122 protein-coding genes and 1 riboswitch (1 of these 123 only partly in view) are annotated in these 174,851 nt (G+C 29.3%); of the genes, 99 read left to right on the plus strand and 23 right to left on the minus strand.

Annotation, left to right across the window (positions count from 1 at the left end; genetic code table 11):
* The 12 genes from L3B98_RS11015 to L3B98_RS11070 form a co-directional block, all read left to right on the plus strand.
* On the plus strand, nt 1-324 hold the 3' portion of the coding sequence (locus L3B98_RS11015; RefSeq protein ID WP_238916635.1) for a putative ABC transporter permease. The gene continues 210 nt to the left of window position 1, outside the view; 324 of the gene's 534 nt are visible here — the last part of the coding sequence; its start codon lies beyond the left edge, outside the window; the stop codon is at nt 322-324.
* A gap of 590 nt (nt 325-914) precedes the next feature.
* Nucleotides 915-1,592, plus strand: a complete 678-nt coding sequence (locus L3B98_RS11020; protein WP_238916636.1) for a hydrolase — start codon at nt 915-917, stop codon at nt 1,590-1,592.
* A 154-nt stretch (nt 1,593-1,746) separates the two neighbouring features.
* A riboswitch (Lysine riboswitch) is annotated at nt 1,747-1,915 on the plus strand.
* A 276-nt stretch (nt 1,916-2,191) separates the two neighbouring features.
* Nucleotides 2,192-3,487: a diaminopimelate decarboxylase gene (lysA, locus tag L3B98_RS11025; protein WP_238916637.1), complete on the plus strand. Its 1,296-nt coding sequence runs from the start codon at nt 2,192-2,194 to the stop codon at nt 3,485-3,487.
* 374 nt (nt 3,488-3,861) lie between these two features.
* Nucleotides 3,862-4,416, plus strand: coding sequence for a signal peptidase I (lepB, locus tag L3B98_RS11030; protein ID WP_015395516.1), 555 nt, complete (start codon nt 3,862-3,864; stop codon nt 4,414-4,416).
* 57 nt (nt 4,417-4,473) lie between these two features.
* Complete coding sequence (gene lepB, locus L3B98_RS11035; RefSeq protein WP_173682166.1) at nt 4,474-5,004, plus strand: signal peptidase I; 531 nt, start codon at nt 4,474-4,476, stop codon at nt 5,002-5,004.
* A gap of 169 nt (nt 5,005-5,173) precedes the next feature.
* Complete coding sequence (locus tag L3B98_RS11040; protein WP_238916638.1) at nt 5,174-5,395, plus strand: DUF3006 domain-containing protein; 222 nt, start codon at nt 5,174-5,176, stop codon at nt 5,393-5,395.
* A gap of 54 nt (nt 5,396-5,449) precedes the next feature.
* Nucleotides 5,450-7,537 carry an ATP-dependent zinc metalloprotease FtsH gene (ftsH, locus tag L3B98_RS11045; RefSeq protein ID WP_238916639.1) on the plus strand — a complete coding sequence of 696 codons (2,088 nt, stop codon included), beginning with the start codon at nt 5,450-5,452 and terminating at the stop codon, nt 7,535-7,537.
* A gap of 415 nt (nt 7,538-7,952) precedes the next feature.
* Nucleotides 7,953-10,124, plus strand: a complete 2,172-nt coding sequence (gene helD, locus L3B98_RS11050) for an RNA polymerase recycling motor HelD (protein ID WP_238916640.1) — start codon at nt 7,953-7,955, stop codon at nt 10,122-10,124.
* A 670-nt stretch (nt 10,125-10,794) separates the two neighbouring features.
* A complete protein-coding gene (locus L3B98_RS11055; protein WP_238916641.1) occupies nt 10,795-11,643 on the plus strand; it encodes an ABC transporter substrate-binding protein in 849 nt (282 codons plus the stop codon).
* 129 nt (nt 11,644-11,772) lie between these two features.
* Nucleotides 11,773-12,969, plus strand: a complete 1,197-nt coding sequence (locus L3B98_RS11060) for a M20 family metallopeptidase (RefSeq protein ID WP_238916642.1) — start codon at nt 11,773-11,775, stop codon at nt 12,967-12,969.
* A 220-nt stretch (nt 12,970-13,189) separates the two neighbouring features.
* On the plus strand, nt 13,190-13,867 hold the full coding sequence (locus L3B98_RS11065; protein WP_015395509.1) for an amino acid ABC transporter permease: 678 nt from the start codon (nt 13,190-13,192) through the stop codon (nt 13,865-13,867).
* On the plus strand, nt 13,854-14,576 hold the full coding sequence (locus L3B98_RS11070) for an ATP-binding cassette domain-containing protein (RefSeq protein ID WP_015395508.1): 723 nt from the start codon (nt 13,854-13,856) through the stop codon (nt 14,574-14,576). The genes L3B98_RS11065 and L3B98_RS11070 overlap by 14 nt, the downstream gene beginning before the upstream one ends.
* Before the next feature lie 307 nt (nt 14,577-14,883).
* Here the strand turns inward: L3B98_RS11070 and L3B98_RS29095 are convergent, their stop codons facing one another.
* Together L3B98_RS29095 and L3B98_RS11080 are read right to left on the minus strand one after the other, a co-directional pair.
* A complete protein-coding gene (locus L3B98_RS29095; protein WP_238916643.1) occupies nt 14,884-15,654 on the minus strand; it encodes a DUF2628 domain-containing protein in 771 nt (256 codons plus the stop codon).
* Nucleotides 15,655-15,807: 153 nt separating this feature from the next.
* Complete coding sequence (locus L3B98_RS11080; RefSeq protein ID WP_238916644.1) at nt 15,808-16,983, minus strand: cation diffusion facilitator family transporter; 1,176 nt, start codon at nt 16,981-16,983, stop codon at nt 15,808-15,810.
* A 284-nt stretch (nt 16,984-17,267) separates the two neighbouring features.
* Here L3B98_RS11080 and dapA point away from each other — a divergent pair, with 284 nt between their 5' ends.
* The 6 genes from dapA (at nt 17,268) to L3B98_RS11110 (ending at nt 34,547) form a co-directional block, all read left to right on the plus strand.
* Entirely contained in the window at nt 17,268-18,152 is an 885-nt protein-coding gene (gene dapA, locus L3B98_RS11085) for a 4-hydroxy-tetrahydrodipicolinate synthase (protein WP_238916645.1), read from the plus strand.
* A gap of 474 nt (nt 18,153-18,626) precedes the next feature.
* Nucleotides 18,627-19,913 carry a M18 family aminopeptidase gene (locus L3B98_RS11090; protein ID WP_015395504.1) on the plus strand — a complete coding sequence of 429 codons (1,287 nt, stop codon included), beginning with the start codon at nt 18,627-18,629 and terminating at the stop codon, nt 19,911-19,913.
* A gap of 516 nt (nt 19,914-20,429) precedes the next feature.
* A complete protein-coding gene (locus L3B98_RS11095; RefSeq protein ID WP_238916646.1) occupies nt 20,430-29,681 on the plus strand; it encodes a glucoamylase family protein in 9,252 nt (3,083 codons plus the stop codon).
* A 694-nt stretch (nt 29,682-30,375) separates the two neighbouring features.
* Nucleotides 30,376-31,179: an N-acyl homoserine lactonase family protein gene (locus L3B98_RS11100; protein WP_238916647.1), complete on the plus strand. Its 804-nt coding sequence runs from the start codon at nt 30,376-30,378 to the stop codon at nt 31,177-31,179.
* 217 nt (nt 31,180-31,396) lie between these two features.
* On the plus strand, nt 31,397-33,520 hold the full coding sequence (locus L3B98_RS11105; RefSeq protein WP_238916648.1) for a methyl-accepting chemotaxis protein: 2,124 nt from the start codon (nt 31,397-31,399) through the stop codon (nt 33,518-33,520).
* Nucleotides 33,521-33,686: 166 nt separating this feature from the next.
* Nucleotides 33,687-34,547 carry a YitT family protein gene (locus tag L3B98_RS11110; RefSeq protein ID WP_238916649.1) on the plus strand — a complete coding sequence of 287 codons (861 nt, stop codon included), beginning with the start codon at nt 33,687-33,689 and terminating at the stop codon, nt 34,545-34,547.
* Nucleotides 34,548-34,732: 185 nt separating this feature from the next.
* Here L3B98_RS11110 and L3B98_RS11115 read toward each other — a convergent pair whose 3' ends face one another.
* Both L3B98_RS11115 and L3B98_RS11120 read right to left on the minus strand, forming a co-directional pair.
* Nucleotides 34,733-34,987 (minus strand): hypothetical protein, encoded by a 255-nt coding sequence (locus tag L3B98_RS11115; protein ID WP_238916650.1) that lies wholly within the window; start codon nt 34,985-34,987, stop codon nt 34,733-34,735.
* A 309-nt stretch (nt 34,988-35,296) separates the two neighbouring features.
* Nucleotides 35,297-35,503, minus strand: a complete 207-nt coding sequence (locus L3B98_RS11120) for a hypothetical protein (RefSeq protein ID WP_238916651.1) — start codon at nt 35,501-35,503, stop codon at nt 35,297-35,299.
* 369 nt (nt 35,504-35,872) lie between these two features.
* On the opposite strand from L3B98_RS11120, the gene L3B98_RS11125 reads away from it, so the two are divergent.
* From L3B98_RS11125 to L3B98_RS11155, 7 genes are all read left to right on the plus strand, one after another.
* Nucleotides 35,873-37,585: a cadherin-like beta sandwich domain-containing protein gene (locus L3B98_RS11125; RefSeq protein WP_238916652.1), complete on the plus strand. Its 1,713-nt coding sequence runs from the start codon at nt 35,873-35,875 to the stop codon at nt 37,583-37,585.
* Between the two features lie 826 nt (nt 37,586-38,411).
* Complete coding sequence (locus L3B98_RS11130) at nt 38,412-39,710, plus strand: cadherin-like beta sandwich domain-containing protein (protein WP_238916653.1); 1,299 nt, start codon at nt 38,412-38,414, stop codon at nt 39,708-39,710.
* A 101-nt stretch (nt 39,711-39,811) separates the two neighbouring features.
* The gene (locus L3B98_RS11135) at nt 39,812-41,098 is read left to right on the plus strand and encodes a cadherin-like beta sandwich domain-containing protein (RefSeq protein WP_238916654.1); all 1,287 of its coding nucleotides are present in this window, start codon (nt 39,812-39,814) and stop codon (nt 41,096-41,098) included.
* A 307-nt stretch (nt 41,099-41,405) separates the two neighbouring features.
* Complete coding sequence (locus tag L3B98_RS11140; protein WP_238916655.1) at nt 41,406-42,665, plus strand: cadherin-like beta sandwich domain-containing protein; 1,260 nt, start codon at nt 41,406-41,408, stop codon at nt 42,663-42,665.
* Between the two features lie 92 nt (nt 42,666-42,757).
* On the plus strand, nt 42,758-43,861 hold the full coding sequence (locus tag L3B98_RS11145; protein WP_238916656.1) for a cadherin-like beta sandwich domain-containing protein: 1,104 nt from the start codon (nt 42,758-42,760) through the stop codon (nt 43,859-43,861).
* Between the two features lie 75 nt (nt 43,862-43,936).
* Entirely contained in the window at nt 43,937-44,506 is a 570-nt protein-coding gene (locus tag L3B98_RS11150; protein ID WP_343073683.1) for a phage replisome organizer N-terminal domain-containing protein, read from the plus strand.
* A gap of 576 nt (nt 44,507-45,082) precedes the next feature.
* Entirely contained in the window at nt 45,083-46,876 is a 1,794-nt protein-coding gene (locus tag L3B98_RS11155; protein ID WP_238916657.1) for a hypothetical protein, read from the plus strand.
* Between the two features lie 315 nt (nt 46,877-47,191).
* Here L3B98_RS11155 and L3B98_RS29100 read toward each other — a convergent pair whose 3' ends face one another.
* The 5 genes from L3B98_RS29100 to L3B98_RS11180 form a co-directional block, all read right to left on the minus strand.
* Complete coding sequence (locus tag L3B98_RS29100) at nt 47,192-47,308, minus strand: four helix bundle protein (protein WP_343073684.1); 117 nt, start codon at nt 47,306-47,308, stop codon at nt 47,192-47,194.
* Nucleotides 47,309-47,542: 234 nt separating this feature from the next.
* Nucleotides 47,543-47,701 (minus strand): hypothetical protein, encoded by a 159-nt coding sequence (locus L3B98_RS11165; RefSeq protein WP_238916658.1) that lies wholly within the window; start codon nt 47,699-47,701, stop codon nt 47,543-47,545.
* A gap of 211 nt (nt 47,702-47,912) precedes the next feature.
* Nucleotides 47,913-49,775, minus strand: a complete 1,863-nt coding sequence (locus tag L3B98_RS11170) for an O-antigen ligase family protein (RefSeq protein ID WP_238916659.1) — start codon at nt 49,773-49,775, stop codon at nt 47,913-47,915.
* A 140-nt stretch (nt 49,776-49,915) separates the two neighbouring features.
* On the minus strand, nt 49,916-50,791 hold the full coding sequence (locus tag L3B98_RS11175; RefSeq protein ID WP_238916660.1) for a glycosyltransferase family 2 protein: 876 nt from the start codon (nt 50,789-50,791) through the stop codon (nt 49,916-49,918).
* A gap of 38 nt (nt 50,792-50,829) precedes the next feature.
* A complete protein-coding gene (locus L3B98_RS11180) occupies nt 50,830-52,233 on the minus strand; it encodes an undecaprenyl-phosphate glucose phosphotransferase (protein ID WP_238916661.1) in 1,404 nt (467 codons plus the stop codon).
* A gap of 314 nt (nt 52,234-52,547) precedes the next feature.
* On the opposite strand from L3B98_RS11180, the gene rfbA reads away from it, so the two are divergent.
* The 20 genes from rfbA to L3B98_RS11280 all read left to right on the plus strand — a co-directional run bounded on the left by rfbA (nt 52,548) and on the right by L3B98_RS11280 (nt 76,994).
* Nucleotides 52,548-53,429, plus strand: a complete 882-nt coding sequence (gene rfbA / locus L3B98_RS11185) for a glucose-1-phosphate thymidylyltransferase RfbA (protein WP_238916662.1) — start codon at nt 52,548-52,550, stop codon at nt 53,427-53,429.
* A gap of 32 nt (nt 53,430-53,461) precedes the next feature.
* Entirely contained in the window at nt 53,462-54,013 is a 552-nt protein-coding gene (gene rfbC / locus L3B98_RS11190) for a dTDP-4-dehydrorhamnose 3,5-epimerase (protein ID WP_238916663.1), read from the plus strand.
* A 28-nt stretch (nt 54,014-54,041) separates the two neighbouring features.
* A complete protein-coding gene (rfbB, locus tag L3B98_RS11195; protein ID WP_238916664.1) occupies nt 54,042-55,061 on the plus strand; it encodes a dTDP-glucose 4,6-dehydratase in 1,020 nt (339 codons plus the stop codon).
* Nucleotides 55,062-55,207: 146 nt separating this feature from the next.
* Nucleotides 55,208-56,218, plus strand: a complete 1,011-nt coding sequence (locus L3B98_RS11200; protein ID WP_238916665.1) for a glycosyltransferase — start codon at nt 55,208-55,210, stop codon at nt 56,216-56,218.
* A 12-nt stretch (nt 56,219-56,230) separates the two neighbouring features.
* Entirely contained in the window at nt 56,231-57,079 is an 849-nt protein-coding gene (gene rfbD / locus L3B98_RS11205; protein WP_238916666.1) for a dTDP-4-dehydrorhamnose reductase, read from the plus strand.
* A 69-nt stretch (nt 57,080-57,148) separates the two neighbouring features.
* Nucleotides 57,149-57,952: an ABC transporter permease gene (locus L3B98_RS11210; protein WP_238916720.1), complete on the plus strand. Its 804-nt coding sequence runs from the start codon at nt 57,149-57,151 to the stop codon at nt 57,950-57,952.
* 11 nt (nt 57,953-57,963) lie between these two features.
* Nucleotides 57,964-59,262 carry an ABC transporter ATP-binding protein gene (locus tag L3B98_RS11215; RefSeq protein WP_238916667.1) on the plus strand — a complete coding sequence of 433 codons (1,299 nt, stop codon included), beginning with the start codon at nt 57,964-57,966 and terminating at the stop codon, nt 59,260-59,262.
* A 30-nt stretch (nt 59,263-59,292) separates the two neighbouring features.
* Entirely contained in the window at nt 59,293-60,399 is a 1,107-nt protein-coding gene (locus tag L3B98_RS11220) for a methyltransferase domain-containing protein (RefSeq protein ID WP_238916668.1), read from the plus strand.
* A 2-nt stretch (nt 60,400-60,401) separates the two neighbouring features.
* Nucleotides 60,402-62,012 carry a glycosyltransferase gene (locus tag L3B98_RS11225; protein WP_238916669.1) on the plus strand — a complete coding sequence of 537 codons (1,611 nt, stop codon included), beginning with the start codon at nt 60,402-60,404 and terminating at the stop codon, nt 62,010-62,012.
* Nucleotides 62,009-64,216 carry a glycosyltransferase gene (locus L3B98_RS11230; protein WP_238916670.1) on the plus strand — a complete coding sequence of 736 codons (2,208 nt, stop codon included), beginning with the start codon at nt 62,009-62,011 and terminating at the stop codon, nt 64,214-64,216. The genes L3B98_RS11225 and L3B98_RS11230 overlap by 4 nt, the downstream gene beginning before the upstream one ends.
* Nucleotides 64,217-64,231: 15 nt before the next feature.
* The gene (locus L3B98_RS11235; protein ID WP_238916671.1) at nt 64,232-65,158 is read left to right on the plus strand and encodes an NAD-dependent epimerase/dehydratase family protein; all 927 of its coding nucleotides are present in this window, start codon (nt 64,232-64,234) and stop codon (nt 65,156-65,158) included.
* 2 nt (nt 65,159-65,160) lie between these two features.
* The gene (locus tag L3B98_RS11240; RefSeq protein WP_238916672.1) at nt 65,161-66,084 is read left to right on the plus strand and encodes an SDR family NAD(P)-dependent oxidoreductase; all 924 of its coding nucleotides are present in this window, start codon (nt 65,161-65,163) and stop codon (nt 66,082-66,084) included.
* Nucleotides 66,085-66,111: 27 nt separating this feature from the next.
* Entirely contained in the window at nt 66,112-67,428 is a 1,317-nt protein-coding gene (locus L3B98_RS11245; RefSeq protein WP_238916673.1) for a class I SAM-dependent methyltransferase, read from the plus strand.
* A 438-nt stretch (nt 67,429-67,866) separates the two neighbouring features.
* Nucleotides 67,867-68,862 carry a glycosyltransferase family 2 protein gene (locus tag L3B98_RS11250; protein ID WP_238916674.1) on the plus strand — a complete coding sequence of 332 codons (996 nt, stop codon included), beginning with the start codon at nt 67,867-67,869 and terminating at the stop codon, nt 68,860-68,862.
* On the plus strand, nt 68,825-69,910 hold the full coding sequence (locus L3B98_RS11255; protein WP_238916675.1) for a polysaccharide pyruvyl transferase family protein: 1,086 nt from the start codon (nt 68,825-68,827) through the stop codon (nt 69,908-69,910). Before L3B98_RS11250 ends, L3B98_RS11255 begins: the two co-directional genes overlap by 38 nt.
* Nucleotides 69,911-69,940: 30 nt before the next feature.
* Nucleotides 69,941-71,116: a Coenzyme F420 hydrogenase/dehydrogenase, beta subunit C-terminal domain gene (locus tag L3B98_RS11260; RefSeq protein ID WP_238916676.1), complete on the plus strand. Its 1,176-nt coding sequence runs from the start codon at nt 69,941-69,943 to the stop codon at nt 71,114-71,116.
* A 131-nt stretch (nt 71,117-71,247) separates the two neighbouring features.
* Nucleotides 71,248-72,069 (plus strand): lysylphosphatidylglycerol synthase domain-containing protein, encoded by an 822-nt coding sequence (locus L3B98_RS11265; protein ID WP_238916677.1) that lies wholly within the window; start codon nt 71,248-71,250, stop codon nt 72,067-72,069.
* A gap of 12 nt (nt 72,070-72,081) precedes the next feature.
* Nucleotides 72,082-73,509, plus strand: a complete 1,428-nt coding sequence (locus tag L3B98_RS11270; RefSeq protein ID WP_238916678.1) for a DUF6056 family protein — start codon at nt 72,082-72,084, stop codon at nt 73,507-73,509.
* A gap of 213 nt (nt 73,510-73,722) precedes the next feature.
* Nucleotides 73,723-75,117, plus strand: a complete 1,395-nt coding sequence (locus L3B98_RS11275) for a DUF6056 family protein (protein ID WP_238916679.1) — start codon at nt 73,723-73,725, stop codon at nt 75,115-75,117.
* A 194-nt stretch (nt 75,118-75,311) separates the two neighbouring features.
* Complete coding sequence (locus L3B98_RS11280; RefSeq protein ID WP_238916680.1) at nt 75,312-76,994, plus strand: AAA family ATPase; 1,683 nt, start codon at nt 75,312-75,314, stop codon at nt 76,992-76,994.
* 110 nt (nt 76,995-77,104) lie between these two features.
* On the opposite strand, the gene L3B98_RS11285 is transcribed toward L3B98_RS11280, so the two are convergent.
* The gene (locus tag L3B98_RS11285) at nt 77,105-78,232 is read right to left on the minus strand and encodes a cadherin-like beta sandwich domain-containing protein (protein ID WP_238916681.1); all 1,128 of its coding nucleotides are present in this window, start codon (nt 78,230-78,232) and stop codon (nt 77,105-77,107) included.
* Between the two features lie 305 nt (nt 78,233-78,537).
* Between L3B98_RS11285 and L3B98_RS11290 the strand changes: the two genes are divergently transcribed.
* The 16 genes from L3B98_RS11290 (at nt 78,538) to L3B98_RS11365 (ending at nt 110,547) form a co-directional block, all read left to right on the plus strand.
* Nucleotides 78,538-80,229 carry an N-acetylmuramoyl-L-alanine amidase family protein gene (locus L3B98_RS11290; RefSeq protein ID WP_238916682.1) on the plus strand — a complete coding sequence of 564 codons (1,692 nt, stop codon included), beginning with the start codon at nt 78,538-78,540 and terminating at the stop codon, nt 80,227-80,229.
* Between the two features lie 317 nt (nt 80,230-80,546).
* Nucleotides 80,547-82,307, plus strand: a complete 1,761-nt coding sequence (locus tag L3B98_RS11295; protein ID WP_238916683.1) for an N-acetylmuramoyl-L-alanine amidase family protein — start codon at nt 80,547-80,549, stop codon at nt 82,305-82,307.
* Between the two features lie 328 nt (nt 82,308-82,635).
* Nucleotides 82,636-84,081 (plus strand): cadherin-like beta sandwich domain-containing protein, encoded by a 1,446-nt coding sequence (locus tag L3B98_RS11300; protein WP_238916684.1) that lies wholly within the window; start codon nt 82,636-82,638, stop codon nt 84,079-84,081.
* A 517-nt stretch (nt 84,082-84,598) separates the two neighbouring features.
* Complete coding sequence (locus tag L3B98_RS11305) at nt 84,599-86,827, plus strand: cadherin-like beta sandwich domain-containing protein (RefSeq protein WP_238916685.1); 2,229 nt, start codon at nt 84,599-84,601, stop codon at nt 86,825-86,827.
* Nucleotides 86,828-87,097: 270 nt separating this feature from the next.
* A complete protein-coding gene (locus L3B98_RS11310) occupies nt 87,098-88,405 on the plus strand; it encodes a methyl-accepting chemotaxis protein (protein WP_238916686.1) in 1,308 nt (435 codons plus the stop codon).
* Between the two features lie 516 nt (nt 88,406-88,921).
* Complete coding sequence (locus L3B98_RS11315) at nt 88,922-90,976, plus strand: HD domain-containing phosphohydrolase (protein WP_238916687.1); 2,055 nt, start codon at nt 88,922-88,924, stop codon at nt 90,974-90,976.
* A gap of 174 nt (nt 90,977-91,150) precedes the next feature.
* Entirely contained in the window at nt 91,151-93,154 is a 2,004-nt protein-coding gene (locus L3B98_RS11320; RefSeq protein WP_238916688.1) for an N-acetylmuramoyl-L-alanine amidase family protein, read from the plus strand.
* 713 nt (nt 93,155-93,867) lie between these two features.
* Complete coding sequence (locus L3B98_RS11325; protein ID WP_238916689.1) at nt 93,868-97,326, plus strand: Ig-like domain-containing protein; 3,459 nt, start codon at nt 93,868-93,870, stop codon at nt 97,324-97,326.
* An 88-nt stretch (nt 97,327-97,414) separates the two neighbouring features.
* Nucleotides 97,415-98,479 carry an InlB B-repeat-containing protein gene (locus tag L3B98_RS11330; RefSeq protein ID WP_238916690.1) on the plus strand — a complete coding sequence of 355 codons (1,065 nt, stop codon included), beginning with the start codon at nt 97,415-97,417 and terminating at the stop codon, nt 98,477-98,479.
* Nucleotides 98,480-98,864: 385 nt separating this feature from the next.
* The gene (locus L3B98_RS11335) at nt 98,865-100,460 is read left to right on the plus strand and encodes a peptide chain release factor 3 (RefSeq protein ID WP_015395443.1); all 1,596 of its coding nucleotides are present in this window, start codon (nt 98,865-98,867) and stop codon (nt 100,458-100,460) included.
* Between the two features lie 151 nt (nt 100,461-100,611).
* Complete coding sequence (locus L3B98_RS11340; protein ID WP_015395442.1) at nt 100,612-100,926, plus strand: hypothetical protein; 315 nt, start codon at nt 100,612-100,614, stop codon at nt 100,924-100,926.
* A gap of 144 nt (nt 100,927-101,070) precedes the next feature.
* Entirely contained in the window at nt 101,071-103,398 is a 2,328-nt protein-coding gene (locus L3B98_RS11345) for an N-acetylmuramoyl-L-alanine amidase (protein WP_238916691.1), read from the plus strand.
* A gap of 385 nt (nt 103,399-103,783) precedes the next feature.
* The gene (locus tag L3B98_RS11350; RefSeq protein ID WP_238916692.1) at nt 103,784-104,182 is read left to right on the plus strand and encodes a hypothetical protein; all 399 of its coding nucleotides are present in this window, start codon (nt 103,784-103,786) and stop codon (nt 104,180-104,182) included.
* A 367-nt stretch (nt 104,183-104,549) separates the two neighbouring features.
* Entirely contained in the window at nt 104,550-107,669 is a 3,120-nt protein-coding gene (locus tag L3B98_RS11355) for a cadherin-like beta sandwich domain-containing protein (protein WP_238916693.1), read from the plus strand.
* Nucleotides 107,670-107,885: 216 nt separating this feature from the next.
* Complete coding sequence (locus tag L3B98_RS11360; protein ID WP_238916694.1) at nt 107,886-109,736, plus strand: winged helix-turn-helix transcriptional regulator; 1,851 nt, start codon at nt 107,886-107,888, stop codon at nt 109,734-109,736.
* Nucleotides 109,737-109,851: 115 nt separating this feature from the next.
* Nucleotides 109,852-110,547, plus strand: coding sequence for a CTP--phosphocholine cytidylyltransferase (locus L3B98_RS11365; RefSeq protein WP_015395437.1), 696 nt, complete (start codon nt 109,852-109,854; stop codon nt 110,545-110,547).
* 121 nt (nt 110,548-110,668) lie between these two features.
* Here L3B98_RS11365 and L3B98_RS11370 read toward each other — a convergent pair whose 3' ends face one another.
* Both L3B98_RS11370 and L3B98_RS11375 read right to left on the minus strand, forming a co-directional pair.
* Complete coding sequence (locus L3B98_RS11370; protein ID WP_017810334.1) at nt 110,669-111,364, minus strand: NAD(P)H-dependent oxidoreductase; 696 nt, start codon at nt 111,362-111,364, stop codon at nt 110,669-110,671.
* A 5-nt stretch (nt 111,365-111,369) separates the two neighbouring features.
* Nucleotides 111,370-111,978, minus strand: coding sequence for a TetR/AcrR family transcriptional regulator (locus L3B98_RS11375; RefSeq protein WP_238916695.1), 609 nt, complete (start codon nt 111,976-111,978; stop codon nt 111,370-111,372).
* Between the two features lie 375 nt (nt 111,979-112,353).
* Between L3B98_RS11375 and L3B98_RS11380 the strand changes: the two genes are divergently transcribed.
* The 13 genes from L3B98_RS11380 (at nt 112,354) to L3B98_RS11440 (ending at nt 133,161) form a co-directional block, all read left to right on the plus strand.
* Nucleotides 112,354-113,325, plus strand: a complete 972-nt coding sequence (locus L3B98_RS11380) for a DMT family transporter (RefSeq protein WP_015395434.1) — start codon at nt 112,354-112,356, stop codon at nt 113,323-113,325.
* A gap of 190 nt (nt 113,326-113,515) precedes the next feature.
* Nucleotides 113,516-114,481, plus strand: a complete 966-nt coding sequence (locus L3B98_RS11385) for a DMT family transporter (RefSeq protein ID WP_015395433.1) — start codon at nt 113,516-113,518, stop codon at nt 114,479-114,481.
* Nucleotides 114,482-115,114: 633 nt separating this feature from the next.
* Nucleotides 115,115-117,478 carry a diguanylate cyclase gene (locus tag L3B98_RS11390; protein ID WP_238916696.1) on the plus strand — a complete coding sequence of 788 codons (2,364 nt, stop codon included), beginning with the start codon at nt 115,115-115,117 and terminating at the stop codon, nt 117,476-117,478.
* 423 nt (nt 117,479-117,901) lie between these two features.
* Nucleotides 117,902-120,568 (plus strand): sigma-54-dependent transcriptional regulator, encoded by a 2,667-nt coding sequence (locus tag L3B98_RS11395; RefSeq protein WP_015395431.1) that lies wholly within the window; start codon nt 117,902-117,904, stop codon nt 120,566-120,568.
* Nucleotides 120,569-121,191: 623 nt separating this feature from the next.
* The gene (locus tag L3B98_RS11400) at nt 121,192-121,512 is read left to right on the plus strand and encodes a PTS lactose/cellobiose transporter subunit IIA (protein ID WP_015395430.1); all 321 of its coding nucleotides are present in this window, start codon (nt 121,192-121,194) and stop codon (nt 121,510-121,512) included.
* Nucleotides 121,513-121,554: 42 nt separating this feature from the next.
* The gene (locus tag L3B98_RS11405; protein WP_238916697.1) at nt 121,555-121,863 is read left to right on the plus strand and encodes a PTS sugar transporter subunit IIB; all 309 of its coding nucleotides are present in this window, start codon (nt 121,555-121,557) and stop codon (nt 121,861-121,863) included.
* A 247-nt stretch (nt 121,864-122,110) separates the two neighbouring features.
* Entirely contained in the window at nt 122,111-123,418 is a 1,308-nt protein-coding gene (locus tag L3B98_RS11410) for a PTS sugar transporter subunit IIC (RefSeq protein ID WP_015395428.1), read from the plus strand.
* A gap of 161 nt (nt 123,419-123,579) precedes the next feature.
* The gene (locus L3B98_RS11415; RefSeq protein WP_238916698.1) at nt 123,580-124,770 is read left to right on the plus strand and encodes a prolyl oligopeptidase family serine peptidase; all 1,191 of its coding nucleotides are present in this window, start codon (nt 123,580-123,582) and stop codon (nt 124,768-124,770) included.
* Between the two features lie 304 nt (nt 124,771-125,074).
* Nucleotides 125,075-126,439, plus strand: a complete 1,365-nt coding sequence (locus tag L3B98_RS11420) for a 6-phospho-beta-glucosidase (RefSeq protein WP_238916699.1) — start codon at nt 125,075-125,077, stop codon at nt 126,437-126,439.
* Between the two features lie 6 nt (nt 126,440-126,445).
* Nucleotides 126,446-127,309 (plus strand): Cof-type HAD-IIB family hydrolase, encoded by an 864-nt coding sequence (locus L3B98_RS11425; protein WP_238916700.1) that lies wholly within the window; start codon nt 126,446-126,448, stop codon nt 127,307-127,309.
* A 138-nt stretch (nt 127,310-127,447) separates the two neighbouring features.
* Nucleotides 127,448-128,908: a 6-phospho-beta-glucosidase gene (locus tag L3B98_RS11430; RefSeq protein WP_238916701.1), complete on the plus strand. Its 1,461-nt coding sequence runs from the start codon at nt 127,448-127,450 to the stop codon at nt 128,906-128,908.
* 490 nt (nt 128,909-129,398) lie between these two features.
* Nucleotides 129,399-131,816 (plus strand): glycoside hydrolase family 3 N-terminal domain-containing protein, encoded by a 2,418-nt coding sequence (locus L3B98_RS11435; RefSeq protein ID WP_238916702.1) that lies wholly within the window; start codon nt 129,399-129,401, stop codon nt 131,814-131,816.
* A gap of 607 nt (nt 131,817-132,423) precedes the next feature.
* Nucleotides 132,424-133,161, plus strand: coding sequence for a MurR/RpiR family transcriptional regulator (locus L3B98_RS11440; RefSeq protein WP_077366399.1), 738 nt, complete (start codon nt 132,424-132,426; stop codon nt 133,159-133,161).
* A 39-nt stretch (nt 133,162-133,200) separates the two neighbouring features.
* Here L3B98_RS11440 and L3B98_RS11445 read toward each other — a convergent pair whose 3' ends face one another.
* Nucleotides 133,201-135,897 carry a sigma-54-dependent transcriptional regulator gene (locus L3B98_RS11445; RefSeq protein WP_238916703.1) on the minus strand — a complete coding sequence of 899 codons (2,697 nt, stop codon included), beginning with the start codon at nt 135,895-135,897 and terminating at the stop codon, nt 133,201-133,203.
* Nucleotides 135,898-136,304: 407 nt separating this feature from the next.
* On the opposite strand from L3B98_RS11445, the gene L3B98_RS11450 reads away from it, so the two are divergent.
* The 7 genes from L3B98_RS11450 (at nt 136,305) to L3B98_RS11480 (ending at nt 144,312) form a co-directional block, all read left to right on the plus strand.
* On the plus strand, nt 136,305-136,625 hold the full coding sequence (locus L3B98_RS11450) for a PTS lactose/cellobiose transporter subunit IIA (protein WP_015395420.1): 321 nt from the start codon (nt 136,305-136,307) through the stop codon (nt 136,623-136,625).
* Between the two features lie 122 nt (nt 136,626-136,747).
* On the plus strand, nt 136,748-137,056 hold the full coding sequence (locus L3B98_RS11455; protein ID WP_015395419.1) for a PTS sugar transporter subunit IIB: 309 nt from the start codon (nt 136,748-136,750) through the stop codon (nt 137,054-137,056).
* Nucleotides 137,057-137,266: 210 nt separating this feature from the next.
* Entirely contained in the window at nt 137,267-138,607 is a 1,341-nt protein-coding gene (locus L3B98_RS11460; protein ID WP_275298401.1) for a PTS sugar transporter subunit IIC, read from the plus strand.
* A 723-nt stretch (nt 138,608-139,330) separates the two neighbouring features.
* Nucleotides 139,331-140,656, plus strand: a complete 1,326-nt coding sequence (locus L3B98_RS11465; RefSeq protein ID WP_238916704.1) for an ABC transporter substrate-binding protein — start codon at nt 139,331-139,333, stop codon at nt 140,654-140,656.
* Between the two features lie 268 nt (nt 140,657-140,924).
* Nucleotides 140,925-141,779 (plus strand): sugar ABC transporter permease, encoded by an 855-nt coding sequence (locus L3B98_RS11470; protein WP_238916722.1) that lies wholly within the window; start codon nt 140,925-140,927, stop codon nt 141,777-141,779.
* A gap of 40 nt (nt 141,780-141,819) precedes the next feature.
* A complete protein-coding gene (locus L3B98_RS11475; RefSeq protein ID WP_343073682.1) occupies nt 141,820-142,746 on the plus strand; it encodes a carbohydrate ABC transporter permease in 927 nt (308 codons plus the stop codon).
* Nucleotides 142,747-142,848: 102 nt separating this feature from the next.
* Nucleotides 142,849-144,312, plus strand: a complete 1,464-nt coding sequence (locus tag L3B98_RS11480; protein ID WP_077366392.1) for an oligosaccharide flippase family protein — start codon at nt 142,849-142,851, stop codon at nt 144,310-144,312.
* 175 nt (nt 144,313-144,487) lie between these two features.
* On the opposite strand, the gene L3B98_RS11485 is transcribed toward L3B98_RS11480, so the two are convergent.
* The 4 genes from L3B98_RS11485 to L3B98_RS11500 all read right to left on the minus strand — a co-directional run bounded on the left by L3B98_RS11485 (nt 144,488) and on the right by L3B98_RS11500 (nt 150,317).
* Nucleotides 144,488-145,837, minus strand: a complete 1,350-nt coding sequence (locus tag L3B98_RS11485; protein ID WP_238916705.1) for a DHHW family protein — start codon at nt 145,835-145,837, stop codon at nt 144,488-144,490.
* 13 nt (nt 145,838-145,850) lie between these two features.
* Complete coding sequence (locus L3B98_RS11490; RefSeq protein ID WP_238916706.1) at nt 145,851-147,260, minus strand: MBOAT family protein; 1,410 nt, start codon at nt 147,258-147,260, stop codon at nt 145,851-145,853.
* A 30-nt stretch (nt 147,261-147,290) separates the two neighbouring features.
* Entirely contained in the window at nt 147,291-149,174 is a 1,884-nt protein-coding gene (locus L3B98_RS11495; protein ID WP_238916707.1) for an MBL fold metallo-hydrolase, read from the minus strand.
* Nucleotides 149,175-149,336: 162 nt separating this feature from the next.
* Entirely contained in the window at nt 149,337-150,317 is a 981-nt protein-coding gene (locus tag L3B98_RS11500) for a glycosyltransferase (protein ID WP_238916708.1), read from the minus strand.
* Between the two features lie 346 nt (nt 150,318-150,663).
* Between L3B98_RS11500 and L3B98_RS11505 the strand changes: the two genes are divergently transcribed.
* The 5 genes from L3B98_RS11505 to L3B98_RS11525 all read left to right on the plus strand — a co-directional run bounded on the left by L3B98_RS11505 (nt 150,664) and on the right by L3B98_RS11525 (nt 156,806).
* Nucleotides 150,664-151,512 carry a LicD family protein gene (locus L3B98_RS11505; protein WP_015395409.1) on the plus strand — a complete coding sequence of 283 codons (849 nt, stop codon included), beginning with the start codon at nt 150,664-150,666 and terminating at the stop codon, nt 151,510-151,512.
* A 199-nt stretch (nt 151,513-151,711) separates the two neighbouring features.
* Complete coding sequence (locus L3B98_RS11510; protein WP_238916709.1) at nt 151,712-152,695, plus strand: glycosyltransferase; 984 nt, start codon at nt 151,712-151,714, stop codon at nt 152,693-152,695.
* Between the two features lie 33 nt (nt 152,696-152,728).
* Nucleotides 152,729-154,591, plus strand: coding sequence for a nucleoside-diphosphate sugar epimerase/dehydratase (locus L3B98_RS11515; protein WP_015395407.1), 1,863 nt, complete (start codon nt 152,729-152,731; stop codon nt 154,589-154,591).
* A 2-nt stretch (nt 154,592-154,593) separates the two neighbouring features.
* Nucleotides 154,594-156,081 carry an O-antigen ligase family protein gene (locus tag L3B98_RS11520; protein ID WP_238916710.1) on the plus strand — a complete coding sequence of 496 codons (1,488 nt, stop codon included), beginning with the start codon at nt 154,594-154,596 and terminating at the stop codon, nt 156,079-156,081.
* 95 nt (nt 156,082-156,176) lie between these two features.
* Nucleotides 156,177-156,806 (plus strand): DUF1919 domain-containing protein, encoded by a 630-nt coding sequence (locus tag L3B98_RS11525; RefSeq protein WP_275298402.1) that lies wholly within the window; start codon nt 156,177-156,179, stop codon nt 156,804-156,806.
* A 134-nt stretch (nt 156,807-156,940) separates the two neighbouring features.
* Here the strand turns inward: L3B98_RS11525 and wecB are convergent, their stop codons facing one another.
* Nucleotides 156,941-158,005 (minus strand): UDP-N-acetylglucosamine 2-epimerase (non-hydrolyzing), encoded by a 1,065-nt coding sequence (gene wecB, locus L3B98_RS11530; protein WP_015395404.1) that lies wholly within the window; start codon nt 158,003-158,005, stop codon nt 156,941-156,943.
* Between the two features lie 320 nt (nt 158,006-158,325).
* Here wecB and galE point away from each other — a divergent pair, with 320 nt between their 5' ends.
* The 10 genes from galE to tyrS all read left to right on the plus strand — a co-directional run bounded on the left by galE (nt 158,326) and on the right by tyrS (nt 170,690).
* Entirely contained in the window at nt 158,326-159,339 is a 1,014-nt protein-coding gene (gene galE / locus L3B98_RS11535) for a UDP-glucose 4-epimerase GalE (protein ID WP_077366384.1), read from the plus strand.
* A gap of 74 nt (nt 159,340-159,413) precedes the next feature.
* Nucleotides 159,414-160,670, plus strand: a complete 1,257-nt coding sequence (locus L3B98_RS11540) for a glycosyltransferase (protein WP_238916712.1) — start codon at nt 159,414-159,416, stop codon at nt 160,668-160,670.
* A gap of 133 nt (nt 160,671-160,803) precedes the next feature.
* On the plus strand, nt 160,804-162,021 hold the full coding sequence (locus L3B98_RS11545) for a glycosyltransferase family 4 protein (RefSeq protein ID WP_238916713.1): 1,218 nt from the start codon (nt 160,804-160,806) through the stop codon (nt 162,019-162,021).
* A 105-nt stretch (nt 162,022-162,126) separates the two neighbouring features.
* Nucleotides 162,127-162,732, plus strand: coding sequence for a sugar transferase (locus L3B98_RS11550; protein ID WP_015395400.1), 606 nt, complete (start codon nt 162,127-162,129; stop codon nt 162,730-162,732).
* Between the two features lie 189 nt (nt 162,733-162,921).
* Nucleotides 162,922-164,025, plus strand: coding sequence for a Gfo/Idh/MocA family oxidoreductase (locus L3B98_RS11555; RefSeq protein WP_077366381.1), 1,104 nt, complete (start codon nt 162,922-162,924; stop codon nt 164,023-164,025).
* 178 nt (nt 164,026-164,203) lie between these two features.
* Complete coding sequence (gene galU / locus L3B98_RS11560) at nt 164,204-165,076, plus strand: UTP--glucose-1-phosphate uridylyltransferase GalU (protein WP_238916714.1); 873 nt, start codon at nt 164,204-164,206, stop codon at nt 165,074-165,076.
* Nucleotides 165,077-165,676: 600 nt separating this feature from the next.
* Complete coding sequence (locus L3B98_RS11565; protein ID WP_026106305.1) at nt 165,677-166,759, plus strand: diguanylate cyclase; 1,083 nt, start codon at nt 165,677-165,679, stop codon at nt 166,757-166,759.
* A gap of 79 nt (nt 166,760-166,838) precedes the next feature.
* The gene (locus tag L3B98_RS11570) at nt 166,839-167,990 is read left to right on the plus strand and encodes an RNA-binding domain-containing protein (protein WP_015395395.1); all 1,152 of its coding nucleotides are present in this window, start codon (nt 166,839-166,841) and stop codon (nt 167,988-167,990) included.
* Nucleotides 167,991-168,046: 56 nt separating this feature from the next.
* A complete protein-coding gene (locus L3B98_RS11575) occupies nt 168,047-169,048 on the plus strand; it encodes a LacI family DNA-binding transcriptional regulator (protein WP_015395394.1) in 1,002 nt (333 codons plus the stop codon).
* Nucleotides 169,049-169,469: 421 nt separating this feature from the next.
* Entirely contained in the window at nt 169,470-170,690 is a 1,221-nt protein-coding gene (gene tyrS, locus L3B98_RS11580; RefSeq protein WP_015395393.1) for a tyrosine--tRNA ligase, read from the plus strand.
* Between the two features lie 194 nt (nt 170,691-170,884).
* Here tyrS and L3B98_RS11585 read toward each other — a convergent pair whose 3' ends face one another.
* Nucleotides 170,885-172,228, minus strand: coding sequence for a PLP-dependent aminotransferase family protein (locus tag L3B98_RS11585; RefSeq protein ID WP_238916715.1), 1,344 nt, complete (start codon nt 172,226-172,228; stop codon nt 170,885-170,887).
* A gap of 108 nt (nt 172,229-172,336) precedes the next feature.
* On the opposite strand from L3B98_RS11585, the gene L3B98_RS11590 reads away from it, so the two are divergent.
* Entirely contained in the window at nt 172,337-172,801 is a 465-nt protein-coding gene (locus L3B98_RS11590; RefSeq protein WP_077366375.1) for a GNAT family N-acetyltransferase, read from the plus strand.
* A gap of 13 nt (nt 172,802-172,814) precedes the next feature.
* Complete coding sequence (locus L3B98_RS11595; protein ID WP_238916716.1) at nt 172,815-173,099, plus strand: YciI family protein; 285 nt, start codon at nt 172,815-172,817, stop codon at nt 173,097-173,099.
* A gap of 121 nt (nt 173,100-173,220) precedes the next feature.
* On the opposite strand, the gene L3B98_RS11600 is transcribed toward L3B98_RS11595, so the two are convergent.
* Genes L3B98_RS11600 through L3B98_RS11615 form a run of 4 tightly spaced genes read right to left on the minus strand, consistent with a single transcriptional unit; the run spans nt 173,221 to nt 174,278 of the window.
* Nucleotides 173,221-173,520 carry a spore coat protein gene (locus L3B98_RS11600; RefSeq protein ID WP_077366374.1) on the minus strand — a complete coding sequence of 100 codons (300 nt, stop codon included), beginning with the start codon at nt 173,518-173,520 and terminating at the stop codon, nt 173,221-173,223.
* A 23-nt stretch (nt 173,521-173,543) separates the two neighbouring features.
* A complete protein-coding gene (locus L3B98_RS11605; protein WP_015395388.1) occupies nt 173,544-173,753 on the minus strand; it encodes a hypothetical protein in 210 nt (69 codons plus the stop codon).
* Nucleotides 173,754-173,784: 31 nt separating this feature from the next.
* On the minus strand, nt 173,785-174,057 hold the full coding sequence (locus L3B98_RS11610; protein WP_015395387.1) for a spore coat protein: 273 nt from the start codon (nt 174,055-174,057) through the stop codon (nt 173,785-173,787).
* Nucleotides 174,058-174,089: 32 nt separating this feature from the next.
* On the minus strand, nt 174,090-174,278 hold the full coding sequence (locus L3B98_RS11615; protein WP_015395386.1) for a hypothetical protein: 189 nt from the start codon (nt 174,276-174,278) through the stop codon (nt 174,090-174,092).
* Between the two features lie 206 nt (nt 174,279-174,484).
* On the opposite strand from L3B98_RS11615, the gene tlp reads away from it, so the two are divergent.
* Complete coding sequence (gene tlp, locus L3B98_RS11620; RefSeq protein ID WP_015395385.1) at nt 174,485-174,712, plus strand: small acid-soluble spore protein Tlp; 228 nt, start codon at nt 174,485-174,487, stop codon at nt 174,710-174,712.
* Nucleotides 174,713-174,851: the final 139 nt, after the last annotated feature.

Here is a 174,851-nt window from a genome sequence, read left to right on the forward strand (position 1 = left end):
TTATATTTCCTAATACCAACAACTGTTGAATATATAAGTGGATATATTTTGAAGCATATTTTTAATAAAGTTTATTGGGATTATTCAAAGTATAAATATAATATTTATGGATATATAACTCTTAGTTTTTCAGTATGTTGGATGATTCTTTGTTATATAGGGATTAATTTTTTTCATCCAGTAGTACATGAGCTATATTTATTAGCAGAGAAAAGTTTATATATTGTATTATATACATCTTTACTACTAATAATATTTGATTTGATTTTAACAATGCAAGATTATAAAAAAATATTGTTTAATAGAAAAAATATTAAAGATTAAAGAATATTTTATTTTTAATTGCGTTGATTATTATTAGATGATATATTTAAAATATATAAATAGAAAAAAATGTAATTATTATTAATAAATTCATATTTTTTTGTTTATTAGAAAATATGAATTTATTTTTGATGGAAATTATATAATTATATTAGCATTTATTTTTCACGTGAAAATTTCTTTACAATTTAGTGAAGATTGTGCGTAAAGTATAGTTAATTTGTAATCTGTGAATAAGTTTGTGGACAAAGTGTATATTATATTTATGAAAATATACGTTAAAGCTAGTAAATATGGGCATTGTTCATAGTGTTGATAAGTGTGTTTTGAATGTGGATAACTTTTGATAAACGGTATTATAAATTACTATTGAACTAAGTTTTTGTGATTGAATTTTTACAGTAATATTTTTATAAGATAATTATAAGGGCTTTATTAATAATAAACATACTTGTGGATAAAAACTGTGGATAATGTGGATAAACAAAATTTAACTTTCAGAATGAGGATAAAAGAGTATAATATAATAAGTTATTATATAGTGATTTTAATTTTAAGCTCTAAAAATTGATGTGGAGGGGATATAATCTATGACAACATATAAAGAAGCTAAATTTATTCCACAAATAAAAGGTACTCTTAGAAATCATGTCATTGAAGTTCCAGCTGTTATAAGAAATTGTGGTGGAATTAATATTTTTGGAAAAAGAATAAAGTCATTACTTTTTACTACAGATGTAGCGTTAATAAGAAATAGTAATGCAGATGCAATAATTGCAGTATATCCTTTTACACCACAGCCAATAATAACACAAGCATTAGTAATGTCAGCTGACGTTCCAGTTTTTTGTGGCGTTGGTGGAGGAATTACTCAAGGGAAAAGAGTTGTTAATTTAGCAATGGATGCAGAATTTAAAGGGGCCATGGGCGTTGTTGTAAATGCTCCAACTAGCAATGAAGTTGTTAAGAAGATAAGAGCAACTATAGATATACCTGTAATAGTAACTGTAATTTCAGAAGATGAAGATATTGCAAAAAGAATAGAAGCTGGAGCAACTATATTGAATGTTTCAGGCGGTAAAAATACAGCCAATATAGTAAAAAATATCAGAAAAAGGTTTCCTGAATTCCCTATAATAGCTACTGGTGGACCTACAGAGGAGTCCATAAGTAAAACAATACAAGCAGGGGCAAATGCCATTACTTATACCCCCCCATCTTCAGCAAGTATTATGGGAGATCTTATGGATGAATATAGAAAAGAATAGGAAACTATTTTGATTAGCAAAAAAATGTTGATTTAACTTCAATTTATGGTATCATATTTGTAATAGTTTAATAAGATAATAAGGAACAAGGATCAATGTTTAATTATCAATGATGGATTTATTATTGACAATTGAAAATTGCCAAATGTTATTGACCTGGGGTAGAGGAGCTGTAATAAAGAGTAAGTATAAGGAGCTTGCAGGCTAAGATTTATACTAAAAGGTATTATGGCCGAAGGAATAAATTATAATGCAGTAATTTATTTCTGGGTATTCATAGAATATGTGGATAACTGTCACGTAAGTGTTGAGCTACACGGTACTTTTTTCAGTTTATAATTTATAAAAGGTGAAGGATTATCTATTATAGATATTAAATATTTATAATGTATCTTTTTTTGTAAATTGATAATCGATGAAAATATGTGCGTATTATATAGCGTGAAAATTTACCACTCGTCACAGAAATATTCTGTGGCGTTTGTTGTTTTCATGGATATTTAGTAAAGTTTTCTTTAATTACAAGCTTTTAATCACAATTGTGATTTGCAAACTGTAAATTGTAATTTGTGTATTATATTAAATTGGGGGTTAAGCAAATGAAATTATTTGGAACAATGAAAACACAGGATAATCAACTAGTTGTTGGTGGTGTAAATGCTAAGGCTTTAGTAAAAGAATATGGAAGTCCACTTTATGTATTTGACGAAGCATTAATAAGAGATTATTGCAGAGATTATAGAAAATATTTTAAATGTGAAGAAAATAATAATAGAGTAGCTTTTGCTGGTAAGGCTTTTTTAACAGTTCAAATGTGTAAATTATTAAGAGAAGAGAACATGTCATTAGATGTTGTCTCTGGGGGCGAATTATATACGGCGTATAAGGCAGAGTTTCCACTTGAAAAAGTAATGTTTCATGGAAATAATAAAACTATAGATGAAATTGAGTTAGGGGTTAAGTTAGGTGTTGGCAATTTTGTCGTGGACAACTATTATGAGATGGAAACATTAAATAATATAGCTAAAGTGTATGATAAAGTTCAAAGTATTTATTTAAGAATAACACCAGGAATTGAGGCTCATACTCATGAATATATTAAAACTGGACAAATAGATTCTAAATTTGGCTTTGCGCCAATTGGAACTGTTATAGAAGATGCTATTAAAAAAGCAATAAGTTTGGAAAATATAAATCTAGCAGGAATACACTGTCACATAGGTTCACAAATTTTTGATTTAGAACCATATGAAGATGCTGTAGAGATAATGCTTGAACTTGTGAGAAATACTAAGGAAAACTTAGGATATCTTATTGAAGAGGTAGATTTTGGTGGCGGATTTGGAATATATTATACAGAGGAAGATGAACCAAAGACAACAGAAGAGTATTGTAGCGTTATAATTAACAAGGTTGATGAAGTTTGTGCAAGAACTGGTCAAGAAAGACCAATACTTACAATAGAACCGGGAAGAAGTATTGTAGCTAATGCGGGGCTTACATTATATACTGTGGGTTCAGTCAAAGAAATTCCTAGCGTAAGAAAATATGTTTCAGTTGATGGAGGAATGACTGATAACATAAGACCAGCTCTTTATAATGCTCAATATGAGTGTCTTCTAGCAAATAGGGTTACAGATGCTAATGAGGAAGTTGTAACTATTGCAGGAAAGTGTTGTGAATCTGGAGATATATTACTGGAGAATGTGAAGCTTCCTAAAGTTGAAAGTGGAGATATTTTAGCTATTATGACAACTGGAGCTTATGGATATTCTATGTCAAGTAATTATAATAGAATACCAAAACCTGCAGTAGTAATGGTTAAGGATAATGAAGCGAGATTAATTTGCAAAAGGGAATCTTACGAAGATTTATTAAAAAACGATGTTATATAAATAGCTGAGTAAATTAAAATACTAACTTACAATGCACAATCCTAAATTGCTTATTTGGGATTGTGCATTTGTCATTAGTTATGAGTTTTGTTAATGTAGTTGATATTGTGGATGTAACCTGTTTATGTTTGGAGTTAACAGTTAAGAGTTTTGCTGGGGATTATGTATTATAAACTAAAAATGTACTAGGTATCCTAAAAAATTAATAAGTTGTAAATATTTTAGACAATAAAGTATGATATACTAAAATGGTATGATAAAATATAAAATAAACCTATGTTTTAATTAAATTTTATAAGAAAGCAAAGGTTTTTAGCTTAATTGAAAATTGAGCATTGACAGTTGAAGTATAAATCTTTTATGGAGGTAGCATAGTGGCAGAAAATAATGAAAATCAAATAGAAGAAGCTAATAAAACTAAGAAAAAATCAAAATTAAAAGAGTGGATAATAGATTTATCTGTTGTTGCTTGCATAATACTTTTAATATGGAATTTTGTGGGTTATGGTGTTTGGATTACTAGCGGATCTATGTTGCCAACCTTACAGATCAAAGATAGATTAATCGTATCAAGGGTACATGATACTAAGAGTTTACAAGAAGGGGAGATAGTTTTATTTAAAAATGATGAATTCCCAGGAGAAATTTTAATAAAAAGATTAATAGGTCTTCCAGGTGATAAAATAGATATAAAAGAAGGTATTGTGTATAGGAATGGTGAAAAACTACAAGAAGATTATGTTAAAAATAATGAAATAATCAACAAATCATTTCAAGTACCAGAAAATAAATATTTTTTCTTAGGAGATAATAGAGCAAATTCAAATGACTCAAGACACTGGATAAATCCTTATGTAGATGCATCATATATAGAAGGAAAGGCAATATTGAGGTATTATCCAATAAATAAGTTTGAAGTGTTTAAATAAGAAGGAGAACATCTAATGAAAGAAACTATAGAAACAGATTTATCAAAAAAAGGATTAATGTCAAAACTAATAGGTAAAGGAAGCTTTTTTAGAGAATGGATAATTCCAATTGTTGCGGCTATAGGAATTGCGTGTTTAATAAATAAGTTTTTAGTGTATAATGTTTATATACCTAGTGAATCAATGGTTCCAACTTTAAATGTTGGTGATAAATTAATGGTAACAAGAGTTTATGATACAAGTAACATAAAAAGAGGAGATATAATTGTATTTTACTCAGATGAATTAAGCGAAGTACTTATAAAGAGAGCAATAGGACTTCCAGGAGATCATATTGAAATACATAATGGTATAGTTAATATTAATGGCCAAGATATTAAGGAAAATTATGTTAAAAATAATGAGATTTATAATGGTACATTTGATGTACCACAAAATAAATTCTTCTTTTTAGGGGATAACAGAAATCGATCTAATGATGCTAGAAAGTGGGCTAATCCATATATAGATGCTTCAAAGATTCAAGGAAAAGCTCAAATTAAATTTTATCCATTTAATGAGTTTGGAAGTTTATACTCTACTAAATAATTCCATAGAAAATTTTAAATTTCGCTGATATTTGACAATTAATTATGTTAACATATGTAAAAATATAATACTGCTTTACAAATTGATAATTGAAATTAACTACTCGTGGGATAAAAGGATTGGTTAACTAATCTTAGAATTAATTTATATTATGAAAAGAGGATGTTACATGAGTGAAAAGTATATAATAGATAGAGTAGAAGGCACTTTTGCAATTGTTGAGAATGAAGCTGGGGAAATGCAGGAAATATCTTTAAAGAATATAAAAGGTGAGTTCAAAGAAGGCGATATTTTAGTTAAAGTGAATGAATATTTTGAAATAGATGTAATATCTACATTGAAAAGAAAGTCACAAATCAAAAGTGATATGGAAGATATGTGGAGAGAATAATCTAATCTTTAAGTATTATTGTAAATAACAAATTGTATAAGAGAAGGTGATTAGATGATAGATAACAATAAAAATAATAAAAAAAATAACAAAGATAAAAATTCATTTATAGTAGCAATTACTTACTTTATAATAGCAATTGCATTTGTTATGGCATTTAACTATGCAAGAGATTCAGTTACAAATAAGGCAATTACATATAATGAGTTTATGCAGCTTTTACAAGACAAGGAAATTTCTAAGGTTGTTATAACAAGTGACAATTTATTAATCACACCAAGTGAAAATAATCAAGAATATAAGGGAAAAACATTATATACAGCCAATATAGCTGATGAAAATTTAATTTCAGCACTAAGAGCGGCCAATGTTGATTTTTATGGTCAAAGTCCTAGTAAAGAAGCTCCTATAATGAACTTTGTACTTACATGGATATTACCTTTAGTTCTAATATTCTTTATGTGGAAATTCTTGTTCTCCAAAATGGGCGGAGGTGGAGGCGGTGTCATGGGCATCGGCAAAAATAACGCCAAGGTTTATATGGAAAGTGAAATAAAAGTAACTTTTGATGATGTTGCAGGACAAGAAGAAGCTAAAGAATCATTAAAAGAAGTAATAGATTTCTTAAATGGGCCAACAAAATATACTGAAATTGGAGCTAAATTACCTAAAGGAGTTTTACTTGTAGGACCTCCAGGAACAGGAAAGACACTTATAGCTAAAGCTGTAGCAGGAGAAGCTAAAGTACCATTCTTCTCACTATCAGGTTCAAGTTTTGTTGAAATGTTTGTTGGAGTTGGAGCATCAAGAGTTAGAGAGTTATTTAAGGATGCAGTAGCAAAGGCACCATGTATCATATTTATAGATGAAATAGATGCAATTGGTAAAAGTAGAGATAATCAAATGCAAAGTAATGATGAAAGAGAACAAACTTTAAATCAATTACTATCTGAAATGGATGGGTTTGATTCATCAAAGGGTATAGTTATCCTTGGAGCTACAAATAGACCTGAGATACTTGACAAGGCGCTTTTAAGACCAGGTAGATTTGATAGAAGAGTTATTGTTGATAGACCAGAATTTAAGGGAAGAGAAGCAATACTAAATGTTCATTCTAAAAATGTGCATTTAGGTGAAGATGTTAATTTAGCTGAGATAGCTAGAAGTACTCCAGGCGCTGTTGGAGCTGATCTTGCAAATATCATAAATGAAGCGGCCTTAAGAGCAGTAAGAAGAGGCAGAAAAACAGTGCTTCAAGAAGACTTAAGAGAATCAGTTGAAGTTGTAATAGCAGGAAAAGAAAAGAAGGATGTAATTCTTTCACCAAAAGAAAGAGAAATAGTATCTTATCATGAAGTAGGGCATGCACTTGCAGCTGCAATACTTAAAACAGACCCAGTACATAAAATAACAATAGTTCCTAGAACAATGGGTTCATTAGGATATACTATGTATACTGAGGAAGAGGATAAAAAGTTCCTACCATCAAAAGAATATTTTATAAATAGAATAGTTTCTATTCTTGCAGGAAGAGCAGCTGAAGAAGTATTTTTTAATATAGTTACAGCAGGAGCATCTGATGATATTAAGAAAGCTACATCAATTGCAAGAAGTATGGTTTCTATGTATGGAATGTCAGAAAGATTTGATATGGTTGCATTAGAATCCATAGAAAATAGATATTTAGATGGAAGAGCAGTTAAGAATTGTAGTGAAGAAACAGCTACATTAATAGATGAGGAAACTTTAAAAATAATAAGAACTTCTCATGAAAAGGCAAAACAAATATTAACTGAAAACAAAGAATTGGTAGAGAAAATAGCTAATACGCTTTTAGAAAAAGAAACTATATTTAGTGAAGAATTCTTAGAAATAGTTTATGAGAAATATCCAGAAATGAAGGAAGAAAGAGAAAAAGAAAAGTCTGAAAATGAAAAAAGAAGAAAAGAAATAGAAGAGAAAAGAGCTAAGAAGCATTCTTTAGATGTTATTATAGATGATAAAGATAATACTTCTGAAAAAAAGAGTGAGGTTACAGGTGATTTATTGGAAAGTAATTCATTAAATAACCATGAAGAACAAGAACAACAAGAAATAAAATCAGAATACAACAATACAGAAAATGAAGATAAGAATATATAAAATTTATTAGAAAATACTAATAATGAATGCACAATGGGGGAAGATGAACAAAAAATTATAATCCGTCATTGTGCATTTTAATGTTGACAACAGTTGATTAAAAATGCAAAATAAAGAAACAAATATGTATCTAATTTCTAGTGTAGTGTTACGATTATATTTTATCAATAATGCATGTATATTCCATTTATAAGTTTGATCTTTAAATTGGATATCTATAATAACCAAAAACTAATAATGAATAACCAGTTGTTAACTCAAAGCTAACTTAACTGTTAACTAACTGTCAACTCTAAACTCATAATTCTTAACTTTAAACTAACTGTTGACTCATAACTAATTTTAAGTTCCGTATTGCAGCATAGCTGCTCTTTTTATAGGTGTAACTCATAACTGAACTAAAGGGGGATAAATTTTGAATAAACAAGTGGATTTTTTACAAGAAGAAAGTAAATTAAATGAAATTTTGGATACCTTAAATAAGGAAATATTAAAGTATTTAGAGAAAAGAAAGAATGTGACCAATTATATTTTAGATGCCAGAAAAAAATATATTGAAGAATATAAGGATGATGAAGATCAAGTTATAGATTACTTTGATCATGAGAATTATGTTAAGGAAGAAGCATATAAGACAATTGATAAAAGATTAATGGAATTTACTAAGCTTAAAGAATCGCCGTATTTTGGAAAGGTTACATTTAAAGAAGATGATGAAATTCCAGAAGATATTTATATCGGAAGATATGGTTTTACATTAGAAGATAATTTTGAGCCATTAATTGTTGACTGGAGAGCACCTATTGCTGCTCTATTTTATAAAGGAGCACTTGGAAAATCAAGCTTTACTCCACCATCAGGGGAAGTAGCTGTAGATATTTTATCAAGAAAGCAGTTGATAATAAAAAAGGGAGAGCTTAAAGGTATATTTGATTCAGCTGTTGATATTAAAGATGAAATACTTCAAATGGTCTTAACTGAAAATTCATCGGATAAATTGAAAGATATTGTTATGACTATTCAAAAGGAACAAGATGAAATTATTAGAGAAGATAGAAATAAAGTAATAGTTGTAAATGGAGTTGCAGGATCGGGGAAAACTACTATTGCTCTTCACAGAATTTCATATTTGCTTTATAATTTTAGAAAGCAATTTGGAGATAAAGTGCTAATTTTTGCTCCTAATGATATCTTTATGGATTATATAGCTCAAGTATTGCCTTCTCTTGGAGAAAGCAATATAAAGCAAACAACTTTTGAAAACTTTGCAAGAAAAGAGCTTGGTTTAGAATATGAAAATATCAAAGGTTTCTCAAGTTCTGTAGAAGAGGTTATGAATGGGAATACTGATGCATTCAAGGAGTATAAATATAAAAGTTCAGAAGAATTTTTGAAATTACTGAATTTCAATATTCATGGACTAGATAAGGAATACTTTAAAATAAAACCAGTAAAATTTAAAGGCGAAGATATAGTAGCAATTGACGAAATTAAGGAATTATTTAACGTTTATTATAAGGATATGCCTTTGTTTAGAAGAAGTGAAAAAATAAAAAGAATACTCATATCTAATATTAAAGATAAAAGAGATGAGGAATTTTATAAATTAAATACTGAATTCAAAGAAAAAATTAATAGCTTATCTGAAGAAGAATTAGCAACTGAAAAGAATAATTTAGAATATTTGAGAAAAATTAAAATAAGAGAAATTGTTAGAGCTGTTATGAATTCACGTGATGAATTGGATACTTGGATTAGACCAGAATCGATTATAGACATTTACAAAAGAATAGTTAATTCAAATTTAGGAAAAGAATATGTTGAAAAAACTGATGATTTAGATAATGAAATTTCGGATGACAGCTTAGGATATATGGATTTAGCAGGAATTTTGTATTTATCAGTTAAATTAAAAGGCATAAAAATGAGAGAAGAAATAAAGCATATTGTTATTGATGAAGCTCAGGATTATAGCATGATACAATTTGAAATAATTAAGGAAATGACAGGTTGTAAGAGCTATACAATAGTAGGAGATTCAAATCAAAGATTAATAAATACTGAAGATGAGCCAGCAATGCTTCATTTAGAAGATGTTTTTAATGATATAAATGCAGAAATTAAAACCTATGAGTTAAATAAGAGTTATAGGTCAACCCAAGAAATTATGGAATATGCAAATGCCTTTTTAGAAGTGGATAAAATTGTGCCTTTAGTTAGAAAAGGAGAGCCTGTAATAGAAGAAGATACGTCAAATAGCGATGAATTTGTAAATACAATTAGTTCTATCTTAGAAGATTACGAGGATGATGGCTATGAAAATATAGCGATAATTTTCAATGGAAAAGAAGAACTAAATAAATTTGCTCCTGTTATTAAGGAAAAAATGAGTATACAAAGTTTAGATAGTGAGGATATTACTTATAAAGGTGGAAGAGTTCTCATTCCAGCATATTTAGCAAAAGGTTTGGAATTTGATGGCGTAATAATAGTAGAAGAAAGTGAAATCCAACCGTTAGTTAAGTATATTATGTGTACTAGAGCATTACATAGGCTATCAGTTGTTAAACATATAAGTTCTAATTAATGCTGTACATCTTAATTTGAGATATTTTGAAAGTGAAGTGAGTATTCAAAAAGTGAATGTCCAAAAAGTAAGTGTCCAAATTTTATATTTGGTTACATGAACTTTCTCCCTGGAGCTTTTACATTTGGAAACATGAACTTTCTCTTTGAGCTTTTGTATTTGGTAATATAAGCTTTCTCCTTGGAACTTTAATCTTTGGAAACATAAGCTCTCTCATTGGAGTTTATATATTTGGCGGCACGAACTTTTTTCTTGGAGTTTTTACAATTGGAAATTTGATCTTTTTCTTTGAGCTTATATAATTAATTGATCATTGAAAATTGATAATTGAATATGAATAAAGTGGTGACAAGTTTGGGGTGAAATTCCAAGCTTGTCACTATTTTTATGAATAAATTTTTACCAATTATGCAAACTAAAAATAATATGATCTGTAATTATAAATTTTCAATACTTACTCTTAAACTAATGATCCAAGCTAGCTTGAATACTGCAGTTATAGAAATATTTACATAATTTATTGAGGAATATTATGTATACTTAAATAATTAAATTAAAATGATATTTTTAATATTTATTCAAAAAAGTTAAAAAAATAGTATTGCATAAATATAAAAATGTGTGTATAATTATGCTAATGATTAGTGATGGAAAAGCGGAGGGATAAATAATGAAAATTGGAATAATAAAGAAATTAATAGCTGTAGTAGCAGTAACAACATTAGCAATAGGTATGGTTGGCTGCGGAAATACTGAAAAAAAGGATACAGGTAATGCTGGAACTGGAACTACAAAAACAGCAGGATCAACACTAGAAGCAATAAAGTCAAAAGGAAAACTTGTTGTTGGAACAAGTGCAGATTATGCACCATATGAATTCCATAAAGAAATAGATGGAAAAGATCAAATAGTTGGATTTGATATTGAAATTGCAAAGCAATTTGCAAAAGATTTAGGGGTAGAACTTGAAATGAAGGATATGGCTTTTGATGGATTACTTGTAGCGCTTCAAGCAGATAAGGTTGATATGGTGTTTGCAGGAATGACACCAACAGAAGAAAGAAAACAAAATGCAGATTTCTCAGATATATATTTTGTTGCTTCACATAGATTTATATTAAGATCAGGAGAAGAAGCTTCAATAAGCAAAATTGAAGACTTAAAAGGAAAGAAAATTGGAGTTCAAAAGGGATCAATCCAAGAAGGTATTGCAAAGGACAACTTTGATGCAGATAAAATTAAATCTTTAGATAAAGTTCCTGATTTAATATTAGATTTGAAGAATAAAAAAGTAGATGCAGTTTTAGTTGAATCAACAGTTGCAGATATAACTGTTCAAAAGAATCCAGGAATTGCAATTGCAAGTAATTTAGAAGTTAAAGATCCAGATGGTGGATGTGCAGTAGCAATGAAAAAAGGTTCGGATTTAAAAGCAGAAGTAAACAAAACTTTAAAGAAATTACAAGATGAAAATAAGATTAAACAACTTTTCACAGATGCAAATAAATTAGCAGAATAATTACTTATAGTAGTTAATATGATTTAATAAAACAATTAAGACAGTAGAAATTAGAGTTTAAGGCAACACTTCTTAAAATATTAAGATTGTGATGCCTTAACTTATTATTGATAGGATGTGATTATAGCAATGAATATAATGAGCGAAGCTTTTGATTTAAATGAGGAAATAGTAAAATGGAGAAGAGATCTTCATAAAATACCAGAAATAGGCATTAATTTACCAAGTACGTGTGAGTATGTGAAAAATAGATTAGATGAAATAGGTGTTGCTTATACTACATATGAAAAGCATTCTGGCATATCGGCTGTTTTGGGTAAGAAAGCTGGGAAAACAATTGCTATAAGAGCGGACATGGATGCATTGGAAATTAAAGAAGAAACAAAGTTAGCTTTTAAATCTGAAAATGAGAATATGCATGCTTGTGGTCATGACGCACATATGGCAATATTGCTTGGAGTGGCTAAAATACTTAAAGATAATGAAGAAAAAATAAATGGAAAAGTGAAATTAATATTTCAACCATCCGAGGAATGTGCACCAGGTGGAGCATTAGCAATGATTGAAGATGGAGTTTTAGAAAATCCTAAAGTGGATGCAATGTTAGCATTACATGTTGAGAATACTTTAAAAGATTATAAAAACGGAGATGTAATGGTTAAGTATGGAAGTGTAAGTGCATATGAGGATCCAATTAACATGAAAATAATTGGCAAGGGGGGACATGCATCCACTCCAGATTTATGCATAGATCCAATCTCTATTGCTACATTAATTATCAACAATATTCAATATATCTTAACTAGAGAAATAAAACAAACTATACCAACAGTTATAAGCTTTAGCAGTATTCAAGGGGGAAAAAATTCTAATAATATTATTCCTGATATGGTAGAAGTAAAGGGAACTGTAAGAAATACAGATGTAGAAACAAGAAAATATGTATTAAGAAGAATAGAAGAAATTGTAGCAGGATTAACCAAATTAATGAGAGCAGACTATGAATTGAATTTTGATGGTGGATGTTCTGGAGTTGTTAATGATGATAATATGGTAAACCTGTTCCTAAAATCTTCGAAAAAAATATTAAAAGAAGATGAAATTCATATTGAAAAGGAATATAATATGGGGGCAGAAGATGCAGGATTTTTCTTTGAAAGGGTTAGAGGCTGCTATTTTAGGTTATGTAATCCAATGGCATTTGAAGATGGAATAGTATATCCAGCACATAATTCAAAATATCTTATGGATGATTCGGTATTATATAAGGGAGTTGCTTTATTTTTACAAACAGCTATTGATTATTTATCAGAAGTAAATAATTAAGCATTGACAAGTGGCCTTTCAGCAGTGATAATTGACAAGGAATCAATTTGCAATTGTCAGTTATCGATTGTCAATTATCAACGATAATGGATGAGTGATTGTTGATAATAGACTATTGAATATTAGCTTAATACTGAGTTTTCAGTGGAGGCAATGAGTTTATTGACAATTGAGCCTTGATAATTGATCATTACTAAATTAATAATTAGGAGGGAAAGAATTGAATTTTTCATTTTTAAATCAATATTATGATTATTATTTAAAAGGAGCAGTAATAACTATTTTATTAGCTTTTTTTGCAGTTATATTCGGAACTATTTTAGGATTAATATTATCACTTTTAAGACGTTCTAAAATTAAAGCTTTGTCCTTAATTTCAAAAGTTTATGTTGAATTTGTAAGAGGTACTCCGATTTTAGTTCAAATCTATATAATTTATATTGGGTTTCCTACGCTTGATGGACTGCCAAAAATAATGGATATTCCAATTGGAGATTTGTTGGTTGGTGTAATTGCTTTAGCATTAAATTCTGCTGCATATGTATCTGAAATAATAAGAGCTGGAATTGAAGCAGTAGATAAGGGGCAAATGGAAGCTGCACGAAGTTTAGGTATGAATCAAAGATTAGCAATGTTTGAAATAATAATACCTCAAGCATTTAAAAATATATTGCCAGCTTTAGGAAATGAGTTTATTTCTGTAGTTAAAGAGTCATCACAGGTTTCTGTCATAGGAGTAGCAGAGCTTATGTTTAAGGCAGGAATAGTAAGGGGGAATACAGCATTAGGATTAGAACCAATAATTGTTGCAGCTGTAGTTTACTTTATATTAACATTCACTTTGACAAGAGGTTTGGGTTATGTAGAAAGGAGGCTTAAAGCTAGTGATATACGTTAATGATTTACATAAAAGCTTTGGAAAAAATAAAGTATTAAAGGGTATAGATGAGCATATTCAAAAAGGTGAAGTTGTAGTTATAATTGGACCATCTGGATCAGGTAAAAGTACATTTTTAAGATGCCTTAATCTATTAGATGAACCAACTTCAGGTACAATAACTTTTGAAGGTAAAGATATAACTTCAAAAGCAACCAATATAGATGAAATGAGAGAAAAGATGGGGATGGTGTTCCAGCACTTTAATCTATTTCCTCATAAAACTGTTTGTGAAAATATATGTTTAGCACCTATAAAAGTAAAAGGAATGTCAAAGGATGAAGCTAAGAAAATAGCTGTTTCACTATTAGAAAAGGTAGGATTATTGGATAAGATAGATGCATATCCTGCTTCATTATCAGGAGGACAAAAGCAGAGAATTGCAATAGCTAGAGCCTTAGCTATGCAGCCAGATGTTATGCTTTTTGATGAGCCAACTTCAGCTTTAGATCCTGAAATGGTTGGAGAAGTTTTAAGTGTTATGAAAAACCTTGCGAAGGAAGGTATGACAATGGTAGTTGTTACTCACGAAATGGGATTTGCAAGAGAAGTTGGAGATAGAATATTATTTATAGATGGCGGAAAAATAATAGAATCAGGAACTCCAGATGAAGTATTTAAGAATCCACAAAATCCACGTACAATAGACTTCTTATCAAAGGTACTATAATACCTTTAAAAAATTATATATAATTTCTAATAAAGATTGAACATATCAATTGAAGAAATACTTAGGGGATTTCCCTAATAATTGATAACTGAATATTAATAATTATAGTTTATGTTAAGATGTTTAAAATAAATGTTGTTATATAATAAATGCTCAAGTATAAATTGTCCTAGTATCAATTACAGATCATTGACAATAGATACTTGAGCATTTTAATGTAGAATTAAAAATAAACTATAAACTATAAAACAATATCACCAACATTTATTTAAAACACATATATATGTATTGTTTTAGTATCATGCTCTTATAGATAATAAGAACCAGAATAAAAACCAGGTGCTTTAGACATAGTTGATAAGGATATAATGATATAAATTATAGTAACTAATATAGATACTATAAGGAGAAAAATAGGGGCAGCTAAGGAAACACCACCCTTTTTGCGTAATTTTCTTAAGTATTGAGAATATTGAATTTCGCTCAAAGATGACATAGATGCTTTAATTTTTGTGATTTTTTGTTTGCAATGATTAAGATAAATACTATTTGCAAAAATAGTTACTATAATACGTAACATAAGTATAAAAAATAAATAAGTTTTGTGGCCTAATATTTTTGATGAAGCAAAATTTATACCAATCAATATAACTGCTGGAAGATATAATTTACGATACAATAACCAATAAGAATTAAGAAAAAAACAAGGCCAATTCCAAGAAGAAAATTTATTATTAGTTCTTATTTTACCAATGTATTTAAAATAATAATTAGCATTGTTACCTATAAATGTAGTTAATTCTTCTTTAGATATACAATTGTTAGCTTTAAAATAATTATCTGTAGATTGCTTGTCTATATTATTATAAGTTTGAGAGTTTTTATCAAAATATCTATGAGTATACTCAAAAGAATTGCTTGCAGTAGTTTTAATATTTGAATAATTTTGAGTATCATTTTTTATATTATTTCTATCAGAATCAGTTGAAAATTTTATTTCAGTCCCAAAATATGAGCATACAGGATTTATGCAGATATTATTAAGGCCTAATTCTTCCTCGCAATGTGGACATTTCACATTTTTACCCCCTTAAAAACAATATTAATAACAAAATCATAGCATAGATTTATTTTATTTAACATATATTGTGATTTTAATTTCAAATTATGAATAAATAATTTTTATCAAATAGAATGTGATGAAAATAAATAATTATTGTTATAGGACTTATTAAGAAAAATGTCTATCGATAGTTATTACACAATTATAAGATGAATGACATTTTTTTAATTCAGTGGAGATATTATTAATTATTTCATTATCAGTAATTGAAAAGTTTTTTGGTGGATTAATTACTATATCAAAAATTAAATTTTTAACTTCACCTTCACCAACTACTCTAAAGTCATGTAAAGACTCTATATAGTCATATTTTTTTATTATAGATAAAATTTCTTCAAAAGCTGCTTGTGACTCTCCTTCAATGACACAAATAGGATCAATATGTATTACTAAATATATCTTTAGAACTTCAGAAATCTCCCTCTCTGCTTTATCAATTATTTCATGAATAGTAATAATATTTACATCACTTGGAATTTCAGCATGAATAGATGCCATACATTTACCAGGACCATAATTATGAATTATTAAATCATGGGTACCATGAATATTGTCATAGGAAGCAACCATTCTTTTTATAGATTCAACGAGTTCAGGATCTGGAGCTTCGCCCAAAAGTGGATTTATAGTATCTTTAACTAAATTAAAACCTGAATAAACAATAAATAATGCAACAAGCATCCCAATATATCCATCTATAGGTAAGGTTGTGAATTTAGAAGCTAAAAATGAAATCGCAACGCAGCTAGTGGTGAAAACATCTCCCAAGGCATCTGTAGAAGAAGCTTTCAAAGCAGCAGAATTAATCTTTTCTCCCATGAATTTATTGAACCTTGATAACCAAATCTTAAAAAATATAGATACAAATAATAATATGAATGGAATTAATTCAAAGGTTACAGGTGTTGGATTAATTATTCTATCAAATGAGGATTTAATAAATTGCAAACCAACTAACATTACCATAAAAGCAACAATTAGTGCAGAAAGATACTCGATTCTTCCGTGGCCAAAGGGATGTTCTTTATCAGCAGGTTTGTTTGAAAGTTTAAAACCTAAAATTGTTATTAATGAAGATGCAGCATCAGACAAGTTGTTAAATGCATCTGCCATGATGGCTATACTTGATACTAGTAGACCAACAATAAATTTTATTACAAATAAAGCTATATTAACTAGAATCCCAATGATTCCTCCAAGAATACCATAGGAATTTCTAACTTTATCATCTTTTAAATTTGTATTATCTTTTATAAATTTGTTAACAATTAAATTAAAAAACATTTAAATAGCACTCCAATCTTTTATAAAACAAAACTTATTTATAATTATAACAGTTTACAACATTAATAGCATATTCAATATTAAAAAATATATGAGTCAATGGGTAATTATCAATTATAAGGGCTCAATGTTCAGTGATTAGTTGTAAATTAACAATATGGAATTTTCTATTTTCAATAATAAATTGTGGATAATAAAATTTATAATTATACATATTATAAGTTTATAGTGTAACTTTACTGTGTTATAATAAAGAGTGAAAATATTCAAGGGGGCAAACTTATATGAAGGATATTATATTTACAGGTGCAGCAGTTGCAATTGTTACACCTTTTACAGAAGATGGTATTAATTTCTCTGAATTAAAAAAGTTAATTGATTTTAATATAGAGAATGGAAGTGATGCAATAGTGATTGCAGGAACTACAGGTGAATCTTCTACTATGACAGATGATGAGCATAGGGAAGTTATAAAATTTACAGTAGAGTATGTAAACAAGAGGGTTCCAGTAATTGCGGGGACAGGTTCTAATGATACAATTTATGCAGTAGAGCTTTCTAAATATGCTGAAAGTGTTGGAGTAGATGCACTATTAATAGTTACTCCATATTACAATAAAACTACTCAAAGTGGTTTAATAAAGCATTATAATTATATTGCAGACAGAGTTAATATTCCAATTATTTTATATAATGTTCCATCAAGAACAGGTGTTAACATAGCACCAGAAACATATGTTGAGTTAGCTAAGCATCCGCGTATCGTTGCAACAAAAGAAGCTAGTGGGGATCTTTCAGCTGTTGCAAAGATAAAAGCTTTATGTAAGGATGAACTTAATATTTATTCTGGAAATGATGATCAAATTCTCCCTATTTTATCTCTTGGAGGAAAAGGAGTAATATCTGTTTTCTCAAATGTTATGCCTAAGGAGGCACATGATATTTGTAGTCTTTATTTTGAGGGTAAATTAGAAGAAAGCAGTAAACTTCAAACAGAATATTTAGAACTTATAAATGCATTGTTTATAGAAGTAAATCCTATTCCAGTAAAGACAGCTTTGGGTCTTATGGGATATAATGTTGGGCCATTAAGAATGCCATTATTCCCTATGGAAGGCAAGAATTTAGAAATATTAAAAGAAGAACTGCATAAATATAAGCTCATTTAAATATATTTCAATTATTAATGTTCATGCTCAATTATCAATTAGTCAAAAAGCTCTAAAGAAAAAGTTCATGTAGCCAAATGTAGGGTTTTTATATTTATTTTTCTTTGAGAATTTTTTTAATTGAAATGTACGATATTAATTAGAACTTACATATCTTAAAATAGAATTTAAATATTATAAAAGTTGGTGGATATTGTATGTATATGCCAACTTTTTCGTATTTTATATGCACCTGATATGTGAAGGGTTTTACTTTGGGTTGACAATTTTATTTTATGGATTATCTTGACTCTTTATAGAAATGTATAAAATTTTTGAAGTATGTAAGTCCTATCAAATTAAGGCCATATGAGAATTGAATTGGCAATTGATGATTGAGAATTAATAATTATTAAGAAATATTTTAATATTAGTAATAAAGGTATATAATAGTAAAGTAGTTTTTTGTTATTAAAAAGGGAGAGGTGTAAACAAATGAGTAATAGACAAGAATTAATAGATTTTATAAATAAAAGTAAAACAGCATTTCAAGGTGCTCAAGAAATTAAAAATATTTTAAATAATCAAGGATATTCTGAAATAAAAGAAGAAGATCAATGGGAATTAAAAAAAGGTGGAAAATATTATATTACAAAAAATAATTCTGCAGTAATAGCCTTTGAAATTGGAACAGGCGAAATTGAAGAAGATGGATTTAGATTAATAGGAGCACATACTGATTCACCTGGTTTTAGAATAAAGCCAAATCCTGAAATGTTAGTTGAGGGACATTATCTAAAATTAAATACTGAAGTTTATGGTGGACCAATACTTAGCACTTGGTTTGACAGACCTTTGAGTATAGCAGGAAGAGTTACACTAAAAGGAGAGAATCCATTTGCACCAAAAGTAAGTTTAGTGGATATTAATAAACCAGTTTTAATCATTCCTAACTTGGCAATACATATGAATAGAAGTGTGAATGAAGGTTACGAATACAATAAACAAAAAGATGTATTACCATTATTTACAATAGTAGAGGATAAACTAGAAAAAGATAATTATTTACTTAAATTGATTTCAGAATCATTAAAAGTAGATTCAGAAGACATTTTAGATTTTGATTTATTCTTATATGAATATGCAGAAGGTATGACAGTTGGACTTAATAATGAATTTATTTCTTGCGGAAGATTGGATGATCTTTGGATGGTATTTGCAGGATTGAAAGCATTAATAAACAGTAATCCAATTAAAGCAACTAAGGTGTTAGTGGCATTAGATAATGAAGAAATAGGAAGTTTAACACAGCAAGGAGCAAATTCTTCTATCTTGGAAAATATTTTAGAGAGAATAAGTTTAGGTCTAAAAAAAGAAAGAGAAGAATTTAGAAGAGCAGTAAGCAATTCGATAATGATTTCAGCAGATTTAGCTCATGCTATTCATCCAAACTATACAGAAAAATGTGATCCAACAAGTAAGCCTTTATTAGGAAAAGGACCAGTACTTAAAATTGCAGCATCAGGAAGTTATTCAACAGATAGTTATGCAAGTGCAATATTTAAAGCGGTATGCGAAAAAGCTCAAGTTCCATGCCAAGTATTTGTAAATAGATCAGATTTAAGAGGTGGAACAACAATAGGGCCAATTACTGCAGCAAAGCTAAATATCCCTGTAATAGATATGGGAGCACCAGTATTAAGCATGCATTCAGTAAGAGAATTAGCATCTGTAGCTGATAATGAGTACACAATAAAGGCTTTTACAGAATTCTTTAACTAATAGAATTACTAAAAGTTTGAGAGTAGAAGTAAATATATATTGCAATAGGGTCAGCAATGATAGGAGTGATTTTTCTATCTCTATTTTGTTATTCTATTACTGGGAGAAGCAAAAGAATAATATTAAGGAATCTTTTAGCAGCATTAATATTTATAGGAATTTTTGCTGCATATGTATATGCTGCCATTACTTTTAAATTACCATTTTTTTAATTTATAAAGAACATAATATAAATTGATTAAGAGTATAGATTTTGTAGATCTATACTCTTTTTATGCAATAATAAAAATATTTGAATTAAATTTTATTGTTTGTGCATGCTTATGTAATGTATTCAAATTTGAAAATTAGTAAGAGCTTGTTCGCATACCTGAAAATCATGTAAGAGTTGAATTCTATAATTTGAAATACTATTTGCTTTTTGTTATAGAGTTAAGAATATTATTTATAATCTTGGTAAAAATATCTCTATTGAGTAATTGTGTTTAAAGTTACGTGAAGAAGGGAGTTTTTTACTTGAAAATGAATAATTCTTATGGAGTAAGAAAAAATGTTTTAAGAGAGCTTGCGGAAGGGTTTTCTTGCATCCATGAAAATTTCAGGTATTTTAGCAAGCTGTCCAAAAATGGTTATAAAGTTCTTGGAGCATCAGAATGGCTACTTGATAATATATATTTGATTGAGAAAGAGTATAAAGCAATAAAGGTTGAAATGCCTATAGATTATTTTAAGGGATTAGACTGTATTAATGAAGTTAATTACAATGGAAATAATAATAAAGGACATAAAAGTAATAATAGAAATTCAAATGCTAATATTGAGATTAATGAATTAGTTCCACGTATTTTTGTAGTGGCAAAGAATTATATAAATGAAGGAAATGAAATTGATTGTGATAAATTTATAAGTTATATAAATGAACTTCAAGAAGACGCTTTAAGTACAAATTCTAATAACAAGCAAACAGCTTTTACCACAGGAGAGTTGTGGGCTTTTCCACTTATGCTTAAAATAGCAATAATCATTAATTTATCTAAATATACTAATGAACTTGTTGAGATTCAAAAAGAAATAATTAGGGGGAAAACTGTAGCTGAAAAAGTTATAGATTCAATTAATAATGGTAAATTTAATGAAGAAGTTCAGAGCATTGTTGCGAAAAATAAAAATATTGGTCCGTTGTTTTTAAGAGAATTTCTTAGGGTTTTAAGAGATAATTCAATTGAAGATGGGAGAATAGAAGAGTTAGTTCAAGCAAAGTGGAAAATTAATATAGATATAAATGATAATAATATAAAAAGTGACTTAAGAGAAGAAACTTTAGAGAGAAATATTGGAGAATATATTACATCTATCAGAAAAATTGAAGGAATTAGCTGGAGAAGATTTTTTGAAAACACATCTTTAGTTGAAGGTATTTTGAAAAGAGATCCAGAGAATGCTTATAATAATATGGATTTTGAGACTAAAGATTATTATAGACATAAACTTGAAACTATTGCAAGGACTTCTGGAATAAATGAAATTGACTTAGCTAATAACATTTTAGAACTTGCAGAAATAAGTAAAATTAGTAATGAAGAAAATTACAAGTGCCATGTAGGATATTATTTAATTGATGATGGAGTAAAACAATTAAAAGCATATAAGAATAGCAAGAAATTAATAAATTCTGAACCTGTCTATGTAGCTTTTAATGCATTTGGAACATTAATAATTAGTTTTCTTATTTTGTTTATAATTAATTTACTAGGGGGGACATATACTAGAACTGAATATATAATTTCATTTTTAATTATTTTAATTCCTGTAAATGAAATTATAGTGGGGCTTATTAATTATACTGTAAGTAAAATTATTGATATTAAATTAGTTCCAAAATTAAATATTAGTAAAGGAGTTCCTGATGAGAGTAAAACTGTAGTTGTAATTCCTGCTATTGTAAATTCTAAAGAAAAAGTTCAAGAGCTTATGAGTAAATTAGAAGTTGCTTATCTAGGAAATAGAGATAGAAATTTATACTTTGCTTTACTTAGTGATTTTTATGATTCTGAATATGAAACAGAAAAAAATGATACTGAAATAATTAAATGTGGTATTGAATGTGCCAGAAGACTTAACGAAAAATATTCACATTTTGAGAATAGAAATGATTTAAATATCGAAGATAAAAATTTTAAGAATAGAAATGATTTAAATATCCAAGAAAAAAATTTTGAGGATAAAAATGAGTTGAACATTGAAGATAATAATGAAGACAAATTCTTTTTTTTAAGTAGAAGAAGAATCTATAATAAGAAACAAAATATTTATATGGGGAGAGAGAGAAAACGTGGAAAGTTAATGGAATTCATGGCTCTTATTAGAAACAATAAAGAGCATACATTTAATGTTTTTAGTTCTGATATTAAGCCATTAAGAGCTGTGAAATATTTAATTACATTAGATGAAGATACCTTTATGCCAAGGGAAAGTGCTTTTAAGTTGATAGGGGCTATGAGTCATGTGCTTAATATTCCTCAAATTAAAGATGGCAGAGTTATCAGAGGTTATGGGATAATGCAACCTAAAGTAAGTATAAGCTTAGAAGCAAAGAATCAAACTTACTTTTCAAGAATATTTGGAGGAGAAGGAGGAGTTGATGGCTATTCAGTAGCATATTCTGATACATATCAAGATTTATTTGGAGAAGGTTCATTTACAGGAAAAGGGATAATAAGCATAGATGAGTTTTATAAAGTACTACATACAGCCATAGATGATGATACTATATTGAGTCATGATCTTCTTGAAGGTGGAATTGCAAGATGTGCATTGGTGAGTGATGTAGAATTTATTGACGGTTATCCAAGTTCCTATGCTGCAAGTTCTAAAAGATTGCATCGATGGGTTAGAGGAGATTGGCAGTTAATAGGATGGCTATTTTCTAATAATATAAGTTTGTTGTACAAGTGGAAAATCTTTGATAACTTAAGACGAAGTTTATTGGCACCTAATCTATTGTGTACTCTTATTTTATCTTTAACTGTTTTATCAGGAAGAAGTCAAATCGCATTTTTAGTGTTTTTGGCTTCTATAATTTCTTTGGTATTTACAGTAACTGACTTTGTTGTTACTCCAAAGAATAAATTAATGGGGACATTTAAGAATTTCGAACAAATAATGCTTATAGTTAGCTTTATTCCATATCAAGCATTTCTAATGTTAGATGCTATTCTAATAACATTATTTAGAGTAATATTCTCTAGGAGAAATCTTTTAGAGTGGCAATCAGCAGAATTTGTGGAAAAGCGTTCTAGAAATGATTTTGGTGCATATTTAAAGGGAATGTGGATTGCCCCAGTAATGGGATTACTAGTTTTATACTTGTCTTTTTATAGTTCTTTTGGTGTTATTGCCTATAATATTTTTGTAGCAGGTCTTTGGATTTCTAGTCCATATTTGGCTTATTGTATAAGTGCGAAGTTTCCAGAACATGAACGAGATATGCTACAAAATGAAGAAAAAACTTATCTAAGGAAGATATCAAGAAGAATATATGCTTACTATGAGGATTTTGTTAATGTTGAAAATAATTATTTAGCTCCAGATAATTATCAAGAAAAGCCATTTAGAGGAGTGGCTAACAGAACTTCTCCAACTAATATAGGAATGGGAATTACTTCAAACATAGTTGCATATGATTTAGGATATATAACAATGCTAGAATTTATTGATAGAATAGAGCTTATATTAAATAGTATGAAAAGCTTGCAAAAGGTAAATGGACATTTTTTAAATTGGTATGATACAAAAACAAAGGAGCCGTTATGGCCAAGATATGTATCAACAGTTGATAGCGGAAATTTATTGGGAGATCTTTGGGTGCTAAAGCAAACCATGCAAGAACTTAAACATAACAAGATAATAAGATCAAAGGAAGTAAAATCGCTGAATGATATTTATAAGATAATTGAAGAAGAAGATCCTTCATTGAAACTGAAATTTTCCTCTCACATTGATATTGGTGAATATTTAAAGGTATTAAATGAGATTTTATTTAAACTTGAAGGACTAAAAGCTATTGAAAGATTAGAAGAATTAGAAGAGCTAAATGATAATACAAGTGATTTAGAGCATACTTTTAAAGAAGAAAGTGGTCAATATACATATCATATAGAAAATACTGAGGCGGATTATTGGATTAACAAGCTTACTAATGAAGTTAGGAAAAAAATTGAGCACTACGAATTGATTTTTGGAGGATTAGAAAAATTATATAGTAAAGAATTCTTTGAAGGAGTACCTGATTTTTTTGAATTAATCCACAGATGTGAAGAGTATAAAAATAAAAATGGGGATAACTTTAAATGTATATTGGGACAAAAAGTTGAGATATTTAAAAATTATATAAATAAGATGGATAATATAATACAAGATATTGATAATATGTCAAAAGAGATGGATTTCAACTTTCTTTATGATAAAACTAGAGGTTTGTTTTCAATTGGATATAATGTTGAAGAAAAGTCTTTAGGAAATTCTTATTATGATTTATTGGCGTCAGAATCAAGGATAGCTTCATTTGTATCGATAGCAAAAAATGATGTGCCAACAGCTCATTGGTTCAAATTAGGAAGAGCTATGACTAATGCTTTTCATGCTCATTCCCTTGTTTCCTGGAGTGGAACCATGTTTGAATATTTTATGCCAGGATTAATAATGAAGAATTATCCGAGAACCTTGCTTAGTCAAACATATAAATCTGTTATCAAAGCTCAAATAAGCTTTGCTAAGCAAAAGAAAACACCTTGGGGAATATCTGAATCTGCATTTTATGAATTTGATGCTTCAGAAAATTATCAATATAAAGCGTTTGGGGTACCTGGACTTGGATTAAAAAGAGGTCTTGAAGATGAATTGGTAATATCACCATATTCAACTTTAATGACGTTACCTTTTGCTAAAAGAGCTGGAATAAAGAACCTTAAGGAATTAGAAAAATTAGGAGCTATAGGGAGATACGGTTTTATTGAGTCTGTAGATTATACTAAAGCCAGAAAAGATAATTATATAGTTAGCTTCTCAAAAGATGATATTTTTGATGGTATAAGAAGTACTGCAGAGGAGAAAAGTAAATACGCTTTGTCCCTAGTGGGGAAAAACTATTCACAAAATGTGGATAACTTTAAGAAAACTGTGGATAACCATGATAAAAGAGTGGATAATACAAGGGATAAAATTAACACAAATATTACACATTATGATGTGGAAGATGTTCATAATGTGGATAACTATGACATAAAGACTCCTATAGTTGTGGATAAGGTCGAAAATGATAATGTTAATAACAGAAATTATCCACAGAAGGTTAACAAGGTTGTTACTTATATGGTGCATCATTTAGGAATGTCATTAATGGCCTTAGATAATGTATTGCTAAATAATATTTTAGTTAGTAGATTTCATAGTTTACCAGAGGTTAAGGCAACTGAACTTCTGCTAAAAGAAAAGGTTCCTCAAAATGTAACCTTTGAAAGAAATGAAGAGTATTTTATTAAGAATAAATATTTTAAAGGAGAAGCTTTAATTCCAAGAGTATTTGAAAAAACCAACCAAGACAGTCCGCAGCTATTATTATTGTGTAATGGTGAGTATTCTTCAATGATTACTGTTAGCGGAAGTGGATATTCTAAGAAAAATGATACTATGCTTTATAGGTGGAAAGGAAATTCCACAAGTGATGATAGTGGAATGTTCTTTTACATAAAGAATTTAAATTCAAATGATTATTGGAGTTCTACTTATGAGCCTTGCAAGGATTCTGGAGAAAAATATTTAGTAGAGTTGAATCTAGATAAAGCTAAGTTTAGCAGACGAGATGGAAATATTGAAACTGTTACAGAAGTCGCTGTTTCAATAGAAGAAAATTTTGAAGTTAGAAAACTAATATTAAAAAACAATGGGGATAAAGGTAGGAGTATTGAAATAACAAGTTATATGGAAATAACTTTAGCTACTTTTAGTGCTGATATTGTTCACCCTGCTTTCTCTAATTTGTTTATTCAAACGGAATATGATAAAGAAGAACATATACTTGTTGGAAGCAGAAGACCGAGAGTTAAAGATGGAAAAGTTCCATACATTTTTCACAAGGCGGTTGTTAAGGGAGAATTAGAGGGTGGTATTAGTTATGAGACTTCAAGAATTAATTTCATAGGAAGAAACAGAGAATTGAAAAATCCACAAGCAATGGATAATGACAAAGCCTTAGATAATACTGTAGGAACAGTATTAGATCCTATAATGAGTGTAAGAGTTAGAGTTAGATTAGAGCCAAATTCAAAAAGGGAGATTTTCTATATTACAGGTATTTGCGATTCTAAAGAACAAGTATTAAATCTATGTAGAGAATATAATAATCCTGGTAAGCTTGATAAAGTATTCGAAGGATATAGTACAGCCACACAGCTTGAGTTGAAAAATTTGGGAATAAGAAGTGGTATGGCTAATATATTTCAAAGCGTTGCCAGCAATATATTCTTTTTAAGTAATAGTAGAAAGAATAGAGAAGAATATATTAATAATATTTCAAAACATCAAAAAGACTTATGGCCTTATGGAATTTCTGGGGATCTACCAATTGCAATGTTGGTTATTGAAGCTGAAGAAGATATGCACCTAGTATTTAATATGGTAAAATTTCATCATTATTTAAAACTCAAGGGAGTTAAATTGGATTTAATTATATATAATGATGAGGAAATATCCTATGATGCACCACTTCAAAAGGGTGTAATGGAAGCTATAAGAGTGGCAAATGAAAATAACTCTTTAAATAAACCAGGAGGAATATTCATTCATAGTAAATCAACTTTAACTGTAGAAGTTAAGAATTTATTAATCGGTATTTCTAGAATTTATGTTGATAAGAATAATAATTTATCTTCATATGCGTATAATGAGAAAAGATTAAATAGTTATATGAATTTAGATAAAGAAGGCATGGATTCACCAATAGCTTTAAGAAATAATGCTCTTTTCAAAGACAAATATGAAAAGGGAAATGCAATTGAAAATAATATTCCTTATGAAGTATATGATAATGATGAAGAAGTAATTAATAAATACGATGTTGCTAAAAATATGGAGCAATCAGTAGTTAAGAATATTAAGGAAGCGGAAGAACAAGCTGATTTTACTGAAGCAAAGGTTGAGGAGGAAGCTGACTTAATTGGATTAAAAGAGGTTTCTGATAATAATCAAACTTTTGAAGAATTTAATATGGAGGATTTAGATTTCTTTAATGGTTATGGTGGTTTTAATAAAGAAGATAATAGCTACATAATAAAATTGTCTAATTATAAGAATACGCCAGCACCATGGATTAATGTTATTTCTAATGATGATTTTGGATTTCATGTATCAGAGGTGGGAGCGGGTTATACTTGGTGTGGAAATTCTAGAGAAAATAAAATAACACCTTGGAGTAATGATTATATAAGAGATCCTTTAGGAGAAGGCCTTTATATTCAAGATAAGGTTTCAAAGGCATGTTTTTCAATAACACCAAAGCCAATTAGAGATTCAGGTGAATATTTAATAAAGCATAGCTTCGGATATTCTGAATTTAGACATACAGCCTATGATATAAAAGGAATTCTTGAAGTATTTGCCCCTAAAAATGAGAAAATAAAACTTCAAAGAGTTACTTTAGAAAATTTAAGTGATGGAGATAGGGAACTCTCATTATATTATTATGCAAAACTTGTTTTAGGAGTTTATGAATATGATAGTGGTAGGTATATTTCTACATATATAGTTGGTGATAATGAAAATGTAGATTTTATAGGAGCCAGTAATCCATATAGCGAGTATTTTGGTAAATTAAATGCTTATTTAACTATTTTAGGTGGAGATAACATAAGCTTTACTGGAGATAATAAAGAATTTATAGGAATTAATGGTGAAACCTCTAGACCAAAAGCTTTGAAAAGGGATAAATTAAGTAATAATTCAGGTGGAAGCTATGATCCTTGTTTGGCAGCAGTTACTAGTATTAAATTAAAAAAGGGTGAAAAAAAGGAATTAGTAATTTTATTTGGACAGGAAAATAGGGAGAACATAGCGGCCATTATCAATAAATATAAGAATTTTGAAAATGTACAAATAGAATTAGATAAGGTAAAACAATATTGGAGAAATTTCCTAGGAAATATACAAGTTAAGACACCTGATAAGTCATTAGATCATCTTTTAAATGGATGGCTTTTATATCAAACTTTAAGTTGTAGATATTTAAGCAGAAGTGCATTTTATCAAAGTGGTGGTGCTTATGGTTTTAGAGATCAGCTTCAAGATTCCTTGTCTCTTGGAGTTGTTGATACTGAAATTCCAAAAGCACAGATATTAAGAAGTGCTTCTAGACAATATGTGGAAGGTGATGTTCAACATTGGTGGCATCCAGTTGTAAATTCGGGTATTAGAACAAGGTTTAGTGATGATTTGCTATGGTTGCCTTATGTAACAGCAGAGTATATTAATTCTACAGGAGATTATGAACTTTTAAAGGCGAGGGCTCCATATCTTGAAGATGAACCACTAAGAGAAGGGGAAGATGAAAGGTACACTATAGTAAATCAATCATCTAAAGAAGGAACAATCTATGAGCATTGTATAAAAGCGATAGAAAAAGCTTTGAAATTTGGTATTCATAACATTCCATTAATGGGTAGTGGAGATTGGAACGATGGAATGAGCACAGTTGGAAATGAAGGAAAAGGAGAAAGTGTTTGGCTTGGATGGTTCTTGTATTCGATCTTAAATAGTTTCATTGAGATTGCAGAAAACCAAAAGGATAATGAAACCAAACTTCATTATGAAGAAAGAAAAGAATTTATAAGAGAAAATTTAGAAAAAAATGCATGGGATGGCGGCTGGTATAGAAGAGCATATTTTGATGATGGTACTCCTCTCGGATCAAGAGAAAATCCGGAATGCCAAATTGATTCTTTAGCTCAAAGCTGGTCAATAATCTCAGGAGCCTTTGAAAGTAAAACTAATCTTGAATTGAAGGCGGATGGAAGGCAGAGAGCAATTGAGGCTATGGAAGCAGTTGATAGGAACCTTGTTAAGAAAGATAAAGCAATGATACTGCTCCTTTCACCACCTTTTAGTAATTCAAAGTTAGAGCCTGGGTACATAAAAGGATATGTGCCAGGAGTTAGAGAAAATGGAGGGCAATATACTCATGCAGCAGTTTGGGTTATCTTAGCTTTAACAAAGCTTGGGTTAGGTGATAAAGCTGTGAAATACTATAATATGATAAATCCAATTAATCATACTAAGACAGAATTAGAGTGCATGACCTATAAAGTAGAACCTTATGTAATGGCAGCAGATGTCTATATTAAGGAACCTCATGCAGGAAGAGGCGGGTGGAGCTGGTATACTGGAGCCTCTGGCTGGATGTATAGAGTTGGAGTTGAAAATATTTTAGGACTTAGAAAAGTTAAAGATAAAGGATATACCATAAAACCATGCGTTCCGAAGGATTGGAATGAATTTGAAATCAAAATTACAAATGAAAAAGAGGATTATACGATTAAAGTTAAAAGATTTGATAAGGATAATACCTTAAGTGAAACTTTGGCAAAAGGTGAAAAGATAAATGAAAAGCAAATACAAGTTCTTATTAATGGAGAGATTGTAAAAGATAATATAATTCCAAGGAATAAAGGAAAATTAGAGATTGTGGTATACTTCCCAGAATTGAGAATTGAGAATTGAGAATTGAGAATTGAGAATTGAGATTAGAGATTAGGTATATAATTAAACAGTGATAATCATTAATTGACATTTGAGGCTTTTGTAAGATTTATTTTAGAAAGGCCTCAAAATTTTTTTGTAATATTCAATAATAAGTCATATATATGATTAGAAATTTTTAGAAAAGATGCAGTTTATATTGGACTGCTCCTTTAAAATTCATTGATTTAGCATAAATCTAAAAATATATTGTAAGACTGTTTTAAGTAAATGTTATTAATAAAAATTCTAAGTATTACTGAATCTATAATTGATATATAAGGAAGAACTATTACCAACATTTATTTTAAACACCTTTATATATGTTTTAATTATCAATGCTTAATGATCAATTATAAATTAATGGTAAAGTTCTTTTTGATTTTCTTAAATTGAGATGTGCCATATTAACTAGAACATATATTAAAATAATTAATTATAATTTTATGTAAAAACTATACCTTATGCACAAGAAAATCGTCACTCAAGAACATATACAAATACAATTTTCCAGTGATAATATAAAAAGTAGCTAGTGAAAGCAGAAATTCGTAAAGGGAAACTAGGAATTTAGTATTTATATAGGTATTGAAATCAGAAATTCTTAATATGGAATCAGTATTTATAAATAAAGAATTACAATAAAACCATTGTGATTGAATTGGAGGATTGTGAAATGAAAGTATATGTTTTAGATACAGGATATTTAGAAACGGATAAAAATAATGTGGTTGGTGGAGCTACTATAGGGACTTATAGCCAGCCATTTGTGAAAAATGAATGGATTAAGCTCCCTGTAATGGCTGTTTTAATAGATCATCCAGATGGAAAAATTCTATATGATTTAGGAAGTAATCCAGAAGCAATGAAGGGATATTGGCCTAAAAATCTACAAGAAGTTTATCCATTATATCAGACTAAAGAGCAAAGATTAGAAAATCAATTAGCACTATGTGGGACAAAGCCTGAGGAAATAAAGAAAGTAATTATTTCTCATATGCATTTAGATCATGCAGGCAATTTAGATATGTTTAAGCATGCTGAGGTTTATGTACCTAAAGCAGATTTTATGCAGGCTCAAACTCAAGTTAGATTAAATTCAAATCCTATAACTCATGGTGGATACATAAAGGCAGATTTAGATGTATCAGTAAAGCAATATCATTTAGTTGAAGAAGATTTTGAATTTGCAAAAGGTGTAGAAATAATTAATTTACCAGGACATACACCAGGCTTGTTAGGAATAATAGTTCATTTAGAAAAAGAGGGCACTTTAATCTTTCCTCAAGATTGTGTATATAATTCAGAAATTTATGGACCACCTGTCAAGACATCTGGATTACTTTATGACAGCCTTTCTTTCTTTAAATCAATTAATAAAGTAAGAGCGCTAGAGAAAAAATATGATGCGAAAGTATTCTTTGCCCATGATGAAGAATTCTTTAACAGTATAAAAAAAGCTCCAGAATATTATGAATAATGCATAATAATTAAAATTAACTGGCTTGGCAGATATAATTAAATAAAAATATTAATAGGTATGAGCCTTAACTTTTTGGTTAAGGCTTTGTTATTTTTTTAGCAAAGCACTAGTTAAAGGAATCGTCAGTATATTATAATATTAGATATAAAAACGTAAAATATTTAAAAACAATATAAAATATTAAAAAAAACAACAGAAAATGAGGGGATTATAAATGGAAGGTAAAAAAGTTGACACGATTTTTAAAGCAGAGCAGCAAAATATTAGAAAACACATTAATTCAAGCAACAAGTTCAAAAACAGAAGTATAAAAAGTGAGTTATTGATTACAATGTTATCAATAGCTGCAATTTTAACTTTAGGGATTATATTGTGTGTAAATGTAATGTTATCAAAGTATTATGACAAAGAAATAAATAGTAAAAATGAAATGGTATCAAATCTTATTTCACAAAATGTTTCTGAATTTGTTGACACTACCTACAAGGTTACAGAAGATTTGGCATACAATTCTGAAGTTAGAGATGGAGATAAAGATACTAAGGAAAAAGTATTAAAAGAAACAAAAGAAAGAAATCCATATTTTGAATTATTGTACATACAAAATGATAAAGGAATGCAGACAGGAAGATCACAAGGAGAATTAGCTGATAGGTCTGATAGATGGTGGTTTACTCAGGCAAAAAATTCTTTAGTGCCTTTTGTATCAAAATCATATTATTCAGTTTCATCGAAAAATCCTGTAACATCAATATTCATTCCTTTACTACAAGATAATAAATTTGTTGGGGTAATGGGAGCTGATATTAAGCTTGGAAAATTGCAAGAATTAATAAAAGAAAATTCAGATGAGGAAGCAGGAAGATATTCTTTTATTATAGACAGTGAAGGTGTTGTTGTAGCACATCCTGATGATCAAGTTATAGAGCAGCTTTATAATTACAAAAATCAAACAAAGACAACGGGTGTTAAAGAAGGCAGTCCGAAGGAAGAACCTATACAAATATCTGATGGGTTAAAAGAGATAGTAACACAATTGATGGCAGGGAATAGTGGAAGTATACAATACAAGGAAAATGGACAAAATTATTATGCATCCTATCAAAATATTAAGCTTGCAGGAAATTCTCTTAATTGGTCAGTTATAACAGTACAAAAAGAAACAAGTGCAAAGGCAATTATAAATAGAATAACTCAAATATCAATAGTTGCTGGATTAATAATATTAATTATTGCAGCCATAATAATAATGTATATGGCAGGAAAAATATCAAAACCTTTAAAAGAGATGTCGCAATTATTATCAGTAGCAGCTACTGGAGATTTTACAGTTAAATGCAGCACTAAAGCTAAAAATGAAATAAAGGTTCTAGAACTAAGTTTTAATGAAATGATGAGCAAAATGGCCAATTTATTAACGAGTACAAAGAATTTAACTCAAGATATAAAAGATAGTTCTGTTACATTAACTGATAAAGCCGTGGAAACTTCAACAGTTGCCAAAGAAATAAGTGCTACAGCAGAAGAGATATCGGATGGAGCTGTTAATCAGGCAAATGCAGCAGAAGATGGTGCAAGGCTTGGCGAAAAGATGGATCAAGAATTTAATCAGTTATCGGAAAAAACTAAATTAATGGTTAAGGAAGCAATTAATGCATCTAAAGCTATTGCTAATGGAATTCAAAAGGTTGACGATTTAAAAGAAAAGGCAGAAACTACTGTCAATATTGTAGAGAAAACTCAAGAAAGCATTGAAAGTCTAAATGAAAAATCTAAAAATATTGAAAGTATATTAAAAGCTTTAAATGAAATTTCAGAACAAACTCAATTGCTTGCCTTGAATGCGTCTATAGAAGCTGCAAGAGCAGGAGAAGCTGGTAAGGGCTTTGCAGTAGTAGCAGAAGAAATTCAAAAGTTGTCTCAAGATTCCTCAAATTCAACTAATGATATAGCTAAAATAATTATGAATATAAAGCAGGACATATCAAGTGGTGTAGATGCAATGAAAGAAGTAAAAGAAGTATCAGAAAAACAATTTGTATCAGTAAATCACGTTAATGAAGCATTTACTAAAATTACAGAAGCTACTGATGAGATAACAAACACTATAGAGTATATGGAAGACTTTGTTGGAGTTATGTATAGTAATAACGAACAAGTAGTTAACGCTATAAATAATATTGCTGCGATATCTGAAGAAACAGCAGCATGTTCAGAAGAGGTAACAGCATCAATCCAAACTCAGACAGAAGCAATAACAGATGTGTCGAAAGAGGCAGGAAAATTAAAAGAAAAAGCAGAACTATTAGAAATTGAAGTAAATAAATTCAAAATTTAATGTCAAAATAGGTTGATACTAATAAAAATTTGTTATAAACTATATGAGCGAATGTTAAGTATTCAATGCTCAATACTCAATTACAAATACGTAATAATCATTGACGATTGACAATTGATCATTGGAAATTGATCATCGAAAATTGATAATTAATAGAGGTAAATCAATGGATACATATTACAAGTATAAAAGAAATTTAATTGATGTTTTTTTCATCTTTGTAGGATGCATGATAGCATCTTTAGGAGTAAACTTATTTCTAGTGCATGCTAAGCTGCTAAGTGGTGGTGCTACAGGAATAGCTCTTATTTTAGAATATACTTCTAAAGTGCCATCAGGTATAGTTGTATTAATAATTAATATACCATTAATTCTTTTAAGCTATAAAAAGCTTGATAAATACTTTACAATATATACCACTATAGGAATGCTAAGTTTATCAAGTTCTTTGATTATAACAAAATCAATGTCTCATATATTAAATATGGACAGTGATCCGCTTATTTTTTGTATTTATGGTGGAGTATTGTGTGGTATTGGGTATGGATTAGTATTTTTAAGGCGTGGTTCTACTGGTGGAATGGATATAGTAACCATGTTAATAAGGAAAAAATATTCAAATTTCAACATAGGAAGTTTAGGATTTTCCCTTAACTTGATAATAGTTATAGTTGGAGCAATAATATTTGGCCTACCACAAGCTTTATATACACTTATTTCATTGTTTATCCAAAGTGCTGTTCTTGATAGGATGCTAAAAGGATTTAATAGCAGAAAATTGCTGCTTATTTTGACAAGTAAAGAAAAAGAAATTATCGAATATGTGATAAAGGATTTAAATAGAGGTATTACATCCTTGTTTGCAGAAGGTGAATATACCCATTGCAAGAAGAAAATGCTTTATTGTATAGTAAGTTCGCATCAAATGGTTGAATTAAAAAGTGAAATTCATCATATAGATCCAGGTGCATTTATAACAATTATTGATGTATCAGAGGTAAGAGGAAAAGGCTTTTTAAATATATAGATATAAACAAAACGAAAGCTCCCATAAGAGTTGAATTTATGGGAGCTTTTCTTTTGGAAATAAGCACTAAATTAAAATGAAAAACTTTAGTGCCTGAGTATTATGGGGTACAAATAATATTCTTACCGAAATTAAAAAAACTATTCACCAAAATTAAAATTGACTATCAATAATTGACAATTGCCTCAGAATAAATCATCATCGGGCAAGAGCATGTCTTGAGTATAGTCAAATTCTTGATTTGATATATTATTTGCAACAATAGCATCTGTTGCTGGATTTGGCATATTTACAGGAAAATCTACTCCAGTTGCACTTTCCACATCATCTTGACTTGGATGGTAGTTAGTCCTCATCTTTGGAAGATATGGATTAGTAAAAGCTTTGCTGCTATCATCTCTTACATCAGAGGTACATGGAACTTCTTTTTCTTTATTCATATATAATCACTCCTTGTAGTTAGAATATAAAATTGACTAGTTATAATTGATAACTGAAATTTCAAAGCAATCTTAAACTAATTAGGTATTGCAATAATCAATACTCAATGCTCAATGATAGAGTAAGGTTGACTTCCTTTGGAAATATTTGAGTTTTTAACAACCTTTCTTGAAATATGTAGATTTATATAACTCATAATTTACAATTGAGCATTGACAGCTGATATTTCAGAGTAACTTTAAACTAACAATTAATCATTGATAATTGCTCTAAAATAAGGGGCTGGCAATAGAGCATTGACAATTGCATCATATTAATGAACCAGGCTTAGAATAATTTAAGTCATTTGCACGCTCTATGCTTTCTTCACTTGGTTTGTTATCAGCTTTTGAAGTTGGTAAATACATCTTTTTGATTTTTTCAATATCAGAAGCATCTGGTGCTGATGGGTGAGGATCTGTTAATTTATCCATATCGTAGTTAGGCTCTTCATAAGAAACTTTTTCTTTATTCATAATAAACACTCCTCCTAAACTTAATTTTTTAATTTTTAAAAATTAAAATTTAATAAAAAATAAAAGTTACTAATCAATGAACGCGAAACCTGACAATTTAGTATTAAAAAGTGACAATTGATTAGTTTATATCTTATTATTTGAAAAAAGAAGACCATTAATGCTAGAAATATTTAGATTTTATATTGAAATAGTGGTAAAATAATTACATATGGTGCAATTTAAATTTCTAAACCACAAGCATTTACACAAATTAAAAAATGATTTTAAAAACTATACAACTAAATTTTAATCACAAAAATTAATCATTGAAAATTGAAAATTGCAACATAGATGAATTCAATTTGGAACGAATCAGGAGGAAATTAAATGAATAAAAATATAAAACGTATAATTGCACTTACACTTATTGTTAATGCAACTGCAACAATTTTACCTACAACAATGAATAAATATTTGATGGAAGTACAACAAGTTTATGCAGCTTCATATTCTCCAGATGATGGACAGTTGAAATCAATTAAAGTAAAAACTTTAGATGGAAAATCTTTGGATTTACTAGATGGATATAATGGAGATAAAGTTAAGTTAAGTGATGAAACTGAATATTATATTAAACAAACTGATAAAAGTGATGGAATAAAAATAGATGCAGATGTTGAAGGCAGTGACTACATAGTTAAAATATTTACTTCTGATAAATCTGATGCAACAGCTTATGATCCAGGAGATAAAATTTTAATTGGAAAAGGCGATTCAACTATTTATGTAAGAACTTATGAAGATAAATCAGCTTTTAGAAAAGCCAAAGATGTTGATAAGAATGTTGGAAACTGTGAACAAGAGTATAGATTGAATATAAGAAAGACTACTGAAAGTTCTTTTGAAGATGGAGATCAAGATTCTATATATTTAGAAAAACTTGATGTTAGTAAAGGAAGCATAAGCTTTTTAAAGGAAAAAAGTTCATATGATTTGACAGTAGCAAAAGATGTTGATCATATTAATGTTACAGCTGAGCCAGAAAATAGCAATGATAGAGTTAGAATAAATGGAGCAGTAGTTGATTCTAATGACAGATATAAGAAAGCAATAGATTTAGATGAAGGTAAAAATGACATAAAAATTAAAGTTACTGATAGTAAGGATAATCAAAGAACTTATACTTTAACTGTCACTAGAGGTGACGCTTCAAATGCTCAAGATAATATATATTTAGATAATATCACTTTAGATGAGGGAAGTATTGATTTTTCGAAAGATACAAATTCTTATACTGTAGATTTAGATGAATCTGTAAGTAAGTTAAAAATAACTGCACAGCCTGAAGATGATAATGATGTAGTTACTATTAATGGTGATCAAGTTAAGGAAAAAGATGATTTTCAAGATAAAGTTTCTTTAGAAAAAGGTAAAAATGAAATTAAAGTAATAGTAAAAGACGAAGTGAATGATAAAGAAAGAACTTATACCTTAACTGTAAATAGAGGAAAAGTTCAAGATACACAAAATACAGATAAAGATGAAGAACAAACAAATGGCAAAAAAAATGGCTGGGTAAAAACTGATGCAGGGTATAAATATTATGATGAAAATGGAACTGAATACAAGAATAAATGGTTATTTGATAATAATAAAAAGATATATTACTATTTAAATGATAGTGGAGTTAGACAAACAGATTGGTTTAAAGTTAATAATTTATGGTATTTGTTTGACAACAATGGTGTAATGTTAACAGGCTGGCAGAAAAATAAAGAACAATGGTACATGCTAGATAAAACAAATGGTGATATGAAGACAGGCTGGTATAAAGAAACAACTGCAGTTCAAGAAGGCGATAAAACAACTAACGTTGACCATACTTACTATTTGAATGATGATGGTTCAATGAGGACAGGCTGGCTACAATTAGATAATAAGTGGTACTATTTTGATGAAAATGGATATATGCAAAAAGGCTGGGTAGTATATGCTAATTCAAAATATTATTTAGATTATGATGGAACAATGGTAACTGGAACAAAGAAAATAGATGAAAAAGAATATAAATTCACAGAAAGCGGTGTGCTAATACTTTAGCACAATGCTTAAACTGATGTGGTGATTCGACGAAATCAAATACATTTGTATTACACAGGACTATGAAAATTTCGCTGAAAGCACTAAGAGAAAGCTTGCACCAATTTTGGCTTGCTCCAATCTTCGATTTGACAAGCTAAAATGGAACAAGCTTTCGCTAAGAGCTTTTAGCAGCGAAATTTTCAAATGCCTGCTGCACACAAATGCATTTGATTTCTGGTCTAAATATACATTGAAAGTTTAACTAATATGCAAAAATATAAAAATGTAAATAACATCCCATTAAGAACCTTCAGCAGCTTATTTTCAATGCCTACTGCACAAAAATATTTATAATTTTTAGTGAGAATAGTCACTTAAAGTTTAGAAACAAGTAATGATGTGAATTTGAAGAAGACAAATACATTTGTATTACGCAGGACTAAGAAAATTTCGCTGAAAGCACTAAGAGAAAGCTTGCACATATTCTAGTTTGTTCCAATCTTCGATTTGACAAGTTAGAATGGAACAAGCTCTCCATGATTGTTGACCATTGTAACAGAATATTTATAAAAAATTAATATTTATATAAGGAAAAATTAAGAACTATGGAGTATACTTAGAATAAATATACTCTATAGTTTTTTTATTTATATTCAAGAAAAAATATGCTATAATTGCATAGAGTAATTAAAACCATGTAAAAAGGTGATGGTTGTTCTGGTACATTCGATTAAATTAATAAAATTACAAAGAGCATAACTACAAAAGATGGAAAGTGTAAGTTTTAAAAAGAAAATAAAGTTAAAAAAATATAAATTGATCAGGATTTTAAAGGAGGATATACATGCATAAAAAGATAAAATATATAATTGCTGCAAGTCTAGTGATTAGTGCAGTGTCAGGCTTTTTGCCAGCAAATAATTTTAAAATGGGAGCTACAGAGGCCTATGCAGCTACTTATAAGGCTGCAAGCACTGGGGAGTTAAGTTCTTTGGCTTTAAATTGGAATAGTGGAAAGAGCGAAATTAAACTTAGAGATAGTTACTCAGGAGACGAGGTAGATTTAACTTCAAAAAATGAATATTATGCTGAAGTTCAAGGTATAAATGTATTGAATATAGCAGCAGAAGTTAAAGGAAGTGGATATGTAGTTAAGGTATTTACTTCAGGTAGCAAAACTGAGGAAGGAAAAGATGTTGGAGATGACATTAAACTTAATTCAAATTACAAAACTATTTACTTAAGAACATATAAGAGTGAAGATGCGTATAAAGAAGCTTATAATAATGGAGATGTAAGTGATTCTGTTAAGACTTATATAATCCATGTGAAAAAGGAAACAACATCATCTGACACAGAGCAAGATAGAGAATATGCTTATTTAGATGGAATTCATTTAAGCGATGGACATATTGATTTTTCAAAAAGTCAAACAGATTATAGTGTAAATGTGGATGAAAATGTTGATACCTTGACTGTTAGAGCAGAGCCAGACGATGATGAAGATTATATAAAAATAAATGATGAATCTGTTGATAAAGATCATGATTTTGAAACAACAGTTAAATTGGACAAAGGAAATAACACAATAACAATATATGTTGAACATGATGATGAAGATGAAACTTATACACTAAATGTTTATAGAGGAAAGAAAGACACAGCAACTACAAGTGGACAAACTTTCACAGTACAAACTGAAGGAAATACGCTTAACGCATGGCAGAGATTTGATGGAAAATGGAGATATATAGATGGTACAGGAACAGTTAAGAAGAATCAATGGTGGTTTGATACAAATACTGGAATAAGATATCATTTGGATGAAAATGGATATAGGACTATAGGCTGGTATTCAGAAAATGGCAAATGGTATCATTTTAATGATAATGGTGAAATGCAAACTGGCTGGGTAAGCGTTAAAGGTCAATGGTATTTCTTAGATGTGAGTGGAGTAATGAAATTAGGATGGCTAGGAGATTCTTCTGGAAATTGGTACTACTTGGATGGCAGCGGAGCAATGAAAACTGGCTGGGTTGAGAGTTCAGATGGAAAATGGTACTACCTAGATGCAACAGGAAAAATGGTTAAAAATTCAGTTGTTGAGGGAAATACCTTAGATAGTAATGGAGCAATGGCGTAGCAAGGAAAAATGATAAATTGTCAATGCTCGATAATCAATTGAAGTGGCAATCATTGGCCATTGATAATTGACAATTGACAAATAAAAGTGGAGGGAAGAACATGAGTAAAAATGTAAAAAGAATAGTGGCATTAGCGTTGGCTGTAGGAAGTATTTCGGCAGCAGCACCAGCTACAAGTGTAAATTTATTAATGGCAAAGGCATATGCATCAGATACAAACGATGATGATACCTTTAATAGTTTAAAAATGGAAAGTTCAAGTGGAAGTAATATAAAAATTTATGATAGTAGCAGTTATGATGATAAAGTAGATTCAAAAGATATAGAGCCTGGTGTGACTTATTATGCAAAAACTTCATCAGATACAATTAGTTTTGATGTAGATGGTGTTAATACAAGATATGTAAGAGTATTTAAGAATGATTCAAATTCTACAAAAGGGAAAAAACCTGGAAGTGATATAAGTCTTTCATCAGGAACTAACACAATTATTGTAAGAATATATGATAAAGAACCTGATAGTGATATTAGATATGAAGATGATAATGATAAAGCAAATGATTATAAAATTAAAGTAAAATACACAGGAGATGGTAGTGACAGTTCTGATGACAGTGATAGCTCGGATGATTCAGACAATTCGGACGATTATGATGACATCTATTTAGATAAGCTGTCTATAAATGGAGATGTTATTTCTTTATCTGATTCAAAAACTACATATGATTATAGTGTTGATAGTGATACAGATGAAGCAACAATTAAGGCCGTACCACCAGATGAAGATGAGGACACTGTTACAATTGATGATGATGAAGTAGATAGTAGTGACAAGTTTAAAAAGACTGTTGATTTGAAAAAAGGAAATAACAAATTTAAGGTTGAACTTGAAGATGAAGATGATAATAAGAGAGTTTATACAATAAACATTAATAGAGGAAGTTCTTCAAATGATTCAACTACCACAACATCTACAACCAAAGCTGACTCAAAACCAAGTACAGCAACTGATGTAACATCTACAAAAGTAAGTCAATGGGTGCAAGTTGGTGGAAATTGGCAGTATCTAGATGGAACTGGGAAAATACTAAAGAATAGTTGGGTGCAAAGTTATTACGTAAATGATTATGGAAATATGGTTACTGATTGGTATCAAATTAATGGAGCATGGTATTACTTTGGAACAGATGGAGCTAAAAAGACAGGCTGGCAACAAGTAAGAGGAATTTGGTATTACTTAGATGGTCAAGGGAAAATGTTCACAGGATGGATGAAACATACTGATGGAAAGTATTATTATTTAAATCCTAGTGATGGATCTATGGCGCGTAGTACTAAAATACAAGGATATACTATAGGTGCAGATGGAGCGTGGACGGGAAGATAACTAAGAGAAAAATATACTATTTAGAGAAGATTAAGATGAAAAGGGACGCTTAGTTAATAAGCGTTCTTTTTGATAGGTATATATTGGAGTTGTAAGCTTAAAATTTAAGATAATAAAAGGCTATAGGTATGTAGAAATTAAAAAAGATTATTTATAATTTAAATATTATAGAATAAATTATAAAAATTCAAATATATATTAAAATATTGGTTTATAAATGGTAATATATATATAGGTGAAATTTTGTCTTAATATGTTAGAAAAATAATTTTCATTGAAACAATATATTCAAGGGGGAGCAGATATAATGAATAAAAATATTAAAAAGATAATTGCAATAGCATTTATGTTTAGTGCTTTTTGTGCTAGTATGCCGGCAGCTAGTATAAATTTATTAACTACAAAGGCATATGCGGCTTCAAATTCAAACAAGTATTTTGATATGTTAGAATTATTAAATACAGATGGAGATAACATAAAATTTTATGAAAAAAGTGATTACAAGGAAAATGAAAGAGTGGCACCTGAGGATGTAGAAGCTGATACAATATATTATGCTAAAACTTCAGCAGATACAGTTAGGTTAGATCTGGGTGGAGTTAGTTCAAAATATGTTAGAGTGTTTAAAGGAAATGATTCTAAGGGGAAAGAGACAAATACTGACATTCGATTGTCAAAGAGTTTCCCAACAACATTAATAACTATAAAGGTATATAGTGAAGTGCCAGCTGATAACATAAAATCTGATGATGATACAAATGTTTTAAGTACATACAAAGTTAGAGTAGAATATACAGGTAGTGATGATGATAAAAGCACATATACAGAGGATTCCCATGCTTATGATAATATATTTTTAAGCAAACTTACTGTAAATAATGAAGATATTCCTTTGTATAAATCTGAAACAACCTATACATACAATGTACCTACTAGCATAAATGAAGCAACAATTAAGGTAAAACCGGAAAATGATGATTATTCAGTACTTATTGATAATCATTATGTAGATTCAGATGATAAATACAAAAAAGATGTAGATTTATATAAAGGTACAAATAAATTTGAAATAGAAGTTAAATATAGCAGTAGTGATTCTTATAGAAAATATACTTTAATAATAAATAGAGGAGATACTGTGACAACTTCAAATACAACAGATACAAACACAAATCAAAAAGCTAATGACAGTACTACTACAAACAGTAAAGTTAATCAATGGGTACAGGCAAATGGAAAATGGCAATATAATGATGCAACGGGAAGTCCAGTAAAAAGAGCTTGGATAGGAAATTATTATTTGCAGGATAATGGAAACATGGCTACAGATTGGCTGAATATAAATGGAATATGGTACTATTTTGGAACAGATGGAGCTAAAAGAACAGGCTGGCAGACAATAGGTGATAAATGGTACTATTTTGATTCTTTTGGTATGATGAAAACAGGCTGGATATTAGATGCGAATACAGGAAAATATTATTATTTAGGTTATGATGGCTCTATGGCTTATAATACAACTGTGGGACAATATAAATTGGGTCCAAATGGAGCGTGGATTAAGTAAGCAATTTTCAATGATCAATTGTCAATGGTAAGTAGTTCCTTCAATTGAAAATTGATCATTGATAACTGACAATTGAAAGGGGAGGAAATGACATGAACAAAAATATAAAAAGAATGATTTCTATGACTCTTGTTTTAGGAGTTCTTAGTGTAGTAGCGCCAGTAACTAATTTCAATTTTATGAGTATAAAAGCATATGCTAATTCAGCTGATGGCGTAACAAAATTAAAGGTGAAATCCTCTGGTGGAAATTCTATGACACTATATTCTGATAGTGAGTGTGAGCATTCTGTTAATTCTAGCGATGATCCTGGAACTTATTATGTTAAAACATCTTCGGATTCGGTGGAAATAGATATGGATGGACCAAATGAAGATTATGTAAGAGTATTTGACGATACATCGAGTTCAGCTAAAGGTAAAAGAATAGGTGCTGCAATAGGTTTATCAGATTCAAAAACTATTGTTGTGAGAGTATATAGTGAAAATCCTGGATCAGTTAAGTATAATGATAAAACTAATGTTATTAGTGAATATAGAGTTAGAGTAAAATACACTGGAACTGTTGATGAAGAGAAAGATAATGTTTATTTAAAGGATATTACTGTAAGTAGTGGAGAGATAAGTTTTTCTAAAAAAACTTATACTTACAATGTAAATGTGGCAGAAAATATTGATAAAATAACAATAGGTGCTAGGCCTGATGCTGATACTAATGATTATGATAATTATAAAGTAAGGATTGATGGAACTAAAGTTACTAATGATGATAAATATAAAGAAGAAGTTTCATTAGTTAAAGGTAAAAATGAAATACAGATTGATATTGAGGATGATGAAGATAATTCGAGAACCTATACCTTAAATGTTTTTAGAGGAAATGATGCTACAAGTAATAATTCTAATAACAATCAAGCTGTAAACAATACAAATTTGGATGCTGATGGGAATAAGGTTACAGATTTGAAAAAAGTAGATGGATTGTGGTATTACTTTGGACAAGATGGTATGAAGAAAATAGGATGGCAGAAGATAAATGGAAGCTTGTATCATTTTGATAATCAAGGAATAATGCAAATTGGATGGATGAGAGACATTGATGGAAAATATTATTACTTGAATAGTAATGGAGTTATGGCAAGTAATACAACAATAGGTGAATATAAATTAGGAGCAGATGGAGCTAGAATTGAATAGCAACATTAAATGAATTTATTTTGGGAGTATTCGAAAGAGTACTCTCTTTTTTATGTTTAATTATCTTCAAAAAATATACCTCATTCAATAGAAACTTTAGCTATAGAGGTTAATAGGGAAGAAAAAGATATTAAATTAGCCTTAGATACATTTATAAAGTTAGAAATGGTAGAACTTACAGGTAACAAAGTTTATAGGATAAAGAATTTTGCAAAGCATCAGAATATTAATGTGGATAAAAAAGTGGAAACTAAAAAAGGTGAAGCTGAAAATACTAAAGAGGTTAATGAAAATGATGAATTCAAAAAAGAAGATAATTTAAAGCATGTAGATACAAATAGAAAGGAAAACTTAAAGGCAGAAGATAATATAAATGTAAGAAATGAAAAGGCTGTTGATTTAGAAATTAATAATGAAAAAAATAATGGAGATATGGAAAAGCAGATTAGGGGAAAGGAGAATAAGTATGATATTAATATAGGTTTAGAAAATAAAAAGTCTAGAAAATCTAAAAGTCGGAGGAAAAATAATATAATTAGTGATTTTGAGGATAATACAGATGAGGAAGTATATGAATTTGTAAGTGGAGATATAGAAAATACACTGAAGAAAGGAGAAAGAATTGTTGGAGCGTGGAAATTTTAGGGACAATTATCAATGAACAATTATAAGTTTAAGCTGGATGCAATTGAGTATTGAAAACTGGTAATTGACAATTGTTAAAAAAGGTCCCAAAAATGATTTTTATACTTGTATTATATAATGTCACTGAAGGATATAAAAGGAATGCAAGGAATGTTAAAAAATAATTTCCAATATATTTGAAAAGGGACCGAAAGTAATTTACTATATTGTATTATATAATGCAAATGTAGTAATAAAAGGGTACAAAATAAAATAAAAGTTTATTTAGAAAAAATAAAAAAAAATTTTAGAAAAGTACCCAAAATGAAATTTTGGTTTGTATAGTTTAATGACAACAAAGGGATTACTTGGGATAAAAGTAAATAGGGTAAAATATCAGTTATTTTATGTACAAATTAAATGTAATGTGGTATACTGTCATAATGAATGTGAATTTGGTACAAATTACATATGAAATTAATTGTTGATTATAATATTTGTGCAAAATATACATTTACAAGCATTATATAACTTTACATGGTTGTACAAAAATGCTATAATTTATCTGAATTTTAAAATTTAGGAGGAAAGAAAACGATGTTTAAAAGAGCAAATAAAATTACATCATTATTAGTAGCTGCAGCTTCTGTTGCTACAATGGTTCCTGCATACGCTGCAGACGTTAAAAAAGTAGATTCACAAGATGGTACTGTTTATAATGCAGTAGCATACAAAAATGGTACAGCATATATCGATGGAGAAGTTAACGATACAGATGCTGGTTACTACTACAAAGATGGTAAATTCACTGAATTAGATAACGTTGATTCAGGATCAGAAGTTGCTGCTTTCGGTTCAAAATATGCTAAAATCGATGACGGTAAAGACTACAATGTAGATTTAGAAGCTGGTAAAGTATTAGATTCAGACATACCAGGAGATACTGAAGACGATGCTGCTTCAGCTTTAAGAAAAGAAACTAAAGATGCAGACAGATACGATGCTACAGGAAGTATTTCTGGTGTATTTGCAAGAGATGTTATTGCAGATTTAGCAGTAATTCCAGGAGCTAAATTTACAGATAACTGGTATTCAACAAAATTATATACAAAAGCAGGTCAATTTATAACTGACAATAATGCTGTTTCTTCTTCAACTATATTTACTGATATGAAAGGAAACTTCATTGATGCAGATTATAACTTAGGAAAAATTAAAGTAGAGGCAACTCTTGCTGGTGCATCTTCTACTACTAGTGCATCTGTAACAATTGAAAATTCAAAGGATGATTATAAATTAAGAGTTGATGGTGATACTTATGCATCAGTTAATGGTAGAGCAATATTAGGACAAGATAAAGATTACATCTATAGATTAGCAGATATTACAGTATATGTAAAAACAACAAGCTTATCAAGTGACAAAGTAGCTGAAATCAATGGAAAAGACTTTGTATTAGATGGTACAAGCGGTAGCTATTCAACTAAAACACTTACTGTTATCCAAAAAATATCTAAAAAACAAGATTCAGGTTCAGTTGATGATGGAAAATATGCAGCTAATGTATATAACTATGTAATTGGTAATGATTCAGGTAATGTTGGAGATGATAAAGGCTATGCTGATTTAGCAGAAATGGCAAACACTCAAGCACAAGTTATTGGTGGAAAATTAGTTTTATTTAATGTAGAAAATGCATCAACTGCAAGTTCAGGTCGTGCTGAAACTGTTTTAGTTCAAGCTGCTACATTAAAGCAAAAAAATGGTTACTATTATACTGATATCGAAGATTCAGCAAATACAACACCAGAATTTAGTTCAAAAACTAATAAAACAGCTATAGATACAGACGTTGATGGAAATATCTATGTATTAGATGGTGGATATATCAAGAAATTTGATGGTACTGATGATTGGACAAAGATCTACAAAGTAGATGGTTCTTTCGATGCAATATCAGCTTATGACAAAGATAACATGGTTGCTTGGAGCCAAGCTGATGAAGTTTACTCAGTAATCGGTGGAAAATCTGATGATGGTAAGAAAGACGACGGAACAACTACAACAACTCCAGCAGCAGCTGGTTGGGCTAAGAACACTGATGGATCTTGGTCATTCAACAAAGCTGATGGAACTAAAGCTACTGGTTGGTATACAGATACAACTGGAACTTGGTACTACTCAAATGCTAATGGAATTATGTTAGCTAATGCTTGGGCTCAAGATTCAGCTGGAGCTTGGTACTACTTAGGTGGATCAGGTGCTATGACAGTTAATGCATGGGTTCAATCTGGTGGAAAATACTACTACGTTGGAGCAACTGGAGCTATGTTAGTTAACACTACTACTCCTGATGGTTACTGGGTAGGAGCAGACGGAGCTTGGGTTTAATCTTAAGTTTAAAGTTTGTTAAATAAAAGAAGGACAAGGCTATGCCTTGATCCTTCTTTTTTCAATTGTCACTGATTATTGGCCAAGGGTCAATTAGGTGTAAAGTTATAATTTCACTGAGTTAAAAATTTATCATTGCTGCTCATTTTCTTTCCAACAATTCCACTTAAAATCTTACATATCTCTTTACAATCTTGGAGTATTTTTAAAATATTATTATCCTCTAAGATTTTAGACTGTATAATAAGCTCTAGTTAACATTCACTTTTATTAGCTTCTCTCAATGCAAGATTCATCTTATATATAAACTCAGTCTTAATAAGACTTAATAACTTCCTTGATATTAGCAACAACACTAGTACCAGAACGCAGCAATTGCTTTGATAAAACAAATTCTTTATTAAAGACTAGAGTTTTATAAATATCTATAATCTCAAGAACAAAATATTAATAATAACATTACTATAAATAACCATTACTCCAAGCGTAAATAATTTACAAATGAATACTGAAGATATTAACAACTTGCTCAATAACTAATCATTGAAAATTGACCATTGCACTATCATCCTTGCCTCAAAATAAAGTTAATAAACAAAAAAGAAACCACCATTTCAGCGGTTTCAAAATATTATTTAACAGATTTTAATCTAGCAATACAGCTAGCTATTTTATCATGCCGAGCTTATCTTCAGCAGAATGCCACAATGCTCTTAAAATTTGTGTATGATCATCTACTTTAGTTTCGAGTCTATCAAATTTTACATCAAGATTTATAATTTTAAATTCAAGTCTTTTTAAAATATATAAGACTTCATTGTTCACGTATTTCGCCTTGCGTATCAAATAGGTTAATGTTATTTATTAAACTATACGTATACGTACATGAGACTGATAACTAGAAAATTGTGTATTGTTTGAATTAATCGATTATGTGTTGAAAACTATTGACAGTTGCAAATAAAAAAGGAGACACCGAAGCGCTCCTTTTTAGTTAATTATCTCTTGCACTAAAATACCATTAATTGATAATTGCTTATTTACTAAGCTTGTGTAGTGTCTCTCTGTTTATGAAGTTCAATGCAACTCCAACACCAAACACTATCCAAAATACAGGAGCAACACTTACTACTGTATCATTGAAGAAACCGGTAACTAAGTATCCAAAAACACCTAAAGATGTAATAGCTCCAAGCATTTTTTGTTTATCCAAATCATAATTTTCTTTGAAAGCATACAATTTGAAACTATCAACTAAATAAGTAATTGTTATGATTAAAAATGCTAACAATGCTATCACTCCATAGTTAAGCGCCATCTGTAAGTAGAGATTATGTGCTTTATCAACAGTTATATTTGGAGTATCAAGAGCATAATATTTAGCAATTAATTCGCCTTGTGGAAATACAAATGGAAATGTATCCGGACCATTTCCTAATATGAGGGTATTTTTAAGTAATGGAATAGACCTTGACCAAATATATCCTCTGGCAGAACCTAGTTTTTCTTTTCCTTTAAAACCAAAGGTTTCAGGATGTTGTAAATCTATAAATTTCTTTGTACTCATGTCCATAAGATGAAATATTTTTGCATCATTTAACTTAAATAAAAATCTTGGTTGATTATCTATATTTAAAAGTAAAGTGTCAGCCATAATTGACTTGTTATCAAGTTTTCCAAAAGCAAAAGTGAAATTTTTAAAAGCTTCATAGTTAGTGGTTAATACTTTTCCGTTTAATGCATATGGAATAATTTCGTTTTTTGAATTTTTAAATACTGGATTACCAGTTTCATAGGTTATTTTCAATGTGTCAGCATTATTTGGTAGTACTATTTCTGTTGTCGAACCTTCATATTTAATATCTTTTATAGGAGTATGATCTGTATAATCAAAATCACTTGTGCTTTTAAAAATTTCAGAAATATCAGAAGTTAAAGTTGGAAGCCTTCTAAGTATTGATCCGTGAGAAGCGAAATTAACACCAACCAATATCACGATCAATGATAAAAAGCCAATTAAAAGCTTCTTCCAATGATATTTTGAATGTTTTTTAATAGGTTTCCAGAATAATATTAAACCAAATATAAGAGAACCAAAAACACCAACTAAACCTGAACGTGCAGAGCTTCCAAATAATAGCCAAAACGAAAGCAATGTTCCTATAAAAGATAAAATCTTATATAAAATTTCATCTTCAAATATCGTATAACAAAATAAAATTGGTAATACAATAGAAACAAAACTCCCCATGTAGTTATAGTTAATAAAGGTACCGTAAAGTGTGTGCTCTTGAATCGTTGGAGTTAAATTCCCAGTAGTCTTTAAATATTCACTAGGTACAACCATGAGTTTACCAAGAGGTGTTGCAATTAGGTCTTGTCCAATGTATTGAAATAATCCCAAGAATGCATTAATAAATACTATAATTAATATTGGAATTATAATATATTTATAATTATTAGTATTTTTAAAAGTATAAATTGAATATAAGAAAATGATTAAATAACATGCAATAGTAATAAACCCTTCAGCCCTATCAAACATACCCCAAAAAGAAACTTCTTGATATTTTGAAAAAATTGAAGAAAGGAGTATAAAAAGAAAAAAAACACCAGTTGAAATTAAAATTAAATTAACAACTTTGTCTTTTTTGTTAAAAATTTTCTTAAAAAATACTATACTGAGTAATATTAGTATAATAGAAAAAAACATTAATAAAAAGGCTTTTTTTTGCGAAAATAAATCTACTTGAGTAGTACTGCCCCATATATTAGCTACATTTTCATCAACGTTAACGTTGGTCATCCGAACAATTAAAGGTACAATGCTCAGGATAACTGCAATTGGTAAGAAAAAATTATAAGATTTATCTTTTGAATTATTTCTAAGCTTATCCATATCTACACATCCTAATATAATTATTTTTGTAATTTACACATACAAATATGTAATATTATAGCATCCTCAGCCATTCATTGCAATGAAGCACAAGGAAATGTAAGGTTTTAGTAACAATACTTGCTGATAGTTATCAATAGTCAATTCGGAGAAACTGAATTTTTAAGTATTTCTAATAAGTATTTCATCCAAATACCTAAAAAAACGAAAAAGGTTATAGCAAAATTATATTTTGAGTAATAATGCTTTTTGTAAAAAATCCACATTGCGTTATGAAAATCATATATAACTTTGGTTCTTTTCTTTTTTGAGCTACCACCTTTATAATGAGTTATTGTTGCTTTGGGATAGTATAAAATCTTATATCCAGTTTCCTTAATACGATAGCATAAATCAATATCCTCACCATACATAAAAAAATCTTCATCTAGTAAGCCTGATTTATCAAGTGCTGTTTTTGGCATAAGCATAAAAGCACCCATCAGACAATCAACTTCTCCAACTTCATCTTCTTTTAAGTGTAATGCATCATATTGCCCATACTTTATAGGATTGATTTTATATAATTTTAATAAATAATAAAGTGAAGCTTTAGGAGTTGGAAAGCCTCTTTTGCAAGCGTGATCAAGTTTTCCGTTTGGAAGCACAACTTTGCAGCCTAAAGCACCTAAATTTGAGTTTTTATCCATCTCTGCTAGGCATTGTTCTAAACAATCTTCGTTGATAACCGTATCTGAATTAAGTAATAATATGTATTTACCTTCAGCAGCTCGCATGCCAATATTATTAGCTTTTGCAAAACCTAAATTTGAAGTATTAATAAACACTTTTAATATATTATCTAATATAAGATTAGAAAAAGTTTCTTGCAGCTTTTCAATACTGTCATCTTTAGAAGCATTGTCTATTAGTAGGATTTCATATTGAAATGAGTGCTCTTTTTGAATTATTGACTCTATGGTCTGTTTTGTTAGAGCATAAGTGTTGTAGTTAACAATAATAATAGATAATTTCACGTTTTTCCTCCTTAAGGTGGTATAAAGATACAATGAGCTTATTTCATATCAATAGTATCATTTATAATAATCTTTTCATTATTTTTTAAACCTTTAAATATAGTTTTAAATAAAATGGATATATCCAGCAAGATAGTCCAATTTTCGATGTAATAAATATCATATTCAATTCTTTTTTTTATGGAAGTATCGCCTCTATAGCCATTGACTTGAGCAAGTCCTGTTATTCCAGGTTTAACTTGATGTTTCACCATATAAAGAGGAATTTCATCTTTAAAATTATCAACAAAATGAGGAAGTTCAGGTCTAGGACCTACTAAACTCATATCTCCTTTTAAAACATTAAAAAATTGTGGTAATTCATCAATAGAGAATTTACGAATAAATGAACCAAATTTTGTTTTTCTTGGATCAACATCCTTACTCCAACCAGTTTCTTCAGATGAATTTACTTTCATGGATCTAAATTTATACATAGTAAATAAATTTTTATTCAAGCCAACACGTTTCTGTTTGAAAATAATTGAACCATCTGAAGTAAGTTTGATAATTAATGCTGTAACAAGCATAATAGTGCTTGTACATATAATTAAGAATATAGAACCAAGTATGTCTATAACTCGTTTTGTAAATGCATTTCCTAAGTTATCTAATGGTATTCTTCTAAGATTAATAAGAGGAATGTTACCAATTTGGTCTATGTAAGGCTGACTTGGTATATATTTGTAGGAAAAGGGAATTATGGAAATTTTTGTGCCGCTTTTTTCGCAAGCTGAAACTATATTTTCTAGATATTTAGCATCAGAAATATCTAGAGCACAAACAACTTCATCAGGTTGTGTTTTATCCAAAACTTGGTATAGGTCATTATAATCTCCAAGTTTTTCTCCTTTGAAATCTTTACTATCAGCAACATATCCAGAGTAACTATACCCAAAATGTTTATTCTTTTCAAGAACTTCTAAATACTCATTAGCAACCTCACCAGCTCCAACTATTATTACATGTTTTAAATTTAAACCTCTCTTTCTTAGGTCAGATAAAGTTTTCCTCATTATTAGCCTTTTACTTGTTATCAGTCCGATGTTAACAAAATAAAAGATAACAATAACAAAACGTGAAATATTTCCTAGCTTTAAAGTGAAGAGTATAGACAATAGTATAGCAGTAAGAAGAGTATTTGCCTTAATTATTTGACTACACTCCTTAATAAAAACTTTAGTTCTGAAAGAATGATAAAGATTAAAAAAATTAAATACAATTAAGTTTATTGGAATTATAATAACTGAAAATTGAAAGTATGTAATTAACTTTATATATCCTGAATCAGATGAAAATATATGAAAACGAATAAAGTATGCTAAAGTCATTGATATAAATAAAATTATAATGTCTGAAACAGCATTTATTTTATTTAAAAAATTTTGATTTTCTTTTATCATTTATATCATCCTTTATTATTTATTGAAAATACATAACTATATTATATAACAAAATTGGTAATGTACAATTAATAATTTATGTTTTTTGGGGTAGTGAGTGGAGTATAAAGAAGAAATTCTAAGGATATTCAATAATTTTGATATAATTCAAGTAACTACTATCATATTAAATATGTAAATTTTGTTTATTTATATTTTATAATATGATAAAATCTAATTTGAAATATAAAAGTAAAGGGTATTTTATTCAGCTTAATTTATAGTCAAAAATTAAGTATTGAAAATTTTAATATAAAATTGAGGAAGTGATAATTTTGACAAAAGGTATAATACTTGCAGGTGGAAGTGGTACAAGACTGTATCCTTTGACTATGGTAACATCAAAGCAACTTTTGCCAGTATATGATAAACCCATGATTTATTATCCATTATCGACATTAATGTTGGCAGGGATTAGAGATATATTGATAATATCAACACCAAAGGATTTACCTAATTTTGAAAAATTATTAGGCGATGGTTCAAGATATGGAATCAATTTATCTTACAAGGAACAACCATCACCTGATGGACTAGCTCAAGCATTTATATTAGGTGAAGAATTCATTGGAAATCATAACTGTGCTATGATACTTGGAGATAATATATTCCATGGAAATGGATTAACTAAGCATTTAAAAAAAGCAGTAGAAAATGAAGGTCGTGGAACAGTTTTTGGATATTATGTTGAAGATCCAGAACGTTTTGGAGTGGTAGAATTTGATGAAAGTGGTAAAGCTGTATCTATAGAAGAAAAGCCTAAAACACCAAAGTCAAACTATGCTGTTACAGGGCTTTATTTTTATGACAATAAGGTTTGTGAATATGCTAAAAATTTAAAGCCATCACCAAGAGGAGAATTAGAAATTACAGATTTAAATAAGATTTATCTTGAAAAAGGTAAACTAGATGTAATCACTCTTGGAAGGGGATATGGATGGCTTGATACTGGAACAGTTGATAGTTTAACAGAAGCTTCTGAATATGTAAAAGTAATTGAGACAAGACAAGGTCTTAAAATCGCTTGCTTAGAAGAAATTTCTTATAAGAATGGTTGGATAAATAAAGAAATTTTGTTAGAAAGTGCAGAAGAATATGGGAAAAGTCCTTATGGACAACATCTTAAGAATGTGGCAAATAATAAAGTGATATATTAATTTATAATTAATTGAAAAAGGAATGTTTTATAATGAAATTAATCAAGACAAAACTAGAAGGTGTTTATATAGTTGAACCACAAGTTTTTGGAGATGAAAGAGGTTGGTTTATGGAAACTTATTCTAAAATTAAGACTCCAGAAATAGCTTGTGATTTCGTACAGGATAACCAATCTTATTCTAAAGGAAAAGGAATATTAAGGGGGATTCATTTTCAAAATGGTGAACATGCACAAGCAAAAGTAGTACGTTGTGTCAAAGGAGCTGTACTTGATGTAGCAGTTGATTTAAGAAAAGGATCACCAACTTATAAACATTGGTTAGCGGTTGAATTGTCAGCAGAAAATAAAAAGCAAATATTTATACCAAGAGGTTTTGGACATGGATTTTTGACTTTAACTGATGATGTAGAGTTTGTTTATAAAACAGACAATTATTATAATTGTGAAAGTGATAGAAGCATTAAATTTGATGATCCTGAAATAGGTGTTGAATGGGGAATAGAAGATCCAATTCTTTCAGAAAAAGATAAAAAGGCACCATTGTTAAGGGATAGTGATTGTACTTTTATATATAATAAGTAATTACTAATATAGAAATGAGGATTTAAAGATGAAAATTGTTGTAACTGGAGGAGCAGGATTTATAGGTGGGAACTTTGTTCATTATATGCTTAATAAATATGTAGACTATAAGATTATTTGTGTGGATGCATTAACTTATGCAGGAAATATGGAAACATTGAATTCAGTTAAAAATAATACAAATTTTAGTTTTTATAAATTAGATATAGCAGATAGAAATGCAGTTTATGAGATGTTTGAAAAAGAGAATCCAGATATTATAGTGAATTTTGCAGCAGAAAGTCATGTAGATAGGTCAATTGAAAATCCTGAAGTATTCTTAAAAACTAATGTTATGGGAACTCAGGTGCTTATGGATGCTTGTAGAAAGTATGGGATAAGGAGATACCATCAAGTATCAACAGATGAAGTTTATGGGGACTTGCCTTTAGATAGACCAGAGTTATTTTTTACAGAGGAAACCCCATTGCATACATCAAGTCCATATTCAGCAAGTAAAGCATCAGCAGATTTATTAGTTGGAGCATATTATAGAACTTATAATCTACCTATAACTATTTCAAGATGCTCAAATAATTATGGGCCATATCATTTCCCAGAAAAATTAATTCCGCTTATGATAGCTAATGCATTAAATGATAAGGAATTACCAGTGTATGGAACTGGCGAAAATGTACGTGACTGGCTTTATGTAGAGGACCATTGCAGAGCTATTGATTTAATTATACATAAGGGTAGAGTTGGAGAAGTTTATAATATTGGTGGACATAATGAAAAAACTAATTTAGAAGTTGTTAAAACTATTATACGAGAATTAGGGAAATCAGAGGAGCTTATAAAATACGTTGGTGATCGTAAAGGGCATGATATGCGTTATGCTATAGATCCTACAAAGATTCATAATGAATTAGGTTGGTTGCCTACAACAACCTTTGATGAAGGAATAAAAAAGACTATTAAGTGGTATTTAGATAATAAAGCTTGGTGGGAAAATATAATTAGCGGTGAATATCAAAATTATTATGAAAAGATGTACACCTATAAATAAAGCAGCTATGCTGCAATTAAGATCATTCACCTATAAATAAAGTGCGGAGCACAATAAAGATCATTTTTAGATAAATTAAGCGGGAACAACTATACATTGAAGTCAGCAGTTAAGTTTTAAGGTTATAAGCAGAGGAGAATCTACAGTTGAGTAATATAATTAATGAAGGTAAGAATTTAGAAAAAAATTATAGCAAAGACGATTCTCCATTAGTGTCCATATTAATGGCGGTATATAAACCTAATGAAAGGTGGTTTATAGAACAGTTGATTTCTTTGAATGAGCAAACTTATGAAAATATAGAATTATTAGTCTATGATGATTGCCCAAATGAACCTGTTGATGAGAAGATTTTTGAAAAGTATATTACTAATTTCTCATATACAATAACGAGGGGCATTGAAAATATGGGGTCTAATAAGGCTTTTGAAGAGCTTACTAAAATAGCAAATGGAGAATTATTTGCATATTGTGATCAAGATGATATTTGGGAAAAAGATAAAATAACATTAATGATAGAAAAGTTTTATGAAAAAGATGTAACACTTGTATGTAGTGATCTTTCGATAATTGATGAGAATGGAATGAAGATTGCTAATAGCATAACTGAAATAAGAAAAAGAATTGTATATAAATCAGGTTATAATTTAGCAAAGGAATTGTTAATAACTAATTTTGTAACTGGATGTGCAATGTTGGTTAAAAAAGAGATTGCAAAAAAAGCTATACCTTTTGAAGAAGCATTAATTCATGATCAATGGATTGCTATAATTGCTGCTTTAAATGGAAAAATAGAGTTTATAAATAAAAGTTTGGTTAGATATAGACAGCATAGTTTTAATCAAACTGGAATTTTAAAGGATGTATATGATAAACAATCGTATTACAATAAACGAATTAAGGATTTCTTATACAGATACAAATCTTTCAAAAAGAGAATAAATAATGATGAATTAAAAGAACAAATTAAAGAATCTTTAATTTGGTTAACTGCAAGGGAAAACTATTTTTTAAATCCTAATATTAAGGATTTTAAAATTATGATGAAATATAGAAAAATTCATAAAGTATCTATATTAATAGAGAGTGTTTTACCGATTATACCTGAAAATGCATTTAAGTTTATTATTAAATTAGCACAAAAAGGTATACTTTAAAAGGAGAATAGGATGATTTTAGTAACTGGAGTTAATGGACAACTAGGCTTCGATGTTATAAGAGAATTAAGCAGAAGAAAGATTGACTATTGTGGAATTGCAAGAAAAGATCTAGACATAACAAATAGAAGTGCCGTTTTAAAATATATTTCAGGATTAAATCCAGAGTGTGTAATACATTGTGCGGCATACACCGCAGTAGAAAAGGCAGAAGAAGAGCCAGATGTTTGTTATGAAGCAAATGTTAATGGAACAGAAAATATTGCAAGTGCTTGTAAAAGCATTGATGCAAAGATGATATATATATCTACAGAGTATGTATTCAATGGAAATGGTAGTGAGCCAGTAGAAATTGACCATGATATAAAGCCTCTTTCAGTTTATGGGAAGAGTAAATATGAAGGGGAATTACAAGTACAAAAGTATTTGAGCAAGTATTTTATAGTGAGAATTTCTTGGGTATTTGGAATTAATGGAAATAATTTTGTTAAAACAATGCTTAGACTTGGAAAAGATAGGAGTAGTTTGGATGTAGTGTCTGATCAGGTTGGAAGTCCAACGTATACTTTTGATTTAGCATCACTTTTATGTGATATGGCTGTATCAGAAAAATATGGTGTGTACCATGCAACTAATGAAGGATTCTGTTCTTGGGCTCAATTTGCAGAAATCATTATGGAAAAGGCTAACTTAGGTTGCAATATAAATCATATAACTTCAGCTGATTATAAAAGTAAAGTAATAAGGCCTTTAAATTCAAGAATGTCAAAAAAAAGTTTAATTGAAGCTGGATTTAAATTGTTGCCCAAATGGCAAGATGCTCTAGATAGATTTTTCATAGAAATGAAATTGGAGCCTTAATTTAAGTGTAGAATAAGGAAGCACATGTAACAAATATAATAAACTAAGGAGTATATTAAGTTGAAAAATATGTTAAAAGAAATTTATTTGTTAGTAAAAGATTTAATAAAAAGTCGAAATTTAATATTTGAGTTAGCTAAGAATGATTTTAAAGGTAGATATGCAGGGTCATTTTTAGGAGTAATGTGGGGATTTATAAATCCATTGATTACCATGGCAATATATTGGTTTGTATTTCAAGTTGGTTTTAGGACGCCGGAAATGGAGAAAGTTCCATATATATTGTGGATGATAGCTGGAACTATACCGTGGTACTTTTTTTCAGATGCAGTAAATTTTTCATCAACTTGTTTGATAGAGTATAGTTATTTGGTGAAAAAAGTTGTTTTTAGAGTAGATATATTACCGTTGGCAAAGATAATCTCAGCTTTGTTTATACATATATTTTTAGTTGTGTTTATTTTTGTTATGTTTTTTTTATATGGATATCATTTTGACATACATTACATTCAAATAGTATATTATATTATAGCTACTATATATTTATGTATTGGTATATCGTGGATTACATCAGCATTAGTTGTATTTTTAAAAGATTTTAGTCAAGTGATTCAAATTTTATTACAATTTGGATTCTGGTTGACGCCAATATTTTGGTCATATAAGATGATTCCAGATAACTTATTAGTGTTTTTTAAGTTAAATCCTATGTATTATATAATTTCTGGATTTAGAGACACATTTATTGAGCATGTATGGTTTTGGGAAAGATATAATCAAACTGCATATTTTTGGATTGTATCAAGTCTAATATTCTTAGGTGGAGTCTTATTTTTTAGAAGACTTAAACCACATTTTGCAGATTTGCTATAAGGAGTACAGAGATGAATATAATTGAAGTAAATAATCTGAGTAAAATATATAAGTTATATAATAATGTTAATGATAGACTTAAAGAAGCAATAAATCCTTTTAGTAAAAAACAGCATAAAGAGTTTTATGCTCTAGATAATATTTCATTTACAATGAAAAAGGGTGAAAATGTAGGTATTATTGGTAAAAATGGATCGGGAAAATCTACATTACTTAAAGTGATTTCAGGTATTTTAACTCCATCAAAGGGAGATATTCAAGTTAGAGGAAAAGTAGCAGCATTATTAGAACTTGGTGCAGGTTTTAATCCTGAATATACAGGGCTAAAGAATATATTTTTAAATGGAATGTTAATGGGATATACAAATGAGGAAATGCAAGAAAAATTAGATGATATAATCTCATTTGCAGATATAGGAACATTTATAGAACAACCGGTAAAGATGTATTCAAGTGGAATGTATGCTCGATTAGCTTTTGCGGTAGCAATAAATGTTCAACCTGATATTTTAATTGTAGATGAAGCTTTATCTGTTGGAGATATGGCTTTTCAACATAAGTGTATGAATAGAATGAAAAAAATGATAGAATCTGGAACTACTATACTATTTGTAAGTCATGATCCAGCTGCAGTAAAAAGTTTATGTAATAGATGTATATATCTTAAAAATGGGGTAATACAAGCAGACGGAGAAGCAAGAGAAGTAACGGATATGTATTTGAGGGACTTAAGAACAAAGGTTTATGATATAAAAACTGAAATTCAAAATACAGGAGACGAAGATTTAGAAAACAATATTGAAGATGATTTTATTATAGATGAAACTCTAGATGAAAAAGTTAAAGATATTAGATATGGCAGTGGTGGTGCTAGAGTTAGATACTTTGGAATGTTTAATGAAAAGGGTGAGCCAGCTACCCAATTTGAATTTAATGAACTTATGACGTTTAAAATAAATGTTGAATTATTTAAAGATGTAGAACATTTAAATTGCTCATTATTAATAAGAGATAAAAATGGCGTAGATATTACAGGCACTACATCGTTTGAAGAAGGGATTAAATTTCCTAAATTAGAAAAAGGAGATAAGGTAACAATAGCATTTAAAGCTCCTAATTTATTAAAACATGATATGACATTTAGCGTTGGATTATCTATTAATGATACAATATCTTTAGAAGAACATGAGGTATTAGATGTGATCGATTTGGCTTATAGCTTTAAGAGTGTTTACAATAATAAGAGGCCTGTATGGTATTCGTACTATCAAGCGTTTGATATTAGTTATGATATTTTAAAGTTGAAATAAAAAAAATTAATTATTAAAGGAGTTGTATTTATGGGTACATCTAATTGGCAAAACATATCATTATGCGTAGACCTTATAAAAACAATTAAGCCTAAATCTGTATTAGATATAGGGGTTGGATTTGGAAGATGGGGAATTCTATGCAGAGAGTTTTTAGACGTTTGGGAAGGACGTATATTTAGAGAAGCTTGGAAAACAAAGATAGATGGAATAGAAATTTTTGAAAAGAGCATAGATAATTATCATAGAGATTTTTATAATAATATATATATTGGAGATGCATATGAAATTGTAAATGATAATTTTAATAAATATGATTTGATAATTATGGGGGATGTTTTAGAGCATTTTGATAAGGAACAAGGCAAAGAATTATTAAATAGATGTATACAGTATGGAAGTAATGTAATGTTAAATGTACCATTGGGAGAACACTGGGAGCAAGATGCGCTCTATGATAATGAATACGAATGTCATAGGAGTATTTGGACCGAAGAAGACTTGGATAAGTTACCATATGTAAGAAAGAAAATTTTAAAAGACTATATTAATAGGGAATTTGCTACGTATGTATTTACTAAACAAAATGTTTTTGAAAACAATCTAAAAAACGTCAATATTATTAAGAAAGAAAAGAATATTATGGAGATTGAAAGTGAATTATTAGTAAAAAATAATAAAATCCAGAATAAAATTTTTAGTAGTATAGAAAATGAGTATAAAGAATGTATAAAAGCTGAAGAATTAAATATCAAAAATTCTAAAGATAAAATAAGATTAACTATCGAAGTAATAGAAGAGAAAAATGAAGGATCAAAAGCTAATGAATGTTGGATATATTCAATATTTAGTGATGAAGTTAAAGTAAAAGATTTAGGGGAAATTGAGCAAAGTGGAGCATGGGAGTTGAGATCAGATGTTGAAGCTTTGACAGGAGAATTATTAGTAACATCAAGTATTAACGCTAGTATTAGTTTCGATATAATTGGTAAAAAGTTATTTTTAAAATGTTTAAAACATCCATGGAGTGGAATTATAATAGTGAAAAAGGATAACATAGTGTTAGATAAGATAGATCTTTACAATGAAGAAAGCAAAATTGAAAATATTATTATAGAAATTGAAGGAAATGATTAAGAGTGAATATATGCATAGTTTCAAGAGAATTATATCCATTCCAGAAATCTGGAATAGGTGTGTATGTTTATAGTTTAATAAAAAATTTATGTAAAACTAATAACGTATATTTAATTACGGAAATGCGAGAAGAAGATATAGATTTTGTTTTTGAAAGCAATAATGTCAGAGTTTTTATGGCGAATTGTAATGAGTATATAGAAATGAATTTATTTAATAATTTTAATTCGGCTTACTCATATGCAGTATATAATAAAATAATTGAAATTAACGATACTGAAGTAATTGATATAATTGAATTTGCAGATTATTTTGGAGAAGGATTTTTTACAATATTAAATAAAAAAATTTTTCGAAGTTTAAATGAGGTGCCTATAGTTCTAAAATTACATACACCTTCGCTGGAGTGTAGTATTTTTAATGATGATAAAAATATTGATTATGATGTAACTAGTCAAGAGGATTTCTGTATAGAAAATTCAGATTATGTTTATGCAATAAGCCATGCTATGAAAGATATAGTTGGTAAAAGATTGGATATTAAAGATGTAGAAGTAGTGTATAATTTTACAGGGGTTAATGAAGTAGAAAAGGTTAATGAAGTTTTAAAAAATGAAAGAAAAACAATATTGTATGTTGGTAGAATAGAGAAAAGAAAAGGAGTAGACTTATTAATAAATTCTGCAATAGAAATACTAAAAAAATATCAAGATGTGGAGTTTATATTGATAGGCAAGGATACATCATACTCTGATTCTAATTCATCAATGGTTGAACATTTAAAAGGATTTATTCCAGATGAGATTAAAGAGAGAGTTAAATTTATTAAACCAATGGATAGGGAAAAGCTTCAGAAATATTATGCTAGTGCATATGTTTCAGTATTTCCATCTATATGGGAAGGATTTGGGAATGTATGTATAGAAGCTATGTCATGTGGAAGTCCGGTAATTGTTAGTGATTCGGGTGGTATGATGGAGATAATAAATAATGGGGAGTTTGGGCTATCTTTTGAAAGTGGAAATATAATAGATTTATCTAGAAAATTAGAATTAATTATTAAAAATTTAAATAAAAGAGAGAAGCTTAAAGAGAAATCTTTAGAAAGAGCTAAATTCTTTTCAGACAGCAAAATATATAATGATCAAATGAAATTTTATAATAAAGTTATAATAGATTATAAACGTGAAAATGTTAATAGCAAATTAGAAGAGGGATCCACCAACTTTATATTTAAAAATTGGTTAAATGGCATAAAATATCAACAGCAGTATTATGATGAGATTAAGCGGGTAACAAAAGAATGGAATAGAGAAGTTGAATTATGTAAAACTTTGAAAATAGAATTAAACAGAGTCCTTTTAGAATGGGAAAAAGAAGTAAAAAATAATCGATTATTAAGAAGTGAATTGATTGATAAAGACACTGAAATATCAAAGAAAAGTGAAGAATTACAATTTGAAATTAAAGAAAATGAAGAACTAATTAAAAAAAATGAAGAACTAATTAAGAAAAATGAAGAACTAATTAAAGAAAATCAGTTCTTAAAAGAATGTATAAATAATAAAAAATGGCTATTGAAAAAGTTAGTGAGTAAAGGGGATAAGCAATGAAAATTTGGTATTTAACAAGTGAATTTCCACCTGATTTTGGTGGAGGAATAACTATGTACATAGAAAACGCTGCTAATATGTTCAGCGAAGCAGGACACGAAGTTACTGTTTTAGTAAGAGATAGCAATGGTAGCAGTATAAAACAAACTAAAGATAACTTAAGAGTGGTTAGATTTCTTCACATGGAAGGAGAATATTATAGCTATTTAGGATATTGGGCTGCTTTATCGTATCAATATGCAGAGGAAGTTCTAAAACTTATTGATAAAGATGGAAGTTCTCCAGATATAATTGAAGTTCAAGATTATAATGCCTTAGGCTATTATTTAATGCAAAAAAAATACGAAAAAGATGAAAGATTAAAAAATGTAAAAATTGTTGTTCATTTACATACACCAACCTTTGAATTATCAAGAATTAATCAATTAGCAAGATATAAATTCCCGATATACTGGTTAGGACAAATGGAAAAATTCTGTATTAAAGCAGCAGATGCCATAGTAACTCAAAGCGAATTTTTGAAAAGCCATATACAACCTTTTGCAGTAGAGCAAGATATTAAAGTTATACCATTGCCATATAAATTTAATAATATCTATGCAAAACCGAAAGCAATTGAAAATGAAGATAATAATCTGTTATATATGGGAAGATTAGAATATAGAAAAGGTATTTTACAATTATTAAAAGCAGCAGATAATTTATGGAATGAAGGTTTGGATTTCAAGTTAACACTGCTTGGAGGAGATACGTTTTTTAGTCCTAAACAAAAAATGATGGGAGATATAATTAGGGAAAAATATAAAAAGAGGATAGAAGAAAATAAGATAATTTTTAAAGAACCAGTTCCACCAGCTCAATTAAATGCAGAAATATCAAAATTTAAAAGTGTCATAATACCATCATTATATGAAAATTACCCGTATAATTGTTTAATATCTATGAGCCAAGCAAAACCGGTTATAGTATCAAAAAGTGGTGGACAATCTGAAATGGTGGGAGAGTCAGATAAAAACGGATTTATATTTGATTGGGATATTGAAGGTAGCTGTGAAGATACTATAAGAAAAGTTCTAAAAATGGAAAATGAAGAATTGCAACAAATTGGATTGAATGGGTATGATAGAATCAAAAAACTTTGCGATATAAGTGAAAATATAAAAATAAGAACAGAATTTTTTGATAATATACTAAATAGTAAGAAAGAAAATGAGAGAATGTATCCAGTTAGTGATTCTATACCACCAAGGGTAGATGAAAAAATAAATGAAAGCGGGCAAAAGGGTCTGTTGTCTATTATTATACCATATTACAATCTTGGCGAATATTTACCAGAAACATTAGAAAATGCTCTATCAATAGATTATGATAACTACGAGATTATAATTGTAAATGATGGAACAAATGATGAAAATAGCATTAAAGTATTAGATGAGATAAGAGTGAGGTCTAATCCTAAAATTAGAATTGTAGATATACAAAATGGAGGTCTAGCAAATGCTAGAAATGTAGGAGCTAAAGAAGCTAAAGGTGAATTTATTGCCTTTTTAGATGCTGATGATCTTATATCTTCAGATTTTTATGGAAAAGCTATAAAAATGCTTAATTCATATGATAATATATCATTTGTTTATAGCTGGGTAAGATATTTTGGTGGTACAAGAGGTGTATGGCCAACGTTCAATACGGAATTTCCATATTTCTTAGGAATGAATATGCTAACAGCCTTTGTTGTAGTAAGAAAAGTTGACTTTATTAAGTATGGATCAAATCGTAAAGAAATGGAATACGGCATGGAAGATTATGAAGGCTGGGTTTCTATGTGCGAGAATGGATGCAGTGGAGTAAGTATTCCTGAAACACTAGTTCAGTATAGGGTAAGAGCAGAATCAATGTCAAGGCAGTTTAACAGAGACATGGTTATTTATTTACTTGATAAATTATCTTCTAGTCATCCTAAATTGTTTGAAAAGCATGGGCTTGAAATATATAATTTAATAATTGCAAATGGACCTGGATATTTGTGGAATAATCCTACTTTTGAGTATCCAATTGTAGGACATTTGGTATCAGAAAATGTTAGTGAAGATAATGTGGAGAATAACAAGCAAAAATATGAATTACTTAGAATTGTAGAGTCAAAGATGGGATCTAAATTAATTAAAATGATGTTTAAACTTAAATTAAATAGATTAATAAAGTAAGAAAGAGAGAAATATATGAATTGTCTGGTTTTAGGTGGAACAGGTTTTATAGGAACTAATTTATGTCAGAGGCTTATTAAAGAGGGGCATAAAATTAAAGTTTTTGCCAGAAATAATTTCGATAATAGCATAATTAATTTTAAAAATATTGAATTTATTCAAAGTGAATTTAATGAATATGTAGACTTTGAAAAATGTCTAGATAGTATAGATATGGTATTTCACTTAATTAGTACAACAGTACCTAGTACATCAAATGAAGATAGAGTATTTGACTTGTATTCAAATGTAATTCCAACTTTAAAATTATTAGATGCTTGTGTGAAAAAAAATATAAAAAAAATAGTTTTTCTTTCTTCTGGAGGAACTGTATATGGTATCCCTAAGGAAATACCTATAAATGAAGAACATCCAACTAACCCTATTTGTTCATATGCAATTCAGAAACTGACTATTGAAAAGTATTTACATTTTTACTTTTGTCAATTTGGATTAGATTACTCAATTATAAGATTATCTAATCCTTATGGAATTGGTCAAGTTGGAAATAGGGGACAAGGCGTTGTACCTATTTTCATGAATCACATAATGAAAAATGAACCAATTACAATATGGGGAGATGGATCTGTAACTAGAGATTATATATATATAGATGATGTTAGTGATGCCATAACAAGAATAATGAATTATTCAGGCGAAACTAGATTATTTAATATAGGAAGTGGCTATGGACTAACATTGATAGATGTTGCTAATAAGATAGCGGAAGTTATTGGAAGATCATGTGAAATAAAATTTCTTGAAGCAAGGAAAATTGATGTTAATACTAATGTATTAAACATAGATAAAGCAATGAAAGAACTTGAATGGAAACCTTTGATAACATTTGATGAGGGGATAAGTAAATTCTATGATTATATAAAAGTTAATGAGGAGATATAGAGATGAGGATTTTAGTAACTGGAGGAGCTGGATTTATAGGCTCAAATATTGTGGATAAATTAATAGAATTAGGATATGAGGTTGCAGTAATTGATAATATCTCAACGGGAAAACTTGAAAAGTTAAATTCTAAAGCGAAGTTCTATAAATTAGATATAACAGATGCAGATTCGATGGTTGAAGCATTTGTGGATTTTAGACCTGAGGTATGTATACATCATGCAGCTCAAGTTGATGTTCAAAAGTCAATTAAAGAGCCTATGTTTGATTTAAATGTAAATATTGCTGGAACTTTGAATATTTTAGAAGCTTGTATTAAGAGTGATGTAAGAAAAATTATATATGCATCATCAGCTGCAGCATATGGAGAGCCGGAATATCTACCAATTGATGAATTGCATAAGACTAAGCCAATATCATTATATGGAATCTCAAAACATACTCCTGAACACCATATAGAAGTTTATGGGAAGTTGCATGGCTTAAATTATACAATTCTTAGATATTCTAATGCTTATGGAATAAGACAAGAATATGAAGGTGAAGGTGGAGTAATAGCAATATTTTTAAATAAGATAATTCAAAATGAAACACCTATAATATATGGAGATGGAAAACAAACAAGAGATTTCATTTACGTAAAAGATATAGTAGAAGCTAATATTGCAGCTATAAATAAAGGTGACAATGAGATTATCAATATAAGTAATAATAATAATATTAGTATAAATGAACTTGTTGATGTTCTAGCTAAAATATGTGATAAAGAAATACATCCGTCTTATAAAGACGCAAGAGGCGGAGATATTATACATAGTTATATGGATAATAAAAAAGCTGACAATTTACTGGGATGGAAACCTAAGTACAGCTTAGAAGAAGGATTAAAAGAAACTTTGGATTACTATGTTAGTATTGCAAGATAAGTTTATGATTGATATTGGAGGGGAAATATGAGTTCTAAGATTACAAATGAATCATATGATAACGAAGAAAGTTATTTTGAAGGAATGAGCAATTGGTATAATAATGGAATTACAGATGTGAGAATAAAGAACATATTAAGTCCTATTGAACATTATTTGACAGATAATATTAAGGTTTTAGATGTAGGTACGGGTGTAGGAACTTTTGCTATAGAAGTTAGTAAAAGAATAAATGGGGATGTAATAGCAGTTGATTTTTCTGAAACAGCTTTAAAATTTGCTCGAAATAATGCGAAAAAGGCAGGTATAGTAAATGAGCCTAAATTTATAAAAGTTAAAACTGTTGAGGATTTAAGTGTGTTTGGAGATAATGAATTTGATGTTGTTATTGCAGCTGACATTATAGAACATATATATAAACCAGTTGATTTTTTGAATGAAATATATAGAGTATTAAAGCCAAATGGTAAGGCTGTTTTTGAAACGCCTAATATAAATTTTAGAACAAATTTAAAGATTAATTACTTAGATTCAAAATATAAAACAAGTAAGCCAATCTTTAAAACAGAAGAAGGCAGCGAAGAAGGCAATAATGAACTGCATCCATTCCATATAAATATGTATACTATAGATAAATTGATAGATGAATTAACATTGTCGAAGTTAAGTATAACATATATAGATACAAATGGTTGGTGGCTAGAAAATAGAGGCATCGATAGGTTTATAACTAAATTATTAAGCCAAAACGTATTTGAAGGTAAATTTTTAGAAGAAAAAAATACAGATATAATTTGTGTTGCAACTAAAGATATTAGTAAAGAAGGAAAAGATAATAATACATATAAGGCTGATATTAGAAATGAAGAATTTTATTCTGCAATGGTTAATGAGACAGATTTATTGATTGCAGATGTTATTAATCATAGAAATAAAGTTTTAGAAGAAGAATTTAGATTTGTAAATATGAAAGAAAATCATAAAACTCATAAAATAAAAATATCTGTATTAGATAAAAATCCACTATCTCAAGGAAATGAATTTTGGCTATATAATATCTATTCAGATATTATAGGGTGTAGAAATTTTCTTAATATAAATAGAAATGGAAGTTGGGATATTATACCAAATGCTGTTTCTAAATCATGTGATTCTTTATTTTCAAATCAAGTAGGGGATTGTATAGAATTTGAAATGATAGGTAATGAATTATATTTAGATGTTCTTAATCATAATTGGTCTGGTAAGATTTCAATAAGTATAGATGGTGATAAAGTTGAAACTTATGATTTATATAGTGAAGAGTATTTAAATAGGCTATTAAAAGTAGAAATGCTAAGTTAGGGATTAAATAAAATGATTTTAAATTTAAGTAGTTTTATAGCTATAGAAATATCGAATTAATTAAACTAATTATAAAAGGCACAGAGAAAAATCCAGCCTCTGAAATATTTGATTATATAAGAAAGGCTTCGGGTAAATTTATAAAATTGCAGCTAATGTCCGAAGCTGTGTCTTGAAGTAAGGAAATAGTTAATTGGAATAAAATGTAAAAACCTTAGAAGTAATAAGCTTCTGAGGTTTTTTTAACTTAAAATAAGGATGATTTTTTAAAGAGTTTTAATGGATTAATAATACATTGTAACATAATTGTGACAATATAATACTAAGATAGATGATATATATGAAATTTGGATTTATTCACATAAATTTCACATAAGCATATTACAATGAAAAATGGATGATTGACAATTAATGTAAAAAGTAGGTAGGTGAAAAGAAATGAAAACCATATCTGTTATTGTACCCTGTTATAATGAGGAAAAAACAATAAAAATTTTTTATGACACATTAAATTTCATCCTAGGATCTACACTAGATTATAATTTTGAAATTATTTTTGTAAATGATGGCAGTAAAGATAAGACAATAGATGAAATCAAAAAGTTAAAAGAAGCTGATGATAGGATTGGAATTATAGATTTTAGTAGAAATTTTGGTAAAGAGGCTGCACTGCTAGCAGGACTTGAAGTTTCTAAAGGTGAGGGAGTAATTGTAATGGATGCTGATTTGCAAGATCCGCCACAGCTAATACCAGAATTAATTGCAAATTGGGAAAATGGACATGATGTAGTTTATACAAGACGAAAGAATAGAGAAGGAGAACCTATCATAAGAAGTTTTTTAGCTAAAATGTTTTATAAAGTAATTAATAAAGTAAGTTCTGTTGAAATAGTCGATGGTGCAAGGGATTACAGGATAATGAGTAGACAAATTGTTGATGATTTACTATGCATGAAAGAAAAAAACAGATTTTCTAAAGGTTTGTTTATGTGGGTAGGGTATAATTCTAAGCTAATTGAATTTGAACATATGGAAAGAGCAGCAGGCGAAACGAAATGGAGTTTTATTAAGTTATTTGCATATGCAATAGATGGAATTGTATCCTTTTCAAATTTTCCACTAAGAATTGCAAGTTTTATGGGAACCTTAATATCTTTATTGGCATTTATATTTCTATTTTATATATTAGTTAAAACTATGATTTTTAAAAATCCAGTTAATGGATGGGCTTCTATGACATCTATAATTTTATTTTTAGGTGGAATACAATTGTTGGTTATTGGAATCATAGGTGAATATCTAGGAAGAATATTCAATGAAGTAAAGAACAGACCGGCTTACTTTGTAAAAAACTATTATGAAAGTGGATCGAATTCTAAGAGAAAGGTAATAAAAAATGAAGACTGGCATAATAACATTTCACTTTGTAAATAATTTTGGAGGAGCACTGCAAGCATATGCTTTATCTGAAATTGTTTCTGATTTAAATAAAGAAAAAGCTATGATGATAGATTACAGAAATTCGTTTATAAGATTTACTGATTTTGTAAGGATATTTCCGATTTCAACTAATGTTAGAGAAGTTATAGCTGGTATGCTAACATTTAGACAGAGAATTGGAAGAGTAAAGAAATTTACAAAGTTTGGTGAAGATTTTTTTACAAGTTCAACATTATATACTTCAAAAAAGAAGTTAGAAAAATATCCTCCTACATGTGATAAGTTTATATGCGGAAGTGATCAAATTTGGAACCCAGTCATAACTTTAGGTGTATGTTCTCCATATTATTTAGACTTTATTAAGGATTCGAATAAGAAAATATCATATGCTGCAAGTTTTGGAATCACAAAAATAAATAAAAAGCATTGGGAAATTGTAGCTAAATATCTTAAACAGTTTAGGGCGATTTCTGTTCGTGAAAAAGAAGGCGTGAATATAATTAAAGAGATTATTGGAAAAGATGCTGAATGTTTAATGGATCCAACATTTTTATTATCAAAAGAGCAATGGCTTAAGATAGCAGAATACCCAGTAAGTAAAGAGCCTTATATTCTTGTATATATGATGCAGAAGAACGAAAAAATATATGAATATGCAAGAAAAATTAAAGAAATTTTAAATATAAAGGTTATTGCTATAAGTAGATATGGACTTAAAGAAGATTTTATTGATGAAATTTATATAGATATTGGACCAAGGGAATTTGTAGGATTGTTTAAAAATGCCTCATATATATGTACTAATTCTTTTCATGGATTAGCATTTTCATTAATATTTGAAAAAAAGTTTTTCTTGCTTCCAAGTACAAGATTTAATTCTAGAATTGACAATTTATTAGAATTGCTTAAATTAGAACTTACAAAAGATATTACTAAGGATACTATAGAAAATGAAACTTATAATAAGGAAGAAGTAAGGAAAATAATAAGCAAGGAAAGAGAAAAAGCTATTTCTTTTCTAAAAGAAAATTTGGAAGTATAGAAAATAAGAAGTAATTGTTGGAGAGAGTTTATGATTAATATAACTGAAGATAATAAAGAATATTGCTGTGGGTGCAGTGGATGTTTTCAAATATGTCCTGTTAAATGTATTAACATGTTTGAGGATAAAGAGGGGTTTAAATACCCACAAATTAATAAGGAAAAGTGCATATCTTGCAACAAATGTGAGGAAGTCTGTCCTATTATTAAGGAGAAGTTCCAAGTTTGCCCTAATGATAGAGTTGAGCCCAAGGCCATTGGTGGTTGGCATAAGGATGGAAAAGTAAGGGATAAAAGCTCTTCTGGAGGTGCATTTACATTGTTTGCAGAATTTGTACTTAGAAATAATGGTGTTATATTTGGAGCCGCCTTTAATGAGAATTTAGAAGTAAAACATTGTAGTGTAGAAAAACTTGAAGATTTAGACAAGCTTAGGGGTTCAAAATATGTTCAAAGTGATACTAAAGAAACTTACATAAAGGTTAGAGAAAACCTTGAAAAGAATAGAATGGTTTTATTCGTAGGAACACCATGTCAAACAGCTGGATTAAGTGAATTTCTCAATAAGGACTATGATTTGCTTTTTAAATGTGATTTCATATGCCATGGAGTACCATCTCTACTGGTTTTTAAAAAATATATAACTTACTTGGAAGAAAAGTATGAGGATAAAATCATAGAATTTAAATTTAGAAATAAAGATAAAGGCTGGCGGCAGACAGGTCAACAAATGGGAACAGCTGTAAGGTTCAAGAAAGGTAAGGTTAAACACTTTATGCCAGCGTATAAGGATTTCTTTATGAATGGTTTTTTAGAAGATTTATATTTAAGACCTTCATGTTATGAATGTAAATTTAAAACAATACCTAAGAATTATTCAGATGTAACCATTGCAGACTTTTGGGGTGTAGATGCAGTTGCTTCAGAGCTAAATGATAAAAAGGGAACCTCTTTAGTATTGATTAATACAGATAGAGGTGAGTATCTTTTTAATAAGGTTAAAGAAAAATTTCATTATAAGGAATGTGCTTTTTGTAATGCAATAAAAAGAAATCCAGTATTGCTTAACTCTGTGAAACCGCCAAAAGGAAGAAATAAGTTCTTTGAGGAATTGGAGACAAAAAGCTTTATAATTTTAGCAATAAAGTATATGACAGCATTTTCATGGGCAATGCAAAGAACTATGAAAATTATAAGAAAGAAGTGATTTTTATAAAAAGCAGGAGCCTTAAAATCCTTGGGGGATTAATTACTATAACGAGTTTAATTTTTATTATTAAAATCCTCTTATCTGTTAATATTGACTTTAGTGTAATCATAAATGTTAAAAATAACTTATTGTTATCGATTATATTAGTTTTTGGGTGTTCTGTAGGACTATATTTAGTGGCTTATGGCTGGAGTATGCTGGTTAAATTTATTGAGCCTAGAGAAATTGTAAACTTTAACTTGGCATCCATTTATGTTAAAGCAAATATAGCCAAATATTTACCTGGAAATGTAATGAATTTAATTGGGAGAAATGTATTAGCTGGTAAGCTAGGTTTTAAGCAAATAAGTATTGCAACAAGCACTATAATGGAAATAATTATATTTGGAAGTACCACAATGGTTTTAGCTTTCTTGTTTTCTATTACAAAACTGGATTACATGGTTAGTATTATTAAACAGTATATTAATTATAAAGTTAGCCTAATGTTTATGATAGCCTTAATACTGTTTTTTACTATACTTGTATTATATATGCTGAAGAAGAAAGAAAAATATGTAAATAAAATAGAAAAATATTGTACTATGGAATTTTTGAAGCTGACTATAAGGCTTGTTTTTTTATATGGAATTTATTTTATATATTTAGGAATTATGTTGGTTATAGTCTTAAAAAATGTATTCTATGTAGATATTAATTTGAATAATATGCTTCAGGTCGTTGGATTTTTTGTATTATCATATTTTATTGGATATATTGTGCCAGGATCACCAGGTGGAATGGGGGTAAGAGAGGCTGTACTTATTTTACTTCTTACGAGTATTGTTGGAGGAAATTTAGCTATAGCAGCAGCTTTAATGCATAGAATCATAACAATAATTGCTGATTTATTTTTATATTGTATAAATTATTTAATAGAAAAATTTAAAGTTTTGCCTAAAGTGATTTGAAAGGAGTAAGAAATGGAGCAATTGATTAAAAAATACAGAAGTAAGTTTCAAGATAATACGTATATGCCATTTATAATACTACTTATTGGAGAGATAATGTTACATTTATTGATTAAATTAAATTATGGCGACGATATTATGCTTTCGGGTGTTTTAAAAGATAATAATATCTTTCAATGGGCTATAGGTATGTATCAAAGCTGGTCTTCAAGATTTTTAGTGCAATTCGCATTGGCAATTGTTCTTGGAACAGGAGTAGTTTTATGGAGAATTATAGATATAGCTATGATTCTTTTATTAGCCTTATCCATATCGAAGTTATTTGTCAAAAATAAAAGGAACAACTGGATTGCAGTGGCTCTTATAATGATATATCCATTTCAAGATATGCGTACAGCTGGCTGGGGAGCAACTACAATTGGGGATTTATGGTCTTTAGCCTTAGGAATATATTCATTTGTTATATGGAAAAAAATAATATTTGATGAAAAAATAAAAAAATATGAGTATGTTTTTTCAATATTAGCAATTTTATATGCTTGTTCTGTTGAACAAATGTGTGGAATAGTAATTGGAACTTATGCGATTTTAATGATTTATATGGCTGTGAAAAAGAAAACTATTAATTGGTTTATGATTTTTTCTTTTATGCTTTCAATTATTAATTTAATGAGTATATTATTGTGTCCAGGAAATAAGATTAGAAATTCTCAGCAGATAATAGATAGTTTTCCTGATTTTAATCAGTTATCATTTTTGGGAAAGGTACAGTTAGGATTTTCTTCTTCTATGGCTAAATACATATTTGAGCCTAAATTTGTATTTATTATTTTTGCTTTGCTGCTTGCAATTTTAGTAGCAATAAAAGAAAAGAGTACAATTAAGAGAATAATAGGTTGTGTGCCTCTTATAGCAGTAATAACTATTGGTATAGGATGTTTTGGAATAAAAAAGATATTCCCTAATATACCTAATATTATAAATTCTATGACTAAATATGGAATAATAGATTTATGGAATTATAATAATATATTTGCATATTTCCCATTAATTTTTCTGGTTTTAGTTGAAGTGTGTATATTAGTTTCAATATATTATTGTTTTGGTAAAACTATAAAGACCTTATTAGTACTATTTATTTTACTTATTGGTTTAGCATCACGTGTAGTTATGGGATTTTCACCATCTATATGGGTTTCAGCGGATAGGACATTTATATTTATGTATTTTTCAATAATAGTAGCATCAATTATTATTTATGAGGAAATTAGTAAGCAAGCTTTTAAATGGATAAAATACATCAATTATTTTATTATGATAATAGCTATTCTTTCATTTTTTAAACTTATATTTTATGTTATTACAGCAGAGATTTTTGTTAACAAGGCTAATTTTATAAATTACATTAAAAGCAAATTGCAAATAGGCTACACTAAATAAAATAATTTGGTATAATAAAAAATAGTGATAATTTATTTATATATATGTTGTAAAAGAGTTGTTCAAAACTTAAAGATTTCAAGAGGAAATCAGCATTCATGATTGACTATCGAGTATTGAACATTGATAATTGCAATAATAGGTTTTTTATTATAAAAGTTATAGGAATATTAAGCAATGTAAGTTGATGAATATTTAATTAGGAGTGAGCTAATGTATTTTAATGAGAAGGTCAATAAAAAAAGGTATATTTTTATTGCTTTTGCAATAATGTTTTTTATTGCCCAATGTTTTATTACCCTATATCCAGGAGATGATACCTACTTCATAGAAACAGTTTCTAAAAGTAAAAATATTATATCTTTTGTAATTATGCGTTATGAAACTTGGGGAGGGAGAATAGCTAGTGAATTTTTTATAGGCGTTTTTTCTTTGTTACCTTTATTCATTTGGCGTATTTTAAATACAATAATAGCAGTAATGTTTGTTGCGTTTATTTCAAATATTATAAAGTTATCTATATCAAAAGATAGTTTTGAGAAGAACAGTAATATTATTGATTGGTTTGTTTGCTTATCATTCTTTATGATACCAATATCAGTCACAACAAGGGCTTGTTCTTGGTTTACTGGTAGTTTTTATTATTTATGGCCGACGTTTTTTTGCCTTATAGCAATGTCACCATTTATTTATAAAATATACAATAAAGATATATCTAAAAAGCATTGTATTATTGCAATGTTATCAGTATTATATGCTTCCTATATGGAGCAGACAGCTGCTGTATTAATTTGTTTTGGAATAATGACAATATTGTATTTATATAAACGTGATAAAAAGTTTTATTTAGGACTAGTTGCAGAAAATTTGCTGGTTTTAATTAATTTGATAATTTACACGCTATCGCCAGGTAATGAATTGCGTAACATTTCGGAAACTAAAACTTGGTACCTTGGGTTTGATAGTTTATCTTTATTTCAAAAAGTATATCAAGGTGTATGTTGGACTCATTCTCATCTTGTTAGAGAAACTACTATTTTAATGCTTGTAATTAGTTTGCTTTTATTTATTATAGTATTTAATAGAAATAGTAAATGGTCAGTTAGAATTTCAGCATTTATTCCGTCTATGTATTTTATAGGTAGTTTAACACCTATTAACAAAATGGTTTTAAGCACCACCAGTTATGAGTATCCCTATGATATACAAACTATCCTTGATAAAATATTTTTTAATCCAATGCTTGATATAGTGCCTGCAGTTATAAGCTCTGTTATTATTTTTAGTATAATTATCCTCATGTTCATGTGTATAAAGAACAAAAATGAGAAATATCTGTGTATAATTTTTTACTTAGCGGCCTTAGCCTGTGGATATATTTTAGGCTTTTCACCAACTATCTTTGCATCTGGACCACGTATATTTTTTATGACAAACATTCTCTTGCTTATGATAGGTGGAATATTATTAAAGAATATATTAGAAGAAGTTCCTATGAATAAAATGTTGTGGAAGCTAAGCAGTATTTTTTATTGTTCATTAGCAAGTATTTATGCCTTAATTTATGTTGGAGGAATTGCCATCAAGACAATATTTAAAATCAAGTAGAGGGGTCAATTCTTTGTATAAGATTGGAAGAAAGTCCATTTACAATGTTGAGTATTAATAATTGACCATTTCTAACAGATAAGATTAACTCTTATCTGTTTTTTGTTTTAAGAAACCTCCTTATGGGCTATAATATAATTAAAGGCGCACTGTGATATGATACTTTAAGTTTCAATAGAGAGGCGGATTATACAATGAAAAAAACTATACAAATAGGAACCTCAGATTTTAAAGAATTAATAGAAAAAAACAATTATTTTGTGGATAAGAGCTTATTAATAAAAGAATTTATAGAAAATGGAGCAAAAATTATCTTAACTCCAAGACCAAGAAGATTTGGAAAAACGCTAAATTTAAGTATGTTAAGATACTTTTTTGATATAAGAACTAAAGAAGAAACAAAAGTTTTATTTAATGGATTGAAAATAGAAAATGAAAAAGAAATAATGAAACTTCAAGGAGAGTACCCTGTTGTTTTTGTTACCTTTAAAAATCAGAAACATTTGTCTTATGAAAACTTTGAGGATGGAATTAAGGTATTATTATCTAGTCTATATAATGAGCATGAATATCTTTTGGAGAGCTCTAAATTATCAGAGTTTGATAAAGAAGAGTTTAGAGATATAATTTCAAGAAATCCATCCCAAGGACTTTTGGCAGAGGGGATAAGCAATCTTATGAGATATATGAATAAACATTATGGAAAGAAAGTAATGCTGTTCATAGACGAATATGACGTGCCAATTCAAGAAGGTTACATACATGGTTACTACGAAGAAATGATTGCACTTATAAGAAACTTATTAACTTCAGCTTTGAAGGATAATCCGTATGTTGAAAAATCTTTGATTACAGGAATACTTAGAGTAGCAAAAGAAAGTATTTTTTCAGGACTTAATAATTTAGAGGTAAATACGCTTTTAAGATATAGTTTTAATGATAAATTTGGATTTACTGAAGAGGAAATACAAGAACTTGTAAAGTATTTTGATTCTGCTAATGAACTAGAAGGGATTAGAGAATGGTATGATGGATACATATTCGGAGGAGAAGTAATATATAATCCTTGGTCTGTTTTGAATTATTTAAAAAATAAACGAGAAGGGTTTATGCCTTATTGGATTAATAGCAGCAGCAATGATTTGATTAAGAAACTACTTCTTAAAGGAGATAATAGCCTAAAACTTGAACTTGAAGATCTTATAGAAGGGAAGTCAATTAGTAAAGTAATTGATGATACTATAGTAATGTCAGAAGTTGAAGATTCAAATGAGAATATCTGGAGTTTTTTACTTATGAGTGGGTATTTAAAAGCTGTAAAAACAGAACTTGTTAGAGGCAGATTGAATTGTGAACTAAAGGTTCCAAATGAAGAAGTTCATATATTTTATGAAAATTTAATTGAAAAATGGTTTAAAGAAACCCTAAATAATCAAAAATATAATATCATGCTAAAAGCATTAATCACAAAAGATCTTGAAGTTTTTGAAGAAATATTTACTGACTTTGTAATGAAAAATATGAGTTACTTCGACGTATCAGGGAAGGAACCTGAAAAGGTATATCATGCTTTTGTTCTTGGAATGATTGTATATCTTGCAGATAAATATGAAGTTAAATCAAACAAGGAAAGTGGCTATGGAAGATATGATGTAATGCTTATTCCAAGGGATATTTCTAAACTTGGAATTATAATAGAGTTTAAAAGAATAAAAGATACAGCGTCTAAAACTATAGATGAAGGAGTTAAGGAAGCCTTAGATCAGATTGAAAAAAATAAATATGAAGCTGAACTTCAAGATAGAGGTGTAAAAAATATATGGAAGCTTGCAATTGTTTTTAAGGGAAAGAGAGTTGGAATTGTAAGTGGGGACTGACACTTGTAAAAAATAACTAAAAGCACTAGACATTAATAAGCGTCTAGTGCTTAAAAAATTCAAAACTAATTATGACAATTGATAACTTGTAATTGAAAACTGATAATTGATCATTTTCCCACACATACCCCATCAGCTCCAATTTTATATCCATCTACAGATGTATTCTTAGCCATATCTCCACCTGAATTTAAGTAGTACCACTTACCAGAAGCATCTTTTAACCAGCCAGTTTTCATTGCGCCTGTTTGATCAAAGTAATATAATTGATTTCCTATGTTTGTCCATCCGGTTGCTATAGTTCCGTCTGTCTTTTTGAATTGCCAAACTCCATTTGTTAAAGCATATTGAGAAATATTATTTTCTGGAGAATTAACAGTATTGCTGGAAGTAGTATCAGTAGTTGAAGTCTTGCTTGCATTTTTTGTTACATTTAAGTAATAGTCTCTTCTTTTATGGTCTGTAGTTACAATTCTGATTTTGATAAGAGTTTTATCTTCATCTAAGGCTTCAGTTCGGACATTTTTGTTACTGCCCTTAGTATCTACATCTTTATCATTAATTGTTAATCTATAATTATCTTGTTCAGGAACAGCTTTAATTCTAAGGTATTTTATATCTTGATCAACAGTTACATTATAAATTGCCTGCTCTTTATTGAAATTAAGATCAATTTGTTTATCATCAGAAGATAGTGATAATTGAGTTAAGTAAACATCATCGTAATCTTTTAATGTAACAGTATCTTCAGCAGAGTCATTATCTTCATCAACTTCTCTTTCAACATTAAGTTGATATTCTGTATTAAAGGAACTATCAAAATCATTTTTTGAATCATATAATCTTATGTAAATTGATTTCTTTTCACCTTTTTCGAATTTTATTACACTATTAATGTCAGCAAGCTTAACTTTTTCTGTGCCAACAAAAACACGTATATCTTTTGCATCTGCTTCAATTGTGCTTAATTTAATATTATCTTGATTTGAAGCAAGCTTTGAATAAATTACTATTGGAATCTTATCATATTTTTTTACTCTATTTTTTTCTTTGTTAGAAACACTGTTATAAATTGGTATTATAATTCCGGTAGATGTTGTTAGCCCCAAGTTTGAAATTTCATCATTAGAGTATGCATAAGCATACTGATTTCCTATATTCATGGTTGATGACATGAAAGTAGAAAAAGCAGCACATATTAAAGTGAATACAATTATTTTTTTGATTTTTTTATTCATAGAAATACCCCCTAAATTTTAACATGTATACGTTTTATTATAGCATTATTTATATGATTTAGAAACTATAAAATATTACGATTTTTTCTTTATGAAAACAATTACTAAATCCGCAAAACTTTCAATTCTAAATTAATAACTTAATAAGTTTGAAGCAACAAAACCAAGCAAAAATTTCATATTAATAATTACCGTTGAAAATTGACAATTATCAATGTCTGCACTGACCTAAATTGTAATATTATGCTATAATATGGATAGAATTTAGACTATTAAATTGAGGGATAGTAATTAGGAGGGAAAATATGTTGAAAAATATTAATAAAACAATATCTTTATTAGCAGCTGTAGCAACAGTGGTTTCTATAGTGCCAGTTAGTGCTAATGCAGCAACTAAAGAAATAAAATCTCAAGAGGGAGATATTTATAATGCCATAGCTTATAAAGATGGAGAATTCTACATAGGTGGTAAGCCTAATAAAAAAGATGAAGGAGCTTATTTTTTTAGTGATGGAAAATATAAAGAATTAGATAACATTGATTCAGAAGATAAAGCTGAAGTGTATGGAACCAAATATGCGGAAGTTAAAGATGGAGAATATTTCTTAGATTTATCAAATGGTAAAGTTTCTGATGATGAGATTAAAAATAAAGATTTAGATAGTGTAGGGGTTAATTTAAGAAGTAATATTAAATATGATAATGATGGAAGATATGATGATACTGATGCAAAGGATATTAAAGAAGTAACTGAACTACCAAAAGGTAAATTTGCTGAAGGCTGGTATGCCGCACAATATAAAACAAAATCAGCAGATACTAATATTAATGGTGGAGCAACTAGTTTTAATGTTTATACAGATAAATCTGGGAAGTATATTGATGCTGATTATAACTTAGGAAAAATAAAAGTTCAATTAGATGGTGGGAAAACTGCTAATGTAGAAAATACTAATGATGCAGATAATAATGTAAGAGGAGCAGTAACTAATGCTACAGTTATTGGACAAGACTCTAGTAATATTTATAGATTAGCAACAATTACAATTAAAACTACTAATGGTATAGCAGTAACAGGAATAGGTGGATTAACTTTAGGTATAGAAACTACAGCATTTACTCAATCGTCAGATAAAACCAGTGTAACTTTCCAGGTTATTCAGGTTATATCAAAAAATCAATATTCTAAAGGGATTAATGGAATTAAATATGCAAGAACCGTAACTGACTATATTGTTTGCGATAAAAATGGTAAGAAAATAGATTTATTAAGTGAGGATCAAAAAGCCTTTACTGTTTCAGATGGTAAATTAATTAATTATAAACTAAATGGAAATGACCTTGAAGCTTCAATTATTGAATTAAAAAATAAAAGCTCTCTTTATTATGTTGAATTAGGAGATAATGATAATATAACAGTTCAAGACGGAGATAATTCAGTAGATGTTGATGTAAAGGGTAACTTATGGGCGCTATCTGATGATACAGTTTCAAAATTTGATAGTGATGGAAATTTTGCTAAGGCTTATAGTACAGATGAAGAATATAATGATTTATCTGTTTATGATCAGGATAATTTAATTGTTTGGAATTCAAGTGATGAAATTTATTCAATAATAAGTAAGAAAGTTGAATCAGAAGATAAGACAGATAAAACTACTAATACTGATAAAAACACTACTACTAATGAAACAAAGGCAGGCTGGGTTTCAAACAATGGAACTTGGAGTTATATCAATGCTGATGGATCGAAATTCAAGGGATGGTTTGGCAGTGATCAAACTTGGTACTATTTAGATGAGAATGGAATTATGGTTACTGGCTGGAAGCAGGTAAATGGACAATGGTACTATTTAGACACAGTTTCAGGACTTATGAAAACTGGTTGGTTTAATGATAATGGAAAGTGGTATTATTTTGATGCATCAGGAGCAATGCAGAAAAATACATCAATTGGAGGCTATAAATTAGATGCCAATGGTGTATGGGTTGGCTAAAGCTTTTATATTTATATAAGCTCTAATTAAGACTGAATAAATCCCTTCAGGAAATCCTGGAGGGATTTTGCTATTAATTAATAAATATGTGTTTAATTTCGGTAAGTTCCGCATATGTTACTTTATTCATTTCTAAATATTAATTTCCAAGTACTATAAAAAATTCATGCAATAACAATAATTTTATTAAAAAAATAGGTATAAAATTGAAAAAAATACGTATAATTATGTGGACAATGTCGAATTGGGTTGATATAATTATATTTGTAAAGTTGCTAAATAAAAACAAAAGATTAAATTTCGGGAGGAATATACAAATGATAAAAAGAATGAGTAAAGTAACTTCAGTATTAGTAGCTGCTGCAGCTATTATTTCAATGGCTCCAGCAAATGCTGCTGATTACAAGAAAATTGATTCACAAGAAGGAACTGTATATAATGCAGTAGCATATAAGGATGGAAAGTTCTTTGTTGATGCGGAAATCAATGATAAAGATGATGCTACATATTATTTAGCAGATGGAAAGTATAATGATTTAGCAGACATTGATACAGGATCAACAGTTAGTGCTTATGGTTCTAAGTACTTAAATGTTGGAAATGGTGATTATTTTGTCGATTTATCTAATGGTAAAGTGACAGATGAAAATGTTGAGTCTAATGCACAAGATGATACTTCTTCTGCTTTAAGAAAGAATATCAAAAAAGATACAGATGGAAGATATGATACTGCTGATGTAGCAACAATGAAAAACTTAGATGGAACAGATGGTCAAGCTCTTCCAGGAAATAAATTTACAGATTTATGGTATGGAACTACATATGCAAGTCATAATGCAACAAATGATTCTGCTGCTAGATTAAATGTTTATACAGATGCTAATGGAAATTACATTGATGCTGACTACAACTTAGGATCAATCAAAGTTACAACAACTGCATCTGGTGCTGCTGACAAAACTGTTACAGTATCAAATACTCATGATAAATATAATGGTGCAGGAACTGCAACAAATGGTGTATCAGCATCTGTAGGAACTGAAAATGTAATTGGACAAGATGCTAACTACATATATAGAACTGCAAAAGTTACTATTAAAACAGTTGCTGGAATTTCAGTAAGCAAAATCAATGGATTAGCTCTTTATGGAACAACTACTGCATTTAATACAGCAACAGCTGGAGAAGTAAGTTTCACTGTTATCCAAAAGATCTCAAAAGCACAAGCTTCTGATGATATTGATGGAGCAAAATATGCTAAATCAGTTTCTACATATGTAGTATCAGATGATGCTGGTGTAGATGCAAGTGCAAGCTTATTAGGAAAATACACTGTTGCTAATGGAAAAGTAGTTGCTTACAGTGAAGATTCAGATTCAGTACAAACTCAAACAATGACTTTAAGCTCAACACATGGATATAACTATGTAGATGCAGCTGATAAAGCAGACGAAACTGCAGAAGTTAACACTAATGGAGATTTAGCAGTTGATACAGATGTAAATGGAAATATTTACAGATTATCAGGCGGATATATCTACAAATGGGATAATGATGCTGCTTGGGATAAATTATACAAAGTAGATGGCGCTTTAAATGAAATGTCAGTTTACGATGCAGACAATATCGTAACTTGGAATGAAAAAGATGCAGTTTACTCAGTAATTGGATCAAAAGATTCAACACCTGAAACTCCAGTTGAAAATCCAACAAATAAAGGATGGGTTAAGACTGATGCAGGTTGGACATACTACAAGGCTGATGGTACTCAAACTAAAGGACAATGGGTTAACGATGGTGGAGTTTGGTACATGATCAAAGCTGATGGAATCATGGCTACTGGTTGGTACAATGATAATGGTACTTGGTACTTCTTACAAGGTTCAGGAGCAATGAAAACTGGTTGGTTAAATGACAATGGAACTTGGTATTACTTACAACCATCAGGAGCAATGAAAACTGGTTGGTTCTTAGATACTGATGGAAATTGGTACTTCTTAAATGCATCAGGATCAATGGCAGCTAACACTACTGTTGATGGATACAAATTAGGTGCATCAGGAGCATGGATTAGATAATTTATCAATAATTAAGAATTGACATTTGAGAGATGACAATTGAAGAGGTTAAAGTTGGGATGTTACTCAAACAGAAATTGATTTTCTGTTTGGTACATCCCTTTTTGTTCAAAAAAATTTAATAAAAAATTAAGGAAAATTAAAGGAAAATTAAAGGCTTAGTAAGTTTACAGTCATGTGTTAAGGTGTTAACATTAATATAAAGAATAAAATGAAATTTTATGTGGTTTTTTACTATTAATATATTTAGAAATAAAAATCAGATAACCAATAAAAGTACTTTAGTTTAATTAATAATTAAACCTACATGTGCAAAAGGGGGGAGAGAATGGGCAGGATATTTAGAAGTGTAATTATAGGGGCATTTTTTTGTGGGCTTTCTTTTATAAGTCCAAGCAGTCTTGATTTGGTTAACACTGGAGTTTATGCTAGTGAGAGGCAACCGTTTTTAAGAAATATTACTTTAAGTGACGGTTCTAAATTTAAGTTTGATCAAGATGTACACTCGTATATTGTTGATGTAGATAAAGATATAGATGTTATATCTATTAAAGTAAAACCAGATGAACCTGAAAATACAGTTAAAATAGATGGAGAAATTGTAACTAAAGATGATAGTTATAAAAAATGGATAAATTTAAAGAAGGGCAAAAATAAAGTTGAGATAGAAGTAGAAGATGCTAATACACAAGCTGTTTCTAAATATACTGTTTTTGTATATAGAGGTGGGAAAGACGCTGTTTATCTAAAGGATATAAGAGTAGATGATGAAACCATTGGTTTTGATAATAGTATTAATTTTTATAATTTGGAATTGGATGAAGGTACTGAAATGGTTGAACTTAATGCAGTTACAGAAGACGAAAATTATACAGTAACTGTTAATAAAACAGAATTAAAAGCATCTAATATTACAAGATTAAGATTGCATGATATGGGTAAGTACACATTAACTATCACTGTTACTGATAAGGAGACAGGAAGAGTAGGAATTTATACCTTAAACATTTATTTGGGAATACCTGTTACACCTGATGTTCAAGGAGCTATTAATGCAGTATTAAAGCCAAATCAATGGTTAATAGTAAATGGAAGATGGAGATATAATGATTCCAAAGGTGATCCATTAAAGAGTACATGGTTTTATGATAATAAATATAAGAGATACTTTCATTTTTCTGGGGCAGGAAATATGCAGACAGGCTGGATAAAGGACAATGGAAAATCATATTATTTAAATAAATTTGGAATGATGGAGACAGGCTGGGTACTATTTGAAGATAAGTGGTATTATTTAGGCGCTGATGGAGCAATGAGAACAGGCTGGCTTCAAGATGAAGGAAAGTGGTATTTCCTAAATGAAGATGGAAGCATGGAAACAGGGTGGATAATTAAAAATGGGAAATGGTATTGTTTAAATAATGATGGAGCCATGGAAACAGGCTGGATTCCATATAAATATAAGTGGTACTATTTGAATTCAAGTGGAGAAATGGAAATAGGCTGGACTAAAATAGATGGGGAATGGTATTACTTCAATTATGATGGAAGTATGAAGTCAGGAGAATGGTTTAAGTATACTGGTGATTGGTATTACTTGAATTTTGTTGGAAATATGAGACATCGAATTGAAAGTATTGCAAATAGTGGATGGCTAGCGCAGAATGGAAAATACTATTATTTTAATGAAGATGGAACTATGAATAATCAAACAAAAACAATTGATGGTTATACCTATGATTTTAACCAGGATGGATCTGTTAAATTTGATTAGGTGATTATAAATGCTCGAGAGTTGATTTTCAATGAAAATTGGTAATTAATTCTTGAGCATTTATAATTGAAAAAAGGCACCAATATATTTAAATAAATATGCACATATAAAAAGAGCAGCTATGCTGCAATTAGGATCTGTTAAATTTGATTAGGTGATTATAAATGCTCGAGAGTTGATTTTTAATGAAAATTGGTAATTAATTCTTGAGGATTTATAATTGAAAAAAGGCACCAATATTTTTAAATAAATATGTATATTATAGTGTAGATAAGGTAATAATGTAGTTTTTAAGATTACAAAGTAAAATTTAGTAGAAGGGGTGGTTTGTTTTATAGAAAAGCCTATATTAGGGGAAGCTGGTACTCATGCAATATAAAGTAAACATTTAGTTGATGGTTCTAAAAAATCTTGGTAAAGCAGCTATAAATATGGTATTATATTGGTATGAGATTTGTCGATTTTTATAATTAATTATCGCAAGTGAGTAAGACAAATAAATGGGGGAGGACTATTGATGAGGACTAAAAAATTTAGTTTAAGAAAAATTATATCTTATTTGTTAATATTTACTGTGTTTTTTACAGTTTTACAAATTGGAAACACGAATAAAGCTAATGCTGCAACGCAAGAAACTACGCAAGTACCAGGATTAGTTATAAATATTGGTGACTTGACGGAGAATGTTACCAGAATTGTAGACAAGGATTCTACAGGGGGATATATTTGTGAATATCTTCCTATAGGAAAAGGCTTAACTTTAACTTCTACTTCTGGTTATAGTATTACAAGTGTTACAAGTAACTCAACTAATATGGTGATTGGGCAAATTGGAAATGCTAGTGGAGGGCAAAATTATACAATTAGTTCTATAACGGATTATAGTGATTTTATTCTTACAGTTACAATCAAGGATAGTGCAGGAAATTCAGTGACGTATCCAATAAAAATGAGATTTGAAGCTGATTCATCTCTTGATTTTAATACATTGAGAGTTACTTTGGATTCTCAAACTCCTCAGAATTTTCCATATAGTCAAATAGATGCAAATGGAAATTATTCTATGAAAGCAGACGCTACTATAAATACAGCTAAAATTGAATTGCTAGACATTGCAGGAACTCCTATGACCTTCACTGTTAATGGTGCAAGTAGTAACAGTGTAAATTTAGTTGGTGGAGATAACATTATAAAAATAAAGAGAACTAATCAAAATGTTTCAAAGCAATATACCTTGGTAATTACTAAGAAAGGTCTGCCAAAGTTACAAGCATTGGTACCTTCAACAGGTGCTTTGACTCCAGCTTTTGATAAAGATGTTAATGAATACACTGTGACAGTTCCAACAGATCAAACTACAGTTTCATTTATCCCAACAGCTGTAGACAATTCGTCTACTATTAAAGTTAATGGGGTTTCTGTAGCTAGTGGAAGTAAGAGCCAAAATATAAAGTTAAGTGAAGGCAATAATGAAGTTGATATAGTACTTACTACTAAGGATGGAGATGTAGGAACATATATTGTAAATGTAACTCGTACACCATTATTTAGAAGTACAGGTCTTACAAGTTTGACTTTAACATCAGGAACACTTTCGCCAACCTTTAATAAAGGTATAACTGAGTATACTGCAACTGTTGAAAATAGTATTACTTCGGTTGGAGTAACTCCTACAGCAGAAGATCCAAATGCAACTATTACAGTAAATGGGAAAAAGGTGCCAAGTGCAGCAACTTCACCTAATATTAGTTTAGATGAAGGTGTAAATACAATTAATGTTAAAGTTACAGATACTAAGGGAAATACTCAGACTTATGTAGTAAATGTTACAAGAAAATATTCCAAAGATAATGTTAATCTAGCAACTCTTTCTGTAACAGATGGGACATTATCACCAAAATTTGATCCAGAAACTTATCTTTATAGTGTTAAGGTAGCTAAAAATATTGAAAAAGTTAGAATATTATTTTCTGCTCAAAATGACAGTGCAAAGATTAAAGTTAATGGAAAAGAATATACAAATGGACAATCAGATTATATTAAGCTTGAGGTAGGAGCAAACAATGTAGATGTACAAGTTGTTGCAGAAGATGGAACAACAACTACTACCTATAAATTGAGTTTAATCAGAGGTGACATTGAAGGTAAAAATCAGTGGGTACTTGTTGCTGGAGAATGGAGATTTTATAATGCAGCAGGTATACAAGTTAAAAATGATTGGGTAAAATATGACAATAAATGGTATTTCTGTGATATAAATGGAGATAGAAAAACAGGCTGGATCTTTGAAAGTGGAAACTGGTACTATTTGAATGATGATGGTATTATGATAACTGGCTGGCAATATGATAAAGGTTATTGGTACTACCTTCAAGGTGATGGTTCAATGAGGACTAATGCCTGGGCTACTTATGATGGAAAATGGTATTACTTCAATAATTATGGACAACTACAAACTGGTTGGTATTTTTATAAAGGAAAATACTATTATATGGATGACCATGGAGTAATGCAAAAGGGTTGGGTAACTTACGATAAGAACAAGTATTACTTAAATGATGATGGTTCCATGAGAACAGGATGGTTATATACTGGAAAGATATGGTACTATTTGGATGACAGTGGAATGATGGTAAGAGGCTGGAAAAATATAGGCGGCAAGAACTATTATTTCGACGCAAATGGAGTTATGAAAACAGGAATGTTCTTCCTTGATGGTCAATGGATAAATTTGAATAATGCTTAATTTATGATTAAATGACAGGTTGTTTTGATATATATAAAATAACCTGTCATTTATTTATGAAATAAGTACAAAGTTTGAGTGTAGATTATCAATTAAAGTGGTTGCTGTTGCTGTTTTTGATTAAGAATTTAACATTAAGCTTTATTGAATATATAAGGGAAAAATGGTATTATAAATGCAATAAGAAAGGAGTGGGTAATTTACATAATTAGTCTCGTTTTTGTTTGTATTACATGATATTACAGGATAAGGAAATCAGGGGGAATGAAGATGGACGGAAATAAAAAAAATATATCTCTTAAGGCTAAACTCATAATAACATATGTAATTATGAGTGTTTTGGTACTTATATCGGGATTTGTAAATTTCAAACAACTTTCGGATATAAGAAATGGTTTGGCTAATGGAGATACAATAGCTAGCGACATTATTACAACAACAGGACTGTGCGTTATAAGTGTTGTTATAGCAGTGATTGCAGCAATGTATATGAATAAAAGTATAATTAAAAGATTAAATAACCTACAGACGTTTGCAAAGCAATTAGCAGCATATGATTTTACAGAAGAATGTGAAATAGCTAAAAATGATGAAATTGGAAATACTGGAAGGGAATTAAATATTGCCCAAAAGAACATTAGAGAACTTATTGCAATAATACTTAATGAATCATCAAATATGAGTGCATTAAGCCAAGAATTATCAGCAAACATAGAAGAAGTTACAGCTAAACTTGAAGAAGTTGATAGGTCTTCAAAAAATATAAATGTAACTATGACTGAAACAAGTGCTACAGCTGAGGAAATCGCAGCTTCTATAGAAGAAGTAAATACTAATATGGAAGGATTAGCTGGTAAAGCTGAAGCAGGAAGTACTAATGCTGAAAAGATTAAGAAAAGAGCTGAAGGTATAAAGAATGATAGCCAAATAGCAATAAGAAATACAGCTCAAATTAGAGATCAAAAAGAAAAGAACATTGCAAAAGCAATACAAGATGCAAAGGTTGTTGAAGAAGTTAAAGTTATGGCAGGTGCAATAGCAGATATAGCTGAACAAACTAATTTGTTAGCTTTAAATGCAGCAATTGAAGCAGCAAGAGCAGGGGAATCTGGAAAAGGTTTTGCAGTTGTTGCAGAAGAAATTAGAAAGCTTGCAGAGGAATCTTCACAAACTGTTCTTACAATTCAAGACACAATAGGAAAAATTAATGAGGCTGTTAAAAATCTATCTGAAAATAGTAATGATATACTTAATTTTATGTCAACTGAAGTGGACAAACAGTTACAAGATTATGCTAAGGTTGGAGAAAAATATAGCAATGATGGTGAATTTGTGAGCACTATGTCAGAAGAGTTAGTTTCAATGGCACAAGAAGTTGAAGCTACAGTTGAACAAATTAATCAAGCTCTTCAAAGTACAGCAGCAGATGTTCAAAAGTCATCAGTAAGTAGTGAAAACATACAAGCTGAAATTGGAAGAAGTTCTTCTGCTATGGAACAAGTTGCTCATGCTGCAACAGAACAAGCAAAAATAGCAATACACTTAAATGAATTGGTACAAAAATTCAAAGTGAAATAATGAGATTTTATTAGTATAGATATCCAAAGCGAGAATTAGACTTATGCAACAATTACCGAAATCAGATACATTTATCTTCCACAGGACTAGTGAAATTTTCGTTGGAAGGTTCTAAATGGCGGCTTGTCATCATTTCAGCGTGTTCCAGATGTAAAATCTGGACAAGCTTTAAATGAAACAGGCCCCCATTAAGAACCATCATCAGCTCAATTTCACATGCCTGCTTCCAGAAAAATGCATCTGATTTCTAGTGTAGTGTTACGATTATAATTTCTCAATAATACATATATATTACATTTATAAGTTGAATGATTAAATTGGATATCTATATATGAGTTCTAATTAAAATTATACATTGCAATTAAACATTTTAATTGGAAAATATATATTAAATTATAGCCATCAAGCTAAGTTGTATATTATATACAACTAGTATGATGGCTATTTATGAGTACACTGAACATATGATTAACTGAAAGTATGAAGCTATACTTTAATGTTGAGGAGATGTATTTTATGAGTATCAAACATAAAACATTATTAATTGGCTTTTTAAGTATGTTATCAATAATAGGAATAACTATTTCAATATTTAATTTTTCCTATTTTGGATATATAGACAAGGAACACGAACGAAGATTAAAAAGGAATTTTGAAGTAATAGATTATTTGATTAATAGAGAAGAAGATAATATGCAACGGCTTATTACTGATTGGGGACAATGGGATGACACTTATAGGTTTATAACTGAACCAAATCAAGAATTTGTTAATTCAAATTTGCAGGAGGAGACAATAGAAAATTTAAATTTAAAAAGCATTGTCTTTTTGGATAATAATAAAAAGATTGTATATTCAAAAGAAAGTCCAATTTCTAAAGAGTTTAGTAAGAATATCGTTGAAAAGCTTTTAGGAGTTAATACTAATTTTAATGGTAATCAAGGAAAGAATGGATTGTTGTCTTATAAAGAGAAAACTTATATAGTGGCAATAATACCTGTAACCTCTTCTGATAAGCATGCAAAAAGCAATGGTTTTATAATTATGGCTCGTGAAGTTGACAAAAATATAATAAATTATATAGAAGAAGTTGCTGGCGTTAGATTAACATTAAGTGATTTTCAACAAGAAAATTATAAACAAAATGATGAAGTTTCGTTTATAAACATAGATAATAATACGGTTATTTATAATAAAAAATATTCTGAAGCCGTTAAAATAATAAAAGACATTAATGGGGAAAGTTCAATTAGCGTCAGTTTGATAGATAACGGTTATAATAATGATCAAATTGGTTATTTTTTTAAAAGTTTTATTCTCCAATTTTTAGGCTTGATTGTTATTGTTTTAATAATTGATGTTTTAATTATTAATAAATATATTTTAAAGAGACTATTGAAATTAACAAAATTCATGGAGCAAGTTGGTAAGTCTAAAGATACCTCTTTAAATATTGAAATTTCGGGGAAAGATGAAATTTACAAATTAGCAGCTGCAACAAATAAAATGCTTTCGGAACTTAATTGTGCCAATGATGAAATAAGATTTTTAAGTTATTGTGATAAGCTTACTAAGCTTAACAACAGAGCATATATGGAAAAAATACTTGATGAATTAGATGAGAATAAGTTTGAGAATTATTTTATTTTAATGGGAGATCTTAATGGATTAAAATTAACTAATGATGCTTTAGGTCACTTTGAGGGTGATAAGTTACTTGTTCTTGTAGGGAAAATACTTAAAGAAATTTGTGCTGAGGATGATGTTATTTCTAGATGGGGTGGAGATGAATTTGTAATATTAGTTAGAAATAAAGATTCTTATTATGTTTCTGATTTAATAGATAGAATAAAAGAAAAATGTAATAACGAAACAGAGTTTCACTTTAAAATAAGTATAGCGTGGGGATATGCTGGATACTATGAAGAAAATTCTAATACAGAAAATGTTATGAGTTTGGCTGAAAAGAGAATGTATAGAAGTAAGCTTATGGAAAATAAAAGCGCAAGAAGTGCAGCTATACAGTCGCTTTTGAAAACCTTGCATGAAAAAGATAGCGAAACGGAAGAACATACTATAAGGATTAAATGGTTAAGTTTGAAACTAGGCAAAAAGCTTGGATTAACAACAGAAAAACTTGATGAGTTAGAACTTCTTTCTTCCTTGCATGATATAGGGAAAATAGGTATACCAGAGAATATTTTAATGAAGCCTGGAAAGCTTACAGATGAAGAATGGGTTGTTATGAAAACTCATTGTGATATAGGATATAGAATAGCTTCTTCAACCCCTGAATTAGCTCATATTGCAAACAAAATATTGGCTCATCATGAAAGGTATGATGGTACAGGCTATCCTAACAAACTTAAGGGAGAAGAAATACCATTATTATCAAGGATTATAAGTATTGTTGATTCCTATGATGTTATGACTCATAGAAGAATTTATAAAGAAACTTATGAAAAAGAATATGTTATTGAGGAGCTTAAAAAATGTTCAGGAACACAATTTGATCCACATTTGGTAAAAGAGTTTATAAAATTATTAGAAGAACAAAATATTTTATTGTAGATATAAGTTCTAATTAAAAAAAATTTGTGATTAAAGTGATTGCCTTATCCAACAATTTTAATATAGTAGTTAAATATTAATGAAGAAAATTTTTTAGAATATATAGATAATAAAATATTTGAACTGGTCAGTATAAATGGTATAATAGATGTAGATATTATGGAGGCGATTTATATGATTAGAAAAATTAGTAAAATAGTGGCGTTGATACTTATAGCTACAAGCTTTAGTACAATTTCACCAATTGGAATTTCAAACATAAATGCAAAGGCAGATACAACTTCAGTAGCAACTTCGGCTTCAAGTACTGAGGCGGCATATGCAGCAGTAGCTCAGGCAGAATTGGTTACAAAGTTAAGTGGACAATATCCTTCAGCAGGCTTCAATCCAGCTACAGACGTTGTTTCTCAATTTGAACCATGTGGAACTTTATCATACACTTTGAGTGATACTGCAGCTTCAACGATATCAACTAGTTTACAGGCTAATATTGGTACAATTTCAGCAGGTTTGACAAGTGTTTATAATTATGGCCAGTTTTTGAGTGCATATGGGCCTACAGCAGAGTATAGGGCAAAGGGTGCACAATTAGTAGCAGCTGTAGGAATTGTCCAAACTAGTTTAGCTTCAGGTGTCACAACAACATCTATTAAGGAAGCAGCAAAAAGTGTACCTGTATACAAATATACAGTGAAGCGTGGAACAAATGTAGTGGCTCAGGGCTTTGCTGTGGGAGGACCTCTTGGGTTAGCAACTTTTCCGTCTGATACTTTAAATGGAACTGGTAAAAATGCTACTTATAGTAGTGCGAATTTAATACCTGCTCTTCCTTTATCAGGAAATTCTACTTATGGGAAAACAATTGATTTAAGTGCAACTAGTATGAATGTAATTTGTGATGGGCTGGATATAAATGTTGTGGATTCAACCAACAACAAAGTATATGCAATAAATAATCCTGTATATAAAATGTTGAAGTATGGTTCAAGTGCTGCAACTCAAGCAGATACATTAAATGTAATTGATTTTTCTGGTGTTACTAATTTAAAAGGAGTAACTAACAATATAGATTTAAGTTCAATGGGAATTAGCACAAATGTTTTAGGAATATCTTTAACTACTAATTCATCAACAAATAAAGTTTATTTATATGATATTCCAGTTGATGCATATGAAAAGAATATGATAGTATCTTATTTAACTACAGTTATACCAAGTACTTATACGACTGTAGCTGCTGCAATGATTCAACCTGGAACTTATGCAATGGTACCAGATTTTAATAATGAAATTTCAAATTCAGTAAGTGGTATAACTAATAATCTTAATAAGATAAGTGATTCAATAGATGATTTATCAAATGCTATTAAAGATAAGAGTGATGATGTTGATAATGCTTGGGACAAGGTATTTGATAGATTTGATAATAGCGAAGGCTGGGGAAAAAGAGACGGTTATGTTTATTATTATGATAAAGATGGCGTAAGCTTAAAAGGTGTTCAAAAGATTAATGGAAAAACTTATTACTTCAATAGAATAGATGGCGCAATGGAAACAGGCTGGCAGATTGTTGATGGTAACAGAGCTTATTTTGATAAGAAAAAGGGCTATGAATTATTCAATCAATGGATTCAAGATGGAGATGACTATTACTTCGTTGGAGAAGATGGTGCTGTCAAAAAAATGGATTGGGTTAATGTTGGAGGAAAAAGTTACTATCTAAAAGCTGATGGTAAGAGAGCTAAAGATTGGATAAAAATTGACGATTATTGGTATGACTTTAATGCAGATGGTTCAATGATAACTTCAGCTTGGAAAAAGAATAAAGATAAATGGTGTTACTTAAAAGATAATGGACAAGCTGCAACAAACTGGCTTCAATTAGGAGATAAGTGGTACTGTTTCAAAGATCCTTCAGGGGAATTACAAACAGGCTGGTTTAGAGCAGATGGAAGTTGGTATTACTCAAATAGCGATGGAGTAATGCAAACTGGTTGGGCATCATCTAATGATGGATGGAGCTATTTAGATGATAGTACAGGAGAAATGAAGAAGAATGAATGGGTTACTGTAAATGGAAATACCTATTACTTTAATGTTAATGGTATAATGGTGACTGGCACAAGATATATAGATGGAACAAAATATGTATTTAATTCAGATGGAACATTAAGCTAGGTTAATAAGGCGATTTATTAAAATAGCTACGTGTAAAGGGATTTGAAAGTTAATAAGGCACTAAGAGTAAAAATTAATAAGGCACTAAGAGTAAAATTGCACTTGCTTTAGTTTATTAATGCAAATAAGCTGAAGTAAAAGAATTCAACTCTTAGTGTCTTTTGTATTTGGAAATTATCAAGATTACTAGAGAGTTATAAACTTATTTTATAATATATATTGTAATTATAAATGTTCAATACATATTCAAGGATCAATGAATGTTAGCATCCTTTGGAAATCTTTATGTTATTAAGGATTATTTTTGCAACATATATAAACCTTTATAATAAATAATAAAAATGTTCCATGTTATGCTGTTTTAAATAAATGTTGGTAAAGTCTATTTATATTTTTGGTAATGTTTGTTTACATTTATAGCATCATCGGATTTACAATATCAACAACATTTATTTGAAACACTCTTATATGCTATTTAAAATTAATAAAGTTTCAAGGACTGCCCAAAATTTATCATCGAAAATTGACTATTAAAACTTGATCACTAAACATTGACAATATAAGTTTATATATGTACTTATTTTAGTGTAATATGGTACTATAACTATATAGTTCTACTAAAATATTTCGATAATAATTTATAATATGTTTTTGTTTTACGAGAGAATAAATAAAAAATTACATACTTAAAATATTTAATAGGGGGAAGTTTAATGAAACGTGAATTGATAAATAAGATAGTTGTAGGAACTATTATATCAACAACACTGTTTACTTTAGCGCCAACTGTAGCTTCAGCTGCATGGGTTAATGATTATCAAGGTAATTATTATTTTATGCAAGATGGTAAGAAAGTAACAGGATGGAAAAAGATTGATGGAAGTTTATATTATTTTGACAGCTATGGAAGAATGCAAAAAGGATGGATTCAAGCAGGAGATTCTTGGTATTTCCTTCAAGACGATGGTTCCTTAAAGACTGGTTGGATTAAATATAATAAAAATTATTATTATGCGGATTCGACTGGAGCAATTCAAACCGGTGTCATTAATATAGATGGTAGAGTTTACATATTTGATGATAAAGGTATTATGAAAACTAGTAATACAATTATTAATGGAGTGTTTTATACAATTGGAAGTGATGGACAAGTAGCCGGATATAGAGCTCCAACTCCTGACAAAGAATTTGACTCAGCTGGAAATCTTGTTCAAGTTTTAAACAGCAGTTCAAAAACTGTCAGCTCTCCAACAAAGTCAGAATATAATGAGGTAGTTCAGGATAAGACACAAGCAGATTATGAGGATGCTAAGGAAGGAAGAAAGTTTACACTTACTTATAAAGACTCAAAAACTGATGGAATTATTAAAACTGAAATGGTTAAATACGGTAAAAAGGCTGATTTATTTGCGCCAACTAAGACAAGCTATAAATTTAAAGAATGGAATACTAGAAAAGATGGTTCAGGAACAGATTATGATGGTAATGATGATATAAAGATAAAAGGAGATACAGTTCTATATGCTCAGTGGAATGATGATACTACCGTTTATGTAACTGGAATTACTATAAGTGGAAGTTCATATGTTACTGTAGGTAAGACTAGTCAAATGACAGCACAGGTATCACCAAGTAATGCAGCCACTAGTGCTGTAAAATGGACTGTGACAAATGGAACAGGTTCAGCTACAATTGATCAAAATACTGGAGTATTAACAGGAGTAACAGCAGGAACAGTAACTGTTAAAGCAACAGCTACAGATGGCTCTGGTGTAAGTGAAACTAAGGATGTTACTGTAAGTGCTACTGATGTAGTAGTTAATGTAGGTAAGATTCTTGTAACTACTAAGACAGGAGGAACACCAGTTATAACATCAAATGGTGGAACTTTAGATCTTGTTGCTAGCATATTGCCAAATGATGCAACTACTCAAGATGTTACTTGGGATGTGCAAAATGGAACAGGAAGTGCAACTGTCAGCAGCATAAGTGGAAATAATATCACTATTAAAGCTATTTCAAATGGAACAGTTACAGTTAAAGCAACAGCTAAAGATGGTTCTGGCGTTGTTGGAAGTGCGACTGTAACAATAACAGGGCAAACTACTGTTATCCCAGTTGATAGTGTAAATATAGGTACTGCTAATGCAACAGATACTATGGTAATATCTAAGAATGATGGAACGCTTCAATTAGCCGCTAATATATTACCAGCTACTGCAAGCAATAAAGAAGTAACTTGGTCAATTATTAAAGCTAAAAATGAAGATGGAGTTGAAGTAACAGCAGCTTCTGATATATCTAAAGTTGCAACAATCAGCAGAAATGGAGTTGTAAGTGCTATTGGTAATGGATCAATTACGGTTCAAGTTGTGACTGCAGATGGAAATAAGATTGCTACTCAAGATGTAACAATAACTGGACAAATAGTTAAGATTGCTAGTATTGATATAACAGGTCCAAATGCAGCGAGTGGAACAAATCCAGTACAAATGATTGCAGTAATAACAGGAGAAAATTCTAAAGTAATAACAACTGGTGCTGCAGTGAAATGGACTGTTACAAATGGTACAGGAAGTGCAAGTATAAATCCAACAACAGGTTTATTAACTCCGACATCAGATGGAACAGTTACAGTAAAGGCAGCTGCAACTGATGGCTCAACTGCTAGTGATACCCAAGGCGTTACTATAACTGGAACTGGTAAGCAAATACCAATTTCAAATATTAATGTAGCTACTGCAACTGGAGCTACTCATGCATATGTAAGTGATGATAATGGAACTGTTGATTTTATTGCAACTATAACTCCAACTTATGCTACTACAACTGCATCGGCTGTAACATGGTCTATTGTAGGTGGAAGCGATGGAGGAAGTGCAATTATAGATCCTGCTGGCACAAGCGGAAATACGGTTAGAATTCAAGCAGTTAAAAATGGAACCGTGACAGTATATGCAACTGTGGCAGATGTTGATGGTAAAACAAAAACTGGTAGTGCAACAGTATCAATCTATAACCAAATTCAAGAGGTAGAATCTATTGCAATTAATGCTCCAGCCAATGGAGGAAAAGTCGGAGTGAACGAAGGTTTATTGTTGACTGCAACAGTTACTGGTGGAGATGCTAAATATCAACAAGTAAAATGGCAGGTAAGCAATGGTGTTGGCGATACAGGAAGTGCATCGTTCGATAGTAATGTAAATGGATTATTGATAGGTAATAAAACAGGAACAGTTACTGTAACAGCAATTTCAACTGATGGTAAGGGATTAAATTCTACTCCAATAAAAATTACTGTAGTGGATCCTCCAACTAAAACTAATAATGTTACAATTGTGCTTCCAAAAGATAAGAATGGTGCAGATATAAGTGCAATAACAACAAACCAAGGGTCATTAAGTTTGTCAGCAACCGTTGATGCAGCAGCAACTAGTAATGTTGTTAAATGGTCTGTTGAAAATGTAACAGGAAAAGCAACTTTTGTTGATAATGGTGATTCAACCGTTACACTTACAGCAGTTGAAAATGGAACTATAAATGTGACTGCAACTGCAAATGGAGGAAAGACAGCTACGATGCCTATTACAATATCAGGTCAGGATGCAACAGGTTTGACTGTAACTAGTGTTACTGGAGCAGCTGGAATTACTAAAATTGGTGATACTTTAGATATGACCTATAATTTAGTACCAAGTACTGCTACTACACCATCAGCAATAACATGGTCAGTGTCAGATACAACAAAAGCAAGTATTACAACTAGTGCTGATAAGAAGACAGCAACTATAACTGCTAAGGATAATGGGGCAATTGCTGTAACAGTAACAGCAACAACAGCAAATGGAGTGACATTAACTAATTCAAAAACAATATCTATAAATGCACCTAAGAGTATTGCAATAACTAATGGTACTGCTTCAGCAAATGGTGGAAGTGTTACAATTAATAATGGTTCATCACTAACTTTAAGTGCAGCTGTATTACCAGCTGGAGTAACTGATGGTAGTGTTACATGGTTAGTTTCGGATCCGTCAAAAGTAAGTGTTACTGTTAGTGCTGATACTAAAGCAGCTTTATTTAACGGAACTGCTAGTGGAACGGTTTTAGTTACAGTGAAATCAAATGGCGATCCAAGTGTAACTGCTACTACAACTATTATTGTCCAATAATTAATGAAATGAAATGCTAAAGAAAAAATGGTCAAGTTATACTTTTATAACTTGGCCAATGGTTATATAAGATAAGGAGGAACTTAACATGAAGCATAAAATTTTAAAGAAATTAATTGCATCAAGTTTGGTAAGTTTAGCTTTGGTTACTTTAGTACCTGTAGGTGCTTCAGCTGCATGGATTAGTGGCAGTGATGGAGCTTGGTATTATTCTATGGGATATAGTTTTGCTACAGGTTGGAAGTATATAAATGGAAGTTGGTATTACTTTGATTCTATGGGAAAAATGCAGACTGGCTGGATTCCATATGGTGATAATTGGTATTATACTGATTTGAGTGGTGCTATGCAGACTGGGCTTATCCAAATAGAAGGAAAAATTCACTTGTTTTCATCATCAGGAGAAATGCAAAAAGGTTCTTCTATGGTAAATGGACAATTATGCAATTTTGATGATAATGGAGTTTATATAGGAAGTTATCCAATTACTCCTAGTAAGGCCTTTGATTATTATGGAAATAGTACAATGCCGTATGCATCAAATCAATTGATTAATAGTAATTCAACTATGTCAAAGGATATTCCATCTGATGGTTTATATCATCCAAAACAATATACCATTAAATTTAAAGATCCAGATGCTGATAATGAAGATGATGAATTACTTAAAACAAAAACTGTTGATGAAAATTCACAAATGTATTTATATATACCTACAAAGAGTGGATATACTTTTGTTGAATGGAATACTAAGAGTAATGGTAATGGTACAGGTTACTTAGATTCCGATAGAATTTATGTTACTAAAGATATGACCTTATATGCACAATGGGAAGAGAACACAAACTCAAACAATAATAACAATGGTAACAATACAGATACAGTCAAGGTTACTTCAATTGCAGTTTCAGGTGCTAGTGGCTTAAAGAGCATAGCTGTTGGTGGAAGTTTACAAATGACTTGTATTGTTTCACCAGGTGATGCAACCACTCAAAGTGTAAAATGGTCAATATTAAGTGAAGGTGGAAGTGCAACTATAAGTACTACTGGTAAATTAACAGGAACAGGGGCAGGAAAAGTAATTGTTAAAGCAGCAGCAACGGATGGTTCTGGAGTTGTTGGAACTACAGAAATAACAATAGCTGCATCATAATATTTAAGTTTTTTAAAGAAGAAGGTTATTTCAAAGTATATTTTGAAATAGCCTTCTTTTAATTGATAACTTCATTTTGCTGGCAGTCCTGAACAAAGTATACATGTGGAATAGTACTAAATTAAGATAGATAGGAAGTATACATAAAATATTTCATATGATATAATAATTTAGTTAATGATAAGGAAATTATTAAGTAAGTTAAGGACTAATATAGCATTAGTTAAATTCAATGGGAGGATCATTCCAATGTAAATAGAGGAAGTTAATATTTGATTGTTGTAATAAATTTTTTAACATAATTGACAAGTGAATATTATTATTGTCAATTATAATATATAGTAGGTTATAAAATAATATTGTGAACGTAATAGGAGGGTTAGCTTTGGCTGATTATATAAAAGAAATTGAAAAAAGAAGAACCTTTGCAATAATTTCTCACCCTGATGCTGGTAAAACAACACTTACAGAGAAATTATTACTTTATGGTGGAGCTATAAGACTTGCAGGGTCTGTTAAAGCAAGAAAGGCTTCAAAACATGCAGTTTCTGACTGGATGGAAATTGAAAAACAAAGAGGTATTTCAGTTACTTCTTCTGTAATGCAGTTTAATTATGATGGGTATTGCATTAATATACTAGATACTCCTGGGCATCAAGACTTCTCAGAAGATACATATAGAACACTTATGGCTGCTGATAGTGCTGTAATGGTTATTGATGCTGCAAAAGGTATAGAAGATCAAACAAGAAAGTTATTCCACGTTTGTGCTCTTAGAGGAATTCCAATATTCACATTTATAAATAAGATGGATAGAGAAGCGCAAGATCCATTTACTTTACTTGATGACATTGAAAATGAGCTTGGAATAAAAACTTATCCAATAAACTGGCCAATAGGATCTGGTAAAGAATTTAAAGGTGTTTATGAAAGACAGAACAAGAGAGTTTTAGCTTTTAATGGTGGAAATCATGGGCAAACTGAAGTTGAAGCAACAGAAGGCGATGTTAATGATGAAATCTTTAAAGATCTGCTTGGAGCTCCTCTACATGAAAAGCTTATGGAGGATATTGAGCTTTTAGACATAGCTGGAGATGAATTAGATCTTAAAAAGGTAAGAGAAGGTGAATTGACACCAGTATTCTTTGGATCTGCTTTAACTAACTTTGGTGTTGAGCCATTTTTAGAACACTTTTTACAGATGACTTCATCACCACTTCCAAGAAACTCTAGTATAGGAGAAATTGATCCTATGAATAAGGAGTTCTCTGCCTTTGTATTTAAGATTCAAGCAAATATGAATAAGGCACATAGAGATAGAATTGCCTTTATGAGAATTTGTTCTGGAGAATTTAAAAAAGGAATGGAAGTTATGCATATGCAAGGGGGCAAGAAAATAAAACTTGCTCAACCACAACAATTCTTAGCAGAAGAAAGAGAAATTGTTGAAGAAGCTTATGCAGGAGATATAATTGGTGTGTTTGATCCAGGTATATTCTCAATTGGGGATACATTATGTATGCCAGCAAATAAATTTAAATTTGAAGGAATACCAACCTTCGCACCAGAACATTTTGCAAGAGTAAGACCAGTAGATACAATGAAGAGAAAACAATTTGTAAAAGGTGTTTCTCAAATTGCTCAAGAAGGCGCAATTCAAGTATTTAAGGAAACCCATATTGGTATGGAAGAAATAATAGTTGGAGTTGTTGGTGTGCTTCAATTTGAAGTTTTAGAATACAGATTGAATAATGAATATAATGTCGATGTTAAGATGGAAAGATTGGCTTATAGATACGTTAGGTGGATTGAAAATAAAAATATCGACATGGATTCATTAAACTTAACTTCTGATACTAAGAAGGTTAAGGATCTAAAAGATAGAAATCTTTTAATATTCCAAAATGACTGGGGGATTAACTGGGCATTAGAGCATAATAAGGGCTTAGTTTTATCAGCAGTTGGAAAGAGCGAAGAATAATTTTATAAAAAATAAATTTAGCAATATATAAAGTTTAAAGATTGCGGAATTACAGTGAAAATATTTATTAGAAAGAAATAAGAAAGTAACCAAAAGAAGAGATATCTCATATTAATATAATATAACATTTTCATACATGGAGAGGTAGAAAATGAGTAACTGTAATTTTAGCGATCCAGGATTCAATACTTTAGGAGAAAATTGTGGTAATGATCCAGTAAGCGATCTAACCTTGTCTACAATGGTAGTAGGCAGCCAGGAAGCTCTTTTAAATAGGCTAATATTGGTGTTATTATTTTTATATGCTTATACCAATCAAAATTTTATTTGCTATTTAATGAGTGTAAATGAAAAGATAATGTGTAACCAAATGTGCCTAACAGATAAATTAGTAGATAATTTAATGGACAATCTTGAAGATTGTAGAAGTAGCCTTGATAGCTGCAGAAGAGGGAAACATCGCTAAAAGAGAGCACTTAAGAGGCTCTCTTTTAGTGATTTTTGTACATATTACGATAATTTAATACGAAAAAACACTTATTTTCTAATTTTCATCTTTAATGCAGTAAGGTTTTTTGTTAAAATCAAATATAAGGAGGTGCAGACGGTTTTGAAAATTAAAAGAAAACTTATTACATTTGTTCTAGCGTTTGCAATGGTATTAAGTTTTATTCCAACATTGAGTGTAAAGGCAGCAACTACTGATTTTAAAATAATATCAGATACAAAAGTTACTGCAAAAGAAGCAGGAGATTGGGCTAAATCTAAAGGCGCAACAGATACTTTTATAGGCTTAGCAGATCTATACTTTAAATATGCACCAGATCATGGTGATGTAAATCCAGCTATAGCTTATGTACAAGCTGCAAAAGAAACTGGCCTTGGAAAATTTGGAGGAGTGTTAGATGATAGTTATCATAATCCATGCGGGTTAAAGAAACCTGAAGGTGGAAGTGATACTGATCCAAATGCTCACCAAAAGTTTGCTAGCTGGGATGAAGGTGTACAAGCTCATTTAGATCATTTAGCCTTATATGCAGGTGCGGATGGATATCCACGAAGTGATACACCTGATCCAAGGCATTTTGCAACAATTAAAGGTAGAGCGACAACTGTAAATTCATTAGGTACTAAATGGGCGCCAAGTGCTACATATGGTGAAGAAGTAAATAAATTATATAAAGATTTAATGGATTTTGCAGGAGTAGATTATCCAAAGGATACTATTGATGATTCAACAAGTACTGATAATAGCAAAGATAATACTCAGTCCTCAAATGGAACTCCAAATCCAGGAAAACAAGAAAGTAAACCAAGTGTACCGAATGTATCTAGTGTTATTCCAGATAATCAACCAAAGAATGTTATTACAGCTACAGATGATAAAACTAACATAACATCTACAGTTGGATGGAAGAATGAAGATGGAAATTGGTATTACTATAAATCTGATAATACGAAAGCTATCGGATGGATTAAGCCAGACAGCAATTGGTATTATTTAAATGATGAAGGAAAATTGCAAACTGGATGGTTTAAATATAATAGTAAATGGTACTATAGTGACAGTTCAGGAGCTATGGTTAAGGGCTGGAAACAGATAGGTGATGAATGGTATTTCTTGTCTGATTCAGGAACTATGGCAACTGGAATTTTATTTGATGGCTCAAACTTGTATTATCTACAAGATTCTGGAGTTATGGCTGAATATAAAGGCTGGAATAAAATCGGTGATAATTGGTATTTCTTTGAAGCTGGCAGCAAAATAAAGACTGGTTGGCTTAAAGATAATGGCAATTGGTACTATCTTCAAGGTGATGGAAGTATGGTAACTGGTATTAAGAAGATAGACAATAAGAATTATATGTTAAATCAAGATGGAAGTATGGCAACAGGCTGGATACAACAAAATAATATCTGGTATTATTTCAATCAAGATGGAAGCATGGCAACAGGTTGGATTTTAGATAAGGGAACTTACTATTATTTATATGATAATGGAGCTATGGCTAAAGGATGGATTAATCTTGGTGATGCATGGTATCATTTAGAAAATGGTGGTGCTATGTCAACTGGTTGGGTTACATCTAATGGAGATACTTATTATTTAAATCCTTCAACTGGAAGATTGGTTACAAACACTACACAGGATGGATATAAGATTGGTTCAGATGGTAAGAGACAAAATGCTTCTACTGTTAAAAATGATGACAGTACTAGTTCTGGATCTAATTCATCTCAAAGTGACAAAGGAAATTCAGGATCTAATTCATCTCAAGGTGATGTTGATAATTCTGGAACAAGTTCACCAATAAATAATAATACATCGAATGGTAAAAAAACAATAGTAATAGATGCAGGACATGATTATGGAAAAGATTATGGTGCAGAAAGTACTATTGATGGTGTGACTTATAGTGAAACAGAATTAAATATTCAAGTTGCTGATAAATTAAAGAAAGAACTTAAAGCTAAGGGTTACAATGTGTTGATGACTAGAGAGCTTGGTAGCAAGCCTTCGTATGGCTCATTAACGGCTAGTCTTACTCATAAGGTAACGACAGCCAATAATATAAATGCAGATTTCTTTATAAGCATACATCATAATTCAGCAGGTGCAACAGCACAAGGAGTAATGACTCTTTATAGTAATGAGCCTCAAGATACTAGTTTTGGTGGTAAATTAAATAGTGCTAGAATAGATAAAAGTAGAAAAATAGCTACATTAATAAATAATAATATTGCTAGTAAGCTGAATTTAAACAATAGAGGCGGACAAGAACAAAATCTATTTGTATGTAGAAATGCAAATATGCCTGCAGTATTAGTTGAAGTTGGATTTATAACGAATAAAGAAGAAGCAATAAGATGTGCGGATCCAAGTAGTCAGCAAAAAGTAGCAGAAGCAATAGCAGAAGTTATTGCAAACAATGTATAAATATAAAATGGATCAAAAATAGAAACTTATAAAGAATAAGTAATGAGTGTTGTAAACAATATATAAATATTAAACGTATTTTAATAGAAGGAAATGCAATTTCTATTTTGTCAATATATTATTGATAAAAATCAAGAGATAGCATTTCCTTCTATTCTATTTGTTTATATATTCTAGTGACCTAAATTTCTAAATAATAAGTTTCTAAACATTGCCAACATTTATTTTAAACAGCTGTATATAAAGTTTTTTTGAAAAGTAGTTCCAAATGCAATTGATAAGGGAGTTTGATTTGCATTTCTATATTTATAATAATGCTATAATTTTAAGAATAAATTAGTTATAATTATAATTACAACATGCACAATGAAAATGAGGTGGAAAAATGGAATGGTTTAAGAAAATAATGTATGGAAGATATGGTGGAGACAGCTTGTCTGGAGCGTTAATTGTATTATCTTTCATATTGTTAATAATATCAAATATTTTACCTAAAGCTTTATGGTTTATAGTAATAGTTGCATATATTCCTACTGTTATATGTATTTTTAGGATTTTTTCAAGAAATATTTATAAACGTCAAATGGAAAATTATAAATTTTTAAAAATAAAAAATACTATGAGAAATTCGCTTAGACGAAAGCTAAATAAATTAAGAGATCTAAAGACTCATAAATATTTTACATGCACGAATTGTAAGCAAAGTTTGCGTGTGCCACGAGGACAAGGAAAAATTTCAATTACATGTCCAAAATGTAAAAATACCTTTAAAGGAAAATCATAAAAGAAAATTTAATAGTAAAGTTAACAAAAGTACCTTTCGTAATGTATGACTATTGTATTATATTATGGAAGGTTTTTGGTTTTTAGGTCACATAATAATAAAAAAGAAGTAAATTTAATTAAAGAACGGAATTGTAAGTAAAGTTATTAATTTACAAGATGTGTTTATATATCTAAAGATGAAACTTAAAGGTTCGATATTTAAAGTAGGGTATATTCAAATTGAGTATGCATAAGTGAGTTTAAATCCAATTATTATAACATATTAATTTAATAATTAAAAATTAATATGATAATATAAATATTATAAAAGTTCGATTACAAAAGATAAGTTTGAAGTTTAGAATCAATTTAGGAGGATGACAATCATGCGTGAAATGAAAAAGAGGTTTGTAGCATTATTAATAGTATTTACAAGTATAGTATCCTTTTTCCCAGTTGGATTTAGTGGTCATGAAGCTAAAGCGGCAGCTTCAGATGCGTCAGCTATACAAGTAAGTATTGCAGGAGATAAAAATCTGATAACACCAAGAAATGATACTACATTGAATGAGACAATATATTCTACTCAAAATGTTGTAGGAGGCTTCGATATAACAGTAAAAGATGTAAGAACTACTATTGATGCTTTGCAAAAATTAGCAAAGGATACAAAGACATCAACATCTGATATAACTCAACAAAATGTTGAAATAGTTTCTATCAATGGTACTCCTGTTACAGATACTACTACATTGAATGAAATAGGAATAACTATTTCTGATTATCAAATTGTAAATGGAGCAGTACCAAGTGTAGGTAAAACTATAAAGAATTTACCTTTAGGAGTTAATAAGATAGAGTACAAAATTTCATTTAGAACACAAAATGTTGACTTTGTACCAGCAAGTAAAAGTCTTAGTGGAGTGGATGAAGCTAATGTTGGAACATATAAGGATACAGAATATGCAAGTCAAACAATAACAATAGAGCATGCAACTGACTTCGTTGTTAACAAAATAAATCCTATGACTTTTAAGGCTTATGTTGGATCTCAAAATTCTTTTGATAATATAACAAATGCTTTTATTGGTACAGCAAGTGAAAAAGTAAATAATACAACTCCATTTTTATATGTACAAGATGCAAAAGCAGATTCAAGTATGGCACTTAGATATACCTTTGATGTACCCGATTCTGTTTCAGCATTAAAGTATGTTATGACATTTGAAAATACAATGAATTTAGAAAATGCAATGGTATATAAAAATGGTAAAAAAGCTACAATTGGAACAGAATATAATATTGATGGGCAGCAGCTTACTGGTAGTTTGGCTAAATTAGGACAGCCAGAGTCAATAGTAGTTAAATTGGATTCTGGAAGTGGAGCCAACAAAGATATCCAAAAAGCTTATGCAATAGAAATTCGATATAAAAATTTGAATTCTAGCAATGATTATAGCTTAAAAAATGCTGGAATAACAAAGCTTAATTATAATGACAATACAGATGTGCAAGCATATGTTGGTAAGGTATTTAATGTTTTACAGGATAAGAATGCTACGTTCAAGACTTATAAAGGAGAAATTTATATTGATCAAAGGGCTGGGATGGTATCTCTAGATCCAACTTTATTGAGAGATAAAACTACTGTGGGTTATGTTTTAACCAATAATTATACGGACTCTACTGGAAAGACTCAGGTAGTAAAGTCAGAACTTAAAAATGGAAAACAATTTATTGATTTTAAAGCTAGTACAACAACAAATGAGTTACAATTAGATGTATATGCGGCTAGCAATGGTGAAATAACAGATACACAGACTATTCTAGCAAGATATTTATTTAAGGTTAATCTTATAAATACAAGTAATTTTGACATGAATTTATCTTTTGATGTTGCTGATAATTCTAGTTCTACGGCAAAAACTCCGTATTTAACTCAACCAGGAACAACAAATTTAATTGATAAATTTTATACATCAAGACGTACTTATGATTTATATTATGGATCACCAAATTCAGATTCAGTAAAGGTATCTCTTGATAAAACTAAAAGAAGTAATTTAAATGAATATATAAAAGTTTGGCTTGCAGATGATGTTAACAGCAATAATTTAACAGAAGCAACAGCATCAGTTAATAACAAGCCAATATTAGCTACTGACGGTAGTGGTAATTATGTTAGAGATACTGACCTTAATGTAAAAATTGGTACAGCTAAGAAAATGGTTGTACAAGCATATTATGATGAATTTACATATGTAACAGATTCAAGTGGAAATAAGGTTATCAAAACTAACACTGATGGAGAACCTATATATACAAGTGAGCCAATAGGAGATACTTATGTTTTCTATTTGCCTGAAAATTATGGAAATCAGACTAATCCAAATCAAGGACAGAAATCAGATAATGCTGTTTTGAATTCTTTAAAAGTAAAAGGTTATAGTTTAACTAATAGTAATGGAACTACAGGTTTTTCAAGTACTGATTATAACTATAATGTAACTGTCGATAAGGAAGATACTACAGAAAAATTCACAGTAATAGCACAAGATGCTAATATATCTTCCATTACTGCTACAATCAATAGTGGCGATCAATCATATACTTTACCTTCAGGAGAAGAAACTGAGTTGCCTTTGGATTCAAGTGGAACAACAAAGGTAAAAATAGTTGTAACTGCACAGGATGGAACTACGACAAAGACATATACAGTAACTTTAACTAATAATAATAAAAGTAGTGATGCTGCGTTAAAGAATGTAATTCTTAATACAGGAGACTATACATTTGATCCTACAGCTGATATAACAAAAGTTAGAGTAGATACAAATGTAACTAATATAAAGGTAACACCTGTTCCAAAGAATTCTAATTCTACAATTACTGTTAATGGACAGACTTATTCTGATACAGCAATATCTGTAAGTCTTAGAGGAAATCAAAAGACTCAAATTACAATAGAAGTTAAATCAGAAGATGGAGCATCTACTAAAACATATACTTTAGAAGTCTATAGAGTTGATAATTCTGATTGGAACAATAACAACAACAATAATAATACAGACGATGATCAATTTTATGATGATTTTAATGATACTTGGGTAGATTTAAGTAAATATGAAGAGTGGGGAACTGTAAATGGAAAACCTGCTTATTTTGACAAACATAATAGACAAGTTAAAAATGCTTGGATAACTACTGGTGGTAAAAATTATTATTTAAATAATATAGGATTTAGAGCATCAGGTTGGAAGGTTGATAACACTGATGGTAAGACTTACTATTTGGATCCAACAACAGGAGAAATGAGAATGGGTTGGATTAATGTGGATAATAAAGTTTACTATCTTGGTAAAAATGGAGTAATGCATAAGGGCTGGTTGAATTTAAATGGAAAATGGTATTACTTTACTCCAAATGGACAAATGGTAATTAACCAAGGTATGTTTATTGATGATAAGGTATATACTTTTGGACAAGATGGTGCAGCTTCATGGTAATATAAACAAGTTTGAAACCATACTGTATTTAAGAGATTAATTTAAGTAATAATGCTGTTTAAATAATTTTCATAGTTATTTAAGCAGCATTTTTGCATTAATTTGTAATTGTTTTATTGACATAAAAGGGGATTAGGAATATAATTGTTTTAGTTCAAATTTCGAACAGCGATTATTGAATATATAAATAATTTGAAAAGGGGAGCTAGGTAACATATGTTGGAGGATAGAATAAAAATATTAAAAACTTTAAATGATAATTTTAATATAAATCAAAGAGAATTAGCCAAAAGAACTAATATATCCCTTGGTAAGGTTAATGCTGTTTTAAAGGAATTTACAGAGGCTGGATACATAGATAGAATAACAAATAATAGGGGAACTTTATATAAAGTGACTGAAAAAGGTATGAAGTATTTAGAAGAAAATATTACTTCGGCAAAGAATACTAGATTAAAGCTTCATGAAGAAGAAAAGAAAATAGTAAAACAAGCTGTTATATTAGCAGCTGGTAGAACAGAGGAATTTGAAAAACCTGTTGGAATGCTTGAAATTGAAGATTTTAAGTTGATTGATAGAACTTTAAATATATTAAAAGAAAATGGAATAACCAAAACTGTAATAGTTACAGGATATGAAAGTCAATATTTTGAAGAATACTTTAAAAGTAGTAAAAACATAAAGTTAGTAAAAAGTGATACTTATAAGTGGACAGGTACAATGCATTCTTTATCTTTAGCTAAAGAATACATTGATGATGATTTTTTACTTATTGAAAATGACTTGATTTTCGAAAAAAGAGCAATAAAGGAATTAGCTGAAAGTCAAAGTCGCGATTGTATACTTTTTACTAATGAAAGTGGTTCTGGAGATGAAGCCTTTGTTGAAATAAGAGATAATCATTTATACAAGATGTCTAAAGATATCCACCAATTTAACAAGATTGATGGAGAAATGATTGGACTTACTAAAATTTCATACAAGCTGTATAGTATGATGCTTGAAGAATTTAAGGGGAATGTAAATCCATATTTAAATTATGAATATGTACTATTAGATGTTGCAAGAGATTATAATATTGGATTTGTTAAAATAGATGATCTTGCATGGGGGGATGCAGATACTCCAAAGGAATACGAAAAGATTAAAAATTATCTTTATCCAACTATAAGAAGAAGAGAGCTCAACTATGAAATCAATAATATAAAAACTATAATCCGTGAATCATTGAAGGTTAAAGATGAGGATATCACTGAAATAGTTCCAGCGGGAGGAATGACAAATAAAAATTACAGAATAGCTGTTAAAGGTGAAAAGTATATTTTAAGAGTTGCAGGAGTTGGGACTGAGCAAATGATTAATAGAAATACAGAAATGTTTAACTCGGCAATTGCATCTGAAAAAGGTTATAATGTTGAAGTGCCATACTTTAACTTGGAGACAGGAGTTAAAATATCTAAATTTATTGAAAATGCAGAAACATTAACTCATAGGAGTATTAAAAAAGAAGAAAACTTAAAACAAGTTACTACTATTTTGAGAAATCTTCATGAAAGTACAGATTTCCATATGGATAACGAATTTAGTATGTTTAGAGAACTTGAAAAATATGAAAATATATTGAGAAACGATCATGGAGATTTCTTTGAGGATTATGAAGAAGTAAGAGAGAAAGTTATGGCTCTGGAAGAGGAATTGAAGGTTTGTAACAGAGTGTTTGTACCATCACATAATGATTTGGTTTCAGAAAATTTTGTTAAGGATACACATGGTAGGATTTATTTAATTGACTGGGAATACAGTGGTATCAATGATGATATGTGGGATTTAGCAGCACTTTCTTTAGAAAATGAGTTTTCAGAAGATGACATTGAGTTAATGTTTAGGTTATACTTTAATGGAAAAGAAGCTGATAAAGATTCCAGAAGAAGATTATTAATCCATCAGATATGCCAGGATTTTCTATGGGCAGTTTGGACATTAATTAAAGAAGCTGAAGGCGATGATTTTGGTACTTATGGAATTGATAGATACAATAGAGCAAAAGAATATTTGAATAAATTATAAATAGCGGTATACAATTTGCACAGTTTGATTTATAATGCCAACTGTAAACTGTAAACTGTAAACTGTAAACTGTAAACTGTAAACTGTAAACTGTAAACTGAACTAGAGGTGTGTTATGAGAGCAATTTTAATGGCAGCAGGAATGGGAACAAGATTAAGACCATTAACAGAAAATACTCCAAAGTCTTTAATTGAAGTTAATGGAATGTCTTTACTTGAAAGACAAATACTAAATTTAAGAGAGTGCGGAATTAATGAAATTATAGTTTTAACTGGTTATCTTCATGAAAAGTTTGATGATATAGTAAAAAAGTATAATCTTATAAAAGTAGTTAATGAAAAATTTGATGTATATAACAATATATATACTATGTATCTTGTAAGACAATATCTTAATGATGCGTTTGTTATAGATGCAGATAATTATATTACTAAAAACTTTTTACCAAAAGCCAAACCAACAACGTCAATATATTATTCTGCCTGCAAGGAAAATATAGTTGGTGAATGGATTTTAAAATATGATGATAATGGAAGAATATTTGGAGTGGATATTGGAAAAGAAGGTGATGAACCTAAATATATAATGTCTGGAGCATCTTTTTGGACAGAAAAAGATGGAGAGCTTATTGCTAAGAAAGTTGAAGAAGCAGTAGATAAGGGCGATTTTAGAGATTTGTACTGGGATAGTATTGCTGTAGATAATCTAAAGAATATGAATGTTTATATTGAAAAAATTGAATCAGATGATATATTTGAAATAGATTCATTGCAAGATTTAGAGTATTTAAAAAGAACTCTTAATTTATAAATAGTCCCAATAGATAATGAAGCAATTAGAGGTAGTTTGTTTCACTTTATAGTATTCAAATGTGATTTTGAATTTGCTAGAGTGAAACAAGCACCTCTTATTTTTGTGGAGATTTTTATTATTACATGTGCTTATGAAGATAGTGATCTTGTTTTTCTAAGCAACTAACATCAATAATATTGTTTTTGGCAGGGTGAACAAGATGTATGTTAGGCATACAAATTTTTTTATTAAAAAATTGTGAACCTACACTGTGAAGATTATTGTATAAGTTAAGAATTTTGTAAGTTATATTAAATGCATTTTTGTTTATTTTCATTTTAGTTTTAAGATTAATATCATTCCAGTTTGTTTCGTAAAGGGTTTCGTGAAATTTAAATATGTAATTCATGCCTAAAAGATTTAAATTTTTTTTGAGCAGATTTGTATTATAAAATAATCCTGCACCAGCTGTTGTTGAAACTACTATACCAATCTTATTATGTATCAGTGATTTTATTTTAGCATCAATAAAATATTGCGATAGATTGTAAAAAAAGTTCTTCATTCCAATACTAATGTCACAATTAGAAATTTGAGAAGCAATAATGAATAAATCTGATTTTTTTAATGAAGTTATAATTTTTTTAAAGGTATCCATATCGGGAGAGGGAGAATTAAAATTTTCAATATAAGAAAGTTTCTTCAAAGTACCATGATTTCCCGATAAGTAGAATTCAGTTACTTCCAAATCTACATTGATCTTTAAATTGTGTAATAAAAGTTGTACACAATTGAATGCGTTATTTTTATTGTCATAAATAATGGTAATGTTCAAAACTATCATCCTTTCAATACATATGTATCTTTAAATTCAGCAATGTGATTTTTTAATGAAGTTAATTCTTTATCAGTTATATTATCATCCTTATAGAATAATAGAAAAGCTGGAGAATAAAACTGAAGAGCTAAAATATAAGGGTCTTTTTTAATAACTACATTTTCGTTCATAAGCAATTCAAAGATTTTGGTATGAAAATTTAAAATATCTTCAACAAATATTTTATTATATATATTTGCAATTTCGGAATTATTGAATTGTTCTATTATAAGCAACTTTCTAAATTTAACAACATACTCATCTTTTAAATAAAACATAAACATCTCTATACAGTCTTTAAAAAAATACTCCTCTGAGAAATATTTAATCTTGTTAATAACAATTTCATTAATACAACAATTGTATATCATGTGATCAAAGAAATTAGAGATATAAGCTGAATATTTACTTATTATAGTATCTAAAATATCTTGCTTATTTTTAAAATGATTATAAAGAGAACTTGCTTTGATACCAACTGCTTTAGCGATATCTCTTACAGATATTGCATCAAAGCCCTTTGTTGAAAAGAGGTTTAATGCTTCATAGATAATTTTGTCTCGAGTATTCATAAAAACTCCTTAGAGAATAGTAATTTTAATATATGTATTGTTTTAATATTTTTTAATAATATATTTTAAACACTAATGTTAGAAAAAGTTATATAGAGTTTAAAAAAATAACAATAATACTACTTATAATTATTTATTATTTTTAAACTAACAATTGATAGTTTAATTATACACCAAAAAAAGTAAAAAGAACATAAAATTTCTATAAAATTATAAAAATATATGAAAATTTTAAATATTTTTTCTGAACATATTGTAATGAACAATGAACAATGATAGTATTAAGGTGTTCAGAAAATGAACTTGATAAACGTATATGGTATATGAAAAATATTAATGTATAAACTATAAATGAATGATTAAGGGGGATTTTTAATGGAAAATAATAAAAATGACTATAAGATTGGTGTGTTTACCGGAATAGGTTCGGCAGTAACTTGGGGGATAGATACTGTTTTAGTGGCATTAATACTTGCTATGAGTCCATTCTCATCTGAAGGTGCGGTACTTGTGGCACCAATCATAGCAGCATGTTTTCATGATGTATTTTCTGCAATATGGACATTTATATATCTTGCAATAAAAGGAAAATTATCACCATTAGTTAAAGCTATGAAAACTAAGAGCGGATTGGTAGTTGCATTAGCAGCAATTATGGGTGGTCCAATTGGTATGACAGGATATGTAATGTCAATTAAATATATAGGAGCATCTTATACAGCAATTATAACATCATTATATCCTGCAATTGGAGGAGTTTTAGCATACTTAATATTAAAGGAGAAAATAGGTAAAAAGGGATGGGCAGGATTAATTGTTGCAATTATAGGAATATTTTTAATTGGATATTCACCAGATGGATCTGAAGTTAGTATGATTGGAATTATATGGGCTATAGTGTGTGCAGTAGGATGGGGAAGTGAATCTGTTATATGTGCAATTGGAATGAAGGATGATGAAGTTTCAGCAGAATCTGCACTTCAAATAAGACAATTAACATCAGGTATTGTTTATGCTGTCTTAATAGTTCCAATGATAGGGGGAATTGGAATAGGTATGGAAGCTTTAAAAACAAATTCAGTTTGGTGGCTTATAGGAGTTGCTTTAGCAGGAACAGCATCATATTTGTTCTATTATCAATCAATTGATAAAATTGGGGCTACAAAAGCAATGGGATTAAACTCTACAAATACTGTTTTTGCAATAATATTTGATGTATTAATAAATGGAACTCAATTAAGTTTAAAAACAATTATATGCAGTTTGATGGTTATGGGAGGAGTTTATTTTATGGCAAAAATTTCAGAAGAAACTAAAGAAACTCCAAAGCTTGCAGAAGCTAATTAGTATAATATATGTTTAAAAGATAAAGGTAGTAAGTAATTTATATTAAATAAGTTATTTACTACCTTTGTTATTATTTTGCTGATTGGCCTTATATATTTATATTTTAGAAAATAAATATATATAAAATAATTGCAGAGTCTGATAAAATTAATTTATGTTTTGCAAGTAATTATAAAAGGGGAGATTCATTATGAAAAAAAATTATAAAGCCGGTGTATTAAGTGGCGTAACCTCAGCAATCACTTGGGGATTGGATACCGTGTTAATGGCAATCGTGCTTGGGATGAGCCCATTTTTACCAGAGGGAGCAATTTTTTTAGCACCATTTATAACTGCATTTTTTCATGATGCTTTTTCAGCAGCATGGACATTCATATACCTTGCAAGTAAAAGACAATTAGGTCATTTGTTTAAAGCTATGAGAACTAAAAGTGCTTTATTTGTTGTACTTGCGGCACTTATGGGGGGACCTGTTGGAATGGCAGGATATTTACTTGCAGTTAAGCTTATTGGACCATCTTATACTGCAATAATCTCATCATTATATCCAGCAGTTGGGGCTATTTTAGCTTATTTCATATTAAAAGAGAAAATGAATAAGAAAGCATGGATTGGATTAATATTTGCAATTATAGGTGTATCAATAATTGGATACTCATCAAGTGAGAATGGAATCAGTATAGTTGGATTTTTATGTGCTTTGTTATGTGTGTTTGGTTGGGGAAGTGAATGTGTTATATGTGCGTATGGAATGAAAGATGATGAAGTATCTTCTGAATTTGCACTTCAAATAAGACAAATGACTTCGGCAATAGTATATGGAATTCTAATAGTTCCAATTGTAGGTGGAATTGGACTTAGTTTTGAAATCTTAAGGACAAGTGTAATATGGTGGATCGGAGCTACAGCATTGTCAGGAACAGTATCATATTTATTCTATTACAATGCAATTTATAAAATTGGTGCTACTAGAGCTATGGGGTTAAATATAACATATGTTGTTTGGTCAATTGTATTTGACGTATTCATTAATGGTAGAAAGATAGATATAATGACAATCGTATGCAGTTTAATGGTTATAGGTGGAGTTTATTTTGTAGCAAAGCAACCTGAAGCTGGGACAGATGAAGTTCCAAGTCTTATGGAAGTTGAATAATTTGGTTTAATTAATACGATATATTTAAAATAATATGCATAATTTATGCTTAATTTCATTAAGAAAAGTTTATTTGAAAACTTAGTCTTAAATATTGAGCATAATTTATGCTTTTTTTTATTTTTTATGAATTTATAATGCAGTAAAATCTGTGGATAATATATGAAAAAGGCTATTTAAATGAGCTGTGTATAAGAAAAAAATAAAAAACAAATCATATTCGCCTGCATAAAATGTTATCATATGCAGCATAGCTGCCATTTCTAATGTGCATATTTTTCTCACATACGTTCGAAAAGGCAGATGCGCACCTATAAAAAGAGTGCGAAGCACAATACGGAACTTAATATTAAAAATCTCCGGCTCCACAGTCGCCTGCGATTTTTTTATTGATAATTAGTAATTGAGCTAATAGCAAAGCATATGTAATAAATTTTTAAGTATAGTTTAAATTATACATAGTATAATATTTGAAAAAATATTATATGAATAATATTTTTGGTTAAAATTCAATAAATAATAAAAGAATATTAGATACAATAATGTAGAAAAAATAAAAATATATAAAAAAATATCAAAATTTGTTAAAATTAATATATAGATTTATTAATTATATGGTAATGGGGTGTTAGCATGAATGTAAGGAGGAAATTTATTGTTTTTTCTACATTATGGGGGATAGTACCTGTAATTGTTTTGACAAGTATATATATTGCAAATTTTAAGACTAAAGGCATGGAACTGATTAAGCAAAATATAGTAACATTTAGTAACGATCAAGCTGTGAGTATTGAAGCGTTTTTTCAACGAAATATAAATAATAACAACGTTATTTCAGATTCTCTAGTGGTTAGAGAATTGTTAGAAAATTCAAATAATGTAATGAGTGATGAAAACATAAAAAAATTTAATGATGTAGTTAATAAAGATTCCTTTTCAATTAGGCAAATGCTTTTTAATAAGCAAGGTAAAATAATTGCAGCAACAGATAATATCTATAAAAACTTTACTTTGTCAGAAGATGAAATGAAAAGACTTGAAAATAGTGAATTGGTTATAACAGATATTGTAGAAGGAAATGATTTTAATAATTATATGAAAAGTGCAATAATAGCAAGTCCAATATTTTTTGACGGCCAATATAAAGGCTTTATAGTTAATGTAATAAATATGAATTATTTTGATACTCTTGTTCGTAGGGCACATTTATTTAAGAGTGGTGAAATTACAATAGTAGATAAAAATGGAATTACTGCAGCAAGTAATAGCAGTGGTTTTAAAGAAAATATTAATAATAGTGTAAAGTCAAGTAATTTACAGGTGGAGTGGGAAAAAATAGAATTTGACAATAAACCGCAAGGAACTATAGAATTTACTATAAATGGAATTGAAAAAATAGGATATTATAAAAAAATTAATAACTCTGGATGGATAGTGTTAAGTGATGTTGATTTGGCTGAGTTTAAAGAACCTATTAATAAAAGTTTAGAGGAAGTAAGTATATTTTCAATATTAATTTTTCTACTTGTTATAAGTGCAAATGCATTTACAATAAATGAATTTTCGAAGCCAATTAATAGTTTATTAAAAGCAATTGGAGAAATAAAAAATGGAAATTATGAGGATAGATTTATATATAATAAGAAGGATGAATTTGGTGAAATAGCAACAGCCTTTAATGAATTGATTGATGAAGTACAGAATAATAGAAAATATATTGAAGATAAAAATAGGCAGCTGAAATCTTTAACCTCAAATATTCCTGGAGGTGTTCATCGACATATATTAATAAATGGAAAATATTACATGGACTTTCTGAGCAGTGGATATCTAAAAATTATAGGCTATAAAAGGAGTGAATTAAATAAATTACTAGGTAAAAATATACTTGACATAATTTATGAAGCAGACCATGAGCGTGTTAAAAGAGAAATTGACGAACAAATAAGTAAAGATGATAAATTTACTGTGGAGTATAGGATAAGGCGCAAAGATGGAAGTGTTATTTGGGTGCTTGATAAGGGGCGAATAATTAAAGATAACGATGGTAAAATCTTTAGCTACAATGTAGCAATGGATATAAATGATTCTAAAATAGCTTTAGAAAAACTTAAATTAAGCGAAGAAAGATATAGAATAATCACATCTCAAACGGATAACATAATATTTGAATGGAATGTTAAGGAAGATACTGTTCATTATTATGGAAATTTGAAAAATAGAAGTAATTTGAAGCAAGTTTTTGAAAATGCTACAAAGAAACTATATGATACAGATTATATTCATATTGAGGATAAAAAGGTATTTGGGAAAATGCTAAATGAAATAGTTATTGGAGAAGTTTATAAAGAAACTGAAATTAGAATGAAAATAGATGATGAGTATATTTGGCATAAAATAAGAATTACCGCTATGTTTGATGAAAATGGGGATATTTCTAGAGCTATAGGTATAATTATAGATATAGATAAGGAGCGGAAAGAAAATGAAGAACTTTTATTTAAAGCAGAAAGAGACAGTTTAACTGGTTTGTACAATAAAGGAACAACAGAAAGACTTATTGAAGAATATATTAATAATAGTAAGGGCAGTATGGGAGCATTATTTCAAATAGACTTAGATAATTTTAAATCAATTAATGACAACTTGGGACATTTAGCTGGAGATTTTGTTTTAACGAATATGTCTTCCATGTTAATAGAGATCTTTAGTGAAAATTCTATTGTTGGAAGAATAGGTGGAGATGAATTTGTAGTGTTTTTAAAAGATGTAGAATCAGAAGAATTAATTTATAGGAAGGCAGAGCAGTTAGTGCTTGGCTTTAGGACAAATTTTACTAAGGAATTCTTAAATTACAAATTATCTGGTAGTATAGGAATTGCAAAGTATCCAGAACATGGTGAAAATTTTCAGGATTTATATATTAAAGCCGATAAAGCAACATATTTAGCAAAGAATAAAGGTAAAGATAATTATTGTATTTTTGAAGAAAATTAATTAATAAATAATAATATTTGTGTTTTGGTATCAAAGTGCATTAACTAGGATTAGAGTGTATATCTATATTAGAAATTAAAAATAGTTATTATTATAATATATTTAATTTCACTAGATTAATACTCGATTCTAGCTTGTGCCTTGGATATTTCTAGTTTTTTGTTTAATAAAATTGTAATATGTGATATAGTTTTTACTATATAAATTAAATAATGAGTTTTAAATACATAAGGTTGTATAATTAAGGTAAGATTTATATGTTAATGGGGTATATTGCAATTAACATTCTATTTTTTAATAGTTAAGGTTTGATAGGGGATAAAGAAATATCCAGATTAGTTGTTGATTGAATATTGAGTATTCACCATTAATAATTGCAAATATATATGACAGAAAATAGTGTCAAAAGGGGGTAACTAGTTGATGAAGAGAATTGATTTGATTCTAATGAAACTTAAAGAAAAAAAGGACTTGGATTCAAGTGGAATTTCAGCATCGGAGATTGCAGAAGAATTAAACATTAGCAGAGCAAATGCAAGTAATGATTTAAATAAATTGGTGAGTGAAGGAAAAGCAATTAAATCAAAAGGAAAGCCAACGTTATTTATGGCTGTGGATGAAGAAAACGTTCCCCCTGATATATCAGTTATAAATAAATTTTCGGAAGTTAATCCTAGTTTATATTCAGCGGTAGAGCAGGCTAAAGCAGCTATACTATATCCACCGAATGGGATGAATATTTTGCTGCTAGGGGAAACTGGTGTTGGTAAGTCAACTTTCGCAGGGTTAATTTATAAATATGCAATTGAAATGAAAGTGAAGTCCGAAGAAAGTCCATTTATTACATTTAATTGTGCAGATTATGCAAACAATCCCCAATTATTGTTAGGACAATTGTTTGGGGTAAAAAAAGGAGCTTATACAGGTGCGGATTTTGATAAGGTAGGTCTTATTGAAAAGGCAGATGGAGGAATTTTATTTTTAGATGAAGTGCATAGGTTACCCGCTGAAGGACAAGAAATGTTTTTTACATTTATGGATAGGGGAGTTTATAGAAGACTAGGAGAAACAGATAGTGAAAGAAGTGCAAATGTTCTTATAATAACAGCAACAACTGAAGATCCAAATGCTGCTTTGCTTAAAACTTTCACTAGAAGAATACCGATGGTTATAACTATACCTGCTTTACGAAATAGAGGTATGGAAGAAAGATTTAATCTTATAAAACAATTTTTGCTTGAGGAATCTGGAAGACTTGGGAGAAGTATTACAGTGTCCATTAATTCCATAAAGGCATTCTTATCTTATAATTGTGAGAATAATATAGGACAACTAAAATCAGATATTCAGCTTGCTTGTGCTAAAGCATATGCTGATTTTCTTTCGAATAAGAAAGATGCTATAAAAATAAATAGTTTAGATTTGCCTTCGTATATTAGAGAAGGATTGTATAAGGAAGTAGAACATAGACAGTTGTGGAATAAATTAATTGATATAAATAAAAGATATTTTATTTTTGATAAAGATGAAGATAGAGAAATATTTGAAGAAAATGCAACTGATGATAATATTTATGAAATGTTAGACTTAAGAACAAATGAACTTAAGGCAAGAGGAATTAAAGGGGTAAAACTCGAAGAGGAAATTGAAAGAGATATAGAAGATTATTTTAAAAAGTATATTAGCAAGGTTGATATGTCTAATATTAAAAACATTATAGAAAAAGATGTTATGAATGTTATAGAAGAAGTTATTCATTTTTGTGAAGAGGAATTAGAAATCAATCTAGATAAAAAAATAAACTATGGATTAGCAGTCCATATCAGTAATTCAATTGATAGAATAAGAAGAAATAAAAAAATAGTAAATCCTAAATTAAGCAGTATAAGAGAAGAACATAGAAAAGAATTCAATGTTGCTGTCGATGCTCTAAAGATAATAGATCGGGCTATAGATGTAAATATGCCAATTGATGAAGCCGGTTTTATTGCTATGTTTTTAAGTTACAATTATGGAAGCTTAAAATATAAGCAAAATGATGTTTTAGTAATTGTAATTGCACATGGAGTAAGCACAGCAACTTCAATGGCAGATGCAGTGAATAGTCTTCTTGGTACAAAGAATGTTGTTGGAATTAATGCGCCTATAGAAGAAAAACCAGAAAACATACTAGGAAAGACTATAGATTATATAAAAAAAAATGAAATTAAATCTGATATATTATTTTTGGTGGATATGGGGTCTTTAACAACCTTTGGACAAGAAATAGAAAATACATTTAATATAAAAACAAGAACAATACCACTTGTTAGTACTCTGCATGCGTTAGAGGCAACTAGAAAGTCTATGATGGGGTATTCGTTAGATGAAATTTATAGAGAAACCCTTGAAGTTAACAGTTTATATGAAGAAAATGCCTTGGAGCATAAACAAGAAAAAGAAGAAAAGAGATTGGCGATAGTTACTGTATGTACGACTGGTGAAGGTGGTGCTAAAACACTTAAGAAATTATTAGAACGTAATCTGACTTTTGATAAAAAATTGCTCGACATTGTTCCAATAAATCTTGTTGGAAAAGAAAGCATCTATGAAAGAATTGAAAAACTAAGTATAAAATATGAAATTATTTGTTTTGTAAGTCCTTTTGAATTAGAGGTGCAGAGTCCTCAATTTATGTTAGATCAAATAATAGATGGGCAAAGCACTAGTGGTATGCAGAAAATTATTGATGTTGAGGAAACATATTTAAAAATGGAGGATACTCTAGAAAATACTCTAGAAAACAGTGATGGAAGAACTGTATTAAAACATATAAAGAAATTTATTAAGAATATTGAAGAAGAATTGAAGACTAATATAAGTACTAATATTCTTATTGGGATAACCTTGCATATAGCTGCTATGATAGATATGTCTATTGAAAAAAAGACTATAATTGAATTCGAAGGAAAAGATAAATATATTAAAGATAATTTGAATTTATATAAAATAGTTAAAAATGCATTTATGCCAATTAATACTAAGTATTCAATAAATGCTTCAGAAGAAGAAATATGTTGTTTGATGAATTTTTTTAATCCAAGAATTTAAATTAATTGATAAGTTGTAAGTGAAGGACTTTTTAAAGTACACGAATAACTTATCAATTTTTTTATAAAGATATCCAAAGCGAGAATTAGACATATGCGGAACTTACCGAAATTAAACACATATTTATTACAGCGGACTAATGAAATTTTCGCTGGATAGGTTCTAAGTGGAAGGTTGCACCCATTTCTGCATGTTCCTAAAATAAATTTATGACAAGCAGAAAATGGAACAACCTTCCACTAACAACCATCACAGCTTAATTTCATATGCCGCTTGCACAAATATGTATCTAATTTCTAGTGTAGTGTTACGATTATAATTTCTTAATGATGCATGTATATTCCATTTATAAGTTAAACTTTTAAATTGGATATCTATAAATAAAACACATTAACAATGTGTTTCGATACTTTTTATGAAAAATAAAACACATTAAAACCTTTACAATAATTGTCGAAAGACACGAAAACGTTTAAAACACTGGGATTGTAAAAAGTTGAAAAATTTTTTTGATTATTAAAAACTTGGCACGGTTATTGCTTTATATATATGCATAAGATAAATAAAACAAAATGATGTTTGAATAAATTAAAAAAATATAGAAGCAAAGTGAGGAGTTAACTATGGAAGAAATGGAAATGGCAATTATGAATATAATAATTAATGCTGGAGATTGCAAAAATCACGCTTATATGGCTCTTAACAATGTAAATGAAGGGAATTATGAGGAAGCTGATAAAGAAATGGAATTAGCCAATGATGCATTAGCTAAAGCTCATGATGGTCAAACGATGTTTCTTCATAAAGAAGCAAATGGTGAAAAGATAGATATGTCAGTGTTGTTTGTGCATGCACAAGATCACCTTATGACAGCAATAACAGAAAAAAATTTGATAGAACAAATAATAGAACTAAGAAAAATTGTAAATACTTTAATTAAGTAATAAATTTCATTAAATAATTTTATATTTCAGGAGGAAAAGATTATGATAACAATTAGATTATTTTGCGCAGCAGGAATGTCAACAAGCCTTTTGGTTAATAAGATGAAAGATGCAGCTAAGGCTAAAGGAATAGAAGTGGATATAGAGGCTTTCCCAGAAGGACAAATGGATAAGCATTTAAATAATGTACAGGTTGCTCTATTAGGACCACAAGTTGGGTACACATTAGCAAAGGCTAAAAAGATCTGTGAACCATTAGGAATTCCAGTAGACGTTATACCAATGGTTGATTATGGAATGATGAATGGACAAAAAGTATTGGATTTTGCATTAAAATTAGCTGGAAAATAAATTTGTGCGATTTGATGATATTTCCGTTTAGTCATTAGCTAGATGGAAATATCACAAAATAATAAAAGCTTATTATTTAGTTTGTATATGGCTATGTTATTTGTTGATTGTCAAATGTATACAATTACATAGGCGGATGCAGCTTTAAATAAGATAATAATAAATTCAAAATGTTTATTATTATTTATATATTAATATCACGGTTTTATATTTATCATCTTATATTTAATTTTAAGGAGGAATTATTATGTCATCATTTGGAAGCACTTTAAATGAAAAAGTAATACCAGTAATTATGAAATTCGTTGGCTTAAAAGGTATTGTAGCATTAAAAGACGGTATCTTGTATACGTTGCCAATAATCATGGTAGGATCAATATTCCTATTATTAGCACAAATTCCATATAAGCCTTTTAATGATTGGATGGCTAGTATGATGGGAGCGGGATGGACAGAACCTTTATTACAAGCTTATGGTTCTAGTTTCGCTATAATAGCACTTATTGCAGTTGTTGGTATAGCATATACATATGCTAAAAACGATGGACATGAACCTTTATCATCAGGAATCATAGCACTTGTAGTATTTTTGTTAACAATGAATGCTTCTGTTACAACTCCTGAAGGGGTAACAGTAGGAAATGTTATCAATAAAGATTTTATTGGTGGAAAAGGTATGGTTACAGCTATCATCATTGGTTTACTTGTTGGAGCAATTTATTCATGGTTTATGGCTAAGAAAATTACAATTAAGATGCCAGCAGGTGTTCCACAAGGGGTTGCAAATTCATTTGCAGCATTAATACCAGCAGCTGTTATAATCACAGGTGCAACAGTTTTATATGCAGTACTTAAATATGGAATGAATACAACATTTATTGAATTAATCTATAAAGTGATTCAAACACCATTACAAGGTATTTCAGATTCTTTAGGTGGAGTTTTAGTAATGTCATTCTTAATCCCATTCTTATGGTGGTTTGGAGTTCATGGTTCAACAATCGTGGGTGGTATCATGACAGGAATATTAACTTCGAATACATTAGAAAATCAAGCTATAATTCAAAGTGGAAAAGAACTTACAATAGCAAATGGTGGTCATATAGTAACACAACAATTCTTAGATAACTTTGTTAGTATGACAGGCGCAGGTGTGACAATAGGACTTGTATTATGTATGATTATCTTTGGTAAATCAGCACAAAGTAAAGAATTAGGTAAATTAGCTATAGTACCAGGATGTTTCAATATTAATGAACCAGTTACATTTGGTACACCAATAGTAATGAATCCATTTATGGCAATACCATTTATTATTAGTCCAATGGTAACAAGTTTACTTACTTATTTAGCAATTTCCACAGGAATGGTTCCACTATTCACAGGAGTAATGGTTCCATGGACAACTCCACCAGTAATCTCAGGATTCATATTAGGTGGATGGAGAACAGCATTATTACAAATTGTAATTATGGCAATATCATTCTTTATTTACTTACCATTCTTCAAGAAGCAAGATGCTATCAATGTTAAGAATGAGCAAGCAGCACAATAATAGATAAAATTACAAAATAAATAATATATAATAAACCTAATATATCTTTGTAAATCACTTAGATATATTGGGTTTATTTAAAAGGTTACATATATACAATTTGAACTACTTTTATAATAATAAAGCCATATATAATTTTAAAAATGTAGGGGGAACTTTAAATGAATAAATTTATAAAACCACTTGTAAGTATGTTGACAGTGTGTGCAATTTTATCATTTTCAACTGCAGCTAAAGCTTTAGATTCAGCTGGAACTGCTCTTAATAATCAAATTGAAAAAATAGAAGCATCAGCTCCAACAAGTGATTTTGGAAATCAAGTTAAATCAATTCAAATAACAGTTAAAGATGCATCAAATTATAATTTCAAAGCTTCTGATTTCCATATAGAATTTCCAACTGTAGTTAATGGAGCTACTCAAATATCTAAACAGGCAGTTAAAGATATAAAAATAGAAGGAAATAAGATTACTTTAAGTTTTGATGCATTTGCATACAATCAAAAATTTAATATAGTATGTGATGCTAATTCTAAGCTTAATTTTAACAAGGATAATATTAAATTTGATTTAGGAGATGCAGATAAGTTTTTAAAAAGAACATATCAAGGAAGTTATACAACTCAAACTTTGAATTATCGACTATTTGTGCCTAAAACCACTGAAAAAGCTCCATTAGTTTTAGTCCTTCATGGTGGTGGAGAAATTGGAAGCGATAATGAAGCACAATTAGTAGCGAATGATATGGTGACAGGCTTTGCTTCTGATGCACAACAAGCTATTCACAAGGCTTATGTTGTAGCACCTCAATTGCCTGCTGAATTAAAGGTTAATGTGGCAACTACAGGAAAATTAGGTTGGAATGAAGAAAAAGTGAAACCAGCTTTAATTGAAATTATAAAAGGTTTGGAGAAAGAATATCCTAATATAGATCAATCTCGTATTTATGTTGCAGGATGTTCAATGGGAGCAATGGGAAGCTGGGGATTAATTACTACTTATCCTGACTTTTTTACAGCAGCTATGCCTGTATGTGGACAAGGAGATATAGCGTTAATGGATAAAGTTAAAAATTTACCAATTTGGGCATTTCATGCAACAAATGATCCTATAGTTCCAATGTATGGACAAAAAGATCAATATAAATATAACAATAATATTATAGGAACAAAAACATTAGTATATAGACTAAAAGAGTTAGGCAGCAATATTAAATTTACAGAATACTCAACTGAAGATATGCTTAAAGCTGGAGTGCCAGTAGATAAAAATGTTGCATATAATCATTTTGCTTGGGTACCAGCATTTAATAATCAAGAGGCTATTAATTGGTTGTTTAGTCAAAAGAAATAAAATTTGCATTTAAATACTTAGAAAGTCTTAAAATCCTAATAAAGGTTTTAGGACTTTTTTATTATAATACAAAAAGCATAAAACAACTTGTTTCAGAAAAAAACAAATAACTAAAAATCAGCATGTGTCACTAAAACTTCAATAATGAACTAATTATCTGAATTTTGTGATATATTTATGTCAAGAAAAAGCAGTAAAAATATCAGTTCACAGTTTACAATTTACAGTTTACAGTTGAAGGTTTTTAACCTCAATCGTAAATTGTGCCCTGTAAACTGTAAACTGCCAAAGTGGAGGTTGAATTATGAAAAAGAAAAAAATCAAAATAGTTACTATTGGTGGTGGCTCAAGTTACACTCCTGAATTAATTGAAGGTTTTATAAAAAGAAAAGATGAACTACCAATTAAAGAAATTTGGCTTGTTGATATTGAAGAAGGAAAAGAAAAATTAGAGATAGTTGGTGCTATGGCTCAAAGAATGGTTAAAGCAGCAGGCCTTGATTGGAAGGTTAATTTAACTTTAGATAGAAGAAAAGCTCTTAAGGGAGCAGATTTTGTATCTACTCAATTTAGAGTAGGTCTTTTAGATGCGAGAATTAAAGATGAAAGAGTTCCTTTAAGTCATGGAATAATTGGACAAGAAACTAATGGTGCTGGTGGAATGTTTAAAGCATTTAGAACAATTCCAGTAATATTAGACATAATAGATGACATGAGAGAATTATGTCCAAATGCATGGTTAGTTAACTTCACAAATCCATCAGGTATGGTAACAGAGGCTGCTATAAAATATGGTGGATGGGATAGAACTGTTGGTTTATGTAATGTTCCAATAAATTGTATGTTTATTGCTAGTGAAACCTTAGATGTTCCGCTAGAAGAATTAACTTTTAAATTTGCAGGATTAAATCACTTCCATTGGCATAGAGTATGGGATAAAGAAGGAAATGAAAGAACAGAAGAATTAATAGGAAAATTATATGATCCAGCACAAAAGAAGAAACCTAAAAAGGATTCAGGCGTTGCTAATATAAAAGACATTAAATTTAATTATGAGCAAGTTCAAGATTTAGGAATATTACCATGCCCATATCACAGATATTATTATATTACAGATGACATGTTAAAAGACGAACTTGAAGAATTCAAAAAAGGTGAAACTAGAGCAGAAGTCGTAAAGAGAACTGAAGCAGAATTATTTGAATTATACAAAGACCCTAAATTAGATTATAAACCTGAACAATTAACTAAGAGAGGTGGAACTCATTATAGTGATGCTGCTTGTGAATTAATTGCTTCAATATTCAACGATAAGAAGACGACTATGGTAGTTAGTACAAAAAATAATGGTGCAATAAGTGATTTGCCATATGATTCTATTGTAGAAGTATCAAGTATAATAACAGCAAATGGACCTCAACCTTTAAATTGGGGAAAATTTGATCCAGCACCAAGAGGAATGGTTCAAATAATGAAGGGAATGGAAGAAACAACAATTTCAGCAGCAGTTACAGGAAATTATAATAAGGCTCTTCACGCATTTACAATAAATCCATTAGTTCCAAGTGGACAAATTGCCAAAGATTTATTAGATGAAATGTTACTTGCACATAAAAAACACTTGCCACAATTTGCTGAAAAAATAGAAACCCTAGAGAAAAATAAATAATAAATTATGATAAAATTCATTGTATCAGATATGGATGGAACCTTACTTGGAAGAAATAATGATATACCTGAAGAAAATTTAAAGGCTATAAGAAAAGCAGAAGAAATGGGAGTACAGTTCGTAATTGCAAGTGGAAGAATGTATGAAGATATTAAGCCATTTCTTGATAGGTATAATTTAAAGTGTGAATGCATAGTGCTAAATGGTGCAGAATATAGAGATAAAGATGGAAATGTATTAGAAGGAATTTATATGGACCAAGGTAAGCTTAAGGACATTTTAGAGGTAATAAAAAGAAATGGACTTAATGTTGAGATATACACGGATAAAGGATTATATACTATTAATACTAAAGAAGAATCTTTAAAAGGAAGTGTACTTAGGGTCCAATATTTTAATCCAGAAGTTACAAATCATGAAGAAATTCTTAAGAGAGCAAAAGAAGAGCATCATTTTCCGATTTTAAAGTATATTGATAATATAGATGAATTTTTAAGTAAAGATATTAAAATAGGAAAAATTGAGTCCTATGGTGAATGTGAAGATAAGATTTTAAAATTAAAAGAAGAGCTTAAAAACATAGATGGGCTTGCAATTGCATCAAGTATTGCAATTAATTTAGAAATAAATCACATAGAAGCTCAAAAAGGAACTATATTGTCTAAGATTTCAGATAAAAAGAGAGTAAAAAAAGAGGAAGTTGTTGTAATTGGAGATGGGTTTAACGACTATTCAATGTTTACTGAATTTCCTATATCCTTTGCTATGGAAAATGCAATTCCTGAGATAAAAGAAATAGCAAAATATATAACAGATGCAAATTATAATTCTGGAGTGGCTAAAGCTGTTTATAAAATTTTACACCTATAAAAAGAGCAGCTATGCACATCTGAAAAGAGTGGCTTTGCCATAACAGTGAACTTTTCTGCAATTAAGGTCACTTCACAAATAAACTTATACAGTTAACTGTAAATTGTAAACTGTAAACTGAAGAAAGTGGGTATAAAAATGTTAAATAATAAATTTCAAGGATTACCAAAGAATTTTTTATGGGGAGGAGCTACAGCTGCTAACCAATTTGAAGGTGGATATAGAGAAGGTGGAAAAGGTCTTAGTACTGCTGATGTTATGACAGGAGGTACTCATACAACTCCAAGAAGAATAACACCGGAATTAGAAGAAGGAACTTATTATCCAAGCCACGAAGCAATAGATTTTTATCATCATTATAAAGAAGATATAAAACTATTTGGTGAAATGGGCTTTAAGACTTTTAGAATGTCTATAAATTGGAGCAGAATTTTCCCAAATGGTGATGATATGACTCCAAATGAAGAAGGGCTAAAATTTTACGATGATGTATTTGCAGAATTAAGAAAATATAATATTGAACCATTAGTTACAATTTCTCATTACGAAACTCCATTTGGATTGACTAAGAAATATAATGGATGGGCTAGCAGAGAAGTAATTGATTGCTATGTTAGATATTGTGAAACAATATTTAATAGATATAAAGATGTGGTAAAATATTGGCTTACATTTAATGAAATAAACTGTTTAACTATGCCTTTTGGTTCGTTTATGGGTGGAGGAATTTTATTAAATGATGGTGGTGAACTTGCATTTGATAAAGAAACTCAAGATAGCAAACAGATAAGATTCCAAGCACTTCATCATCAATTTATAGCAAGTGCGAAAGCTGTTAAATTAGGGCATGAAATTAATAAAGATTTTAAAATAGGTTGTATGATTGCATATATGGCATCATATCCTTATACTTGTAATCCAGAAGATGTATTTTTGAATCAAGAAAAAGATAATTTAAATAATTTCTTATGTTCTGATGTACAAGTAAGAGGTGCATACCCAGGATTTGCAAAGAGATTTTTCAGAGATAATAACATTGAAATTAAGATGGAAGAAAATGATGAAGAAACATTAAAAGAAGGATGTGTGGATTTCTATACATTTAGTTACTATATGTCAAACTGTGTAAGTTCAGATCCGGAATTAGAAAAGACTTCAGGAAACATATTAGGTGGTGTAAAGAATCCATATCTTAAAGCAAGTGACTGGGGATGGCAAATTGATCCTAAGGGTTTAAGATGGACATTAAATAATATCTACAACAGATATCAAATTCCATTAATGGTTGTGGAAAATGGTTTAGGTGCTGTGGATGAAGTTGAAGCAGATGGCTCAATTAATGATGATTATAGAATTGACTATTTAAGAGCACATATTGAAGAAATGAAGGAAGCTGTAAATGATGGAGTTGAATTAATTGGATACACTCCTTGGGGATGTATAGATTTAGTAAGTGCATCAACAGGGGAAATGAAAAAGAGATATGGCTTCATTTATGTAAATAAAGATAATGATGGAAATGGAGACATGAGCAGAGCTAGAAAGAAGAGCTTCTTCTGGTATAAGAAAGTTATTGAAAGTAATGGAGAAGAACTTTAGGCAGTTAACAGTTCACAGTTATAGGTAGGATGAAAATTCTTTGAATTTTCTTAAATTATATAGTGCAAGTTCCAGAGGAAATCTGGAGCTTGCACTATTTTAATTTTCTTTTTTATATAAGGTAGAAATAAGTGAGAGTGAAATTGAAAAAGATATTATGTTTAAGTAGAACTAAGTAGTGAAAAAATTAAATACCTTTGTGATTTTTAAAAATAAAACACATAGCAAAGAGTGTTATTTGATTTGAACTAAATAACACACATAATAACACACATTGCATAATACTGGAAGTATCTAAAATAGAGACTTTAAAAGTGAAATAATACCATATGTAAAAAAATAGGAACTGGCATAAAAATTGCTATGAATATAAGTGGAAACAATTTACTAGTTATATACAGAATAAAATGTTTTAAAAAGAGTTTTGTTTATAATAAAGTAAAAATTGCGAAATAACATAAAATATAATTAGAGGTAGGGGGAAATATTTGTGAAAAGAAAAAAGTTAATAGCAAATCTACTTTTAGGAGCAGTAATTTCCAGTCAATTTATGTTTACAACAATAGCAAAGGCTGCTGATCCAGTGAAATACACAGAAAAAGAAGTTACTGATGGGAAGACTACTTATATGTTGGTTACAAATCCTAATAATGGGAAGGAGCTTGGGTATTCAAAAAATTCAGGTGTTAAATTAATTGAACAAAAAGATGGTAATTATACTTATGCCTTTAAAGATTTAAACAAAAACGGGAAGCTAGATAAATTTGAAGATTGGAGATTAGATTCAGATACCAGAGCAAAAGATTTAGCTAAATCTCTTACAGTAAATCAAATAGCAGGACTTATGCTTTTTAGTGCCCATGAAAAAACTATAGAAGCAGGACTTACAGATGCCCAAAAAAAATATCTTTCAGAAGATAATTTAAGAGCAGTATTAAATGCAGGAAGTAATAATACTGAAGCAGCAGTGACCTGGAATAATCAAATGCAGGCTTATGTTGAAAGTCTACCATGCCCAATTCCAGTGAATTTCAGCTCTGATCCTCGTAGTACTGCAGGTTCAGGAGATCAATATTCAAATGCTATATCAGGAAAGGATGTTTCTTTATGGCCTTCTAACCTTGGTCTTGCTGCTACCTTTGATACTAATATAATGTATGAATTTGCAAAAGATGTATCAGCAGAATATAGGGCAATGGGGATAGCTACTGCTTTAGGACCACAAATCGATTTAGCAACAGAACCAAGATGGTTGCGTGTATATGGAACCTTTGGAGAAGATACTAAGCTTGCAACAGATATGGCAGAGGCTTATGTAGATGGGTCTCAATCAACTTATGATAAAGATGGAAAAGATCTAGGCTGGGGAAAAGATTCAATCAACTGTATGATTAAACATTGGCCAGGGGATGGAGCTGGAGAAGGTGGACGTGAATCTCATATGATGACTGGAAAATATGCTGTATATCCAGGAAATAATTTCAGCGAGCACTTAAAACCATTTACTGAAGGTGGATTAAAGCTTAAAGGGAAAACAGGTTCAGCTACTGCTGTAATGGATTCTTACTCTATAGGATTAGATGCCAAAGGAAATCCAATTGGAGAGCAAGCAGTAGGAAGTGCTTACAATAAGGAAAAAATGAGTATACTTCGCGATAAAAATAAATTTGATGGCGTTGTTTGCACAGACTGGGGAGTAACAGCAACACCACCAACTCCTTTTGGAAAAGGTTTTGGAATGGCATGGGGAGAAGAAAACAAGACAGTTGATGAACGTCACTATGATGTGCTTATGAATGGCGTTGATATGTTTGGCGGAAATAATAATTCAAAACCTGTTATTGCTGCTTATAATATGATGGTTAAGAATAATGGAGAGGCATGGGCACGTAATCGTTTTGAACAATCAGCAGTTCGTCTTTTGAAGCTTATGTTTAATCCAGGATTATTTGAAAATCCATATCTTAACTTAAACAATTCATTAAGCATAGTTGGAAGTAAAGAAAAGAAAGAAGATGGGTATAATGCTCAACTTAGTTCAATAGTTATGCTTAAAAACTCAAATAACACAATTAAAGTTGATAATGGTTCAGCTAAGAACAAGAAAGTTTACATTCCAATGACATATACAAAAGCAATTAAGAGTGCTTTTGGTACATCTGAAGCCGCTTGGAGTGAAACAATGACAATTAATGTGGCTAAAAATTACTTTAAAGAAGTAGTTACAGATATTCCAGTTAAAGATGCAAGTGGAAATATAACTGGATATAAGGCGCCGGATCTTTCAGATGTTGATTTAGTTATAGTAGGCATGAGCAGTCCTAACAATGGAAGTAATTTTTCATATGCAGGACTTTCAGTAGATGCAGCTGGAAATAAAAAATTCTATCCTCTTTCATTGCAATATTCAGATTACGTGGCTAAAGATGGGCGTAAAGTTTCTATAAGTGGAGATAAACTTGCAGATGGAACTAAAGAAAATCGCTCATATAACGGCAATACCTCAAGTATTTATAATTCTTATGACCTTGAGGCTATGGTAAATGCTAAAGCTGCTATTAAGAAAAGTGGTAAAAACATTCCGATTATTTGTGCTATGAAAGCAAGTAATGCTGTTTGTTTTGGAGAGTTTGAAAAATTGTGTGATTCAATAGTAGTTGGATTTTCCGTAAGTGATGCCGCATTATTAGATGTTATTACAGGTAAATTTGAACCAAAAGGATTGCTTCCAATTCAAATGCCTAAAGATATGACTACTGTTGAGAAGCAATTAGAAGATGTTGGACTTGATATGGAATGCTATAAAGATAGTGATGGACATGTATATGATTTTGCATTTGGACTTAATTATAGTGGTGTTATAAATGATTCAAGAGTATCAAACTATAAGCACACAAATAACAAATAGAGCAAAGTGATTAAAACTTAAAAAATATGGATATCCAAAGCGAGAATTAGACTTATGCAACAATTACCGAAATCAGATACATTTATCTTCCACAGGACTAGTGAAATTTTCGCTGGAAGGTTCTAAGTGGAAGGTTGCACTCATTTCTGCATGTTCCTAAAGTAAATTTATGACAAGCAGAAAATGAAACAACCTTCCACTAATAACCATCATCAGATCAATTTCACATGCCTGCTTCCAGAAAAATGTATCTAATTTCTAGTGCAGTGTTACGATTATAATTTCTTGATAATGCATACATATTCCATTTATAAGTTTGATTATTAATTTGGATATCTATAGAACTTTTTAAATTTAGACTAACAAAGAGAGGTTTCAATTAGCAATAAGTTAATAAGAAATTCATTTAAAAGAGGTTCTGGAATTTAAGTGTAAAATTTAAATTTTAGAACCTTCTTTTTTCTAGAAATAATGTCAATGTTTAAATGAGCTCAATATGTTGTTCATAACTTATCCAGTGCCAGAATTTTTGTAGGGAATATAAAAAAAACACTAAATAGGGTATAATTAAATAGACATATTTATGAAAGAAGAGGTTGATTAAATTATGTTTAACTATGAAATTATACAAAGTTTAAATGATTTGGAACTAATGCTATATAGATATATAATGAAAAATGCAGATAAAGTTGTTTATATGAGGATTAGGGAATTGGCAGATGAAGCACATGTATCAACGACTACAATACTTAGGTTTTGTAAAAAGGTTGACTGTGAAGGGTATTCAGAATTTAAAATAAAATTGAAAATGCATATTCAAAAAAATGAAAGTAATAAAATAAATGATGATACTTCTATAATAATAGATTTTTTTAAAAAGTTAGATAATAGTGAATTAGAAAAGAAATTAAATACTCTTTGTGATTTAATTAAAGCAGCTAATAATGTTATATTTATAGGAACTGGGACATCAGGAATACTATGTAAATATGCAGCTAGATATTTTTCTTCAATAGGTAGATTTGCAATGTATATTGATGATCCATATTTCCCAAGAAATTATAAAATGTACGAAGATTCTATAATAATAGCCATATCAGTATCAGGAGAAACAGCGACTGTTATTGACCATATAAGTAATTTAAAGAGAGAAAATAGTACAATTGTAAGTATTACTAATAGTGAAAATTGTACTATAGCCAAGATATCTGACCTTAACATATCGTATTATGTTCAGAGAGAAAGGATAGGAATTAGTGATATAACAACTCAAATACCTGTGTTGTACATAATAGAAAGTATCGGAAAAAGGTTACATAATAAAGTTGTGGATTCACATATGTAAATATGGGCAATTATCATTTATGATAATTGCCCTATCTTCTTATTTGTGTTTGAACTTATCTTTTAATTTTGGCTCTGCATTTAATAATAATTTCATTAAATAGCATATTTCATCATCACATATATCAAGTTTGTATTTATTATTAATAAAGCCTAAATTTTCTTTTATTAGTGTATATAAGTCAATATATTCTGCTATATAATTGTCTCTTTCAGGATAAATAGCAGGATTATTCTCATTTCTCAATCGTCCAATAACAAAGGCTATGTGAAGAATTATTCCAACGGTAACTTCTTCTAATAATTTTATAGAAAGCTTAGTCTCTAGTAAATTTAAGAACTTAGTTACATCATTAAATAATTCGACACCATCTATGTTATTAACATTTTCCTTTATAATTTTAGGTATGTTGATCATTGTAGTTTTTGAATCAATAGCAGCTTGTAATTCCTTTAGTACATCCATATCAAAAACTTCATACATAGTATATTGTTTTATTTTTGAACTTACAGGGAAAGAAGAAACTATAAATAATATTTCATTTTCTTTTTGGAGATTGAGAATTTTTTCTTTAAAGTAATTTTTGTCCAAGCAATTTAAGCATACTATTTCAAAATAATCGCTATTCAATCTAAGATTACTAAGTAAAAAATTCTTAATTGCAATAGCTGCTCCTTCACCAGTTAAGCATGCAGTGATTATTAGGATTTTATCCCGATTTTCTGATGTATGACTTACATTTTTATGCATTTCCACATAAGAATTAACCATAAGCACATCGTTATAAATTTCATCTAAAGATGAACCTAGTAGCGCTTTTCTAGCAGCTTCTAATACATGTAATGTTGAGACAAGAGATATTACTTTTATGTCAACATTTAAATCTTTCTTTATTGTATCTGCAAAAGTTGTTAATGATCCCATATCAACTAATAATAGGTAGCCTGCAGAAGTAGGATTATTTTCAATACATTTCTTTAACTGATCTAGTACTTTAGAAGGTGCAACATCAATTGGTGCATTAATTGGGAGCACATAATCTTCTCCTAAAAGACTGCTTGAGACATTTGCCATTGAGGTAGCAGTGGAGTCTCCGTGAGCGATAAGTATAACTTTTGCTTTATCTTGGGCCATAGAATTAAAAGTATTATCTGGTATTAAAAATAAAGTTAAGTATCCAGCTTCATCTATTGGAATAGATTTATTAATATAATTTTCTATAATTTCTTTAATTTCAATTGCTGTACTAAACTCTAAAGGATACAAATCTTTAATCTTATTTAAATTAGTGTTTATTATTATCTTATCATTGTTGATTCTGTTTATTAAAGTATTAATATGTAGCGCAAAAGCTGTGTAAAGATTATTATCAAAAGTAATATTTAGTTTTTGCGAAGCATAATCTATTATTTCATCAAAACAGTCTAAAATACCTTCATCGATGATAGTCAATAAATTCTTTTTGTTGGCTTCTTTAGAGACTTCAGAATTATTTTTGCTAAAATGTTTTGCAATATCTTTTTCAAGTATATTTTCAATATCAATATCAGAAATATCTAAGGATTTTAATTTTTCAAGTTTATTTTCTATAAAATCATAAATTGTGTTATCTACATTATTAAAAATGGTATTGGTATCTTCATTTGCACCGTTGAATCTGAAATATTCAATTTCCTCACTCATTAATTTATTCCATAAAACACGGTGTTCTTTTTCTTTATAAAGTCCTTCTTTTATATAATGTGGTAACATTCCACTGTGAACTCTTACATCTGTTTTTTGGTTAGTTAAAAATTCTGAATATGCTTTTGCACAAAGTAGTTGAACATCACTCTTTAATTGACCAATATTATTAGGGCAGTCATAAGATAGTAAAGCTCTAAGTGAATTAAGAGAAACATATATTTCTTTATTAATACGAATACTTTCATATTTGAAGAAACTTTTAATTAGAAATAATCTCTCATCTAGAGTCCTATCTTTAAGACAAGGAATATTTATTATAATTGGAATTCTTCTTGTAAAAGTGTTTAGCAAAGTAGAATTTGGATCCTCTGTTGTAGCAGAAATTATTAGAACATCTGATTTTCTTATCTCTGAATCTCCAATTCTCCTAAAGGTTCCAGTATCTAAAAATATAAAAAGAGCTTCTTGACCTTCTGGAGGCAGTCTATGAATTTCATCTAAAAATAATATCCCACCATCGGCCTGCTCAATTAAGCCTGTTTTATCAGACTCAGCTCCTGTATAAGCACCTTTTTTTACTCCGAATAATTGAGAAGTAAGTAATTGAGGATTATTACTATAATCTGCACAGTTAAATACAATAAATGGAGAATCTTCGGGTTTTACTTTCATTTCTAAAGCATAGTTATGCATTAATGAAGCAAACATTGATTTACCAACACCAGTGCTACCTAATATTAAACAATTCATACCCTTCGGAGGGTATAAAATAGCAGCTTTTGCTTGTTCAATAGAATCTTTGAGAGATGTATTAGTTTTGGCTAATAGATCTAACTGTGATTCAGTAGGTGTATTTTCATCATTTGTAATAAAGAATAAAACAGGTCTTCCAGATGATTTCGATAATTTACCTTCCTTACATAATTCATTTAGTTCATGACTTAAATTGGCTCTGGACATATTAATTAAAGAAGCTAGTGTTTTAGTATCAATTCCATTTGGATTGTTTAATTGAAGTATTTTTCGATATACTAAGTCTTTTTTCGCCATAGTTTTCCTCCTAATGTATACTATATATGCGATTAGTGTATATAAAATCGAGCATTTACATGTATTATATGGAAATAGTACCATATACTTATTAATAAGGTCAAACAATATTTATATAGTGTTTAAGCAAACAAAGAATAAGTCTTAAACACTATAAAAAAGTTATTAAACACTAATAAAAATGTACAAACAGTAATTAAAATAGAATTAAACAGAAAAAAATAATAAAAAAACTTGAAAGACTTTTTTTATTTAACAAAATGACTTGAACATAGATAATATCAAGCATCTACATTGTATATTATAAAGCATAACATTTAAAAATAAAAGTTATTTTTTAGTGTTTGGCATGAGTATTGCTTTATATATTTGCATAAAGTAGTAAAGCATAAAATGGAGGAATGTAAATGGAACCGTTAGAGATGGCAATTATGAACATAATAATAAACGCAGGAGATTGTAAAAATCATTCTTACATGGCCCTTAACCTTGTAAACGAAGGTAAGTATGAAGAAGCTGATAAAGAAATTGTATTAGCAAATGATGCATTGGCTAAGGCTCATGATTCTCAGACAGAAATGCTTCAAAAGGAAGCAGCTGGAGAGAAAATAGAATTATCAGTATTATTTGTTCATGCACAAGATCATTTAATGACAGCTATAACAGAAAAAAATCTTATTCAACAAATTATGGAATTAAGAAAAGTTGTTAATACATTAGCTAAATAAGTTCATTAAACAATATAGATTTGCATAAAATGTTAAGAAGACATTATAACATAATGCCGAGATATAGCATTTCAAAATATCTTTAAATCTATCTATTAATCTATTATAAGGAGGAAATAAATATGGTAACAATCAAATTGTTTTGTGCATCAGGGATGTCAACTAGTGTTTTAGTTAACAAAATGAAAGAAGCAGCTAAGGCTAAAGGTGTAGAAGCTGAAATTGTAGCTTTTCCAGAATCTCAAATGGATAAACATTTAGATAGCATGGATGTGGCTTTATTAGGACCACAAGTTGGTTATACATTAGGAAAAGCAAAAAGCCTTTGTGATCCAAAAGGAATTCCTGTAGAAGTAATTCCAATGGTTGATTATGGAATGATGAATGGAACTAAAGTTTTAGATTTAGCTTTAAAACTAGCGAATAAATAAAGTAAGTTACTTATATGGTATTAAGTAATTTAATTGATTTATAAGCAGGATGTCACCTATATAACTGTATTATATACAGTTATATGATGTCTTCAAACATGTGAAAACGATATTAAAGAATAACATTTTATTTATGTGTCAATAATAACAAATTTATTATTTGTAATTATTTATATTATAATCTTAATTAAATACAAGGGGGAAAATATTATGTCAATGAGTCAAACGTTGAACGAAAAAGTAATACCAGTGGTTATGAAATTCGTTAACCTTAAAGGTATTCAAGCACTAAAAGATGGTGTATTATACACAATGCCACTACAAATCATAGGTTCATTATTCCTATTAATAGCCGCTTTTCCAATTAAAGCATTCACAGATTTTATGACTGCTACATTTGGAGCAGGATGGACTGATCCGTTATATAAAATTCAAGGTAATACAATGAGTATTATGGCTTTAGTTTCTGTTATTTCAATAGCTTATGTTTATGCTAAGAATGAAGGACATGAACCTTTATCAGCAGGAGTAATGTCATTATCTGTATTTTTAATTACAACTTCTGATTCAGTAAACTTCACTCCAGAAGGAACAAAAGATGTATTTTCAGTTGGGTCAGTTATACCAAAGGCCTGGGTTGGTGGTCAAGGTATGGTTACTGCAATTATAATTGGTTTAATTGTTGGTGCAACATATTCTTGGTTTATGAAGAAGGATATTAGAATTAAAATGCCAGAAGGTGTACCAACAGGTGTAGTTTCAGCATTCTCAGCTTTGATTCCAGCTGCAGTTATGTTCACAGCTGCTGGTGTTGTATATGCAGCTCTAAAATGGGGAGGAAATACAACATTTGTTGAATTAATCTATAAAGTTATTCAAACACCATTACAAGGTTTATCAGATTCATTAGGTGGAGTTATAGTGATTGCATTCTGTATTCCATTCTTATGGTGGTTTGGTGTACATGGTGCAACTATAATGTCAGGTATAGTTGGAAGCTTATTAGGCGCTAATATGTTAGCAAATACAGAACTTCAAAAAGCAGGAACTTTAGATCTTGCACATGGAGCTCATATAGTAACTTCTCAGTTCTATGATAACTTTATAAACATGGCAGGTTCTGGTCATACTCTTGGTTTTGTTCTTTGTATGGTATTATTCGCAAAATCAGCTCAATTTAAACAATTGGGTAGATTAGCTATAGCACCAAACTTATTCAATATAAATGAACCAATTTTATTTGGTACTCCAATAGTAATGAATCCAATTATGGCTGTACCATTCATAGTTTGTCCTGTATTAACAGCAATATTAATGTATCTTGCAATTGCAAGTGGATTACTTGCACCAATGGGAGGAGTAACTCCACCTTGGACAGTACCACCAGTCATCTCAGGATTATTAATAGGTGGTATTCCATATGCATTAGCACAATTGGTTATTTTAGTAATTGATACAGCTATCTATCTTCCATTCTTTAAGAAGGCAGATTCTATGGCTTATGCAGATGAAGTAGCTGCACAACACCATACAGATAGCGTACAAGCTTAGAATTAATTAGCCCTTTTATTAACAATTTAAAATATATTAACTAAAATTTTATTGAAAAGAAAGAGACTCAATATTTGCACTTAGTGCGGAGGTTGAGTTTCTTTTTTTGTGTCCAAGAAAATTTCCTAGTAAAGATATCCAAGGCGAGAATTAGACTTATGCAACAATTACCGAAATCTTATACATTTATCTTCCACAGGACTAGTGAAATTTTCGCTGGAAGGTTCTAAATTGGGGCTTGTCGTCATTTAAGCGTGTTCCAGATGTAAAATCCCCAAGGAGAAAGTTCATGTTTCCAAATATAAAATTTGGACACTTACTTTTTGGACATTCACTTTTAGACAAGCTGTAAATGAAACAAGCCCCATTAATAACCATCATCAGTTCAATTTCACATGGCTGCTTCCAGAAAAATGTATCTGATTTCTAGTGTAGTGTTACGATTATAATTTCTCAATGATGCATGTATATTCCAGTTGTAAGTTTGATTCTTAAATTTGATATCTATAATAAGCAATAAGAAAAGATATTATAAAGTTAATATCAAGCGACAATAAATTATATTTGAAAGTGAAGTGATGATTATTTACAATTGAAAGAATAATTGGGAAAAGTTTGATGAACATATTGTTATGAACAATGAACGGTGATAATATAAAAATGTTCAAAAGATGAACAATGTACGTGATTGTAAACTATTATAAATAATGGGGGTAATTTTTTATGAATAAATTTGTAAAAAAGATTTGTGCAGTGGCATTAATTTCTGTTGTTTTAGGGAGTTTGGCTGCTTGTGGAAATAGTGGAGTATCAGCAAAAGGACCAGTAAAGACTGCCAGTGGTAAAATTCAAGTTGAATATTGGTATGGCCTTGGAGGAAAGCTTGGAGATAATATGGAGAAAATAATTAAGGACTTTAATGATTCTCAAGATAAATATGAAGTGAAGGGAGTAGCTCAAGATAAGTATGATACTACTTTTAAAAATCTGCAAGCTGGAATAGCAGCAAAGAAAAGTCCTGCCATTGCATTGTTAGAGCCTGATAAAGCTGTAATATTTGCAAGAAAAGATTTGTTGACAAATATAAGTGACTATACAAACAAAGATACTGACTTTAAAGCAGATAATTATTTAGAATCCTTTTTAGAAACAGGAAAATATAGGGATAAATTAATAGGATTTCCTGCATTTGGAACAACTCAACTTCTATATTATAACAAACAAGCATTTAAAGATGCAGGAATTTCAGAAGACAAATTAAAAACTTGGACAGGTCTTGCTGAAGCTGCTAAAAAACTTACTAAAAGAGATGGTGATGAAGTTTCATTTTATGGCTGGGAACCTATGTGGGGACAAGATAATTTAATTGATGCAGCATTAAGTAATGGTGGAAAAATATTAAGTGACGATGGAAAACAAGTATTAATAAATTCACCAGAATGGATTGAGGTTTGGGATAGTTTTAGAAAATGGATTCATGAAGATAAAATTATGAGAATACACTCAGGTGGACAAGGCTGGGAATATTGGTATGCAACAGTTGATGATGCTATGAAGGATAAAGCAGCTGGTTATACTGGATCATCAGGTGACCAAGGAGATTTGGATTTTAATAAATTAGCTGCATTTGAACAACCAGCATTTAAAGAAGGAAAAAAATCAAGTCCTATTGCACAAGCAAGAGTATTAGTAATTCCTAAAGAAATTAGTGATGAAGAAAAACAAGGAGCATATGAGTTTATTAAATATTTTACATCTGCAAAAGTTAGTGCTCAGTGGTCAATGGCATCAGGATATATTTCTGTAAACAAGGGAAGTACATCTACTCCAGAGTTTACTGAGTATGTGAAGAAAAATCCTCAGGCGTTGGTTCCGACTGCTCAAGCTGCACATGCAACAAAAGTATTTATAGATCCAACTGATGGGAAAATTATTGACGCATTAAAGGTTGCAGCTGATAAGGTTGAAATTGAAAATGTTTCTGCAAAAGATGCATTAGATGAAGCACAAAAAACTGCACAAGAAGCGGTTGATTCAGTTAAGAGTTAGACCTATTAAAAGAGCAGCTATGCACTTATAAAGAGAGCAGCTATGCTGCAATACGGATCATTTATGCAATGCGGAACTTAAAATTGTTTAGGAGTTAGGGGAACAGTTAATAGTTAGAAGTTAAGAATTTTATCAATAGTAGGAGTTAACAGTTTAAAGTTATTAGTTGAAGGCTTTTCATCATCAACTGTAAACTGTAAATTGTAAACTGAAAAAAGGTGGTGGTTTTGTGGAAGCAAGAGTTGGTATTAAAAAACATATTAAGAATATGTCTGTGACTTTAATGTTTATTTTGCCAGCATTAATTCCTCTTTGTATATTTTGGATTTGGCCTATGATAAAGGCTATATTCATGAGTTTTACAGATTGGGATTATATGAGTTCTAATTATAATATGGTTGGAACTCAGAACTATAGAGAGTTGTTTTTAAACAACAAGTTCTATGAGGCATTAAAGAATACTTTTGTATTTACAGTAGGAACTTTAATACCAACTATAACTGGTGGATTAGCTCTTGCCATTCTTTTAAAGAAAAAAATAAGAGGCTCAGCTTTTTATAAGGCGGTTATATTTTCTCCGTGGATTACACCAACGGTTGCTATATCAATAGTTTGGAGTTGGATTTTTGAGCCAAGCTATGGGTTAGCTAATTACATGCTGCAGTTATTTCATATGCCAAAATCACAATGGCTGCAAAGTTCAAATACAGCAATGATGTCAGTTATAATTGTTACAGTTTGGAAGGGAATTGGATGGGCTATGGTATTTTATTTAACTGCATTAGAAAAGGTACCAAAGCATTTGTATGAAGCAGCAGCAATAGATGGAGCAAGTTCTTGGAATAAATTTATAAGTGTTACTTTGCCTCTCATATCTCCTACAACCTTTTTTTTAAGCATAATAACAATGATAAATTCTCTACAGGCTTATGATCAAATTCAAGTATTAACACAAGGTGGACCGGCAGGGAGCACAAGAACTTTATTATATTTATATTATCAAAGTGCATTTGAGAATTTTAATATAGGGCAAGCCACAACAATGGCTACAGTTATATTGCTTATTATAGGAATTCTTTCAGGAATTCAATTTATCGCATCAAAAAAATGGGTTCATTATTAATAGTACTGGATTAGAATTTTGCAGGGAGGGAATAGAGTTAATGGATATAAATTTAAAAAGAAATGCTGAAAATCTAGAGGATATAGATAAAGAGGTAGAAGAAATAAAGTTAGAACTTATATCACAGCGTCCACAATTATCTCAAGTCTTAGCTAGTATGATGAGACATGGAGTATTAATTCTTATCAGTGTAATTACTTTTTTCCCTTTCTTATGGATGATAAGCAGTGCACTAAAAACTAAAGAAGAAGTGTTCAATTTTCCTTTAGTGTTAATTCCTAAAGTTCCTCAATGGAATAATTTTAGTCAGGTATTTACAGAAGCACCTTTTGCGAGATATATGGGAAATAGTTTATTTGTTGCAAGTATAGAAGTTGCATTTCAAATGGTTAGTGCTGCTATGATTGCATATGCATTGACACAATTTAAATTTAGGGGCAAGAAGTTATTATTTTCATTAATAATGGGTACATATATGTTACCATCAGCAGTTACTTACGTGCCATGCTATATGATACTAGCTGATATTAATTTAATTGATACTTTAACTGGGCTCATTATCAGCAATCTTGTTAATGTATTTGGGATATTTTTAATCAGACAGGCTTTTTTACAAGTTGACAAAAGTTTAGTTGAAGCAGCAAGAATGGATGGTGCATCTCATTTTAAAATACTTTTAAAGATAATGTTTCCATTAACAAAGCCAAGTTTTATAACCTTTGGGTTAATTAGTTTTGTAACCTACTATAATGAATATTTATATCCTTCTTTAATAACAAAGAGTCCAGAAAAATTCTTGATTTCAGCAGGTCTTAGGCAATTTTTTATTCAAGGAGGAGCATACGGAATAAAATGGCCAGAAGTGATGGCAGCAAGTACAATTACAGTATTACCATTGTTAATATTATTTTTAATAGCTCAAAAGTGGTTTATGAAAGGTATTAATGACAGTGGAGTAAAAGGCTAATTACCAATTTGACAAGGAATTGCGTAGAATGTACAATTGAAAAAGAAATAACACAGATGAGAAATATAAGTAAAAAAACTTATATTTATGGAGGCTGAATAAATGGCTAAGTCAATTTCAAAAAACGCAATTTTTAAAGCAATGCTCAACTTATTTAATATAATTTTACCTATAATAGTAATGCCGTTAGTAAGTAGAGCTTTTGGAGGAGAATTATACGGATACATTGGATATGGAGATTCCTTAACTGCATATTTCTTAATATTTGCAAGCTTTGGAATTTATCAATATGGATTAAGAGAAATAAGTAAAGTAAGAGATGATAAAAAGAAGCTTGGACAGACATTCACAAGCTTGTTTGTCTTTACAGTATTTACAAATACGGTTGCTACAGTTGCATATATGGTTTTTGTAGCAATAGCTTATAAAGATCAACCGTATTTATTTACATGCATAATTTTAGGTTTTAATATAGTTACTAATATGTTTTATGTGGAATGGGTTAATGAAGCAGTAGAGAATTATGATTTCATTGCTCTTAAAACAATGCTGATTAGGGTAATATATTCAGCATTGATTTTATTTTTTATTAGAGAAAAGGGAGATTTCCTATTTTATTTATACATAGTTGTAGGCTTTAATTTCATAAATAACATAATTAGCTTTATTTACATAAAGAGAAGAGTTAAGTTTGATTTTTCTGATTTGCAATTCTTAAAACATATAAAGCCAATGTTTTATGTTGTAATTCTAACTAGTACAGGAATTTTATATACTCAACTTGATAAAACCATGTTAAAGGATAGCGTTGGTGGTATAGCAGAAGTTGGATATTATTACATGGCTCAGAGAGTAACTACTATTGTAAGTACTTTATTATTAACGGTAGTTCAAGTTACAATGCCAAGACTTTCAAATTATTTAGGAAACCAGTCGAAAGATGCATATTTAGTTTTGTTAAAGAAAGTTGTAAAGATATATTTTTTATTTTTATTTCCAGCAGCTATTGGGTTATCATGTCTTTCAAAAGAAGCCATATACATATTTGGAGGAAAAGATTTCTTAGCAGCAGTTCCCGTTATGAGTATATTTGCAATTCATATGTTAGTAACGGGTGTAGAAAGCGTTGTTGCAAATCAAATTATATATATCTTTGGAAAAGAAAAACAAGATGCCATATTAGTTTTGATAGGCGGGGTTATGAATTTAATATTTAATATAACCTTAACCCTTACAGGTACTTTTAATATGGTAACAGCTATATCAACCACTCTTTTGGCTAATTTGATTATATTAATATTAGAATATAGACTAGTAAAAAAGGTTATAAAGCTAGATATAAATTTATTTGCATTTGAAAATATTAAATATTTTTTCTATTCCTTACTTTTCATACCAATAACAATTGCATCAAGATTTTTTATACAAAATGTATTTATTTCGTGTGCGTTTAATGTAGTAGTGTGTGGAGGAATTTATCTTGGAATACTTTTATTTACTAGGGATGAATTGTTCTTTGAAGTGATGAATAAATTATTAGTTAAGTTAAAAATAAAATCAGCATAAACAATGCTCACCAACTGACAGTTGTCAATTTTCAATTGTCAATCAAAGAACAATTGAGATGAAAAATTAGAAATAAAAAAAGCTCAATTATCGATTATGGAAGATCAAAGATAATTGAGTTTTTTGAACATTTAGCCTTTATTAACGGCCTTTTAAAACTGATAATTGACCATTATTACTTAAAGTTAAAATATTCATCTTGCTGATTTGAGTACATCAATATAACTACATCAGGTTTATTTTGCTCGATATATGATTTAATACTTGCTGTATAGTATCTTAAATCAATAGTATCCAAGTTTTTGCAGGACATAGCTAAGAAAGGTGTCATTGCACATGCAAAGGAATCTCTAACAAGTAGAATTCTCTTATTATTTGGACTCTTATTATTTGTTATTAAATTTAAATCATAATTACCACCAATATAAGATTCGTATGGGCTAAGATTGTAGTAATCTTTTTTATTTATAAGATCATATAAAAACATGGTGTCTTTAAATTCACCGGAACGATTTATATTTGAGGTTGGAACTGAAAAATTAAAATCAGTTTCAAATTTTGGTGTTATTAAATCAATATCATCATCGCCAGTATAAGTGACTCCAACTCTTTTTCCTTGAGAGCCTAAAAACCAATGCTTTAAAGTATTTATATTATAATTATCTAAATTATAATCATCTTCATTAATTTTGAAATTGTAGTTATTTCTTAATAGGTGAGCAACTTTTGTAGCTGCCCAAAATCCAGCCTTAGGTGTCCAGTGATGGTCGGTTTTAAAGAACATATCATAATGATTTAAATTATCTTTAGCTATTTCTTCACGAAAATCTAAAGTATTTACATTATCTTTAGAAAGTGCAGCTAGCATATTATCATCATTTTCGTTAGTATAATTCTCAAAACCTGTTGGAAGTTCTGGATCATACTTAGATATTTTATATGGTGCTTGAATATATAATAATGGAATATTTTGTTCAACTAAGTAGTCTTTGAAGTCCTTTGTTTGTTGAGCATATTTTGTAATATCAATTTTAGGATTAGTGAAGACTAAATAACCATTATCAAGTTTACCAACGTTATAATCTTTATCAACATCATTAACTAATCGCTTTCCTAAAACTCTATTAAATAAACCATTCAATTCAATAAATTTAGTTTTAAACATAATACTATCTGTGCTAAGAGCTTCACCTCTATCTATTATTTTCTTTAATATAGCAGGTGTTTTTAAACCAATAGTTAAGTTCTTGTTATTATTTACTGTGGCTGCAGTATTATTCGCTGTATCAGAGGTTTTATTTTCTGTTTGCTTTACAGGGTATAATTTATTTAAATCTACAGTTTCCGGAGCGGGTTGAGTAGCTTCTGCAGTAATGTTTTGGGAAGGTGAAATTCTTTTTTCAATTCTAGTAAGTACGCCTTCTCCAATTTTAGCTAAGAACCCAAACAGTAAAGTGAAGATTGTAAGTATAAAAATCAATGAAACAATTGAATTTTTATTTATATTAGATTTAATATTTTTCATCTTTTTATCTCCTTTAAAATTTGAAGTAAATAAAAGGATTATATGCTCCTTTTACTAGGAAAGAAATTGATATGAATAATATAAGTACGTACCACACACAATAGATGGTATTATATATGATTCCATCAAATTTAAATTTAGGACTAAGCCAGTCTTTTAAAGGAACACTGCATAAAATAGCAGCAATAAAGTAGTATTTAAATTCAGATAAATATAATATAAATTGATTATCTAATATCCCATTTGCACCAATTCCAAACATTATCTTTATGTATTCTATAGCAATTGAAATATTATCAGATCTAAAGATAACCCATCCAATCATTACAAAAAATAATGTATATACATAACCAAAGCCTTTTAATTTTTTATTAAAGCCTGTGAATTTTTCAGCAGCTAAAAGTACAAAATACATTAACCCCCAAAGTATGAAGGTCCAGTTAGCTCCATGCCATATTCCAGTTAATAGCCATATTATAAATATATTAAATAGAAATTTTAAATTGCTTACACGATTTCCGCCAAGAGGAATATATATGTAGTCTCTAAACCAAGTTTGTAATGAAATGTGCCATCTTCTCCAAAACTCAGAAACAGATTTTGAAATATATGGATAATTAAAGTTTTCTAAAAAGTGAAATCCAAACATTCTACCAAGTCCAATTGCCATGTCTGAATAACCTGAAAAATCAAAGAAAATTTGAAAAGTGTAGGCAATGGCTCCTAGCCAAGCTAGGCTGACAGATAGATTATTGCCAGGAGCTGCAGCTAGTTGAAAGCTATAGTCTGCAACAAGAGCTAAATTATTAGCAATTAACACTTTTTTACCTAAACCTTGAATAAATCTCATTATACCTTCAGAAAAATCAGTTAAGTTTTCTTTTCTATTGCTGATTTCCTGGGCAATTGTTTCATATCTAACTATAGGGCCTTGTGCTAACTTTGGAAAGAAAGCTAAATACAAACCTATGTTTAATAGATTTTTTTGAGCATCTATTTTTTTTCTATATACATCTATCACATATGATAAAGCTTGAAATGTAAAAAAGGATATTCCAAGTGGTAATTGTATTCTAGGATTACTAATATGTAATCCTAGAAGTGAGTTTAAATTATCGATAGTGAAGTTTAAGTATTTAAAAAAGAATAATAAGCCTATATTAAATATAACTGTAATCGCTAATATAAATGTTACCATTTTTGTAGATCTATATTTATCAACCAATAAACCTAAAAGCCAAGTAACAATAATAGAAAATAACAATATTAAAACAAAGGTTGGTTCTCCCCAAGCATAAAATATTATACTTGCTATAAATAAGATTATATTTTTTAAAGTCTTATTTTTAAAAATAGGAAGATAATATATTAATAATGTAAGGGGGAGAAAAATAAACAAAAATAATGTTGTTGAAAATATCAAATGTATCCCTCCGTAAGTGCTGAATTAATATTAATTAGCAGTTTCAATATTCCAGTTATCTTTAGTTGCGTATACAGAAACTCCATCTGTAGCACTTGTTTCGTAAATTTTAACGCCACAGGCGATTAAAGTATTATAAGGTTCGTTATTAGTAACAACTCTTGATTTAGATCTAGAAATAACACCAATAGTTGGTTTCACATATCCAATAAATGTGTAAGAGGAAGAACCAACATTTCCGTGATGAGGAACTTTCAATATGTCTACTTCATTGTTCTTTAGCGATTTATTCATAGCAAAATCACTTTCAGCATGCCATTGCATGTCACCAGTAAATAAGGTTTGAAGATCACCGTAATTTAAAAATGTAATTGCAGATCTATCATTTAAAGCACCATATTCTTTGTAGTAAGTATTGGCTTCAAGGTCTGAATACTTTTTATTTTGATGAAGAAATTGTAAAATGTGTTCACTATCTACAAATGCTTGTGGATCAGCTTCAACTACAGGTATTCCACTTTTTGCTATAGCATCCATTGTAGCTTTGTAGACTTTATAATCATATTTTATAATATCAATGTCACTTGCGCTAACAGTTGTAGCACCTGGAGCATAATCTTGCATTTCAAAATATTTAGGTACAAAGATCTTACCAATGTTAAAGTTATTCATTAGTTCGATAAGACCACCTATATGGTCAGAATGAGGGTGAGTAAGTATGACATAGTCAATTACACCTTTACCATTGCTAGCTCTAACAGCGGCTGCTGTAGTGGCTGAATTTGTTGAAATAATAGTATTATTAATATTTTCAGCATCAGTTTTGTTATCAATTGCATTAGAATTATTTATAGCTTGTCCATCTTTTGAAGCTTTAAAAAAATCAGTTTTTAAATTTTGACTATTTAAAAAGTCAACTACACTTTTAGCACTTTCAGGAGTTCCAGTATCAATTAAAACAGTTTCGCCACTAGGAAGCTTTATAAACGCGCAATCAGCATCACCAACGTTTAAAAACTTTATATATAAATAATTCTTGTTATTAGGATCAGAACCTTGATAATAACCGTTATTATTAAATTTCTCCATAACTCCATTTATAAATATGTCTCCAATTGCAATAGTACCATCAGATTTTATGTAAAACTTATGTTTGCTGTTAGAAACCCATTTATTTGTTAACATTATTCCATCGTCATCAGAGAAATAAGTTTTCCCATTATTAGTATAGAATCCGGTTTGAAGTTGTCCAATATTACTGAAGAAATACCACTTGTCACCAATTAATGATTTTCCAGTAACCATTTGCCCAGTTTGAGTGAAAAAATATTTAGCACCATTAATTTTGTTCCAACCAGTTTGCATTACACCTGAATCATCTAGGTAGTAGGTACCATTATTATTAATCCAGCCAGTTTGCATTACTCCATCTGAATTAAAGTAATACCAATTATCGTCTATCTGTTTCCAGCCAACTACAACTGAAAAATCTTCATCTAAATAATATTGTGCATTGTAATTTTTATCATTACGTTTGATATTTGGATTAAGGTCTTTTTCCATAACCCAACCAGTGGTTTCAGAAATTTTATTATTAACTATGTAATATTTCTTATTATTAATTGTTTTCCAACCATAATCTATAAAGTTTTCTTTGGGTTCATCTGCTAAAGTTTTATTTAATTTATCAACAGGTTTAGTTTCATCTTTAGTAGCAGTTGTTGAAGTTTTAGAATCTTTGTCTTTTGATTCCTCTGTTGTTTTAGCACTTTGTTGAGTAGAATTAGCTGTATCTGAACTATTAGCAATAGTTGTAGTTTGTTCTGCTGCATATGTTATGTTATCAATGAGAGTAATATTTAATAGAAAAATCATTGAAAATATAACGAAATTCTTAAAGATTTTTATTAACATGAGTATTTAGGCCTCCTAATTTTTGTGAAATTTATTTTGTTATATATAATAAAATAAATTCCAAGCTAAATATTATAAAGTAGTTAAAAATAGTAATGTCAATTACCTAATGATTATTATTCATTAGCAATTGAGCCCCTGTATATATCAAATTCTTTACATTTAGTGTGACTTGGCAGAATTCAATATTAATTTATATAATTTTGGGCTAATATTAAAAATAGAAAATAATATTGTCCAATGAAATTGTTTTTTGGGATTAGTTTTATATTCCTTGTAAGTTTCAGATATTTTTGACTTAATGGAACTTATATATTGTTGGCTATCTTCCATACCATTACTGCACTCAAAATAGCAATTAATAAGAGTAAACAAGTGCCATTTTAATGTTTTGGAATATAAGTCATCATTATTTATAGTTCTCATGAATTTAATTTTCTCATCATAAACATCTAAAATGTCTAATCTTTTTTTATTAAATTTTCTAGTAGTGATACTGTTAGGCGTTACTCTGTAATAGTATAATGGCCTATTAGTGTAAGTTATCTTATTAGCTTTGTAAAATAACTTATAAGTGGTTCCTTCATCTTCGTGAATTTTTCCAACTGGATAAGTTACATTATCAAAAAGTTCTCTTTTATATAATTTATTCCAAGCTACAACTGTTTGAGTATATAAATCAGTATAGAAATTACCTAATCCATCAATATTATTAAAGGATTTGATGATTTCATTATCAACGCAGGGAGCCTTTTCTTTTTCATCTGCTGTTCTAAAAAATTTACAACAGGATATATCAGAATTAGTAGCTTTTATTAAATTTAGCAGCTGTTCATACATATTTTCATCTAACCAATCATCACTATCGACAAAACCAATATAGTTTCCTTTAGCAATTTCAAGACCAGCATTTCTTGCAGAGCTCAGTCCACCATTTTCTTTATGAATAACAACAATTCTATTATCTGTTTTAGAAAAATCATCACAGATTTTACCTGAATTATCTAAGGAACCATCATTAACTAAAATAATTTCAAGATTTTTTATGGTTTGATTCAAAATGCTATCTATACATTTAGGTAAATATTTCTCAACATTATATACAGGTACAATAACACTAATTAAATCATTATTATTTTCCATTATTATTTTCTCCAATCGTAGATATTCGGCACTATCAAATAAATAACAAGTCCTCTTGCTAGCCTATTTTCATGTGCCTTATTAAATGATTAATTTCGTAATAAATTATAGCATACATGATAGGTATATTCAAAAAAATAGAAATACCTGTGCTATTGCCAATTATAAATGCTAAATTGTCAATAGTGACAAAACAATTGATAATTGAGTATTGGCAATTGATAATTTTATATTATATTTATTGAGTTTTGAATTTTCATTGATATAATAAAAAGGAAAGGTATCAGAATTTGGTACCTTATATGACAGTTTTGTATTTACATTGATATAATTTAAGGAGAAAAATATGAACGACATTGATTATTCAAACTATGAGGAGTTAGGACTAAGAGATGCTCAAATAATAATGGCAGGAATTTTGAAAGAAGTAGCTGATATTTGTGATAAATACGGCATTAAATATTTTTTAGATGCAGGAACACTTATTGGAGCAGTAAGGCATAAAGGGTTTATTCCTTGGGATGATGATATTGATATAGGTATGCTTAGAGAAGACTATAGAAAGTTTCTAAGTATAATTAAAAATGAGTTGCCTGAACATCTATTCTTGCAAACTCATGAAAATGATCTTTATTATGATATTTATCAAGTCCCTTGTAAGATTAGATATAATAATACTTTATTTATTGAAGAAAAAATAGTTGAAAATCCAAAGATGCATAATGGATTATTTATAGATATTTTACCTTATGATAGTTTACCAAAGAAAAAATGGGTCTATACTATTCAAAGAAAAATAAGTAATTTTATTTTAAGAAGTTTTGTTAGGTGTAGAGAGATACCAGAAAAATTAACTTTTAAAAATAAGCTTACGCATTTTATTTATAAAATTGTAGTTAAAATTTTTCCAACTCAAAGAAGACAGAAGTTATTTGATTTTTTAATAAACTGGAATGACATTAATTCTGAATATATGGGGTATGGAGTTGATACTACTTGGAGTGAATACATATATAAGAAGAAAGATTTTTTTGATTTAATAAAAGTTGAGTTTGAAGGGGAATACTTTAATGCACCTAAAAATTATGATGCGGTTTTAACTCAATTATATGGAGATTATATGACACTTCCAAAAGAAGAAGATCGTGTGTGGCATGCAAAAACAATAAAAAAGCTATCATCGATGGATAATTGATCATCTATCATTGACAATTGTTATTTGAATTATGAAATTTAACTTAAGAAAAATGACTAAATATTGCATATAGGTGTCAATATTAGTATAATTCAAGTAGCGTTTAAAATTTCAAATAATTAGGTTTTAAATTACTACAATTAGGTTATTTAAAGTATTAATGGTTGAGCCTATAGATAGATAAAAGGAGCGAATAGTTTTGACGAAGGTATCTATAATTACTCCTGTTTATAATGTAGAGGAATGTATTGAAAGATGTATAAAATCTGTTATAAATCAGACAAATAAGGATTTTGAATTTTTACTAATAGATGACGGATCTAAAGATAGAAGTATTCATATAGCAAAAGAATTACTTGAAAAATCAATTATAAATTATAGAATTATAACTCAAAAAAATTCAGGAGTTAGTGCTGCAAGAAATAAGGGAATAGAAGAAGCTTCTGGTGAGTATATAACTTTTCTAGATTCAGATGATTATATTGATTCTAGATTTATTGAGTTAATGTACGAGAAGGCAGAAGAAACTTGCAGTGAAGTAGTTTTCTGTGATTACAGTGAAGTTGATGCACAGGGAAATGTTTTAGTTAAAAATAGAACAAAGTGTTTAAGTGATTTTATAAGTGGAAAAGAAGCAGCCTTAAAACAATTAAATGATGATATAACAATAGGAATGAGAAGTGCTATATATAAAGCATCAATCATTAAAGGAAATAATCTCCTATTTGATAGTAAAAGAAAATATGGAGAAGATATGATCTTTATTGTAAAAGCATTACTATATTCGAAAAAAGTAATAAGTGTCAATGAAATTTTAGCATTTTACGTTATTTGGGGAAATTCAGTTACTCAAAATGTATCGTTAAAACATCTTGATGGCTACTATTCTTATACTGATTTATTGGAAGAGGTTAAGACAGATGTAAGTTTAAAGGAAATAGAAAAATTCTTGATTGAATTTAAGATTCCTTATTCAATATCACATATTTTTTCAGTGCTTAGTAAAGATTCAAATTTTCATAAGGATCTTTTTGAATTTTTAAATAGAACTGATGTAAAGGGATATTTGAAGGTATATAAAATGCAGAGGTTTAATAAAAATAACCTTAGATATTTTATTCAAGCTAAGGGCATGGCATACTGCCCTAAATTATTGCTTAAAATTTTTAATGGACTAAGGTAATAATATTGTCTCTTGAAAGTGGAGGAGATTATAATGAAGAGTTGGAAAACACCAATAATTATGATAATTGATATGTTTATGGTAAATATGGCGTATCTTTTTGCAATAAACATAACAAACACGGGAAGTTTTACTCTAATCGCAAAGATATATACTAACGATTGTGTGGTTTTGAGTTTAATTTATTTAGTTTGTTTTTACTTATTTAAAACTTATGATAGTTTATGGCATTTAACTGGTACTGATGAATTTTTGCTAGGAGTTGGTGGAAATATTTTAGCAGGTATTCTATCGATTGGATATACAAGAATTTTTGGTTCAACTATTCCTTTAAATGTATCTGTCGTAGGAATACTTTTAAGTATTTTCTTTGTTTTAGGATATAGAATTCTTTATAGAGTGTATAGAAGAACTCTTTTATACATACCATTCAAATATTCATCTGATCAAAGAAGAGTAATGATAGTTGGAGCAGGTTCTGCCGGAACTATGATTATTAATGAAATGATGGCAAGAAGAGAGTTAAAGTATAATCCTATTGTTCTTATTGATGATGATAAGACTAAACTAGGAAAGAGAATATCAGGAGTTAAAATAGAAGGAAATAGATATGATATACCTTATATTGTTAGAGAACAGGAAATAGATTTAATTTTAATTGCTATACCATCTCTTGATGCAAAGAATAAAGCAGAAATAATTGAGATTTGCAAAGATACTAATTGTAAGCTACAGATAATTCCAGGTATGTATGAAATATTGAGTGGAGATGCAACCGTAAGTAGAATTAAGGATGTTGATTTAGAAGATTTACTTGGAAGAGATCCAATTCAATTAGATAATAAAGGGATTTCTGATTACATTGAAGGAAAAACTATTCTAGTTACTGGTGGTGGTGGCTCAATAGGATCAGAACTTTGTAGGCAAATAGCAGTATTTAATCCAAAGAGATTGATAATCTTTGATATTTATGAAAATAATGTATATGATATTCAAAATGAACTAAGAGAAGAATTCCCAGATATGAACCTTACTGTGTTAATAGGGTCTGTAAGGGATAGGAAAAGATTACATGAGGTATTTACTAAATATAAAATAAATGTTGTATTCCATGCAGCAGCTCATAAGCATGTACCTTTAATGGAGGATAGTCCAAAGGAAGCTATAAAAAATAATGTATTTGGAACCTTGAATTTAGCTTTAGAAGCTAGTGAAGCCAATATATCTAGATTTGTTATGATTTCAACAGATAAAGCTGTTAATCCAACTAATATTATGGGTGCAACAAAGAGATTATGTGAAATGATAATTCAAGCCATGGATAAGCAATCCAAAACAGAATTTGTTGCTGTTAGATTTGGTAATGTTCTTGGAAGTAATGGTTCTGTTATACCTTTATTTAAGAGACAAATTGCTAATGGGGGACCTGTTACTGTTACTCATAAGAAAATTATTAGATATTTTATGTTAATTCCAGAAGCAGCTCAATTGGTACTTCAAGCAGGTGCATTTGCAAAAGGCGGAGAAATATTTGTTTTAGATATGGGAAAGCCAGTTAAAATTTATGATTTAGCCTGTGACTTAATTAAGCTTTCAGGTCTTGAACCCAATAGAGATATAAAAATTGTATTTACAGGACTTAGGCCAGGAGAAAAGTTATTTGAGGAACTTTTAATGAGTGAAGAAGGACTAGAAGATACTGTTCATAAAAAGATACATGTTGGTAAACCAACTTTTGAAAATATGGATACTCTAAAAGAAAAGCTTGAGCAGTTGAAAAATTTATTGGAACTAAATGATATTGGTGAAATAAAACATCAAATGCAAAAGATCGTTCCAACTTATCACTATAAGAATGAAGATGAAGTGGCAGCAGAGAATGCTGATAAGGAGTAGAGATGACTAAAGATAGTAGAATTACAAATATTGTTCTAGCAATTTTATTTGTTATAGCAGCAGTTTTTGGAGTACTGAATGGTAATTATTTATTAACTGCAATGTATATAGTTACAGTACTAGCAGTAGTATTTATAATGAAATATAAGGATGTTTACGATACTTTTTATGCAATACTTATGGTATCAGCGTTTTATGATTATACTGTATATGCTCCAAGAATTCAAAGTGTTTATATGTTTCATGTAATTTTGGCAGCATTTGTTTTAATATCTTTGTATAAATTATTTAAAGATAGGGAAGTAATAGTAAACTTAAACAAAAAAGTACTAATTATTTATGCTATTTGGTTTGCTTATATGTGTGTAAGCATAATGTGGTCATTAAGTAAGGGACTAGCAATAAAGTATATAGCCATTTATTTAATGATGTTTGCATTTATTATTAGTATGATGATATACAATATAAATAAGGAAAGAATTAACAATACAATAAATTTAATATTATTTTTAGTATCATTAGTAGTTATTGTTGGGGCTGTAGAAGTAGCACTTGGACAACAACTACCCGTGAGACATTATTTTGATACAATGAATTTATCTAAACTTCATAGAAGTATTATTGAGGCAAGAGCTATAGTTTTTTCATATAATACAAATAATTTAGCTGCAACTCTCGCAATTTTATCGCCAGTATGTTTATTTGGAATTTATAGATTTGAAAATATTCTGGCTAAGGTTTGGTTTACAATTTCTACTGCAGCTGGATTTTCATTAGTTGTTATATCAACTTCTAGAACAGGAATTGTTTCGATGGGCTTCAGTTTAATTGTATTTTGTATTTATTCTATTTTCAGAATTAGAACATTAAAAATACAGGCTATAGTTTTCCCGCTTATTTTATGTATTAGTTTTGTATTTTTATATTACAATAGTTCTAAATTTGAGCATATTAAACCTGTTAATGGTAATAAAGTTATTGATACAGGCTTAGATGATAAAATCAACGAATTAAGTGATATAGAGTATCAAGAAGGTGCAGCAGGTTCATTAAATGAAAGAGGAACTATAATACTAGATGTATTAAATGGTACAATAAAAGAAAAGCATTATTTAGGTTTTGGAGTTGGTAATGTACAGCAGTTCCTTCAAAACCAAGGAAATACAGCAGGGATATACAGTCCACATTGTTATCCAATCGAGATTTTAGGGGATTTTGGGATACCAGGTATATTACTGTATGGAGTATATTATTTATATTTACTTATAACAAATCTAATTTTAGGAATAAAGAAAAAGAGTGTTATGTGTTTTGCAGTAGTTGCAGGACTAATAGCTTTTGCACCAGCAAGTTTTGGACCAAGTTCTATTACATATGTATTTTCATATTGGATACTTATGGGATTTGCAGTTGCATGTATTCAAGTTTATAAAAAAGATACTAATGAATATAGAAAGACATCTTCTATAAAGGAATTTAAAATGATATAAAAATTATAATTTTTATAAAATAACCAGCCGAAATACAGTAGACTCTGTTATTTCGGCTGTTATAGAATAGAGCTATTGAAGGGAAGCGTGGTAATATGCTATTTTATGGTAAAATCATTAGTATATTGAGAAAAAAAATAAACATGAAAAATTCAAAGCGTCTACAAAATAAAGATTTTTCTTTATTAGCTAGCAATTGCAATGGGGCGTTTATTTTACATGATTTAAATTTAAAGTTTAATTCACCAACTGTAAATTTATTTATGTATCCAAGTGATTTTGTTAAATATATTAAAAATTTAGAATACTATTCAAAATGTGATTTGAAATTTATAAAAAAGGATGATACTGCATATCCTGTTGGAAAATTAGATGATATTGAAATACATTTTATGCATTATAAAGATGAAAATGAGGCTGAAAGGAAGTGGAGAGAACGTACTGATAGAATAGATTTTGACAATATGTTCATTATGATGACGGATAGAGATGGATGTTCTCTTGAAGACTTAAAAGAATTCGATAAGCTTCCATATAAAAATAAGGTTGTATTTACACACAAAGAATATCCAGAAATCAAATCTTCAGTTTATATAAAAGGTTTTGAAAATGAGAAAAATGTAGGAAATTTATATTCATATAAAAATAGATTTACTGGTTATAAATACTATGATGATTTTGATTATGTTGAATGGTTCAATTCTAGGACGGCTGAAAAACAATAGTACAAGCTATGGAAGAATGTTAATATGAGTTTTTAATAATTAATTATTAAAAATAGAGTTTTAATTATATAAATTTAAATTGCCTATCTATATTGAGTTATAGGTAGGCAATTTAAATTCTTTATTTTCTACAATTATTTTAGATGGTCTTCAATTATTTGTGTAATTATTGAAGAAGTATCTCCATTTCCAAAAGCTGAAGCAGGAGTGCCTGTTGGATTGAAATTTTCTAAAGCATCTAATATTTTATTAGTATCACTTCCAACTATTACGTTCCAACCATTGTTTACAGTTTCAACCCACTCTGTTTCATCTCTCATAGTAATACATGGTTTCTTTAGGAAATATGCTTCCTTTTGAACTCCACCGCTGTCTGTTACTATTTTTTGTGCATTTTCTTGGAGAGAAATCATATCTAGATATCCTACAGGATCTATAATCTTAATATTATCACCAACGTGTAAGTTGTATTCTTGAATGAACTTCTTTGTTCTAGGATGAAGAGGAAGTATTATTTTTTTATTTGAATTGCTTAAAGCTTTTATTATTGAAGTTAATCTTTCAAGACTGTTAGTATTTTCAGCACGATGTATTGTTGAAAGTATATAGCTATTTGGCGCTAAATCAAAAGTTTCTATTACCTTTGACACTTCTTTAGCTCTTTCTTTAAAAAGATTAACAGCATCATACATCACATCACCAACATTGTGAACACCATTTATAACATTTTCATTCCTTAAATTATTTAAAGCTGTTAGTGTTGGAGTAAAAAGTAAATCTGAGATGTGATCTGTTAGTATTCTATTTTGCTCTTCTGGCATTGCTTTATTAAAGCTTCTAAGACCAGCTTCAACATGAGCTACTGGAATTAGTAATTTACTAGCACATAAAGCTCCAGCAAGGGTTGAATTTGTATCTCCATATACTAAAACCATGTCTGGTTTTTCTTTTAAATATATTTCTTCAAGAGCTATTAACATACTCCCAGTTTGATGACCATGATTAGATGAACCAATGCTTAGGTTGTAGTTTGGTTTTGGAATATTAAGTTCCTCAAAAAATATATCTGACATGTTGTTATCATAATGTTGACCAGTATGCACTAAAATTTCACTATTACCATTTCTTCTAATTTTATTTGAAACTGTAGCAGCTTTAATAAACTGTGGCCTTGCACCTATTACAGTTAATACTTTCATGTATTATGCCTCCTTAAATTATATATATATTTTAAAATATGACTCAAACAATAGTTGTTAGAAATCATTTAAAAATACATAGTGATAGATATAAATATTTTAGCATATAACAGCCATAAATCAAATAATATAAAATTGCCTAGTAAAGAAACACTAAACATTGCATATATTGATGAATATTAGTATAATTCAAATGGTAGAAATAATAGAAAATAAATTAAAAATAAGATTGAATGAAGAACAATATATATAAAGAAAAACGTTGGTAGGTTAATTTGCATTAAGGAATTTTAATTACCAGCTTCAGGAGGGAACAAGTAGTGGCAATATTGGTTACAGGTGGAATGGGGTATATAGGAAGTCATACTTCTGTTGAATTACTTAACGCTGGGGAAGATGTTGTAGTTATAGATAATTTGAGCAATAGTAAAGAAATAGTTAAAGAAAGAATAGAAGAGATAACAGGAAAAAAAATAAAATTATATAAGATAGATTTGACAGATAAAAATGCAGTTGAACAAGTATTTATAGAAAATAATATAGAAGCAGTAATGGATTTTGCTGCTTTAAAAGCAATTGGTGAATCTATAGAGAAGCCAGTGGAATATTATCATAATAATTTGACAAGTATTTTAGTTGTACTAGAGTTAATGAAGAAGCATTCTGTAAGAAATTTAGTATTTAGTTCATCAGCAACAGTATATGGTACTGCAGATACTATGCCGGTAAATGAAGATTATTTACCATTATCAGTAACTAATCCTTATGGAAGAACAAAATTAATTGCAGAAGACATTCTAAGAGATTTAAGTATGTCAAGCAAATGGTGGAATATTGCGATTTTACGATATTTCAATCCAATAGGGGCTCATGAAAGTGGGATTATTGGGGAAGATCCATCTGGAGTTCCAAGTAATATTATGCCTTATATAACTGAAGTCGCAATCGGGCAATTAAAAGAATTATCAATATTTGGTGATGATTATGATACGATTGATGGAACTGGTGTAAGAGATTACGTGCATGTGGTTGATGTTGCAGAAGGTCATATAAAAGCACTTGAGATGTTAAAGAAAAATCCGGGATTAGTAACATACAATTTAGGGACAGGAAAAGGTTATAGTGTACTTGAATTGGTAGAAACCTTTAAAAAGGTAACTGGAGTTAATATACCATATAGAATAGCACCAAGAAGAGCCGGTGATGTAGGTGTGTGTTATGCTGATTCAAGTAAAGCTAATAGGGAATTAAATTGGAAAGCAAAAAGAGGACTTGAAGAGATGTGCAGAGATTCTTGGGGCTGGCAAACAAAAAATCCAAATGGATACAAATAACAATGATTAGTTGTCAATTATCAATTATGAACTGACAACTGATCATTGAAACTTTAACTAATTAGGAGGAAAAGATGAACGATTGCCTAGTAATGTTAACTAAAGTTTTCCCATTTGATAAGGGAGAAGAATTTATAGAAGATGAGATTTTAATGCTTTCAGAAAATTTTAAGAAAGTTATAATAATCGCAACTAGTACAGCTGATAGTGCAGTTCAAACACGAACTACGCCTGAAAATTTTGAAATACTTAGAATTAAGGCGTCTAAAATTAAGCGTAGTTTACCTATTAATGCTATAAAGTTATTTCCGTTCTCTAATTATAATGGGTATATTTCAGAGAAAGAACGCATAGAAATTAAGGGCTCATTAAAGAAAAGGGCATATTTAACTTATTTCATTTCAAAGTCCAATGCTGTGTTTGAAGAAGCAAAGGATATTTTAAATCAATGTAATTTATCTCAATATAACAAGGTTATTTTTTATAGTTATTGGTTTTATGATACAGCTTTAGCAGCAATTAAACTTAAGGATTACTTTAAGCTTAACAAAAAAGCTGCCATAAGCAGAGCTCATGGCTATGATATTTATACTTATAGAAATTCTATGAATTATTTACCGCTTAGAGAATACTTATTAAAGAACATAGATAAGGTATATACCTGTTCTAAAAATGGAATGGATTATTTAAAGAATCTTTATAATGGTTATAATAATAAAATAGAAGTTGGATACTTGGGAAGTAAGGATCACGGAATTAAATCAGTTGATGAAGAGCATGTATTTCATATAGTAAGCTGCTGTCATATTAGTCCAGTAAAACGTATGGATTTATTAGCGAAAGCTTTAGCAACACTAAAAGATTCAGGCTTAAAATTAAGATGGACACATTTTGGTGCTGGAGATGGATTAGAGGATCTTAAGGCATATGCAAGTGAGAATTTAGGGTTTATGGAGGTAAGCTTTCCAGGTGGAATTAAAAATATTGATTTGATGAAATATTATCAAAAAGAACCTGTAGACTTATTTATAAATACGAGTAGCTCGGAAGGGTTACCAGTTAGTATTATGGAAGCTTGTTCCTTTGGAATTCCAACAATTGCTACTAATGTAGGGGGCACTTCTGAAATTGTAAGAGATATGCAGACGGGTATTTTGATAGATGCAGATTTCAAAGTTGAAGAACTTGGAGAGAAGATTAAATATATGGTTCTGTTAAAAAATGAAGAAAGGCAAGCATTTAGAGAAAGATGCCGTAATTTATGGTTGGAGAGCTTTTGTGCTGAAAGAAATTTTGCGCGTTTTGCACAACAAATAAAAGAAATAAAATAATACGTTTTAATAAAAGTGATAAATTATCAATAAATAAACTTTCATAAGTCAAAAAATACATTATAGCTCAATTGACCATTGACAACTGATAATTGACAGTTGAGTATTGAGCTTTGAAAAGGAGAAAATTAAGATGAATATCTTACTTATAAATCACTATGCGGGGTCTGATTATCATGGGATGGAATTTAGACCTTATTATATGGGAAGAGAATGGGTTCAAATGGGACATAAAGTTACTATTCTAGGGGCTGATTTTTCTCATTTAAGAAAGAAAAATCCTCAAGTACAAGAGGATTTCCAAGAAGAAATAATAGATGGAATTACATACGTATGGGTTAAGACTCCTGAATACCATGGAAATGGTGTTGGAAGAATAAAGAATATATCTACTTTTATGTTTAAATTAAGAATGAATTACAAGAAGATTGCTGATAAGTACAAACCAGATGCAGTAATAGCTTCTTCAACTTATCCATTAGATATATATCCAGCACATAGAATAGCAAAGAGATCTAAAGGTAAGCTTTTCTTTGAAATTCATGATTTATGGCCATTAACACCAATGGAAATTGGGGGATATTCTAAAAATAATCCTGCTATAGTAATACTTCAAAGAGCAGAGGATTTTGCCTTTAAAAATTGTGATAAGATTATTTCAATTTTACCAAATGCAGATAAGCATATGAAAGATAGAGGCTTTAAAACTGATAACTATATCCATGTCCCAAATGGAATAATAGTTGGTGAGAAGAAAAGTGCACCAATGGAAACTACTATTGAAAGATTAAAAGAACTAAAAGAGCAAGGTTATTTTTTAGTAGGCTATACTGGAAATCATTCACCTGCTAATGTTTTAGATACAATGATCGATGCAGCTAAGCAAACAAGTGATGAAAAAGTAAAGTATGTAATGGTTGGAAATGGAAACGTAAAAGATAAACTGATTGGATATGCAAAAAGCAATAATGTTACGAATGTTGAATTTTTGGACCCAGTACTTAAAGATAATATGGATAATGTATTACAATTATTAGATATATGTTATATAGGCTTGAAGAAACAAAACTTATTTAATTATGGAGTGAGCCCTAATAAGTTATTTGATTATATGATGGCTGGAAGACCTGTAATTTATGCTGTAGAAGCATCAAATGACCCTGTTAAAGATTCTAATTGCGGAATTACAGTTCCAGCAGAAAATGCTAATGCAGTTGTAGAGGCAGTAATGAAAATTAAAGGCTTAAGTGAAGAAGAAAAAAGCAAATTAGGACAAAATGGAACAGATTATGTATTAGAAAATCATACTTATCATGGATTAGCAGAAAAGTTCTTAGAGGCTTTGAAATAACTTAAAATTTTATGAAGAAATACGAGAATTCAATTAAAATTGATTAAAGTGTTGTAAAATAGGTAATATATTAAAATATTATAAATAACTTTTAGGGGTAGATATATGAATAAATTTAACAAAATAGTTAAAAGAATATTTGATTTAATATGCTCTACTTTAGGACTTATTGTGTTAAGTCCAGTTTTATTAGTAATTGCAATAAGAATAAAAACAGGTTCAGATGGACCAGTATTTTTCAAACAAATACGAGTAGGTGAAAGAAGTAAGGAATTTGAAATTCTTAAATTTAGGACTATGGTTGTTGATGCTGAAAAATTAGGAAGACAAATAACTGTTGGGAATGATAGTAGAATTACTAAAATAGGCGCATTTTTAAGAAAATATAAACTTGATGAATTACCACAGCTAATAAATGTATTTAAAGGTGATATGAGCCTAGTTGGGCCAAGACCAGAAGTGCCTAGATATGTTAAACTATATAATGAAGAACAAATAAGAGTCTTAGAAGTGAAACCTGGCATAACAGATTTAGCGTCTATTAGGTATAGAGATGAAAATGATTTGCTTGGAGAAGTAGAGAATCCAGATGAATTTTATATAAATACAATTATGCCAGATAAACTGGCCTTGAATTTGGAATACATAAATAAGAATAACATATTTTTAGATATTTATATAATACTTAAAACAATAATAAAATGCATTTAGGCAGTGTACAGTTTACAATTTACAGTTGTGAGTGGTGTGAATGTTATAATGTTTTAAATTTATGAATATAATGGGAGAAGGTAAAGAGTTATGCCCCTATAAAGAGAGCAGCTATGCTGCAATACGGAACTTAAAATAGTTAACAGTTAGTTGGGAAATTATAAATATAGTGGGAGAAGGTAAAGAGTTATGAAAAAATTAAAATTTGCTATTATAGGTTGTGGAAGAATTTCTTATAAACATGTTGAAGCTTTAGTAAAGAACAATGAAGAGGCTGAATTAGTTGCAACTTGTGATGTTATTTTAGAAAAAGCTGAAGCAAAGAAGAAAGAATATATAGAGAAAACTGGAGTAGCAGAAGAATCTGTAAATGCATATGCAGATTATAAAGAAATGTTAGAAAAGGAAGAGATAGATGTAGTAACAATAGCTACTGAAAGTGGATATCATGCAGAAATTGCTATACATTCTATGAGAAAAGGAGCAAGTACATTAGTTGAAAAACCAATGGCTATGTCTATTGATGATGCTAATGAGATGATAAAAGTCGCAAAAGAAAACAATGTTAAGCTTGGAGTTTGTCATCAAAATAGATTTAATAAGCCAATACAAAAATTAAGAGAAGCAATAGAAGAAAATAAATTTGGAAGATTAATTAATGGTACAGCAAGAATACTTTGGAATAGAAATATGGGATATTATGAGCAAGCACCTTGGAGAGGAACATGGGCTTTAGATGGTGGTACTCTTATGAACCAATGTATCCATAATATTGATTTGCTTCAATGGATGATGGGTGGAGAAGTTGAAAGAGTTTATGCTGAGTGTGATACATATTTAAGAGATATAGAAGCAGAAGATTTTGGAGCTGTAGTAATAAGATTCAAAAATGGAGCTATAGGAATTGTTGAAGGATCAGCATGTGTATATCCTAAGAATCTCGAAGAAACTTTAAGTATATTTGGAGAAACTGGAGCAGTATCTATTGGAGGTCTTGCAGTTAATGAACTTGAAACATGGAGATTTGAAGGTGAAGACGAAGAAGCCACTAAAAAATTAGTAAATGTTAAAATAGACAATGTTTATGGTGAAGGACATACACCTTTATTTAAGGATGTGATTGATGCAATAAATGAAGACAGAGAACCATTAGTATCAGGAGAAGAAGGTAAAAAAGCTATGTCAATAATACTAGCTGCATATAAGTCAAGAAAAACAGGAATGCCAGTACAATTTCCTTTTAATGATTTTAAGACATTAGATATGAAAGATAGTTTTAAAGGAAGAAAATAATTTTATTGGATATAATATTAATAATAGATATACTATAAGGTAATCATATATGTTCTTATACGGATATCTAAAATAAGAATTAAGCATATTTAAGTATCAATTATCAATGCTTATGGAGTAATTAACTATGGATAATTGATATTTGATAAAAATAAAAAATGGAGGGATCAGAGAAGCCATGAAAGTTAAAAAAGCTATTATCCCAGCAGCAGGTCTTGGAACAAGATTTTTACCAGCAACTAAAGCACAACCAAAGGAAATGCTTCCAATAGTTGATAAGCCAACAATTCAATATATTGTTGAAGAAGCAGTAGCATCTGGAATTGAAGAAATTTTAATTATTACAGGTAGAAATAAGAAATCTATAGAAGACCATTTTGATAAATCTATAGAATTAGAACTAGAATTAGAGAAATCAGGAAAAGCAGAATTGCTTGAACTAGTAAGAGATATTTCTGATATGGTTGATATACATTATATAAGGCAAAAAGAACCAAGGGGATTAGGGCATGCAATTCATTGTGCTAAAACTTTTGTTGGAAACGAACCATTTGCAGTTTTATTAGGAGATGATGTAGTTGATAGCGAAACTCCTTGTTTAAAACAATTAATTGATTGTTTTAGTGAGTATAAAACAACTATATTGGGAGTTCAAACTGTGTCAGAAGAAAATGTTTCTAAATATGGAATAGTAGATGGAATTCATATAGAAGATAGAGTATATAAAGTAAAAGATTTAGTTGAAAAGCCTGCAAAGGAAGAAGCTCCAAGTAATGTAGCAATATTAGGAAGATATATTATAACTCCAGAAATATTTAATATATTAGAGAATACTAAGCCTGGAAAAGGTGGAGAAATTCAACTAACAGATGCATTAAAGGCACTAATTTCCAAGGAAGCAATGTATGCTTATAATTTTGAAGGCAAAAGGTATGATGTTGGAGATAAATTTGGATTTTTGCAAGCAACTATAGAATTTGCACTAAAGAAAGATGAGCTTCGTGAAGAAGTTTTAGGTTATTTAAACTCTAAGTCATGGGAAAAGTTATAACATTCACAAATTTATAATAAGTTTTTAGAAAATAAAGTATAAATATTAGTTAATTCATTAATTTTATGCAAAGTGACTTAAAAATATATGGTCACTTTGCATTTATTTTTTATTAATATTGAAAATTGGTGTTTGAATTCAAAGTTTGTTATAATTATATTAAATCAATTCAACAAATTTTAGGGATTTTTAGATAAGAATAATCATAAAATTAATAGTGATTAATATACCTTTGAATTAAAAATTTTACACCAAAGATAATGAATGATGTTACTAATATTAAATTTAGTATTGAATTACCAAATTGTATAAATAATATACAAATTAATATAAATATAAACACACTTAAAAGCCATTGTATAAATCTCATTATTTTATCTCCTTGTAAAAAAATTGCACTATTAGTTTATCCTAAATTTATATTGAAATTCATTTTATGTAATGATTTTTTTATTATTTATTGATCTCCCAAGGAGCATGAAATAATTTTATTCAATTATGTTATGAATTGTATTATAATTATAATAGGTATGAGTATGGTTGTAATAGGAGTTGTTGAATAATCATGAAGTATTTATGGTTAGAGGATGGTGGGAACGCGTGCAGGATTATGAGAAACAATATAATTCTTTAAAAATGGAATATGAAACTTATCAAAAGTTTTCAGAACAACATATTCAAGAATTAAATGAAAAAAATATCAGGCTAGAAAAGAGTATAGATTCTTTATCTAATATAATTGAAGTAAGTAAATATATAAATACTTTTTTTAGTAGTGATAGCTTGATATCTATGATTAACGATATGATAGTAGGAATATTAGGGGTTACATATTCAACCATATTTTTAATTGAAAACGGTGAATTAATCGTTAAAGCTAGTAATATTGAGAATATGAATATAAAATTGACTTCAAATGAGTATGTGCACATAAATAAAGGAGAAGAATTTTTAATTAATTCAAGAAGAGTTTTAAAGCAAACAGGGGAACATAAAACTGATATACATTCAATTATGGGGTCACCAATTATATTGAGGGATAAATTTATAGGATATATAGTTGTAGAACATAACATTTATAAGTTTATGACCATGGAGTTAAAAATATTTCTTAGATCAATTGCAAACCAAATTGCTATAGCTATAGAAAATTCTATGTTATATAAACAATTGGAAAAGATGAATCAGAGAGATTCGCTACTTGGAATATATAATAGAAAGTATTTTTTTGAATATTTGGAAAAAAATGAATGTAAAAAACTAACTGAAAAATTTGCAATTGTAATGATAGACATTGATGATTTTAAGAAAATAAACGATACTTATGGACATCAATTTGGAGATAAAATCTTAATTAACACAGCGAAGGTTGTTAAAAGTGGTATAGCTCAAAATGACGTTTTGGCAAGATATGGTGGAGAGGAATTTATCTTGTATATTTCAAACTATATAGATGAGGAAAATGTTTATGATAAAGTTGAAGCAATAAGAACAATTCTTCAAGGAGATAAAGTAGAAATAAATGGCGAATATAAATCAGTAACAGCTAGTTTTGGAATATCATTTTTCCCTTTAAATGGGACTGATTTAAACGAACTTATAAGTAAAGCTGACGATTTACTATATAAGGCTAAAAAAAGTGGGAAGAATAAAGTATTAAGCGGACATGTATTTGAATCATAATTATATAAAGCATGCTTATTTTAATAAGAGTGCTTTTTTTATCTTTAAAATTATAATAATATTTTAGGAGGATAATGATATGGATAGTAAAAAATTACTATCACTTATTAAGAAAGATGAAGGTATAAAGTTAGATTTTAAGTTAAAATTAGAACTTTATTATGAAACAGGAAAAAAAGAGTTAACTAAGGATATCTGTGCCATTGCTAATTCAAATGGTGGAAGAGGATATATAATTGTTGGAATTGAAGACAAAACTAAAAAAATTGTAGGCTTAGAAGACGAAGATTTGTTTAAAGAAGAACAAATTCAGCAAATTATATCAACAAGGTGTGAGCCGCCAATACCAATAAAAGTAGATTTCATTAATATTGAAAATAAAATAATTGGTGTGATATCTATATATGATGGAGGGCAAAAGCCATACCAAGTAAGGGAAAATGGTGCATTCTATATTAGAAGAGGTTCCACAACTGATGTAATGAGAAAGCAAGAATTAATTGCATTATTTGAAGAGAATCTCAGTTTAACCATTGAAACTTGCCCACTAATTCATAGCAGAATAGATATATTGAATATGGAACTAATAAACAAATATTTTAATAAGAAAGGAATAGAAATTACTGAAGAAAACAGAAAGTTTTTATTATTAAGCGCAGGAATAGCATTTGAGCATAAGGATGAATCCCAACTTAAATGTACTTATGGAGGATTGCTTGTTTTTTCTGATAAAAATTATCTATATATACCTAATAATATGATAAAAATTATTAATAAACTAAATGATATTAATGAAGAGTTACATGTAATTCAAGGAAACCTTTTATATATGATAGATCAAGCTGAAGAAAAAGTAAGGCAAATATTACCTGAAGATTATCCAATAGAGGCTGTAATTGAAGCAGTAAAAAATGCAGTATTATATAGGGAGTATTTTGATTTAAATAAGATTATTGAAATAATAATAGATAAAAATAAAATTATAATTTCAAGTCCTGGCGAATTTATTGATGAAAACATTAAAGGGGAAAGAACAAACTATAATAAAAGAAATATTTGGCTATATGAAAAATTGATTTCCTTAGATGATAAAAAGAGGTTTTTAAATAGTGGAAGAGGATTTTCGATTATTAAAAATGCATTTATAGGATATGGTAAAGTTAAGTTTGTAAATTCAAGAGTGGAGCATAGTTTTAAGGTAATATTACCAGGAGCGGGTACAAATCCTTAGTAGTATTATTTTTGTTACAATTAAAAAATGATTTATAAAGATTTTGGAGGAAAAAGATGACGACAACTATCAAGGATATAGCAAAAGTACTTAATATATCTCATTCAACAGTTTCTAGGGCGTTAACAGGATCGAAAGCTGTTAGTGAGAAAACTAAAGAAGAAATATTTAAAGTAGCTAAAGAATTAAATTATATTCCCAATATGAATGCTAGAAGCTTGAAAATAGATAAAGCTTACAATATAGGTGTATTTTTTTCAACTATTGATAATGGAACTTCACCATTCGTATTTCAAAGTGTAATAAATAATGTATATAGAAATATGGATAAAAAGTATAATGTAATTGTTAAAGGTATTGATATGCATGAAGAAAATACAATAAGTCCAAAAAATTATGATGGAATATTAGTTTTAAGTCAAAAAAAAGGTGATGATGGGTTTATTGAAGAGATTATAGATAAAAAAATACCTGTTGTTGTTATTAATAGGAAAGTAAGTCATAAAGTCATTAATGTGTATACAGATGAAAAGATAGGGACTTCTAGAGGTGTAGAAGAGTTAATAATTAATGGTCATAAGGATATTGCAATAATTGAAGGACCAGAAAGATTTTATTCAACCAAAATGAGAAGAGATGGGTGTTTAGAAGCGTTAGAAAAATATAATATTAAATTAAATGAAAAATTAATATTACACGGAGATTTTAGTGTAAAAAGTGGTTATTTGGTAACTAAAAAAATTCTTAATGGAAAAGAAAAATTTACAGCTATATTTGCATTTAACGATGAAATGGCAACAGGAGCAATAAAGGCTATTACAGATCATGGATTAAAAGTACCTGATGATATTTCTGTATTGGGATTTGATGGAAATGAAATAGGAAAATTTATAACTCCTAGTATAACTACTGTTATAAGGCCAATTGGGGAAATAGCTAAATTAGGAATAGAATTATTGATGAAACTAATAAATGGAGAGAGCGAAATAATAGGCAAAAAAATATATATAGAATCAAAATTATCAATTGGAAATTCTATTAGAGACATACACATATAAAAAGAGCAGCTATGCTGCAACAACGGATCTTATTTATAAAGAGTAGATATGCCACAATACGCACCTATAAAAAGAGTGGCTATGCCACAATACGGAACTTATATGTAACTTGAAACTTATTAAAGAGGAGGATATTCCGAAGAAATATCTTCATTATTCATTCATCATTAATTAAACGTGTCGCAGATACTTTCGTTCTATGTGCATAGCTGCTCTTTATGTAGGTATAATTCATAATTTATAACTCAGCCCCCTTAACTGTTTTCAATTGTTGCCAAAAGTTAAGGTTGAGGATATACTATAGTAAGTGATTAAAATACTGGAAAGTTATTAACGCATAATCAAAAAGTAATACAACAGTATAATTATATATATATTGAATTATGCTGTGTTAGTAAGAAGATTTTTAGGAGGTACTATAATGGCAAGCGTATTAGATGAGCTATTAGAAAGAGGATACATAAAACAATTTACTCATGAAGAAGAAACAAGAAAGTTATTGGAAAATGAGAAGATAACTTTTTATATAGGCTTTGACCCAACAGCAGATAGTTTGCATGTTGGACATTTTATTGCTATGATGTTCATGGCACATATGCAAAAAGCAGGACATAGACCAATAGCTTTAATTGGTGGTGGAACAGCTATGGTTGGAGATCCAAGTGGTAAGACTGATATGAGAAAGATGCTTACCAAAGAAGATATTCAGCATAATGTTGATAGTATAAAGAAACAAATGGAAAGATTTATAGACTTCACAGACGGTAAGGCAATACTTGCTAATAATGCTGACTGGTTATTAAACCTTAACTATGTTGATTTCTTAAGAGAAGTTGGAGTGCATTTTTCAGTAAACAGAATGTTGTCAGCTGAATGTTTTAAGCAAAGGTTAGAAAAAGGATTATCATTTTTAGAATTTAACTATATGTTAATGCAAGGATATGATTTTTATGAATTAAATCAAAAATATAATTGTAAGATGCAGCTTGGTGGAGATGACCAATGGTCTAACATGATTGCAGGTGTTGAACTTGTAAGAAGAAAAGCTCAAGGTGAAGCTATGGCTATGACTTGTACATTACTTACAAATAGCCAAGGTCAAAAGATGGGTAAAACTGTTGGAGGAGCATTATGGTTAGATCCAGAAAAAACTTCACCATATGATTTTTATCAATATTGGAGAAATGTAGATGATGCTGATGTTGAAAAATGCTTAGCTTTATTAACATTCTTACCAATGGATGAAGTAAGAAGACTAGGAACTCTTGAAGGTGCTGAAATAAATAATGCCAAGAAAGTACTTGCATATGAAATAACAAAGCTTGTTCATGGTGAAGAAGAGGCTAAGAAGGCAGAAGAAGCAGCTGTTGCATTATTTGCAGGTGGAGCTGACATGTCAAATGTTCCAACTGTAACAATAAGCAAAGAAGAGATTGGACTACCGATCTTAGATATTCTGGCAAGCACTAAAATTGTTCCATCTAAAAAAGAAGCTAGAAGATTAATTGAACAAGGTGGATTATCAATTAATGGTGAAAAAGTTATAGAAATGACACGAGCTTTAGAAGAAGCAGATTTCCAAGATGGAAGTGCCTTAATAAAGAGAGGTAAGAAAAATTATAATAAAATTGAAGTGAAATAGACCTTATTCTAGATAAAATCCTGGCAATACATAAAGTATTGTGAGGGTTTTATTATTTAAATTAATAAAAAGGTTTAAAAACTACATTTAAACTATATTATACTTTCAGAGGCTTTGTAAAAAAATTGAATTTTATCTTAAGAAAATAAAATTTAATTAGGCAGTGCTTTAGGGGACTGCCTGTATTCAATTTGTTAAATATTATTATAATAAATTTGAATTATTTTCAAAAGTTCGTGTATTCCATTTTCTATATCTGATGTACTGCAATTTCCAACACTTATTTTTAAAATATCACCATTAAAATAATCTTTTAAATAAGCATTATCCATCCCTTTTATAAGAATATCTTTTTTATCACATTCCTTAATCAGCCAATCAATATTTATATTATTTAAAAATTCAATACACGAATAGAATCCAGTGTCTGGTATGTGCCATTTTATTTGTGGAAGTATAATTTCACTTGAAGCTTTCCGTAACGCATCCATTCGTTCAGAATATGTTGTTCTTATTGTCTTATTATTAGAATTAAATATTCCACTTTTTATATAAATATCCAAAGCACCTTGAGATAAAACAGAGGTATTTAAATCTGTCCATTTCTTATATTCTTCAAATGTATTTCTTAAAAGTTTTGGAAGTACGACAGCTGCAATTCTAAGGCCCGGGAGGAGTATCTTTGAAAAACTTTTAATATATATAACTTTAGATGATGTATCAGTATAATACATTGGATATGAATTGTTTTTAATCTCTAAATCAGCAAGATAATCATCTTCAACAATATAAACATCATATTTTTCAGCTAACATTATGATTTGTTTTTTCTCATTATTTGTGTAGCTTATTCCAAGAGGATTACTAAAACGAGGAATTGTATAAAAACATTTAATATTTCCATATGCGAATTTTTTTTCTAGTTCTTTTAGGTCTAGACTATCAAACTTTCTTTCAATCCCAATTATTGGAGTTTTAGTCGTTTCTAAAGCTTTTAAAGTACCGTGATAAGTTGGCTGTTCAACAAGTACATTACTTTTTCCATTGGGAAAAGGCATACTACAGAGTATATTGATAGCTTGCTGAGAACCTGATGTAATATAAATGTCGTCTAAAGAACAAAATATCTGATAATTTTCAAAATATGTTTTTAAAGTAAAAATTAAATCAGGAAGTCCTTTAGGAGAAGAATAATTAAAAAGAGTAGCTTTGTGTATCTCTATAGCTTGATTTAAACAATGCTGGAATTCTTTATAATCTAGAATGCTTTCATCAGGAGAACCAGATGAAAAGTCTATAATTTTATTAAAATCATTTATATAAAGTTCTTTTTTATCAATTAAATAATAGCCACTTTGAGGTCTAGAATAAATTATATGATTTTTTTGCATTATTTCATAAGCATGGACAACGGTTTGCTTGCTGCAATTGAATTTTTCTGATAATTCTCTAATTGTTGGCATTTTTTCACCATATGTAATATTTTTGTTGTTAATTTCATAATTAATAAAATTGATTATAGCTTCATATTTACTCATGATTCACCTCGTGTACTAGTACAATTTCATTTTTCAATTATTGAATTGAATTTTGTACTGATTTACACTTTAATTGTAGCACATATATTTTTTGGGGGGGAAATAACTATGGAGGATTTTGAATTAAAAAGTGGTGGAGCAGAATTACTAGATTTAGTCAAACCATTATGGGAACAATTAAATAAGCAGCATGAGAAACAATCAAATTATTTTAAGAATAGATATAAAAGTTTTAATTTTGAAGCTAGAAAGGAGAAATTTCTAAATGACACTGTTTTAGGTGTTAACATAGCTCTAATAAAGAAAGCAGAAATGTATGTAGGATATTGTATTAGTAGTATAAATAAAGGATTAGAAGGAGAAATAGATTCGATTTTTGTGGCTTATGAATACCGTAAATTAGATTTAGGAGATAAATTAATGAAAAATGCTCTGGAATGGTTATATAAAAATAAAGCAAAAACAAGGAGAATAGGTGTTATAGATGGGAATGAAGAAGTATTAAGATTTTATGAAAAATATGGATTTTATAAAAGAATTATGATTTTAGAAGAAATAAATAAGAATAGTTGAGGAGGGTAACTATATGTTTCTAGTAATTTTAAGATATCAAAAATCTATGGAGGAAGTTGAAAAATATTTGGACGACCATGTTGTTTTTCTAGAAAAATATTATTCATTGAATAAATTTATATGTTCAGGAAGGCAAAATCCAAGAACCGGAGGAGTAATATTATCTTGTGGGAAAGATAAAGAAGAAATAAATTCAATAATTAAGGAAGATCCTTTTTATAAGAAGGATATAGCTAAATATGAAATAATAGAATTTATACCAACGAAATATAAAGATGGTTTTGAAGAATTTATTTAGGGGCATATATTTGCAGTTAACAATGTACAGTTTACAGTTGAGGGGGGAAATCCTGTTAGGGATTTCTACTTCAATTGATAACTGTAAACTGTAAAAGCTGTGTCAATTATTTCTCTTTTTATTAAGAATTTTCACTTAATTTTTGAGAAATTTCATATTCATTTCTAAGCTGTTCTATAGGTTCATCCTTGGCAGGATACCAGCCTCTATCTACAATCATATCTGATAATTCAAAATGATCGCTTACAGCTTTATCTAATTGAGTTCTTAACATATCTCTAAGTTCAGGATTAATTGCTTCTGCTGCAGCAGAAGCTAATGATGTTACAGCAAATTTTGAATCTTTGAGCATATCTTGAGCGATATCTTTTTCTGTTAGTGCGGCATTATCATTTCCAAATAAGTTATCTAAAAAAGACATAGTGGAAACCTCCTATTATTATATTAAATATTAAAATTGCTTTCAATGAAATTTTGAACAGAATTTATATTTTCTTTTTTGCTATCTAGACAATGTTCCATAAAAGATTTTAATTCATCATCTTCAATCATCTTCATATTAGCCTGTAATTTTTTTACACCAACAATATTTGAATCCATTAATTCTCTTAATTCAAGCATTTCATGGGGTGCTAGGTTATTTTTGTTATTCATGAGTTCACCTCCGATGTAATATATGTGATAATTATTGAGTAATAGAGTTGATAGTTGATAAATCTTGTTGTAATTGCTGCTCTGCATCTAGATGAGCATTGTACCAACCTTTATTAATTGATATATCTGAAAGTCTGTAATGAGAGTTGACACAAGCAGTGAGTTGGTTTTTTAGAGTTTCCCTTAGTTGTGGATTTGTTGCTTCTGTTAATGTTTTAGATAAGGTTGTTATTGTTGTCTTTGAACTTGTAATTAAGTCAAGTGCAATGTCCTTTTCTGTTAAGGTAGTACTATTTTGTGGCATTTAGAATTACTCCTTTCTATTTAAAAATATTTTTAAGATAATGAGGACTGTATGTTTTGCAAAGCAGTTTTTTTTGATGCTATTGAATCCTGCATATAATTTTTTAATTCAGCATCATTAACCATATTTATGCTCGCACTAATTTTTTTTATATCTAACATCTCTTGACTTATGTATTCTCTGACCTCAATTGCTTCATGTGGGGCTAAATTTCCATTCATAATCATCACCTCCTAACTGTATTAGTATTACACTCATAAACTTATTAATGTGTGGCAAATAAATGTAATTGAAAATTAAATGATTCTACATAATAAATTATTTGTTTGAGCATAATACAAAAGAAAAGTTCATGACTATGAAAGTATAATTTCTTGTAGTTTCAAATTAAAAAACAAAATTACAGTAGAAAAGGAGATATGATATTATGAAGAACAAACCAGATGATAGAAGAGACAATGTGGATAGAATTCAATATAATATTGATAAAACAATTTTAAATTGTGAACTTGCCGATGAAATGATAGCTAAAACAGATGACTCTAAAATGAAGCAAACATTAGAAGAAAAGAATGAAAGAAGAGAGGAAGCTCTAGAGGCTATGAGAAAAGAAATTAAGGATGAAGCTTTGGATAAAGAGAAGGGATATAAGTAAGGCGTTTAATAAGGTGAGTTATTAATAATTAATTATTTATTTAATTGGCGAAACCAATTTTGTTGGTGAAGTTGTAAGATGAAAGTAGACATTAAAAAAGTATGTCTACTTTTTTGTTATAATAAAAAATAAGAGGATG

It is taken from the genome of Clostridium sp. YIM B02555, assembly GCF_022320955.1.
Taxonomy (GTDB): domain Bacteria; phylum Bacillota; class Clostridia; order Clostridiales; family Clostridiaceae; genus Clostridium; species Clostridium saccharoperbutylacetonicum.

Coding starts and splice junctions, on each gene's coding strand:
- L3B98_RS11020 (WP_238916636.1), top strand. CDS start 915: ATGACAACATATAAAGAAGCTAAATTTATTCCACAAATAAAAGGTACT.
- lysA (WP_238916637.1), top strand. CDS start 2,192: ATGAAATTATTTGGAACAATGAAAACACAGGATAATCAACTAGTTGTT.
- lepB (WP_173682166.1), top strand. CDS start 4,474: ATGTCAAAACTAATAGGTAAAGGAAGCTTTTTTAGAGAATGGATAATT.
- L3B98_RS11040 (WP_238916638.1), top strand. CDS start 5,174: ATGAGTGAAAAGTATATAATAGATAGAGTAGAAGGCACTTTTGCAATT.
- ftsH (WP_238916639.1), top strand. CDS start 5,450: ATGATAGATAACAATAAAAATAATAAAAAAAATAACAAAGATAAAAAT.
- L3B98_RS11055 (WP_238916641.1), top strand. CDS start 10,795: ATGAAAATTGGAATAATAAAGAAATTAATAGCTGTAGTAGCAGTAACA.
- L3B98_RS11060 (WP_238916642.1), top strand. CDS start 11,773: ATGAATATAATGAGCGAAGCTTTTGATTTAAATGAGGAAATAGTAAAA.
- L3B98_RS11080 (WP_238916644.1), bottom strand. CDS start 16,983: ATGTTTTTTAATTTAATTGTTAACAAATTTATAAAAGATAATACAAAT.
- dapA (WP_238916645.1), top strand. CDS start 17,268: ATGAAGGATATTATATTTACAGGTGCAGCAGTTGCAATTGTTACACCT.
- L3B98_RS11090 (WP_015395504.1), top strand. CDS start 18,627: ATGAGTAATAGACAAGAATTAATAGATTTTATAAATAAAAGTAAAACA.
- L3B98_RS11100 (WP_238916647.1), top strand. CDS start 30,376: ATGAAAGTATATGTTTTAGATACAGGATATTTAGAAACGGATAAAAAT.
- L3B98_RS11105 (WP_238916648.1), top strand. CDS start 31,397: ATGGAAGGTAAAAAAGTTGACACGATTTTTAAAGCAGAGCAGCAAAAT.
- L3B98_RS11110 (WP_238916649.1), top strand. CDS start 33,687: ATGGATACATATTACAAGTATAAAAGAAATTTAATTGATGTTTTTTTC.
- L3B98_RS11115 (WP_238916650.1), bottom strand. CDS start 34,987: ATGAATAAAGAAAAAGAAGTTCCATGTACCTCTGATGTAAGAGATGAT.
- L3B98_RS11120 (WP_238916651.1), bottom strand. CDS start 35,503: ATGAATAAAGAAAAAGTTTCTTATGAAGAGCCTAACTACGATATGGAT.
- L3B98_RS11125 (WP_238916652.1), top strand. CDS start 35,873: ATGAATAAAAATATAAAACGTATAATTGCACTTACACTTATTGTTAAT.
- L3B98_RS11130 (WP_238916653.1), top strand. CDS start 38,412: ATGCATAAAAAGATAAAATATATAATTGCTGCAAGTCTAGTGATTAGT.
- L3B98_RS11135 (WP_238916654.1), top strand. CDS start 39,812: ATGAGTAAAAATGTAAAAAGAATAGTGGCATTAGCGTTGGCTGTAGGA.
- L3B98_RS11140 (WP_238916655.1), top strand. CDS start 41,406: ATGAATAAAAATATTAAAAAGATAATTGCAATAGCATTTATGTTTAGT.
- L3B98_RS11145 (WP_238916656.1), top strand. CDS start 42,758: ATGAACAAAAATATAAAAAGAATGATTTCTATGACTCTTGTTTTAGGA.
- L3B98_RS11155 (WP_238916657.1), top strand. CDS start 45,083: ATGTTTAAAAGAGCAAATAAAATTACATCATTATTAGTAGCTGCAGCT.
- L3B98_RS11170 (WP_238916659.1), bottom strand. CDS start 49,775: ATGGATAAGCTTAGAAATAATTCAAAAGATAAATCTTATAATTTTTTC.
- L3B98_RS11180 (WP_238916661.1), bottom strand. CDS start 52,233: ATGATAAAAGAAAATCAAAATTTTTTAAATAAAATAAATGCTGTTTCA.
- rfbC (WP_238916663.1), top strand. CDS start 53,462: ATGAAATTAATCAAGACAAAACTAGAAGGTGTTTATATAGTTGAACCA.
- rfbB (WP_238916664.1), top strand. CDS start 54,042: ATGAAAATTGTTGTAACTGGAGGAGCAGGATTTATAGGTGGGAACTTT.
- rfbD (WP_238916666.1), top strand. CDS start 56,231: ATGATTTTAGTAACTGGAGTTAATGGACAACTAGGCTTCGATGTTATA.
- L3B98_RS11210 (WP_238916720.1), top strand. CDS start 57,149: ATGTTAAAAGAAATTTATTTGTTAGTAAAAGATTTAATAAAAAGTCGA.
- L3B98_RS11215 (WP_238916667.1), top strand. CDS start 57,964: ATGAATATAATTGAAGTAAATAATCTGAGTAAAATATATAAGTTATAT.
- L3B98_RS11220 (WP_238916668.1), top strand. CDS start 59,293: ATGGGTACATCTAATTGGCAAAACATATCATTATGCGTAGACCTTATA.
- L3B98_RS11230 (WP_238916670.1), top strand. CDS start 62,009: ATGAAAATTTGGTATTTAACAAGTGAATTTCCACCTGATTTTGGTGGA.
- L3B98_RS11235 (WP_238916671.1), top strand. CDS start 64,232: ATGAATTGTCTGGTTTTAGGTGGAACAGGTTTTATAGGAACTAATTTA.
- L3B98_RS11240 (WP_238916672.1), top strand. CDS start 65,161: ATGAGGATTTTAGTAACTGGAGGAGCTGGATTTATAGGCTCAAATATT.
- L3B98_RS11245 (WP_238916673.1), top strand. CDS start 66,112: ATGAGTTCTAAGATTACAAATGAATCATATGATAACGAAGAAAGTTAT.
- L3B98_RS11250 (WP_238916674.1), top strand. CDS start 67,867: ATGAAAACCATATCTGTTATTGTACCCTGTTATAATGAGGAAAAAACA.
- L3B98_RS11255 (WP_238916675.1), top strand. CDS start 68,825: ATGAAGACTGGCATAATAACATTTCACTTTGTAAATAATTTTGGAGGA.
- L3B98_RS11260 (WP_238916676.1), top strand. CDS start 69,941: ATGATTAATATAACTGAAGATAATAAAGAATATTGCTGTGGGTGCAGT.
- L3B98_RS11270 (WP_238916678.1), top strand. CDS start 72,082: ATGGAGCAATTGATTAAAAAATACAGAAGTAAGTTTCAAGATAATACG.
- L3B98_RS11275 (WP_238916679.1), top strand. CDS start 73,723: ATGTATTTTAATGAGAAGGTCAATAAAAAAAGGTATATTTTTATTGCT.
- L3B98_RS11280 (WP_238916680.1), top strand. CDS start 75,312: ATGAAAAAAACTATACAAATAGGAACCTCAGATTTTAAAGAATTAATA.
- L3B98_RS11285 (WP_238916681.1), bottom strand. CDS start 78,232: ATGAATAAAAAAATCAAAAAAATAATTGTATTCACTTTAATATGTGCT.
- L3B98_RS11290 (WP_238916682.1), top strand. CDS start 78,538: ATGTTGAAAAATATTAATAAAACAATATCTTTATTAGCAGCTGTAGCA.
- L3B98_RS11295 (WP_238916683.1), top strand. CDS start 80,547: ATGATAAAAAGAATGAGTAAAGTAACTTCAGTATTAGTAGCTGCTGCA.
- L3B98_RS11300 (WP_238916684.1), top strand. CDS start 82,636: ATGGGCAGGATATTTAGAAGTGTAATTATAGGGGCATTTTTTTGTGGG.
- L3B98_RS11305 (WP_238916685.1), top strand. CDS start 84,599: ATGAGGACTAAAAAATTTAGTTTAAGAAAAATTATATCTTATTTGTTA.
- L3B98_RS11310 (WP_238916686.1), top strand. CDS start 87,098: ATGGACGGAAATAAAAAAAATATATCTCTTAAGGCTAAACTCATAATA.
- L3B98_RS11315 (WP_238916687.1), top strand. CDS start 88,922: ATGAGTATCAAACATAAAACATTATTAATTGGCTTTTTAAGTATGTTA.
- L3B98_RS11320 (WP_238916688.1), top strand. CDS start 91,151: ATGATTAGAAAAATTAGTAAAATAGTGGCGTTGATACTTATAGCTACA.
- L3B98_RS11325 (WP_238916689.1), top strand. CDS start 93,868: ATGAAACGTGAATTGATAAATAAGATAGTTGTAGGAACTATTATATCA.
- L3B98_RS11330 (WP_238916690.1), top strand. CDS start 97,415: ATGAAGCATAAAATTTTAAAGAAATTAATTGCATCAAGTTTGGTAAGT.
- L3B98_RS11340 (WP_015395442.1), top strand. CDS start 100,612: ATGAGTAACTGTAATTTTAGCGATCCAGGATTCAATACTTTAGGAGAA.
- L3B98_RS11350 (WP_238916692.1), top strand. CDS start 103,784: ATGGAATGGTTTAAGAAAATAATGTATGGAAGATATGGTGGAGACAGC.
- L3B98_RS11355 (WP_238916693.1), top strand. CDS start 104,550: ATGCGTGAAATGAAAAAGAGGTTTGTAGCATTATTAATAGTATTTACA.
- L3B98_RS11360 (WP_238916694.1), top strand. CDS start 107,886: ATGTTGGAGGATAGAATAAAAATATTAAAAACTTTAAATGATAATTTT.
- L3B98_RS11365 (WP_015395437.1), top strand. CDS start 109,852: ATGAGAGCAATTTTAATGGCAGCAGGAATGGGAACAAGATTAAGACCA.
- L3B98_RS11375 (WP_238916695.1), bottom strand. CDS start 111,978: ATGAATACTCGAGACAAAATTATCTATGAAGCATTAAACCTCTTTTCA.
- L3B98_RS11380 (WP_015395434.1), top strand. CDS start 112,354: ATGGAAAATAATAAAAATGACTATAAGATTGGTGTGTTTACCGGAATA.
- L3B98_RS11385 (WP_015395433.1), top strand. CDS start 113,516: ATGAAAAAAAATTATAAAGCCGGTGTATTAAGTGGCGTAACCTCAGCA.
- L3B98_RS11390 (WP_238916696.1), top strand. CDS start 115,115: ATGAATGTAAGGAGGAAATTTATTGTTTTTTCTACATTATGGGGGATA.
- L3B98_RS11395 (WP_015395431.1), top strand. CDS start 117,902: ATGAAGAGAATTGATTTGATTCTAATGAAACTTAAAGAAAAAAAGGAC.
- L3B98_RS11400 (WP_015395430.1), top strand. CDS start 121,192: ATGGAAGAAATGGAAATGGCAATTATGAATATAATAATTAATGCTGGA.
- L3B98_RS11405 (WP_238916697.1), top strand. CDS start 121,555: ATGATAACAATTAGATTATTTTGCGCAGCAGGAATGTCAACAAGCCTT.
- L3B98_RS11410 (WP_015395428.1), top strand. CDS start 122,111: ATGTCATCATTTGGAAGCACTTTAAATGAAAAAGTAATACCAGTAATT.
- L3B98_RS11415 (WP_238916698.1), top strand. CDS start 123,580: ATGAATAAATTTATAAAACCACTTGTAAGTATGTTGACAGTGTGTGCA.
- L3B98_RS11420 (WP_238916699.1), top strand. CDS start 125,075: ATGAAAAAGAAAAAAATCAAAATAGTTACTATTGGTGGTGGCTCAAGT.
- L3B98_RS11425 (WP_238916700.1), top strand. CDS start 126,446: ATGATAAAATTCATTGTATCAGATATGGATGGAACCTTACTTGGAAGA.
- L3B98_RS11430 (WP_238916701.1), top strand. CDS start 127,448: ATGTTAAATAATAAATTTCAAGGATTACCAAAGAATTTTTTATGGGGA.
- L3B98_RS11440 (WP_077366399.1), top strand. CDS start 132,424: ATGTTTAACTATGAAATTATACAAAGTTTAAATGATTTGGAACTAATG.
- L3B98_RS11445 (WP_238916703.1), bottom strand. CDS start 135,897: ATGGCGAAAAAAGACTTAGTATATCGAAAAATACTTCAATTAAACAAT.
- L3B98_RS11450 (WP_015395420.1), top strand. CDS start 136,305: ATGGAACCGTTAGAGATGGCAATTATGAACATAATAATAAACGCAGGA.
- L3B98_RS11455 (WP_015395419.1), top strand. CDS start 136,748: ATGGTAACAATCAAATTGTTTTGTGCATCAGGGATGTCAACTAGTGTT.
- L3B98_RS11460 (WP_275298401.1), top strand. CDS start 137,267: ATGTCAATGAGTCAAACGTTGAACGAAAAAGTAATACCAGTGGTTATG.
- L3B98_RS11465 (WP_238916704.1), top strand. CDS start 139,331: ATGAATAAATTTGTAAAAAAGATTTGTGCAGTGGCATTAATTTCTGTT.
- L3B98_RS11470 (WP_238916722.1), top strand. CDS start 140,925: ATGTCTGTGACTTTAATGTTTATTTTGCCAGCATTAATTCCTCTTTGT.
- L3B98_RS11475 (WP_343073682.1), top strand. CDS start 141,820: ATGGATATAAATTTAAAAAGAAATGCTGAAAATCTAGAGGATATAGAT.
- L3B98_RS11480 (WP_077366392.1), top strand. CDS start 142,849: ATGGCTAAGTCAATTTCAAAAAACGCAATTTTTAAAGCAATGCTCAAC.
- L3B98_RS11485 (WP_238916705.1), bottom strand. CDS start 145,837: ATGAAAAATATTAAATCTAATATAAATAAAAATTCAATTGTTTCATTG.
- L3B98_RS11495 (WP_238916707.1), bottom strand. CDS start 149,174: ATGTTAATAAAAATCTTTAAGAATTTCGTTATATTTTCAATGATTTTT.
- L3B98_RS11500 (WP_238916708.1), bottom strand. CDS start 150,317: ATGGAAAATAATAATGATTTAATTAGTGTTATTGTACCTGTATATAAT.
- L3B98_RS11505 (WP_015395409.1), top strand. CDS start 150,664: ATGAACGACATTGATTATTCAAACTATGAGGAGTTAGGACTAAGAGAT.
- L3B98_RS11515 (WP_015395407.1), top strand. CDS start 152,729: ATGAAGAGTTGGAAAACACCAATAATTATGATAATTGATATGTTTATG.
- L3B98_RS11520 (WP_238916710.1), top strand. CDS start 154,594: ATGACTAAAGATAGTAGAATTACAAATATTGTTCTAGCAATTTTATTT.
- L3B98_RS11525 (WP_275298402.1), top strand. CDS start 156,177: ATGCTATTTTATGGTAAAATCATTAGTATATTGAGAAAAAAAATAAAC.
- wecB (WP_015395404.1), bottom strand. CDS start 158,005: ATGAAAGTATTAACTGTAATAGGTGCAAGGCCACAGTTTATTAAAGCT.
- L3B98_RS11540 (WP_238916712.1), top strand. CDS start 159,414: ATGAACGATTGCCTAGTAATGTTAACTAAAGTTTTCCCATTTGATAAG.
- L3B98_RS11545 (WP_238916713.1), top strand. CDS start 160,804: ATGAATATCTTACTTATAAATCACTATGCGGGGTCTGATTATCATGGG.
- L3B98_RS11550 (WP_015395400.1), top strand. CDS start 162,127: ATGAATAAATTTAACAAAATAGTTAAAAGAATATTTGATTTAATATGC.
- L3B98_RS11555 (WP_077366381.1), top strand. CDS start 162,922: ATGAAAAAATTAAAATTTGCTATTATAGGTTGTGGAAGAATTTCTTAT.
- galU (WP_238916714.1), top strand. CDS start 164,204: ATGAAAGTTAAAAAAGCTATTATCCCAGCAGCAGGTCTTGGAACAAGA.
- L3B98_RS11570 (WP_015395395.1), top strand. CDS start 166,839: ATGGATAGTAAAAAATTACTATCACTTATTAAGAAAGATGAAGGTATA.
- L3B98_RS11575 (WP_015395394.1), top strand. CDS start 168,047: ATGACGACAACTATCAAGGATATAGCAAAAGTACTTAATATATCTCAT.
- tyrS (WP_015395393.1), top strand. CDS start 169,470: ATGGCAAGCGTATTAGATGAGCTATTAGAAAGAGGATACATAAAACAA.
- L3B98_RS11585 (WP_238916715.1), bottom strand. CDS start 172,228: ATGAGTAAATATGAAGCTATAATCAATTTTATTAATTATGAAATTAAC.
- L3B98_RS11590 (WP_077366375.1), top strand. CDS start 172,337: ATGGAGGATTTTGAATTAAAAAGTGGTGGAGCAGAATTACTAGATTTA.
- L3B98_RS11595 (WP_238916716.1), top strand. CDS start 172,815: ATGTTTCTAGTAATTTTAAGATATCAAAAATCTATGGAGGAAGTTGAA.
- L3B98_RS11600 (WP_077366374.1), bottom strand. CDS start 173,520: ATGTCTTTTTTAGATAACTTATTTGGAAATGATAATGCCGCACTAACA.
- L3B98_RS11605 (WP_015395388.1), bottom strand. CDS start 173,753: ATGAATAACAAAAATAACCTAGCACCCCATGAAATGCTTGAATTAAGA.
- L3B98_RS11610 (WP_015395387.1), bottom strand. CDS start 174,057: ATGCCACAAAATAGTACTACCTTAACAGAAAAGGACATTGCACTTGAC.
- L3B98_RS11615 (WP_015395386.1), bottom strand. CDS start 174,278: ATGAATGGAAATTTAGCCCCACATGAAGCAATTGAGGTCAGAGAATAC.
- tlp (WP_015395385.1), top strand. CDS start 174,485: ATGAAGAACAAACCAGATGATAGAAGAGACAATGTGGATAGAATTCAA.